General features: G+C 39.6%; 188 protein-coding genes, 1 tRNA gene, 2 pseudogenes and 1 riboswitch (1 of these 192 cut by a window edge). Of the genes and pseudogenes, 88 read left to right on the plus strand and 103 right to left on the minus strand.

Features of this window, described 5'->3' with window-relative positions; all coding sequences use genetic code 11:
• Positions 1-171: 171 nt before the first annotated feature.
• Both AC07YT_RS02965 and AC07YT_RS02970 read right to left on the minus strand, forming a co-directional pair.
• A complete protein-coding gene (locus tag AC07YT_RS02965) occupies positions 172-1,113 on the minus strand; it encodes an SPFH domain-containing protein (protein WP_057930724.1) in 942 nt (313 codons plus the stop codon).
• A 91-nt stretch (positions 1,114-1,204) separates the two neighbouring features.
• Complete coding sequence (locus AC07YT_RS02970; RefSeq protein WP_494945160.1) at positions 1,205-2,437, minus strand: carboxypeptidase-like regulatory domain-containing protein; 1,233 nt, start codon at positions 2,435-2,437, stop codon at positions 1,205-1,207.
• Positions 2,438-2,564: 127 nt separating this feature from the next.
• Between AC07YT_RS02970 and AC07YT_RS02975 the strand changes: the two genes are divergently transcribed.
• Positions 2,565-4,607, plus strand: coding sequence for a M13 family metallopeptidase (locus tag AC07YT_RS02975; RefSeq protein WP_086548181.1), 2,043 nt, complete (start codon positions 2,565-2,567; stop codon positions 4,605-4,607).
• A 113-nt stretch (positions 4,608-4,720) separates the two neighbouring features.
• Positions 4,721-4,906 carry a hypothetical protein gene (locus tag AC07YT_RS02980; RefSeq protein WP_029274977.1) on the plus strand — a complete coding sequence of 62 codons (186 nt, stop codon included), beginning with the start codon at positions 4,721-4,723 and terminating at the stop codon, positions 4,904-4,906.
• Between the two features lie 127 nt (positions 4,907-5,033).
• On the opposite strand, the gene AC07YT_RS02985 is transcribed toward AC07YT_RS02980, so the two are convergent.
• The 3 genes from AC07YT_RS02985 to AC07YT_RS02995 all read right to left on the minus strand — a co-directional run bounded on the left by AC07YT_RS02985 (position 5,034) and on the right by AC07YT_RS02995 (position 7,127).
• Positions 5,034-5,216, minus strand: a complete 183-nt coding sequence (locus tag AC07YT_RS02985; RefSeq protein ID WP_086548182.1) for a hypothetical protein — start codon at positions 5,214-5,216, stop codon at positions 5,034-5,036.
• A gap of 165 nt (positions 5,217-5,381) precedes the next feature.
• Positions 5,382-6,479 carry a CapA family protein gene (locus AC07YT_RS02990; protein ID WP_086548183.1) on the minus strand — a complete coding sequence of 366 codons (1,098 nt, stop codon included), beginning with the start codon at positions 6,477-6,479 and terminating at the stop codon, positions 5,382-5,384.
• A 90-nt stretch (positions 6,480-6,569) separates the two neighbouring features.
• Positions 6,570-7,127, minus strand: coding sequence for a C40 family peptidase (locus AC07YT_RS02995; protein ID WP_029274974.1), 558 nt, complete (start codon positions 7,125-7,127; stop codon positions 6,570-6,572).
• 493 nt (positions 7,128-7,620) lie between these two features.
• Here AC07YT_RS02995 and pdhA point away from each other — a divergent pair, with 493 nt between their 5' ends.
• The 3 genes from pdhA to AC07YT_RS03010 all read left to right on the plus strand — a co-directional run bounded on the left by pdhA (position 7,621) and on the right by AC07YT_RS03010 (position 10,799).
• Positions 7,621-8,616 (plus strand): pyruvate dehydrogenase (acetyl-transferring) E1 component subunit alpha, encoded by a 996-nt coding sequence (gene pdhA, locus AC07YT_RS03000; protein ID WP_029274973.1) that lies wholly within the window; start codon positions 7,621-7,623, stop codon positions 8,614-8,616.
• A 30-nt stretch (positions 8,617-8,646) separates the two neighbouring features.
• On the plus strand, positions 8,647-10,335 hold the full coding sequence (locus AC07YT_RS03005) for a dihydrolipoamide acetyltransferase family protein (protein WP_086548184.1): 1,689 nt from the start codon (positions 8,647-8,649) through the stop codon (positions 10,333-10,335).
• A 161-nt stretch (positions 10,336-10,496) separates the two neighbouring features.
• The gene (locus AC07YT_RS03010) at positions 10,497-10,799 is read left to right on the plus strand and encodes a DUF885 family protein (RefSeq protein ID WP_494945161.1); all 303 of its coding nucleotides are present in this window, start codon (positions 10,497-10,499) and stop codon (positions 10,797-10,799) included.
• A gap of 110 nt (positions 10,800-10,909) precedes the next feature.
• On the opposite strand, the gene AC07YT_RS03015 is transcribed toward AC07YT_RS03010, so the two are convergent.
• Complete coding sequence (locus tag AC07YT_RS03015; protein WP_086548186.1) at positions 10,910-11,287, minus strand: GxxExxY protein; 378 nt, start codon at positions 11,285-11,287, stop codon at positions 10,910-10,912.
• A gap of 201 nt (positions 11,288-11,488) precedes the next feature.
• On the opposite strand from AC07YT_RS03015, the gene AC07YT_RS03020 reads away from it, so the two are divergent.
• The 4 genes from AC07YT_RS03020 to AC07YT_RS03035 all read left to right on the plus strand — a co-directional run bounded on the left by AC07YT_RS03020 (position 11,489) and on the right by AC07YT_RS03035 (position 14,657).
• A complete protein-coding gene (locus AC07YT_RS03020) occupies positions 11,489-12,040 on the plus strand; it encodes a cupin domain-containing protein (protein ID WP_086548187.1) in 552 nt (183 codons plus the stop codon).
• A gap of 68 nt (positions 12,041-12,108) precedes the next feature.
• Positions 12,109-13,341, plus strand: a complete 1,233-nt coding sequence (locus AC07YT_RS03025) for a serine hydrolase domain-containing protein (RefSeq protein ID WP_086548188.1) — start codon at positions 12,109-12,111, stop codon at positions 13,339-13,341.
• A 255-nt stretch (positions 13,342-13,596) separates the two neighbouring features.
• A complete protein-coding gene (locus tag AC07YT_RS03030; protein WP_086548189.1) occupies positions 13,597-13,902 on the plus strand; it encodes a YbaB/EbfC family nucleoid-associated protein in 306 nt (101 codons plus the stop codon).
• Between the two features lie 77 nt (positions 13,903-13,979).
• Positions 13,980-14,657: a metal-dependent hydrolase gene (locus tag AC07YT_RS03035; RefSeq protein ID WP_086548190.1), complete on the plus strand. Its 678-nt coding sequence runs from the start codon at positions 13,980-13,982 to the stop codon at positions 14,655-14,657.
• Between the two features lie 305 nt (positions 14,658-14,962).
• Here AC07YT_RS03035 and AC07YT_RS03040 read toward each other — a convergent pair whose 3' ends face one another.
• The 3 genes from AC07YT_RS03040 to polA all read right to left on the minus strand — a co-directional run bounded on the left by AC07YT_RS03040 (position 14,963) and on the right by polA (position 19,302).
• Positions 14,963-15,307 carry a hypothetical protein gene (locus tag AC07YT_RS03040; protein WP_086548191.1) on the minus strand — a complete coding sequence of 115 codons (345 nt, stop codon included), beginning with the start codon at positions 15,305-15,307 and terminating at the stop codon, positions 14,963-14,965.
• A gap of 325 nt (positions 15,308-15,632) precedes the next feature.
• Positions 15,633-16,493: an energy transducer TonB gene (locus AC07YT_RS03045; protein ID WP_086548192.1), complete on the minus strand. Its 861-nt coding sequence runs from the start codon at positions 16,491-16,493 to the stop codon at positions 15,633-15,635.
• Position 16,494: 1 nt separating this feature from the next.
• Positions 16,495-19,302, minus strand: coding sequence for a DNA polymerase I (gene polA, locus AC07YT_RS03050; protein WP_086548193.1), 2,808 nt, complete (start codon positions 19,300-19,302; stop codon positions 16,495-16,497).
• Between the two features lie 158 nt (positions 19,303-19,460).
• Between polA and AC07YT_RS03055 the strand changes: the two genes are divergently transcribed.
• Positions 19,461-20,231 carry a hypothetical protein gene (locus AC07YT_RS03055; protein ID WP_086548194.1) on the plus strand — a complete coding sequence of 257 codons (771 nt, stop codon included), beginning with the start codon at positions 19,461-19,463 and terminating at the stop codon, positions 20,229-20,231.
• A 47-nt stretch (positions 20,232-20,278) separates the two neighbouring features.
• On the plus strand, positions 20,279-20,959 hold the full coding sequence (locus tag AC07YT_RS03060; RefSeq protein ID WP_086548195.1) for a hypothetical protein: 681 nt from the start codon (positions 20,279-20,281) through the stop codon (positions 20,957-20,959).
• Positions 20,960-20,996: 37 nt separating this feature from the next.
• Here AC07YT_RS03060 and AC07YT_RS03065 read toward each other — a convergent pair whose 3' ends face one another.
• The 3 genes from AC07YT_RS03065 to AC07YT_RS03075 all read right to left on the minus strand — a co-directional run bounded on the left by AC07YT_RS03065 (position 20,997) and on the right by AC07YT_RS03075 (position 22,627).
• Positions 20,997-21,536 carry a GNAT family N-acetyltransferase gene (locus tag AC07YT_RS03065; protein ID WP_086548196.1) on the minus strand — a complete coding sequence of 180 codons (540 nt, stop codon included), beginning with the start codon at positions 21,534-21,536 and terminating at the stop codon, positions 20,997-20,999.
• Positions 21,536-22,099 carry a DNA-3-methyladenine glycosylase I gene (locus AC07YT_RS03070; RefSeq protein WP_086548197.1) on the minus strand — a complete coding sequence of 188 codons (564 nt, stop codon included), beginning with the start codon at positions 22,097-22,099 and terminating at the stop codon, positions 21,536-21,538. The genes AC07YT_RS03065 and AC07YT_RS03070 overlap by 1 nt, the downstream gene beginning before the upstream one ends.
• A 174-nt stretch (positions 22,100-22,273) precedes the next feature.
• Positions 22,274-22,627: a carboxymuconolactone decarboxylase family protein gene (locus AC07YT_RS03075; RefSeq protein WP_086548198.1), complete on the minus strand. Its 354-nt coding sequence runs from the start codon at positions 22,625-22,627 to the stop codon at positions 22,274-22,276.
• Positions 22,628-22,678: 51 nt separating this feature from the next.
• Here AC07YT_RS03075 and AC07YT_RS03080 point away from each other — a divergent pair, with 51 nt between their 5' ends.
• Positions 22,679-23,038 (plus strand): hypothetical protein, encoded by a 360-nt coding sequence (locus tag AC07YT_RS03080; protein ID WP_086548199.1) that lies wholly within the window; start codon positions 22,679-22,681, stop codon positions 23,036-23,038.
• Here AC07YT_RS03080 and AC07YT_RS03085 read toward each other — a convergent pair.
• On the minus strand, positions 23,028-23,360 hold the full coding sequence (locus tag AC07YT_RS03085; RefSeq protein WP_086548200.1) for an MGMT family protein: 333 nt from the start codon (positions 23,358-23,360) through the stop codon (positions 23,028-23,030). The two genes, AC07YT_RS03080 and AC07YT_RS03085, sit on opposite strands and share 11 nt — an antisense overlap.
• Entirely contained in the window at positions 23,360-24,010 is a 651-nt protein-coding gene (trmB, locus tag AC07YT_RS03090) for a tRNA (guanosine(46)-N7)-methyltransferase TrmB (RefSeq protein ID WP_086548201.1), read from the minus strand. Before trmB ends, AC07YT_RS03085 begins: the two co-directional genes overlap by 1 nt.
• Positions 24,011-24,123: 113 nt before the next feature.
• On the opposite strand from trmB, the gene fcl reads away from it, so the two are divergent.
• Both fcl and AC07YT_RS03100 read left to right on the plus strand, forming a co-directional pair.
• Complete coding sequence (gene fcl / locus AC07YT_RS03095; protein WP_086548202.1) at positions 24,124-25,050, plus strand: GDP-L-fucose synthase; 927 nt, start codon at positions 24,124-24,126, stop codon at positions 25,048-25,050.
• Positions 25,051-25,189: 139 nt separating this feature from the next.
• Complete coding sequence (locus tag AC07YT_RS03100) at positions 25,190-26,122, plus strand: hydrogen peroxide-inducible genes activator (RefSeq protein ID WP_086548203.1); 933 nt, start codon at positions 25,190-25,192, stop codon at positions 26,120-26,122.
• A gap of 147 nt (positions 26,123-26,269) precedes the next feature.
• Here AC07YT_RS03100 and AC07YT_RS03105 read toward each other — a convergent pair whose 3' ends face one another.
• The 5 genes from AC07YT_RS03105 to AC07YT_RS03125 form a co-directional block, all read right to left on the minus strand.
• The gene (locus AC07YT_RS03105) at positions 26,270-26,509 is read right to left on the minus strand and encodes a hypothetical protein (RefSeq protein ID WP_086548204.1); all 240 of its coding nucleotides are present in this window, start codon (positions 26,507-26,509) and stop codon (positions 26,270-26,272) included.
• Between the two features lie 38 nt (positions 26,510-26,547).
• Entirely contained in the window at positions 26,548-27,009 is a 462-nt protein-coding gene (locus AC07YT_RS03110) for a hypothetical protein (RefSeq protein ID WP_086549451.1), read from the minus strand.
• A 98-nt stretch (positions 27,010-27,107) separates the two neighbouring features.
• Positions 27,108-27,716 carry a superoxide dismutase gene (locus tag AC07YT_RS03115; RefSeq protein WP_086548205.1) on the minus strand — a complete coding sequence of 203 codons (609 nt, stop codon included), beginning with the start codon at positions 27,714-27,716 and terminating at the stop codon, positions 27,108-27,110.
• A 259-nt stretch (positions 27,717-27,975) separates the two neighbouring features.
• Complete coding sequence (locus AC07YT_RS03120) at positions 27,976-28,443, minus strand: nucleoside deaminase (protein WP_086548206.1); 468 nt, start codon at positions 28,441-28,443, stop codon at positions 27,976-27,978.
• A gap of 238 nt (positions 28,444-28,681) precedes the next feature.
• Positions 28,682-29,017 (minus strand): tRNA-binding protein, encoded by a 336-nt coding sequence (locus AC07YT_RS03125; protein WP_086548207.1) that lies wholly within the window; start codon positions 29,015-29,017, stop codon positions 28,682-28,684.
• A 190-nt stretch (positions 29,018-29,207) separates the two neighbouring features.
• Here AC07YT_RS03125 and AC07YT_RS03130 point away from each other — a divergent pair, with 190 nt between their 5' ends.
• From AC07YT_RS03130 to AC07YT_RS03140, 3 genes are all read left to right on the plus strand, one after another.
• Complete coding sequence (locus AC07YT_RS03130) at positions 29,208-30,692, plus strand: xylulokinase (protein WP_086548208.1); 1,485 nt, start codon at positions 29,208-29,210, stop codon at positions 30,690-30,692.
• 72 nt (positions 30,693-30,764) lie between these two features.
• On the plus strand, positions 30,765-32,096 hold the full coding sequence (gene xylA / locus AC07YT_RS03135) for a xylose isomerase (protein WP_086548209.1): 1,332 nt from the start codon (positions 30,765-30,767) through the stop codon (positions 32,094-32,096).
• Positions 32,097-32,359: 263 nt separating this feature from the next.
• Positions 32,360-34,036, plus strand: coding sequence for a sodium/sugar symporter (locus AC07YT_RS03140; protein WP_086548210.1), 1,677 nt, complete (start codon positions 32,360-32,362; stop codon positions 34,034-34,036).
• A 588-nt stretch (positions 34,037-34,624) separates the two neighbouring features.
• Here AC07YT_RS03140 and AC07YT_RS03145 read toward each other — a convergent pair.
• From AC07YT_RS03145 to AC07YT_RS03175, 7 genes are all read right to left on the minus strand, one after another.
• Positions 34,625-35,005: a hypothetical protein gene (locus tag AC07YT_RS03145; protein WP_086548211.1), complete on the minus strand. Its 381-nt coding sequence runs from the start codon at positions 35,003-35,005 to the stop codon at positions 34,625-34,627.
• A gap of 1 nt (position 35,006) precedes the next feature.
• Complete coding sequence (locus tag AC07YT_RS03150; RefSeq protein WP_478357506.1) at positions 35,007-36,242, minus strand: ABC transporter permease; 1,236 nt, start codon at positions 36,240-36,242, stop codon at positions 35,007-35,009.
• Between the two features lie 90 nt (positions 36,243-36,332).
• A complete protein-coding gene (locus AC07YT_RS03155) occupies positions 36,333-36,971 on the minus strand; it encodes an MBL fold metallo-hydrolase (RefSeq protein ID WP_086548213.1) in 639 nt (212 codons plus the stop codon).
• 43 nt (positions 36,972-37,014) lie between these two features.
• Positions 37,015-37,605: a gliding motility lipoprotein GldD gene (gene gldD / locus AC07YT_RS03160; protein ID WP_086548214.1), complete on the minus strand. Its 591-nt coding sequence runs from the start codon at positions 37,603-37,605 to the stop codon at positions 37,015-37,017.
• 74 nt (positions 37,606-37,679) lie between these two features.
• Positions 37,680-38,423 carry a shikimate dehydrogenase family protein gene (locus tag AC07YT_RS03165; protein ID WP_086548215.1) on the minus strand — a complete coding sequence of 248 codons (744 nt, stop codon included), beginning with the start codon at positions 38,421-38,423 and terminating at the stop codon, positions 37,680-37,682.
• Positions 38,424-38,521: 98 nt separating this feature from the next.
• A complete protein-coding gene (locus AC07YT_RS03170; RefSeq protein WP_086548216.1) occupies positions 38,522-39,289 on the minus strand; it encodes a phosphosulfolactate synthase in 768 nt (255 codons plus the stop codon).
• Positions 39,290-39,349: 60 nt separating this feature from the next.
• Positions 39,350-40,753: a tetratricopeptide repeat protein gene (locus AC07YT_RS03175; protein ID WP_086548217.1), complete on the minus strand. Its 1,404-nt coding sequence runs from the start codon at positions 40,751-40,753 to the stop codon at positions 39,350-39,352.
• A 250-nt stretch (positions 40,754-41,003) separates the two neighbouring features.
• Between AC07YT_RS03175 and AC07YT_RS03180 the strand changes: the two genes are divergently transcribed.
• Positions 41,004-41,462, plus strand: coding sequence for a nuclear transport factor 2 family protein (locus tag AC07YT_RS03180; RefSeq protein ID WP_086548218.1), 459 nt, complete (start codon positions 41,004-41,006; stop codon positions 41,460-41,462).
• An 892-nt stretch (positions 41,463-42,354) separates the two neighbouring features.
• Here the strand turns inward: AC07YT_RS03180 and AC07YT_RS03185 are convergent.
• Both AC07YT_RS03185 and AC07YT_RS03190 read right to left on the minus strand, forming a co-directional pair.
• On the minus strand, positions 42,355-44,865 hold the full coding sequence (locus AC07YT_RS03185; protein WP_086548220.1) for a M1 family metallopeptidase: 2,511 nt from the start codon (positions 44,863-44,865) through the stop codon (positions 42,355-42,357).
• Positions 44,866-45,114: 249 nt separating this feature from the next.
• Positions 45,115-45,996, minus strand: a complete 882-nt coding sequence (locus AC07YT_RS03190; protein ID WP_086548221.1) for a TraB/GumN family protein — start codon at positions 45,994-45,996, stop codon at positions 45,115-45,117.
• Between the two features lie 214 nt (positions 45,997-46,210).
• Between AC07YT_RS03190 and amaB the strand changes: the two genes are divergently transcribed.
• Positions 46,211-47,752, plus strand: coding sequence for an L-piperidine-6-carboxylate dehydrogenase (gene amaB, locus AC07YT_RS03195; RefSeq protein WP_086548222.1), 1,542 nt, complete (start codon positions 46,211-46,213; stop codon positions 47,750-47,752).
• A 212-nt stretch (positions 47,753-47,964) separates the two neighbouring features.
• On the opposite strand, the gene AC07YT_RS03200 is transcribed toward amaB, so the two are convergent.
• Both AC07YT_RS03200 and AC07YT_RS03205 read right to left on the minus strand, forming a co-directional pair.
• Positions 47,965-48,606: a GIN domain-containing protein gene (locus tag AC07YT_RS03200; RefSeq protein WP_086548223.1), complete on the minus strand. Its 642-nt coding sequence runs from the start codon at positions 48,604-48,606 to the stop codon at positions 47,965-47,967.
• 244 nt (positions 48,607-48,850) lie between these two features.
• The gene (locus AC07YT_RS03205; RefSeq protein ID WP_086548224.1) at positions 48,851-50,662 is read right to left on the minus strand and encodes a DUF4153 domain-containing protein; all 1,812 of its coding nucleotides are present in this window, start codon (positions 50,660-50,662) and stop codon (positions 48,851-48,853) included.
• 136 nt (positions 50,663-50,798) lie between these two features.
• On the opposite strand from AC07YT_RS03205, the gene AC07YT_RS03210 reads away from it, so the two are divergent.
• The 4 genes from AC07YT_RS03210 (at position 50,799) to AC07YT_RS03225 (ending at position 55,894) form a co-directional block, all read left to right on the plus strand.
• A complete protein-coding gene (locus AC07YT_RS03210; RefSeq protein ID WP_086548225.1) occupies positions 50,799-53,597 on the plus strand; it encodes an outer membrane beta-barrel family protein in 2,799 nt (932 codons plus the stop codon).
• Positions 53,598-53,602: 5 nt separating this feature from the next.
• The gene (locus tag AC07YT_RS03215; protein ID WP_086548226.1) at positions 53,603-54,385 is read left to right on the plus strand and encodes a GLPGLI family protein; all 783 of its coding nucleotides are present in this window, start codon (positions 53,603-53,605) and stop codon (positions 54,383-54,385) included.
• A gap of 55 nt (positions 54,386-54,440) precedes the next feature.
• Positions 54,441-55,010 (plus strand): Crp/Fnr family transcriptional regulator, encoded by a 570-nt coding sequence (locus tag AC07YT_RS03220; protein ID WP_086548227.1) that lies wholly within the window; start codon positions 54,441-54,443, stop codon positions 55,008-55,010.
• A 449-nt stretch (positions 55,011-55,459) separates the two neighbouring features.
• Positions 55,460-55,894 carry a carboxymuconolactone decarboxylase family protein gene (locus AC07YT_RS03225; protein WP_086548228.1) on the plus strand — a complete coding sequence of 145 codons (435 nt, stop codon included), beginning with the start codon at positions 55,460-55,462 and terminating at the stop codon, positions 55,892-55,894.
• Positions 55,895-56,002: 108 nt separating this feature from the next.
• Here the strand turns inward: AC07YT_RS03225 and AC07YT_RS03230 are convergent, their stop codons facing one another.
• Both AC07YT_RS03230 and AC07YT_RS03235 read right to left on the minus strand, forming a co-directional pair.
• Positions 56,003-57,187, minus strand: a complete 1,185-nt coding sequence (locus AC07YT_RS03230) for a class I SAM-dependent rRNA methyltransferase (RefSeq protein WP_086548229.1) — start codon at positions 57,185-57,187, stop codon at positions 56,003-56,005.
• A 155-nt stretch (positions 57,188-57,342) separates the two neighbouring features.
• Positions 57,343-58,353, minus strand: a complete 1,011-nt coding sequence (locus AC07YT_RS03235) for a LacI family DNA-binding transcriptional regulator (protein ID WP_086548230.1) — start codon at positions 58,351-58,353, stop codon at positions 57,343-57,345.
• Positions 58,354-58,618: 265 nt separating this feature from the next.
• On the opposite strand from AC07YT_RS03235, the gene AC07YT_RS03240 reads away from it, so the two are divergent.
• The 5 genes from AC07YT_RS03240 (at position 58,619) to AC07YT_RS03260 (ending at position 67,094) form a co-directional block, all read left to right on the plus strand.
• Positions 58,619-61,801: a SusC/RagA family TonB-linked outer membrane protein gene (locus AC07YT_RS03240; protein WP_086548231.1), complete on the plus strand. Its 3,183-nt coding sequence runs from the start codon at positions 58,619-58,621 to the stop codon at positions 61,799-61,801.
• 21 nt (positions 61,802-61,822) lie between these two features.
• Positions 61,823-63,619 (plus strand): RagB/SusD family nutrient uptake outer membrane protein, encoded by a 1,797-nt coding sequence (locus AC07YT_RS03245; protein ID WP_086548232.1) that lies wholly within the window; start codon positions 61,823-61,825, stop codon positions 63,617-63,619.
• Positions 63,620-63,629: 10 nt separating this feature from the next.
• Positions 63,630-65,237 (plus strand): DUF5123 domain-containing protein, encoded by a 1,608-nt coding sequence (locus tag AC07YT_RS03250; RefSeq protein ID WP_086548233.1) that lies wholly within the window; start codon positions 63,630-63,632, stop codon positions 65,235-65,237.
• Between the two features lie 80 nt (positions 65,238-65,317).
• Positions 65,318-66,340, plus strand: coding sequence for a pectinesterase family protein (locus tag AC07YT_RS03255; protein WP_086548234.1), 1,023 nt, complete (start codon positions 65,318-65,320; stop codon positions 66,338-66,340).
• A 13-nt stretch (positions 66,341-66,353) separates the two neighbouring features.
• Positions 66,354-67,094, plus strand: a complete 741-nt coding sequence (locus AC07YT_RS03260) for a rhamnogalacturonan acetylesterase (RefSeq protein ID WP_086548235.1) — start codon at positions 66,354-66,356, stop codon at positions 67,092-67,094.
• Between the two features lie 191 nt (positions 67,095-67,285).
• Here the strand turns inward: AC07YT_RS03260 and AC07YT_RS03265 are convergent, their stop codons facing one another.
• From AC07YT_RS03265 to AC07YT_RS03315, 11 genes are all read right to left on the minus strand, one after another.
• Positions 67,286-68,911, minus strand: a complete 1,626-nt coding sequence (locus tag AC07YT_RS03265; RefSeq protein ID WP_086548236.1) for an NADP-dependent glyceraldehyde-3-phosphate dehydrogenase — start codon at positions 68,909-68,911, stop codon at positions 67,286-67,288.
• 114 nt (positions 68,912-69,025) lie between these two features.
• On the minus strand, positions 69,026-70,465 hold the full coding sequence (locus AC07YT_RS03270; RefSeq protein WP_086548237.1) for an MFS transporter: 1,440 nt from the start codon (positions 70,463-70,465) through the stop codon (positions 69,026-69,028).
• 22 nt (positions 70,466-70,487) lie between these two features.
• The gene (locus AC07YT_RS03275; protein ID WP_193419254.1) at positions 70,488-71,150 is read right to left on the minus strand and encodes a bifunctional 4-hydroxy-2-oxoglutarate aldolase/2-dehydro-3-deoxy-phosphogluconate aldolase; all 663 of its coding nucleotides are present in this window, start codon (positions 71,148-71,150) and stop codon (positions 70,488-70,490) included.
• Positions 71,143-72,198: a sugar kinase gene (locus AC07YT_RS03280; RefSeq protein WP_086548238.1), complete on the minus strand. Its 1,056-nt coding sequence runs from the start codon at positions 72,196-72,198 to the stop codon at positions 71,143-71,145. The genes AC07YT_RS03275 and AC07YT_RS03280 overlap by 8 nt, the downstream gene beginning before the upstream one ends.
• Positions 72,199-72,312: 114 nt before the next feature.
• A complete protein-coding gene (gene uxaC, locus AC07YT_RS03285; RefSeq protein WP_086548239.1) occupies positions 72,313-73,713 on the minus strand; it encodes a glucuronate isomerase in 1,401 nt (466 codons plus the stop codon).
• 195 nt (positions 73,714-73,908) lie between these two features.
• Positions 73,909-75,555, minus strand: a complete 1,647-nt coding sequence (locus AC07YT_RS03290; protein WP_086548240.1) for a UxaA family hydrolase — start codon at positions 75,553-75,555, stop codon at positions 73,909-73,911.
• Position 75,556: 1 nt separating this feature from the next.
• On the minus strand, positions 75,557-77,089 hold the full coding sequence (locus AC07YT_RS03295; RefSeq protein WP_494945162.1) for a tagaturonate reductase: 1,533 nt from the start codon (positions 77,087-77,089) through the stop codon (positions 75,557-75,559).
• Between the two features lie 33 nt (positions 77,090-77,122).
• Positions 77,123-78,133, minus strand: coding sequence for a pectate lyase (pelA, locus tag AC07YT_RS03300; RefSeq protein WP_086548241.1), 1,011 nt, complete (start codon positions 78,131-78,133; stop codon positions 77,123-77,125).
• A 130-nt stretch (positions 78,134-78,263) separates the two neighbouring features.
• Positions 78,264-80,195 carry a glycoside hydrolase family 88/105 protein gene (locus tag AC07YT_RS03305; RefSeq protein WP_086548242.1) on the minus strand — a complete coding sequence of 644 codons (1,932 nt, stop codon included), beginning with the start codon at positions 80,193-80,195 and terminating at the stop codon, positions 78,264-78,266.
• A gap of 5 nt (positions 80,196-80,200) precedes the next feature.
• Positions 80,201-81,874 carry a glycoside hydrolase family 28 protein gene (locus AC07YT_RS03310; RefSeq protein WP_086548243.1) on the minus strand — a complete coding sequence of 558 codons (1,674 nt, stop codon included), beginning with the start codon at positions 81,872-81,874 and terminating at the stop codon, positions 80,201-80,203.
• 159 nt (positions 81,875-82,033) lie between these two features.
• On the minus strand, positions 82,034-82,990 hold the full coding sequence (locus tag AC07YT_RS03315; protein WP_086548244.1) for a pectinesterase family protein: 957 nt from the start codon (positions 82,988-82,990) through the stop codon (positions 82,034-82,036).
• A 293-nt stretch (positions 82,991-83,283) separates the two neighbouring features.
• On the opposite strand from AC07YT_RS03315, the gene AC07YT_RS03320 reads away from it, so the two are divergent.
• Positions 83,284-84,924, plus strand: coding sequence for a glycoside hydrolase family 43 protein (locus tag AC07YT_RS03320; RefSeq protein WP_086548245.1), 1,641 nt, complete (start codon positions 83,284-83,286; stop codon positions 84,922-84,924).
• Between the two features lie 4 nt (positions 84,925-84,928).
• Positions 84,929-85,720 carry a rhamnogalacturonan acetylesterase gene (locus AC07YT_RS03325; protein WP_086548246.1) on the plus strand — a complete coding sequence of 264 codons (792 nt, stop codon included), beginning with the start codon at positions 84,929-84,931 and terminating at the stop codon, positions 85,718-85,720.
• A gap of 14 nt (positions 85,721-85,734) precedes the next feature.
• Here the strand turns inward: AC07YT_RS03325 and AC07YT_RS03330 are convergent, their stop codons facing one another.
• Positions 85,735-85,986: a DUF6814 family protein gene (locus tag AC07YT_RS03330; protein WP_086548247.1), complete on the minus strand. Its 252-nt coding sequence runs from the start codon at positions 85,984-85,986 to the stop codon at positions 85,735-85,737.
• 11 nt (positions 85,987-85,997) lie between these two features.
• Positions 85,998-87,521 (minus strand): MFS transporter, encoded by a 1,524-nt coding sequence (locus AC07YT_RS03335; protein WP_086548248.1) that lies wholly within the window; start codon positions 87,519-87,521, stop codon positions 85,998-86,000.
• Positions 87,522-87,673: 152 nt separating this feature from the next.
• Between AC07YT_RS03335 and AC07YT_RS03340 the strand changes: the two genes are divergently transcribed.
• Positions 87,674-88,564 (plus strand): bestrophin family protein, encoded by an 891-nt coding sequence (locus tag AC07YT_RS03340; RefSeq protein WP_086548249.1) that lies wholly within the window; start codon positions 87,674-87,676, stop codon positions 88,562-88,564.
• Here the strand turns inward: AC07YT_RS03340 and AC07YT_RS03345 are convergent.
• The 5 genes from AC07YT_RS03345 to AC07YT_RS03365 all read right to left on the minus strand — a co-directional run bounded on the left by AC07YT_RS03345 (position 88,561) and on the right by AC07YT_RS03365 (position 92,402).
• Positions 88,561-89,190 (minus strand): Pr6Pr family membrane protein, encoded by a 630-nt coding sequence (locus tag AC07YT_RS03345; RefSeq protein ID WP_086548250.1) that lies wholly within the window; start codon positions 89,188-89,190, stop codon positions 88,561-88,563. The genes AC07YT_RS03340 and AC07YT_RS03345 overlap by 4 nt on opposite strands.
• A 90-nt stretch (positions 89,191-89,280) precedes the next feature.
• A complete protein-coding gene (locus tag AC07YT_RS03350; RefSeq protein ID WP_086548251.1) occupies positions 89,281-89,826 on the minus strand; it encodes a TlpA family protein disulfide reductase in 546 nt (181 codons plus the stop codon).
• Positions 89,827-89,894: 68 nt separating this feature from the next.
• A complete protein-coding gene (locus tag AC07YT_RS03355) occupies positions 89,895-91,181 on the minus strand; it encodes a hypothetical protein (protein WP_494945163.1) in 1,287 nt (428 codons plus the stop codon).
• A 143-nt stretch (positions 91,182-91,324) separates the two neighbouring features.
• Complete coding sequence (locus AC07YT_RS03360) at positions 91,325-91,852, minus strand: hypothetical protein (protein WP_494945164.1); 528 nt, start codon at positions 91,850-91,852, stop codon at positions 91,325-91,327.
• Positions 91,845-92,402 (minus strand): RNA polymerase sigma factor, encoded by a 558-nt coding sequence (locus AC07YT_RS03365; protein WP_478357544.1) that lies wholly within the window; start codon positions 92,400-92,402, stop codon positions 91,845-91,847. The genes AC07YT_RS03360 and AC07YT_RS03365 overlap by 8 nt, the downstream gene beginning before the upstream one ends.
• Before the next feature lie 622 nt (positions 92,403-93,024).
• On the opposite strand from AC07YT_RS03365, the gene AC07YT_RS03370 reads away from it, so the two are divergent.
• From AC07YT_RS03370 to aspS, 4 genes are all read left to right on the plus strand, one after another.
• On the plus strand, positions 93,025-93,429 hold the full coding sequence (locus AC07YT_RS03370) for a hypothetical protein (protein ID WP_086548254.1): 405 nt from the start codon (positions 93,025-93,027) through the stop codon (positions 93,427-93,429).
• A gap of 82 nt (positions 93,430-93,511) precedes the next feature.
• Entirely contained in the window at positions 93,512-93,736 is a 225-nt protein-coding gene (locus tag AC07YT_RS03375) for a DUF2798 domain-containing protein (protein WP_086548255.1), read from the plus strand.
• Between the two features lie 29 nt (positions 93,737-93,765).
• Positions 93,766-94,335 (plus strand): Crp/Fnr family transcriptional regulator, encoded by a 570-nt coding sequence (locus AC07YT_RS03380; RefSeq protein WP_086548256.1) that lies wholly within the window; start codon positions 93,766-93,768, stop codon positions 94,333-94,335.
• Positions 94,336-94,591: 256 nt separating this feature from the next.
• Entirely contained in the window at positions 94,592-96,337 is a 1,746-nt protein-coding gene (gene aspS / locus AC07YT_RS03385) for an aspartate--tRNA ligase (protein ID WP_086548257.1), read from the plus strand.
• Positions 96,338-96,506: 169 nt separating this feature from the next.
• Here the strand turns inward: aspS and AC07YT_RS03390 are convergent, their stop codons facing one another.
• The 7 genes from AC07YT_RS03390 to AC07YT_RS03420 form a co-directional block, all read right to left on the minus strand.
• Positions 96,507-96,944: a hypothetical protein gene (locus AC07YT_RS03390; protein WP_086548258.1), complete on the minus strand. Its 438-nt coding sequence runs from the start codon at positions 96,942-96,944 to the stop codon at positions 96,507-96,509.
• Entirely contained in the window at positions 96,931-97,308 is a 378-nt protein-coding gene (locus AC07YT_RS03395; RefSeq protein WP_086548259.1) for a phage holin family protein, read from the minus strand. The genes AC07YT_RS03390 and AC07YT_RS03395 overlap by 14 nt, the downstream gene beginning before the upstream one ends.
• A gap of 53 nt (positions 97,309-97,361) precedes the next feature.
• The gene (locus tag AC07YT_RS03400) at positions 97,362-97,628 is read right to left on the minus strand and encodes a YtxH domain-containing protein (protein WP_057930800.1); all 267 of its coding nucleotides are present in this window, start codon (positions 97,626-97,628) and stop codon (positions 97,362-97,364) included.
• Positions 97,629-97,701: 73 nt separating this feature from the next.
• The gene (locus AC07YT_RS03405; RefSeq protein ID WP_086548260.1) at positions 97,702-98,751 is read right to left on the minus strand and encodes an AI-2E family transporter; all 1,050 of its coding nucleotides are present in this window, start codon (positions 98,749-98,751) and stop codon (positions 97,702-97,704) included.
• 64 nt (positions 98,752-98,815) lie between these two features.
• Complete coding sequence (locus tag AC07YT_RS03410; protein ID WP_086548261.1) at positions 98,816-100,225, minus strand: sigma-54-dependent transcriptional regulator; 1,410 nt, start codon at positions 100,223-100,225, stop codon at positions 98,816-98,818.
• A gap of 167 nt (positions 100,226-100,392) precedes the next feature.
• A complete protein-coding gene (locus tag AC07YT_RS03415; protein WP_086548262.1) occupies positions 100,393-101,172 on the minus strand; it encodes an enoyl-CoA hydratase/isomerase family protein in 780 nt (259 codons plus the stop codon).
• Between the two features lie 3 nt (positions 101,173-101,175).
• The gene (locus tag AC07YT_RS03420) at positions 101,176-101,595 is read right to left on the minus strand and encodes a cobalamin B12-binding domain-containing protein (protein WP_086548263.1); all 420 of its coding nucleotides are present in this window, start codon (positions 101,593-101,595) and stop codon (positions 101,176-101,178) included.
• A 116-nt stretch (positions 101,596-101,711) separates the two neighbouring features.
• On the opposite strand from AC07YT_RS03420, the gene AC07YT_RS03425 reads away from it, so the two are divergent.
• Complete coding sequence (locus AC07YT_RS03425; RefSeq protein ID WP_086548264.1) at positions 101,712-103,367, plus strand: glutamine--tRNA ligase/YqeY domain fusion protein; 1,656 nt, start codon at positions 101,712-101,714, stop codon at positions 103,365-103,367.
• 222 nt (positions 103,368-103,589) lie between these two features.
• Here the strand turns inward: AC07YT_RS03425 and AC07YT_RS03430 are convergent, their stop codons facing one another.
• Positions 103,590-104,426 (minus strand): N-acetylmuramoyl-L-alanine amidase, encoded by an 837-nt coding sequence (locus tag AC07YT_RS03430; RefSeq protein ID WP_086548265.1) that lies wholly within the window; start codon positions 104,424-104,426, stop codon positions 103,590-103,592.
• A gap of 113 nt (positions 104,427-104,539) precedes the next feature.
• On the opposite strand from AC07YT_RS03430, the gene AC07YT_RS03435 reads away from it, so the two are divergent.
• The 3 genes from AC07YT_RS03435 (at position 104,540) to AC07YT_RS03445 (ending at position 109,938) form a co-directional block, all read left to right on the plus strand.
• Positions 104,540-106,219 (plus strand): DUF8614 domain-containing protein, encoded by a 1,680-nt coding sequence (locus tag AC07YT_RS03435; protein WP_086548266.1) that lies wholly within the window; start codon positions 104,540-104,542, stop codon positions 106,217-106,219.
• A 432-nt stretch (positions 106,220-106,651) separates the two neighbouring features.
• Entirely contained in the window at positions 106,652-109,093 is a 2,442-nt protein-coding gene (locus AC07YT_RS03440) for an outer membrane beta-barrel protein (RefSeq protein WP_494945165.1), read from the plus strand.
• Between the two features lie 92 nt (positions 109,094-109,185).
• Entirely contained in the window at positions 109,186-109,938 is a 753-nt protein-coding gene (locus AC07YT_RS03445; RefSeq protein ID WP_086548268.1) for a DNA alkylation repair protein, read from the plus strand.
• Here the strand turns inward: AC07YT_RS03445 and AC07YT_RS03450 are convergent.
• The 6 genes from AC07YT_RS03450 to AC07YT_RS03475 all read right to left on the minus strand — a co-directional run bounded on the left by AC07YT_RS03450 (position 109,935) and on the right by AC07YT_RS03475 (position 117,722).
• Entirely contained in the window at positions 109,935-110,429 is a 495-nt protein-coding gene (locus tag AC07YT_RS03450; protein ID WP_086548269.1) for a GNAT family N-acetyltransferase, read from the minus strand. The two genes, AC07YT_RS03445 and AC07YT_RS03450, sit on opposite strands and share 4 nt — an antisense overlap.
• Positions 110,426-110,986: a thiamine pyrophosphokinase gene (locus AC07YT_RS03455; RefSeq protein WP_086548270.1), complete on the minus strand. Its 561-nt coding sequence runs from the start codon at positions 110,984-110,986 to the stop codon at positions 110,426-110,428. Before AC07YT_RS03455 ends, AC07YT_RS03450 begins: the two co-directional genes overlap by 4 nt.
• A gap of 63 nt (positions 110,987-111,049) precedes the next feature.
• Positions 111,050-112,342: a hypothetical protein gene (locus tag AC07YT_RS03460; RefSeq protein WP_086548271.1), complete on the minus strand. Its 1,293-nt coding sequence runs from the start codon at positions 112,340-112,342 to the stop codon at positions 111,050-111,052.
• Between the two features lie 58 nt (positions 112,343-112,400).
• Positions 112,401-113,045 carry a thiamine phosphate synthase gene (locus tag AC07YT_RS03465; RefSeq protein ID WP_086548272.1) on the minus strand — a complete coding sequence of 215 codons (645 nt, stop codon included), beginning with the start codon at positions 113,043-113,045 and terminating at the stop codon, positions 112,401-112,403.
• Positions 113,046-113,201: 156 nt separating this feature from the next.
• Complete coding sequence (locus tag AC07YT_RS03470) at positions 113,202-115,649, minus strand: TonB-dependent receptor (protein WP_494945166.1); 2,448 nt, start codon at positions 115,647-115,649, stop codon at positions 113,202-113,204.
• 1,542 nt (positions 115,650-117,191) lie between these two features.
• Positions 117,192-117,722: an AAA family ATPase gene (locus AC07YT_RS03475; protein WP_086549456.1), complete on the minus strand. Its 531-nt coding sequence runs from the start codon at positions 117,720-117,722 to the stop codon at positions 117,192-117,194.
• A 435-nt stretch (positions 117,723-118,157) separates the two neighbouring features.
• On the opposite strand from AC07YT_RS03475, the gene AC07YT_RS03480 reads away from it, so the two are divergent.
• Positions 118,158-118,475 carry a carboxypeptidase regulatory-like domain-containing protein gene (locus tag AC07YT_RS03480; RefSeq protein WP_086548275.1) on the plus strand — a complete coding sequence of 106 codons (318 nt, stop codon included), beginning with the start codon at positions 118,158-118,160 and terminating at the stop codon, positions 118,473-118,475.
• Between the two features lie 210 nt (positions 118,476-118,685).
• Positions 118,686-121,523 carry a carbamoyl-phosphate synthase large subunit gene (gene carB / locus AC07YT_RS03485; RefSeq protein ID WP_086548276.1) on the plus strand — a complete coding sequence of 946 codons (2,838 nt, stop codon included), beginning with the start codon at positions 118,686-118,688 and terminating at the stop codon, positions 121,521-121,523.
• Positions 121,524-121,790: 267 nt separating this feature from the next.
• Here carB and AC07YT_RS03490 read toward each other — a convergent pair whose 3' ends face one another.
• Complete coding sequence (locus AC07YT_RS03490) at positions 121,791-123,098, minus strand: M20/M25/M40 family metallo-hydrolase (protein ID WP_086548277.1); 1,308 nt, start codon at positions 123,096-123,098, stop codon at positions 121,791-121,793.
• Positions 123,099-123,349: 251 nt separating this feature from the next.
• Complete coding sequence (locus AC07YT_RS03495) at positions 123,350-124,474, minus strand: DUF4407 domain-containing protein (protein WP_086548278.1); 1,125 nt, start codon at positions 124,472-124,474, stop codon at positions 123,350-123,352.
• Positions 124,475-124,601: 127 nt separating this feature from the next.
• On the opposite strand from AC07YT_RS03495, the gene AC07YT_RS03500 reads away from it, so the two are divergent.
• Both AC07YT_RS03500 and AC07YT_RS03505 read left to right on the plus strand, forming a co-directional pair.
• Positions 124,602-124,919: a rhodanese-like domain-containing protein gene (locus AC07YT_RS03500; protein ID WP_029277953.1), complete on the plus strand. Its 318-nt coding sequence runs from the start codon at positions 124,602-124,604 to the stop codon at positions 124,917-124,919.
• A 146-nt stretch (positions 124,920-125,065) separates the two neighbouring features.
• The gene (locus AC07YT_RS03505; protein WP_086548279.1) at positions 125,066-125,263 is read left to right on the plus strand and encodes a DUF6358 family protein; all 198 of its coding nucleotides are present in this window, start codon (positions 125,066-125,068) and stop codon (positions 125,261-125,263) included.
• Here the strand turns inward: AC07YT_RS03505 and AC07YT_RS03510 are convergent.
• A complete protein-coding gene (locus AC07YT_RS03510) occupies positions 125,241-126,272 on the minus strand; it encodes a dipeptide epimerase (RefSeq protein ID WP_086548280.1) in 1,032 nt (343 codons plus the stop codon). The two genes, AC07YT_RS03505 and AC07YT_RS03510, sit on opposite strands and share 23 nt — an antisense overlap.
• Before the next feature lie 78 nt (positions 126,273-126,350).
• On the opposite strand from AC07YT_RS03510, the gene AC07YT_RS03515 reads away from it, so the two are divergent.
• Both AC07YT_RS03515 and AC07YT_RS03520 read left to right on the plus strand, forming a co-directional pair.
• Positions 126,351-127,487, plus strand: a complete 1,137-nt coding sequence (locus AC07YT_RS03515; RefSeq protein ID WP_086548281.1) for a hypothetical protein — start codon at positions 126,351-126,353, stop codon at positions 127,485-127,487.
• Between the two features lie 258 nt (positions 127,488-127,745).
• Positions 127,746-128,729, plus strand: coding sequence for a hypothetical protein (locus AC07YT_RS03520; protein ID WP_086548282.1), 984 nt, complete (start codon positions 127,746-127,748; stop codon positions 128,727-128,729).
• Between the two features lie 242 nt (positions 128,730-128,971).
• Here the strand turns inward: AC07YT_RS03520 and AC07YT_RS03525 are convergent, their stop codons facing one another.
• From AC07YT_RS03525 to AC07YT_RS03535, 3 genes are read right to left on the minus strand one after another with little or no spacing between them, the layout of a single operon-like run.
• Positions 128,972-129,586: a rhomboid family intramembrane serine protease gene (locus AC07YT_RS03525; protein ID WP_494945167.1), complete on the minus strand. Its 615-nt coding sequence runs from the start codon at positions 129,584-129,586 to the stop codon at positions 128,972-128,974.
• Positions 129,587-129,591: 5 nt separating this feature from the next.
• Complete coding sequence (locus AC07YT_RS03530; protein WP_086548284.1) at positions 129,592-131,331, minus strand: M14 family metallopeptidase; 1,740 nt, start codon at positions 131,329-131,331, stop codon at positions 129,592-129,594.
• 30 nt (positions 131,332-131,361) lie between these two features.
• Positions 131,362-132,090, minus strand: coding sequence for a hypothetical protein (locus AC07YT_RS03535; protein ID WP_494945168.1), 729 nt, complete (start codon positions 132,088-132,090; stop codon positions 131,362-131,364).
• Positions 132,091-132,149: 59 nt separating this feature from the next.
• Between AC07YT_RS03535 and pepT the strand changes: the two genes are divergently transcribed.
• A complete protein-coding gene (gene pepT, locus AC07YT_RS03540) occupies positions 132,150-133,403 on the plus strand; it encodes a peptidase T (protein ID WP_086548285.1) in 1,254 nt (417 codons plus the stop codon).
• Between the two features lie 72 nt (positions 133,404-133,475).
• On the opposite strand, the gene AC07YT_RS03545 is transcribed toward pepT, so the two are convergent.
• The gene (locus tag AC07YT_RS03545) at positions 133,476-133,805 is read right to left on the minus strand and encodes a hypothetical protein (RefSeq protein ID WP_086548286.1); all 330 of its coding nucleotides are present in this window, start codon (positions 133,803-133,805) and stop codon (positions 133,476-133,478) included.
• A 154-nt stretch (positions 133,806-133,959) separates the two neighbouring features.
• On the opposite strand from AC07YT_RS03545, the gene AC07YT_RS03550 reads away from it, so the two are divergent.
• Both AC07YT_RS03550 and AC07YT_RS03555 read left to right on the plus strand, forming a co-directional pair.
• Positions 133,960-134,826, plus strand: coding sequence for an aldose 1-epimerase family protein (locus tag AC07YT_RS03550; protein ID WP_086548287.1), 867 nt, complete (start codon positions 133,960-133,962; stop codon positions 134,824-134,826).
• Between the two features lie 109 nt (positions 134,827-134,935).
• Positions 134,936-135,367 carry a DoxX family membrane protein gene (locus tag AC07YT_RS03555; RefSeq protein WP_086548288.1) on the plus strand — a complete coding sequence of 144 codons (432 nt, stop codon included), beginning with the start codon at positions 134,936-134,938 and terminating at the stop codon, positions 135,365-135,367.
• Positions 135,368-135,861: 494 nt separating this feature from the next.
• Here the strand turns inward: AC07YT_RS03555 and AC07YT_RS03560 are convergent, their stop codons facing one another.
• Positions 135,862-137,163: a leucine-rich repeat-containing protein kinase family protein gene (locus AC07YT_RS03560; protein WP_086548289.1), complete on the minus strand. Its 1,302-nt coding sequence runs from the start codon at positions 137,161-137,163 to the stop codon at positions 135,862-135,864.
• 935 nt (positions 137,164-138,098) lie between these two features.
• Positions 138,099-138,187, plus strand: a riboswitch (TPP riboswitch).
• Positions 138,188-138,247: 60 nt separating this feature from the next.
• Between AC07YT_RS03560 and thiS the strand changes: the two genes are divergently transcribed.
• The 10 genes from thiS to AC07YT_RS03610 all read left to right on the plus strand — a co-directional run bounded on the left by thiS (position 138,248) and on the right by AC07YT_RS03610 (position 146,852).
• Entirely contained in the window at positions 138,248-138,451 is a 204-nt protein-coding gene (thiS, locus tag AC07YT_RS03565) for a sulfur carrier protein ThiS (RefSeq protein ID WP_086548290.1), read from the plus strand.
• Between the two features lie 88 nt (positions 138,452-138,539).
• Entirely contained in the window at positions 138,540-140,423 is a 1,884-nt protein-coding gene (gene thiC / locus AC07YT_RS03570) for a phosphomethylpyrimidine synthase ThiC (protein ID WP_086548291.1), read from the plus strand.
• A 5-nt stretch (positions 140,424-140,428) separates the two neighbouring features.
• Positions 140,429-141,043 carry a thiamine phosphate synthase gene (locus AC07YT_RS03575; protein ID WP_086548292.1) on the plus strand — a complete coding sequence of 205 codons (615 nt, stop codon included), beginning with the start codon at positions 140,429-140,431 and terminating at the stop codon, positions 141,041-141,043.
• On the plus strand, positions 141,040-141,678 hold the full coding sequence (locus AC07YT_RS03580; RefSeq protein ID WP_086548293.1) for a thiamine phosphate synthase: 639 nt from the start codon (positions 141,040-141,042) through the stop codon (positions 141,676-141,678). The genes AC07YT_RS03575 and AC07YT_RS03580 overlap by 4 nt, the downstream gene beginning before the upstream one ends.
• 10 nt (positions 141,679-141,688) lie before the next feature.
• Positions 141,689-142,459: a thiazole synthase gene (locus AC07YT_RS03585; RefSeq protein WP_086548294.1), complete on the plus strand. Its 771-nt coding sequence runs from the start codon at positions 141,689-141,691 to the stop codon at positions 142,457-142,459.
• Positions 142,446-143,564 carry a 2-iminoacetate synthase ThiH gene (thiH, locus tag AC07YT_RS03590; RefSeq protein ID WP_086548295.1) on the plus strand — a complete coding sequence of 373 codons (1,119 nt, stop codon included), beginning with the start codon at positions 142,446-142,448 and terminating at the stop codon, positions 143,562-143,564. Before AC07YT_RS03585 ends, thiH begins: the two co-directional genes overlap by 14 nt.
• On the plus strand, positions 143,561-144,601 hold the full coding sequence (gene moeB / locus AC07YT_RS03595; protein WP_494945169.1) for a molybdopterin-synthase adenylyltransferase MoeB: 1,041 nt from the start codon (positions 143,561-143,563) through the stop codon (positions 144,599-144,601). Before thiH ends, moeB begins: the two co-directional genes overlap by 4 nt.
• Positions 144,602-144,856: 255 nt before the next feature.
• Positions 144,857-145,408, plus strand: coding sequence for a hypothetical protein (locus AC07YT_RS03600; protein WP_086548297.1), 552 nt, complete (start codon positions 144,857-144,859; stop codon positions 145,406-145,408).
• 177 nt (positions 145,409-145,585) lie between these two features.
• Positions 145,586-146,098 (plus strand): thermonuclease family protein, encoded by a 513-nt coding sequence (locus AC07YT_RS03605; protein WP_086548298.1) that lies wholly within the window; start codon positions 145,586-145,588, stop codon positions 146,096-146,098.
• A gap of 250 nt (positions 146,099-146,348) precedes the next feature.
• The gene (locus AC07YT_RS03610; RefSeq protein WP_086548299.1) at positions 146,349-146,852 is read left to right on the plus strand and encodes a very short patch repair endonuclease; all 504 of its coding nucleotides are present in this window, start codon (positions 146,349-146,351) and stop codon (positions 146,850-146,852) included.
• A 50-nt stretch (positions 146,853-146,902) separates the two neighbouring features.
• On the opposite strand, the gene AC07YT_RS03615 is transcribed toward AC07YT_RS03610, so the two are convergent.
• Together AC07YT_RS03615 and AC07YT_RS03620 are read right to left on the minus strand one after the other, a co-directional pair.
• Positions 146,903-147,547 (minus strand): HNH endonuclease, encoded by a 645-nt coding sequence (locus tag AC07YT_RS03615; RefSeq protein ID WP_494945170.1) that lies wholly within the window; start codon positions 147,545-147,547, stop codon positions 146,903-146,905.
• A gap of 1 nt (position 147,548) precedes the next feature.
• The gene (locus AC07YT_RS03620) at positions 147,549-147,752 is read right to left on the minus strand and encodes a helix-turn-helix domain-containing protein (RefSeq protein ID WP_086548301.1); all 204 of its coding nucleotides are present in this window, start codon (positions 147,750-147,752) and stop codon (positions 147,549-147,551) included.
• A gap of 203 nt (positions 147,753-147,955) precedes the next feature.
• Between AC07YT_RS03620 and AC07YT_RS03625 the strand changes: the two genes are divergently transcribed.
• Entirely contained in the window at positions 147,956-149,032 is a 1,077-nt protein-coding gene (locus AC07YT_RS03625) for an HpaII family restriction endonuclease (protein WP_086548302.1), read from the plus strand.
• 32 nt (positions 149,033-149,064) lie between these two features.
• Here AC07YT_RS03625 and AC07YT_RS03630 read toward each other — a convergent pair whose 3' ends face one another.
• Together AC07YT_RS03630 and AC07YT_RS03635 are read right to left on the minus strand one after the other, a co-directional pair.
• Complete coding sequence (locus AC07YT_RS03630; RefSeq protein WP_086548303.1) at positions 149,065-150,339, minus strand: DNA cytosine methyltransferase; 1,275 nt, start codon at positions 150,337-150,339, stop codon at positions 149,065-149,067.
• A 90-nt stretch (positions 150,340-150,429) separates the two neighbouring features.
• Positions 150,430-150,762 carry a hypothetical protein gene (locus AC07YT_RS03635; RefSeq protein WP_494945171.1) on the minus strand — a complete coding sequence of 111 codons (333 nt, stop codon included), beginning with the start codon at positions 150,760-150,762 and terminating at the stop codon, positions 150,430-150,432.
• A 1,025-nt stretch (positions 150,763-151,787) separates the two neighbouring features.
• On the opposite strand from AC07YT_RS03635, the gene AC07YT_RS03640 reads away from it, so the two are divergent.
• From AC07YT_RS03640 to AC07YT_RS03650, 3 genes are all read left to right on the plus strand, one after another.
• On the plus strand, positions 151,788-152,126 hold the full coding sequence (locus AC07YT_RS03640) for a YegP family protein (RefSeq protein WP_086548306.1): 339 nt from the start codon (positions 151,788-151,790) through the stop codon (positions 152,124-152,126).
• Positions 152,127-152,926: 800 nt separating this feature from the next.
• A complete protein-coding gene (locus tag AC07YT_RS03645; protein WP_086548307.1) occupies positions 152,927-154,567 on the plus strand; it encodes a discoidin domain-containing protein in 1,641 nt (546 codons plus the stop codon).
• 212 nt (positions 154,568-154,779) lie between these two features.
• Positions 154,780-157,506, plus strand: coding sequence for an MG2 domain-containing protein (locus AC07YT_RS03650; RefSeq protein WP_145954285.1), 2,727 nt, complete (start codon positions 154,780-154,782; stop codon positions 157,504-157,506).
• 114 nt (positions 157,507-157,620) lie between these two features.
• Here the strand turns inward: AC07YT_RS03650 and tam are convergent, their stop codons facing one another.
• From tam to metG, 4 genes are all read right to left on the minus strand, one after another.
• Positions 157,621-158,427 carry a trans-aconitate 2-methyltransferase gene (gene tam, locus AC07YT_RS03655; RefSeq protein ID WP_086548309.1) on the minus strand — a complete coding sequence of 269 codons (807 nt, stop codon included), beginning with the start codon at positions 158,425-158,427 and terminating at the stop codon, positions 157,621-157,623.
• A gap of 105 nt (positions 158,428-158,532) precedes the next feature.
• A tRNA-Arg gene (locus AC07YT_RS03660) sits at positions 158,533-158,604 on the minus strand.
• On the minus strand, positions 158,595-158,840 hold the full coding sequence (locus tag AC07YT_RS03665; protein ID WP_086548310.1) for a GIY-YIG nuclease family protein: 246 nt from the start codon (positions 158,838-158,840) through the stop codon (positions 158,595-158,597). The genes AC07YT_RS03660 and AC07YT_RS03665 overlap by 10 nt, the downstream gene beginning before the upstream one ends.
• A gap of 331 nt (positions 158,841-159,171) precedes the next feature.
• Entirely contained in the window at positions 159,172-161,280 is a 2,109-nt protein-coding gene (metG, locus tag AC07YT_RS03670; protein WP_086549458.1) for a methionine--tRNA ligase, read from the minus strand.
• A 40-nt stretch (positions 161,281-161,320) separates the two neighbouring features.
• On the opposite strand from metG, the gene AC07YT_RS03675 reads away from it, so the two are divergent.
• Positions 161,321-162,220 carry a S66 peptidase family protein gene (locus tag AC07YT_RS03675; protein WP_086548311.1) on the plus strand — a complete coding sequence of 300 codons (900 nt, stop codon included), beginning with the start codon at positions 161,321-161,323 and terminating at the stop codon, positions 162,218-162,220.
• 1 nt (position 162,221) lies between these two features.
• Positions 162,222-162,629 carry a DoxX family protein gene (locus tag AC07YT_RS03680; protein WP_086548312.1) on the plus strand — a complete coding sequence of 136 codons (408 nt, stop codon included), beginning with the start codon at positions 162,222-162,224 and terminating at the stop codon, positions 162,627-162,629.
• Between the two features lie 64 nt (positions 162,630-162,693).
• On the opposite strand, the gene AC07YT_RS03685 is transcribed toward AC07YT_RS03680, so the two are convergent.
• Genes AC07YT_RS03685 through AC07YT_RS03695 form a run of 3 tightly spaced genes read right to left on the minus strand, consistent with a single transcriptional unit; the run spans position 162,694 to position 167,775 of the window.
• Positions 162,694-163,143 carry a hypothetical protein gene (locus tag AC07YT_RS03685; protein WP_086548313.1) on the minus strand — a complete coding sequence of 150 codons (450 nt, stop codon included), beginning with the start codon at positions 163,141-163,143 and terminating at the stop codon, positions 162,694-162,696.
• A 9-nt stretch (positions 163,144-163,152) separates the two neighbouring features.
• The gene (locus tag AC07YT_RS03690) at positions 163,153-164,628 is read right to left on the minus strand and encodes a SusD/RagB family nutrient-binding outer membrane lipoprotein (RefSeq protein WP_086548314.1); all 1,476 of its coding nucleotides are present in this window, start codon (positions 164,626-164,628) and stop codon (positions 163,153-163,155) included.
• 18 nt (positions 164,629-164,646) lie between these two features.
• Complete coding sequence (locus tag AC07YT_RS03695) at positions 164,647-167,775, minus strand: SusC/RagA family TonB-linked outer membrane protein (protein WP_086548315.1); 3,129 nt, start codon at positions 167,773-167,775, stop codon at positions 164,647-164,649.
• 323 nt (positions 167,776-168,098) lie between these two features.
• Here AC07YT_RS03695 and AC07YT_RS03700 point away from each other — a divergent pair, with 323 nt between their 5' ends.
• Positions 168,099-168,776 (plus strand): hypothetical protein, encoded by a 678-nt coding sequence (locus tag AC07YT_RS03700; RefSeq protein WP_086548316.1) that lies wholly within the window; start codon positions 168,099-168,101, stop codon positions 168,774-168,776.
• A gap of 84 nt (positions 168,777-168,860) precedes the next feature.
• Here the strand turns inward: AC07YT_RS03700 and AC07YT_RS03705 are convergent, their stop codons facing one another.
• The 4 genes from AC07YT_RS03705 to AC07YT_RS03720 form a co-directional block, all read right to left on the minus strand.
• Complete coding sequence (locus tag AC07YT_RS03705; RefSeq protein WP_086548317.1) at positions 168,861-170,357, minus strand: RagB/SusD family nutrient uptake outer membrane protein; 1,497 nt, start codon at positions 170,355-170,357, stop codon at positions 168,861-168,863.
• Positions 170,358-170,375: 18 nt separating this feature from the next.
• Positions 170,376-173,543 carry a SusC/RagA family TonB-linked outer membrane protein gene (locus AC07YT_RS03710; protein WP_086548318.1) on the minus strand — a complete coding sequence of 1,056 codons (3,168 nt, stop codon included), beginning with the start codon at positions 173,541-173,543 and terminating at the stop codon, positions 170,376-170,378.
• 630 nt (positions 173,544-174,173) lie between these two features.
• On the minus strand, positions 174,174-175,658 hold the full coding sequence (locus tag AC07YT_RS03715; protein ID WP_086548319.1) for a RagB/SusD family nutrient uptake outer membrane protein: 1,485 nt from the start codon (positions 175,656-175,658) through the stop codon (positions 174,174-174,176).
• A gap of 17 nt (positions 175,659-175,675) precedes the next feature.
• The gene (locus AC07YT_RS03720; RefSeq protein WP_086548320.1) at positions 175,676-178,609 is read right to left on the minus strand and encodes a SusC/RagA family TonB-linked outer membrane protein; all 2,934 of its coding nucleotides are present in this window, start codon (positions 178,607-178,609) and stop codon (positions 175,676-175,678) included.
• A 551-nt stretch (positions 178,610-179,160) separates the two neighbouring features.
• On the opposite strand from AC07YT_RS03720, the pseudogene AC07YT_RS03725 reads away from it, so the two are divergent.
• A pseudogene (locus tag AC07YT_RS03725) lies at positions 179,161-179,987 on the plus strand (transposase).
• A 211-nt stretch (positions 179,988-180,198) separates the two neighbouring features.
• On the opposite strand, the gene AC07YT_RS03730 reads toward AC07YT_RS03725, so the two are convergent.
• The 3 genes from AC07YT_RS03730 to AC07YT_RS03740 form a co-directional block, all read right to left on the minus strand.
• Positions 180,199-181,674, minus strand: coding sequence for a SusD/RagB family nutrient-binding outer membrane lipoprotein (locus AC07YT_RS03730; protein WP_086548321.1), 1,476 nt, complete (start codon positions 181,672-181,674; stop codon positions 180,199-180,201).
• Between the two features lie 11 nt (positions 181,675-181,685).
• Complete coding sequence (locus AC07YT_RS03735; RefSeq protein ID WP_086548322.1) at positions 181,686-184,898, minus strand: SusC/RagA family TonB-linked outer membrane protein; 3,213 nt, start codon at positions 184,896-184,898, stop codon at positions 181,686-181,688.
• A 176-nt stretch (positions 184,899-185,074) separates the two neighbouring features.
• Positions 185,075-187,570, minus strand: coding sequence for a M14 family metallopeptidase (locus AC07YT_RS03740; RefSeq protein WP_086548323.1), 2,496 nt, complete (start codon positions 187,568-187,570; stop codon positions 185,075-185,077).
• Positions 187,571-187,654: 84 nt separating this feature from the next.
• On the opposite strand from AC07YT_RS03740, the gene AC07YT_RS03745 reads away from it, so the two are divergent.
• On the plus strand, positions 187,655-188,956 hold the full coding sequence (locus AC07YT_RS03745; RefSeq protein WP_494945172.1) for a UDP-N-acetylmuramoyl-tripeptide--D-alanyl-D-alanine ligase: 1,302 nt from the start codon (positions 187,655-187,657) through the stop codon (positions 188,954-188,956).
• Between the two features lie 27 nt (positions 188,957-188,983).
• On the opposite strand, the gene AC07YT_RS03750 is transcribed toward AC07YT_RS03745, so the two are convergent.
• From AC07YT_RS03750 to AC07YT_RS03760, 3 genes are read right to left on the minus strand one after another with little or no spacing between them, the layout of a single operon-like run.
• Positions 188,984-189,466: a gliding motility lipoprotein GldH gene (locus tag AC07YT_RS03750; protein ID WP_086548324.1), complete on the minus strand. Its 483-nt coding sequence runs from the start codon at positions 189,464-189,466 to the stop codon at positions 188,984-188,986.
• Positions 189,435-190,967, minus strand: coding sequence for a PSP1 domain-containing protein (locus AC07YT_RS03755; RefSeq protein ID WP_086548325.1), 1,533 nt, complete (start codon positions 190,965-190,967; stop codon positions 189,435-189,437). The genes AC07YT_RS03750 and AC07YT_RS03755 overlap by 32 nt, the downstream gene beginning before the upstream one ends.
• Position 190,968: 1 nt before the next feature.
• Positions 190,969-192,117, minus strand: coding sequence for a DNA polymerase III subunit (locus AC07YT_RS03760; protein WP_086548326.1), 1,149 nt, complete (start codon positions 192,115-192,117; stop codon positions 190,969-190,971).
• 166 nt (positions 192,118-192,283) lie between these two features.
• Here AC07YT_RS03760 and AC07YT_RS03765 point away from each other — a divergent pair, with 166 nt between their 5' ends.
• The 8 genes from AC07YT_RS03765 to AC07YT_RS03800 all read left to right on the plus strand — a co-directional run bounded on the left by AC07YT_RS03765 (position 192,284) and on the right by AC07YT_RS03800 (position 197,612).
• Entirely contained in the window at positions 192,284-192,469 is a 186-nt protein-coding gene (locus AC07YT_RS03765; protein ID WP_086548327.1) for a hypothetical protein, read from the plus strand.
• A gap of 188 nt (positions 192,470-192,657) precedes the next feature.
• Positions 192,658-193,074 carry a Holliday junction resolvase RuvX gene (gene ruvX / locus AC07YT_RS03770; RefSeq protein WP_086548328.1) on the plus strand — a complete coding sequence of 139 codons (417 nt, stop codon included), beginning with the start codon at positions 192,658-192,660 and terminating at the stop codon, positions 193,072-193,074.
• A gap of 7 nt (positions 193,075-193,081) precedes the next feature.
• A complete protein-coding gene (locus AC07YT_RS03775) occupies positions 193,082-193,720 on the plus strand; it encodes an O-methyltransferase (protein WP_086548329.1) in 639 nt (212 codons plus the stop codon).
• Positions 193,721-193,798: 78 nt separating this feature from the next.
• On the plus strand, positions 193,799-194,476 hold the full coding sequence (locus AC07YT_RS03780) for a glucosaminidase domain and LysM peptidoglycan-binding domain-containing protein (RefSeq protein ID WP_086548330.1): 678 nt from the start codon (positions 193,799-193,801) through the stop codon (positions 194,474-194,476).
• Positions 194,477-194,549: 73 nt separating this feature from the next.
• A complete protein-coding gene (locus AC07YT_RS03785) occupies positions 194,550-195,392 on the plus strand; it encodes a glucosaminidase domain-containing protein (protein ID WP_086548331.1) in 843 nt (280 codons plus the stop codon).
• A gap of 48 nt (positions 195,393-195,440) precedes the next feature.
• Positions 195,441-196,193, plus strand: a complete 753-nt coding sequence (locus AC07YT_RS03790; protein ID WP_086548332.1) for a hypothetical protein — start codon at positions 195,441-195,443, stop codon at positions 196,191-196,193.
• A complete protein-coding gene (locus AC07YT_RS03795) occupies positions 196,190-196,513 on the plus strand; it encodes a hypothetical protein (RefSeq protein WP_086548333.1) in 324 nt (107 codons plus the stop codon). Before AC07YT_RS03790 ends, AC07YT_RS03795 begins: the two co-directional genes overlap by 4 nt.
• A 94-nt stretch (positions 196,514-196,607) precedes the next feature.
• Positions 196,608-197,612: a DUF3078 domain-containing protein gene (locus AC07YT_RS03800; RefSeq protein WP_086548334.1), complete on the plus strand. Its 1,005-nt coding sequence runs from the start codon at positions 196,608-196,610 to the stop codon at positions 197,610-197,612.
• Positions 197,613-197,614: 2 nt separating this feature from the next.
• On the opposite strand, the gene AC07YT_RS03805 is transcribed toward AC07YT_RS03800, so the two are convergent.
• Positions 197,615-198,346 (minus strand): SIP domain-containing protein, encoded by a 732-nt coding sequence (locus tag AC07YT_RS03805; protein WP_086548335.1) that lies wholly within the window; start codon positions 198,344-198,346, stop codon positions 197,615-197,617.
• Positions 198,347-198,443: 97 nt separating this feature from the next.
• Between AC07YT_RS03805 and AC07YT_RS03810 the strand changes: the two genes are divergently transcribed.
• The gene (locus tag AC07YT_RS03810) at positions 198,444-199,433 is read left to right on the plus strand and encodes a helix-turn-helix transcriptional regulator (protein ID WP_086548336.1); all 990 of its coding nucleotides are present in this window, start codon (positions 198,444-198,446) and stop codon (positions 199,431-199,433) included.
• Between the two features lie 65 nt (positions 199,434-199,498).
• Here AC07YT_RS03810 and AC07YT_RS03815 read toward each other — a convergent pair whose 3' ends face one another.
• Positions 199,499-201,922: a DUF5916 domain-containing protein gene (locus tag AC07YT_RS03815; protein ID WP_086548337.1), complete on the minus strand. Its 2,424-nt coding sequence runs from the start codon at positions 201,920-201,922 to the stop codon at positions 199,499-199,501.
• A 192-nt stretch (positions 201,923-202,114) separates the two neighbouring features.
• On the opposite strand from AC07YT_RS03815, the gene ffh reads away from it, so the two are divergent.
• Together ffh and AC07YT_RS03825 are read left to right on the plus strand one after the other, a co-directional pair.
• Complete coding sequence (ffh, locus tag AC07YT_RS03820; protein ID WP_086548338.1) at positions 202,115-203,452, plus strand: signal recognition particle protein; 1,338 nt, start codon at positions 202,115-202,117, stop codon at positions 203,450-203,452.
• A 372-nt stretch (positions 203,453-203,824) separates the two neighbouring features.
• Positions 203,825-204,877 (plus strand): annotated as a pseudogene (locus tag AC07YT_RS03825) (YifB family Mg chelatase-like AAA ATPase); the annotation flags it as partial.
• Here the strand turns inward: AC07YT_RS03825 and AC07YT_RS03830 are convergent.
• A complete protein-coding gene (locus AC07YT_RS03830; protein ID WP_086548340.1) occupies positions 204,852-206,336 on the minus strand; it encodes a recombinase family protein in 1,485 nt (494 codons plus the stop codon). The pseudogene AC07YT_RS03825 and the gene AC07YT_RS03830 sit on opposite strands and share 26 nt — an antisense overlap.
• A gap of 182 nt (positions 206,337-206,518) precedes the next feature.
• On the minus strand, positions 206,519-207,115 hold the full coding sequence (locus AC07YT_RS03835) for a UPF0758 domain-containing protein (protein WP_086548341.1): 597 nt from the start codon (positions 207,113-207,115) through the stop codon (positions 206,519-206,521).
• A 129-nt stretch (positions 207,116-207,244) separates the two neighbouring features.
• Here AC07YT_RS03835 and AC07YT_RS03840 point away from each other — a divergent pair, with 129 nt between their 5' ends.
• The 3 genes from AC07YT_RS03840 to AC07YT_RS03850 all read left to right on the plus strand — a co-directional run bounded on the left by AC07YT_RS03840 (position 207,245) and on the right by AC07YT_RS03850 (position 210,827).
• Positions 207,245-207,697 (plus strand): hypothetical protein, encoded by a 453-nt coding sequence (locus AC07YT_RS03840; protein ID WP_086548342.1) that lies wholly within the window; start codon positions 207,245-207,247, stop codon positions 207,695-207,697.
• A 156-nt stretch (positions 207,698-207,853) separates the two neighbouring features.
• Entirely contained in the window at positions 207,854-209,422 is a 1,569-nt protein-coding gene (locus tag AC07YT_RS03845) for a hypothetical protein (protein ID WP_086548343.1), read from the plus strand.
• 46 nt (positions 209,423-209,468) lie between these two features.
• A complete protein-coding gene (locus tag AC07YT_RS03850; RefSeq protein ID WP_086548344.1) occupies positions 209,469-210,827 on the plus strand; it encodes a YopA family protein in 1,359 nt (452 codons plus the stop codon).
• 27 nt (positions 210,828-210,854) lie between these two features.
• Here the strand turns inward: AC07YT_RS03850 and AC07YT_RS03855 are convergent, their stop codons facing one another.
• A complete protein-coding gene (locus AC07YT_RS03855; RefSeq protein WP_086548345.1) occupies positions 210,855-213,626 on the minus strand; it encodes a hypothetical protein in 2,772 nt (923 codons plus the stop codon).
• A 6-nt stretch (positions 213,627-213,632) separates the two neighbouring features.
• Positions 213,633-214,718 carry an SIR2 family protein gene (locus AC07YT_RS03860; RefSeq protein WP_494945173.1) on the minus strand — a complete coding sequence of 362 codons (1,086 nt, stop codon included), beginning with the start codon at positions 214,716-214,718 and terminating at the stop codon, positions 213,633-213,635.
• 272 nt (positions 214,719-214,990) lie between these two features.
• Here AC07YT_RS03860 and AC07YT_RS03865 point away from each other — a divergent pair, with 272 nt between their 5' ends.
• The 7 genes from AC07YT_RS03865 to AC07YT_RS03895 all read left to right on the plus strand — a co-directional run bounded on the left by AC07YT_RS03865 (position 214,991) and on the right by AC07YT_RS03895 (position 224,271).
• Positions 214,991-215,149, plus strand: coding sequence for a DUF3606 domain-containing protein (locus AC07YT_RS03865; RefSeq protein ID WP_086548347.1), 159 nt, complete (start codon positions 214,991-214,993; stop codon positions 215,147-215,149).
• A gap of 33 nt (positions 215,150-215,182) precedes the next feature.
• Entirely contained in the window at positions 215,183-218,074 is a 2,892-nt protein-coding gene (gene ligD, locus AC07YT_RS03870; protein ID WP_086548348.1) for a DNA ligase D, read from the plus strand.
• A 65-nt stretch (positions 218,075-218,139) separates the two neighbouring features.
• Entirely contained in the window at positions 218,140-218,580 is a 441-nt protein-coding gene (locus tag AC07YT_RS03875; protein ID WP_086548349.1) for a hypothetical protein, read from the plus strand.
• Positions 218,581-218,863: 283 nt separating this feature from the next.
• Positions 218,864-220,261 carry a class I SAM-dependent DNA methyltransferase gene (locus AC07YT_RS03880; protein WP_086548350.1) on the plus strand — a complete coding sequence of 466 codons (1,398 nt, stop codon included), beginning with the start codon at positions 218,864-218,866 and terminating at the stop codon, positions 220,259-220,261.
• Complete coding sequence (locus AC07YT_RS03885; protein ID WP_086548351.1) at positions 220,251-221,867, plus strand: restriction endonuclease subunit S; 1,617 nt, start codon at positions 220,251-220,253, stop codon at positions 221,865-221,867. Before AC07YT_RS03880 ends, AC07YT_RS03885 begins: the two co-directional genes overlap by 11 nt.
• On the plus strand, positions 221,864-223,402 hold the full coding sequence (locus AC07YT_RS03890) for an AAA family ATPase (RefSeq protein ID WP_086548352.1): 1,539 nt from the start codon (positions 221,864-221,866) through the stop codon (positions 223,400-223,402). Before AC07YT_RS03885 ends, AC07YT_RS03890 begins: the two co-directional genes overlap by 4 nt.
• Positions 223,399-224,271 carry a hypothetical protein gene (locus tag AC07YT_RS03895; RefSeq protein WP_086548353.1) on the plus strand — a complete coding sequence of 291 codons (873 nt, stop codon included), beginning with the start codon at positions 223,399-223,401 and terminating at the stop codon, positions 224,269-224,271. Before AC07YT_RS03890 ends, AC07YT_RS03895 begins: the two co-directional genes overlap by 4 nt.
• Before the next feature lie 59 nt (positions 224,272-224,330).
• On the opposite strand, the gene AC07YT_RS03900 is transcribed toward AC07YT_RS03895, so the two are convergent.
• From AC07YT_RS03900 to AC07YT_RS03915, 4 genes are all read right to left on the minus strand, one after another.
• A complete protein-coding gene (locus AC07YT_RS03900; RefSeq protein ID WP_086548354.1) occupies positions 224,331-227,561 on the minus strand; it encodes an error-prone DNA polymerase in 3,231 nt (1,076 codons plus the stop codon).
• A gap of 12 nt (positions 227,562-227,573) precedes the next feature.
• Positions 227,574-229,082, minus strand: coding sequence for a Y-family DNA polymerase (locus AC07YT_RS03905; RefSeq protein WP_086548355.1), 1,509 nt, complete (start codon positions 229,080-229,082; stop codon positions 227,574-227,576).
• A 5-nt stretch (positions 229,083-229,087) separates the two neighbouring features.
• On the minus strand, positions 229,088-229,825 hold the full coding sequence (locus tag AC07YT_RS03910) for an ImuA family protein (RefSeq protein WP_086548356.1): 738 nt from the start codon (positions 229,823-229,825) through the stop codon (positions 229,088-229,090).
• 157 nt (positions 229,826-229,982) lie between these two features.
• Positions 229,983-230,686, minus strand: the final stretch of a protein-coding gene (locus AC07YT_RS03915) for a PIN domain-containing protein (protein ID WP_086548357.1). It continues 3,094 nt past the right edge of the window; 704 of the gene's 3,798 nt are visible here — the last part of the coding sequence; its start codon lies beyond the right edge, outside the window; the stop codon is at positions 229,983-229,985.

Here is a 230,686-nt window from a genome sequence, read left to right on the forward strand (position 1 = left end):
TTTTATAATTGGATTTCAGAGTTGTCAACTTTAATAACCAATTTGCTAGAAAGTTGACAACTCTAAAGGCAATTTTCTCGTGGTGTCGGATATTTCTATCCGACACTGAATGACATTTATCTTTTTATTTATATTAACTGTCAGATGGTAACATCTGACAGCACTAAAGAATTACCCCTTCTTCGCCGTTGGCTCAGTCTGTTTGTTTAACTGCATGGCCATCATTTCTTTCATGGTCCTGTTCATGCCTTCACTGCTTCCATCAAGGAAAATCACGTTTCCATCACCATTCTCTGCAAAGTGTTTAATCGATTCCGTCCACATGGTAAATAAGATTACCGAAATATCCAGATTGGCTTGTTCCATTTCCTGAGCGGCTTTACTCATCCCATGCGCAACCTCGGCACGGAATAAAGCAATACCCTGCCCGCGCAACTGTGCAGCCTCACGCTCGGCAGTAGCCGCAATTTTGATAGCATTACCATCCGCTTCGGCAGCTTTGGTTTTGGTAATCAATAAGGCCTGACCTTCATTCTCAGCCGCTGCTTTTAAGTTGTTTGAAGCTACCACGCGACTCATCGAACGCATAATTTCTTCATCAAAAGTAATATCATTCAATTGAAGATCCTGAAGATGGTAACCCCATCCGTCTAAAACCTGATCAATCTGTTCCTTCACATGAAGCACAATTTCATTACGTTGTGCCAAAACATTTGCCTGCTTTTGTGTGGCCACATATGCCCTAATCGAACCTTCGATGGTTCTGATTAATGCCTGCATTAAGTTGGTTGCATCTACAAACTTAAAAGCTACATTTTTAATTGTTTCCTCATCCTGGTTCACCACAGAATACAATAGCATGGCCTTAAAATATACATTGGCCTGATCTTGCGTTACCGCTTGAAAGGATAGCTCAACCGAGCGGTTTTGAATGGAAATACGAGAATAAATCTGCTCTATTAATGGAATTTTAAAGTTTAAGCCTGGTCTTAACTGGCGGCGGTATTTACCGAAAACGGTTACCACCGCAATGGTTCCCTGTTTAACAGTAACAAAGGAGCTCAGCAGGATGATAAATCCTACCACAGCTATAATGTAAATGGTGTATTGCATAATTAGATTTTTTTATGAAGTTATAAAAAATAAATGCAATATACCTAGACCTCTAATTCGTGATGGATTTAAAAAGCGCGGTTCCGCCGGGCTAAGGGCTATATATAAAATCGTAAGGAAGTTGTTCAGCGAGCCTCCTGTTTCCCATATCCCCGGTCATCAATAACCAGTTTGGTGTTACGTATCCCATAGGATCTATCACTACACCTTCTTTATCAGTTAAATGTAACAGTGTTTTTAGGTCCACAGTTGATAACTCTTTAATTGCACCCAAACGCAACATGGTCAAACCTCCCAGCATGTTATGATTTCGTTTATATACCACCATAAGTGTATCATTAAACTTGAACGTCATTTTGTGATTTAGGCTATCGAAGCTCAAAAACTGTTTGTAATCCACCCTCGTGGTATCCCACTTTAAAATGCTGCTTTGCATCAATACTTTTTTATAATACGAGGCCGAATCAGGGTTATCTGATAATTTAAGTAACGCATTGCCAGTTCGCCCAGCCGCCATTTTAGCCGCTCTATATTGTTGCACAGCTCTAAAAACATTTTCCCGCTCTATATTCTTTACAGCGGTATAACGGTACACTTGAAAGTTTTCTTTTTCGAGCGTATTTGCATACAAGCTTCTATAAAAATGCATCCTTGATCCTAAATAATTAACCTTGATCGCTAATTGTCTGCTTTTATTTGGTTTATTGCCAAAACCATCATAATAAGCGTAAGAGCTGTAGGTAAGGTTATCATCGGTAAAGTGATAACCAAACTCATAAATATCCAGATGCACGAGGCAGTCCATAGCACTATTTTTGATCAGAATCGGCTTTTCAGCTATTACTTCCAGGTATTGTTTATCCTCATCATAATAAAATTTAATGTCGTTCGGATTCATTATTTTACAATTACGCCGATTAAACGGATTGTTACCCAATAAAAGCATCGAAAAAAGATCTCCCCATTTGTTCCAGTCGTTTTTACCGGTACTTACCGTTACTTCCATAAGGCTATTGATTTTTTCTTTTAGCAAAATGGTGTAATTGGTAAGGTTAGCACTGGTATTAACGGTTTTACTTTCGTAGCCAATAGCAGAAATCACCAGGTCGCTATAAAGCCTTTTGGTGTATAATTTAAACTGCCCTTTCTCATCGCTTGTTGCACCAATTTGGGTATTATTAAAATATACACTTGCATTTTCAACAGGCTGTTTGGTTTCGGCATTTAAAATCTTTCCCTGTATCGTAATTTGGGCAGAAACTAAAGTTACTATGCAAGAAAAGAATATGCATAAAGAGGTCTTTTTGAGTAGCGTTTTATTCATTGTTAAATATTTGGCTGATAGCGTTTGTTGTATATCTATGTAAGAATTTGATGAAGTTATAAAAAAATTCATACAAACTACATCAGGCATTTTGTAGCTTTAAGCTTTTCTAACTAACTTATATACAATGAAAATTAAATTATTTCTTCCGGCTGCCGGCGTATTGCTTTTTGCTGCCTGCCAGAATAAAAGCCATCAGGATGCCGATGTGGCGAATGCGCGCACCGAATTTTTCGATAAAGCCGGCATGGACACTACTGTAAAACCAGGTGATAACTTTTTCCTGTATGCCAACGGGAAATGGATGAAAAACACCGAAATTCCAAAAACCGAAACAGGTTGGGGTTCTTTTTACACCCTATATAACGATAACCTGAAGAACCTGAACAACATTCTGGAAAACGCTTCAAAAGCCAATGCAGCCAAAGGAAGTACTGAACAGAAAGTTGGCGATTTCTACACCAGTGGAATGGACACGCTTACCATCGAAAAGTTAGGCATCGAACCTATAAAACCGCTCTTAAGTAAAATAGAAGGGATTAAAAATGATCAGGATTTAATCAACTTTGTTGCCGATGGTTATAAAAATGGCGAAGGGGATTTATTGGGCTTTGGTGTAGAACCTGATGACAAATTAAGCACCAAAAATGCTTTATCATTTTCGCAGGCTGGCCTTACCCTGCCAGACCGCAGTTATTATTTAGAACAAGACGAGAAGGCGAAGAAAATCAGGGTAGAGTACATCAAATACATCACCAAAATTTTTAGCCTCGCTGGCGATTCTTTAAATGCAGCAAAATATGCTGATAACATTTTAAAACTCGAAACAGCAATTGCCCAGTCGCATTCAACTCCTGTTCAGCTGCGCGATCCGCAGAAAAACTATAACAAAATGACCGTGGCTGATTTTCAAAAACAGACTCCAAATATTGAATGGAAATCCGTTTTAAGTAAACTGGGCGCAAGTACTGATACTGTTATTGTTAGACAGCCAAAATATTATCAAACCTTATCAGCCCTGGTAAAAAGCCAGCCTATCGAAATCTGGAAGGAAAAATTAAAGTTTGATGCTTTAAACAGATCGGCCAATGCTTTTACCAAAAAATTCAGAGATGCTAAATTCGATTTTTTCTCTAAAACGCTATATGGTCAACAGGCGCCAACAGAAAGATGGAAAGCCATTGTAAATGCTACTGATCGCAATTTAGGTGAGCTTTTAGGTCAATTATATGCCGAAAAGTATTTTAAGCCAGAGGCCAAGGAGCGTATGTTAACTTTGGTAAACAATTTACAGAAAGTATACGCAGAAAGAATCCAGAAGGTAGATTGGATGACCCCGGAAACCAAAAAGAAAGCTTTAGAAAAATTAAACGCATTTATCAAAAAGATCGGCTATCCTGATAAATGGAAAAAGTACGATGATGTTGAGGTTTCGAAAAACACGTATTATGCAAACCTTCAGTCGGCCAGTAAACATGCCTACAAGGAAATGATGGATAAGCTGGGCAAAAATGTAGATAAAACCGAGTGGGGAATGACTCCACCAACAGTTAATGCCTATTACAATCCGTCTTTCAACGAAATTGTTTTTCCGGCAGGAATTTTACAGTTCCCGTTCTTTGAATTTGCCGCTGATGATGCCATTAACTATGGTGCAATAGGTGCTGTAATTGGTCACGAAATGACACATGGTTTTGATGATCAGGGTCGCCAGTATGATGCCGTTGGCAACCTAAAAGAATGGTGGACAAAAGCTGATGCCGATAAATTTAAAGCCAAAGCAGGTAAAGTAGAAACATTTTACAACAACTTCTCGCTGTTGGATAATCAGCATGTAAATGGTTCGTTAACCTTAGGGGAAAACCTTGCCGATATTGGCGGATTAAACATCGCCTACGATGCCTTTAAATTAACAGAACAAGGGAAAGGCGATAAAAAGATTGATGGTTTTACCCCCGATCAACGTTTCTTTTTAAGCTTTGCCCAGGTATGGAGAATTAAAACCCGCGACGAAAGCATGCGCGTGAGATTAAAAACAGATCCACATAGTCCGGAGATGTTCAGGGTAAACGGACCTGTGTATAATATGGAAGCATTTTACAAAGCTTTCAACATTCCTGCAACCGCAAAAATGTACATAACTCCGGCAAACCGTTTAGGTGTTTGGTAAGTTATCCTTCACCCCATAAAAGAAGCCCATTTCAGTTGATGAGATGGGCTTCTTTGTTTGTTTAAAACAAAATCGATCATATTTTGTCTTTACCTTATTAAATAATAAACCATATGAATGTAAAACGCACTTTTGGAACAATATTAACCGTACTGGGCATAATTGGATTAATATACGCTGGCTATGGCTTTGTTAGCCACAGCGAAAACACAAGGGGATTGATGGTTTACGGCATCATCGGACTTATATTCTTTGTATCGGGAATTGGCCTGGTGAAGAACACCAAGGACGAAAGTTAGTCAGGCTTTTCTCCTGAACTTTTTAGATAGCACAAAAAGTAAAACCGCCGCTCCGATGGCTAAAGCAAGGTAGATGCTATCTTTAGCATTTCCAGTCTTTGTGACCTGGAGTATAGTCGCAATCATACTATTGCTTCTTTTTGTGCTTGATAATCTGGTACTGGCTAAAAGCGACCAGGCAACCCGCCAGAATAATAATCCCTGCCGACAGTAAATTATCGGGGTTTTGGTTGATGTAGTAGGCTGCTGCCAGTACTAAAATAGCGGCGGCTATACCTATAATATAATGAAGTATTAATCCTTTTTTCATCCCTATGATGTTGTTTTAATCAATGATGAAGCTATCATGAGTAGTGTGGTAACGGTGTTCAAGAAGGCTTGAGCCGTTTATTCCTGTCACTAGGTGATTTAAAAAATCATGATGCTTTCATCCAACAAATATTCTGAAATAAATTGAGATTGATGTCGGAGAAAATTAATCTTTTAAACTAATCCTGTTATCTGCGAATTTTAACTGATGGCCAACAAAATCAATATCTGTCAGTTCTTTAATTCGTTTGAAGGCACCATGATTTTCATCGAGGGTTAAACGGCTAACCTTATCCTGTTTAACTGATACAATATCGGCATACAAAAAATCACCCTTAGCATTTACTTTTAACTGAAGCAAGGGCGCAATGCCGTTATTGCCTTTTAGGCTAAACATACCATAGGTGCAAAAATTACCTAAGCTGTAAGCGATGAATTTATTTTTATACACTTCAACAGCGCGGGTTACATGCGGACCATGTCCCAATACCACATCAGCACCAGCATCAATAACAGCATGTGCAAAGGCGTAAACATTCCCTCTGTTTTCTTTATAAAAAATCTCATTTTTACGGGGAACATGTTCAAACCTTGCGCCTTCACCACCACCATGAAAAGAGACAATCACAATATCGGCCATCAATTTTAGACGGGCAACCAAAGCTTTGGCGCTGTCGATTTTATTGATCGATACCGTATTCTCGTTCGGCGCAAAAGCACAGAAGGCATACTTTACATTGTCTTTTTCAAAAACTTCAAAAGGTTTATTTACCTGTCCAGCATAATGGATCTGCAGCGAGTCTAAAATCCTGGCTGTATTTTTTCTTCCCCTGGCATCAAAATCACCCACATGGTTGTTGGCGATACTCAAAACATTAAATCCTGCATCCTTGTATATCCCGGCATAACGTTCCGGCATTCTAAAAGCGTAACAGTTATTCGGGTTAATGCCATTGCATTTGTTCGAATTGCCTGAGTTAAGGAAACAACCTTCCAGGTTACCAAAAACAATATCTCCTTTTAATAAACTATCTACTGCCTGAAAACTGTTTACAGCATCATCAGGAGGGAGGTTTGTTTTGGATGGAAAAGCAGAGCCAAGCATAATATCGCCTACTGCCGTAATGGATATGGTATCTTTTATTTTTCTGATCACCGTATCTTGTTTGGCTACAGGTGTAGTAATCTGCGCATTATTGCTCGTGCAGCTAATTAAAATAATTAGCGCAAGAGCGGATATTATAAGGGTATTGATAAACTTCATTCTTGATTTAGATGTATAAAAAAATCCTCCAAAATTTCTTCAGGAGGATTGTATATGTTTTTAACTGTTAACTGAAAAATGTCAACTGATCTATTCTACTGTAAATTCTTTCTTAAACGATTCTAACACACGCCCACCTTTGTAAAAATAACGGCTGTAATAAGGTTCGTTGAGGTTGCTGATTACGACACCACGAGAGCTTGATGCATGTGCAAACCTGTTATCGCCCAGGTAAATACCAACATGTGAAATACTTCTGCTTTTAATCTTGAAGAAAACCAAATCACCTTCTTTTAAATCTTCTTTAGAAAGTGGATCTACCATACTAAAAATATCTCGCGAGTTTCTTCTGATGGTGGTGTTGAAAACTTTATCGTAAATCGCTTTAGTGAAAGCCGAACAGTCTATCCCTCTTTTGGTGTTTCCACCATAACTATAAGGTGTTCCGATCCATTCGTAAATAAATTTGTACAGTTTTAAATTCGAAGTTGCATCTACCGCAACACCCATAACCTGCGAAAAATATTGCGATGCAAGGTTGTCGGGATCATTTAATTCTTTACCAGATTCTTTTGTTTTTGTTTGCGCAAATGCGGCTGAGAGCGTGCAAATAGCAATTAGAGTAGAAAACAAAAATTTTTTAATCATGTTATACAGTTATGTTTGGGTATTCACTTACACATTAACGTACACCACATGGGCTTATTGTTGGTTGCCAAAAGTATTAATTATACAAATGTTATCCAAATGTTAGACGTTAAAAAACGAAAGTTATTAACATTTTTATTTTTTGCTCCTCATTTTTGTTCATAAACTTAGCTTAAAATTATCTTTTTAAAAAAAACGATTTAGTTCAATATTCTAAACAGGAATAAATCGGTGTTATTTTAAATTATGGAAATAAGCACATATGCAGAATTAAATTTCAGAATAAATTGATTCCATATTATGATAAAGGGCGTTGATTTAATTATAAGAAATCGCTATTAAATCGATATCGGTTCCCTGGTTTTATATTTAATTGTAAAACAACTGTTAAATCTGATTACAACCCTAATACTATGATGTTTTTACACTAAAAAGTGCCAAAAATTACAATAAAAAAATTAGATTTGCTGTCGCAAAAAACAAATACCCTAAAATGAGTGCAGTAGAAATAAATAAAGATACCTGGTTAAAGTGGTTTGAGTCGATGTTGCTGATGCGCAAATTCGAAGAAAAAACTGGCCAGTTATACGGACAACAAAAAATACGTGGCTTTTGTCATTTATACATTGGACAAGAAGCTGTAGTTGCAGGTGCAATATCTGCAATGCAAAAAGGTGATTCAATGATTACAACATACCGTGATCATGCTCATGCCTTAGCTTTAGGAGTTAGTGCTGATAGTATTATGGCAGAAATGTACGGTAAAGCTACAGGTTGCTCTAAAGGTAAAGGTGGTTCAATGCACATGTTCAGCAAAGAGCATAACTTCTACGGTGGTCATGCCATTGTTGGTGGTCAGATTCCATTAGGTGCTGGCGTTGCTTTTGCAGAAAAATACAAAGGAACTGATAATGTTAACATTTGTTATATGGGCGATGGTGCAGTGCGCCAGGGTGCATTAAACGAAACTTTTAACATGGCCATGCTTTGGAAATTGCCAGTTATTTTTGTTTGCGAAAACAATGGTTATGCAATGGGTACCTCAGTACAACGTACAACCAACATGACCGATATTTATAAAATAGGTTTAGGTTTTGATATGCCATGTGCACCAGTTGATGGTATGGATCCGGTTGCGGTACACAATGCAATGGACGAAGCGATCCAACGTGCACGTAAAGGTGAAGGACCTACTTTCTTAGAAATGAGAACTTACCGTTACCGTGGTCACTCGATGTCAGATCCGGCAAAATACCGTACCAAAGAAGAATTAGAAGATTATAAAGCAAAAGATCCGGTTGAGCACGCAAGAGAAACGATTCTTAAAGAAAAGTATGCAGATCAAGCCTGGATTGAAGAAGTAGAAGCTAAAGTAAAAGCAATTGTAGATCAGGCAGTAAAATTTGCTGAAGAATCTCCTTGGCCTGATGCATCTGAATTATACAAAGATGTATATATGCAACAGGACTACCCTTACGTAATGGACTAATATTAATAAGATTTCAATTAATTAGATATAATGGCTGATGTAATTAAAATGCCCAAAATGAGCGACACCATGACCGAAGGGGTTTTGGCAAAGTGGCATAAAAAAGTGGGCGATAAAGTGAAAAGCGGCGATGTTTTGGCAGAAGTAGAAACTGACAAGGCAACAATGGATATGGAATCTTATTGGGATGGTACGCTTTTATACGTAGGTGTAGAAGAAGGAACAGCTGTTCCGGTTGATGCCATCATGGCCGTTATTGGTAAAGAAGGCGAAGATTATAAAGCAGCATTGGAAGCAGAACAGTCGGGAAGTCAGGAGTCGGGAAGTCCGAAGTCTGAGCGCAAAGACGAAGCGCCTAAAGCTGAAGAGAAAAAAGAAGAAGCTCCTGCTCAGGGCGGTGGCTTAAGCGAAGAAGAATTAGCAGCAAAAGGTGTTACGGTTATCCGCATGCCTTTGTTAAGCGATACCATGACTGAAGGCGTAATTGCTGAATGGCATAAAAAAGTTGGCGATAAAGTAAAAGATGATGATGTGCTTGCTGATGTAGAAACCGATAAGGCAACTATGGAAGTAATGGGCTACGCAACCGGAACTTTATTACACATCGGTGTAGAGAAAGGTGCTGCTGCAAAAGTAAACGGAATTATCGCTATCGTTGGTCCTGAAGGAACTGATGTGAGCGGAATTTTAGCAGGTGGCTCAGCCCCGGCTCCAAAAGCAGAAAGTGCTGAAGCACCTAAAGCAGAAAAGTCTGCAACTGTTGCTGAAATTGAAACACCTAGAACTTCATCGTGTGGTACAACTACAGACAACGGTGATAGCCGCGTTAAAGCATCTCCTTTAGCTAAGAAAATTGCTAAAGACAAAGGGATCGACCTGGCACAGGTTGCAGGTAGTGCAGAAGGTGGCCGTATCATTAAAAAAGATATCGAAAACTTTAAACCAAGTGCAGCGCCAGCAAAAGCAGAATCTGCATCAGCTCCGGCTGCCGAGAAAGCTGCTGCTCCGGCACCAGTTATTCCTCAATATGTTGGTGAAGTTAAATTTACTGAAGCGCCCGTTTCGCAGATGCGTAAAGTCATTGCAAAACGTTTAGCAGAAAGTTTGTTCACCGCGCCACATTTCTATTTAACCATCAGTATTGATATGGACAACGCAATGGCTGCACGTACGGCTATTAATGCAGTTGCTCCTGTTAAGGTTTCTTTCAACGATATCGTAATTAAAGCGGTTGCCGTTGCATTGAAAAAACACCCTGCTGTTAACTCATCATGGGGTGGCGATAAAATCAGATTTAACGAACATACCAACATTGGTGTAGCTATGGCTGTTGAAGATGGTTTATTGGTACCGGTTGTGCGTTTCGCTGATGGCAAATCTTTATCACACATCTCTGCAGAAGTAAAAGATTTTGGTGGTAAAGCAAAAGCTAAAAAATTACAGCCAGCAGATTGGGAAGGTTCTACTTTCACTGTATCTAACTTAGGTATGTTTGGTATTGATGAGTTTACTTCAATTATCAACTCTCCTGATGGTGCAATTTTATCAGTAGGTGCGATACAACAAGTTCCTGTGGTTAAAAACGGTGCTGTTGTTCCTGGTAACGTAATGAAATTGACTTTGGGCTGCGATCACCGTGTGGTTGATGGTGCAACAGGAGCACAGTTCTTACAGACATTAAAAGGCTTATTAGAAGAGCCAATCAGGTTATTAGCTTAATCAGTTAGCAATTCACAGTTTTCAGTTTCATACTGATTACATATTAAGCCATCCCTTAGGGGTGGCTTTTTTGCGTTAAGGCGACCTACCGGTAAATGGCTAATAATTTGTTATTTTTGATTAGAACCTTAACTCAAAATAAATGAAAAAGATATTTCTTTTTGCAGCTCATCCACACCAAAAACATGAGCAGAGAAGCAGCTATTAAATATATGACAGACAATGAAGCCATTAGCACGGAAGGTGCTACTGCAGAAATTGAACGTTACATGGGCATACCTGCACAAGCTTTAGGTTATAAAACAGGTGCAATGAAAATAAGGGAGTTGAGAACCAAATATGAGAAAGAATTAGGTCCGAAGTTTAAACTGGCCGCTTTTCATACTGCAGTTTTAAAAGATGGATCATTCCCATTATCTGTTTTTGAAGCGAAAATGTATACCTGGGCGGAAAGCGAGAAGTAGTTTATATCTTTTGAATGATAAAAGAAAGATGTTTCCCGCAGATTTCGCAAAGAACGCAGATAGAATGATTCAACTCGGCGTTTTTCGTAGCGATCAGCGGGAAACATTTATCAAAGCCCATTCACTTTTCTCGATATCGACTGAGAAATGTCTGATGAATTAAAATTAACCAGTAACGCAAGTTTGAGACCGGAAAGCTTGAGGTATGTAAGCACTTGTTTATGATGTACAGGAGCAACTGTTTCTACAGATTTGATTTCAATAATTACCAAGTCATTTATTAACAAGTCTATCCTGTAGCCAGTATCTAGGGTTATACCTTCAAAAACAATCGGTAATTGCACTTGCCGCTTAACATTTAACCCATTTTCTGTTAAAACATAAGCCAGTACAGTTTCATAAGCAGACTCTAGTAGCCCTGGTCCTAATGTATTGTAAACTGTAAATATTGCTCCCCTTATTTGATAAGAGATATTGTTCTCATCCATGTTGAAAATTAGTTAGGTATTCTTAATCAGGATGATGAAATAAAAATATGATAATCTTGGTAATTATAAAAGTTGGTTCTTTGTTTTCTGTAGAATTAAAGTATATGACTCTGCGTTAATCATCTTAAATCTGCGGGAGAAAAACCCGCGAATTGTAAACCCTTTGCCAATTACTTTGTTAAATAATAAAACACCCAAATCATGGACAAAGAAAAATTGATTCAGGAAGCTTACCTGGTTGCGCATAAAATAGAGGAGAACGGCGATTTTCCGAATAATCCGAATTTGCCGCTAATGATTTACAAAGGTACCTTTAGGTTGCACCCTGATGATACTGAAGAAGTAATCAAAAGGGTTTTCGCGCAGAACGGATATACCAACGCCTGGGTAGATGGTATTTTTGATTACCACCATTACCATAGCAACACGCACGAAGTAATGGGCGTATTCTGTGGCAAAGCCGACGTACAGTTTGGGGGCGATCATGGTGTTTGTATAGAGCTGGACAAAGGTGATGTGGTTATTATCCCTGCAGGTGTAGCACATAAAAAACTGAACTCAACCGACGACTTCACTGTTGTTGGCGCCTATCCAAATGGTTTAGATTATGATATAAAATATGGCAAAGCTGAGGAGCGTCCTGAAGCAGATGAAACCATTGCCAAAGTGAAAAATCCAGACAGCGACCCTGTTTATGGAAGTAAAGGTCATTTATTTGAGTGCTGGTACAATCAAAATTGCGAAAATGTGTAAAACTCTTTCGTTTTAACCGTCTAAAATTCTTTAATTTTCGGGTTTTAAATACACTATCCTTAATATAAATGAATTTTCGATATATATGTTCAGCATTAGCCCTCTCTGTAACTTTACTAACCGCATGTTCAAGCAAGAAATCTGAAGAGAAAAAGGCCGCTGAAAAAAAAATCCGCACTAAAGACGACGACAAAGCAGATAGCCTCTTATTGGTTTATAACCCACAAAAAGGCGATAAATGGATTGCTGATTTTGTAGATAACCTGCACCGGAAATTCAATTTTAACGGCAATATGCTGGTCGCCAAAGACGGAAAAATTCTTTACGAAAAAGCCGTTGGATGGGCCGATTACCTGCACCGCGATAGTTTAACCATTAACTCAGAATTTGAGCTGGCTTCGATTACCAAAACATTTACCGGCACAGCGATTATGCAATTGGTAGAAGCAGGGAAACTTTCGTTGAACGATAATGTAAAAAAATTCTACCCCAACTTCCCATATGAAGGCATAACGGTGAAATTACTGCTTTCTCACCGCAGCGGTATGATGAATTATGTGTACTTCATAGATGATATCTGGCGTAAGGAAAAACGCAATATGAAAAAAGGCGTCACCAATCAGGAAGTAATGAATGTTATTGCTGAGCGGAAACCAAATCCATATACTAAACCCGATAACCGTTTTCACTACAATAACTCAAACTTTATGGTTTTGGGCGCCATTATAGAAAAGGTAACCGGACAACGTTATTCGCAGTATATGATGGAGCATGTGTTTAAACCTGCCGGATTAAAACATACACATGTGTACAGCACCACTGAGTATGAAAAAATTCCGGTTGATGTGGTTGGTCACGACCGCAATAGTTTTAGATACTCTGTAGCACAGAATTTTTTAGACGGTCCGGTTGGAGATAAAGGCATTTATAGTACGGTACACGATTTGGTATTATTTGATAAATACCTGAAAAACGGAAGATTACTGACCAAGAAGAGCCTGGATTCTGCGTATGTTGGTCGTAACAAACCAATAAACGGTCATTTTAACTATGGCTACGGCTGGAGGATGTTCGATGGCGACAAAATGGACAAAGTGGTTTACCACACCGGCTGGTGGCATGGTTTCCGCCATATTTATGTGCGGGATTTAGACAAAAACATTGTCATTATATTTTTAGGCAACCTTACTAACGGAAGTTTGATGCATCTTGACGAACTTTATAAACACTTCAATATGCCGGTTATCCGTAAGGGGGCTTATCATGGCAACGGCAGTTTACCGGGAAGCGACGAGGACTAATTAATATAAGGCCAGGAAAAAATCAGTATTTACGATCGGGGTTAATTGGCAAAGGCTTGTTAACGGAAGCTACGCGAACAGGACTTAATTGCTTAGCCCCGGGCGAAGCGGCATCCCTGAAGCGCAGCGAAAGGATATAGCGAAGAACGGGAACAAAGCTTAATCTGGTTGCTGTACCTGCGCTTCAAAAAACAAATATTTAGCTCACTAAAAAACAATTTACCCTAATTTCGTTTTATAATAAAAACACAAGTTATGTTCGATAAATTATTTGCGGCTCAACAAAAAGCCGAAGAAATTAAAAAACGCCTGGATACGATCTCGGTATTTGGCGAAGTAGAAAATGGTGCCATAAAAATCACCGCTACAGCAAACAAAGCCATCACCGGAGTTTCAATTGATGAGACGTTTTTGAAAAATGCCGATAAGGAAGAACTGGAAGAACTTTTGTTAACGGCTATTAATAAAGCTATGGCAAGTGCCGAACAGGTAAGCGCCGCCGAAATGCAGGCATCGGCACAAGATATGCTTGGCGGTTTAGGCGGTATGTTTGGGCAATAAGTGATACAATTGTTTTATTGTTAAATTGTTGTGTGCATTAATCTGAATGCGCAATACTAAATCCTGATACCACAATTATGAAATACACCTATTATGGCCAATCTTGTTTCTTGTTAGAGGCAGCAGGCAAAAAATTACTGTTCGATCCGTTTATATCGCACAATCCATTAGCTAAAAATATAGACATTAAAACCATTGAGGCCGATTATATCCTGGTTAGCCATGGCCATGGCGATCATGTGGCCGATTTGGTAGCGCTAGCTAGGCAAACACAAGCAACAGTTATAGCCATGCCAGAGGTAACAGATTGGGCAAGTAAACAAGGCGTTGAAAAAGTACATGGAATGAATTTTGGTAAATTTACTTTCGACTGGGGAGCGGTGCGCATGGTACCGGCTACACACTCATCGGGTTTACCAGATGGGAGTTATGGCGGAAATCCTGCTGGTTTTGTACTTGAAGTAGAGGGTAAACAGATTTACTTTGCCGGCGATACAGGTTTAACCATCGAGATGAAAGTTTTGGCGGATATTTACAACCTGGATTATGCCATCTTACCGATTGGAGGAAATTACACTATGGATGTGGATGATGCTTTGGTTGCAACGAAATATTTCGATTGCGACAAGGTAATCGGCGTACACTACAATACTTTCCCGGTAATCGAAATTGATACCAAAGCAGCTTTGGATAAATTTAAGCGGGAAAACAAAACCTTATTGCTGCCAGAAATTGGCGAAACGATAAGTTTGTAGCCTAATACGGATTACAAATCCGCCGTTCGAACAGTCGTGATTGCAAATCACGACCAACGAAAGGAGTGCAACGAAGTCGAGAGATCTATCTAGCAGATCTCTTCATTCTACTGCATTCCAGTCGATCACGACCAACGAAAATATTCATTATCTAAAATGATCGTCATGCTGAATTTAGTTCAGCATCTTTCCGGCTATTAAGACCCTTAAATGAATTCAGGGTGACGCCGCTAATATTAAATTGTTCTAAAACAAAAAAGGGCCTCCAAATTTCATTGGAGACCCTTCAAATTATAAACCTGAACCTAATTCTTTTTAGCGGCAGCAGCTTTGTTTGCTTTGTAACGCATATCAGCTGTTCCGTCTTTTTTAGTTGGACCAGCCACTTTAGTTACCGCTTTTGCTTTATTTTCTTTAAAACGCATATCTGGCGTACCATCTGCTTTTACTTTAGCAGCAGTAGTAGTGGTTTTAGTTTCTACTTTTTTAGCCTCTTGTTTTACGCCTGCTTTAACAGGTGCTGCGGTTGTTTTTACTTCTTTTTTTACAACTGTTTTAGCTTTAGCTGCAGGAGCCGTAGCTGGTGTCTGTGCAAATGCTGTTGTTAAACCAAATGCTGCGACTGCGATTAAACTCAATAACTTTTTCATAATACTTGGATTTGTTTTTTAGTAGTGATGAAGCTTCTTTGTTTCACTCGGAGGTTTCATCTTTTTCGATTTTTGTTTACTCGTTATTTGTTGATATAAAATTGATTAATCTGAATGAAGTTTTAATGAAGATAATAATTTTTAATAATTTATTACATGGTTTGGTATTATTACACTCTCGCTTTCTTAAGAATAAAGCTATAGCCTTTTAGTTAGCGATATCCCTAACTTCGGATAGTTGTTAGTTGCTGGGCACTAATTTTACATCTACTTTATCTTTCCAACTAAATTCCTTTTAGGAAGGTTCAGTTATCAAAAAAAATCATCAGTTAATCGTAAAGTTGATTGCAATTTTGATTTGCATAGCCATAGGTTCACCAAACAAAGTACCTGGAAGCCATGGAGGTGATAATTCGAGCACCCTAATGGCTTCCTGACTTAGGCTAACATGCGATGAGGAAAATATTTCAATGTTTGATAAATGGCCATCAGTATTTACCATTGCGGAACAAACTACCCGGCCAGTTAGATCGGGGTCGGGAAAACGAAGGGTTTTAGCTAGGAATTTATAAAACCTCGGATAACCGCCCTTGAAAATCGGCTCGGTTAAAATGTTTTTCTTCACTGTTGGCCGAGCATTTTGATCAAAATATGCACTCTCTGTTAAATCGCCTGTTGTATTATAAAGCTCTTTGCCTGCCAGTTGTTGGTTGAGGTAAAAGATTTTCCATTCCCCAGTTTTTAAACCCTGGCTAAAATTGCCCTGATATTTTACATGGTCCTTATTCCAAAAAGATTTAAATGGACCATCAAATTTATTGTTTAGGAAATGAATCTCTTGCGCTGTGTAGCCCAGAGAATCGTAAATTATCCATTTTCCTGTTTTAGCATTTTTATCATAATGTCCGTGGATAAAAAGCTTGCCATTCAAAAATTCCTGGTAACTCCCATTATGTACGGTCAGTTGTTCATCGGCAAAGGTCTCTTTTTTGAGTAGAACAAAATTTTTATCGGCGGTAGTTTTAACCCACGCCGTTGTATCTCTCCTATTAATTTTATAGACGCTCACATTTTCCCCTTTTGCTGGGCTGCCGCCAAAATTATAGGTAATCAGTGTATCGCTTTTTTGCGCCAAACATCCAATGGATATGAAGCAGCATACAATATACATGGAGAACGCTTTCATGTTAGTGTGCGGCCAACCAATTATCGCCCTCACCAATTTCTACCACTATTGGCACCGTTAATTTAATGGCATTGGCCATTTTATCCTGAATAATTGCTTTCATTGCTTCTTTTTCTGATCTCAGCACATCAAATACCAACTCATCATGCACCTGCATGGTCATGGTTGATTGTAAATTTTGTGCTTTCATCTCTTTATGGATATTGATCATGGCAATCTTGATCATATCAGCCGCAGAGCCTTGAATCGGCGCGTTGATGGCATTTCGTTCTGCAAAACCTCTTACCGTTTGGTTGGCAGAGTTAATGTCTCTTAAATAACGTCTTCTGCCCATTATCGTTTCTACAAATCCGTTCTCGCGGGCGAAGTTCATCGTATCGCTCATGTAACGTTTAATACCCGGATATTGCGCGAAATATTGTTCTATAATTTCGGCAGCCTCTTTACGCGGAATACCTAAGTTTTGCGATAAACCAAAAGCAGACTGACCATAAATGATTCCGAAGTTAACGGCTTTGGCATTTCTACGCTGCGTTCCATCTACCTCTTCTATACTTACGCCATATACTTTTGCTGCTGTTGCCGTGTGGATATCGATTCCTTTATTAAAAGCATCCAGCATATTCTCTTCCTTACTGATTTCGGCAATAATGCGCAATTCTATCTGTGAATAATCGGCCGATAACAAGATGTGATTTTCGTCTCTTGCAATAAAGGCTTTACGCACCTCTCGGCCACGCTCGGTACGGATCGGGATATTCTGCAAATTTGGATTGTTTGAGCTTAACCTTCCCGTTGCCGCAACAGCCTGATTGTAGGAAGTGTGCACCCTGCCGGTTTTGGGATTAACCATTAATGGCAATGCATCCACGTAGGTCGATTTAAGCTTCTGTAACTGGCGGAAATCTAAAATATCCTGTACAATATCACTTTTACTGGCCAGAGCTAATAAAACATCTTCACCGGTTTGATACTGGCCTGTCTTCGTCTTTTTAGCTTTCGGATCGAGCTGAAGTTTATCAAATAAAACCTCTCCCAATTGTTTTGGCGAAGCCAGGTTAAATTTAATTCCAGCTTTGTCGTAAACATTCTGCTCAAACTTGATAATTTCGGTTTCGAGCTCTTTAGAATAGGCTTTTAAGGTTTCGATATCAATGCGAACACCTTCTTTTTCTATATCTGCCAAAACGTAAACCAAAGGGTTTTCAATTTCTTCGGCTAATTTAGCTGCATTTAGTTCTTTTAATTTTGGCTCGAAGATATGTGCCAGCTGTAAAGTCACATCGGCATCTTCAGCTGCATAATCTACCACATCAATTACCGGCACATCGCGCATGGTGCCCTGGTTTTTGCCTTTTGCACCAATCAGCTTGGTAATGGAAATAGGCGAGTAACCAAGATAGTTTTCAGACAATACATCCATACCATGGCGGGTATCAGGATCAATCAGGTAGTGGGCAAGCATGGTATCAAAGAGTTTACCTTTTACCTCTACGCCGTACCATTTCAGCACTAAAATATCGTATTTGGTATTCTGACCAATTTTTTCAATTTCTTCATTTTCCAATACCACCTTAAACTCATCAACAATAACCTGAGCTTCTTCTCTGGCCGCCGGAACGGGTATATAATAGCCTTTACCTGGTTTTATGGAGAAAGATAAACCAACCAAATCGGCCATGTTTGCATCGGTACCTGTGGTTTCCGTATCAAATGAGATCCGTTTTTCAGCCAGTAATAATTTAATCAGATCTGCACGTTGCTCAGCAGTGTCAACCAACTGATAATCGTGTTCGGTGTTTTCAATGGTTTTAGCCGGAAGCTTTTCTGCTGGTTCTTCTTCGAGCGTATTGGTATATTGAATGGCTTCCCCTGTCTGGTTACCGAATAAATCGGTCTGCGTACCTTCCTGAAAGCGTGCTGTAGTAACCGAAAATTCATCGCCAAATACCCTGCGGCCCAAAGTCCTGAATTCTAATTCGGTAAACAACGGTTCCAATAGATCGCGGCTAGGATCGCAGAGTTCTAAGCTGGCCTCGTCCAATTCAACGGGAACATCTAATAAAATCGTAGCCAGTTTTTTCGATATTAAACCTTGTTCAGCAAAATTTTCTACGTTTTCGCGTTGTTTTCCTTTTAACTCATGCGAGTTTGCAATAATGTTCTCCATAGAACCATATTGTTTGATCAAAGCTTTCGCTGTTTTCTCGCCAATGCCTGGAATACCTGGAATATTATCCACTGCATCGCCCCATAAACCTAAAATATCGATAACCTGCAGCACATTTTCAATCTCCCATTTCGCTAATATTTCCTTTACCCCCAATATTTCCATATCGTTACCCATACGGGCAGGTTTGTAAATGAAAATATTTTCGGAAACCAATTGAGCAAAATCCTTATCAGGCGTCATACAGTAAACCTGGTAACCTTTTAGTTCAGCTTTTTTGGCCAGTGTACCAATAATATCATCGGCCTCGTAACCATCAGAGGTGATTACCGGAATATTAAAACCAGTGATTAATTTGATCACATAAGGCATGGCAGCTGCTAGGTCTTCGGGCATGGCCTGACGTTGTGCTTTATAAGCCTCAAAAGTTGTATGCCTTTCAGTTGGTGCCTCGGTATCGAAAACGACCGCAATGTGCGTTGGTTTTTCTTTCTTCAAAACATCTAACAAAGTATTGGTAAAGCCCATTACTGCTGATGTATTGATGCCTGTTGAGGTAAAACGAGGGTTTTTACTTAATGCAAAATGCGCCCTGTACATCAGCGCCATACCATCTAGGAGAAAGAGTTTTTTATTCATGTGATTACACCGGTTTAATGATTAGACCGACAAATAGATTTATCGAGTGATAAAAGTAACCAAAGTTAGTCATATCACTAAAATGCTTTTTCAACAAAAAAAATAAATTATTTATTGAAATCTCTTATTTTAAGCATCATCAAAATAAAAACGCTTTTATGAAAACTTGCTACACCTTAATTTTTTGCTTAATTGCCTGCTTAACCAAGGCTCAACTCCCATCCGATACCTTGATGACCTACATCACTTTCGAAAACCTAAAAGGACCTGATGATGCTTATGGCGCATCAATAGACCGGCCCATAGGCAGTGGGGCTTTTAAAAACATCAGCGACCGAGATAATTTAAAAGTAAGAATGGCCAAACTGGAAAATTCTTACCGCTGGCCAAATGGATCAAAAATCGATTTTACTAAAAGAAGTAGTCAGCATTCAAGTACTGGTATTGTAGATCGCTATACTTTGATAAATCCCGATTCAAAAGATACGGTATTCCTTTTTGTTGACCCTTACAAAACCGATTCTACATTTTATATCCCCAAAGGATTGGTTGTGGTTAGCAAAGCGGCTCTGGCAAAAGAAATTGCAGTACAGCTAAAAGCAATTGATGATATTAATGCGGCTAAAGATGCTTTTAGCAAAGAGCAGGAAAATATTAACAAGATTGCCAACTACATAGCCAGTAATGTAGGGCTGGTTAATTTTATTGACCGGGAAAACTTACGTAAAGTGATGACTGATACGCAGGCTGATCCGGAGCTAAAGAATTACCTGTTTAAGCTTTATGTTTTGAATAAATTTTATGCATTGGGCAAAAACATCCCCAACACAAAAGCTTATGCCTTAAATAAAATGAAAGAATCATTTATTAATTTCCAAAAAGAACATCCTGATGTAGCAGCGGGCAATATCAAAATTAACCTGAATTAGTATGTTTTGGAATTAAGTTCCGTTATTTGTGAAAAGCAATTGATCAAATGAAATTTTTATTATCTGTTTTTCTTTTCTTATTTACGCTAAATCAACTTTCAGCTCAGGATTTTATCGTTAAAAACAATGATGATGTCATCCGCGGGACGATAAAGGGAACCGATTATTTTTCTGTGTTTATCAGTGCCAATGATGAAGCGGATGTAATTTTGCCGGCAAAGGATGTTAAAAACTTCTTCTGGAACGGTGATAGTTTTGTAAGCAAGGGTTTTGCAAATGGACGCAATTTCGAATATCGTTTTGTTAAGATAATCGAAATGGGAACGGTTAATCTTTATTCTTTTGGCGGAGGCACCCTGGTTCCAGAGGTGAAAGAGAAAAAAGTAAAATTCAGGCCATCAATTGGCATTGGTACCGGAACCGGCGGTTATGGTGGCATGGGCATGGGTGGAGGTATCAGCATCGGTGGCGGACGCAGCGCTTCACCAGAAAGACCAGCAGGAGCACCCGTTATCCGTTACTTTATTGAAAAGCCTGGTGCCGGACCTTTACAGGAAGTACCCATGAAAGCGATTACGGAGGATACCAAAAAAACAGAGGTTAAAAATATTCTATTACAAAAAATCGGTGATCAGCCCGCCTTAAAAGCCAAAGTAGAAGCCGGGACAGATTTTAACAGCCGGGATGTAATTGAATGGGTGAAGGAGTATAACGCGACAAAGAAATAGCGCTAGGATTAACTGATTTCAGGATTGCAAGATCCCTTTAAATATCTTCGGGCTTTAGTTTTACATAAATTGCTAAACTGATAAGCTTATCGTTTTTAATTTCACAGCTCTCCATTGTTTTTTGATAATCAAAATCAAGTTTTTGCAAGACCCTTTTACTGTTTTCGTTTTGAGTTTCAACCATAGCCTCGATTTTTCTTAAGCCTAATTTCTCGAAGACATAGTTGCAAATTGGATTAGCTACCTCTTTAATAATACCTTTTCCCCAATGTGTGGGCAAGAGCCAGAAACCTATTTCAGCCTTTTGATCCGTTTTACTTAAATCATTAAATCCTATGGCACCTAAAGGATCAAGGCTTTCTTTATCACAGATTGCCCACCAGATACCTGTTTCATTTTTTTGAAGGTCATTGAACCAGATCAATTGCTCATTGGTTTCCTCTAGGCTTGCATAACGCACACCATAATAGCGAATCACATCAGGATGTGATAATCCTTCAAAAATAAATTTTAGATCGTCAGAACAAAATTGCCTCAATAAAAATCTATCAGTGCGTAATGTAACTGAAGCAAACATTACCTTGCGCAACAGTTTAGTAAATGATCGTTAACCATGCCGGTCGCCTGCATGTGGGCGTAACAGATCGTGGTGCCGAAAAATTTAAAGCCCCGTTTTTTCATGTCTTTACTGATTTGGTCGGATAGTTCAGTCCTTGGCGGAACATCGCTCATTTTTTCGATGTGATTTTGGATCGGTTTACCTCCAGGAACAAAACCCCACATGTATTTAGAGAAACTGCCAAATTCTTTCTGGATTTCGATAAACAGTTTAGCGTTGGTAATGGCACCGTTAATTTTTAAACGGTTGCGGATAATGCCCTCATCGTTCATTAAGCGTTCTACATCTTTTTCAGTAAAAACAGCTACCTTGTTCACATCAAAACCAGCAAAAGCTTTACGGTAGTTTTCCCTTCTTCGAAGTATGGTAATCCAGCTTAAACCAGCCTGAGCACCTTCCAGTATTAAAAACTCAAATAAGATTTTATCATCGTAAACAGGCTTTCCCCATTCTTCATCATGGTATTTGATATAAAGCGGATCGGAGCCAGCCCAGGTGCAACGGGTTATTGAGTTTTGCATAATATCACCTTTCGAAAAATTTAAATTAAAATATTCTTTACAAACTGTTAAAACAGTGATCAATAAAATGTGCTCGTCACCCTGAATTTAGTTCAGGGTCTTTCCTCAAGATATTTTTATTGCAAAAAGATGCTGAAACAAGTTCAGCATGACGCGTGCGTAAAATAAACAGCTCTAAACGCCCAACTCCGAACTCAACTCATCCCAATACTCCACAGCTCTCCTGTAATGAGGAATTACAATACTACCACCCACCAGATTGGCAATCATGAAAATTTCGTTCATCTCCTCATGGTTTACGCCGGCATCAAAACATTTACCTAAATGGTATTTAATGCAATCATCACAACGCAAAACCATTGAGGCTACCAGACCTAACATCTCTTTCGTTTTAACATCTAAAGCTCCATCAGCATAGGAGGTGGTATCCAGGGCAAAAAAACGTTTAATATTTGTGTTCGCCGTTTCCATTATCCTATCGTTCATTTTCTCACGATAGCCGTTAAATTCTTCTACAAGCTTTCCCATATTCTAAAATCTTTTTTAACTATTATTTGTTAGAGATATAAACATTTGATTATGAAAATGATATCTCCAAAATTTCATGCTGTTTTAGACTACCTATTAGTAATGCTTCTATTGGCTTCACCTGATGTTTTTGTCCTTTCTAAAACTGCTTCAACACTGGCATATGTGCTGGGCATTATTCATTTTTTATTAACAGTGTGCACTAACTTTAGTGGAGGCATTTTTAAAATTATTAACCTTAAACTTCATGGCCTTATCGAATTTTTTGTCAGTATTGTTCTTGTCATTTTAGCCTTTACGCTTTTTAAAGGAAATTTAGTTGACGAAATTTTCTACGCCTGCCTGGGCTTATTGATTTTGATTATTTTTACCCTTACTGATTATAAGCGAAGTTTACCCGTTATATTGTAATTTCTTCAATCGGATTCCAGAATACCTTTTTAAAGTTAACCACCTTATCGTTCTTTACTTCAACGCCTTCGTTTCTTAACAGTTCTTCCATTAACTCCGGAGGTTTGAAATGAAACTTCCCGGTCAGTAAACCACTACTGTTTACTACCCTATGGGCAGGTACTTTGGGGTGGGCTGTTCCGGCATAAAGCATGGCATGCCCCACCATTCGTGATGATTTTGCAGCACCCAAACTTTTAGCGATGGCTCCATAAGAGGTTACCCTTCCCTTCGGAATTAACCGGGCAATCTCATAAACCTGTTCGTAAAAGTTGGTATCCATTATTCAAAAGAAAACTGAATATAATTAATATTTTTATCGTGTAGCAAGTATTTTTTCTCGTAATAGGTTTTGATCGACAATACCTCATCAACTAGATCAGAAGTATACAGATGATCGGTATTTTTATGTACAGGCAAGCCTAATTCTGCCACTTTTTCGCAAGTATAAGCATACAATTGGTCGTTATCTGTTTTCAAATTAACATTACCTCCCGGCTTTAAAACAAGTTTATAACGGTTCAGGAATGCTGGAAAAGTCAACCGTTTTTTCTCACGGCTATCTTGTGGTTGCGGATCGGGGAAAGTGATCCAGATCTCGTCAATTTCTCCTTCGTTAAAATAATCCAGTAAATTTTCAATCTGGATTCTTAAAAAAGCAACATTGTTAATTCCATCTTCAATAGCTGTTTTGGCCCCCCTCCAAATGCGGTTGCCTTTATAATCAACGCCTATAAAGTTTTTTTCAGGGAACAGCCTGGCTAAATTCACCGAATATTCGCCTTTTCCACATGCCAGCTCAAGCACAATGGGATTCGTATTTTTAAAATGTGCTGAAGCCCAGTTTCCCTTTAAAGCTTTTCCTTGTTCCAGTTGATATACGTTTGCAAATGTTTCGATTTCTGCAAAACGCCTAAGTTTATCTTTACCCAAAAGTTTTTTTTCTGCAAAAATACAATTAAATCAATAATCGAAGTTTCTTTTGCCAGAAAGATTAATGCCATTCTTATTTAGGAATCGTATTTTTGTAGCCTATAAAAAATACCGTGGAAAAAAACGCTAAAATATATGTTGCAGGCCATCGTGGCATGGTGGGTTCGGCCATTTACCGCAAACTGCAAAAAGAGGGTTATGAGCATATTGTAACTAAAACTTCGGGCGAATTAGATTTACGCAACCAACAGGCCGTTACAGATTTCTTTGCTGCAGAAAAACCAGACTACGTATTTCTTGCCGCCGCAAAAGTGGGTGGAATTGTAGCCAACAATACTTATCGCGCCGACTTTCTTTATGAGAATTTAGCCATACAAAATAATGTAATCCACAATGCTTATGTAAGTGGCGTTAAAAAACTCATGTTTTTGGGTTCGAGTTGTATTTATCCTAAAATGGCTCCACAGCCCCTAAAAGAAGATTACCTTTTAACCGGAATTTTGGAGCACACCAACGAGCCTTATGCCATTGCAAAAATTGCAGGCATCAAAATGTGTGATGCCTACCGCGATCAGTATGGCTGTAATTTTATCTCGGTAATGCCAACAAATTTGTATGGTTTTAATGATAACTATCACCCTCAAAATTCGCATGTTTTACCTGCTTTGATCCGTAAGGTACATGAGGCAAAAGCAAACAACGAAAAAGAAGTAGTGGTTTGGGGATCGGGTTCGCCCATGCGCGAATTTTTATTCGCCGATGATTTAGCAGATGCCTGTTATTTCTTAATGCAAAACTATAACGAGCCGCACCTGATCAATATTGGTACGGGACACGATTTAACCATTAAAGACCTGGCTTTATTGATTAAAGATGTTTTGGGCTTTGAAGGAAAATTGGTGTTTGATGCCACTAAACCCGATGGAACACCACGTAAATTAATGGACGTAAGCAAACTCCACAATTTAGGCTGGAAACATAAAATCGAGCTCCCTGAGGGTATAGCTTTGGCTTATCAGGATTTCGAAAGCAGATATTAAAATAATGATTGAATGAGAGGAGGGTTGAATCACAGAATGCTTTAATCCGCTTCCATTCAATCACTCATTAATTTGCTCATTCCATAATTTTATATAGTTAGAATTTATATATTTGAAAATATAAATCAATTTTACCTATATGACTTTAGTTCAGCTAGAATATATTGTTGCTGTAGATACTTACAGAAGTTTTGTTACTGCTGCAGATAAGTGTTTTGTAACGCAACCTACCTTAAGCATGCAGGTGCAAAAACTGGAGGAACTGATTAGCGTTAAAATTTTCGATAGGAGCAAACAGCCTGTAAGCCCGACTGAAATTGGCGCCCAGATTATTGCCCAGGCCAGAATTATTTTACAGGAAAGCGGCAAGATTAAAGAACTCATCAGCAGTCAGCAGCAGGATGTTCTTGGCGAATTAAGAATAGGTGTTATCCCAACTGTTGCACCATATCTGCTGCCCGAAGTGATTTCGGCCATGCTGGATAAATACCCTGAACTAAAACTTTTAATCTGGGAATATACCACCGAAGATATTATTCACCACCTAAAAACAGGTGTATTGGATTGCGGTATTTTGGCCACACCACTTACCGACCCGAACATTACCGAAACCCCATTATATTACGAAAACTTTGTAAGCTACATCAGTAAAAACAGCAAGCTTTACAAAAAGAAAGCAGTTGATGCCGAAGATTTGAATGACGAAAATATCTGGCTTTTAAACGAGGGTCATTGTATGCGCAATCAGGTATTGAACATTTGCCGTTCCACCAAAAACAACAGGTTACAAGGACTGGAATACAACACCGGTAGTGTAGAAACCCTGGTGCGCATGGTTGATTTAAACGGAGGTGCAACATTATTGCCTGAATTGGCCATAACCGAATTAAATGCAAAACAGACCAATAAAATCCGTCATTTTAAATCGCCTGAGCCTGTGCGCGAGATCAGTCTGGTCACACATAAAAACTTCATTAAAAAGCGAATGCTTAATGCTTTAAAAGATGAGATTTTAGAAATTATCCCTAAAACCATGAAGCAAAAAAAGAAAAAAGATATTGTTGGGATATAAGTTACAGCTCGCTTCACGATCGTCATTTCGAGCGGAGTGTAACGTAGCCGAGAACCACGAAGTGCTCAGCGAAGCTAAATCTATCCTATATAGATCTCTCCATTCCACTGCGCTTCAGTCGAGATGACGACTTTTCTATAAAATTGATTATTCTACGGCATCGGAAACTAATTTCTTATCTACATGTTCAGCTAATTTATAGCCTGCTGCAGCTGGATTTTTATCCTCTAAAAAGATCAAAATAATTAATGAAATAATGGGAATTAAAAAGGAAATGAAAAACCAGAACCAAAAATTCCGGCCGGTTCTTTTTGCCAAAAAACCTGCAAGTAATTGTGGCGACAATAATAGTCCGAGCACAATGGTGCCTAGTATTATCTCTGGCATTTGTTATTGAATTAACCGATTACAAAAGCGCTAAATGCTTAAAGATCTTGTTTTTGTATTGGAGGTGCAGATAGCAATCCTTTAATATCGCTTTCCACTTCTTCCTCTTCGCCTTTTTTCTTTTTCTTGTTTTTCGCTTTTAAACCTTTACCACTTAAACGTTCCTCAATGATTTTGTCATATTCGGTTTGTTGCTCTGGTCTTAAAACATTGCGGATATTCTTCGAGGTTTCATTCTGGAGTTTATAGAATTTATCTACATCCTCTTCGCGCGAGTTGCCTGCCTGTTGTCTTTTAATTAAATCAGCCTGTTCTTTAGCCTGGTTGTAGGTAAAGCTGTAGATTACGCTTTTTTGCGTTCCATTTAGTTTTAACCGCTTATCCAGATCCTCCACATTCTTCTGTGCAATTTCCGTTGGAGTTGGTACTTTATTCTGTTGTGCACGCACCAATCCATTTACACCAACAATAATTAAAAATAAAATTACAAGCCTTTTCATTTCGAACATTTTATACCTGCGAAGTTACTTAATTATCTTAAAACAAGAAAGTCCCGATTTACATCGGGACTTCTCTCAAATTTTATTGAATGTTTTGCTTATAAAGCTTTTTTGTAAAGCTCAGCAACTGCATCCCAGTTAATTACATTCCAGATTGCCGCTAAATAATCAGGGCGTTTGTTCTGGTATTTTAAGTAATATGCGTGTTCCCAAACATCGATACCTAAAATTGGTGTTCCTTTAACTTCAGCAACATCCATTAAAGGATTATCCTGGTTTGGTGTAGAAGAAACCTGAAGTTTTTTATCAGCACCAACTGATAACCAGGCCCAGCCAGAACCAAAACGGGTAGCACCAGCTTCTTGTAATTTAGTTTTAAGATCAGCAAATGAACCAAAAGTTTCGTTAATTGCTTTAGCTAAATCGCCAGTTGGCTCACCACCTTTATTTGGACCTAAAATGTTCCAGAATAAGGAGTGATTATAGTGGCCACCACCATTGTTTCTAACAGCAGCAGGGAATTTTGAAATGTGTTTTACAATTTCCTCGATGCTCGAAGTCGCCTCTGCTTTACCTTCTAACGCTTTGTTTAGGTTGGTAACGTAAGCTTGATGGTGTTTATCATGGTGGATTTCCATGGTAGTTTTATCAATATGCGGTTCTAATGCATCGGTTGCGTAATGTAACGCAGGTAATTCAAAAGCCATAATGTTTTATGTTTAAAGATTTAAAAATGTTTCTTGTAGCAAATATAACATTAGAACGTTAAGATTTGTTCATGTTATTATCATCAAATCGTTTTCTGTGTATTGTTGTAAAGCCGGGAGGGTTAAAAAGCTGTAAGGTTCAGGGCGATAGCCAAGTGGTTTTTAATGAAAAAATTGATCTTTAATCAATCGTTGATGGTCAATGGTAAATAGCCCATTGTCTATGCACGATAAACCATGAGCCATTAACTCATCTCATCTACCGCTTCTTCGCAAAAAAATCTTTCATCAGCGTTGCACATTCTTCCGCCATTACACCTCCTTTTAATACGGTTTTAGGATGAAGCAGATTTGCATTTTTGGATATAAAGCCTCTTTTTTCTTCGCGGGCGCCATAAACAATGCGACCAATCTGTGTCCAATAACTTGCACCGGCGCACATTACACAAGGCTCGATGGTTACATACAAAGTACAATCCCTTAAATATTTCCCGCCAATGGTTTGTGCGGCAGAAGTAAAGGCCTGCATTTCGGCATGTGCAGTTACATCGTTAAAGCGTTCAGTTAAATTATAGCCACGGCCAATAATCCTGTTTTTACTGACCACGATAGCGCCGATTGGAATCTCATCATCAGCCAAAGCTTTTTTCGCTTCTTCCAAAGCCAATTTCATATAATGGATATCTTCTTCTTCGGGATCGGTATTTTCGAAATTGTAAAAACTCATGAAGCAAATATAGGCTAACACTTCCGAAGTTTAATAAGGCAAAGCGCAAGGTATCTTCAAAGGTCTAGAGCAAACACTTTAATCAGGACTATTTTAGCATGGCCTGGAAAATAACTAGCTTATTTTCCCGCAGATAGGCACTGATGGAAACCGCAGATCAAACAGATTTAAAATTGCTTAAGAAAATCTGCGTTTCTTATCCTTTTAAATCTGCGGGAAATAGGAAAACGTGTGCAAACTAGACCAACTTACTCCCGTTAGGCACTTTACTTTGCACAGCTGTTAATACGATATCGCCGTTTTCATCGGCAAAACCAGTAACTAAAAATTCGGACATAAATTTGCCGATCTGTTTTTTAGGAAAGTTAATCACCCCAACAATCTGTTTTCCGGGTAATTCTTCCAATGTATAATGTTTGGTAATTTGTGCACTGCTCATTTTTATGCCGAATTCACCAAAGTCTACCTTTACTTTATAAGCCGGCCTTCGGGCTTCAGGAAATTCGAAAGCTTCTAAAATGGTGCCCACCCTTAATTCTACCTTTTCGAAATCGCCCCATGTAATCTGTTCCATAAATAACTAATGTATTGATGGCAAAAATATAAATTATTAAATAATTCGTCTTCGTTCCAAAATAAGACAGGTTGCGTTTCAAATGGCTGCATTCAATTCAACAGATTTGATAAAAAATTTGCGATTGATATTTTTCAGGCTATCTTTATGCAACCGTTTGCATAACCAGATATTAAAAGAACATTAAAGCATGTATTTATTAGGGATTGATTTAGGTACCTCATCTATAAAGGTTGCGGTTGTTGATGCAACTACGCAAAGAAACGTAGCCAGCGCTCAGTATCCGGAAGAGGAAACGGCCATCAAATCTTTACAGTCGGGCTGGGCAGAACAATCGCCTAACGATTGGTGGCAAAATGTGCAGCAGGCCATCCTCAAATTAAATTCGACAGGCTTATTTGATCCGAAAGAAATTAAAGCCATTGGTATTGCGTACCAAATGCACGGGCTGGTTGTTGTAGATAAAAACCAGGAGGTACTCCGCGATAGTATTATCTGGTGCGATAGCAGGGCTGTGGAGCTAGGTAATGGTGCTTTTGAGGCGATTGGAAACGAAAAATCGTTAAAACATTTATTAAACTCTCCAGGCAACTTTACGGCATCAAAACTGGCCTGGGTAAAAGCAAACGAACCAGACATCTACAGCCGTATCGATAAAATAATGTTGCCCGGCGATTTTATCGCAATGAAATTAACCGGGGAAATTACAACCAGTATTTCTGCATTATCTGAAGGCATTTTTTGGGATTTTGAAAACCACGAAATTTCTAAAGATGTAATGAATTATTATAGCATTTCTGTCGATCTTATTCCAACCATAAAACCTTTATTTTCGGAGCATGGTTATTTAAAGACTGCTATTGCTCAAGCATTGGGCTTAACAACAGGCATTCCGGTTGCCTATAAATCCGGCGATCAGCCCAACAATGCGCTTTCGCTAAATGTATTAAAACCAGGCGAAGTTGCCGCTACAGCCGGCACATCTGGTGTAATTTATGGGATAAGCGACGGTCTTACTTACGATAAACAATCGAGGGTGAATACCTTTGCGCATGTAACCTTTACGGAGGAGCAAAAACACACCGGCGTTTTACTCTGCATTAATGGCACTGGTAGCATGTACCGCTGGGCAAAACATAATTTCGCACCACAATCTACTTACGCGGAACTGAATAACCTGGCATCTAAAGCACCAATAGGTAGTAACGGTTTAAAAGTACTTCCTTTCGGAAACGGTGCCGAACGGATGTTGAATAATAAATATACCGGAGCCCAGTTATTGGGCATCGATTTAAACCGCCACAATCCATCAGATATTTTCAGGGCAGTACAGGAAGGGATTGCCTTCTCTTTCCGTTATGGGCTGGATATTATGCGCGAAAACGGCATGAAACCTAAAGTAATCAGGGCCGGAAGGGCCAACCTGTTTTTAAGTGATGTATTTGCACAAACTTTTGTAGATGTGACCGGCATTCCGGTAGAACTTTACGAAAACGACGGTAGTGTAGGCGCAGGCATAGGTGCAGGGATAGGTGCGGGGATTTTTAAAAGTGCAGAAGAGGCTTTCAGCAATCACGAAGTAATTAAAACTTTAATGCCACAACATCCGGCAGCATATGAACCAATCTACCAGGATTGGAAAGAAATATTAGAGAAACAGTTAGCAATGGGTTAGTGGCTGATCGTCCATAGCCAGATCGGCTATGAACTGTTGACCAAGAAACCATCAACCAAAAAACAAAAACACATGACAAAAGTAGTAACAGGAGCAACGGAATTTTTCAAAGGCATTGAACAGATCAAATTTGAAGGTCTGGGAAGCGATAATCCATTAGCATTTAGATGGTATGATGCCAACAAAGTAGTAGCGGGCAAAACCATGAACGAGCATTTTAAATTTGCCTGTGCCTATTGGCATTCGTTCAATGGAAACGGTGCTGATCCTTTTGGTGGTGCAACGCACATTTTCCCCTGGGATGAAAAAAAAGATGCAGTAGAAAGGGCAAAAGATAAAATGGATGCAGCCTTTGAGTTTATCACTAAAATGCAGATCCCTTATTATTGTTTCCATGATGTGGATGTGGTAGATTATAGCGATGATATTGCCGAAAACGAACGCAGGTTACAGGCCCTTGTTGAATATGCCAAACAAAAACAGGCTGATAGCGGCGTAAAACTGTTATGGGGAACCGCCAATTTATTCAGCCATAGGCGTTACATGAATGGTGCGTCGACCAATCCCGATTTCCATGTACTGGCACACGGAGCGGCACAAGTTAAAGCAGCTTTAGATGCTACAATTGCCCTTGGTGGCGAAAATTATGTTTTCTGGGGAGGAAGAGAAGGTTATATGAGCTTATTGAACACCAACATGAAACGTGAGCAGGAACATTTGGCAAAATTTTTACATACCGCCAAAGATTATGCACGCAAACAGGGTTTCAAGGGAACTTTCTTCATTGAACCGAAACCATGTGAGCCTTCTAAACACCAATATGATTACGATGCAGCAACGGTAAAAGGCTTTTTACAACAGTACGATCTGTTAGCCGATTTCAAACTAAATTTAGAAGTGAACCACGCTACCCTGGCCGGTCATACTTTCCAGCATGAATTACAGGTTGCCGTAGATAATGGCTTATTAGGTTCTATCGACGCTAACCGTGGCGATTACCAGAACGGCTGGGATACCGATCAGTTCCCGAACGATATTAACGAACTAACGGAAACCATGTTAATCATTTTAGAAGGTGGTGGCTTACAGGGTGGAGGTGTAAACTTCGATGCGAAAATCCGCCGTAACTCTACTGATCCGAAAGACTTATTCTATGCACATATAGGTGGCATGGACATCTTTGCAAGGGCATTAATCACTGCAGATGCCATTCTTCAAAAATCTGATTACAAAAAAATAAGGACTGAGCGTTACGCTTCATTTGATAGCGGAAAGGGCGCCGAATTTGAACAAGGCAAACTAAGTTTAGAGGACCTGAGAAATTACGCTGCAGAAAACGGCGAACCAGCGGTACTTAGCGGAAAGCAGGAATACCTGGAAAACCTGATCAACAGGTATATTTAAAATTAAAAATCCTGCCGTGGTCTGTGTCCGCACAGGCCACCAGGCTTTAATTTAGAACGATCTGTAGAGACACAGACTCACATCGGTAAAAAATTTATTTCGCCGCAACTTCGGGTTCTTCTTTGCATTCAGAATGACAGCAAGGAGTGAATATTCAAATTAATAAACGTCATTTTAACATTTTTTAATTTAAAAAAAAGCGGAGATTAATTTATGATTTTACTACATTTAGATTTCGAAACCAAATAACCGCTATTATATTAATGAAAAACAATTTATTGGACACGAAGGATTACATTGTATTTGCAATCTACTTCGTTATTGTGGCTGCTTACGGTCTGTACATCTACAACAAGAAAAAATCCGCATCCACAGGCTCAAAAGATTATTTCTTAGCTGAAGGTTCACTTACATGGTGGGCAATCGGTGCATCTTTAATCGCCTCTAATATTTCTGCAGAGCAGTTTATCGGCATGAGCGGATCGGGCTTTAAGATGGGATTGGCAATTGCAACTTACGAGTGGATGGCTGCCCTTACACTGGTTATTGTTGCTGTTTTTTTTATTCCGGTTTACCTGAAGAACAAAATTGCCACAATGCCTCAGTTCTTACACCAACGTTACAACGGAACGGTGGCCATGATTATGGCTGTATTCTGGTTATTGTTATACGTAGTGGTAAACTTAACTTCAATCCTTTACTTAGGTGCTTTAGCTGTTAGCAGTATCTCTGGATTCGATTTAACCTTCTGTATGTATGCCATTGCAGCTTTTGCCATTGTAATTACCCTAGGTGGAATGAAAGTAATTGGTTATACCGATGTGATTCAGGTATTTTTCTTAATTCTGGGCGGTTTGGCCACGACATACCTGGCCTTAAACCTGGTTTCTACCCATTATGGTACCTCAGGTATTTTCGAAGGCTATAGCCTGATGACCTCAAAAGCATCAGAACATTTTCACATGATCTTAAAACCTGACAATGAGAATTACATTGATTTACCAGGACTAAGCGTATTAGTAGGTGGTATGTGGATTGTAAACCTTAACTATTGGGGTTGTAACCAGTACATCACGCAACGTGCTTTAGGTGCAGATTTAAAAACGGCCCGTGGTGGTATTTTGTTTGCGGCGTTCTTAAAGTTATTAATGCCGATTATTGTGGTATTACCAGGTATTGCTGCTTATGTATTGTATAAAGACGGCGCTTTCCAATCGGAGATGTTGCAGGATGGGTCTGTTAATCCGGATCGTGCTTACCCGGTTTTGTTAAACTTATTACCTGCCGGATTAAAAGGTTTATCGTTTGCGGCATTAACCGCAGCGGTTGTAGCCTCATTAGCGGGTAAAGCAAACAGTATTGCAACCATTTTTACATTAGATATTTATAAAAAAGTATTAAAAACCGATGCTTCTGAAAAGAACCTCGTTTTTACAGGTAAAATTGCCGTAGTTGTAGCCATGGTATTGGGTGTTGTTATTGCACCATACTTAGGTATCGATAAAAAAGGCGGATTCCAGTATATCCAGGAGTATACAGGTTTTGTGTCTCCAGGTATATTTGCCATGTTTATTCTTGGTTTCTTCTGGAAAAGAGCTACCTCAAACGCAGCGCTATTCGCCACTGTTGGTGGTTTCGGATTATCGTTATTATTAAAGGTTCTTCCTACTTGGACCGATCTTTCCTGGTTATCAGGAATGGGCTTCTCGGTTAAAAACGGAGTTGGTGTTTACGAAATTCCTTTCTTAGATAGAATGGGTTTTGTATTCGTATTCTGTGTGATTGGTATGGTCATTATTAGTTTGTTCGAAAACAGAAATGGTGTTAATCCAAAAGGTCTGGAAATCGATTCGAAAATGTTCAAAACCACCACAGGTTTTGCTGTTGGTTCGTTAATTATTATCGGTTTATTGGTAGCCCTTTACAGTGTATACTGGTAGGAAATATCTTTTTATTATAATTTCTAAAGCTTTTCTGGAAACAGGAAAGCTTTTTTGTTTTGATACAAATCGGTCATTTTCATCAGTAGTTATTTTTTTTTTTAAAAAGCCTATTTGAGCAAATTATGAAAGTGATCTTTTTTGGAAAGAAGGTACAGCAGCATTAAACAATGATAGTCCTGCTCTCCGTTCTTTCTGATGCTAATGTAGTGCCGATTTATCGGTAAAGGATCAGAACCACTTCGATCAGGTTTGGGTGGCAAAGAAGGTGCAACTATTTGTGGCTGCAGGGCGTAGCGAATTAGGCGATGAGACCCAAACCATTAATAGCTGTAGAAAAACGCGTTAATTAGCCCTGATTGAAGGGGGATGCCGATTTTTCATCGGCAGGAGCGGAAAGCAGGACTACAGCAACCGATAAGCACTACTGTTGCGCTCCAAGAAAAAATATTTAAATCGCAACACATTGATTTGGTTCGTGGAGACACGAATCAAGGCGTTTGCGAGTGTTTTTAATAGCAAAAGGGGTGCTGACCACACGATAGGAATCTTCGGGACAGCATGACGACTTCTATAGGTTTGAATGAATTATTGCGAACAAGGTCCGTCAGGGATTTCTTTACTGATTTTAAGCACTTTCATCACCACTAAGGTAGAATCGAAATCAGGAGAAACTGTAGCGGTATCAGATTTCGCAAAATAACCTTCTAATTCCACATATACAGGCTCGTAAGGCTTTTCGAAACCCAGGTTGCTATAAGCCAGTTCTAAGTTTTTTACACTGTCGGTAACCCAGTATTCACGCCCATCTTCGCATAAGGTAAACGACTTCATTTCGGGACCAAAACTATATAAACCTTTAACCGTTTTCAGATTACTTTTTTCTCCCTCGGCTTTATCGTTTCTACAAGCTGTAGCGGCTACGCCAAGGAGCACAACGAGTACAATTGCTTGTTTAAATAACTTCATTTTATATAGTTTGATTAATTTGATCTATCTTTTTAACACTTAAATTGGATGACAAAGCAGATGCCAAAAATGAGAAGATGCCTACTGTAACAAAAACTAAAACAAAATCTTTCCATTTTAATCCGATTGGATAAGAACTTACCAGCGTTTTGTTTACTTCATCGCCCATTTTGATAAAACCATAGGTGTGCTGAAAATAATAAAATATGAGGCCAATAATTAAGCCCAGCACACAGCCAGACATGGTGATCATCATGCCCTCAAATAAAAATATACGTTTGATTAATTTCTTACCTGCGCCTAAACTGCTCAGAATGGCTACATCCTTTACCTTATCGATTACTAACATGGTTAACGACCCTATGATATTAAATATAGCAATAATCAGGATAAAAGTAAGAATAATATAAACGGCCCATTTTTCGGTATTTAAAATGTGGTAGAGTGATTTATTTTGTTCGGCCTGATTTCTGACCTCATAATCTTTACCTGCTTTTTCAATTACCTCTTTTTGAAAATCGTCTACATCAACGCCAGGCTGGAGATTGATCTCTATTGCAGACACTTTTTTATCTTCGCCCAAAAGTTCACGCGCAAAATTTAAGGGTACAATAATGCCATTATCGAAATCTTGCTGTACTTCAAAAACACCGCTTACCCGAATGTTCTTCACCACAAAATCGTCGGCCGGGTTTAAGGTATTGGCCGCGATATCTTTCTTTGGCGAATAAATCTCTAATTCCGTAAAGGGATCAACCGTATTTACCGCTAAATAACTCTGCAGGGCAGACCCAATTACCGCATTATCGCCGCTTCTGTTATGCAATATAAAGTGGCCTTCTTTAATGGTGCTATCTAATTTGGCATTTTTCAAATAATCTAAACTTACCCCTTTAACCATTCCAACGGCCTGTTTGTTGTTATATTTTAGTAATGCATTTTCCTGCAGGACCTCCGTAAAAGCGGCCACGTCCTTATTTTTTCGGAGTGCATTAAAATAAGTTGTATTTGGATCAAAAGTTTTCCCTTTAACCGGGGTAATGGCAATTTGCGGGGTAATGGTATCGAACATGTTTAATACCACAGTTTCTAAACCGTTAAATACCGAAAGGATAATAATTAATGCAGCACTACCAACCATTACACCTACCATTGATATGCCCGATATCAGGTTAATGGCATTGGTTGATTTTTTGGCAAAAAGATACCTTTTGGCAATATAAAACGATGTATTCACAGCGGCAAAGATAGTTAAAATGTAAGATGGATGAGGTAAGACGGAAGATGTATGTAAAACCATTTTACATATTCAATCTTACATTTTACATCAAAAAAACGGGTTATGTTGTTTTTCAAAACCAATGCTTGTGGCTGGTCCATGGCCAGGATAAACTTTGGTTTCATCAGGTAAGACAAACAGTTTATCGGAAATGTTTTGGATTAATTGCTGATGATTACCTCCTGGTAAATCGGTACGCCCAATGCTACCATAAAAAAGCACATCACCACCTATTAAAATATGATCGGCTGCACTGTAAAAACAAAGGTGCGCTGGTGAATGCCCCGGAGCAAAAATTAGGGTGAGTGTGCTATTGCCAAAAGAAACAGTTCCTGTTTCGGGCAAAAAGGTATCCGGCAAGGGAGATATAGCATAACGGGTAAAACCCATTGATGGTGCATAACCGGGAACGGCATTTAAAATGGGTAGTTCGCCCTGATGAAACTGTGGTTTTAGGCCATAGGTTTCGAACACAAATTTATTGCCGAAAACATGATCGAGATGGCAATGTGTATTGAGCAACAAAACCGGTTTTAAACCTTCATTTTTGATGAAAGCGGCCAATTCATTTTGCTCAAAACCCTCGTACATACCCGGATCGATAATAACACATTCTTTGGTTTCATCGTAAAGCACATAGGTATTTTCGCTGTAAGCGTTAAAGGTGAAGGTTTTTATGGTAATCATAAGTTTTAGAAAAAATCCTGCTTCCAGGATAACAAATAATAAATTAATTTTTCCACCTGAAGGTAGAAATCAGGGTATCGATATCCTTTTTAATAAATTTAACAACGGGTTCAATGGAATCGTATTGTGGGCGCTCATTAAAATATAAAGCCCCTCTAAAATAATGTTTAGCGCTATCGGTTAAAAAAAACTGAACAGAAGAAGCTGTATTTCCTTCAATGGCATAATAAATACCATAAACCTGGTGTTCAGGGTAATTAATGAGCTTCTGATCAATTGCGCTTGCTTTTATCGTGTGTTTAAAGGCCAGTTTTCGGGCATCTTCTACCATTTCATCATATTCGCCTTTACCCGAAACATCGTAATAAGTTAAATGCAAAAAGCCATTAAACTGCTTAAAGTGCAAATTGTACCAGTTTTTTTGGGCATCGCGACTTTGATCCTGCTCTACCGCTGCATAAGTTGGGTATTCGAAAGTAAAGGGAACTGGCTTGGTAAATGTGGTGTAGTCTTTTTTAGGGAATACAATCCTGAAATATGCTTTTGGCTTTGGACTATAATCGTGGTTCTGACAAGCTGTTAGGAACAAAAGCAGGACAAAAGGTAAAAGAATAATCAATTGTTTTAATTTCATAACATTCTATCAAAGATTGCCTGCCTGCTTCAGGCGGGCTTCGTCGTTCCTCCTCGCAATGACGATAAGTTAGATTATTTATTCCAGATTGCCCAGGCCTTTTCTGCTTGTTTGTACAGCATTTCCAAACCGTTTTTAATGGCTGCACCACGTTCGGCGGCTTTGGCCAAAAACGCCGTCTCCAGCGGATTATACACTAAATCGTAGGCTAAATATCCCGGCCCAAGCAAGCTGTAATCAATTTCTGGAAAGGTATCTACATTTGGCGACATCCCCAAAGGTGTGGTATTGATCAGTAACTGGTGTGAGGCCAAAATCTCCGGGCTAACTTCCGAATATAGAATAGCACCTGGAACAGCCGTTCGCACCACCAGCTGATATTGGATATTTAATTTTTCTAAAACATACTTAACCGCTTTTGCCGCACCGCCATCGCCAAAAACAAGTGCTTTTGTATGTTGCGGCCCTAACAATGGCTTAAGCGATTCTTCAAAGCCATATGCATCGGTATTGTAGCCTTTAAGATAGTTTTTCCCTTCAAAACTTTTGATCGAAATACAATTTACAGCACCAATTTTCTCTGCAGCTTCATCTACTTCATTTAAATAGCAAAGCACGTTTACTTTATGCGGAATAGTTACATTAAGGCCACACAGCGACGGATTTTCATTCAGCAGATCGGGCAGCGATTTAATATCGGCAATAGGGAAAAGCTCATATTGATGTCCGGCTATGCCTTCATTTTGAAATTTTTCTGTGAAATATTTTTTCGAGAAAGAATGAGAAAGCGGATATCCGATTAAGCCGTATGTTTTCATAAGCGTATTTACGTCATTGCGAGGCACGAAGCCATCTTAACGCGATAGAAATACTACCAACAGATTGCTTCGTACCTCGCAATGACGATTTTTGTCTTTTATTTTACTTGGTTCAGAAAATAGTCAAAAGTATCTCCACGTAGTCCTAAACGAATAGTTTCTAAAGGAATTACTTCTGCCGGGGCAATATTACCAAGATTTACATTGCTACCGATTAATTTAATAAACCAAACTTGTTGTTCTTTTTGAGGAGCCTCCCAGATAATGGTTTCTTCAGGAATCTGCGTTAGAATTTCATCAACCAGTCCTTCACGCACTTCGCCGCTACCCCGGTAAATACCTACATTACCGCCTTCGCGGGCTTCGGCAATTACCTTCCACGATCCTGCTTCGATTTCGGCCTGCATTAATTTAATCCACTTGTATGGGGCAAATATTTTAGCGGCATCTTTACTGCCCACTTCAGAAATAACGGTTACCTGTTTAGCCAGTTCACGGATAAACTCACATTTTTTATCGTGCTCAATTTCGATAGAACCATCAGAAACTTCTGCATATTCCATCCCGTATTGATCTAATACACGCTGATAATCTGAAAACTGGTTACGGATGATAAAGGCTTCAAATAATGTTCCACCGAAATAGGTAGGAATGCCTGCACTTTTATATAAAGCTAATTTTTCTTTAAGGTTTGGTGTTACGTGTGATGTGGCCCAACCTAATTTTACGATATCTGTATGTACGCCGGCAACTTCAATAAAATCTTCAACCTGGCGTAGGCTCAATCCCTTATCCATAACCATTGTTAAGCCTTTTTGGCGTGGTTTAGCTGGACGTTCGGGAACGTTTAATAATGGATAATTCATATGCGTACAAAAGTGAAAAAAATTTTGAGATTTATTTGTTAAATTTTTCTCACAAGGTCGTTACCTTATATATCTGTTTATAACGTTCAAAATGGCACTATTATCCTGCAATTGTGGCAAATATTCAAATAAAATATAGTGTTTATCAGGGTCAGTTGTTAAAGCCGTTTCTAAATATCCCAGCGCATCGCTATAGTTCCCTAAGGCAAAAAGATAGGCTACCATCCGGTAATACAGTTCTGCTGCTTCGGGGTTATTCTTAATCGCCTCAGCCATCGTTTCCGAGGCTTCCAGTAATTTGCCCTGCTCATAAAGTACGGTACTAAAATCTAACCAGGCTTCAATATCTAAAGGATTAAACTCCAATACTTTTTCATAAGCTTCGATCGATTCATCAATCTGGCCTAATTTGTAATAAGCATCGGCCATGGCAAACCAGAAATCAGGATTTTCAGCTTCTAAATCGATTGCTTTTTTATAAAAATGCAAGGATTCGAAATAACGTTCTTCAAAATTCAGCGTAACACCAATCCCAAACCAGGCATCTGCCATTTTAGGATCCATTTTTACCGATTTTTTGTAGTATGAACGGGCTTCGTCCATTTTTTCCAGTTTTTCGTAACATTCACCAATGGCGCAATAAGTATCAGCATTGGGTTGTTCGTATTCGAAAGTCTGTTTGTAAACCTCTATGGCCTCGTCATATTTATCGAGTTGAACCAAAGCATTGCCTTTATTGAAATACGCCGAGCTAAAATCCTCTTTAATGAGAATCGCATAATCATATGCGTCGATCGCTTTTTCGAAAAGGTTCAACTTGTGGAAACTGTTGCCTAAATTATACCAGGCCGCATAAGAATACGGATCGGTATCGATGTATTGCTGATAAAACTTAATACTTTCTTCTTGTTTATCTAACACATCGTAACAGAAAGCCAGCTCATACAAACCATCCTGGTTTTCCATATTCTGCTCTAAACTGAGTTTAATATAGGTAATGGCGCTTTCATAATCGCTCATGCTCTGGTAAACATAAGCCATTTGCAATAAAATCTCATCGGTACTTTCGGCCAGTCCCAAAGCTTTTTCATAATTTTCCAAAGCCTCGTCAAAACGTTCGGTATTTTGAAAAATATTACCGCGAAGCAAATAAATATCTGGTTCAGACGGTTCTAAAAGCTCGGCTTTCTGCAAAGCAATAAAAGCCTTTTCGTGGTTGTTGGTTAAAATGTAAAGGTGAGCCTGTTTGATTAAAAACACAGTAGCATAAGGGTGTTGACTGATTGCAAAATCAACTACCTGCAAAGCTTTGACCGGATCATTTTTCTCAATGTAGAAATCTACAATGTATTCGAATGCCCCTGCATCGAAGAAATACTGATCCTGGTTGCGGAGCATTTCTTCGTAACGTTCTACCGAGCGTTGTGCATCTTCGTTGGATTCAAAAAAGAATTCTTCTTCCATATATTATACTATTAAAGAACCGTGCCAATTAGCAGAAAAACACATTATAAGTTTACAAGTTTTAATTATCCGTTTTTAAAATAATTATTAACATCAATCGGTTAAAACAGCGTAAATAGCTGACTATAAAGCGTATTGACTGTGATTAAGATGTGTGGATAATCGATAGATTTTGTGCAACATCGCGGTTCCTTTTCCCTTCTTTGACAAAAATACTATAAATTTATGGTATATACGTAATGAAGAAGTCATGAAAGGATTAGTCATTTTTGCCCTGTTTTTATGCTGTTTTGCTACAAATGGCTTTGCACAAAGCGATGAGGAAAGCGCCATCAAAAAAACCATCAACAATCTTTTTACCGGGATGAAAAGTGGAGACAGCACCTTAACCCGAAGCGCCTTTGCACCAGCAGCGATCATGCAAACCATCGCCAACAAAGCCGGTAAAGTAAGTGTCCGCACAGAATCTGTTAACGACTTTATCAAATTTATTGCCACTCCGCACCAGGAAAAGTACGATGAGCGTATTGTTTTTACGAAAATATTAATCGATGGTCCCTTGGCCGCTGTTTGGACAGACTATAAATTTTATCTCGGCGAAAAATTTAGTCATTGCGGGGTTAATTCTTTTCAGCTGGTAAAAGGAGATCAGGGCTGGCAGATTGTTTATATTATCGATACCAGGAGAAAGGATAAGTGCAACGAGTGATTTTTATAGATAAGTTATTCTTGGTTTTTGGAAAGCAAAACCAGGAGCTAGGTTATTGTTAGTCGGGCTTTTCGTTATAGTCCCGATTTTGAATAAAAATCGGGAGCTGCCACTGCAATCCCGTTTAGTTACCTGGGTTTGTGCTGCTATTTGGGGCTGGATTGGCCACCACTCGCTGTTCATAAACCTGATAGAACGGAAAGCCCGCAGCGAAGCATGAGTGAGGACTTGAAGGGATAGCAGGGCTACCGGCAGCCACAGGCACGGAACTGTTTATTTCCAAAATCTACAAATAATGCTACCAACTATAAATCGGTTTTCAATTCTATATTTCATGTTTGTTTTTTGGAAAGCAAAACCTGTAGCTTGGGTGAATGTTAGTCGGGCTTTTCGTTACGGTCCCGATTTTAAAGGAAAATCGGGAGCTGCCACTGCAATCCCGTTTAGTTACACAGGTTCGTGCTGCTATTTTGGGCTGCATTGGCCACCACTCGCTGTTCATAAACCTGATAGAACGAAAAGCCCGGAGCGAAGCATGAGTGAGGACTTGACGGGATAGCAGGACTACCGGCCGCCACAGGCACGGAACTGTTCATTTCCAAAATCTATAAATAATGCTACCAACTATAAATCGGTTTTCAATTCTATATTTCATGTTTGTTTTTTTTTGGAAAGCAGAACCTGTGTCTTAGCTTAATGTCCGTCGGGCTTTTCGTTATAGTCCCGATTTTGAAGGAAAATCGGGAGCTGCCACTGCAATCCCGTTTATAAAACACCTGTTTCTGCTACTGTTCAGGGTTGCTAGTGCACAAACCGTTTAGCAGGAAGGATTGGGAATAGAAAGAGCCGGCGATGTTTCCATGCCAGCTCTTTTCTAGATGAGATTTACCATTTATTCTTTTTCCAGATCTGCTGCGCCTTTTTTAAATAATTCGGCCTGCTTGCTCAGGTTTGCTTTTGCTTCACCGCTTACCGCAGCAGCTTGCTGTGTTTTAGCCTGCGCAGCTGCAGCATAGGCACCGGCAAGTTGTTTATTTAAATAGCTTTGTAATTTTAACCTTTCGATGGCGCTGCTAATGTTCATTATACCCTTTTCGGTAACCACAGGGTTATTATTCGCCCTCAGATACTGAAAATACTGACCAACTACAGCGAAAACTTTATTCTTATCGCCTGTTAGCATTACATTATCATAAAATGCCTGATATTCATCCTTAGGTTCGTTAATGTATAACAATGCAATTGATGGTGCAATGTGTGCTTTCGTATCTTCATCTAACAATGCTACCGCCGCGATACTCTCTTGCGGTGCCAGTTTAGACAAACCATCAACACCTGCAGCAATTACCTTATACGATCTGTCTTTTAGACTTGCCAACACTAAAGTTTTATAAGCCTGATCGCCGGTTTCAGCCAATTTCACAATGGCAGCTGCTCTTACTTCGGTATTTTTATCCGTTTTAGCAATCTGCAGTAAAATAGGCAAAGCTGCTGCTTTAATCTGAGCATCTGCTAAGTTAATGCCATCGATACTTAAAGCACGTAAATCTGCCGATTTATCTTTTAAACCTTCTAACAGCACCAGCTGACCGCTTTTAGCTTTGCTCTGCATAATAAATTGCAGGGCTTCAATTCTATTGGCATAACTCGGGGCATTTTTGTATTGGAAATAATAGTTTTCAGCAGTTTTATTGTCGTTGGTTTCGCCCACTAAAATTTTATCTGCATCAAAATCGATTAAATCGGGTTTAGCACTCACCTCAAAACTAAAATTCTGCTCACGGCTATTGATCAGGATTTCTTTTCTGATTTTTTTCCCGCCGGCATAAATATCAACTTTGATCGGCAGGGTAAAGATCTGCACGCTAGCATCTTGTGTTTGTTTAACCTTAATCGTCGCTTTACCGTTTTCGTAACCGTAATCGATACTTAAAACCGGGTGACCTCCATTGTAATACCACTGATTAAAATAAGGGCTCCAATCTTTTCCGGTAACCTCTTCCATGGCTAAACGCAACTGGTGTGTTTCGCCATTTTTAAGTGCATTGGTAGTGAGGTAACGGTTAAGCGATTTGTAGAAGGCGGCATCACCCATCTGATTTTTTAAAGCATATAAAATAATCGATCCTTTGGAGTAACTCACATTATCGAACATATCTTCTTTATCGCCATAATGAAAACGTGCCAATACCGGGCTTTCTCCATTTTTTGTCGATCCTAAATAAGACTGCAATTTACTGTAACGCGATTTATCTTCCGCATCCTGCCCTTCATCATGCCCATGCCAGATCACTTCGCCAAAGGTGGCAAAAGATTCGTTCATGGTTAAGTTAGACCACGACTCTGCGGTTACGTAATCGCCAAACCATTGGTGAAAAAGTTCATGTGCAATAGTTCCTTCTTCATTTTCATCCAATAACTCACGATCGGTTTTTTGCACCTGCTCGCCGTGTAAAGTAGCCGTAGTATTTTCCATTGCGCCCGAAACGTAATCTCTGGCGACCACTTGTGCATATTTGTTCCATGGATAATCTACCCCTAACAAATTGCTGTAAAACTGGATCATATCCGGCGTTTTGCCAAAAATTTGCTTCGCATAAGGTGCAAATTTTGGTTCCAGGTAATAACTAACTTCCTTGCCTTTATAGGTATCTTTTGTTACTTTGAATTCACCCACAGCCATCATAAACAAATATGGTGAGTGGGGAAGATCCATTTTCCAGGTATCAGTCCGGGTTCCATCTGCATTGGCTTTCTGGCTCACCAGTTTTCCGTTAGAAAGTGTGGTGTATTTCGATTTTACCGTGATCGAAATCTCTTCAGTAGTTTTCTGATCAGGCTTATCGATCGTCGGAAACCATGCCGAAGACGATTCCGTTTCGCCTTGTGTCCAGATCTGAGTTGGCTTATTTTTATCTGTGCCATCCGGGTTAATAAAATATAATCCTTTAGCATCGGTTATGGCCGCACTCCCCTTTACTTTTAATTCATCAGGTTTAGCAGTATAAGCGATATACACAGTATACTTTTCGGTATTGGTATATTTTTTATTTAAAGTGATATACAGCTTATTATCATGGTAAACATACTTAAGCGGGGTATTTCCTTTTGCGCCAACCAATGCAACAGTTTTAATATCCATTCCCTGCGCATCGAGGGTTAAAGAGTCTGTAGCGTAAAAATGAGGTTTTAAAGTAAGCCATTCTTTACCGTGAAGGTATCGTTTAGCATAATCAAAAGATACATCGAGTTTGGTATGCACCAGATCGTTAACTTTAGTTGCAGTTACCCGGTAAATATTTAGGTTGTTCGATTTTTCTACAGGCTGTTCCTGCGCAAAAAGTGGATTAGCCATAAAGGCCGAAGCCAGCAGCACGCCACAGGCAATAATTCTTTTATTCATTTTTATGTTGTTACAAATTAGCTTTACTTTAAACACGGCTGTTTGTGCTAAGTAAAAACGCAAATGTAGTCGCCTTTAGTTTGTTTTTACAAATTCATTGAAATATTTAGTTCATGCGCACACTTGCTATTTTTTTAACACCTGAAAAATTGAAGCATTAACAATGAGTGATCTTCCCTGTCAGCCGTTGATTAAAACCTTAACTACCTTAATTTCTCAATGGTTATTGATGACCAATATTTAATAAACCTAATTGGTTGCTACAGGTTTCAACACGTAACCTTTAAGCTGCAGTCCTTTTATCAAGCCTTCGGTACCCACCAAATGACCTGCTCCAACGGCTATAAATAGTGACTGGTTTTGCATCAGGGCCGGTAATTGATCCAACCATCTTTTATTCCGGTTTTTTAAGAGTTCGGTCATAAACTCTTTAGTCTCTTCATCTTGTATTTTAAAGAAATCGGTTAATTTATCGATGTTCTGGGTAAGATAATAGGTTTTTAACTCCTCCATTTTTTGCTTGCTTTTAGCAATTTCTCTCACCGATTTTAAGAGCGCTTTTTTTTGCTTCTGTAAATCGCCGTCAAATAAAAGTGCTGCCTGGTATTCGGCAGTTTCTAATCCGATCAGCGATTTCGCATTTTTTTTGGCATAATTCTGAAAACTATTATCCAGCCCTTCTCCTACATCTTTTAACATATCCGGATTGTCAAAAAGCATGATCATTAACGATACCATTGCCGGTTTATAATTATTGAGTTCCTTTAATTCAAACCCTGGTTGCCTGGTTTTAAAGTAGTCTTCTACCTCTTTAAATTCTGCTTTTGTCAATAAACTATCAAGTGTATTGTTTTTCATCATTAAAAATGGCGCCATCCTCTTTTGTATGGTACTGTCCATTACAATTTCCCCTACTACCGCATCGGCCGATTTCAATTTCTCTTGCAAAACTTTCATGGTATCCGCAAATTTTGCAGGTATCAGGTGATGTGTTCCAAATAAATAAGACGTTTTTTTTAATCCGTTACCAGAAATTTCCCACAACAGTGAGTTCGAACCCTTTGTGGTTTGCGCACAGAGCACAGTGCTGAACCCCAGAAAAATGATCAGTAATACTTTTATATTTTTCATTCTATTTTTTGTTAGGTAGTTGTTTTATTTTATCGGCATTATTTTGGAAAACTACATTAATTTACACCGCAAAACAAAAAATACTAATTTGACATCCTCTTTTATTTATCCTGTTATCTTTAAAGCAAGGTATTAAAGATTGTAGCAATTTAAGAACCTGAATGTAACCTGCTTTCTCGTATTTTTTCGTTTTTTTGTATAAATCGTTAGCTATATGACAACAGATATTCAATCCATTTTAAACAAATTGGGCATTAATGCCAGTAATGCCGCCTATAGTACTGGCAGCAATTGGGGTGGTGAACTTAATGTAAACACATTAGAAAGTTTTTCTCCGGTTGATGGCAAGCTGATTGCTTCGGCTAAGATTGCAACTGCTGATGATTATGATGCTGTTGTACTTAAAGCACAGGAAGCATTTACAGCCTGGCGTTCGGTTCCGGCTCCAAAAAGAGGGGAAATTGTGCGGCAGTTTGGTGATGCATTGCGCGAAAATAAAGATGCCTTAGGTACTTTGGTTTCTTACGAAATGGGGAAAAGTTTGCAGGAAGGCTTTGGTGAAGTACAGGAAATGATTGATATCTGCGATTTTGCTGTGGGTTTATCCAGACAGCTTTATGGCTTAACCATGCACAGCGAACGCCCAAGCCACCGCATGTACGAGCAATGGCATCCACTGGGCATTGTGGGAATCATTTCTGCCTTTAATTTTCCTGTAGCCGTTTGGAGCTGGAATACTGCCCTGGCCTTGGTTTGTGGTAATGTTTGCATCTGGAAACCATCTGAAAAAACACCTTTAACCGCCATTGCCTGTCAACATATTATTGCAAAGGTTTTTAAAGATAACGACATAGCCGAAGGGGTTTGTAATCTCATTTTAGGCGATAGGGAAGTTGGCGAACGCATGACAAATGATGGCCGCATCCCTTTAATTTCTGCCACCGGATCAACGCGCATGGGCAAAGCAGTTGGCGCCGCCGTTGGTGCACGGTTAGGAAAAAGCTTGCTGGAGCTTGGCGGTAATAATGCCATCATCATTTCAGAACATGCCGATTTAGACATGAGTTTAATTGGTGCTGTTTTTGGTGCTGTTGGTACCGCAGGCCAGCGTTGCACTTCTACCAGAAGACTAATTATCCACGAAAGCGTATATGATGCTTTTACCGCAAAACTGGTTAAAGCTTACGGACAATTGCGCATTGGCGATCCTTTAGATCAAAATAACCATGTGGGTCCATTGATTGATACTGATGCCGTTGCGGCCTACCTCGATTCGATAGCAAAATGTAAGGCTGAAGGCGGTAATTTTGTGGTAGAAGGCGGCGTTTTATCGGGCGATGCCTATACCAGCGGGTGTTATGTAAAACCGTGTATTGCGGAAGTTCAGAATGATTTCAAAATTGTTCAGCACGAAACATTTGCGCCGATTTTATACCTGATTAAGTACAAAACATTAGATGAGGCCATTGCTTTACAAAATGGCGTACCACAGGGATTATCATCGGCCATCATGACCTTGAATTTAAGGGAGGCTGAGCAGTTCTTATCGGCTAAAGGATCTGATTGTGGTATCGCCAATGTAAATATTGGTACTTCTGGCGCAGAAATTGGCGGTGCTTTTGGCGGCGAAAAAGAAACAGGTGGTGGCCGGGAAAGTGGATCTGATGCCTGGAGAGCTTATATGCGCAGGCAAACCAATACCATCAATTATTCGAATACTTTGCCATTGGCACAGGGTATAAAATTTGATTTGTAAACAATCGTTATTTGCGAGGAGGTACGACTGCCCTTCCGGACTTTTGGGAGAAGCAATGTTTTTGATTATGAGCGATCGTTTTAAGATTGCTTCCCCGAAAGGTCGGGACAAGCTGCCGGCTGAAAAGGCCTTCTCAGCAATGACGACAACTACATAAAAAAGGCACTAAATTTAAAATTTAGTGCCTTTAGGATAAAATATATGATGGAGGATTAGAATAGTTTTTCTAATAAATCTACTTGTAAATCATCGTAGCGTGATTTATTGTTGTTGGCTAAAACTGATTTATCGGTCACTTTAATTGTGCTTTCCTGAGCGGTAAAATTACCCATTTTAATTTCAGAACCTGATCCGATTAATGCCGAGGGTGTTTCTGAAGAACCGGTTAACTTTAATGATGCAGTATCTTTAAGCTCCGTTGACAGGTTAACAGCATTGGCTGTTATATCTGCAGATGCTTTATCGTTTAAAACAACATTTAAGTTTAACAGATTAAAATTGCCTGCAGTACTTACTGTTGCGGTGTTCGATGCTTCAATAGCAGTTAAATTATTGACGTGGGCAATTACAGTTAAGGTATTTTTATCGAAAGAACTGATTCTAAGTTCTTCTCCTTGTTGCTGCACCAGGGCATTTTTGGTATAATACTGATCGTAAACTTCAACGCTTTCCTTAACATCCTGAACCAGGATCAATTTAACATTTCCGGTTACTACAATTTTTGCAACATTTTTAACCTGTGTAATCGCGGTATAATGTGCATTATTTTCTGTAGCGTTTGCTACTCCTGTTGCGCTACTTAAAGTAACCATTACCAATGCAGCTGCGAATAAATTTTTAATAGAAGTTCTCATGACTTTAATATTTTATATTGTGTAATATTTTGTTTTAAATCCCTAGTTATTAGGTGGTTTTGTAATTAAGACTGCGAACGACCAAAAACGTTTCAGCCCGTTCTTCGCTATTATACCATGAGCTTGTATTTATAGACGAACGCCAAATTAACCTATACGAAAAGGGGTTGATTTTTTAAATTCAAAAAAAAATGGCCAGTCTGTTTAGCGACCAGCCATTTATTGGATACTAGGTTTAGATAGTTTAAAGCTTTTTAATCAGCAGATAACTTTTTGCCTCAAACCATAAATTGGCATCATGATCATTTTCATAATACGTACCCTGCAACGAAGTCACCACAATGGTATAGTTATACCCATTAATGTTTTTAGAAACACTCATCAGCTTCGCCGGATACAAGTATTCCTGTTTCTTACCAGAGGCTTTTAAAGCCCCGTTTTCATATGCTTTTCTAGCCTGACCGAACACTTCTTTTAAATCGATGTATAGTGCCTCTTGATTATTAACCAATAGCGAAATTTTTGAATTGATTTTATTTGTGGTTAAATCTGTACCGTAAAGCCGTGTTACTTTTTTCTCTGGGTATCCGTTTAATTCAATCAGATAATCATAGCCCTTAACGCTTAAAACCTGGTTTTCATTATTTTGAAGGGTAATGCTCACACCTGGGTCATATTCCAAAACACCTTTAACCTTAAAAATTGCTAATGCTGTATCTACCTTGTTCATCCGCATGCTATAGCGATAGTTATTGGTACCATCTATCCTTTCCTCTATTTTACTGAGGTCTTTTTTAGTAAAAGGCTGCAGCGTTTTTAGTCCATGTGTATACACAAGATACCTGATTACCGCCGGCTTTTCTCTAATATCGTCTTTTTTCTTGCTGTTCATTATCCGCTTTAAACGGCTTAGCTGCGAATATTTAGATACAGAAAAAGCACTTTGCGGACCATATGTAGCCAACAGCGAAATGATACACAAACTTATTGGGATTACCTTAATGTTCTGTTTTTTACTAAAAAGAAAATAAATGGTTATACCCGCCAGCCATAGTGCAAGTGCCGTTAAAACGTAGCGGCTTTCTGTTATACCATAATGACCAACCCTTTTCCAAACGGCAAGTAATAAAAGTACTACCAGTGGAATCATCATGACATAAAAGAACCTGGAAAATAATTTAATCCAACTATTGCCGTCCGTTTCTTTAACCGGATAAACCAGTAGCAACGATAAAATTCCAAAAACAGCATAGCCTAAAATCAAGCTTGATACCAAACCCTTTGGCAGCTCCCATAACGCAGCAATTTTGATCTCATATACCAGCAAAATCGCTAAATATATTGTTACCAGCGGAATAAGCACAAATTGAGCAAATATTTTTAAGCCTTTCGGATAACTATGATCTTCTTCCAGTAATTTATAATCAGTTGGGATTCCTGCTAAAAAGAAAGTAGTATTAAACCCGGCACTAATAATGGCAAATAAAGTCATGTATGTTTGCCATTTTATGTCGGCATTAAACAATCCATCAATGGCAACCAACGCAATTGCCAATCCTGCAAATAGTACAGCTGAGTAAAGTGCTGAGGTAAGAAACCGAAGGAAAAGCGCTTTATTAAACTGCCAGAAGCCATTTACTTTTTCTTGACCGATAAACGGTGCAAATGCTACCAGCAAATGAAATGCAAAAGCAAATAAGAAAATGCGGTAAAGATCTGCTGAATAGTTTGAAGGATCGAGACTGAAGTAAAGCAATACACCGGTCAATAAGCCGCCTAAACGTAGCAGCCACTTTTTCTTTAATGAGTATTGATTGCGTTCTGAAATTAAATCCAGTGCTAATACGAGTGTAAGCGCCAGATTTAAAATAGCAACGGCCTTTATTAAATGATCTTTTAAATTCTCATTCTGTTCTGAATAGTTTCGATAATCAGAAATATGTATATAATAACACCAGCACAATGTAGCTGCAACCGCAAAAATAATTTGTAAGGGAAAACGCTTAATTACATTTACGAATCCCAGGTATAGCTGTTGAAGAGAGGGTAATTTCATCTGATTTTTTTTACTAAAGATATCATGTTTTGTGTTTAATGGCTAAGCATCAGTTTGAAATTGTTAAAAAAGGTTAAAACATTACACACAACTAACATATTAGTTTTATATTCGTCAGATCAAACCAAATCTATCTATGAAACGTTTATTCCTCTCGTTGTGCCTTTTCGTTTTTATCACGACTTATGCAAAAGCACAGAACCTTCATACTATTAAAGGCCGAACGATTGATACTGCATCCACAACGCTTTTGTCAGGAACATCTGTTGCCGTTTTAAATGCAAAAGATTCTACGCTGGTAAAATTTACGCGGGCAGCAGAAAATGGCTCATTCGAACTTAGCGGCATTAAAAACGGGAAGTTTATTTTACTGGTTTCTTATCCGAAATATGCAGATTTTGTAGATCATTTTACGCTCGATTCTACCACCCAGGTTAAAGATTATGGAAAGATTAATCTTACCGGGATGGCTAAAATTCTTGCCGATGTAATTATTAAAGGGAACAGAACCGCTATTAAAATTAAGGGCGATACCACCGAGTTTGACCCCAAGGCCTTTAATATCGAACCCAACTCTAAAGTTGAAGATCTACTTAAACAGTTCCCGGGCTTTCAGATAGATAAGGACGGGAAAATTACGGCTCAAGGTAAAACTGTTCCGAAGGTATTGGTAGATGGGGAAGAGTTTTTTGGCGACGATCCAACACTGGTAACTAAAAATCTTCGGGCAGATATGGTAGAATCTGTTCAGCTTTACGATAAAGCCAGTGATCAGGCCAGTTTTACAGGCATTGATGATGGCGAGAAAACCAAAACACTTAACATCAAACTTAAAGAAGATAAAAAGAATGGTTATTTCGGTAAACTACAAGGCAGTTATGGTACCAAAGATTTTTATCAGGGACAGGCCATGTTTAATAAATTTTGGGGCAAAAAGAAATTTTCGGCCTATGGCATTTTAGGCAATAATGGTACGGTAGGTTTAGGCTGGGACGACCGGGATAAATATGGAGCCTCTGGCGGGATGACCATGACTGATGATGGTGGAATGTACTTTAGCAGCGGAGGTGATGATTTTGATAGTTATGACGGACAGTATAATGGCCAGGGTTTACCGGTAGCCCGAACGGGAGGCTTGCATTTCGACAACAAATGGAATAAGGATAAAGAATCGTTAAATACGAATTATAAGATTGGGTCAATCAGGGTTCAGGGTGATCGAAACTCAATCAGTCAGAATAATTTAGCATCTGGTGTGCAAAACAATACCTCAGATGAAGTTTTCGATAATGACATGTTCAGACAAAAGCTGGACGCCATGTATGAGCTAAAAATCGATACGACTTTAACCATGAAAGTTAATGTTGACGGGGCATTGAAAAAAAGCAATACCTCAAACATTTTTAAAACTTTAACTACTGGTGAAAATGACAAATTTCTAAATTCATCAAACAGGACACTAACCAATGAGGTAGACGATCAGAGCTTTAACATGAACGTTTTGTTCACCAAAAAATTAAAGAAAAAAGGACGTACCTTATCATTAAATTTAAATCAATCGATCAACAAAAGTAATAGTGAAGGTTATTTAAATTCCCTAAACACACGGGCAACCCAAACAGGAAATATAGACAGTCTTACCAATCAGTTAAAAACCAACGATATTACCAATAGTGCCTTTAAGTTAAATGCAGTATATACTGAACCACTTTCAAAAACTTTAACCGTAATTATCAACTATGGCCTGACTTTAATGAATGGAAAATCGGATCGGCTATCCTTTAATCAATCTGGCAGTGGCCGGTATGATATTTTAGATACCCTTTACAGTAACAACTTTGAACTGAACCAGACTATTAATCAGGCTGGTGCCATCTTCAACTATAAAAAAGGCAAAACCGTTATCAATTTTGGGTCGAAGTTTAGTGGTGTAAATTTTAAGCAGGATGATATTTACCACAATAAATCCTATGTAAGAAACTTTATTAATTATATGCCGCAGGCAACTTATCAATATCGTTTTTCACAGCAAAAATCACTACGGATTAGTTATAACGGGAATACCAACCAGCCTACACTTGATCAACTTCAGCCAGTTAGGGTAAATAATGACCCTTTTAATGTTGTGGAAGGAAATCAAGACTTAAGGCCGTCATTCAGAAGCAATGTTAATGCGAGTTATAACTCTTACAAAGTTTTAACCAACCAATCGATTTGGTTAAATGGTTCTTATAGCTTTACAACCAATCCCATTATCAGCGATGTAACCACTGATGGTGTTGGTAAAAGTACCTACCGTTACATTAACTACAATGATAAAATGCAGACAAACTTTTATTTGTATGCACAGATAAGCCGGAAAATAAACGCGCTTGGCGAAATAAACGTCGGTTTAAATGTTAACGCAAATGGAAATTCCTCTTATAACTTTATTACCACTGATTTAGGAAGAACCTTAAATAACACTAAAAACTACAGCTACGGCGGGGGTGTCAACATCTCAAAATACAAAGATAAAAGTTATAGTTTTTACACCAATTTTGGCCCCTCGTATAATATGGCAAGAGCAAGTATTGGCAAGAATAGTGATGGTTGGGGTTGGCGGGGCTACGCTTCGGGCAATGTGCAATTACCAGGAAAGTTTGAAATATCAACAGATGCGGAATACCAGTACAATGGAAAAACACAAGTGTTAACCGAAAGCTTTGAGCGTCTTATCTGGAATGCATCAGTAAGCAAAAAATTCTTCAAATCAGAAAACTTGAGATTCTCGGCAACTGTAAATGATATTCTTAACCAGAATATAGGTTTTAATCGTTATGCATCTAATACCTCGATTAGCCAAAGCAGTTATACGACCATCAGGAGATATTTAATGTTCTCTGTATCGTGGGATTTTAACAAAATGGGTGGCGGTCTTAAAACACAAAAATAACAAACATGAAAACTACACTAAAATATATCATCTTATTTGCTGTTATTTTCATCAGCAAGAGTTTAATGGCTCAAAATATACACTTCGTTCAAAATGGTGTAATCGAATTTGAGAAAAGGTCTAACATGTATGCTTTAATTAAAAAGAAAATTAATAAAGACAATGAAAGCTATATGGTACCTGCTTTAGATCAGTACAAAAAGAACAACCCTCAATTTAAGGTAGCTAAAAGCACGCTAAGCTTTAATAAGGATAAAAGCTTATATAAATGGCCTACGGTAGAGGAAACGGCAAATCCAAACTGGGCTGCAAGGGATGCGCTTGTTGATTTAAAAAACACCATCGCTACAGATTATAATACCCGTACCAGTATTTCTCAAAAGGCGGTTTATGAAGACACCTATCTGGTTAAAGACAGTTTACGTAAGATTAATTGGAAAATTACCGATGAAACAAGAGAAATTGCAGGTTACGAATGCCGTAGAGCCAACGCCATCATTATGGATTCTATTTATGTAGTGGCTTATTATTCAAACCAGATTGCAGTTTCTGGTGGCCCTGAATCTTTTACAGGATTACCAGGGATGATTTTGGGTTTGGCATTGCCTCACCAGAACATAACATGGTTTGCTACTAAAGTAACAGAAGTTGCCGTGCCTGAAAAAGACTTAAGCCCGCCAACAAAAGGGAAACCAACTGATAATAAGGGTTTAACCGATAAAATAACTTCAGCATTAAAAAATTATGGTCCTGAAGCGCTGGCGGAGTTAAAGGCATTTTCACTTTAAGCGATTGATTTAGTTTTTATAATTATACCTATTTTAGCTCATCATTAGTATAGCTATGTATAGTGCACTTTATAACCACATCAATAGATTTATAGATTTGAGTAACGATGAGCAGGACATTCTTGCCTCGTTTCTCAAATCTTTTTCCGTTAAAAAGAAGGCTTTTTTATTAGAGGAAGGACAAACCTGCAGGGCAAATTATTTTGTGGTAAAAGGCTGCTTAAGGCTTTATTTCATTGATATCAAGGGTGCGGAGCAAACCACCCAATTTGCGATAGAAAACTGGTGGATTACCGATTTAACCAGCTTTCTGTTTCAGGAGCAATCTGAATTTTATATCCAGGCAGCAGAAAGCACTGAAGTGATTGCCATTGAAAATCACCACTATGATGAAATGTTCCACAAATTACCCAAGCTGGAGCGTTATTTTAGATTGATCCTGCAAAAAAACCATCAGGCATCGCAAAGAAGGATAAAATTCCTCTACAGCCAAACCGCTGAAGAAAGATACCGCCATTTTAATCGTTTATTTCCAGAATTTGTACAACGTGTGCCACAGTATATGCTGGCTTCTTATCTCGGCTTTACCCCAGAATTTTTAAGCAAAATCAGAGCGAAGAAATAATCGCTTATTGACCGCAAAGTTCGCATAGAAAGAAACGCGAAGTATGCAGCGTTGGGCTTATTGATTTTCGTCATCTCGACTGGAGCTAAGTCCCGAACTTTCGAGAGAGAAATCGGTAAGTTCTGTTATTAAATAAATTACTTATAGATTTCTCCACTACGGTCGAAATGACGAATCGCCTTAATTTATCGAATAACATTAAATGGCGAACTACCAGCACTTTTAATGATGTTGGTTCGGATTTATAATCCGGATCCTTGTGCTTCGGATTTATAATCCGATTTAAGCTTTAACATTGGCTTTTTATTAAGGATTAAAAATCCTTAGTTCTGTAGACGGGATTGCAAATCCCGACTAACTTATGGTTAGAAAATTCATTTCTTAAACTACATTAAGTTTTTTGATCGTGAAGATGCAGATCTTTACATCGTAATCAAAAAACAAATAAAATGGAAAGTAGAATTGATATCCCAAAAGTAGAACCTGCAGCTTACCAGGCCATGTACGGTTTAGAGAAATATTTATCAACCAGCAAACTAGATCCAATTCTTTTAGAACTGATTAAAATGCGTGCATCGCAGATTAACGGCTGTGCATTTTGTTTAAATATGCACTCCACTGATGCCCGTAAAATAGGAGAAACCGAACAACGTTTGTACCTATTAAATGCCTGGAGAGAAACCACCTTATTTACACCACAAGAAGAAGCTGTTTTAGTCTTAACGGAAGAAGTAACCTTAATTAGTCACCATGTTTCTGATGCAACTTATCAAAAAGCGGCAGGCTTTTTTAATGAGCAGGAATTAGCGCAGATTATTATGGCAATCGTAACCATTAATGCCTGGAACAGGCTGGCCATTACCGCTAAAGTAATGGTTGGATAAAAGATTATTATTTCAACTGACCACAAAGACACCATAACACCTGGTTAATATTCAAAAAACTTAGTGCTTGGTGTCTTGGTGGTTTAAAATCGATGGTAGGGCGTTCGTTTATAGGACCCTTAACAACAATCCCTTTAAATATTCTCCTTCGGGAAAGGAAATCCGAACCGGATGATCTTCTGGCTGGCAGAATTGTTTAATAATCTGAACTTCTTTGCCTGCATCAAGCGCAGCCCAGGCAATAATCTGTTTAAAGGTTTCAATATCAACCGCTCCCGAGCAAGAGAAAGTAGCCAATAAGCCCCCTTTTTCAAGCAACAACATGCCTAAACGGTTTAAATCTTTATAAGCTCTTGCAGCGCGGTCTAATGCCGAACGCGAGGGTGCATATTTAGGCGGATCGAGCACGATCACATCAAATAATTCTCCTGATTCTTTAAAAGCCCTGAGTTGCTTATTTACATCTGATTGAATGGCGGTTACTTTACTTACGTCGAATTTATTCAATTCTACATTTTGTTTTAGCGTTTCAACAGCCAAACCCGAACTATCAACACTGGTAACGCTTGCAGCACCATTCGCCAGGCTATTCAGGCTAAAACCACCACTGTAACTAAAACAGTCTAAAACTTTTTTACCTTTTGTATAACTGGCCAGAATATGTCTGTTATCGCGCTGATCGCAGTAGAATCCCGATTTTTGTCCTTCGGCAATATTGATGTTATAGGTAATTCCATTCTCTTTTACGGCTAAAAATTCTGGTGGATTTTCGCCCCAAATTAATCCGTTATCAATAGGTAAACCTTCATGGGTACGTGCGGTTGCATCACTTTTATCGAAGATCCCTTTCGGTTTTAGTTCTGCTTTTAAAATTTCTACAATCTCCGTTTTAACTTTTTCGATTCCTGAACTTAAAATTTGAAGAGAAAGAAAATCAGCATATTGATCAACAATTAATCCCGGCAGGAAGTCAGCCTCGCTAAAAACCAGCCGGCAGGTATTGGTCTGCTCGCTTAAAATAAACTGACGCGAAGCGATAGCCTGTTTTAAGCGGTTCTGGTACCAGCTGTTATCAATGGTTTGCGTTTCATCCCATTCTAAAAGACGAACGGCAACACGCGAATTACTATTGTAGTAACCATAGGCCAGAAACTCATGATCGAAAGCAAAAACTTTTACAACATCTCCATCTTCAGGTTTTCCCTTAACTTTTTCCAATGCACCGGAAAATACCCATGGATGTCTTTGTAATGCCGCTTTTTCTTTGCCTTTTTTTAATGTGATTTCTACCATGCTGCAAAGGTAATAATTTGTAGGGAGTTTGGCGTAGCGCGTTTGGGGCCAAGCGATGGATGTATAAGTTTGGAGTTGAGAGTTGGACGTTTAGCGTGCCGTGCATCAGCCGCATAACGCTAAACGCCTTGCAAAAATCGCCAGCCGCCTGGCGCTCACCGCTTCTTCACCAGTTCGGTATCTAAAACCTTGGTTTCAAATTCTGTTATGGGTCTTTTGGCTTCGATCATCGAGATTAACAGCTCAGTGGCCACCTGCCCCATTTCGAATGCGGGTTGCTTAACTGAGGTTAAGGATGGCGAAAATAACTCAACCAGATTGGAATTGGTAAAACCTGCAATTGCAATTTTATCTGCCACCTCAGGATTGGTTTTCTTCAGCGCCATAATACAGCCTGTGGTTAACCGATCGCTCGAAATAAAAATCCCGTCTGGTTGTAAGGGCAAAAGTTCTTTAACCGCCTGCTCCAGTTCTGCGCTGTGCATGCCGCCATGCTGGCAATATTTAACCAGTTCGGGTCTAAATTCGATATGATATTTAGCCAAAGCGGCTTTATAACCTTCTAACCTTTCTTTCGTTATCGAAAGGTTTTCGGAATTTGTTAAGTGGGCAATGGTTCTTTTTCCGGATAAAATAAGATGTTCTGTGGCATCAAAAGAACCTTTAAAGTTATTAGCAATGACCTTATGGGTTTCAAAATCTTTGGGCACGCGATCAAAAAATACAATGGGTAAACCCTTTGCATATAAATCTCTTAAATAATCGATATCCTGCGTTTCTGAAGAAAGTGCAATTAATAAACCGTCGATAGAACGCGATGCCAGGTGTTCTACGTTTAATTTTTCCTGCTTGTACGATTCGTGACTTTGAGAAATAATAACATGATAATCTCTGTCATAAGCAATTGATTCAATGCCATTTATCACCTGAGAAAAAAAGTTATTGGCAATTTCACTTACAATAATGCCGATAGAGTAACTGCGACGTTCCTTTAAACTTCTGGCAATTGGATTGGCACGGTAATTTACCTTTTCGGCATAAGCCAAAACAAGCTTTTTTGTTTCCTCACTAATTTCGTAACGGTCTCTTAAAGCCCTGGAAACTGTAGAGGTAGACAGTCCTAATGCTTTAGCAATATCTTTTATGGTAGATGTTTCAAATCTCATGTTTCGTATTGCGTACAAGTTACAAAAAATATCTCTTTAAGGGGATTCAATCACCAATATTAATAAACGTCAAAGTAACGTTTTTGGGAACGTTTGCACACTTTTTTAGTTAAATCTGGTTTCAATTGCTTTTTAGTTTGTAAAATTGTTACACCAACGTAACCAAATATAAACTAACTATAACATCCCGAAATAGAATTATATTCTATATGCAAGCGATTGCAGCATCGTAAAAAACCAAATCGTATCAACTAAATTAATCATTATGAGCAGAGTTTTACTCTTATTTACATTTCTCTCTTTTATTGGATTATCAGTGGCTCAAGCACAAAACAGGCAGCTTACTGGAACCGTGAAAGATAAAAAAGACGGACAGGTCCTGGTTGGCGTGAGTGTTTCTCTTTCCGGCACTAAAAATGGAACCAGTACCGATGCTAATGGAGTTTTCAAGATCAGCATTCCTACAAATGGTTCGGTTTTAACTTTTACCTATATCGGTTATAAAACCAAAAATGTTACGGTAACAAACGAAACGAAACTTTCAGTTACCCTGGATGAAGATGCTAACAATCTTGAAGAGGTGACCGTAAATGTTGGCTACGGCATTGTACGCAAAAAAGATTTAACTGGTGCAGTGGGTTCAGTAAGTGCTGATGTAATTGCTGCAGCGCCGGTTTCTTCTGCATTGGAGGCCATTCAAGGTCGTGTAGCCGGGATTAACATTTCATCATCAGAAGGTTCGCCAGATGCACAGATTAATGTGCGCGTTAGGGGAGGTGGTTCCATTACCGGAGATAACTCGCCATTGTATATTGTTGATGGTTTTCCGGTAGCCTCTATTTCCGATATTGCGCCACAGGATATCGAATCCATAGATCTCTTAAAAGATGCATCATCAACAGCCATTTACGGGGCAAGGGGCGCTAACGGTGTAATATTGGTTACCACAAAAAACAGTAAAGATGGCAAAACGAATATCAGTTATAACGTTTTTGGTGGCACCAGAAAAATAGCGAAGAAACTGGGCGTGTTGTCAGCTTCTGATTATGTGCACTGGCAATATGAGCGTGCGCTTTTAGATGGCTCACTAACAGATTACACTCAATATTTTGGAAATTATCAGGATATAGATCTGTACAATAATGTGGCAGAAAACAACTGGCAGGACCTTGTTTTTGGCCGGACCGGAACAACCTTTAACCAGAATTTAAGCATTACCGGCGGAAGCGACAAAACCAAATACAGCCTGAGCCACAGTTTGGTAAACGACAAGGCCATCATGCAGATGTCTGATTTTAAAAGACAGAACATCAACTTTAAGTTAACGCATAAACTATACAATGCGCTGGCTTTAGATTTTGGTTTCCGCTATTCCGATACCAAAACCAACGGCGGTGGTGCGAACGAACAGAATGAAAAATCATCAGCCGATTCGCGTTTAAAATATGCTATCCTTTACCCATCCTTTCCGGTTCCAGGTCTGACAGCATCAACAGATACTAATGATGAATTTAACTTATATAACCCATTGGTGGCCATTTCGGATAACGATCAGTACGTGCACCGTAAAGCCTATAACATCAACGGAGCAGCAACTTACGAAATCATCGATAACTTAAAACTACGTTCAGAAGTGGGTTACGATGGGCTTAGAAATGATCAGGACCGCTTTTATGGCATTACAACTTACTATGTAAAAAACCTTGCCGATTATCCTAACCTGCCTACACTCAGTTCGATGAACACCACCAGGAATAGTTTTAGGAACACGAATACGCTTAATTATAGCTTCAGTAAAATCCTAGATAAAAACCACAACCTAAATGTTTTATTGGGACAGGAATTTATCAAAACTGAACAGAATATTTTGACTAATGAGGTTCATGGTTTTCCAAAAACATTCACATTCGATCAAACCAGGGTATTAACCACACAAGGTAAGGCTTCTATAATAGACAACAATTTCTCGCCGGATGATAAATTATTTTCGTTTTTCGGCAGGGCAAATTACGATTATAAAGGCAAATACCTGTTAAGTGCTACATTCAGGGCAGATGGTTCTTCTAAATTTTCAAGCGAAAACCACTGGGGTTATTTCCCTTCAGTTTCAGCAGGCTGGAGAATCTCTCAGGAAGATTTTATGAATAGTACAAAATCCTGGTTAACAGATTTAAAACTAAGGGGAAGTTATGGTGCTGCAGGTAACAATAATATCCCTCCAGGGCAGATTACACAATCGTTTCAGAATTCTACCACCACCTGGATAAATGGCTTCAATAACTATTGGGCGGCATCTAAAATCATGGCAAACCCTGATTTAAAATGGGAAACAACGGTGACCAGAAACATCGGACTCGATTTTGCTTTATTTAATTCGAAAGTGACTGGTACAATTGATGCCTACTTAAATAAAACCAAAGACCTCCTGATCTTATTCCCGGTTGGGGGCACTGGTTATGATTCGCAGTACCGTAATCTGGGTCAAACGCAAAACAAAGGTTTAGAATTCTCTGTAAACTGGAACGCGATAAAAGAAAAGAATTTCGATCTATCGGTAAATGCAAACATCAGCTTTAACCGCAACAAGGTAATCTCATTGGGTTCGGTTAAAAACATTAACGGTACTTCGGGATGGGCATCAACAGAAATTGGTGTAGATTATCTGGTAGAAGAAGGTGCATCTATTGGTCGTATTTACGGATATAAGAGTGCTGGCAGATATGAAGTATCTGATTTTACTGGCTACAACGCCACAACCGGCAAATGGACATTAAAGCCAGGTATTGTTGATGCGACTTCATTTGTAGGCACAGTACGTCCGGGTACCATGAAAATAGAAGATATTTCTGGCGATGGAAAGATTGATTTATCCGACCGCTCGATTATCGGTAATACCAACCCATTAAATACCGGTGGTTTCTCGCTTAATTCGAGAATTTACGATTTTGATCTTGGTGCGTATTTTAACTGGAGCTATGGAAATGATGTTTACAATGCAAATAAGATCGAGTATACCTCTACCAGTAAATATGCTTCCAGAAATCTAATTTCGGCCATGGAAAGCGGACAGCGCTGGACAAACTTAAGAGCAGACGGAACAATCAGTAACGACCCTGCCGAATTAACAGCCATGAATGCAAACACCACTTTATGGTCGCCATATACCAAAACTTTCGTATTAAGTGATTGGGCTGTAGAAGATGGTTCGTTTTTGAGGTTATCTACCCTAACACTTGGATATACCCTGCCTGCACAAATATCAAATAAACTGAAAATGAAAAAATTAAGGTTTTATGCTTCTGCTTATAACCTATGGTTATGGACCAATTACAGTGGTTTCGATCCAGAGGTTTCGACCAGACGGAATACACCGCTTACGCCTGGTGTTGACTATTCTGCATACCCAAGAAGTAAATCTTTCGTGTTCGGGCTAAACGTTAATTTTTAGAGACCATTTAATTTTAAGACAATGAAAAGAATTATATATGCGCTATTCATCATTACAGGAATAACATTTGTAAGTAGCTGTAAAAAAACATTAGATGCGCCATCAAAATCCTCGTTGGATGAGTCTGTTATTTTTTCTACCCCTAGCTTAGCCGAGGGTTCGGTAGCGGGCGTACTACAATCATTTGGGGAAACCAATTCGTACAGGGGCCGTTTTTTGGTGTTTTACGGACTTAACAATGATACCGAAGTATACAACACCTTAAAATCGGTTGATGATGACAAGGCAAAACTGTCTAACTACAACTGTAATGTGAACAATGGCCAAATGAACACTACAGATAATGCATGGGCTAAATTTTACGAAGGCATTGAAAGGGCCAACCTGGCGATCAGGGGAATCAGAACCTATGGTAATATAGAAAGCAACCCGGCAATGGCGCAGATCCTAGGCGAAATTTTAACCTTAAGGGCTGTTTTATATAACGACCTGATAAAAGGCTGGGGTGATGTGCCGGCACGTTTTGAGCCCATTACTACTGCGACATCTTATTTGCCAAGAAGCGACAGGGATGTAATTTATAAACAACTGTTAGCCGACTTAAATGAAGCAGCAGGTTACCTGCCATGGCCTGGCGATAATAGCACAACCGCCAAAGTAGAGCGCGTAAACAAAGCTTTCGCAAAAGGCTTAAGGGCGCGTTTGGCATTAGCCGCAGGTGGTTATGCACAGCGCCTGGATGGAACTGTAAAATTAAGTTCCGATCCGGAATTATCACACGATAAAATGTATGCCATTGCCAAAAAAGAATGTCTGGAAATTATTGCAAGCGGTAAATTAAGATTGCTGGGCTTTGAAGAAGTTTTTAGAAAACTAAATGAGGAAACCGGTGCCGCAGGTTTAGAATCGATGTGGGAAATTCCGTTTAGCGATGGCCGTGGCCGTGTAATTTTTGATCTTGGTGTACGTCACATCAAAACAGACCAGTACACGGGTCAGAACAAGGGTGGAACAGATGGACCAAACCCGATTATGTTGTATGAATATGAAAATGAGGATGTACGCAGAGATGTAACAGTTGTACCTTACGAATGGGATGGCGGCGATGGCACTAAAGGTGCAGCGCAGGTACCATCGGCTTTAGGCCGTTTATACTTTGGCAAATACCGTTACGAGTGGATGAAAAGAAGGGTAACCGCTACTAACGATGATGGATTAAACTGGATGTATATGCGTTATGCTGATGTAGTTTTAATGGCTGCAGAGGCGGTTAACGATATCGACGGTCCAGCTGCTGCAGCCCCATATTTAAAAATGATCCGCGATAGGGCCTACCCTACAGCCCCTGCCAAGGTTACGACTTTTATGGCTACAGCTACAGCATCCAAAGCTGCATTTTTCGACGCTGTTGTAAACGAAAGAGCATTGGAATTTACAGGGGAAATGCTTAGGAAAGGTGACCTAATCCGCTGGAATTTACTGGGCACAAAACTGGCTGAAGCCAAAACTAAATTACAGCAACTGGAAAACAGGCAGGGTAAGTATGCGGCTTTACCGGCTAAAATTTATTACAGAACCGCAGCCAATGGCGAAACTGTAGAAATTTATGGATTAAAATTCGGTGATACCGATGCACAGGGCCTTGCTCTAGGATATACCTCCAATAAAGCCTGGACAATGGTTACCGCTGGAGAAGCTGTTTCTTACTGGAATGCCCTTTACACCAAAGACCCCAACCTGCAGCAATATTGGCCAATATGGCAGGTATTTTTAGATTCATCTAACGGAATGTTAAATAATAAGCCCTTAAACTTGTAAACCCGAGGTTATGAAAAAGATTAATAAATATGCATACACCTTCTTACTGATGGCAACAGTTTGTTTATCGGCATGTAAAGAAAATAACTTAGAAGAAATTACTAAGTTAGAGGTCGACAGGGTTTTTTCGAGCCCGGGTTTAACGGCAACCATAGTAAATAAAACCGGAGTTAAATTAACCTGGAACGCTGTACCTAATGCCACCTCTTATACCATCGAAGTATATGATAATGCGGATTTTACCGGCACCCCGGTAAAATCGATTACCAGCATTACTGCGGCACAATTACCCTATACCGTAACCGGATTAATGGGTAATACACAATATGCCATTAGGGTAAAAGGAGTTGCACAGGGTGTTGCAGACTCCAAATGGGTTAGCATTTCTGTGAAAACAGAACCCGAGCAGATTTTTCAGGATATATTACCTGCTAAACTAACTTCAAGAACCGTTACTTTAAACTGGCCGGCTGGCGAGAATGCCACCACGATAACCATTAATCCAGGCAATATTACACGGCCTGTTACAGCAGCAGAAGTTCTTGCTGGCGGGTTAACATTAACAGGCCTAAGCCCAAAAGTAACCTATACTGTAACTTTACTTTTAGGCACATCAATTAGAGGAACAAAAACCTTTACTACTCCGGCTGAATTGCCTACCGGAGCGGATGTTGTAGTTTTAGCGGCAACAGATGATCTGGCAGCAATGATCCAGGCGGCTACAAAAAGCACAAGGTTTGTAATTCTGGAAGGAACAAAATATAACGCTGATGTTGCTTTTACATTACCAGCTGGAATAGACATTAGTATAATTGGTGAAGTTGCAGCGGTGAAACCAGTTATTTCGTTTACACAGGTTATTTTACCTAGCACTGGAGGTAAGCTACATTTCGAAAATGTGGACTTAACAGCTTATGCAAAAGGCGATGAAACATTGGCACCATCAACCAGACGCCAATATATCATTAATCAAAGTCTCGCTTCTACTATGGATGAAGTTTCTTTCGAAAATTGTAACATTCGTCATTTTGTTAACTCACCACTTCGTATTCAAGGTACCAATGCAATTACAATTAATAAAGTTATCGTAAACAATTGCATTATTGATAACATTAGCGTGGCAGATGCCGGTCCGGGAGTTGGTAACTATGCTTTTATTAATTCAAATGTGGCTACCGGTAAAATCAATAATATTACCTTAACCAATAATACTTTTTCAAATATCGGCTTTGGTTTGCTTTTGCATAATAAGGCGCCATCACTTACAGTAACGATAGAGAATAATACATTTTACAATGTAGTTGGCGATGGCAGGTATTTTATCGATTATGATACGCAAACGATTTCAAGTGGGTTCTCGTTCAAGAATAATATAATTGCTAAAACATTGTCACCAGCAGCAACTGCCAGGGGCATCAGATCTGCTACAGCACCAACAGTGGCAAATAATTACCAAACTTCTGATGTGACATTTACTGCAAATCCGGTTCCTGGCATTACTGCTTATACAGGGGTTAGCACAGCATTATTAACAGCTCCAACAACTAAGAACTTCAAAATAAAGGACGACGGTTATGTTGGAAAATCTACATCTGGCGATCCTAGATGGAGATTGTAATTTTATGAATTGATTTTTAAGGCAGAACTCGTTTCTGCCTTTTTTTGTTGAAATTTATACGAAAGAATTATTGTAATCAAATGGTGAAATCAACCATAGTCTGTATAGCCGCTACCTTGCTTTTATATCTTGGCATTTGCTCAAAAGTTTTTGCCCAGGATCCTAAATACCCATCGATGATAATCGTTGCACAAGATGGCAGCGGAAATTACAAAACCATCCAGGAGGCTATCAATTCAGTGAGGGATTTAGGCGAAAAAGAGGTTAAAATTCAGGTTAAAAACGGCACATACAAAGAGAAGCTGATTATTCCATCATGGAAAATTAAGATCTCCATTATCGGAGAAAAGGCCGAAAATACCATCATTACCTTCGATGATTATTCGGGGAAGCCAAACCCGATGGGTAAAGATATTTTTGGCCTTCCCAAATTCAGCACCTATACTTCATTCACCGTATTGGTTCAGGGCAACGATATCCACCTCGAAAACTTAACCATTATCAATTCAGCTGGGCGTGTCGGACAAGCTGTTGCCTTACATGTAGAAGGTGATCGTTTTGTAGCCAAAAACTGTAGGCTTCTGGGCAATCAGGATACCCTTTATGCCGGAATCGAAAATAGCCGCCAATACTATCATGACTGTTATATCGAAGGCACAACCGATTTTATTTTCGGTAAAGCAACAGTGGTGTTTCAAAATTGTACCATCAAAAGTTTAAGCGATTCTTATGTTACCGCAGCCTCCACTTCAGCGCAGCAAAAATTCGGATTTGTTTTTATAAATTGTAAACTCATTGCAGATCCGGCCGTAACAAAAGCTTATCTCGGCAGGCCCTGGCGCCCTTATGCAAAAACGGTATTCATGGCCTGCGATCTGGGGAAACATATTTTACCCGAAGGCTGGAATCCATGGAAAGGCGATCTCATGTTCCCAAATAAGGAACTGACCGTTTTTTATGCAGAATATAAAAATAAGGGAGATGGCGCCTCGCCCAAAACGAGATTGCCCTGGACAAAACAGCTAACAGATAAAGAAGCAAAAACCTACACTTTAAAAAATATACTTGGCGGAGCGGATCAATGGAATCCCCCGCAGTTATAGATCAATAAAAAATATGAAAACGAATTTCTTTAAAATTTTAGCTGCCGGAACATTGGTTGTATTACTGTCTTTTACCCTCATCCAAAAGAAAACTAAACTCTACATTATTGGCGATTCTACTGCCGCCAACAAGGAAGAAAAGGCCTACCCCGAAACGGGCTGGGGGATGGCACTACAATCTTATTTTAAAACCGATGTTGCGGTTGATAACCGGGCCTTAAACGGCAGGAGTACAAAATCGTTCAGGGCAGAAAAACGCTGGGACCCGATATTGGCCCAGTTAAATCCTGGCGATTATGTTTTTATCGAATTTGGTCACAACGATGAGAAAGTTGACAAACCAACAGTTGGTGTATCCTTAGCTGATTTCAAAATCAATCTGGTTAATTATGTAAATGAGACCAGAAGCAAAAAAGCCTTCCCGGTTTTACTTACACCAATTTCGCGCAGGAGTTTTAAAAATGGCGTATTAATCGATTCGCATGGCGATTATCCACGGATTACCCGTCAGGTAGCCGATTCGTTAAATGTTCCTTTAATTGATATGCTGGTAAAAACAGAAAGTTTGTTAAACCGCCTGGGCGAGGAGCCATCTATTAAGTTATTTAACCATGTTGATTCGGGCAATGTGAATTACCCAAATGGCAAAAAAGACAATACACATTTAAGCCTGGAGGGAGCCAAACAGGTAGCGGGTTTGGTGGTGAAGGGGATAAAGGAATTAAAGTTGAGTTTGGTGAAGAGTTTGAAGTAAAATATGGTGGGTATCGTCCTCGTTTGCAACGAGGATGTATGAGAATAGCGATTATATCGCCTACAATACCCGGCATTACAAATGCGTCCCTCAGTAATCCTCGTTACAAACGAGGACTATAACACATGATAAAAAGCCGCAAATTCAGAGATTTTAATCTGCGAATCTGCGGCTTAGTTTCTATAATTTAATTAGAAAATATACTTCGTACTTAAGAAGTTCGAATCATCTCCTTTAACAATTTCATTCAATAACTTTTTATTATCGTCAGTAAATTTGGTGGCCACCAAAGAACGGATCGAGAACGAACGCAAGGCATCCACTACAGAAAGTGTTCCTTCCGCACTGTCTTTACGGCCCGTAAAAGGGAAAGCATCTGGTCCGCGTTGGCACTGGCAGTTGATGTTAACACGACTTACCTGGTTAACCAAAGGATCAATCAATGAAGAAATTACCGCCGCATTATTACTAAAAATACTCACTTGCTGGCCGTGTGGCGAACCGATTAAATATTCAATAGGCTCTTCCAGATCATCAAATGGAACAACAGGAACAATCGGACCAAACTGCTCTTCGCGGTATAGTTTCATATTGCTGTTTACCGGATACATAATGGCTGGATAAACAAAAGTTTCTAAGGTTTGCCCGCCATTTTTGTTGATCACTTTAGCGCCGTGCGAAACCGCATCATCAATACATTCCTTTAAATATTCAGGTTTATTCAGCTCAGGCAGCGGTGTCAGGTTTACACCTTTTTCCCAAGGCATACCAAACTTCAGTTTTTCTACTTCAGCAGATAAACGTTTTAAAAACTCCTGCGCTAGACTGCGGTGAACATAAACGATTTTAATCGCGGTACAACGCTGACCATTAAAAGAAAGTGAGCCCAATACGGTTTCAGAAACCGCCAGATCAAGATCTGCATCCTTAGTGATGATCGCCGCATTTTTGGCATCTAAACCTAAAATTGCCCTTAAACGGTTTACTTTAGGGTGCAGTTTTTTCAGTTCGTTGGCTACCTTACTTGAGCCGATTAAGGTAAGCACATTAATTTTTCCTGATTTCATTAAGCCGGGAACGATGGTATTGCCACGACCATAAATCGTATTTACAACGCCCTTAGGGAAACTGGAACGGAAAGCCTCTAATAAAGGGTAGTGCAATAAAGTACCGTGTTTAGGTGGTTTGAATAAAAGCGTATTGCCCATAATCAAAGCCGGGATAAGCGTTGTAAAAGTCTCGTTTAACGGATAGTTGAACGGCCCCATACAAAGCACCACGCCTAGCGGAGAACGGCGTACCTGAGCCACAATACCCTGCTCTATTTCGAAACGTGATGATTGTCTGTCGATATCTTTCAGCGCATCGATAGTTGCATAGATATATTCCACTGTACGGTCGAATTCTTTTACCGAATCGGCATACGATTTACCGATCTCCCACATAATTAATTTCGCAACAATTTCCTTTTGCTCAATCATTTTATGGGTGAAGTTTTCTACGCAGGTAATCCGATCGGCAACACTCATGGTTGGCCATTGCCCGCGACCATTATCATAAGCGGCTACGGCTGCATCTAAAGCTTCTGTCGACTCTTTCTCTGTGCAAACAGGGAAACTACCAATACGCTTTCGTTTTAAGCCTTCAGGGGTTTTTACGCATACCGGAGAAAACACTTCATTAAATGGTCCATTCCATGGTTTCATTTCTCCATTGGAAAGAAACTCCTTTTGATTGATTTCTTCCGTGAGCCTAAATTCATCTGGAATCTGGCTCTCTTCAACGAAAATACTTTCGAGGTTTAGCGATGTACTCAATTTAGTTTGTTTGTTAGGGTTAAATTAATGTTAAGTCTATAGTTTAAGTATAGATTTATTGTTGTAAAAAAGCTGAAGATCAGGATTGGTTATCCCTATGCCTCAGCTTTCAAATTATTTTAGTTCGATAACTTTATATTTTGGTACTAAGGTTTTCATTACTGTCCAGCCGATAAGGTAACATACCGCACAGATGGAGAAAATAATAAAATAACCTGCTTCTTCACCTTTAAAGCCCATAAAAACAATCTCGTTTTTGCCAGTATAATCAAACAATAAACCTGATCCTTTATTGATAATGAAAGAGCCTAATCCACCTGCCATACCGCCAATACCGGTAATAGTAGCAATCGCCTTTTTAGGGAACATATCGCCTACGGTTGAAAATATATTGGCCGACCACGCCTGGTGAGCCGCACCTGCAATACCGATAATAATTACCGGAATCCAATAGGTAATGTGTCCCAAAGGTTGCGCTGCCAAGGCTAAAAGCGGAAAAAATGCGAAAATCAACATGGCTTTCATTCTGCCTTCGTATGGGTTCATACCTTTTTTATCAACGAAATAGGTTGGTAACCATCCCCCAATAATAGATAGCAAGGTAATCATATAAAGCACAAATAAAGGGAGCGCACTTTGCGTAGAATCCATGCCATAAACCGATTTTAAGTAAGCCGGGGTCCAGAATAAAAAGAACCACCAAACGCCATCGGTCATAAATTTACCAAAAGCAAAAGCCCAGGTTTGTTTGTATTTAAAACAGTCGATAAATGAAACTTTTTCTTTGGTTTCTTCTACGTAATCAGCCAGTTTACGATCGTTGATCACATCCTGCTGAATATAAGCCAATTCCTCAGGGCTAACCCTTTTATGTAATTCTGGCTTGTTGTACACAAAAATCCATAAGCCCATCCATACAAAACCGAGTGCGCCGATAATAATGAAAGCCATTTCCCATCCATAAGCTTTTGCAATAAAAGGAATGGTAATTGGTGCAGCTAGTGCGCCAACAGTAGCACCTGCATTGAAAATACTGGTTGCAAATGCCCTGTCCTTTTTAGGGAAGTATTCGGCAGTAGCTTTAATTGCAGCCGGAAAATTTCCTGCTTCTCCAACAGCCAATACAAAACGGGCAAAAATAAATAAGGTAACACTTACCGAAACAATTAATCCGGTATCGTTCACGCGGGCAATTACATCTTTAGCACCCTCAAATCCTACAAACCAGTTTCCATTGATGATCCCGGCAGTGGCAATCCCACAAAAAGCATGTAAACAGGCCCCAACAGACCAAACGCCTATCGCCCATAAAAATCCTTTTTTGGTATCCATTTTATCAACAAAACGACCTGCAAAAAGCATCGAGATGGCGTAGAAAATAGAGAACAAGGCTGTAATATTTCCATAATCATTATTATCCCAATGAAATTCTGGTTTAATAAAATCTGTCCAGGTTAAAGAAAGTACCTGTCTATCTAAATAATTTATGGTCGTAGCTAGAAATAACAGCAAACATATGGTCCATCTGTATTTGCTTGTTTTGGGTTGGTTCATTTGGTTAGGGTGTGTTAAATTTTTATTTGCTTTGCTGAATCAGGTCAAGCGCTAATTTTGTATTGTCGAATAACTCTTCGTAAAGACCTTTGCTCATCACGTCTTTACTGATTAATTTGCTGCCCATACCAACGGCACAAACACCAGATTTAAACCAGGTTTTTAAATTATCGGCATTAATTTCTACACCACCGGTTGGCATAAACAGCTGTCCGGCGAAAAGATCTTTAATGGATGAAATAAATTCAGGGCCTAAAATATTAGCAGGGAAAATTTTGATCAGCATGGCTTTGTGCTCTTGCGCAACACTGATTTCAGTCGGCGTCATACAGCCCGGGATCCAAAGCATCCCGATTTTGTTGGCAATTTCGGCTACTGCCGGATTTACGATCGGCGCCACGATGAAATCTGTTCCAGCCTCAATAAAAGCATTTGCATCTGCAGGCGTTTTAATGGTTCCAATACCTAAATAAAGATCAGGCATTTCTGCATCGCGGATTTCTTTTAACTTTTTAAAGTTCGGCAGTGCTGATTTACCACGGTTGGTGTATTCGAAAACACGAACACCGGCTTTATACAAAGTGCGTAATATTTCTACACTACCCGATTCGCTATCCTGGTAAAAAAGGGGTAACATGCCCTGCTCTAAAATGGCATCTAAAATTTTGTGCTTGTTGCTAATCATTGCGTATAATTCTTTTTTCTATATCGGCTACTGTACTGGTTGTCGCATCGCTTGGAATATATAATTTATCGTATGCTGCTGCGGTGGCAAAATTTAAGGTTTCTTTGGCCGATAACTGGTTATAAAAACCGTAAATCAGACCGGCCATAAAACAATCGCCACTGCCCACTTTATCTAAAATTTCTTCTGAAACATATTCTTCTGAAACCGTTAATTCATCAGCGGTATAAATAGCAGTGTAATACCTGATACCTTTGCCATGATCGAATCTGAAGGTATTTGCAACCGCTTTACATGCCGGAAACAAACTTAATATTTCTTTAGAAGTATCGGTTGCCTGTTGCAGTAACGTTTCCTTTGCATAACCCTCGGTTGGTATTAAATCTTCGTGAAGTGCAGTACCCAACATTTTGTTCGCCGCCCACACATTACCCATAATCAGCGTACAATATTGAGCCAGTTGTGGTAAAACATCAATCGGGTCTTTACCATATTTCCAAAGCTTGGCACGATAGTTTAAATCGAGCGAAATGGTAATATTTTTCGCACTGGCTACTTTTAATGCCTCTAAACAAACATCGGCAATAGATTGATTGATTGCCGGGCATATGGCACTAAAATGAAACCAGCTCACACCTTCAAAAACTTCATCCCAGTTAATTTGTCCAACCTTCAAATCAGCGTAAGCCGAATTTGCCCTATCGTAAATTACACCAGCATTTTTAAGGTCTTTCCCTTTCGGAAGATAGTATAAACCTAAACGCTCGCCGTGATAAACCATGGGCGTGGTATCAATGTTCCTTGCATCCAGATAATCTACAATTTCACGTGTTACCGAATTATCAGGCACAGCCGATAAGTAAGTTGAAGGAACATTCCAAAGTGCCAGTGCCGTTGCTACATTCAGCTCTGCACCACCAACATAAAATGGTAGTTTATTTTCTTTTAACCATTGCCCATCCATATCCGGACAGATGCGTAAAAGTATTTCACCAAAGCTTAAAACTTTTTCTCCTTTTTTTGATGAAGCGAATATTTGGGTGCTCATTTTTGTGTATCATCGGCGTGTTTCATGCTGTTCTCTGCAACGGTATGAAAATGGAAGGAAAACGATTGAAATGATTTATTTCCAACGAAATACCTCCCTAAAGCCTGATTTTGGTTAAAATTTAAAGTAATTTTTTGCGTTAAAGTACGAAATATCCTGCACAATTTTGCCAACCCACTCCAAGTCGTTAGGTAATTCGCCATTCTCAATGTCTTCTCCAAAGAGGTTACAAACAATCCTTCTGAAATATTCGTGACGGGGAAAAGAAAGGAAACTGCGCGAATCGGTAAGCATACCTACCAGTCGGCTTACAAGCCCCATGTTCGATAGTGCATTTAACTGTTTAATCATACCATCTTTTTGATCTAAAAACCACCAGGCCGAACCAAACTGGACTTTACCTGCAACCGAACCATCGTTAAAGTTTCCGATCATGGTTGCAATTAATTCGTTATCGGCAGGATTAAGGTTATAGATAATGGTTTTAGCCAGTTTATCCTGATTATCTAAGCGGTTTAAGAATTTAGAAAGCATTCTCGCCTGACTAAAATCGCCGATCGAATCCCAGCCCGTATCCGGCCCCAATTGCCTTAACATCCGGGCATTGTTATTCCGTAAGGCACCCAGGTGATATTGCTGTACCCAGCCTTTTTCATGGTCCCACTCTGCAAAATAAACCAGCATGGCCGATTTAAATTTCAGGTTTTCCTCGTAAGAAATATGCTGTTTGCTGCGGATTTTATCGAAGATCGATGCAATTTCAGCTTCAGTATAATCTTCAGCGTAAATCTGTTCCAAACCATGGTCAGAAACCGAACAGCCATTTGCCGCAAAATAATCGTGGCGGCTTTTTAAGGCGTCGATATAATCCTGAAAGTTACTGATGGTTTTATCAGCAACACTTTCTAATTTGTCGATATATTCGTTTAAACCTTCAATATCATCACTGTTCATCGCTTTATCCGGACGGAAGGCCGGCAACATTTTAAGGTTGGCACCTTCTCTTGCCAGTTGCTGGTGGAAGTTTAAACTATCCAGCGGATCATCGGTAGTACAAACGGCTTCAACATTCATTTTGGCTAATAAACCGCGCACCGAATATTCGGGGGTTTGTAGTTTTGCAGAACATTCATCGAAAATTTTCTGTGCCGTTTTGCCAGAAAGTAAATCGGTTATACCAAAATAACGCTGAAGCTCTAAATGTGTCCAGTGGTATAATGGGTTACGCAGGGTATATGGAACAGTTTCTGCCCATTTCTCAAATTTCTCATAATCAGATCCAACGCCAGTAATGTATTTTTCATCAACACCATTGGCACGCATGGCTCTCCATTTATAATGATCGCCGGCAAGCCAAACCTGACTGATATTGGCAAACTGTGTATTATTGGCAATCTGCTCTGGAATAAGGTGATTATGGTAATCGATAATCGGCAATGACTTTGCAAAATTGTGGTAAAGCTTTTCAGCAGTTTTGCTTTGCAAAAGAAAATTTTCGTCTAAAAAAGGTTTCATTCTATATGATTTGAGACATTAGATATCGGTTTGAGCTGATCAAAACGCTTATCTATTAAATTTTTATTTATGTATTATCTCCGGTCTGTGTCCTCACAGACCGGAACTCAATTTATGTATTAGTGGCCTGTGAGGTCACAGACCACGGAATTGGGCTCCAAGGCTCACGACTTGGGACTTACGACTCCAGACTAATTAAAGACTAACCCCCCGTTTCCATGGAATAAAATCATCCTGATTAAGCAGCACCGCTTTAGGAATTACTTCGCCACTGGCCGCTTTAATACAATATTCCAGGATGTCTTCTCCCATTTGTTCGATGGTTTTTTCGCCTTCAATTACCGGTCCGCAGTTGATATCGATGATATCGCCCATGCGTTTGGTTAAAGCATTATTGGTTGAAACTTTGATGGTTGGACAAACCGGGTTTCCGGTAGGTGTGCCCAAACCTGTGGTAAACAAAATTAAGGTTGCTCCAGACGCTGCTTTTCCGGTAGTAGCCTCCACATCATTTCCTGGGGTACACACTAAGTTTAATCCAGGTTTTGTTGCTGGCTCGGTATAATCTAAAACATCCTCAACCGGCGAAGTTCCGCCTTTTTTTGCTGCTCCGGTACTTTTAATGGCATCGGTAATCAAACCATCTTTTATATTTCCAGGTGATGGATTCATGAAAAATCCAGAGCCCACATTTTCTGCCGATTGATTGTAAGCGGTCATCAACTGGATGAACTTACGTGCCGCAGTTTCATCTTTGGTACGGTCGATTAACTGTTGTTCTGCGCCGCAAAGCTCAGGGAACTCAGCAAGAAGTACAGTACCGCCTAAAGCCACCAATAAATCAGAAGTATAACCTACTGCCGGATTAGCACTAATTCCACTGAACCCATCACTACCACCACATTTAACACCCAAAACCAGTTTGCTCAAAGGGGCTGGCTGACGTTCGATTTTATTGATTTCGGTTAAACCAATAAAGGTTTTCCTGATGGCTTCTTTCACCAATTGTTCTTCGCTCTGCGATTGTTGCTGCTCAAAAACGAATAAAGGTTTATCAAAATTCGGACTGCGGTGTTTTAAATCGTCCATAAAATCTTTAACCTGCAGGTTCTGGCAGCCTAAGCTTAAAACAGTTACACCTGCTACGTTAGGGTGATCGGCATAGGCAGCCAATAATTTACTCAGCACAGCGGCATCCTGACGGGTACCACCGCAGCCACCCTGATGGTTTAAGAATTTAATGCCATCAACATTTTTAAAAACACGGTTGGCCGATGGATTCGCCAGTCCGATAGAACTTGGATCGGCCTCTGCTAAGATTTCGCCATTTTTATACGCTTCAACCAGTTGGTGGGCGTAAGACTTGTATTTATCGGTTACCGCATAACCCAATTCATTGTGCAAAGCCTCACGGATCACATCCAGGTTGCGGTTTTCGCAAAATACAGTCGGAATAAACAACCAATAATTTGCGGTTCCTACACGCCCGTCACTACGGATATAACCGTTAAAGGTCCGGCCTTCAAATTTAGAAACATCCGGTGCATGCCATTCGTAATGGTATGGCCTGAACTCATATGGATCAGAAGCATGTTTCGTGTTTTCGGTATCCATTAAGCCACCTTTTAGGATGAAATGCTGCGCTTTACCCACCAATACACCATACATAATGATGTGATCGCCTGCATTCATATCCTGCATAAAAAACTTATGCTTAGCCTGGATATCATCCTGTAAAATATATTCGTGCCCATCGTAAATAACGGTTTCGCCTTTTGCCAGGTTTTGCAAGGCAACAAGTACATTATCGTTAGGATGGATTTTTAAAATTCTAGTAACCATTTTAAATTGTCCTTTCTGAATGCAAGTTACTTAAAGTTTCTTTTGCACCCTTGTTCTGTAATAAGTCAACGTAAGATTTTACGGCCGCGTTAAAGCCGGGGTAATTATTCAGGTTTTTATCCCAAAGACGCCTGTCGCCAAGGGTATTATCTACAACCGTTTCCGGATTCTTCCAGTATTCGTATAAAATTTCTGCAAATTCATCCTGCACCGGATAAGTTTTACCGTTTGCACTGGCGGTGTAAGTATCGCCATCCTGGTTTACATTCATAAAAAGAATATATGCGGCAACCCCTAAAGCGGTAAGTTGAGGAACTTCATTTTTTAAAGCATAATATCTTCTGATCAAAGGCATATTACGCATTTGCATTTTTGAGGTGAAGTTTAGCGTAATGGCCTGCCACTGATGCTCAAGGGAAGGGTTACTGAAACGGTCGACTACACTTTTCGCAAAAGCAATTGCTTCATCATAAGTGATATCTTCATTTACCACAACAGGCGCAATTTCATCTTTCATCAGTTTTAATACATTAGCCGAGAAATCTTCATTCGCCATCGCCTCTTTTACCGTATTGAAACCTGCCAGGATTGCTAATCCACAACTAATGGTATGTGTGCCGTTAAGTAAGCGGAGTTTTAGTTCTTTAAATTTGTCGATTGACGGAACAATGAAAACACCCTTATCGGCCTTTGCAAAAGATAAAATTTCTTTCACTTTTTCGCTTGATGATTCAATAGCCCAAAGCCTGAAAGGTTCGGCCATAATCATCAATTCATCTTCATAACCCAATTCGCTTTCGATGGCTTTTTGCGCTGATTCCGGAAGTTTTCCTGGAACAATCCTATCCACCAAAGTCTTGCAAAAATGATTGGCTGTTTTTAACCAGTTTTCGAAATCCCAGCCCAGTTTGTTCTGAATGGCAAGATCAAGCAAAATTTCTTTCAGTTTATCCGCATTGTCACTAATTAATTCTGTTGGCACAATAACCATCCCGCTTTCTGCCGAACCATTAAATGCAGTATATCTTTCGTGCAGAAAAGCCAATAATTTTCCTGGATACGACTGTGGCGGGTTATCAGTGATTTTATCTTCACTTTTAACAATCCCAACTTCAGTTGTATTCGAAATAACAACCTGCATTTCGGGCTGGTGAGCGGCTTTTAAAATCTCTGCCCAGTCTTGTGAAGCTGATAAAACACGGCTGATTGAAGCGTTGATAGAATTTTCTTCTACATGAGCACCATCTTCGATCCCTTTTACACAAAGTGTGTATAAATTATCCTGTTTCGAAAATGCATCAGCACCACCTTTTGAAGTGGATTTAACCACTAACACACGACCATTAAAAATTCCTTTCTGGTTGGCTTTATCAATAAAATAATCAGGTAAACCACGTAGTAAAACACCTGTTCCAAACTGGATTACTTTTTCTGGTAAAGCCAAAATTTCGGCACTTGGTTTGATCACCTTATCGCCGTTAATATTTTTTAAATTTTCTTTGTTTAAAATCATTGCCTTGCTATTTTCTGTCATTGCGCGCTACTGGTAATGACGGGTTATAATTATTTATTTTCCACTTGTGCTTAACCACTTCGGGTATTCCTTTTCGATTAATTTTTGGCCCCAGTTGCCATACCAGGCATAGCCGTTTCGCCGCTCAGGACTTAACTCTTCTAATTTTGTTTTAATGGTGTTGTCACGATCGCCGAAAATCGGGGTGTTTTTCTCTATATCGTAAAATCGTGCCCAGGTCATGCTCGTGTTATCGGCAACCAAAGCTGAAGTATTTTTATTCCGATCGAAACGATAACCCGCAATTTTATAGGTATCGAACCATTTCACTGCAGCAGCAATTGCATTTTTGACTTCAGGCGATGGATTTTTAAGCCTCATCAGAAAACGGACAATACCTGCCGATTCACTCGTGCTTAATGAAGCCGGCTCAAATGCTCTTGCTTTTGCAGGCAACATTGAGTCTTTATCGTATTGCGCAGCCCAGATAGTTAAAGTTCCATGCTGTTTTACCTGTGTTTTGATAATGCAATCAATACCTTTTGCAATGGCCGTTTCTGCTTTTTTGATGTAAGCTGGATTTACAACCTCAAAATCATTTTTCTGTGTGACGATATCCTGTAAGATATTAAGCACATTAATCATTGCATCATCATTGTAGGTAATTTCTGAGCGGTACAAAGCTTTATCAGGATAATACTGCGGCCAACCACCATTCGCATATTGCGCGACTAAAATATAATCCAATCCTTTTTCAGCTGCCGTTAAATAAGCCTTATTCTGTGTTTTTTTATACGCTTGAACGAGGTATAGCACTTCTCTGCTGGTGGCTTTGTTATCGAACGTGGCGTGTAAATCTTTCGTTGCTTTTATCCTGGCCAAAAGCTCAGGTGTTAAGGTTGCTCCGTAGTTCACCACGCTTTTATCTTCGAGTTGCTTTGGCCAGCCGCCATTGCCTAATTGATATACAAGCATTTTATCTGCTGTAGAATCGGTAGGCTGCTGCGCATAACACGATAGCATGAAGCTGCTACAGACCAGGGTTAACCATATTTTTATTTTCATCACTTTTATTTCTTAGTTGTTTGCCAAGGAGGCACAGATTAGCATTGAAGCCATCGTCTGTGTCCCACAGACCATTAATTAATTTTTCCGTTTGTCTGTATTTCCGTGGCTAATATTTATTCATCTATGGTTACTTTTTACCCGGAACCTGTTTAATCAACCAGTTTACCAGATCGTTCGTTGCCTTAAAGTTTTCAAAATCTGCGGGCAATTTCCTGCCATCGATATACTCGTTATAGAACCATGGATCACCCACAGCGAAAACAGTTCCCTTACCATATTTAGCTGTTGCAATAAGCACGTCTCCATTATCTGTTAAGGCCGAAACCGCAGGGCTTTTGGCTACGATAGTCGAGATTTCTTTGATGTAAACTTTTTTGGCGGTTTTAAAAATTGAATTTCCGACCGGGATTTTTACAGCACCTTGCTCAAAGTTCGAACCTTGAACCTTGTTGCGGCTATCCTCATTAAAATGGATTCCGAAAGTTTCTGGCAGCACATTGAATTTAGAAATTTCACAATTGCCCACATCGTTTAACAAGAGCACTAATACCCCTCCGGCCTTAACCCATTCGCTAACCTGTTTGGCATGTGCAGCATTCATGAAATTTGGATTTGCCGTTTCCTTTTCGGTATCTGGATCTACAATAATATAAATGTTGCTGCCTTTTAAATTTGCTGTTGTTGGTGCCGTTTTAAGGGTAGCGGTTTTAACCCCGGCATCATTAAATACTTTACCGAATAAGGAAAAGCCATTGTTATCATCTTCTTCCCATACATAATGAAAAGGGATTTTATCTCCGGTAGGACCAGCCATGTACTCGTTATTGAAGAAATTATCAACGGTAACGGTTAACCCTTTGCCTGGTTTTGGTAACTGATCGATTTCCATTTCTGAAGCTGCACAGATAAATGAGCCTACGCCTTTCGGATCGTTGGTGATTACCTTTTCGCTGATGTAATAGTCGAAACTTCCATCGCGATATTTGGGTTTTCCACCCAATCCCGATACGGATACAGTTTTGGTCAGGTTTATTCTTTCTGCTCCCGCTTGTTCAACAAATTCTTTCTTTAAACCGGCATAACCTTTATTTGCAGCCGCCATAAACGATGGCGCCAGCCAACCCTTACGTACACCTTTGGCCAGGCCATATACAAACATGCTCGAAGCCGAACTTTCCAGGTAGTTTCCTTTTCTGGTTGGCATATCTAAAATATCAAACCATACACCTGATTTTTGATCCTGATATTTCACAGCAGCGGTTGCCGTACGGTTTAAAATGGCGATTAATTCTTTCCGCTGAGGATGATTAGCTGGGAAATTATCCAGCACATCTACCAAAGCCATGATGTACCAACCCATTGCCCTGGCCCAAAAATTTGGTGAGCGGCCTGTTTTTTTATCCGCCCATTGCTCTGTTCTGCTTTCATCGTAACCGTGATAAAGTAATCCCGTTTTAACATCGCGGGAATTTTTCTCCATCAGGATAAATTGTTTAGCAATATCGTCGAAAGCGGCTTCTTTTTTCATCAGCCTGGCATATTCCGCATAAAACGGTTCTCCCATGTACAAACCATCCAGCCACATCTGGTTTGGGTAAATTTTCTTGTGCCAAAAGCCACCTTCCTGGGTGCGTGGCTGCTTTTGTAGCTGATCGTACAATTTAGTTGCCGCTAACAGGTATTTCTGCTGCCCGGTAACTTTGTACAACAATAATAACGAACGGCCATTTTTAATGTTATCGATATTAAAATCTTCTGATTTGTAGGTGGTGATATTTCCTTCTTTATCCAAATAGGCATCCATCGAACTTTGAATGTATTTGAAATATTTCCCATCGCCTGTATTACGCCAAACCGCTGCAGCACCTTCCAGTACCACACCCATGTCGTAAGACCATCTCGGTCCTTTTGGTCCTTTTAAAACGGTCGTATCCTGCCAAAGTTTTTCCATCGCAGTTAAGGTTAACTGTTCTGATAATTTCTTTTGGGCAAATCCACTTTGTGATAAAATAGAAAAACCGATGAGGGCAGCTGCTGTATATAGAATTGATCTCTTCATGTTGGTTATTTTGAAATTTCCAGTGCTTTTTTATCTACTTCAGTACCTAAAAGTGTAGCCATTTTCGCTTTAGAAACATCTGTTCCACTAATTTTTACACCTTTTGTCTTTTCGCCGCTTACATCAAACAACACCTTGCTGTTTTCAGGGTATTTTAAATTGCTGATGTTGATGTTCGATCCGTTCTGGATCATGACAACCGGACTGGTATTTTCGGTAATTACGTTTATGTTTTTAAGGAAAATTCCAGCAGCCTCAATAATTTCAATGCCTTTGTTTGCTTTTATGGTTACATTTTCCAGGTGGATATCTTTGATGTTCATTTCTGGGAGACCCCTAAAAAATATGGCTTTTTCAGCACCATTGGCTACCACATCTTTGATGTAAAAGTTTCTGAACTGGGGCGTAGCTTCAGTTACCGGAACCATTACCGTTTTAATGGCTTCACGTTTTTCGCCCGCCAAAGGAACCGGGTCAACCGCAGCGTAATACATGTCGAACAGAATGGCTTCACCAGGAATATCGATCATATTGATGTTGTTGATGTAAATATTTTCGACCACACCACCACGGCCACGGGTAGTTTTAAAACGCAGGCCGATATCAGTACCAATAAAAGAGCAATCGTACACCCAGATGTTTTTTGCACCACCACTCATTTCGCTGCCTATTACAAAACCGCCATGGGCATGGTAAACCACATTATTGCGAATAATTACATTTTCTGTAGGCACGCCACGTTTGCGGCCCGCTTCATCCCTTCCCGATTTAATGCAAATCCCGTCATCACCCACATCAAAAGTGCTACCTTCAATTAATACGTTTTTGCACGATTCTACATCAACGCCATCGCCATTTTGTGCAAACCAGGGATTTTTTACCTGTAAGTTTCTTAAGGTCAAATCCTCACAAAGTAAAGGGTGTAAATTCCATGCTGGTGAATTTTGAAAAGTAACGCCTTCTAAAAGAATTTTTTTGCAGCCCGTTAACACCAGCAAATTCGGACGAAGGAAATCTTTGATATCTTCATAATCTGCCGCTGTTTTACCCGCTTCGATTACGCCTGCATTTTTAGTATTCGAACCTTTAAGGGTTTTCTCAGATGGGTACCACATTTTTCCATCAGCCTTAACGATGCCACCTGAGGCCACCAAAGTTTTCCACTGTGTTTCGGTGAGTTTATCTTTTTTAACCATGCGCCAGGCACCTCCGTTCCCGTCGATAATCCCGGTTCCGGTAATGGCTATATTTTCGAGGTTAACACCTGAAATCGGACTCTGGTTTCTCCAGGCTGGCTGACCTTCCCAATTGCCCTGTACCAATTTGTATTGATTAAAATCGTCGGTAAACTGAAGAATAGCATCACGTTTTAAGTGCAGGTTGACATTACTTTTTAACTCGATAGGGCCGGTTAACCATAAACCAGAGGGAATTAAAACCACACCACCACCTTTCTGACTCACGCTTGCTATGGTTTTATTAATACTCTGTGTATTTAAGGTGATCCCATCGCCTTTTGCTCCGAAGCGAACAATGCTCGTGGTATCTTTTTTAAATTTAACCTGCTGAATAACGGGTAAGGATTGCTTTTGTTGCGCGATAGCAGCACTTGCAGAAGATAGAATTAAGCATGCCAGAGCTACCTTAATACGGCATAAACGACCTGAAATATGTTTCATTATTTGCGCTGTTAAATTATACTTGGTTATTGTAATAACAAGTGTACGTTGTTTGCGCTTAAAATAGAAGAGAAATCTATGCAATCGTTACCGGAAAACAAGGCAAAAAGGCGCCAGAAAACAGATACTTAACGACTGTATATCAATTATTTAACACACTTATTTCACCTCTGGATCCCATCCACGGAAAACGTTTTCCAAAATGTAGGTCTTATATTCATTATCTGTTAATTGGTGCGACCAATTTGCCCTTTTTTCCGGATCGGCTCCTTTTCCACTGCTTTTATATTCAGCATAATAGGCCGTTTTCTCATTGCTTTCTTTGCCCCAGTTGTTCCAGCCTTCAGGGCGGATTAAATCTGGCAGTTCGCAATTGAGGTAGGCAACTTTTGCATAAGGCCTCCATGGTCTGCCCAGGTAGAAACTATTGGCTGGTGCATCTCCTTTGATTTTGCATTTGTTTAATACATAACCAAATTTTGTAGTATCAGCAGTTGATGCTGCTGTGATATACCCCGCCTTTTTGCAGAAAATGGTGCAGCTTTCGAACCAGGCCGTTGAAGCCCCGAAAATAAAATCAACCGTTCCTTCGATGTAACAGTTTTTATAGTATTGGCGGTTGTTGCCTCCGTAGGTATAAAGTGTATCCTGAAAGCCTAGAAACCTGCAGTTGGTGAAAATTAATTTATCACCTCCTGCCCAAACCGCAACGGCTTGCCCTACCGGACCTGATGAATTTTCGAAAGTGATGTTCTCCGCAGAAAAGCCTTCGCCGTAGATATAAAAGCTGGAAGAACCCGAAGTGCCTTTTTCTTCACCAAAAACATTCTTCTTCTGGGCGTAGTCATCATAAGTTAAAATGGTTTCGTTTACACTTTCGCCGATAAACCGCACATTCTTTTTAGAAGCGGCCAAAATCAGTTTTTCCTTATAAATGCCTTTTTTGATCAAGATGACAGTGATTTTGTTCCTGAAATCGGGTACGGCATTGATGGCTTCCTGCACCGTTTTAAAGTTTCCGCTTCCATCGGCGGCTACGACAAAGTCTGCTTTGGTTTCAAGGGCATTTGCGGTCAATGAAATCGCCACAAGAAAAAACAGGATGATTGCTTTCATATCAATTTGGTTAGGTATAAATTAAAATCGGCCACGTAAAAGTATAAACTTTGTAACGCAGCCGTGTTTTTAAAATATATGATGAACAATTTTAAACATTAATATCCATCAGAAAGAAGTTTTTCCGGGATTAAACATTGCAAACGATGTCGGGAACGATTGCACAATAACAACTTGCCTAAAAATAAAAAAAGACTTAACCTTGTTTATACCCCCGCGGCGTCATGCTGAACTTGTTTCAGCATCTTGTTCATAAATTACTGACCAAATATTATTAAAAATATCATTGTAAAATGAAATATCTATTTAGTTCAATCCTTGTATTAAGTCTTGGCATCAAAACCTTTGCCCAACTCAGGCCAAAAAGCGAGTATATCTCTAAAGTTTGGGTTGCTGACTTAGGGAACGGGACTTATAAAAACCCGGTGATCAATGCCGATTATTCTGATCCTGATGCCATCCGGGTGGGAGATGATTTTTATATGATCGCCTCCAGTTTCGATGCCATCCCGGGGTTGCCGATTCTGCATTCGAAAGATTTGGTCAACTGGAAAATAATCGGCCATGCTTTAAAACGCCAGCCTCCCTTCGATCATTTCGAAAAAACTCAACATGGCAATGGTGTTTGGGCGCCTTCTATCCGTTACCGCAATGGCGAATTTTATATCTATTATCCCGACCCTGACTTTGGGATTTATTTAACAAAAGCTAAAACCATAACAGGAATGTGGTCTGCGCCAAAATTGGTTGCTGCTGGTAAAGGATTGATTGATCCCTGCCCGTTTTGGGACGAAGATGGCAAAGCTTATCTGGCCTATGCCTATGCAGGAAGCCGCGCAGGCATAAAAAGTGTGTTGGCGATTATGCCATTAACAAACGACGGCGCGCAAGCACTAGAAACAGGCAGAATTGTGTACGATGGTCACGAACTCGACCCAACCATTGAAGGGCCAAAATTTTATAAACGTAACGGCTATTACTATTTGTTTGCACCAGCTGGTGGTGTTTCTACAGGCTGGCAATTAATTTTAAGAAGTAAGAACATCTACGGCCCATACGAGAGAAAGGTAGTTATGGATCAAGGGAAATCCTCGGTAAATGGTCCGCATCAGGGTGCCTGGGTTAATACGCAAACGGGTGAAGATTGGTTCCTGCATTTTCAGGACAAAGACGCTTATGGCCGTGTGGTTCATCTGCAGCCGATGAAATGGATCAATAACTGGCCCGTTATCGGCCTTGATGCAGATGGCGACGGTAAAGGTGAGCCCGTAACCACCTATAAAAAACCAAACGTAGGTAAGGTTTATCCGATTGAAACCCCAGTGGAAAGTGATGAATTTGATACTTCAAAACTAGGCCTACAATGGCAATGGCAGGCCAATCCGCAACCTACCTGGCTATTTACCGATGCAGACAAGGGTTTGTTAAAGTTGTACACGGCTAAAATTCCTGATGATGCTAAAAACCTTTGGGATGTACCGAATCTGTTGATGCAGAAATTTCCTGCTGATGAATTTATGGTCACAACCAAACTCTTGTTTAAACCTAATCCAAAACTGGAGAACGAAAAAACGGGTTTGGTGATAATGGGCAGAAGTTATGCGCAGATTAGTATGAAGAGCAAAAAAGATGGCATATATCTGATGTATGGTGTTTGCCAAAGTGCCGACAAGGGAAAAACGGAAAACGAAAAAGAAATTACCAGGCTGAAATCGGGGTCAGTGTATTTTAGGGTTAAAGTTAGCCCGGGTGCAAAATGCCAGTTTAGTTACAGTGAAGACGGAATTCGTTTTACGAATGTAGGCGATGAGTTTCAGGCTACAGCAGGGCAATGGATCGGCGCAAAAATGGGCATCTTTGCCATTCGGGATAGCCAAACGAATGATTCAGGAATTGCCGAATTTGATTGGTTCCGTGTACAAGCTTTAAAATAGAGCAATGAAAAAATATAAAATCCTTATCGCAACCCTTGGTGTCATTTTACTAATGTCTTTCCTAATTAAACCTAAACCTGTTAAGGTTTATTTAATCGGCGATTCTACTGTTGCAGATTATACTTTGGATGAAGGTTATCAGCAGAAAAAATATCCAATTACGGGCTGGGGGCAGGTGTTTCAGCAATTCCTAAAAAAAGACAGTTTAAAAAAATTAAACAGGTTGATTAAAAGCGACAGCGCTTTGGTTATTGATAAAGCAAAAGGGGGAAGAAGCACCAGAACTTTTTTTGAAGAGGGAAGGTGGAAAGAAGTTTTATCAACCTTAGAAAAGAATGATCTGGTATTGATCCAGTTTGGGCACAACGATGCAGCGAAAGATAAACCCGAACGTTATGTTGATATTCCGGGTTATAAAGATTTTTTAAGGATGTATGTGAAAGAAACAAGAGCACAAGGTGCTCTACCGGTTCTGATTACGCCGGTTACCCGTAATTACCCCTGGAAAGATGGCAAACTGGGCAGTGCACATGGCGAATATCCACAGGCAGTGAAAGATGTGGCTCAGGAATTAAACGTATCCATTATCGATCTAACCTCACTTTCAGCAGCATTTTTTACCACAAAGGGAAGTGAATTTGTAAGCAAACATTACTTCATGAATTTAGACTCGGCAAAATATGAGGCGTATCCAAAAGGACAAAAAGATAATACCCACTTCCAGCCAGAAGGAGCCAGAGCAGTTGCACAGCTGGTTTATAATGAATTAAAAAACATCAACCACAAAACGGATTAACAATAAGACTTAAATCATAACTCTTTTGAACTTTCCGGCAAGCGATCATACTCGCCCTTCCAGGCATAAAAGCCAAATATCATCAATCCCAAACTAATTGGAAGGAAAATAAATAGGATAATTGCCCATTGCAGCATGGTATTGGTGCGCTCGATATCTGTATGGGTCAGGCCTACTTTATCTATCGCCTGCATAAACAAAAAAGTCATGGTTAATGGTCCCAAAACCATCCAGACTAAACCTAAAAATTTCTTTAACGTATTCATCTTCTTCGTATCTAGTCGTTAATATTTTCGTCTCTTTTATTCGATAAATAAATGGCACCAATAACCAGGCTCAATGCCGCTATACCTATCGGATACCAAAGGCCCGATAGCGGCGTAGAGCCTGAAAAACTTGCAATCAAGGTTGCAATAAAGGGCACAAGTCCACCAAAAACACCGTTACCGATATGATAAGGCAGCGACATAGAGGTGTACCTGATTTTAGTTGGGAATAATTCAACCAGGAAAGCTGCAATTGGCCCATAAACCATGGTTACCAATAAAATCTGGAAGAAAATTAAGCCAACAAATTTCCAGAATACCGGCGTAGGCAAAATTTTATCTTTTACTACTTCTTTACCCAGGAGAATCCCTTTGGTTGCAGAAACCGTATCGGTTTGTACCTTGTTAAAAGATGCACCATTTTTTAACATTACTTTAGTAGAAACGGTGCGTAAACTGTCAGTTGAGTTTGCAATCAAAACAGAAGTTACCGGAGCGGGTCTGGCAGATAAAATATCCGTCTGTTCAATTTTTGTATAATCGGTATCATCCAAAAATATTTGATAGATAGGGCGATAAAAAAGAATTCCCAAAAGCATGCCGCTCAGCATAATCCACTTCCGGCCAACCTTATCGCTCCAGGCACCAAATATCACAAAAAACGGAGTGGCAAAGGCAATCCCCCAAAGCAGAATATATCTCGAGTCATTAAAATCCAGCTTACAGGTATTCTCTAAAAATGATTGTGCATAAAACTGACCCGTATACCAGATTACCCCTTGCCCCATCGTTGCCCCAAATAGGGCCAGAAGCACCATCTTAAAATTCGCTTTGTTGTTAAAGCTCTCTTTGAGTGGATTTTTTGAGACATTTCCCTCTGCCTTCAGTTTAGAAAACATGGGCGACTCATGCATTTTCATGCGGATATAGATCGAAACAACAACCAGTACTATCGATAACAAGAAAGGGATTCTCCAGCCCCAATCGCCAAAAGTTTCAGCACCTAAAATATTCTTCGTGATGACGATAATCCCCAGCGAAAGGAATAAACCCAATGTTGCAGTAGTTTGAATCCAGCTGGTAAAAAAACCACGTTTGTTTTTTGGTGCATGTTCTGCTACATAAGTTGCCGCACCACCATATTCTCCACCCAATGCCAGCCCCTGGATTAACCTTAATATTAATACCAAAATTGGTGCGGCATAACCAATACTTTTATACGAGGGGATTAAACCAATAAAAAATGTCGATCCACCCATCAACACCAAAGTGAGCAGGAAAGTATATTTTCGGCCGATTAAATCGCCAAGCCTGCCAAAAACCAATGCACCAAACGGACGCACAATAAAACCTGCTGCGAAAATAGCCAGGGTGTTGATTAAGGCCGATGCACCTGCATCTTCCGGAAACAACTGATGACCAATGATAACGGCAAGGCTACCAAAAATGTAAAAATCATACCATTCAATCAGCGTGCCTAGGGATGATGCACCGATTACTTTAAAGATATTGTTCCTGGGTAAAGTGTCGCTCATAAGAAATTAAGAATATTTGGTTTCCCAAGATAAACATTTGCATGACAATCGGCAACCTGTACTGTCTGTCAATTAATTTGTTACATGACCAAACATTTCGGCTTTAGTTTTGTATTTTCATCCGTAACGAATTTATTCTCCATTTAGATAATATGCTTTTAATACAAAACATTAGGTTAAGTAGAATTTTAAGAAATACCTGGCACGTTGATCTGATCATGATTGCCTCCTGCACCGCCGCTTACTTTGTACGTGAGTATTTAATTGCCCATCATTTCTCCATTCCATCCATTATTCCAACGGTTTTAGGTACAGCCATTGCCTTTTTTATTGGATTCAACAATAACCAGGCGTACGATAGGTGGTGGGAAGCCCGAAAAATATGGGGTGCTTTGGTAAACGACTCGCGTTCTTTTGCAAGGGCATTGATTAATTACGTGGATGAAGATGAAGAAAGTGTAAAACGAATGGTTTACCGGCACATTGCCTTTTTATATGCGTTAAAAGCGAATTTAAGAGGCACAATAGATGAAATTTACACCAAATATTTATCTGAAGCAGATTTAAAAGAAATAGAAAAACACAACAATACGCATAATGCGATTTTAAATATACAATCGAGAGATTTACAAAAATTATCAAAAGCTAATGCCATTGATGGTTTCCGCTTTATTGAAATTAATGAGATGCTTACCCGGTTTTCTGATTCGATGGGCATGAGCGAGCGTATTAAAAATACCATATTCCCTACCACTTACACCTATTTAACTAAAGTATTTATCTGGTTATTTGTGGTCACCTTTACCCTGGTTATCAGTCAGGATGCAGGGCCCGCAGCCATATTTTTGGGCTGGTTAATTGGTTTCGTATTTGTATCTACGCAGATTAATGGAATGAGCCTGGTTAATCCTTTTGAAAACAATTCGGCAGGGGTTCCGCTTAACCAGATTACCAGAACGATTGAGATCAACCTTTTGCAGATGCTTGAAGATGATGAGATTCCTGAGCCTGTTAAACCGATCAATGACGAATATGTCCTTTAAATCTTAACTGTTTTCTTCCCGATAAAGATGAAAAGCAGTGATAAAAGCCAGAAGATAAACAGGATTACAACTGCATTCAGAATGGCTTTTGGATAACCCAATTGTACTACATCGATAAATGGGTAGGGATATTTATTAATCAGGTAACCCCTAACCACAATAAATACCACATAAAGCAGTGGATAAACCAGCCAGTTAATGGCCTGTTTGTATTGTAGCGTTGATTTTTTAACGAAGAAAAGCCAGAAAAATAAAAAGATTAAGGGGCTTACCACATGCAAAAGTTCATCGGCCAGCCTCGCCCAACCTACAGGCGATGCCAAGCCACGCAGCATGATATTGTAAATCAGACCGACTACCACAATATAAACCGTTATGGCCGTTAAAGTAGAAGAGCGGGTAAATAAACTGCCTGATTCACTTCGTTTAACAAAAGATAAACGTGTAAAGCAAATGGCAACAATAATATTGGTGATTACGGTAAAGTAAGATAAAAACGCTTTAATTGTTACAGGATAATCATTATTCAAGAGCTGTAAACTTACCCTGAATTGCAATGCGAGGGAAAACCAAACCACAATAGCAGCACCAATAAAAAAAGGCCTGAAATTATTTTTTAAATCCATAAGCTAGCGCTATATTGAGTGTGACAGAAAAGTAGGAAATTAATATGAAGGAATGAAATTTAAGTGGCGTTTTTTCGCTTCCGGAAATGGTTAATAACCTGTTAATGTACTTTTTAATTTCTCCTCAAAAAGTATCGATTTAGCTTTGAACTGAGGGTCGGAAAAGGAAATATTGGCTGTGGCGTAAATAATCTTTCCATCTTTTCCAACCAATACATTCGATGGAAAACCGTGATTAATATTCAGTTTTCTGATCTCATCTTTGCTCAACGATACAATTTCGTATTTATACCCGTTTCGTTTTTGAAAGCGTTTGGCACTAGCGGGATGATCATGCGTAATGCCGATAAACCTTACGGCCTTTTTACCATATTTAGCCACCAAACTATTTAATTCGGGCATTTCGGCTATACAGGGCGGGCATTTTTCGAACCAAAAGTTAATCACCACTACCTGGTTTTTTAAATCGGTATTAGAGAACGGCTTTTTATTGGTGGTTAAACCTTTAAAAGCAGGTAAATCTTTACCTATTAAATCTTCAAAGAAAGTTTCCTGTGTGGCCCATTTAACCGGGGCATCTTGTGCCAATACCGTGAAGGAAAAAATAGAAAGCAGAAGAATAAGGTAAATTTTCATCAGCGCAAAATATAAAAAAAGTCCTACCAATTTGGCAGGACTTCATTGTTTGTTTGGTTTAGAAAATCTTATTTAAAGGTAACTGAGCCGTATTCGGTTTTAATGGATACGTTTGCAGCACCACCGCTACCAATTTTGCCGGTATATTTTTTAGTCTCATCGTCTTTACTAACCAGGCTCGATGTTACGTTTGAACCATATTTAAAGCCTGCATACGAAGTAGAAACGTTGAAATTGGCATTGAACCGGTCTGCAAAGCCCAAGCCGATGCTTACATATTCGCCTCCGAAGGTGAAGTTTTTACAAGCTGGGGTAATTTCACTCACATTTAAACGGTTATAATCCATGTTGATGTTTGCATCGCCATTCAGCGAGCCTAAAGTAACATTCGAATATTCGGCATTAACGGCAATTTTACCTGCAGATGCAATATTTAAATCGCCATAAGCTTGTTTAACCACTGTATTACCTTTAACCGTATTGATGTTTACTTTGGCATATTCGGCATTTAAAAGCAAGTTGCCGCCAATGGTACCAATAGTTAAACCTTTGCCATACTCTACTTTAATATCGGCTGATCTTCTGATGGTATTGATGTTTACCGCCACATATTCTGCATTAAGCTGTAAAGTACCTACCGAACCAATGGTTACAGGCCCATTATATTCATGTTTTACTACAGCGGCATTCAGATCCTGGATATCGCATTTGCCATATTGAACATTGATGTAGTTATTTACGTTGCTTAAATTACCGGCAACCAAATTGCCATATTCTACCTTTAAAGAAGTCGGGCCAGAAAAATTACCCAATTCTACATTGCCATATTCTTGTGAAACCGTTAATGGGTTTACAGCAGGCATATATACCACATAACTTACCTTTACTTCCCTACGCCAGGTGGTTACACCATTTTTCATCCCGCGGCCATAACGTCCGTTTCTGTCGCCCATATTGGTTTTGAAAGAAACCACATCACCATTTTTAGCGGCATCAATACTCACGCCATCAATCAGTTTCTGTACATCGCTGTCTGAGTTGCTATAAGCTTTAATATCTACGTCAACACGTACTTCTTTTTTATCCCAGGTTTTAATTACGATAGATCCGAATTGGTTGTTTAAATTAACCTTATCGTTATTATCTACATTAAAACTCTTGCTAAAAGATTTTGATCGTTCGGCATCACTGCCTGTTTGTTTATACTTTGAAGTGTTAACCATCGCCATTGTTGACGATTTCTCTACATTTTCTATAACTACTTTCTCTGACGGGCTGTTTACGACCCCTTCTTGCGCATTAGTTTTTACGGCAATTAAAGCCATAAAGGCTAAAAATATTTTTATTGTGTTCATGTTGTTAATTGTTAAACACCTATACACTTAAAACCTGCCGGCTGGCCATAAGCTTTCGATGTGGTGAGCGTCTCCTGATTGGTATCCAGTATGTTTAATCAGGTATCAAGACGAATCTTGTTATTGTTTTATCTCGGTTTTGCTTAAATTTGGTTAACCCTTTTATAATCGTCAACCTGGTTAATAATCAATAACTGTTGTTTTAATAACTGCAATTGTATTTCGCGGTTTTTAACCATAGCCTTTACCACAAAAGTTTGGTTGGGCGAGCTTGGCAATTCCGTTTTTAATCTTTCATAATCTTCGTCCAGCTTTTTCAAATCAGCGGTAAATTTTTTATACAGCTCTGGATTTGCAGAGGCGAAAATGGCCAGACTATCCCTTTTTTCGGTAATTAAACCAGCGAAATGAACGTCTTTTTTGGCGTATGAAGCGCTAACGTCGGCTATTTCTAAATCTTTGTTTTGTAATTTTCCTACGTATAACCAGGCTAAACCGAAAACAACCACAATAGCTGCTGCTGCACTCATCCATAAATACAGTTTTACCGGTTTTTTTTTCTTCTTGTTGTCTAACTCCTGTTCAATCTTTGCCCAAAGTCCTGCCGATGGCTCCATTACGTCGAAAGCTTTACGGTTTTCCTTTACAAAGGTTTCTAATCTATTATTCATCTCTCATCCCTTTCTGTTCTAAAATACTTTTTAACTTCTTTTTAGCCCTCATGTACTGTGTGCGGCTGGTATTTTCACTAATTTTTAAAATGTGTGCAATCTCTTCATGGTCGTAACCTTCTAACAGGTACAAACTCAGTACCACCCTGTAGCCATCTGGCAATTGGGTTATGGCTGTTCTTATTTCTTCAGCCTGTAACTGCACTTCATGGTCATCAAAACTATCTTCATCCGGCACTTCCGATATTTCATCGGTACTTACAAATTCCATCTTACGCTTACGTAAATAATTGATGGATTTGTTGATCACGATCTGCTTTAACCAAAGTCCGAAAGTGGTTTCCTGCCTAAAATCTACAATTCTGGTAAACGCATCCAAAAATGCTTCCTGTAAAACATCTTCTGCCTCTTCCTCATAATTTAAAATGCGCAGTGCCACATTATACATGGCCTTTGCATACAGCTTGTACAATTCAAACTGTGCTGCGCGGCTGCCCTGCATGCATTTTTTTACGAGTTCCAGGTTTTTATCGATGTATACGGCTTCCAAAATTTCGAATATTCTGATTATAAGACATAAGGGATTTTAAAACGTTGCATCAAGGTAGAAAAAAAGTTTAAAATATATTAACGCAGCTTTAAGAATAAGATCAGGCATGCTGTTATGTACCGTACACTACCTTTATTTCCTAAAAAGAAAAAATATTAAGATCATTAGGAAATGGTTGGTTCTGTGCCTTTGGCCATTGCAGTCCTGCTTTTTGGTACGAGTTCCGATGCTAATGTAGTGCCGATTTATCGGTAGAGGATCGGAAGCTCTTCCCGACAATCAGGTTTATTTAACCGAGGCTGGTGCCTCGAAAACAAACCGCTGTTAAATAAACCAGACAGGAGCGAACATCCCGATTTAGGCACTGTCTGTTTTGTTTTTTATCGTGTGCTTGCTTATTTCACAGGTTTTATCGGGATAAAGCGGATGGCGGGGCTAAAGCACCTATGAAAGGCTGATCTTTCATTTCCTAAAAAATAAAAGCCTTTAAACATTAGAAATACGAAAGGCATTTTATCATTAATGACAAACTGGTGCTTTGGATTTTTTGAAATTTGTGGAAAATCAGCTACCGGAACATCATAAATTTGAAAACCCTGATACAAACCTTTAACTTCATGCCATGGATACCGATTTAATCATTTCAGCAATAAACGAGCTACATAAAAAAGCAGATCAGGCTTTAGAAAGTAAAGATCTAACTGCCTATACTGCTATGTTTGATGACCGTTTAAGCTTTACGCCAGCAGAAGGAACCGCTTTAAATAAGCGTGATTACACCATTGATTTAAAAAAATACTTTGGTAACCTTAAAGAAATCCATACGAGTTATTACAGGATTAAATCATCCATGGAGGATGATATTTTCACAGAAAAAATTGCCCGGAAATCGGTTCTTCTAAAACCCAATCTGCTTATCTTTTCGAAAAAACAAACCATCCAAACCGAAGAAATTTACCACTGGAAAAATATTAATGGCGAATGGAAGGTAATCGCTATTGAAATCGTGCTGGAGGAGAAATACTAATAAATATTCTTTTTTGACCTACATCAAAGTTTAGGATTTTTAATGGCTGCAGCTTTGCAACATTATAAAATACAGATCAAAAATGAAAAAAGAACATTTCAAATACATCAATACACTTTTCGTGGTTATCCCTATGACATTAATTATGGCTTTTGTAGGTTTAATGCGTAACTATGGTTTTGGCGAGGGCTGGTTCATCAAATTTTTACAGGCCTGGAGCATAATGCTGCCTGTAGCTTATTTTGCAGCCTTTATCATTATTCCCAACGCACGGAAACTGGCTGAAAAGATTACCTCGAAAACCTAAACATTGTTAATGTAGTAAGCCTGAATTAAATGCACAAACAGCTTTCAAGTTATATAAGAGAAAAAATTACCATCAGCGATGAGGATCTGGAACAGGTATTGTCTTTTTTCAAGATGATGCAGGTAAAAAAGAACGAAATCATGATCAGCCCTGGCGAAACGAGCCAGCGCATTTATTTTGTTGACAAAGGCTGCTTGCGGATTTTTTTTCGAACTGAAGGAGGCACTGAAGCTACCCGGCATTTTGCTTTCGAAAAGCAGTTTGCCACCGCTTTAGTCAGTTTTATTACCAACGAAACTTCAAAGGAGTTTGTGCAGGCCATAGAAGATACCGATCTACATTACATTTCGCAAAAAGATTTTTACCACCTGCTTAAAATCATTCCGCAGTGGGAGAAACTTTACCGCCATTATCTGGAGTATGCCTACGTAAGCAATACCAATCGCTTAATGTCGTTTATTACGCTCGATGCCACCGAGCGTTACCGCCAGCTGCTTGCCCAAAATCCAGGCGTGGTTATGCGCATGCCAAACAAAATGGTTGCCTCTTACTTAAATATCTCGCAAGAAACTTTAAGCAGATTAAAATCAAAAGCCTGAGTTCTATAATAATGGTGATTAATGTGATCGCCCTGCTATCCCGAAGGCTCGGGATCAGCATTTTTCCTGCAATAAAGACCCTGAAATAAATTCAGGGTAACGGCCTCTAAAGGATATTACCTTTGTTAAACTTATACAAAGAGTTTTCAAATTGCATTTTTTTTGCCCACTAAAAATCCTGATTCAAAAACCTTTGGTTATAGCATTAACTTTAAAACAAAATCGGTATTTTTGCCGCTCAATTTAGATTATATATATGTTAAGAACAGTAACTTGTGGTGCATTAAACCTAAATAACTTAGGCGAAAGTGTTACGCTATGTGGTTGGGTACAAAAATCAAGAGATTTAGGCGGTATGACTTTTATCGACATCCGCGATCGTTATGGTATTACTCAGTTGGTTTTTAACATGGACGATAATCGTGAGCTTTGCGAAACCGCACGTACTTTAGGTCGTGAATTTGTAATCAAAGCGATTGGTACCGTTGTTGAAAGAAGCAACAAAAACCCAAAAATGGCTACAGGCGATGTGGAGATTAAAATTTCTGCATTAGAGATTTTAAATGCTGCGAAATTACCGCCTTTCATGATCGATGATGAAACCGATGGTGGTGATGAGCTGCGCATGAAATACCGCTATTTAGACTTACGCCGTAATCCGGTTCGCAATAACCTGGTTTTACGTCATAAAATGGCACAATCGGTTCGCCGTTATTTAGATGCTTTAGATTTTATCGAAGTAGAAACACCTGTTTTAATTAAATCAACACCAGAAGGTGCAAGAGATTTCGTTGTGCCTAGCCGCATGAACGAAGGTGAGTTTTATGCTTTGCCTCAATCGCCGCAAACCTTTAAACAATTGTTGATGGTTTCGGGATTCGACCGTTACTTCCAAATTGTAAAATGTTTTAGAGATGAAGACTTAAGAGCCGACCGTCAGCCTGAGTTTACCCAGATTGACTGTGAAATGTCTTTCATCGAACAAGAAGATATACTAAACACTTTTGAAGGTTTGATCCGTACTTTATTTAAAGAAGTACGCAACTACGATTTACCAGAAGTGCCGCGTATGCAATATGCAGATGCGATGCGTTTATATGGATCTGACAAACCAGATACCCGTTTTGCGATGCAGTTTGTGGAGCTTAACCACCTGGTAAAGGGTAAAGGTTTCCCTGTTTTCGACAATGCAGAATTGGTAGTAGGTATCAATGCAAAAGGTGCAGCAAGTTATACGCGTAAGCAATTAGATGAATTAACAGATTTCATCAAACGCCCGCAGATTGGCGCCACAGGTTTGATCTATGCACGCCACAATGAAGACGGAACCATTAAATCATCAGTAGATAAGTTCTTCAACGAAGAAGACCTTAAACAATGGAGCGAAGCTTTCGGCACAGAAAAAGGCGATTTATTATTGATTTTAGCCGGCTCTACCGATAAAGTACGCAAACAGCTAAATGAGCTTCGTTTGGAGATGGGTAGCCGCTTAGGTTTACGCGATAAAAATACATTCTCTGCACTTTGGGTATTGGATTTTCCACTTTTAGAATGGGATGAGGAAACTGAACGTTACCATGCCATGCACCACCCATTCACTTCGCCTAAACCTGAAGACATTGCCTTATTAGATACCGATCCTAAAAACGTACGTGCCAATGCTTACGACATGGTCATCAACGGAACTGAAGTTGGTGGTGGATCGATCCGTATTCACGATAGGGCATTACAGGCTTTAATGTTTAAACATTTAGGTTTCAGTGCAGAAGAAGCACAAAAACAATTTGGTTTCTTAATGGATGCCTTCGAGTTTGGTGCACCTCCGCATGGTGGTATTGCTTTTGGTTTCGATCGTTTAACCTCAATTTTTGCAGGTTTAGATTCCATTCGTGATGTAATTGCTTTCCCTAAAAACAACTCAGGAAGAGATGTAATGATCGATAGCCCGAGCACTATTGACGAGAAACAATTGAAAGAATTAAAGATTAAAACAGATTTATAAATAGATCCGTCACGCTGAACCTGGTTTAGCATCTTTTCAAGAAGAACCTGAAAAACCAGGATGACGAAACGCATAAAAAAAGCCTCAGGATTTTGAATTCTGAGGCTTTTTTATGACAGTCACTTTGCGTTTCACTAACGAATGAACCAATGGCTAATGAACCATTGAACTAATATGTTTCACTATCAGGCGGAATGCCATAGTCAATAAATTTCTTTTCTTTTTTCTCTTTCTTTTTACCCAACCAACTCTTTACAGAATTAAAAATTGCTGACAAATGTTCTGCGTCAAGCGATTTACCAATTTTTCCTGAAACCAGACCTACAGCTGCTTTGGTTAAAAAACCGGCACCTCTAAAAAGGGTTTTATTCATAAACATGGGCAAAAGCAAGGACATAGCGGTTCCGCTTATATTTAATTTTTCGTCGGCTTTAAACAGGTTACTTGGTGTAGCATACCTTTTTATCAGTGCGCCCAAGGTAAATTGTTTAAAATAAGCTTTCGTATCCGATTTAAGCATATTTTGCTTAAGCGTATATTCAACCTTCAGTTCTAATTTTCTAGCCTGCAGGTCTTCTAGATTTCGGATGTCTTTATACCTTTTCATCTTCCTCCTTATCTGCAAGTTTATCAAAGTATTTTCTAATGGCTACATTAATAATGGCCTTTTCGATATACTTATCCTTAGTTAAATAAACAATTATTGCCAATAGGATATAGAACAAAGATACGCAGCCAAAGCCTCCGGCATAGCTACCTAAAAGATCAGACAGATAAAGTGCCAAAGTTACCGAGCCAAATAAAAAGGCCAATATAAAACAAACAATAACTGCCGTACTGGTTACCAGATCGGCAAATACTTTAGAGACTTTTTCTACCAGGTAAAGCCTCGTATACTCCACTCTGGCCTCTAGAAAGCCTTTAGCATCGTCTACAAGATCTTCGATACTTTTATCTTTATTTTCCTGCATAATTCAGATGATATTTAACCGGGCAATTGCCCGGCTATGCAATATTTTATTTATTACGCGTGTTCAACGTCGTCACTATATTCTTCTTCTACGCTTCTTAATTTTGTTTTAATTGAGCTTACCACTTTATCTTTTAAGCTGGCAAGATGGTTAATTTCATCAGCAGCTTTATCTTTGATAGAGTCGCCCAGGTCTTTTAGAGATTGGCTTAATTTATCGCGGGTTTCATCACCTTTATCTGGTGCGAACAAAATTCCTAGCGCCGCACCAGCAGCTAATCCTGCTAAAAGCGCAACTACAACTTTTGAGTTATCATTCATAATTAATGTATTTTAAGGGTTTAACAATTATGTACAATATAAAACTACTACATTATTTATTGTTAAGCTATATTTATAACTCCGTATGCTCATTATTTGTTTTAATTCTTTCCAATCTTTCTGATGCAAGCGTACTGGTTTCGTAAATCTTAACAAGCAATATAAAATAAGATAATAGCAGGGGACCAAAAACAAGGCCCAATATTCCAAATAAAGGGATACCAATAATTACGCCAATTACGGTAATTATGGGGTGAATATTGCCAACTTTTTTTGCGATGATAAACCTGAGCACATTGTCAATATTGATGATGACTACAAAACCAAAAATAAGCATGGCCCAGCCAGCAAAATTATTCCCGTTCGCAATCTGTAAAATCGCAGCCGGAACAAAAACAACTGGTGGCCCCAAAACAGGCACAAAAGAAATAAATGTTGTAATTACGCCCCAAAACACGGGATCTTTATAACCCAGCACATAAAAAGAAAGACTTAAAAGCGAACCCTGAACGAGGCAGATCAGTCCCTGGCCCAACACATTTGCATAAGTTGTATTCCTCATTTCATCGCCAAAACGGAGGGCGTTCTGTTCTCTGAAAGGCGCATATTTAATCAATGAAAATTCGAATTTTTTCCGCTCAATTAACATAAAGTAGAGTAAAAAGTACATCACCAATAAACTTAATACAATATTTACTGCACTCGATATTAAGGATGGAAAAAGCTGAGTGGCCCAATTCCCCAAACGGTTTAATCCTTCCTGAATAACATCCTGATTAATTTTAACCGGAATAAGGTGTTGTAGTTTAACCAATAGATTCCTGAAAAAGACTTCATTGTTCCTCAATTCAGAAATTTTGCTGATAACCATACTGCTTAATGCATAAAAAGGCATTACAATGAGTATGATAGAGATGGTGATCAGAAAAATAGCCGTTACTCTTTTATTCCACCCCTTATTTTCGGCCAAATGGATATAGGCTGGCCGCATGATGGTATAAAGCACCAAAGTGCTTAAAATGGCGCTAAAAATACTCTGCAAAGAATATGCAATTAACACCCCGAGTGCAATAATAATGACGAGGTTAATGTTATTGCGTTGCTTATAAGAGAATACTGACATATTTAGATAATAAGGCTATTCTTTAAATGTTAAAATGCCCCCTTTTGTTTTGTTGATTTAAAATTTATGTTCCATTATCGATCCTAAATTTAATTTTATTATAAAGTGTTTTTCTGTCGATGTTTAAGATTTTGGCTGCCTTGGTTTTATTGAAATTAACCTCTTTTAGCACTTCTAAAATAGCATTATATTCGGCCTCTTTAGCTGCATTCCGTAAATGAAGTGATTTTTCATGATGTGATTTTGGAGGCAAAAGAAGGGCTTTTTTTTCATACTGAGTGCTACGGTGATCAATCATTCCGAACTCTAAGGGTAAAACATGGGGTTCTATGCAATCTCCATCGGTTAATAAAGCAACCCGCCTGATTACATTTTTCAACTCACGTACATTACCTGGCCAAGGGTTGGCCAATAAACATTTCTTTACCTCATCAGAAAAGCCTTTAATCTTTTTATTCAGTTCCTGGTTTGCTATGGACAGGAAGCGCTCAGCGAATAGGAGTATGTCATTGCCCCGGTGTTTCAATGATGGAACATGTATAGAAAATTCATTAAAGCGGTGATATAAATCTTCCCTAAATGTACCCTTTTGAATGCCTTCTTCTAAATTTTCATTGGTGGCTACAATAAGCCGCACATCCAGATCAATCTCCTTTGTACTACCAATCCGCTTTATTTTCCGCTCCTGAACTGCCCTGAGTAAAATAGCCTGAATTTCGTATGATAAATTACTGACCTCATCAAGAAATAATGTTCCGCCATTTGCCTGTTCAAAGTGTCCTATTTTAGTAAAAAGTGCACCAGTGAATGATCCTTTTTCATGCCCGAAAAATTCGCTTGCGGCGAGCTCCTTCGTTAAAGAACCACAATCCATGGCAACAAAGCTGCCCGCACTGCGTAAACTATTCCTATGAATGGCCTTAGCCACACATTCTTTTCCTGTGCCACTTTTCCCGGTTAAAATAATGCTGTAATTTGTTTGGGCAACAACATTAATTTGCGCTAAAAGATTTAATGAAACTTTACTCTTACCTTCAATATACTGAGGCTGGTTAAAAAAATCAGTTGCTTCGATTTTGTTCCCGGTACTTTTATGTTTTTTTAAAAGTTGCTGCGCTTCAAGCGCTTTGTTAATCGTATTTAATATCTCATCAGGATATAATGGCTTAACAATATAATCATAAGCCCCCAGTTTTATGAGTTCAACAGCAAGTTTAACATCCGAATATCCGGTAATAATAATAACGCCTGTTGCCGGATGACTTTCGCTTATATATTTTAAAATTTCTTTACCATCTGTATCATCAAGACGGTAATCGCAGAGAACCAGGTCGAACTTTTCCTTATTTAGAATTTCTAATGCAGTACTTCCGGTGGTTGTATGTAGTACATCAAAACCACTTTTCGTTAAAAATTTAGAAAGTAATAAGCCAATATTTATTTCATCATCAATTATAAGTATCTTGTTTTTCATTAATAGGATTTTTAGCCCTAAAAAGAACCCCGAATAATTTAGTGGGATGAATCAAAATGATTGAGATTAAGCATTTTAGATTATGCATAATTACTTAAAAAATATTGAACTTAAAAACATTTTACACATTTAATTAGTACAACGATAGAATTAATACTACAAATCTATTATTTACCTGTAAAAATTGCTTTTCTCTTTTCCACAAATGCCGTTACACCTTCCTTAAAATCGGCGGTTTCGAAACATTTGCCAAATTCTTCAATTTCGGTAGCATAACCATTGGTATTATTTATTGATGCAATCACCGATTTTATTGCTGCTGAAATAGCCAAAGGTGCACGCTGCTTAATCACATTCAGCATTTCTTCAGCCTTGCCAATGAGGTCTGCCTGTGGAACAACAACATTTACCAGGCCTATTTTTTCTGCATCGGTAGCGGTAATCATATTTGCGGTAGTAATCATTTCTATGGCTTTACCCTTTCCAACCAATTGCGTAAGGCGCTGGGTGCCACCATAACCGGGAATTAAGCCTAAAGTAACTTCCGGCAAACCTAATTTCGCGTTATCTGATGCAATGCGTATGTGGCAGGCCATTGCCAACTCCAGTCCTCCGCCTAAAGCAAATCCATTAATTGCTGCGATAAATGGTTTTGAAGAATTTTCAATGGCATTAAAAACCAGCTCATGACCGCGTTTTGCCAATTCTTCTCCCTGTTTGCCACTATAATCAGAAAACTCTTTAATATCGGCCCCTGCAACAAATGCCTTTTCACCTGCTCCGGTTAAAATAACACCTCTTACTTCATCTGTTCTACCTGCAAAAGCAATTACATCCGCCAGTTCAGCCAAAGTATCTTTATTTAAAGCATTCAGTGCTTTTTCGCGGTTAATGGTAACGTATAAAATGTTTTCTTTTATTTCTGAGATTAAATTCTGGTATGCCATAGCTTAAAAATTTCTGTTTTCTGTAACCCAATTCTGTATATATTCTACAATACTGGCCATGGTTGTACCTGGAGGAAATAGTTCTCCAACCCCCATACCTGCCAGTTTTAGCCGATCTGCTTCCGGAATAATCCCTCCGCCGGTTAACAACACATCATCTAACTGTTTTTCTTTCATAAAGTGAATAATCTTTGGAAAAACCGTCATGTGTGCGCCCGATAGGATAGAAATCCCAATGGCATCAACATCCTCTTGAAGCGCTGTGTTTACCACCATTTCGGGTGTTTGGCGCAGGCCGGTATAAATTACTTCCATGCCGGCATCTCGTAAGGAAGTTGCGATTACTTTGGCTCCCCTGTCGTGACCATCTAATCCAACCTTAGCCACTAAAACGCGTATAGGCCGATTTAATACTTTGCTCATATTGAATATTAAGTTGACGTAAATGTATTGATTTTGATTCTCAAATTAATCATTAACTAAAACAAGTAGAATTAGACTAATCTTTTTACATTTGCATTCCTAATTTACAGGTTTTTATGAGTGAAGAGAAGTCATTGAACTTTATTGAAGAAATTGTTGAGAACGACTTAAATAGTGGTAAGTATGAAACTTTGGTTACGCGTTTCCCGCCGGAACCTAATGGTTATTTACACATTGGCCACGCGAAAGCAATATGCTTAAATTTCGGACTAACACAAAAATACGGCGGCTATACCAACCTGCGTTTTGACGATACCAATCCGGTAACTGAAAAAACAGAATATGTAAACAGCCAGCAAGAAGATATCAGATGGTTGGGTTTTAACTGGAAAAATGAATTATACGCCTCAGATTATTTTGATGAGCTGTATGGTTTTGCCGTTAAACTGATCGAAAAAGGTTTGGCTTATGTTGATGAAAGTTCTGCAGATGAAATTGCAGCTTTAAAAGGCACGCCAACAGAACCAGGACAGGACAGCCCATTCCGTAGCCGCAGCATCGAAGAAAATTTAGACATTTTCACAAAAATGAAAAATGGCGAGTTTGCCGATGGCGCATATATTCTGAGAGCAAAAATCGACATGGCCAGTCCAAATATGTTAATGCGCGATCCGATTATTTATCGCATTAAACATGCCGAGCATCACCGTACAGGCAACAAATGGTGCATTTACCCGATGTATGATTTTGCGCACGGACAAAGTGATAGTATCGAAAACATCACCCATTCGATATGTACTCTGGAATATGTTTCGCACCGCGAACTTTACGATTGGTTTATCGAAAAATTAGAGATTTTCCCTTCAAAACAATATGAATTCGCCCGTTTAAACCTGACCAGCACGGTAATGAGTAAACGCAAGCTATTGCAACTGGTTAACGAAAATTTAGTAAACGGGTGGGATGACCCACGTATGCCTACAATCAGCGGTTTACGCAGAAGAGGTTTTACACCAAAGAGCATCCGCGAGTTTTGCGAACGTATCGGCATCGCCAAACGCGAAAATTTAATTGAGCTGAGTCTGTTAGAATTTTGTATCCGCGAAGATTTAAATAAAACGGCTAACCGCGTAATGGCGGTTTTAGATCCGATTAAACTGGTGATTACGAATTACGAAAAAGGAACAGAAGATTTAATCGGCGAAAACAATCCGGAAGCTGAAGATGGCGGAGGTACACGTGTAATCCCTTTCAGCAATGAACTTTGGATCGAGCGTGAAGATTTTATGGAAGTACCGGCAAAAAAATGGTTCCGTTTGGCACCTGGTGCAATGGTACGCCTAAAATTTGCCTACATTGTGAAATGCGAAGATTTTGTGAAAGATGAAAACGGAAACGTTACTGAAATCCGTTGTACTTACATCCCGGAATCGAAAAGCGGGAATGATACCAGCGGTATAAATGTTAAAGGGACGATCCATTGGGTAAGCGCCCTGCATGCCAAAACTGCTGAAATCCGTTTGTACGACCGTTTGTTTACTTCTGAAACACCAGATGCTGAGGAAGGCGATTTTAAAGATTACTTAAATCCTGAAAGTTTAACGGTTTTACCTAACGTTTACATCGAACCGGCATTGGCAGACGCCGATTTAGAAAGCCGTTATCAGTTTATCCGTAAAGGTTATTTCTGTTTAGATAAAGATTCTACTGCAGATAAATTGGTTTTTAACCGCACAGTTACCTTAAAAGATACTTTTAAGAAACCGAATTAGGTTTAGCCATTTTGGCCACAGATATGCACAGATGAACACGGATTTTAGTGTTTATCTGTGCTTTTTTTTATTAGGTGGTCAACCGATTAATTGTTTGAATTGGTTAACTGGCTTCAACCGTCCAGCTTTTGGAAGGGTTGGTATATTTGTTTGTCCCATGACTTCGGACCTCTGTCCTTTGACTTTCGGACTTATTTACGCTAGCCGCCAAACGCCCTTCACTTAATACTTCGCATAAACATTATAAAGCACCAGAATATCCACAGGCGTTAAAGTCGGTGTAATATCACTCTGGATAAAATGGATTTTAAACGCCGTGATGGCTGCAGGGAGATTACTGGTATCGTAACCAATGTATTTTAAGGCCATTTCGGTATTAAAATCTACCGGTGGGTTCTTCAGCACATCATCATACCAATAACCAAAACCTTTATCAGCCAGTTTTTTCCAGGGAAAGTTTTTTGGATCGTTTTTACGTTTAGGGGCAATGTCGGCATGACCGATAAAATTTGCCGTAGGGATGCCATAGGTTTTCTTTAAAGTGGCCAATAGCTTTATCAAACTATTTATTTGTGCATCAGGCCACGGATCTGTTAAGCCGTTATTATCCAGCTCGATACCAATTGATGAGGAATTTAAATCGGTATCTTTTCCCCATTTACTTACACCAGCATGGTTTGCCCGTAAATAATCGTTCACCATATGCACTACTTTACCATCGCGGCTAATCACATAATGCGCACTGGTACCTGCTTTAGTGGAGAAAAATGTTTTTATCGTTTGCGCCAGACTATCCTGCGCAGTATGATGGATCACCACAAAATTTGGTTTACGTATCCCAAAATTTACAGAACCAATCCATTCCTGATTTGTTGCTCCTGATGAATCGTAAAGTTGACCAACCGGTGGCGTGGTGTTGATTATTTTCGAAAAATCTTTTGCCTTTTCCTTATATATTTTTTCTGTTGCGGCATATTTGCTGCTTCCGCAGGCAGATAAAATAAGTACAAGAGAAAAAGCGGAAATAGATAATGATTTTGATGACCTGGAAAATAACATGGCATGAATTGTTAGCGAGTTGAAGTTACAAAGTTATGTTAAACTTCACCCAATGCATCAAACTTTATACAAAGCTTTCAAAATTTACTAATTTAGCAGCCATATACTTTGATATGAAGAATTTATACAAATCAACACTGTTTTTATCGGCAGTAGCTATTTCAGCAGGCGTCTTATCGTCTTGTACCGGCAACAATAAATCTAAAGGTGAAAATGCTGTGGTGGTACAAAAAGATAGCTTAACCAATTATGTTGCGCAAAGATTGCCCATTTACGAAAAGGTAAAATTAACCACCAATATAAACGAATTAAGTGTTAACGACCGTAAAATTCTGCCTTTATTAATTCAGGCCGCAGAAATTATGGATCAGCTCTATTGGAAACAAGCCTACCCCCAAAGAGATAGTTTGCTGGCCACGATTAAAGACGAAAAAACACGCGATTTTGTTAATATCAATTATGGTCCCTGGGATAGATTAAATAACGATAAACCTTTTGTTGAAGGTGTTGGTGCCAAACCAGAAGGCGCATCCTTTTATCCATACGGCATTACAAAAGAAGCAATAGAGAAATCAGACCTTGCCGATAAATTTGGCGCATATTCTGTTGTTCAAAAAGACAGCACAGGCAAACTATCAACTGTACCTTACCATGTATTATTTGCTTCAGAATTACAAAAGGCAAGTTCATTATTAAAACAAGCCGCATTAATTGCTGAAGATGCAGGTTTAAAAAAATATTTAAACTTACGGGCCGATGCTTTAGTTACCGATAATTTTACCGCAAGTGATTATGCCTGGTTAGATATGAAAACCAATGGTTTGGATATTATTATTGGCCCGATTGAAAATTACGAGGATAAACTGTTTAATGCCCGTACCAGTTACGAAGCTTATGTTTTAATCAAAGATAAAGAGTGGAGTAAACGTTTGGCCAAGTATGTAAAAATGCTTCCTGAATTACAGAAAAACCTGCCTGTAGCAGCAAAATACAAAACCGAAACCCCTGGAACTGATTCTGAGTTAAATGCTTATGATGTGGTTTATTATGCAGGAGATTGTAATGCCGGATCGAAAACCATTGCCGTTAATCTTCCCAACGACGAAAAAATCCAGCAGGAAAAAGGTACACGCCGCTCGCAGTTAAAAAATGCGATGCAAGCGAAATTTGATAAAATCCTGGTACCGATTTCAAAAGAATTAATTGAAGCCGACCAGCAGCAATACATTAAATTCGATGCTTTTTTTGCAAACGTCATGTTTCACGAAGTAGCACATGGTTTAGGCATTAAAAAAACCATTACCGGGAAAGGTTTTGTACGTGCAGCATTAAAAGAGCAGTACAGCTGGCTGGAAGAAGGCAAAGCCGATATTTTAGGTTTATATATGGTAACCGGTTTACTTAAAAAAGGGGAGTTAAAGGGCGACATAAAGGATTATTATACCACGTTTATGGCTGGCATTTTACGTTCAGTTCGCTTTGGCGTTTCTGAGGCACATGGAAAAGCCAATATGCAGTGCTTTAATTATTTCCAGGAAAAAGGTGCTTTTGAGCGTACAGCTAAAGGTACTTACAAAGTAAACTTCGAAAAATTTGCTACTGCAATGAATGATTTAAGTGCATTCATTCTTACCCTTCAAGGTAATGGAGATAAAGTTGCGGTAGAAAAAGCACAAAAAGAAAAAGCGATTATCCACGCAGAACTTCAAACAGATCTGGACCGCTTAACCAAAAAGAATATTCCGGTTGATGTTGTTTTCGAACAAGGTGTTGATGTACTTGGGGTAAAGTAAAATATTCTTATAATAGAAATTTAAGGCCATAGATGCGCGGGTGTAAACTTGTTTGTCTGTGGCCTTTTTGCGTTGTTGGTTCATTAGTCATTGGCTCATTTGTGTGACTGGGTTAATTGATTAAGTTCCTTTAAAAATCTTTCCCTCCGCTATAAAAGAAAAATCGTCATTTCTATTTATAAGGTAAAATCCTCAAGGTTAGGGCTGAAGAGGGAATTAAACGCCTAAACTTCTGACATCGGACCTCCGACTTCGGACTTTTTAAAAATCCTTGTAACCTTTTTAAAAAACGGTCGTCTTACTGATAACTAAACAATGGAAACCTTTCGTTTCCGGCTAAACTTTAAAATAAGCAAGCAATTAAATTGAAAGCGCATGCACATGCGGTATGGAAATCTTTTTGCCCATTTTTTTAAGAATAAATACCTAAAAATGAAAACATTTTACAGAATATCGCTGATCCTTACGCTCCTTTTTACCGCCGCATTGGGTTTCGCGCAAACAAACCCTAAAGCAAACATTAGCGGGATCATTTTAGATGAAGCCAAAAAACCAGCAGATTATGTTACCGTTGTCCTATTTAAAGCACCCGATTCGAGCGTGGTTAAAACAGCATTTACTGATCCAAACGGCGCCTTTAATTTTAATGTTTCGGCTAAGGGGAGCTATTATTATAAAGCCAGTAACATGGGTTATAAAACGCTTAAAAGTAAAACCATCGTTTTAACAGAAGATAATCAAAAGGTAGATTTCGGAACGGCACAACTCAGCGCAAGCACTCAAAACCTAAAAGAGGTGAATGTAGCAGTAACTAAACCCTTAATCGAAAGAAAAATGGATAAGATCGTGATGAACGTTTCCAATAGTTCGATTATGACCGGTTCTACTGCGCTGGAGGTTTTGCAAAAAGCACCAGGCGTAACTGTAGATCAGAACGATAAGATTTCGATGATGGGCAAACAAGGTGTTTTAATTCAGCTGGATGGAAAACAGACTTACATGAGCAGTGCCGATGTGGCCAACCTGCTCCGCAATATGCAGAGCTCAGAGATTGAGAGCATCGAACTGATTACCAACCCTTCTTCAAAATATGATGCTTCTGGCAACTCGGGGATTATCAATATTAAAACGAAGAAAAATAAAAACGGCGGAACCAATGGCAGTGTTAGTGCAACGGCAGGTTACGGCAAAAACTTTAGGGGAAATGCCGGTTTAAACCTAAACCATAGAACACAAAAACTGAATCTTTTCGGTAACTACAATTACGGAAGAAATGAGCGCGACAACCTTATTGCCATCGATCGTATTTCGAACGGAACACCCGATACCTATTTTACGCAGGTGGGCACCAGTCATAGAAAACAGCAAAACAATAACTTTAAAGCAGGTATAGATTACTTTATTGATAAAAAGAATACGATTGGTCTTTTAGTAAACGGCTACTTTAACCACGGAAATGAAACTTCAGTAAACAATACATTAATTGGTCCATCTTTTACAAAAGTAGATTCGAGCCTGATCACCAACTCATTACAGGCAAATAAATACAATAATATTTCTTATAACTTAAATTATAAATCTGTTCTGGATACGGCGGGTTCGGAAATCTCGGCAGATGTAGATTATTCCAAATACAAAGGAAACGATGGTTCTAATTATGAAAACGATTACCGGTTTCAAAATGGAGACAGAATCCGCCCGATCAGGTATACCCGGAATAATACCCCATCGATCATTGATATCAAAGCCTTTAAAATCGATTATAATGTTTCGTTAAGCAAAACGGTTAAACTCGAAGCCGGGGTGAAAAGTAGCTGGGTTAAAACAGATAATGATCTTCAGGCAGAAGAATTTGTAAGTAATGTTTGGCAAAACGATGTAAAACGAAGCAATCAGTTTGTATACGATGAAAATGTAAATGCGGCTTATACCAATATCAACAAACAGTTTAAAAATACCAGCGTACAGGTTGGCCTAAGGGTTGAGCAAACCAATTCGAAAGGAAATCTGATTACCAAAAACACTGTGGTGGAACGAAATTACTGGGATTTCTTTCCAACATTGTTTGTTCAGCAAACGCTTTCGAAAAACAATCAGCTAGGTTTTTCTTATAGCAGAAGGATAGACCGCCCAAGTTACGATGCTTTAAATCCCTTTATTTATTATTTGGACGAATTTACCTATAGCAAAGGAAATCCTTTTTTAAATCCGCAGTATACGCATAATTTCGAGTTGAGTTATACGCTATTACAAAAATACATGCTCTCGATAGGCTATAGCAGGGTTAATGATGTTATTGCAGAGGTAATTTTGCCCGACGCAGCAAATCAATCGTTATATCAAACCAATGCCAACATTGCCACCAACATTAGCTACAATGCCAATTTAAATGTGCCTGTTCAGATTACGAAATGGTGGCAGACCAATAACAACTTAAATGTTTTTTACCTCAGTTTCGAAGCGCCAGATCTGGCCGGAAGTGCTTTAAAAACCGGAAAAACATCTTTCCAGTTTAAATCACAGCAAACGTTTACCATTATGGATGGTTTTACGGCAGAAATAAATGGCAGTTACGAATCGCCGCTTGATTATGGTACCTTAAGTTTAAAAGCCCGTTATTATGTTGATGCAGGTTTAAGCAAATCGTTATTTAAGAAAAAAGCAAGTTTGAAGCTGGCCCTATCAGATGTATTTAATATCTCTGAAAACAATTTATCAAGCGCCTATCCAGGCTTAACCTATACGGTGCATCAAAAAAATGAAACCCGCATTGGCAGGATCAGCTTTACTTATCGTTTTGGTAAAAATGAAATCAAACCGGCCCGTCGCCGCGCAACAGGTACTGAAGCAGAGCAAGGCAGGATGAAAAATTAACATTCAACCCTTTCAATTAAGAAAACCCGATCAACATTATGCTGGTCGGGTTTTCTGTTTTCTGTATATTTAAACTGGAAACCCTGAACAAAATGTCTGTCGAGAAAATCTCCAAACCAACCGCGAATTTAACAGCGGCTGCCTTTATTGAAAAATTAAGTACTTACCAATCTAACATAGAATTGGAAAAGATTTCCCGTTATTTTAAAACTGAGGATGGTGAATACGGGGAGGGAGACCAGTTTATTGGTGTTCGGATGGGACAGGTTTTCGAGGTGGCCAGGGCTTTTGTGGCCATGCCTATCCGGGAAATAGAAAAGCTTTTGGAAAGTCCGTTTCATGAACACCGGGCTGGTGCAGTAAGCATAATGGATTTTAGGGCAAGGGATAAAAAAACAAGTGAAGATGTAAAGAAAGCCCTTTTTGAACTTTACCTTAACCGGCACGACCGGATTAACAATTGGGACCTGGTAGATCGTGCCGCATGTTTTGTAGTGGGCAGTTATTTATTTGATAAAGCAAAGGATATTTTGTACCAATTAGCCGTTTCTGACAATATGTGGAAACGCCGGACGGCAATGGTAAGTACCTCTTACTTTATCCGCAAAGGCGATCTGACCGATACTTTTGGCATTGCAGAAATCCTTTTAAATGATCGCGAAGACTTAATTCAGAAAGCAGTTGGCGGTTGGATCAGGCAGGCGGGCACAAAAAACAAAGTTCAGTTAATGGCTTTTTTAGAAAAACATGGCGCAACAATGCCGCGTACCATGCTGCGTTACGCCATAGAACATTTTGACAAAAGTGACCGTGAGTATTATTTGAACCTGAAAAAGATAGATTAGAACTTATATTCCATTACATAATCATCCATAAAGTAACCTTCACCTATATCTAGCTTTACCGATTCTTTAATGGTAAAGCCTCCTTTTAGGTAAAAATCTTTGGCTTTATTATGCTTGTTCACATTCAATTGTAAAGCACTTCCCCCCGCATCTTTCACCTGGTTAAAAACCTCGTTAATTAAAATTTTTCCGACCCCTTTGCCATGTGCTGATGGAAGCACATAAAGTTTGTGCAATTTGTAAATGCGTTCTTCGTGTCCAACAATAGAGTAACCTGCAAAACCGAACTGATTTTCGCCCTCCTCTGCAATCAGGAAAATATGCCCTTCCATAAATTGTTTCAGCAGCTCCCCTTTGTTGTACATTTTATCGAGCATGTAATCTATCTGTGCCTGCCCGATAATATCGAGGTAGGTTGATGGCCAGGTTGCCGCAGCAATATCCCTGATGATTTCTATATCTTCTTCTTTTGCTTTTCTAAGGGTAATCATATAGGTTCACTAATAAAAATTGGTTGTCCTGAAAAGGTAAATTCTACAAAGCCATCTTTAACCACGGTAAAAATTTCATCTTCATTCTGCGCGAGGTTTGTTACTTCGATATATTGGTTGCCGTGAATCAGGAATTCACTTCCGGCAGGTTTCCACACCGAGAATCCCGATTTTATGGCATAATGTTTTGCCCTTTCGGTAAACACCACCAGGTTGATTTTGTCTTCAAATCCTGCAAATTTCTCCAGATCGAATTTTTTGGCGATTACATTTACAGCAGGATACCGCTCTTCATACAAATAATTAATAGCCACCATTAATGCATCAACAGGTCCCTGAATAACTTTTGTATCCTCTTGCGTTTCCTGTCCGTTTCCATTTACCAGAACATCAACCTTTAAACCTAAAGAAAATATTTTATCGTAATTTTCTCCGTTAACCAGAAGCGTAGGGCTCCATTCGAGCAGCTGCCCTAAAAGCTCTTCGTTAAAATTACCAAGCTCATCGATGTATAAAGCCGGCTCCTGTTTTTCTTTTACAATATGGTGTGAAGACATACTGCGAATATAGAAATTTCGCTTTAAGTACAGTATAGGAAGAATCAGCAAGGGGTAAAATGATTAACGGTTGTACGGATATTCATTTACCCAATGAAAGCTCCTGTTTATGAGTCTAAAATCTTTAAGGTCTTTCCGCTTAAAGCTCACCGAAATAGAATCTTTCCCTTTAAGTCCGGAAATAAGCAGTTTATCTTTGCCGACAACACTATAGGTTAAAATATATTGAGCAGCTTCTTTATCCTGAGAATTTAACACGAGCGTTTTCTTTTTTGCATTAAAAACGGTGGCAAAATTAAAGATACTATCGTTCATTGTTTTTACGCGTGCGTAACCGGCGTAATTAATAATCATCTGTTTCCAGCGTGTGCTGTCAGTGGTTAGCGGAGGCAGGGTTTTGCCTTTAAAACTCACGCTTTCTACATTATAAATGCCATACATAAATGGCTTTGGCGCATTGCTGCCATAGGTTTTGCTTTGCGCAATCAACGTTGATAATAGGAAAAGCATTGATGCAGCGATAACCAGGTATTTACCCGTATAGGCCACCATAAAGAGCCATCGTTTTTTATAAACAGGACGATGCATTTTTTCGAGCTGCTGGTTTTCATACCTGACAAAAAACCGGTATAACTTTAAAAAATGTGGGGCTAAAATAAACAGGCACATCACCACCAGCGCGGTTGACAGTTGCTTTACCGGCACATCGAAAAAATAATTCATGGCCATTACATGTACAGTTGCCGCAAGCGATAGAAATGCACCAATAATCACAGTTCTGCGGAACAACAATAAAATAGCAGAAACTTCGATAATCCCCATAAAAACATTGTAACCTTTAGAAAACCCGAGGAATGTCCAGGCGAGGCCCATTGGTGAGGCTTGGCCAAAAGGCTGTAGCAGGCGGAATAAAGATGGATCGGGAAATTGAAGCTTGATTACTTTTATGGCCCCATACATCACCAGGGTAAACGCCAGATAAAAACGTACGAGTACGATGAGCCAGTAATAAGCGGTATGGTAGCTTTTGCGTTTGCGGTCAAATACCGACCAGATAAAACAACCAACAACTGAAATTAAAAACATAAATACCAGTAATACCCAATCGTACGAGGTATCGCCACTGCCGTTGGTGTAAATTTTAAAGTCGTAATTGTAATGAAGAACATGCTGAGAAAACCACGGAATTAAATCATGTAATACCAGTGTAGGGTATTTGATTACATAATAGAAGAATGGAAAAGCGCCGTTGTTGTTCAGGATAATGAAAAGAGACAACAACAGGAAAAAGAACCTGAAGGATATTTTTTTATAAATGTTCCAGGGTGTATTGGTTTGAAGAGCGTTTTCTGACATATTAGTTAGGATTTATCCAAAACTAAAAATTATCACGTGGCCTTCAAATTATAAAATGTTAATTAACAGCGCTTTCTTTAACTAATGTGTAAAAATCCTGATAGGCTTCAATAAAATCATCGGCTAAATTAATGGCTCCTGAAACGGCTATACCGTAAATGCCAGCTTGCATTAAAGCTTCTACATCGTAGGTTTTTATCCCGCCCACAGCCAAGAGCGGAATACTGATGTGCTGAGCATCCAATTCTTTTATTGCTTGCTGATAGCCCTCAATACCCAATAACTTATATTGGTTAGGCTTGGTTTCAGTTTCTGCAAATGGCCCATAACCAACATAATCGGCACCCTCTTGTGCAAGTCTGATTACATTTTCTACTGTATTGGCAGATCCTCCAAGGGTAATATCATGGCCAACCCGTTTGCGCAGGGCGACAAAATCGGCATCCATATCTTCCATATGAAAACCCTGGATATCGGCCTTTCCATTTAAATGAACATGATTGGTAACAATTAAAGTGGTACCCCAATCATCACAGATTTCTGCAATAGCATTAATATCCTGCAAGAGTGCTTCATCAGTTTTGCTCAGGCAACGGTACTGGATCCACTTTGCACCAGCCTCACAGGCTTGTTGTGCCTGCTCGATGTGACTTAAATGCGGGATATCGTGCGTGATGTAATGAAGTTTCTCTATGTATTTCATATCGGTATGGTAGGATTGAGTGTTTTAAAATCAGGTTGCCAATATAAAACAAAATCGCCATTGCAAGTATATTCCGCAATGACGATCCTATTTTTAGCTTTGGGTTGACAACTTTACAGGCTATTGGCCCAGAAAGTTGTCAACCCTGAATACAGATTAAAATTTCACATTCAGGCTTAGCAAAAAGTTAGTTCCTGCTTGTGGATAAAAGAAGTTTTCGGTTACCCTGCTTCCGCCTGCCTGGTAGCCATAGGTATAACCATTGCTTTCGTATTTCTTATCGAAAATATTGTTTACCAGTAAACCCAGGTTAACGTTTTTAACCCCTGCAAATTTAAAGTCGTAGCCCAAACGCGCATTACTTACCCAGTAGCCGTTAATGGTCCTATCGTTATTCTGCGTATTATCCAGGTATTGTTTGCTTACATATTTGCTTTGTAAGGCTATTGCAAAACCACTAACCGGTTTGTAAACCAGCTCGCCAAAAAGCACCGCACTTGGAGAATAAGAGATATCGGTTAAGCTGTAATTGTTTACCACTTCTCCACCGTTATCATAATCATCATAATATTCGGTAAAGTTCTTAATTTTGTTTCTGCTCCATGCAGCATTAGCATTTAATACAAATTGCTGGCTAATGGCGTAAGATCCGTCTAGCTCAATCCCTAAACGGTAACTTCTGTCTACATTCTGACGGTAGCTAGCACCAACATCGTTTAACTGTCCGGTAACCACCAACTGGTTTTTGTAGAACATACCATAGGCATTGGCACCAACATTAAATTCATCGTTTTTAAAACGGTATCCTAATTCTACATCGTTCAAGCGCTCAGCTTTAGGTGAAATATTGGCTACCGATGCATCTGTATAATCATCACGGTTAGGCTCTTTGTTGGCTACACTGAACGAGGCATATACATTGCTTTGTGGATTGATAAAATAAGTGGCTCCAAATTTAGGGTTAAAGAAATTTAGGTTCTCGTTAATCGTCAGGGTGTTTAGTTTATTTTCCGTTCCTGCAATATCGAAATATACCCGGCGGTATTGCAAATCAGCAAATAAGCTTAACGACTCTACCGGACTATAGTTTACTTTACCGTAAACGTTAAAATCGGTTTTAAAACCATCATTATCATAATAATGCCTGTCTATATTTCCGTTTGATGCGTATTGTGCCCAAATCACCTGTCCGAAGTGTGCACCCTTATATTCATTATATGCACCGCCTAAAGTAAAGTTTAAATTCTTTTCAGGCACATAATTGAAAGCATAGGTAACGCCATAAAAATCGTTATCTAACCAACGGCGGCGAATTAAATCTGTTGAAGTAATAGGTGTTCCTCCTGGAACAACTACAGGGTTTAAACCATAATTTTTCAATTCATCCTGTACCCTGTATTCTTCATAATAGCCTTCACCCTGAGTATAATGTAAGGCACCATTAAAAGAAAACTGATCAGAAAGCTGTCTGGCATAAATTAACTGGTAATGGTTCTGGGTATAGTTATCTGTCTGGTTATTGTACAGGAAACTATTGTAAGTTCTGCCTGAGTTCAAAAGATTTGCAGCATCCTCTGCACTTAAGCCGTTTCTGGCAATATAGGCATTCATTCCGGCTACATCATTTTCTAAACGTGATTGCGGAATACCATTCCACGATTGATAGGTTTTCTCATTTCCTGAAAAAACATTAACACGCAACAGGTCTTTATTTCCATGGTAAGCACCGGATAGAAAATAAGATTTAAGCAACGATGAACCGCGGTCTACATAACCATCAGAACTAATTCTCGATAAACGGCCATCAAAGCTAAATCGGTTATTAATTAAACCTGTTCCTACCTTTACCGTATTTTTCCAGGTATCGAAACTGCCATAAGTGCTGTTTACTTCTGCATAAGGCTCCAACTCGCTTGCCGTAGTTTGAATATTTAAACTGGCACCAAACGCACCTGCACCATTGGTTGAGGTACCTACACCGCGCTGAATCTGTACATTATCTACCGATGAAGCAAAATCGGGCATGTTTACATAAAATGTACCTTGACTTTCGCTATCGTTTATCGGAATACCGTTAACGGTTACGTTGATCCTGCTGTTATCGCTACCGCGGATACGGATACCCGTGTAACCTACGCCAGCACCGGCATCAGAGTTAACCACAACGCCCGGCGTGTTTTGAAGAATGAAAGGTAGATCCTGTCCGAAGTTATTCTGCTGGATTTCTTCTTTACCAATATTCTTATAGGTAGTGGCCGATTTTTCTGTAGCCCGCGTTGCACGAACAATGACTTCATCAGCTAAGAAATTTTGTGGAGAGAGGCTAAAATCCAGTGTAGTATGCTGCTTAAGTTCTACCGCTTTTTCGATTGTTTTATAACCTACATAACTAACCACAATCGTGTATTTTCCGTTAACCAGGTTTGTAATGCTGTAATTCCCGGCAGCATCGCTTACCACTGCTGTTTTTTGATTCCTCAATTTAACGGTAGCACCTGGAAGTGGTTGCTGGTTTTGATCTGTTATTTTACCTGTAACAGAAATTTGTGCCGATACGAAGAAGGGCAACATTGCAACAAGCGCTGCAAAAAGTAAATTTTTCAATTTTATTGTTTTTAGTTAAACTCATCGGAAAAGGGGCATTGCCGATTTTCAGTTAAACTTCCATAACTCCAATCCCTACGCCGGCATTACCCGGATCAGGTGCATTTATAAGGTTTAGGGTTTTGAGGTTTAGGGCTTAGGGTTTTACCTTCCGCCTTTTACCTTCTATCTTTCACCTATAAAATGGGTATGATCTCAGCCTGTTTTTGTGTTTATTTAAACAAGGCACCCCTAATGATGGGTCAAATGTAGAAAATATTTAGCAATTCGAACGGTTTTTGAAACTTTATGGGGTAATTGGCTAAAAATTGACAGCTTAATAGCATACTTTAATGAATTAACTGGTGCTTAGGCTTAGAAAATGAACGGTTCTGTATTCATGGCATTTTCAGTCCCGCTCCCGCTTCTGCTGCCGGTGAATCCTGTGAACAAGCAAGCACACCATAAAAACCAAAAAAAATTGTGCTTAAATCGGCAGCATCCCGCTTTGATCGGGTTTAGGTGGCCAGGTAGGTGAAACTATTAATGGATTGATTACCAAACGTTCCTACGGAACGAAAACGCCAATTGTAAATTGGCTACCCATGAGGCGTCCCGATGGGACGACTTTGATCAAGTTAAGAATAGAGCAAAAACACCCATTATAATTCCCATCAATTTTGTCCTTCCACAGGCATAATGACAATGCTTTTTGTTTTAGGCTATTAAAGACCTCATATGAAATCATTCATATTTAACTCTATAAAATTTCGCAATGAGGCGGCAAAAAAAATCATTAATGAATAAATCACCAAACGTTCCTGCGGAACGAAACGCCAATTGTAAATTGGCTACCTATGAGACGTCCCGATGGGACGACTTTGATCAAGTTAAGAATAAAGCAAAAACACCCTTTATAATTCGCGGCAATTTTGTCCTTCCACAGGCACAATGACAATGTTTTTTTGTTTTAGGCTAGTCAAGACCTCATATGAAATCATTCATATTTTACTATAAAATTTCGCGATGGGAAGGCAAAAAAATTATTAATGGATTAATCACCAAACGTTCCTTTAGAACGAAAACGCCAATTGTAAATTGGCTACCCATGAGGCGTCCCGATGGGACGACTTTGATCAAGTTAAGAATAAAGCAAAAATACCCTTTATAATTCCCGGCAATTTTGTCCTTCCACAGGCACGATAACAATGCTTTTTGCATTAGGCTAGTCAAGATCTCATTATGAGATCAGTTATATTTAACTGTATGAAACCTCGCAATGACTTGGCTAAAGAAATAATATTCACAAATCGTCCCATCGGGACGACTGCCAGGTAGAAAAAAATGAAATGTTTTTTTCGTTCCGTAGGAACGTTTCGTGTTTACGCATCATGGCAATAAGCCCCTGGTCAATAAACCCGACCGACAGCGTTATCCCGATTGGAGAATTGTTTTATTTAAGAGCTTAATTATCGGGATTAAGCAAAGGGCGGGACTAAAGCAGCTATGAAACACGAACAATCATTTCCAAAAAAATCACCCTTTTAATAAAGAGAAATATATTTATGCTCCAAGAAAGTCATCAATCGCTTTAATCGCATTCGCTACCCTTTCATCGCCTAAACCGCCAACTACTTTGTAATTCGCATTCAGGGCACGGAGTTCCTTGTGCCAAACCTGCATAAAATATTCGCGTTTCTCCGGAAAATCGCGTAACGGATCGTCCTGCCAGGGCAAATCGATATCCATTAACAGGTACAGATCGTATGGTCTTTTCGGCAGCGCATCTAACACGAGCTGTGGTGTTTCACCGAGCACTTCATCGCTCCAGATTTTTACCGTAATAAAAGTAGTATCACAAATAATAAAATCGCTTTCGGTAGTGACTAAAATGGCATCCTCTAAAGCAACCTGTCCGTAGTACATATTCACTTCATCCTGATGGGTATAATCGGCAACCAGGTTTTCGCAGTAATAACGGGCATATTCGGGTACCCACGAAACTTTGTAGTATTTTGCCAGCAATTGAGATATAGTAGATTTTCCCGTACTTTCCGGGCCAACAATAGCGATCTTTTTAATATTTTTATTCACGATATATTTTCTGAATACGGTCAAATGTAAAAGAAAAAGCCTTAAAAGAAAAAATCCGGTTGAGGAGGGCTCCTCTAACCGGATAATAAACCAAACAAACTATTTATGAAGAAATCCTCATGGCGGGTAACTAATCCGCGGAGGAAGCTTTAGATCATTGTCTAAAGTATATACAAAACGCATATATGTTCTGCTTATTACAACATTATTGCCAATATTCCGATCATCACAACTTCGTGACTTAATTCTGACTCATAGCGCCACTTTTGCGAAATTCTTTTAACACTAATTAACATTTAAAGCAAAACCGTACGTTTGATTTTGACAGCCATGTATAATTTATAGTACATTCCAAAAATTAGTGTTCATTATTTAAAACTATTTGTACTAAAAGGTGTTATTTATTTAAGACATCAACAACTAAAACGTTATACCATGAAAAAGTTATGTGTTGTATTATCTCTTCTTATTGTATTTGCTTTAGGCTCAATTGCCTTTACAAATATTAAATTGGGAGGAATAATCGGAAAAATTACGCCAGGTGATGCGGCTTCTGCGGTATCGCTTGTAGCGGCGACAGACACGCTAAAAGCGGAGATTAGCCAGGGCGTTTTTACTTTTACCAACCTTAAAGAAGGCGTTTATACCGTTGTTGTAAAAGCCAATGCCCCATATAAAGATGCTGTGATAGAAAAGGTTGCCGTAAAAGATAGCGCCACTACAGATTTAGGCGAAATTAAATTACAGCAGTAGTTCATTTCGCAAAAGAAAAATCTAAAAAGAGCACTTTAATAGGGCTCTTTTTTATTTTAAAAAAAAGGCCTTAAAATCATGCTAAAGATGTATCTTTGCATCCCGACAGAACAGTTGGGATTTTTCTTCTTACAAGCACAAAATCTCGTTGCTTCCAGGGTTTTAAAAGAACCAACACTTTAGAATTTTAATTATTGTTTAAGCTTTATCATGCCTAAAGACACTTCCATACGCTCAGTACTGATTATCGGATCTGGACCAATTGTTATTGGCCAAGCCTGTGAATTTGATTACTCGGGTTCGCAAGCGGCTCTTTCTTTAAAAGAAGAAGGAATTACCGTTTCCATTATCAACTCCAATCCGGCTACAATTATGACGGATAAGGTTATCGGTGACCATGTTTACCTGCGCCCGTTAACTGTTGATTCAATAGAGGTTATTTTACAAGAGCATATCGACTCTGCAGATTTACCTAAAATTGATGCCGTACTTCCTACTATGGGAGGCCAGACCGCATTAAACCTTTGTAAAGAAGCTGAAGAACGTGGTGTTTGGGAAAAATACGGTGTTAAAGTAGTTGGGGTAGACGTTGCCGCAATCGAAAAAACAGAAAATCGTGAGGCTTTCCGCCAGTTAATGGTTGATATCGGTGTAGGTGTTGCAGAATCGAAAATTGCCAACTCATTTTTAGAAGGTAAAGAAGCCGCACAGGAAATCGGTTATCCATTGGTAATCCGTCCATCATATACCTTAGGTGGTTCTGGTGGTGGTTTCGTACACAAAAAAGAAGAGTTTGATGCTGCTTTAAAACGTGGTTTAGAAGCTTCTCCAACACACGAAGTACTCGTAGAGAAGGCTGTTTTAGGCTGGAAAGAATATGAGTTGGAGTTGTTAAGAGATAGCAACGATAACGTAATCATTATTTGTTCGATCGAAAACTTCGATCCGATGGGTATCCATACAGGAGATTCGATCACAGTTGCTCCGGCAATGACTTTATCTGATCGTTGTTACCAGGAAATGCGTAACCAGGCAATCAAAATGATGCGTGCGATCGGTAACTTCGCCGGCGGCTGTAATGTTCAGTTTTCGGTTAACCCGGTTGATGATGAAATTATCGCCATCGAAATTAACCCACGTGTATCACGTTCATCAGCTTTAGCAAGTAAAGCAACTGGTTATCCAATTGCAAAAATCGCGGCAAAACTGGCCATCGGTTACAACCTGGATGAAATTGAAAATCAGATCACCAAAACCACTTCAGCATATTTCGAACCTACTTTAGATTACGTAATCGTTAAAGTACCTCGCTGGAACTTCGATAAATTTAAAGGTGCCAACAAAGAGTTGGGTCTGCAAATGAAATCGGTTGGTGAAGTAATGGCCATTGGTCGTACCTTTATCGAGGCCTTACAAAAAGCTTGTCAGAGTTTAGAGATCAACCGCGCTGGTTTAGGTGCTGATGGCAGACAGGTGCGCAATATTGAAGAAATTATGGACGGTTTGGAGCATGCTTCATGGAACCGTTTATTCTTAATAAAAGATGCCATGGCAATGGGCGTACCTTTGGAGTCGATCCGCAAGGTAACCAAAATTGATAAATGGTTCTTAAATCAGATTCAGGAGCTTGTATTGCTTGAAACTGAATTAAAAAGATATTCACTAAACAATATCCCTCAGGATTTCTTCGTAACACTTAAACAAAAAGGTTTCTCTGATATTCAGATCGCCTGGTTGTTAGGCAATGTTACCGAAGACGAAGTTTACGATCGCCGTAAAGCTTTAGGCATAAACAGGGTATATAAAATGGTTGATACTTGTGCTGCGGAATTCCCGGCCAAAACACCATATTACTACTCTACTTTCGAAGAAGAGAACGAATCTGTTCCTTCTGACAGGAAAAAGGTAATTGTATTGGGTTCAGGTCCTAACCGTATCGGTCAGGGTATCGAATTCGATTACTCTTGTGTACACGGTTTATTAGCGGCTAAAGAAACAGGCTTCGAGGCCATCATGATTAACTGTAACCCTGAAACGGTTTCAACAGACTTTAACATGGCCGATAAATTATATTTCGAGCCCGTATTCTGGGAACATGTTCGCGAAATTATCGAGCTGGAAAAACCGGTGGGCGTTATCGTTCAGTTAGGTGGACAAACCGCTTTGAAAATGGCGGAGAAGTTAACTGAAAAAGGCATCAAAATTATCGGAACATCGTTCGAGAATATGGACATTGCCGAAGACCGTGGCCGTTTCTCAGACTTGTTGAAAGATTTAGATATTCCATATCCGAAATATGGTGTTGCAGAGAATGCTGAAGAAGCCATTGTTGTAGCAAACGAAGTAGGTTATCCGGTGCTGGTTCGTCCGAGTTATGTATTGGGTGGACAGGGCATGAGCATCGTAATTAACGATGAAGACCTGGAAAAAGCAGTAGTAAAATTATTGGGCGATTTACCGGGTAACCGTGTATTGATCGATCACTTTTTAGATAGGGCAGAAGAAGCAGAATCTGATTCGATTTCTGACGGCGAGGATGTACACATTGTGGGTATGATGGAACACATCGAGCCTGCAGGTATCCACTCAGGAGATTCATTTGCCGTATTACCTACATTCAGCTTATCAGAAACGGTAACTAAAGCAATGGAAGAATACTCCATTAAAATTGCTAAAGCCTTAGATGTACGTGGCTTATTAAACATTCAGTTCGCCATTAAGGATGAGAAAGTTTATGTAATCGAGGCAAATCCAAGGGCATCGCGTACGGTTCCTTTCATCGCAAAAGCTTACGATGTGCCATACATCAACATTGCAGCTAAAATTATGTTAGGTGTAGCCAAACTGAAAGATTTTACGATCGTTCGTAAGCTTGAAGGTTATGCCATTAAAGAACCGGTTTTCTCTTATGAGAAATTCCCGGAGGTGGCGAAAGAATTAGGACCTGAAATGAAATCTACAGGTGAGGCCATCCGTTTCATCAAAGATTTAGAAGATCCTTACTTCCGCAAGCTTTACAAAGACAAATCGATGTATTTGAGTAAGTAATTTCTTACAAAGTTTCGAAAGGCACAGCGCAGGAGAGACTTCGTAAGTTTGCAAATAACAACAAAGGCCGGTGAAAAATCACTGGCCTTTGTTTTTGTTCGATTCGTACAAACATTGTGAGTTTAAATATGATCGTCACCCTGAACCGAGCTTTAGCGAGCTCACTGAAGGTAATTTATTTCAGGGTCTTAATAGCATGTAGTCATGCTGAAATAAATTCAGCATGACTACATGCTACAAAAAATCTATCAGGTTTTGAATGTTTTATTATTGTTTCAATTTCGGAATCCTTGTTGGGGTATCTTTTCCATTTACAATGCTCGTTGCGCTCTTGGCAATCGCTTTAATGGTAGAAAGGATATTTTCTACGTCTAAAGAACTGTATTCATCTTTCACACTGTGGTAGAGTTTATCGATATCAATTTTATCGGTACTAATGGTATGCGCCGGAACACCTAAAGCAGCCAACGTTGCGTTATCACTTCTATAGAATAAATTTTGATCCGGATAGGGATCTGGGTGGAAAGTAAATTCAGTTCCCGCTAAGTTTTTCTGCAAAATCTTCCCAAAATCAGATCTTTCATAACCTGTAATAAAGGCAGTATTCTTGCCAAATTTCGAATCCTTACCAATCATCTCAATATTGAACATGGCCACTACATCATCAGGATTTAGTTTCTCAGAAAAATATTTTGCCCCAAAACCACCGATTTCTTCAGCGGTAAAGGCCACGAAGATTAAAGTACGCTCATTGTTTTTCTGCGCTTTGTAATACTTGGCCAGGGCAATCATAGCCGTTGTACCCGAGGCATCATCGTCTGCACCATTGGCAATGCTATCGCCATCAACACTTTTTAAAAAGCCTAAATGATCGTAATGGCCTGAGAAAACCACAATTTCTTTCGCTTTTGATTTACCTGGAATTACCCCTGCAACATTAAATAAAGGCATTTTATCTACCTTACTTTTAATTGTTGCGGAAAAATCTGTTGCCGCATCTTTACCCAAAACAAAAACCTGCACAGCGCTTGTCGTTGCCTTAACATCTTTCTCATCAACAGTTGCCGGTTTGCCAAAATAACTGCTGTAACGCTTAAACAGATCAGCAAATTTACTGTCAACCAGAACGATCTGGTTTTTTTCAACACTCATCATTGCCCTGAGTTGAGGCACAAATGCTTTTTCGGGATCTAACTTAACAACTGTAGTATTCGACTTATCGAGTGTAACGCTTGCTGAAGTTACGCCTGAAATAATTAAATTTTCCGGGGCAACTTCCTGTCCGTCTATCTTAACACTTGTAGTCTGATTGGTAACCTGGTATTTGTTAAAGGTTTGGCGGAAAGTTTTCTCGCCGGTTAAAGGCTTTAAACCGATTTTTTTAAATTCAGATTCGATAAAAGTGGCTGCTTTATCAATACCGGGTGTAAAGGTTGCACGCCCCTGCATATCATCAGCACTTAAGGTTTTAATCAGGTGGTCGGTGTATTCGCGTGTGATGATTTTATCTATGTTTTGCGCTTTAAGCTGCAAACTTGCCATCCCGACAAGGGTAAAAAGGAATATTTTTTTCATATAATAAGTTATAACGGGTTCAATTTAGGAAAAATTAAGGTTTTTGCCCGGTAGTTCCGGATTTTTTGCCTGATGGCTTGTTGGTTGATGGTTGTTAGTTAATGGTTTGATCGTTCATGGTTGATAGCCATAGCTTGATAATGGTTCCGGTTTGTATTTTATTTAACCTTCAAACCTTTCCACATTACAATTTAGATCATGATCGATGAACTGTTCGCTCCATCATCCCTCTTCTATTACACATCTTCCATCTACTCTCCGTCCCAATCGTATTTTTCGAGATCGCGGTAAGCTTTTCCTTTTATAATTTCCTTCTTTTTTGACGATTCGGAATCGACCCTGGTTTCGTGAATATTATCGGCCACTTCGAAATGGAAATCCCTATCCTTTTTAGAATGATAAATCGATACTTCGTCCCCATCCGCGATAGCATAATCATAAGGTCCCCGTGCACTCATCAGTTTTACAAACACAGGTAAACATTCAAAAAAGATAAACAGCAGGCCGATAAAAGTAACGGCAATTGCGGTATTGTTATCCCGTGTACCATCAACATTAAATTTAAGTTGACCTAATGCCCAGTTCCGGTCGGCAAAACCAGCAATATCCGATAAACTGTCTAACTGTTTTTTAGTATACAGCTTCTCGGTAAACAGTCCATCAAATTCCTTGCGTTTGTCGACAAAAGCTTCCGATTTATTGATGTTGGCTTTTAGCGAATCTAATTCTGCAGTGCGCTGCGCAATTTCGGCTTCCTTACGTTTAGCATATGGGCCATAGCCCATTACACCTGATGTTTCGGTGGTTTTGTTGCCAAAAATCTCGAAATTAAGCTTTTGCCTATCTGCTTTAATGCCTTTTTCAAGCGAATCTCGCGTGGCTTTCTGTTGATTTAACCGGCCAAATTCTACCTGGTATTTTTTCTCAAAAGCTTTGTTCAGGGTATCAATTTTAGAACGTTGACCATTCAAATAACTAACTTTTAGGCGCTCTTTAATTTCTTTATCGAAAATTTTGAGTTCTATGGGTCTCGAAATCACCAAACCAATCATAATGGCCAACAGGATACGCGGTGTAGCCTGTAACAATTGTTTATTGGTACTGGCGCTTTTGTTAATGCTCGATACGATATAACGGTCCATATTAAAGATGGCCGCCCCCCATAAAAAGCCGAAAACAATGGCAAAAATTACCGCCAGATCATCACCCTTAAACACAAAATACATGGCGTACCCCCCTGAAAGGGCTGCAAACAGGCCTGTAAAGAAGATGGTGGCGCCAATGCCAGTATATTTATTTTGTTCTGAAGGATACTTTTCCAGTGTCGGGATGTGAGCGCCAGAGCAAAACCAAAAGAAACGGTTCAGTTTGTCCATTTGTAACTATTTATAATTAAACGCCTAAGGGTTAAAGTTGTTACAGTTTTGCACAAAATTTATGGCATTTTTTTGATGGGGAGCGTAAATTTGATTTTCCTATATTTGCATAAATACATTTAATAAAATGAAAGAAATATCGGTACAAGAACTAAAAGAGAAAATCGATAACAAAGAAGATTTTCAATTGATTGATGTTCGTGAAACATTCGAATATGAGGTTTCCAATCTTGAAGGTGAGAATATCCCTTTAGGTGGAATTTTAATTGAGGCTGATAAGGTTGCGAAAGATAAGCCAGTAATTATTCAGTGCCGCAGTGGAAAAAGAAGCGCAGCAGCAGTAATGCAGTTGGAGCAACAATATGGATTCGATAATCTTTATAACTTAAAAGGCGGTATTTTAGCCTGGCAAGAGGCTTTCGATCCAAGTATGCCAGTATATTAATAATAACCAATAAACAAATTCCAATTATCAAACTGCAACCGCTGAAATGAATCGTAAGTATTCCTTTTCCACACAAGGGTTTGATAATTGGTTATTGCAATTTGGTTATTAATTAGTCCATTCTATTATAAGATAAATTCCTCATTGTGGGTAAAAAATTTGCTTTAAATATCTTCTATAACTTAGCCATTATCCTTTCTATTTTCGGATTGGTGTGGTGTTATAACAATGCTAAATATCTTCCGGCTGGCTTTTTGGTCGGCACAACAGCTTGTTTGTTCTACTTTAAGTATCAACTGACTAAAGACATCAGGAAAAGCTTTAAAGAAAAAGATCCGAAGTAATACCCTCCAGCCCTAAACCGGGCAGGTCTTTTAAAATATACTTGCCGTTTTCGAATGCTGGATCAGTAAAGGGATTATTCTTCGTGAGCCATGGCCCATCCAAATCGGCCCAGTTACACAATGGCGCCAAAGCAGCTGCCGCTAAAGTAGCACAACTGGTTTCGCTCATACAGCCAATCAGCACTTTCATCCCAAAAGAACGGGCTTTTAAAATCATCTGATGCCCTTCGTACATGCCGCAGCTTTTCATCAGTTTTACGTTAATACCATGATAAGCGCCTTTCAGTTTGTCCATGTCGGCTAAACGCTGAACGGCCTCGTCTGCCAGCAAAGGAATCGGACTACGCTCGGTTAGCCAGGCATTTCCATCGAGGTTATTTTTATCCATAGGCTGCTCGATTAATACCACGCCCTGGTTATGCAGCCAATAAATTAAATCAATCGCTTTAATCTTATCTGCCCAGCCCTGGTTCGCATCCACATATAAGGGTACACTGGTCATGCTCCTGATGGTTTCGATAATTTCCTGGTCGTTATCCCGCCCCAGTTTAACTTTGATCACTTTAAAAGCTTCGGCATCTTTCAGTTTTTCTCGGATTACCTCAGGGGTATCAATCCCAATGGTATAAGAAGTGACCGGCATTTTAGCTGGATCGGCACCGTAAATTTCATAACAGGGTTTGTTTAACAGCTTCCCCTGAATATCGTTAAGGGCAATATCTATCGCGGCTTTAATGGCCGGCTGGCCGGGAGCGAGACGGTCCAGATAGGCAATAATTTCTTCGAAATCGAAGGGATATTGGATTTTATCCCAATCTACAAGGCTCAGAAAAGCCGCCGCACTTTCGTAGCTCTCGCCCATATAAGGTACCATAGAGGCCTCCCCATAACCTGTTACCCCTTGGTGCTCCACCTTTAACAACATTAAGGGGGTACTGGTACGGGTAAATTTCGAGATCGAAAAAGGATGTTTTAATTCTAATTCAAATTGCCTGCAACTAATCTTCATTATCAATCGTCTTCTAAATAAATAAGGTAATTATCGTCTTACAAATTATCTTTGTTTATTAACGCAACTACCAGTGCCATGAAAAACATTTCAAGATTACGGTATTTTATTTATTTATCCTTAATAATTATTGGAGGATGTACCACCGGGAAAAAAGCCTTACAAAAGGGTGATTATGATGCTTCGGTTGCCAAAGCAGTTAGCAGGCTGCAAAACTCGCCTAAAAACAGTGAAGCCATGGAAGTGTTAAAAACAGCGTATGATTTAGCACTGCAAGACCATTTACGAAAAATTGAAGAAGCTAAAATGTCTAACGATTTATTCCGATGGGAATCGGTGATGTACGATTATCAGAAAATCAATCAAATAGCCGATGATATTAACAGTTGCCCTGCCTGTTTAGCCATTGTTCCTAATCCTTCAAAATACATCAATGAACTTGCTGACAGTAAGTATAATGCTGCCGGGGCCAGGTATAATTCGGGTTTAGGTTATTTAAGAGAAAACAACCGCCAATCGGCAAAAAAAGCCTATTACGAATTCGAGAAAACACAAAATCTTCAAGCCAATTATAAAGATGCCAAGGCTAAAATGGAGGATGCCTATTGGGCGGCAGTAACCCGGGTTGTGGTTCAGCCCATTATTGTAAACAGCGGCATGTACAAATTAAGTGCTGATTATTTCCAGCAGCAGATTGATCAGTTTATTGGAAATTACTCGAGAAATAAGTTTGTGATTTTTTATGGCGAGGCCCAGGCTACCGATCAAAAAATTGTTCCCGACCAGGTATTGAGCTTAAACTTTGACGATTTCGTGGTGGGTCAAACCTACGTAAAAGAAAGGGTTGAAAAGTTAAAACGCGATAGCGTAGTTATTGGCGAAACCCGCCAGAAAAAACCTATTTATGGTACCGTAAAAGCCACCTTAAGTATTTTCGAAAAGAATATATCCTCATCAGGCTTATTGGACATGAGCATTACCGACTGGAAGACTAAAAAGCTGGTACGCCAGCAAAAATTCCCTGGAACCTATGTTTGGAGAGACAGTTGGGCAACCTATAAAGGCGATGACAGGGCTTTGAGTAAACAACAATTGGCCATTACCAGAAGGAGAGAGCAATTGCCTCCACCACCAAGTGCTTTATTTTTAGAATTTACCAAACCCATTTATAACCAATTGGTTGATGATATCAGTTACTATTATAATAACCTGTAGACCTCACCCTGTTAATGGAAATGGTATAGCGATGTCTTTTGTTGAAGTAGTATCATAAGGCGATTCTCCTCAGATGCTGTCATGTTGAGCCTGTCGAAACACCTTAAAGCGTATTTAAGCAAGTCCTTCGACAAGCTCAGGATGACAATCTTTATTTACCTCTGCAAGAGTAATAGGCAAAATAAGTCAACTAACAGGGTGAGGTGGTTGTAATCCCTGCGTTAAAATAAAATATCGGTACAAAGCACTAAAAATATAATGGTTAATATTGCAGTGATGAATACCGGCTTATACAATCCTTTCCAAAACTTCGATTTTTTATACAAAATCTGCTTCTTAAGTGGCAAAACCTTTCATTCACCTGTTGTTCAGGTGCCCTTAATTCCAAAATGGTTGTTGGAACAGGCAGGTTTGAGTGGTGAAGAGCAGATCCAGTTTTTGGATGAAAGTATCCGTTCGTATAATACCTTGGTTATTCCGGTAAACAGCGAAGTAAATGAACAGTTTTTAAATCCGCTGGAGGCAAAAATCGAAGCCGCCTTTGCAAACGGTTATGATGCCGTTTCTGCATTACCAGAACTGGATCTTTTTAACTGGATCGGTAAGTTTCTATATGGCTTCGTGTATATCGAAATGCATTCGGCGCTACGTAAGGAAATGACTGCCGATGGTTTAAACATGTCGCAATCGTTAATGATGAAATTTGCCAACCTGAATTTCATGATGCAGAACCTGTATACCAGCCTGGAGTTTGAAGATTTTTCACCATGGTCTATCACTGTCGTAAAATTAGAAAACGGAGAAACACCCTTCAGTTTCCGTGATGAGATCAACACTTTAACCTTCTCGTTAAAAATGAAGGATTTTGGTATCATCGCTTGTTTACAGGATAACGGCACCAATAAACGCTACCACCAGGATATCATTAACGAAATAAAAGGAAAAGCTTTAACCGCCGAACAGTTTGAAGAGCTGAGTGCGCGTTTTTATTATTCAGCTTACCTTTTCAATCGCCTACCCGAATATACTTTTATGCCGGTAGAAGGCACCACTTATATCGAGGCTATGCCTTTACGTGGAAACATGACTAAACCGCTTTTTGATGTCTGGCAGCATAAAGTATATGCCCAGGTATTGGAAAATTTCTGGAAACCCTGGGGTTATGTGGTATTCGAGATTATTAAAAACCCTGATGAACCAATGAGTTTCTTCGAGAAGCCTTTTCTCCCAAATGCGGGATAGGCTTTTTTTACCATTAAGGAATTAAGAACATTAAAAAATGTACCTTAATTATCTTAACTTCTTAATGTTAGGCCCAAGACCATTTTACGTTTAAGGAATTAAGAGCATTAAGAAATAAGGAAGATTATTATCTTAAGTTTCATCATAGCCAACCTAATTGGGTATCTTAAAGCAAAAAAACATGTAGCACCTTGCATTAGGATTCCCGTTTTCACGGGAATGACGATTCGTCCAGACAGAATCTACCTCCCACCAGTTAACATGGTAATAAAGTTTTGCAAAATACCCGGAACGAAAATAATCGTAAAAATCAATCCGGTTAAGGCACCGAAAAAGTGTGCATCGTGATTAATACCGTCTCTGGAGTTTCTCGAGGCATAATAGCAATAAATAAGATACAATATACCAAAAGCATAGGCTGGAATATCAAACGGTATAAAAAGTATTCTTATTGCGCTTTTAGGATTGAACAAAATGAAACTAAAAAGCACAGCGCTAATCGCGCCAGAGGCACCCAGGCTATTATAATTGAAGTTTTCTTTGTATTTAAATATTGTTGGCAAATCGCTAAGCACAAGTGCTATAACGTAAAGTAAACCAAACAGCCAACTCCCCATCAATTGTTCTAAAGTAAAAGCAAATGCTACGAAAGTAAACATATTGAAGAAAAGGTGCATCCAATCGCCATGAATTAAACCACTGGTAAGTACCGTCCAAACCTTATGGCCCCTTGATACACTGTAAGGATGCAGCATAAACTTGCCATAAAGCGAGTGATCGTAGAAAGCGTATAGGCTGGTAATAATGGTAAAAACGAAAATTACGGAGGCAACTGGTGCGATATTGAAGTATTCCATTAGGGTTATTTTAAATCAAGTTTTACGTCTGTTAGCAAACGGGCTACCGGATATCTATTGTGCGTTTTTTCGTAATAATCAGAATTTTTATACACAAAATCAAGTTGTGCAGCCGCATTCTTCGCAAATTCAGTATCTGAAGCTTTTTTTGCCTCCAGTTTACTTCTTAATTCTGGATTATTTTTCAATAGCGCTGTTGCCGTGTCTTCAAAAACATAAGCTGAGTAATGCTCTTTCATATCCAGAATAGAATCGAAAAAGTTCCAGTTGAAATAAGAATCAGTAGCCTGAGGCTCTAGTGTTTCTACAATATACCGGTTAACTGGCTGATCAACATAAACAACAAAATCGCCGGTATAATATTGCAGGTTTTGCTTAACCGGATTTACCTTTACAGCCGAGTGCAGGTAATGCCCCTCATATGGACGGGTTCCGGTTTTAAAATCGCCGATATAATAACTTTCTACTGCAATTTTCTGATCGGCCTTAAGTTCCCTGAGTTTAACATTATTCAGTTTAAGCAAGGCAATTACGCGGTCCCAGGCTTTTGGAATGACGTACGCAACCGGCTTCTGAACAGACAATGCAGGCTCGAATTTATTCCATTCTTTAATGGTTTTGGTGTAAGGCTTGCTTCGATCGTAATATAGACGGTCGGCTCCACTTACGGTACTGGGTTTTTGGCCAGCCTCAAAGCCTTTAAAAGTTAAGTCGTTTACTTCGGTTTTATTGAGTTTCCACTCTAAAGGAAATTCCTTTTGTGCGGCCACAAATGCATCGGCCTTTCGTTTATTCGCGCCGATAATGCTGGCATCACGTTCTACAAGCTGAATGTAGGTTTGCAAAAGTTTATAAGTTGCATCCACACGCAAATCGTACGATTTTAACATATGCGTTTCTGGCATAAAACCTATGGTATTGTGCAGCGTGGTGTATCCGGTAGAATAACGTGGAGGATCTATAAACCCACTGATCCCGCTTTCTGGTGTTTCGCCTATTGAGTTTACATATGGAATCATCGGGTACCCCATTTTCTCCATTCCGGTATATAAATCAGGCACCAATGTTTTAGTTAAATAATCAGCAAGGATCGGGTTGAGTTTATCTTTTTGTGTAGGAATAAGTGTCATTACATATTGATAATCTGCACCATTACTGGTATGCGTATCTACAAATATTTCGGGCTGCCAGGTATTAAATAGCTGTTGAAATGCCGCCGAATTTTTCGAATCGGTTTTAATGAAATCACGGTTCAGATCGAGGTTTTTGCTATTGCCCCTAAAACCATAAGCAACCGGGCCGTTCTGGTTAGCCCTTGATGTTCCGCTACGGTTAAAACTGCCATCTATATTGTAGAGGGGGATAATGCAGATGACCACGTCCTTGGGCAGTTTACCCGCTTTAAGCAGATCGCGGGCCAGCATCATCGAGGCATCTACACCCTCAGGCTCGCCCGGGTGAATGCCGTTGTTGATTAATAAAATCCTTTTATCATGCTTTCTAATCTCCGAAGGGTCAAAAACCCGGTCTCGCGATAAAACCAAAACATGCAAAGGTTTGCCAAAATCTGTATTTCCATAGCTCAACAATTTGGCCTCCGGATAGGTTTTAGCCAGGTTTTCGTAATAGGTTATGGCAGCAGTGTAGGTAGTGGTTTCAATTTTTCCACTTAATTCGAAAGGCGTTTTTTGTGCCGCAGCTTTTAACCGGATGGATAGCAAACAAAACACAAAGAATTTTTTCATGCCTTAAATCTAAGAAATGAAATGCGCTTATTAAAGGGTTTTACGATAAGATTTAATCCTGCCCAACATGTACTTAAAGCCTATGGTATAAGCGTTATAAACATCAGGAGAGTAGTTTTTAAATTTGATACTCGGATCGTTATAACCATCTAAACCCTCGCCGAAAGTAAAGTTCGATTGCGCATTGATATTGATCACATACCGCATATAACCGTAACCATCATTAATGTAATAGTTAAAACCGAAATTTAAGGGTACCAGGAGGTTCAGGCTTTTGTCTTTACCTGGAAAAGGGCCGTAACCTGGATTAGAGGCCCAGCTTGGTTTATATCTTACGATGTCGGTAATGTTATTGTTAACAGCCCCTATACCTAAACCCACATACAAACCTCTGATGTTGTATAAAAATTCGCTTTTATCGTAGTTCGCCACTTCGCCAAGCATCAGTTTGATATTGGCGGTAATGGCCGTATATTTATTTACAAACTGGCGGTTGTGCGGGTCGGTTTCGATATCTCCGCCTTGAACCATGCCATATTGCCCTTCTAAACCTAAGGTTACAAACGGCGTGATATGATAATCAAAAACGCCATAGGCTGTGTATCCATAACTTCCTTTGTATACGTCGGTATAAGATTTGTTTATTCCTCCGCCAAAACCGTACGACATTTTGAAATAGTTGGACTGGGCAAAAGAAAAACTTCCTATAAAAACAAGCAGAAGGGTTATGTAAGTAGCTCTCAGCAAATTAAAAATCATATCGTTTTTTTACAAAAATAATATGTTTATCGAATATCTATAACTTTTACCTTTGAATTATGAGCACATACACCAACTTTAACAAATCTCTCGAGCAGCGGTTTATAAAATATACGAAGATTGATACCCAATCTGATCCAAATTCTCCTACCTGTCCATCAACCTTAAAACAAAAGAATTTAGGTAAAGAATTGGTTCAGGAATTATTAGAAATTGGCATTTCTGATGCCGAAATGGACGATAACGGCTACGTGTATGGTACTATCCCTTCAAATACAAGCAAGCAGATACCGGTAATTTTCTTCTGTTCGCACATGGATACCTCGCCTGATTGTAGCGGCGAAAATGTTAAACCGATTATTCATGACAATTATCAAGGACAGGACTTAATTCTGCCTGACGATAATAATATTGTAATCAAACTCGCGGAACATAAAGACCTAAAACACCAGATTGGCAACGATATTATCACAGCAAGTGGAACAACTTTATTGGGTGCTGATAATAAAGCAGGATTAGCCGAAATTATGGAAGCAGCTGCCTTTTTAATGAAAAATCCTGAGGTAAAACACGGCACTATAAAACTTCTTTTTACCCCGGATGAAGAAATAGGCCGCGGTGTAGACAAAGCTGATTTAAAAAAATTAGGCGCCGATTTTGGTTATACCATAGACGGTGAAACACTGGGCTCTATTGAAGATGAAACCTTTTCTGCCGATGGAGCTACCCTTAAAATTTATGGCGTAAGTACACACCCGGGTTTCGCAAAAGGAAAAATGGAAAGTGCCATTAAAATCCTTGCCGAGATTTTAGATGCGCTGCCAAAAGACACACTCACACCAGAAGCCACACACCAAAAAGAAGGATTTATCCATCCGGTAAGCATGCATGGGCAGGTAGAAGAGGCCGAAGCACAGTTCATCATCAGAGATTTTACCGATGAAAAACTCGCAGCGCATGGACAGTTCCTGGAAGAAACCGTAAAAAAGGTGATGGCGAACTATCCGAAATCTACTTACAAGTTTGATATTAAAGCACAGTACCGCAACATGAAACAGGTTTTAGATCAGCATCCTAAGATTGTACAATACGGAATTGAAGCCATTGAAAGAGCTGGAGTAGTAGCCAAACAACAAAGTATCCGTGGCGGAACTGATGGCTCGCGACTTTCGTACATGGGTTTACCTTGCCCTAATATTTTTGCCGGAGAACATGCCTTTCATAGCAAACAAGAATGGGTAAGCGTACAGGATATGGAAAAAGCTGTACAAACCATTATTAATATCGCCTGTATCTGGGAAGAGAAGGGGTAAGTCCTGAGTCCTTAGTCTTGAGTCCAAAGTCTTGAGTCCTTATCATTCGATGATTAGACTCAGGACTAAAGACTAATAAGCAGCCTGCCCAATATCCAGCCGTGCTATTTTTCCTTCCTTGTTCAGCTGAAACTTAAAATAGGTTTTAAAATCGCCCCATTGGTCGGAGTGGAAATCGCCATAGACCTCCATTCCGTTGTTTTCAACTTTATCTATACAGGTAAAACGCTCATGTCCGAGTGCTTTTTTAAAGAAATTATTAAATTTCATCTGGTTCCCGTCGTCGTAAAAGGCAACATCCGTCGCAAATAAAGGAAACCATGTTTTTTCATCACCTTTTTGCAAAGCGGTAATAGCGGCCTTTACTTTTGCATTTGATAATTTTGTTAAATCTATCGCCATAGGTTTCTGATTTTGTTTTTGAGCGAAAGTAAATGCGCGGGTAATAAAATAAACAGTGCATTAAGCTTTTTCATGAGCTTAAGCTTTAAGCAGTGATCAAAATTAATAAAAAAGATATTTTTAAAGTACATCTTTTTGTTACTTTTAGCTTGTAATGATAACTCTCGAGAACGACTATATAAAAGTTAGCCTGGCTGCTAAAGGCGCAGAACTTCAAGGCTTATTTAGTAAAGAAACCCGGCTGGAATATTTATGGAATGCCAATCCTAAATATTGGGCAAAATACAGTCCGGTTTTATTTCCTATTGTTGGCTCATTAAAAAACAACCATTTTACTTACCAGGGTAAAAGTTACGAGCTCCCTCGCCATGGTTTTGCCCGCGATCATGTTTTTAATTTCGAAAAAATAAGTGAAACTGAAGCTATCTTTACATTAACTCAAAACGAAGATACCTTAAAAGTATATCCCTTTTATTTTGAGTTGAAACTACGCTATCAGTTAATAGATAGAAAGCTGAACTTAACCTACGAGGTAAAAAATACAGGTACTGCCGAGCTTTTATTCTCCATTGGTGCACATCCGGCATTTGCAGTACCCAATACACCCAATACTGTTTACGAAGATTATTACCTGGCCTTTAATGCCGACGAGAAACTAACTTTCTGGAAACTCGAAGATGGCTTAGTGGCCGATGAAACGGAGCTCATTGAACTCGGTGGCCACAGGTTAAACCTTAAGCACGACTTGTTTTATAATGATGCACTGGTTTTTAAAACCCTACAGAGCAATTGCATTAGTTTGCTCAACAATAAAAACGATTATGGCCTGCATTTTCATTTCGAAGAATTTCCTTTCTTCGGTATATGGGCTGCCACCGATGCCCCTTTTGTTTGTTTAGAACCCTGGTGCGGAGTGGCCGATGGCGTTCACCACGATCAGGAATTAACACACAAAGAGGGTATGATAAAACTTGATGCCGGCGAAAACTGGTCGCGGTTTTGGGAAGTAGAGTGTTTTTAGGTGGATTAGCGTAAGGAAAAGTAGCGAAACAAGCTTCATTTCTTAATCTAGTTTAAGAAAATTGTGCGCCGCAGGTATTAATTTGCCGTTTAAATAATTATCCAGCAAAATGAAAAACAGCGCACATTTCCCTCAATTATTTCTTCGCCTCGCTTTGGGTATTGGTTTTATACTTCCTGTTATGGACCGCTTTGGCTGGCTGGGCGCACCAGGCTCGCCAACTGTTGGCTGGGGCGATTGGTCGGCCTTTTTAGATTACACCAACTCCTTAATGCCCTTTTTAGCGAGGCCTGCAGCGAACGTAATGGCTATTCTGGCCACAGCCGGCGAGTTAATTTTTGCGATATTGCTTATCGTGGGTTACAAAATTAAGCTGGCCGCTATCGGTAGTTTTTTGCTCACACTAGCCTTTGCCCTCTCCATGCTCATCTTTGCCAATTACAGGGCTCCGTTTAATTATTCTGTTTTTGTTGTAAGCGCCTCCAGCCTGTTGCTGACCACACTGCCCACTTATAAATGGAGTATAGATGCAGGTAAATAATTATCCACATTAAAATTTTGTTATCGCCTTGTAGTGAAAACCACTACCCAGAAAGGGGTATTTTTACCTTTTAATTTGATGTTAACATGTTGATAACTATATTTATCATGTTAAAATTAAATCAACGGGACGATTTAGATTAAAACGCGAAGCCTTTCAGCAATGAAAGGCTTTTTTTTGCAAAAAAAACACGTCCTAAAAGAGGACGTGTTCATTCAAATCTAAAATTATTTTGGGACGATTGAGAATTAATCCAAATAAAGTGTTTAATACCCTGATACAAATATGAAAAAGATTAAGGATTTATTTCCGTTCAGTTTTATTCATCTGTAAAGGAGCCGCTTACCTAAAAAGCCGCTATAGAATGAATAAAACATTTTAGTATGTTTAAAATCATTCTTTTTCACATAAATGATCTGTGTTATGGCAACAAATAAGCCTGAACAAAAGAAATGCTGTTAATTTCCCAACGAAATTAAGACCCAAAACTCAGGTTAAATATCAGCCAGGGCCTCAACCAAATCCTGAAAACCAGGCCTGTTTAATGGCGATGGAGCTAAACAGGCATCCCGTAACGCACTCAACGTATTGAAACAGGTGCTGCTTACCGCTTCGTTTTTTAAAGAAAGTAAATCATCCAGCAGGTAACCGTAAGCACTCACTTCTATGCGCTCCAACGCATGGGCCAGTGTAATATCAGTCTGATCGTAAAAACTTGCAGCACCGAAATCACCGAACAAAGTACTGCCTTCATCATCAATCAAAGTATTGTGTGCATATAAATCGCCATGCATAATTCCCGCCTCGTGTAATTGCGCAGCTAACGAGGCGATGGTTTTGGCAATACCCAACAATTGTTTTTCTGACAACTGCATACCTGCCGGAAAAACATCCCTGGTACAGCTTGCTAAACTTGGTGGATTGCCCAGATTATAAAAATGATGCGGGATGAGGTCCATCACCAGACCTTTTTTATCTTCCGGATGCAGGGCAATCTGCCCGATTAAATTAACCAAACCAGGATGATACCCGGCAGCAATATAGGCTGTCATCTCATCTTCTGGCAAACCATCACTGGTTACATTGCCCTTAAATATTTTAACCGCTACCTCCTGCGTTTCATCACCAATAGTCCTATTTGCTTTCGAAATAACACCCGAAGCACCTTCACCCAATAAATGGTTAATCTCCAAATCGTGCCAGTTAACTAGCGAGAGCGCTTCCACAGCTGGTGTTTTACTAAAGTTGTTTCCGGAAAAAGCAATCCATGATAGTTTAGGCATGGCGGCTATCCATTGTGGCAGTGCATGCAGTTTATTAGCGGCTATACGCAATAACGATAAATTTTGGCAGTGGCTTAATTCTTCTGGCAAGGCAGTTAAAAGATTACCCGACAACATTAGCTTTTGCATGCGCGTACACAGCCCGATCTCTTTTGGTAATTCGGCAATATTGTTATTTGTTAAAATCAGCCAGCGAAGATTGGGATTGAGCGATTTTGATGGCACCGTTTTAATCTGGTTAGATTTAAATCCGACGATATCCAGCAAGGGGCAATCGGCGAGTACCTCAGGCATCACCGTAAAAAGATTTTCAGAACAGAAGAAAATCTTCAGTTTCTTTAAACGTCCAAAATCAGCTGGCAGCGTACTTAGCTTGTTAAAAGAAAGATCGAGTACCTCGAGTGTTTCAGCCAGATCGAATATTTCTTCAGGGAAAGAACGAAGATCTTCTGAAAGTTTTAACGATACCGCTCCTTTAAGTTTTCCGCTTTGTAATGCTAACAGGCTTTGCATGTATTCTGGTTTAAGGCAACGAAGATAGGGAGTTTAATTTGGAGTGGAGAGTCTTTGATGATGGAAAATGTAGGATGGATGATGGTGTTTAGTCCGAAGTCGGGAGTCTGAAGTCAGGAGTCAATAAACGTCTATGCTCAGCGATTGTCATCCCACGCATGTCCAAGAACCTTTAATTGAACCATATAAGACATAGAGGTGGCATATAAGCTCATGGGTCTTATATTCCTTATATGGTAAAGAACTTTGCGTCCAGCAATTGTCATCCTGAGCGGAGTCGAAGGATCTTGTATGATGGAAAATGTAAGATGGATGATGGAGTTTAGTCCGAAGTCGGGAGTCCAGAGTCAGGAGTCAATAAACGTCTTGTCATCCCTCGCATGTCCAAGAACCTTTAATTGAACTATATAAGCCATAGAAGGGGCATATAAGCTCATGGGTCTTATATTTTCTTATATTCCTTATATGGTAATGAACTTTGCGTCCAGCGATCGTCATCCTGAGCGGAGTCGAAGAATCTTGTATGATGGAAAACGTAAGATGGATGATGGAGTTTAGTCCGAAGTCGGGAGTCCAGAGTCAGGAGTCAATAAACGTCTTATCATCCCACGCATGCCCAATAATCTTTAATTGAAGCATATAAGACATAGAAGGATCATATTAGCTCAATGGTCTTAGATTTTCTTACATTCCTTATATGGTTAAAACTTCATTTTTTACGCCTAGCGCTACAATCTTTGTGGCTATCTCTGTGTTCTTTGCGGTTAAAAACATGGCATATAAGCTCAAGGCCCTTATATTTCTTACATTCCTTTATGGTAATGAACTGAACTTTACGCACATCGAATGTATGCTTCTATATTAGACTCAACCTCATATAGATTTTATCTATATAAATTTTTATTTGCAATAGAAATTTAATCCTATATATTTACAAAAAACTTTAGGGGTGCCTACGTGCTGAGAAATACCCTTTGAACCTGATGCAGTTAGTACTGCCGAAGGGAAAAGTGAAAGCAATACCATTGCTGTCTTTTCGACCCCGTTACGGGGCAATCTCTATAGTTTTTCCAATTTTTTTAATATGGAAGTAACTATAAACAATCAAAACCATCTCCTTAACGAAGCCTGTTCCATCGCACAGATGCTTGCTTTGGTGCTCTTTTCAGAAACCAATGGCCTTGCCATAGCCGTAAACCAAACCATCATTTCCAAATCTGATTGGGACAGGTATCTGCTAAATCCAGGCGACCAGGTCATCATCATTAAAGCCACGCAGGGCGGATAATGTTGAAGAGAGCGGGAGTGAATGCGCATTTCACAATCCATTCAATCATTCCTTCATTCAATTACTCAATAATCGAACCTACCCATATATGAAACAAGAAAAAACCCCAAATCAGGAAGTCATCAGCCGCAGCCCTTTTCCGGCCTCACGTAAGATATTTGTACCCGGAAAAATCCACGATATACAAGTGGCCATGCGCGAGATCAGTTTAACCGAAACCAAAATCCACAATGGCTTTGGTTTAACCGAACCCAATCCGCCTGTAACCGTTTACGATACCAGCGGACCCTATACCGATCCTAATGCGGTTATTGATGTAAAAAAAGGCTTGCCACGCATCAGGGAGCAATGGATTAAAGACCGACTGGATATAGAAGAACTCGCTGAACTATCTTCAGCTTACGGACAACAGCGCCTGGCCGATGAAAAACTTGATGCTTTACGCTTTAATTTCATCAACAAACCCTATAAAGCACAGGCTGGCGCCAATGTGTCGCAAATGCATTATGCCAGAAAAGGAATCATTACGGCTGAAATGGAGTATATAGCCATCAGGGAAAACCAACAGATTGAATTGCTTAATGCACAACTGGGCGAACAGCACGAGGTAATGAACCACCAGCACCAGGGCAATAGCTTCGGTGCAAATACCCCGAAAGGTTACATCACTCCCGAATTCGTAAGGGCAGAGGTAGCCGCTGGCCGTGCCGTAATTCCCTGCAACATCAACCACCCCGAGCTTGAGCCGATGATTATTGGCCGAAACTTTCTGGTGAAAATTAATGCCAATATTGGCAATTCAGCTGTTACTTCCACCATCGAAGAAGAAGTAGAAAAAGCCGTGTGGGCCTGCCGCTGGGGAGCCGATACCATTATGGATTTATCAACCGGAAAGAATATCCACGAAACCCGCGAATGGATTATCCGCAATTCACCCGTGCCCATCGGTACTGTTCCGATTTATCAGGCTTTGGAAAAAGTAAATGGAAAAGCCGAAGACCTGACCTGGGAAATTTTCCGCGATACTTTAATTGAGCAAGCCGAACAAGGCGTAGATTATTTTACCATCCATGCCGGCGTACTGCTCCGTTATGTGCCTTTAACCGCTAAAAGGATTACTGGTATTGTTTCGCGGGGCGGATCGATTATGGCCAAATGGTGCCTGGCTCATCACAAAGAAAATTTCCTGTATACCCATTTTGAGGAAATCTGCGAAATTATGAAAGCATACGATGTCGCCTTTTCATTAGGTGATGGCTTAAGACCTGGCTGTATTGCCGATGCCAATGATGCCGCACAGTTTTCGGAGCTCGAAACCCTTGGCGAACTCACCAAAATCGCCTGGAAACACGATGTCCAAACGATTATAGAGGGCCCCGGGCATGTACCCATGCACCTGATTAAGGCCAATATGGAAAAACAACTCGAACATTGCGGCGAAGCGCCTTTTTACACTTTAGGTCCGCTAACGATTGATATTGCGCCTGGTTACGACCACATTACCTCAGCCATTGGCGCTGCCATGATCGGCTGGTTTGGCACAGCCATGCTCTGTTATGTAACCCCGAAAGAACACTTAGGACTGCCCAACAAAAAGGATGTTAAAGATGGCGTAATTACCTATAAAATTGCTGCCCATGCGGCCGATTTAGCTAAAGGTCACCCAGGTGCGCAATACCGCGATAATGCTTTAAGTAAGGCACGGTTCGAGTTTAGATGGGAAGATCAATTTAACCTCTCCCTCGATCCAGATACCGCAAAAGAGTTTCATGATGAAACTTTACCTGCCGAAGGTGCTAAGATTGCACACTTCTGTTCGATGTGCGGTCCGAATTTCTGTTCCATGAAAATTACACAGGATGTGCGCGAATATGCGGCAAAACAAGGCGTAGCAGCAGAAGAGGCTTTGGCGCAGGGCATGCAGGAAAAATCGAAAGAGTTTACCCAAAAAGGAAGCGAAATTTATTCTTAAGCCAAATGGAACTGATTGTAATTGCTAGGCCAAGCCTTTTTAAGGAAGAATGTCATCTTGTAAACCAGCTTTTCGAAGCCGGTTTACAGGTGTTCCATTTGCGTAAGGAAAATGCCAGTGAAGCTGACTACAGGAGAATTATTGAAGGGATTTTACCCGAATATCATCCCCGTATTGCTTTACACCATTTCCATACATTGGCCAGCGATTATAACATGAAAAGAATCCACCATACCGAAAGTTTCAGAAAAAGTCTTCAAATTGAAGAATTAGCCAAAAACAAGGTATTCAGCACATCCATCCACCAGTTAATAGATCTCGATCAGATCGCGTCATACCATTACAGCTTTTTTAGCCCGGTGTTCAACAGCTTTTCCAAACCTGGTTATAAAGGAATTATCCCTCCGGGTTTTCGATTGAAGAAGACTGATACCCAGCCAAAAATAATCGCCCTTGGTGGCATTGGTTTAAACCAGATTGATCAGGTAAAAGAAATGAATTTCGATGGCCTGGCCTTATTGGGCTGTATCTGGAACGATCCGGCACAAGCCTTAACCAATTTTAAAAAAGCACAGCAACATTGCCTGGTGCACCCACAAAAACCTTTAAAAACATCATGATCATTCAACCCTTACAATATATTTCGCAGGCACCCCGAACCGGCAACCACTTAGATGCCATTGAAGCCGTACTTCAGGCTGGCGGAAAATGGATTCAGCTCCGCATTAAAAACCAGGCCGAAAGCGAAATACTGCCCTTTGCAAAAGCAGCACAAGCCCTGTGCGAAAAATATGGCGCCAAACTCATTATAAACGATTTTCCACACCTCGCTAAAGCCGTAGGCAGTTATGGCGTACACCTGGGTTTACAGGATATGCCCATTGCCGAAGCCCGGAAAATCATCAACCCGACACAAATTATTGGTGGTACAGCCAATACCTTCGAACACATTTTACAACGGGTAGCCGAAGGTGCCGATTACATTGGACTTGGCCCTTTCCGTTTTACCAGAACCAAAGAAAACCTGAGCCCCATCGTAGGGCTGGAAGGTTACCATAAATTAATGGAAAGAGTAAGAAAGGCCGGTATCAGCACCCCGATTATTGCCATAGGCGGTATCGAAGCCGAAGATATTCCTGCCATACTCGAAACCGGTATTTATGGTGTTGCGGTATCGGCAGCACTCACCAACCAAATCCAAACTTCGGCAGTATTAGCCGAAATTAACAGCAAATTCACCGTGCATTCGCTTTAAAACAACAGCTATGTTAACAATTGCAAATCAAACCTTTAGCTCGCGCCTCTTTACCGGAACAGGAAAATTTAGTTCGGCCAGGGAAATGGAAAGCGCATTAATTGCTTCGGCCTCTGAACTGATTACCGTGGCCCTTAAACGTGTCGATTTAAAAGGCAAGGACGACGATATCCTGCAGCACCTTAAACATCCACATATTAATTTATTGCCCAATACTTCGGGTGTTCGTAATGCCAAAGAAGCTGTTTTTGCTGCACAGCTGGCACGCGAAGCCCTTGAGACCAACTGGATTAAGTTAGAAATCCACCCCGATCCTAAATACCTGATGCCTGACCCGATCGAAACGCTAAAGGCAACAGAAGAACTGGTCAAACTCGGATTTGTGGTGTTGCCTTATATCCATGCCGACCCGGTTTTATGTAAACGTTTAGAAGATGTAGGTACCGCAGCGGTGATGCCTTTAGGTTCGCCCATCGGCAGTAACAAAGGATTAAAAACCATCGATTTTTTAGAAATTATTATCAGCCAGAGCAGGGTTCCGGTTATTATCGATGCCGGTATAGGTGCACCATCTGACGCGGCCAAAGCCATGGAAATTGGTGCCGATGCCGTTTTGGTGAATACCGCAATTGCCATCGCCAAAAACCCAACTGATATGGCCACTGCCTTTAAACTGGCTGTAGAAGCTGGCAGAATGGCCTTCGAATCTAAACTGGGTAGCCAGCAACATTACGCTGCAGCCAGCAGTCCACTAACCGCATTTCTTGATGAACAGTTTTAACGAGGTATTCGAATCCTATAGCTGGGATGATACCAAAGCCAGCATTTACGATAAAACAGCAGCCGACGTAGAAAGGGCGCTCGGCAGTAGCCAGCGCAGCCTCGAAGATTTTAAGGCATTGACTTCGCCTGCGGCTTTGCCTTATCTCGAAGATATGGCACAGATAAGTCAGCGCTTAACCTTAGATCGTTTTGGCCGGGTAATCCAGATGTATATTCCGCTTTACCTTTCCAACGAGTGCAACAACATTTGTACCTATTGTGGTTTCAGTTACGATAATAAAGTACGGCGGCGCACCCTTAACCCGATGGAAATTATGCAGGAAGTGGCCGTGATTAAAGGCATGGGTTACGACCATGTTTTACTCGTTACCGGCGAGGCTAACCAAAGTGTGCATACCGATTATTTTAAAAAAGTATTAGACCTGATCAGTCCACATTTTGCCCATATATCGATGGAGGTACAGCCTTTGGATGTAGCAGATTATGAAACACTTATTCCGCACGGTTTAAATACGGTACTCGTTTACCAGGAAACCTATCACCAGGACGATTACCGCAAACATCATCCTAAAGGCAAAAAAGCTAACTTTTTATACCGTTTGGAAACCCCCGACCGTTTAGGGCAGGCCGGTATCCATAAAATGGGACTTGGTGTTTTAATCGGACTGGAAGACTGGCGAACAGATTCATTTTTTACGGCCCTGCATCTATCTTACCTCGAAAAACAGTATTGGCAAAGTAAATTCAGCATCTCGTTCCCCAGGTTACGTCCCTTCAGCGGTGGTTTAGAACCTAAAGTGGTGATGAACGACAAAGAGCTGGTGCAGCTGATTTGTGCTTATCGTTTATTTAACAGCGAAGTAGAATTGTCCATCTCTACCCGCGAAACCATGGCCTTCCGGAACCAGGTGATTAAGCTGGGTATTACCGCCATCAGTGCGGGTTCTAAAACCAATCCCGGTGGTTACCAAGTAGAACCACAATCCTTAGAACAGTTCGAAATATCTGACGAGCGCTCTGCACAGGAAATTGCTGCCATGATCAGAAAACAGGGTTACGAACCGATCTGGAAAGATTGGGACAGGAGTTTAATTAGCAAATGATGTTAGTAAAAGAAGAACTGAGCCGTTACAACCGGCAAATGATCTTGCCTGAACTGGGTTTGGCAGGACAGGAAAAGCTAAAGGCCGCTAAGGTACTCGTCATTGGTGCGGGTGGTCTAGGCTGCCCCATTTTGCAATACCTGGCAGCAGCGGGAGTGGGCGAAATCGGCATTATAGATGACGATGTAGTGGAACTGAGCAATCTGCACCGGCAAATCCTTTATAACCATACCGACATTGGTCAGCCGAAGGCAAAGGTAGCGGCTGAGAAACTGGCGGTGCTTAATCCAAATATTCGCCTTAAGGTTTATCATGAACGTTTTACCGCAGCAAGCGCCGCCAAGATCTGTCGGGATTACGATCTGATAATCGATTGTTCTGATAACTTTAGTACCCGCTATCTCGTAAACGATACCTGTGTGGCTTTAGGAAAAATACTCTTGTTCGGCTCTATTTTACAATTTGAAGGACAGGTAGCCGTATTTAACTACCAGGGTAGTGCAAACTATAGAGACCTCTATCCGACACCACCCACTGAAAACCTGAACTGCGCAGAAGGAGGGGTAATTGGTATTTTACCCGGCATAGTGGGTTTGTACATGGCCAACGAAGCCCTGAAATTAATTTGTGGTATTGGCGAAACCCTTTCCGGTAAACTCATGACCATTAATGCGTTGAACAATACCGTACTGGTATTTAAAATTGCAGCCGAAAAATCAGCTGATCCCGCAAAACCAGCAGCCACAAAAAACGATAAAGCTATACCAGAAATCAATAAAACCACCTTAAATAACTGGCTGGAAACCCAAGCCGATGATGTTTTTTTAATTGATGTACGCGAAAGTTACGAACATGAAGAGGACAATATTGGGGGCATCAACCTTCCCCTGTATGAACTAACGGAGTCGCTTGCCGCGATCCCAAAGAACAAAAACGTAGTTTTTTACTGCCAAACCGGGCAAAGAAGCAAAATGGCCGTGCAGTTATTGACTGGGCTTTACCAGGGAGAGGTGTATAGCTTAAAAAATGGGCAATAACACGCTAATCGCTCCACGCCAAACGCTTGACCATTTACATCTTCCATTTTTCTAACCGCAAAGGGCACAGAGAGAAAGGTGCAAAGCCAGGTGTATTTTTTTTTTATAGAAAGATCGTCATCTCGACCGAAGCCACGCGGAGTGCCTGCCCGTACAGGCGGGGAGAGATCTTTGGACTGCTGATTCCCGACTCAAAATCGGCTCAATCTTTGCTCCTTCCCAAACTTAATTTTAAAAAGACACCCTATTTAGATCATGAACAAATTACCAGCCCTATCCCTAAAACCATTAGCTACTATTTTAATCCTGTTTACCCTTTTCTGCTCCGCCTGTTCCGAAACACCAGAACGTTTTTTCGATATTGCCATTCTCAATACCAACATGATTAACGATTTTGCCAGCGCCGACCTGGCCCGGCATATTAACGACGAAACCAAAGAATATCCTGATATCCCATCCAGTAAAAAGAAAGGCAACGAAGCCACCACCACCATCAATAATAAAATTTTATACCTGGAGCAATCGCTCGAAAAGGTAAAAAAGCTCTCCGCTTCCGGCGATGAAGAAAAAGAAATTAAAGCCCTTTCTCAGCAATTATACGAACTGGTCATCCCCGTTTACAAAAACGAATACCTGGCTTACGCCAAACTCTGCGACAGCAAAGGCAGCCAAAGTGCTAAAGATGAAATCATCAACAGCATCGACCAGAAATATGGCGCCCGCTTTGAACAAAACTTTAATACCCTAATGGAAAAAGGCAAAGCCTATGCCCAACAAAACAACATCCAGGTAAACTGGGGACAATAAAAATATAAGCGATGGTTTAACCCAGGTGTGATCCATTTGGGTTAAACCACTAATAGCCGCTACATACCCCTTATCGGGCAATAATAAGTTAAACTTATTGTTCGGCTATTGCGCCTGGACCAAAAACGACAACAAGATTGCGTACATTCGCAGCGCAGAAATTACAAGAATATATTGATGAAGTGTCTAAGCAGATGGATTTTACTCCTCTCGTTATTATTGATAAGCAGTAGCCATGAAGCTGCACAACAAATCGTTTTAAAAACCTTTACCGCCAAAGTCATCCGCATCATGGATGGCGACACCATGGAGGTCTTATACCACAACCAGCCCATCAAAATCCGTTTGGCGCATATCGATTGCCCTGAAAAACGTGGATCACAACCTTTTGGTAACAATGCTAAAAAAGCCTTATCCGATTTATGTTTCGGGCAAATGGTGAACGTACAAGGCCAAAAATACGACCGCTACAAAAGGTTAATTGCTGTGATTATCAACGCTAAAAAACAAGTGGTGAACCAGGAAATGATCAAGAAAGGTATGGCCTGGCATTATAAAAAATACTCGAATGATTTGCTTTATGCGCAGCTGGAAATCACCGCCAGGAAAAATAAGGTAGGCTTATGGCAGGAAGCAGATGCCGTAGCGCCCTGGGCCTGGCGGGAAACAAAGCATGCTTTGACAAAATAGAATACAAACATAATCTACATATTAGTCAATCTCAATGCTGACTCTCTTGAAAGCCCAGTTTAAACCTACAAAATCAGGAAGAGATTATCATGATTATAATCACGCCAAAAACTTGATCTTGAAAATCTTTGGGATAAGATACAGATTGATTAGGCCAACGCAGTCTTCTGAATAAATTGAGATGCCATGATTTGCGAACATAGAATAAACGCTCTTCAGAACTAAACTGCCTGTGGATTGTTTTTACCATATGGCTACCAAAAAATATCCGGAAGATAAAGATGTCATTAAAGTACCTCGCTTTGAAGAGGCCGCAGGTTTCTATACTACCATAGAGCGTAGTAAAAGAATGGCCAATATTAAAAGCAAAAATACTAAAGCAGAAGTGTTATTAAGAAAAGCACTATGGGCAAAAGGGCTACGTTTTCGAATACACGTAAAAAATATGCCTGGCAAACCGGATATTGTGATCAATAAATATCGTTTGGCCATATTTGTTGATGGGAGTTTCTGGCATGGGTACAAATGGGAACAGAAAAAAGCAGAAATCAAAAGTAATATGGATTTTTGGATTCCAAAGATCGAAAGCAATATGCTAAGAGATGTTAAAAATAGTAAGGATCTGGAAGATGCTGGTTATACTGTTATGAGGTTTTGGGATCACCAGATTAAAAAAGAACTCAAAAAGTGTATTAATCAAATTTGTTTATATGTAGAAACTGCTAAAACAAGCTCAATTCCTTCACTTATGTAAATATTAAAAACTTAGGCATGATTACTACTTGCTACATAATTTTTGTCACTTTAAGGCCTATATATATAGGCACCATTTGGATGCAATGCTGTTTTTCTTAACCATATTATATTCATTTTATTCTCTTTCCTAATTTTTCTGATTCGTCTTGTCCAGTCGCGCAGCTGAGAAATAATATCTAGTTTGTAAGGCGGAATTTCAATATTTGGGTTAAGTTCAAAAAAAATTCTCAAACGTTTACCCGCGGATGGCTCAGCCATCAAAGTCTTCATCTGCCCACTGTTATAGTCACTAAAGAAATGTTTTTTTCCACGATTACAAAGGTCGCATAACGTCCAAAGATTATCTGGATCGTTTGTACCACCCCAATCAACGGGAATTTTGTGATCTACCTGTAGGGTTATGCCATCCTTAATGGTTCTGCCACAACGTTGACAAGTCGAAAGGTCTCGATGTATAATCTGATAGCGGAGTTTTTCTGAAATAGTTACCCTAGATTTCTCACTTAATAACTGAATTGGGGAATCGAGACGATACCCCTTAGATAAGGTTTTAATATCCCAACCATCTTGCCTGAGCGTTCTAACTACCCTTTGCCAAGAGTGACTTTGAGCAACCTCCGCTAATTCATCCCGCGTCAGGGCTTTGCCCAAATGCTTAAGGAAATAAGAAATTAGGTTTGTTTTAACACTCATATTAATCGAAAAGACTTCCAGGGCTAACATTGAGCGCTATTGCAAGCTTCTGAATAACAGTGATGGATACATTACGTTTTCCCTTTTCAATACCAGGCAAATAAGTTCTGTCAATGTTTGCTAAGTTTGCAAAAGCCTCTTGGGACAATCCTTTAGCTTCTCGTAAGGCTTTTATCTTATTTCCAAATTTGATTTTGATATCCACCTTCAAATTTGTGGAAATGTAGACACGTGAACAACGGACTATTGTCTACTTTATATATTGCGGAGTAGATCGTTAAACCATCAACTGAATTCATAAAAATGATCTTAAGGGCCAAGATGAGTTAAACGGGATTTAGAATAGAAAAAACCATAAATAAAGTATATTTTTAAACTTTAAAATAATATTTGTAGCCGATAAGCATAATGAAAAAAGGAAATAAAGGTGAGTGGAGTGAATTATATGTTTTTTTTAAGGTTCTAGCAGATAAGCTCCTATTTCCTGGTGATGCAAATCTAAATATTAGGGCCGGTCACTTCTATCCCATTGTAGAAGTGCAAAGAAAAGAGGGTGGAGTAGACAAAACTTATACACTAACGCCAATGCATGTAATTGTCGATAAGAATGGACCATCACCAAAATTAGTGAAATATGCGGTATTTCAGGCAGAGGCAGCTAGCCTCCTGAACGCTATAAAGACTTCGAGCGCTACATTTTCTGTTCCAAGGGCAGAAAATTTTCTCAATTCGATCGGTGGTACTCAGATAAAAGCTGATTCAAGCCTAAAAGCAGATATTGTTATACAGGTACATGATTCGCGAACAAATCTTCAGCGAATTCTGGGATTTAGTATCAAATCTAAATTGGGCGGTGCATCTACTTTGCTTAATGCAGGTCACACTACAAATTTCGTTTTTAAGATAAATGGTCCGATCATGACTCCATCAGACATGAGAAGGATCAATGCAATCACTACTCGAAATAAAATTAGGGATAGAGTAAATGAGATACTAACCCATGGATCAACATTGGAATATAAGGAATGTGAGAACCCAATCTTTAACAATAACCTGATTATGGTGGACTCTTCTCTACCATCAATCCTCGCAAATGCCTTGAAACTTTTTAATGAAAAAGGCATATCATCATTGCCAGTTTTGACACAAGATTTAGAAACTGCTAATCCATTGGGTTTTGATCAAAGACACAACCACAAATTTTATGGAATGAAGATTAAACGGTTTCTTTCAGAGGTAGCTTTAGGAATGATGCCCAATAAAGTATGGAGTGGCCAGTATAATTCTACAGAAGGTTACATTATTGTTAAAAGTGATGGCGAGTTAGTATGTTACCATATCATTGAAAAGAATTTGTTCGAAGATTATTTGCTTGCCAATACAAAACTGGAGACTGCTAGTACCAGTAGACATGGGTTTGGGACTATCTACCAGATAGGTAGTGAGTACTTCATCAATTTAAACCTCCAGATAAGGTTTGTCTAAGTAGAACTTGGCCTTCGTATTAAAACCCAAACCTATATAATAGTAAGGCTTTCAAGTAAGGCTTTTCCTGTTGCTTGAATCGCAGGAACAGCTACGGAATTGCCAAACTGCTTGTATGCTGATGAGTCAGAGACTTTAATTAAAAATGATTTTGGGAAACCTTGTAATCTTGACCATTCTTTTGGGGTCATCTTTCTAATCCCCTCTCTGTTTACCTCACCTCTTATATGAGTCGTTGCAGTATAATCTACGATTCTGTGATCATATACAAGATTCCGTTCCCTTCCCATTCCACCTACAACAATTGCATTTGAAATTTCATTGTCTCCAATAATCTGAAAACCAAATCCATTCCCTTTTTCAGCATGCCTATTCTTATGGCTATGAAGAGTAGAGAGATATTGTTTCGATAGATAATATTTGGTCGGAACAATTTCCTCCTCCTTGATATCAGCAAAAGTCACCTTATTATTTGTTGGCTTTGGATAATTGAAATCAATATGTTTATGCTCCTTTTTATAACCGACTATGTAAATACGCTCCCTATTTTGTGGTACGCCAAAATCTTTAGCGTTGATAATTTGTGGCTCGGGCACCTCATATCCAAGGTCTTCTCTTAATACATTGAGAATGGTTGAAAGCGTTTTGCCCTTATCGTGATTTCTGAGTCCCTTCACATTCTCAAGAAAGATCGCTTTTGGTTTTCTAGTTCTGATGATTTCTGCTACATCAAAAAATAGGGTTCCCCTGGTATCCTCAAAACCGCCGCGTTTTCCTGCAATAGAAAATGCCTGACATGGGAAGCCAGCACATAAAACGTCAAATTCTTTTGGTATATAAGCCTTTATCTCAGGATCGGTAATATCACCGAAAGGAACTTCACCGTAATTATGTAGATAAGTTATTTTTGCATTTTTATCCCATTCACTAGTAAAAACGCATTTTCCGCCGAGATTTTGCATAGCGAGTCGAAAACCACCAATACCAGCAAATAGATCTATAAAAGTAAACTTTGGTTTTTTCGGCGCTGGAAATGGAATCTTATTCATTTCTTTAGCAATAAGCTTAACCAATTCTTCAATATTAAACTGATTAAAGATATCACTAGGCGTCATCTCTGATAGAAAACGTAGGGCATCGGAACGATAACTTTGTTCAGATTGGTGATTTAAGTTTTGAATGAAATGCGTGATTACAGCATCTCTTTCATTACCAGGGCGTTTAGTATTGATCTTATCAAGATTATGTACAAAATCCTTAATTCCAAATTGTTCTACAGTGTCTTCCTTTTTTGGCTTCAGTTTCATCGCTGCAAATTGCTAATTTTTTTCGTATTTTCTCAGGCGTCATCAAAAATAATAGTCGATGTGGAAACTTTTTCAGATGCTAAAAATTGATTATTGTCCAATCGAAGATAGCAAACGGGGGATATCCAATAATGGAATGCTTGGTATTTCGATTTTGCCTTGAGAATAATCTAACAATGTTTCACGCCCAATCCACATGACCCTTTTATCCAGCTTATATTTTACTGAACGTTTGTGTATATAGTAAGTGAAGTGATTAAATGCCTTTAAAAATTCACGATTTGGGTAAATCTTTTCCGTTCCGTTATAATAGAAGGGAAACATGCTCATTATTCCTGGGTTTACAATTTTTCCTGAGGTACGTGGGGTATAGAAATCTATAAAGGGGCCACTGTGTCGCTGATGGATATGATATGTTTTCATAACAGGGCTCTCCACTAGTCTGAGTTGCAAAGGACTAGTGCTAAAATCTACATGCTGGATAGCAAAACCATCCGAGACAATATTCAGTTTATCATACTGATCTTCAGATTTTATTATAATTACTCGTTCCTGCTGATAGGGAACTATAGGTACGATTTGACAGTTCTTACTTAGGCACCACCGAAGAAAATTATCACAATCCTTTTGCCCGAACAAAAAATTAACCTCCATGCTATTTGATACACTTATGTGATCAAAGTTATTATTTGTGTTTGAATTTCTTAAAGGTTTTTTTGCTTTAATGACCTTCAATTTACCCAGGGTAAATCAATTAATACCAATACAACCTTATTAATTAATATTTTTAAGAATTCATTTCAAAATTTAGATGGTAAACCAGGTGAGGATAGCACAGGGACATTCTATTACATCAAGCCCGGAAGCACTTGCCTACCTCCTTAGCTACGAAGCCAATGAAGAAGCTAGGTTGGATACTAAAAAAGCAATCAAATTAGCAACTTTGTCCTTATGGATTTCAGCTACATTAGCGGTTATATCTATCGTAGTTTCTATTTATTTTGGTTTAAAATAGCAAATTTTGGGTCGAAAATTAATCAAAAGATATTGCTTTAAGTTTAAAACACTTTACTTTTTGAGCCTAAAAATACAGTCTTGAAAAAATGAAAATTTAATTAGTTACCTAATATTTTTCAAAATCATCACTATTCACTATATTAGGTATAACCATTTTAAACACTGATTAACGAATTAAATCCACAATAGATGAACAAATTAACTCCTGTTATTTATTCATCCCTATTTTTAAGATTCCCGGATAACAGACATAAACACCTGGTTTATACCCATGGCAGCTGCCCTTGCAGGGTGGCGGGTATTCCTTTTAACCTTGGTCTCATTATTCTGAGCAGGGGTTCTCCATAAGCGAACGCCACCAATAAACATCCCGGGAACTGTTCAATACCATTAGGAGTGGCCGCAATATTTTGGCCTGTCAAAATAATCAGATGAAAAACCCAAAGTTTCAGGTTTTCCAGAGTTCGAAGAATTCAGAATACTACTATAGATTAAAAACCGGTAACGGTGAAATTATTTTAAGCAGCGAGGTTTACACCAGCAGGCAAAACTGTTTGAGTCGCATTACCAGTGTAAGACTGAATGTGTTGCAGGATCGTCACTTTATCCGAAAAGATGCTGCCGGTAATTATACCTTTAATTTAAAAGCCGCTAATGGCGAAATCATAGGCCGGAGCGGAAACTATACCACAGCTGCAAACCGGGAAAATGGCATTGAAGCGGTTAAATGCGATGCACCGGATGCCCCAACCGAAAATATCACTTCATAACCAACTGATGCTTTAACCCGCCTCAATTTGTTTAAATAAAAAATGAGCAGGCTATATCATAATATATAGCATTGTAGTGCAATTCACCTCTTTCAGCGGAGGTGTCTGCTGGCTGGGCTGTTCTATTTGTCCTAATCAAACAGGCCTCTTTCTTTTGATGAAAAAGAAAGAGACCTGACCCGAAAAACGTAAAGTAAAAGATATTTGGGCTTTTGTATTTGGGCCTAAAGGTGATGAATCAAAGGCTAATCTTGTTCAAATAAAGATTCTTAATCGCATTCAGCATGACTTGCTAAAGTCTGGCATTATTCCCACGCGAGTGGGCATCTTAATGTGATAAAAACCTACCAGGATAAAACGATTATCTTCAATGAGCAATCCTGATCCATTCCAGTTGCGAATGATGAACTTAAAACCATCAAATCATAGAAGAAGCTTAAATGACCTTATATTTCTTATATGGTAAGAAAATCACCATAAAAGTCTCTGTTTTGCAAACCAAATAATATTTGGCCATCATAAAAGGCAAAAACAAAGGATTTAGCTTCAACCCGGTTTAAATTGAGCAATAATGCGTTATACAAAGTTAAGATATAGTAAACATCAGGCCATAGATCTAATTAACTTCAATTATTATTTTAAAGCATGAGCTGATCTTCACAAGCGTTTTGATTTAAATTTTGTGTGATCGCATCCTGAAGAAATAAAATATGGCCGCTTAAGGCATTGTGAACAGAGATTGATGGCGTTGCAGGGTAGTGCAAACTGGAACAAACAAAACACTAAACACCTATATCATAATGAAAAACAAATCCTTGTTATTCCTGGGCATTAGCTGCCTTGGCCTTTACCTGTCATCCTGTAAGAAAGCCCAATTACCTATCGAAAACGAGACGACAACACTTAAACCTAAAACTACAGATTACTCTGCCACCAACATTATTACCCATAGCCGCAACCTGGCCGTGGTTTATTTTATCCCTTCAGATCTCGATACGGTGGCCGGCTGGCAAACGCGTTTACCAGATGTAATGGCTTATGCGCAAGAGTGGTATGGCCAGCAGATGCAGGCCGCAGGATATGGCAACAAAACATTTGGTTTATCTAAAGATCCGGTCACGCTGAAAACACAAATTGTATTAATTAGAGGCGCCAACCCTAAAGCCAGTTACAATACCAATTCTACCGCTTACAAAACAGAAATAGAGGCTTACTTTGCTTCGCATAGCGGCTTAAAAACCAGTAACCACGTATTGATTCTGGTGCCTGCTTTTGGTTACGACAATAACAGTGTAGAAGGCCCGCAACCTTTAGAAGGTGTACAACCCTTTTATGGCATTGGCCGCTACTGTTTCGCCATGGATAACGTGTATATGGATATGGCGTTAAAAGGTGTAATTAACAGTGGAAGAAACAATTTTGCCAAATGGGTGGGTGGTATGATGCACGAAATAGGCCATGCCTTTAATGCACCACACGATAAACAACACGAATCGCAGAATATTTGGCCCGGAGCCAACTTTAAAGAGCCGATTATGGCCTTGAGCAATTATTACCTCGAAGTTCGTCCTTGCTTTATTACCGATGCTACCGCAGCTATTTTCGACAGGTGTGAAGTATTTAACAACGATGCCAGTACCTACTATGGCGCGGTGACTACAAACATCAGCAAAATTTATGCGGGCTACAATTCAACTTCGGGCAATATAGAAGTATCGGGAAAATACAACAGTACAGGTACGGTAAGTAAGTTTACCTATTTCTTAGATCCTAATGTGAATAACGAAGGAACCGGAACCAATAAGGATTACAATGCCATTACCTGGGCTACGCCATCAATAGGTACCGATAGTTTTAACGTCACCATACCAATTGCTGAGCTTAAATATAAAACAGATGGTATTCCCTACGAATTTAAAATCAGAACGGTACATACCAACGGTACCATTACCGAAACCATTTATTTCTTTACTTTCCAGGGCGGTATTCCGGTAATCAATTTTGGCACCAAACCAGAGTTAAGCAAAAGCGGATGGACCATTGCAGGCTTTAGCACGCAGCAAAACACCACTTCAGAGAGCGCAGCAAAAGTATTGGATAACGATCCGGCAACGTTTTGGCACAGCAAGTGGTCGGGTACCCCAACAGGAACCTATCCGCACTACGTGAGTATCGATTTAGGTGTTGCGAAAACGGCTAAAGGCGTCAGTTTATTACACCGTGCAGGTGCTTACCGCTCAATCAAAAATTTTGAACTGCTCACCAGTACCGATGGAGTTAATTTTACCTCCCGCGGGAATTATGTGGCCCAAAATGTAACCACCACCCAATACTTTAGCTTCAGTAGTCCGCAAACTTTCAGGTACTTTAAAATAATTGCAAACTCATCATGGGATGGCACACAAAACGCCGCCATTGCCGAATTGGGTCTTTACAATTAATCAGGATTTGATTTAAAAGAGATATTGTTTAGCCCCGCATAAATATATGGGGGGCTAACGTATTTTAAAAAGGAACTTCTTATAAAATTACTTGCCGCTACTATTTAAATTTATGGATACTATAACAGAATCTGACCCAACGCCACTAACAATATTTATGCAGATGGGGCCTTTAATTTCAGGTTTAAAATGAGCCGCCATAAAAGTCTACAATGAGATTAATTATCGCTTTTCTCACTTTTTTTTTCTTCTTCACCTTTGGAGCATTCGCACAATCCACCGCCAAGGTTTTGTCGAAAATTTCGGCTTTGGACAGTTTGACTGCCATAAATTCCCCTGAAAAAGTTTACCTGCATCTTGATAAAACCTACTATTTAGCGGGAGATACGATTTGGCTAAAAGGATATACAGTAGATGCCAGGACGTCTTTACCGAGCAAAAAAAGCGGTGTTTTATATGTTGAGCTATTTAAGGGGCAAAAAACACTTAAAAAAAGGGTAATCCCGCTAACTTCCGGATTTGGCTGGGGAGATATTGCTCTGCCAGATACACTAAGCACAGGAACTTATCGCATCAGGGCATACACGCAATGGATGCGCAACTGGCCTACAGAATTCTTTTTCGATAAGACCGTTAAAATAGGCGGTCTGAAATCTGAAAATTTGATCACAAATACGGTTTATAATTATAATAGCAATCTTTTGACCAGCGCAGACATCAGCTTTGCCAATAGCAAAAATATACCATATATCCATTTACCGGTTAATTATACCATCAATATTGGTAACAACCGGACAGAGGTTATTAAAGCGGTAACAGACAATGCTGGAAAACTACACATCAGTCTGCCTATCGAAAAATTGGATAATGCATCAAAAGGAACAGTTCGTTTAACAGTTTCTATGACAAATGAAAAGTCTATTTCACGAACCTTCGATTTAGCGATTGATAATGATAGCATTGACCTCCAGTTTTTTCCCGAGGGCGGACAAATGGTGGCCGGGCTTCCTTGTCGCATTGGCTATAAAGCCATTAATACAAACGGACTAGGTACAAAATTGACTGGATCGGTTTTCGACCAGAATGGTACTGTGTTAGCAAGCCTATCGGAGAGCTACCTCGGTATGGGATCTTTCTATCTCACCCCACAGATTGGTTCAATTTATACGGCAAAGATAACCACATCTTCAGGCAGAAATCTTGCTTTCAACCTGCCAAAATCCATAGCTTCTGGTTATAATCTGGCTATTTCAGAAAAAGATAGCAATGAATTTTTGGTAAAGGTATTGGCTAGTGAAGATCTAGTTGCTGTAGGGAATTTACATCTGGTTGCCCAACATAATGGAGAAATATATAGTGATATGTTGATAAAAAATCCACAGCAAATTAATACACTAAAAATCAGAAAGGATAGTTTGCCGGTAGGTACATTGCTTTTTACTCTCCTTAATATTGAAGGTCTACCAGTTTGCGAAAGATTAGTTTTTGTAAATAAGAAGCCTGACAAAATCGAGATACAAATAGAAAAACTTGATAGTATTTATGCTTTACATCAGCAAATGGATATCGGACTAATCGCCAAAACGATGGATAAAGTAGTACAAGGTTCTTTGTCGGTTTCAGTAATAAATTCTAACATGGTTCAAACTGAGGAAGATGACGAGGGTAATATTCTGGCTACGCTACTCCTAACATCAGAACTTTCAGGTCATGTTGAAAAGCCGAATAGATATTTTATTAACCGTGATTCGGCAACAATAGCAAGATTGGATAATCTACTATTAACACAGGGTTGGCGTAAAGTTGATTGGGAAAAAATAGAAAGGCCAGGGCTGTTTGAATTTCCTGTAGAAAAGAAACTACAGATTAGCGGGAAGGTTTTCCAAGGCGAAAAACCAGTAATTAACGGCAAAGTATTATTGGTTACAGCAGGAAAGAACTTTAATATTGATCAGTCTACCACAGATAAGAATGGCCAGTTCCTGTTCGAACCAACTTTTACTGACACAGTCGGTTTTGCCATCAGGGCAGCAACTGAAAGTGGGCAGAAATCTGTAGAAATAAAGATAGATGAAGCAATCATACCAGAGGTAGGCATTAAAGATATTACAAATTACATTGACGATTACCCACAGAAGCCGCTTGACTACCGGAAACACAGGGAAGATTACAAGGCCTTGCTAATTAAGAAAGGCCTCTTATCTGGGGTAACTGAATTGGAAGATGTAGAGATTTTAGCTAAGAAGAAAAAGTATGAGCTTCCCGTTGATGCTAAAGCCAACTTAGTTAGCGCCACAAAGATGCAGACCATATACCAAGCTGACTTTGGGGGTGTTGCGGATATTAGTGAATATTTAACCCGGCATTTAAAGGGAGGTGTGATCATGAAAACTGATAAACAAGGTTATGAACGACTTATGCTGGCCGAACCAGGAATTGTGAAGGATGCTGCTACAAAAAAAATGTATACTTACGACAAGCCGTTAGTTGTGTATATTAATGGAAGAGCACTTGAAGAATCGTTTAATATCAGAGAACTCCCTTCAAAACAGATTGAACACATTAATTTTTTCATTAAGGATGAACTAAGAGAAGATGGATATGTAAAATTTGGATACCTCGAGATCGTGATGAACAAGGACGGTGTCTATTGGCAAAACTACCATAAAAATGTTTCTGGAATGGCAAGCATCATTAGGCAGGGATATAGCATCAGCAATTCTTTCTATTCACCAAAATACGCTATCAAACCTATTGAACAAAGAGCAGATCTAAGAAGTACCATCTTTTGGATGCCACATGTCTCCCCAAATTTAGAGGGCAAATTTAATCTTAAGTACTTCAATGGCAGTGTGCCAGGTAAATACAAGGTATTAATAGAAGGCATCGATTTACAAGGCAATTTGGCTAGAAGATCATTTTACTATGAGGTTAGATAGTGAATAGTTTTTTTTACAATGATGTTTAGTTGACCAAAAACTAATTTAATAGGCCATAGAAAAATTTGCATATTCAGATAGATATGGCTTTAAAATGAATTTTTATGAAATTTATCAGCTATTATTAAAGTTAGTGGCGACCATAAACAAACGTGGAAATGGCAGTAGCACACTTCCATCAGGAAATACAGGATATACCTTACTAATTTCCGTCTGATATGAGGCAAGGAAAGCCTCTTTTTCATCGGCTGTTAAAGGATCAAGAAAGGGACGTAAGCCTGTGCCCTTTAGCCATTCTACTATAGCTGCTGCACCACCCGAAAGCGGATGGTAGTAGGTGGTACGCCAGATATCTAATGTTTCTACTTTACTGCGTAAATTTTGATAATACCATTCGGCACCTTCCCGTGGTAAACGTTTTGCAGCAATGGCTAACTTTTCTGCCCAGGGGCCATTGGCAGCGGTTAGCCGCATTAAACGATGTGTATGTTCATCCAAATTATCGGGCATTTGAACTGCCAAAACACCACCTTTTGCTAGTTTTTCAATTAAAGCCGGAAATAAAACCGCATGATCAGGCACCCATTGTAAGGAAGCATTAGCAAAAATCAAATCATAAGGCCCGTCACCTTCCCACTGGCTAATATCGGCTACCTCAAACTGCAGATTAGGTAATCGCTTACGGGCAGCCTCGATCATGTCCACAGAACTGTCTATCCCCCTAACGGCTGCATTGGGGAAATATTGATGAAGAAATTCGGTAGAATTACCTGGCCCGCAGCCAAGATCGATCACTTTGGCCTTTTCTCCTGTAGGAACCTGCGATAAAAGATCTATAATAGGGCGGTTACGCTCTTTTTCGAATTTACGATACTGTGCCGCCGACCATGTATCGGGTTGAGGGTGGGGTGTGTTTTGCATGATAGAAATTAAACAATTAAGGCTGCAATTAGTTTAATTTGCGGGCTTGAGTTTACCCATGCTAAAGCATAAAAAAGCTTCAGGTTTTTACCTGAAGCTTTGGTGTGGTCCCGACGAGAATCGAACTCATATCTAAAGTTTAGGAAACTTCTATTCTATCCGTTGAACTACGGGACCATTTTATTTTTCAAATATCGCCTTCCTGAAGCAGATTTAAAAAATTTTTCTTTTTTAATTGCTTCGTCCCTGGTTTGGAACTCTTCATAATAAAAAATAATGAAGGGGAGATAAGCCTTATTTGATTTCGTCTTACCAGCGTTGTGTTCTTTTATTCGTTTCTCTAAATCTTCGCAATGCCCTTTGTAAAAATAATCAAAGTGCACACTTTTAATTACATAGGCAAAGTAACTCATATCTAAAGTTTAGGAAACTTCTATTCCCTGCCCGACTTTTGTCGTTCAGGCGGGTATCCGTTGAACTACGGGACCATTTTATTTTTCAATACCACCTTAATGGTTCAGGCGGGTATCCGTTAAACCATAGTGCCATTTGTTGCGCAAATATAACAAAAGTTTTGTCGCAAGAGAATTCATTTTAACAAGCATTTATCTAAGGATAATTGTCTTTAAAAACATAAAAAATCAATTATAATAGACGCTACTTAGGATAATGCATAGGGATAAGCAATAAAAAAAGCCATTTGAAATGAATCAAATGGCTTTATATTTTAATGCAGTTAAAATACTATCTGATTACACTGCCTTCCTGAAACTTTTCTACAGGTGCTACAAAAGTAAGTTTGCCTTCAGCATTTTCGGCCATCAAAATCATGCCTTGCGATAAAATCCCTTTGATTTCTCTGGGCGCCAGGTTAACAATCATACTAACCTGTTTGCCTACAATATCTTCAGGTTTATAATATTCGGCAATACCAGAAACCACAGTTCTTTCATCAATACCTGTATTTACTGTTAACTTTAACAGTTTTTTGGTTTTCTCTACCTTTTCTGCAGCTATAATAGTGGCCACACGGATATCCATTGCCGAGAAATCGTCGAACTGGATATTTTCTTTTGCCGGAACAGCAACAACATTACTCGCCGCATTACTGGCCTTGCTTTGGTTGAGCTTCTCGATCTGAAAGTCGATCTCAGCATCTTCAATTTTATCAAACAAGAGCACGGCCTCGCCAATTTCGTGACCACGTTTTAACAGGCTCACCGTACCTGCATCATCCCAGTCATGACCGCCATTTTTAAGCATCTTCATTAACTTTTCGGCCGTAAATGGCAGGAAAGGTTCGATCAGGATCTGAATATTGGCTGCTATCTGAAGTGCAATATGCAAGATTGTTCTTACGCGGTCTTCGTCGGTTTTAATAAGTTTCCATGGCTCGGTTTCGGCCAGGTATTTATTTCCTAAACGGGCAACATTCATTACCTCTGATAGTGCCTCTCTAAAACGGTAGTTTTCGATAGATGCCGAGATTTTAGCAGGGTAGCTGGCCAGCTCGTCTATAACCGCCTGATCTACTTCTGTAATTTCCATGCAGGTAGGCACCGTACCACCGAAGTATTTATGGGTAAGCACGACAACACGGTTTACAAAGTTGCCGAGTATGGCTACCAGTTCGTTGTTATTTCTCGCCTGAAAATCTTTCCAGGTAAAATCGTTATCCTTAGTCTCAGGAGCGGTTGCAGTTAATACATAACGCAATACATCCTGCTTGCCTTCAAACTCTCTTAAATATTCGTTTAACCAAACTGCCCAGTTTTTAGAAGTCGATATTTTTTGTCCTTCTAAATTTAAGAATTCGTTTGCGGGCACATTATCCGCCAAAGTATATTCGCCATGTGCCATTAACATCGCAGGGAAAATAATGCAATGGAAAACGATATTATCTTTACCGATAAAGTGAACCAATTTGGTTTCGTCGCTTTTCCAGTATTCTTCCCAACCACACTTATCGTTTTCGTAACTGCTGATGTAATATTCTTCAGCCTTAGGATTCCATACATCCAGCTTTGCATAGTTACACAGCTCTTTGGTCGCAGAAATATATCCAATAGGGGCATCAAACCACACATAAAGCACTTTACCTTCAGCATCGCGAAGCGGAACACGCACGCCCCAATCTAAATCGCGGGTCATTGCTCTTGGCTGTAAGCCTGCATTTAACCAGCTTTGGCATTGGCCATATACATTCGGGCGCCACTCTTTATGGCTTTCGATATAAGTACGTAAACGGTCTTCATATTTATCCAGTGGCAGAAACCAGTTCTTTGTTTCTTTTAAAATGGGTTTATCGCCTGATAGCGTCGATTTTGGATTGATTAAGTCGGTTGCATTAAGCGTAGAGCCACAGTTTTCGCACTGATCGCCATAAGCATTTTCGTTACCACATTTAGGGCAGGTACCGGTAATGTAACGATCGGCCAAAAATTGTTTTGCAGTGGCATCGTAATATTGTTCGGTAATTTCTTCTGTAAAAACACCTTTATCGTAGAGGGTTTCGAAGAAATCGGCAGCTGTTTGATGATGGGTAAGCGATGAGGTACGGTGATAGATATCGAAAGATACCCCGAATTCTTTAAACGAATCGCCAATAATTTTATGGTACTTATCTACCACTTCCTGAGGCGTAATTCCTTCTCTTTTGGCTTTTAAAGTAATGGGCACACCATTTTCGTCAGATCCACAGATGAACTTTACATCGCGTTTATTCGACCTTAAATAACGGGCATAAATATCTGCAGGGATGTAAACACCAGCCAGGTGTCCAATATGAACCGGTCCATTGGTATATGGAAGCGCTGCAGTTACGGTATATCTTTTTATTTTACTATTATCCAAAACAATTTTTATTAATTTGGCAAAGATAAGTGTTTTGAAGATGATTAAGCAGCCCCCGTATTTAAAAAAAGGAGATAAGATTGCCCTGGTATGTCCGGCAAAGAAATTACCCAAACCTATAAACCATGCCATAGTGCAATTAGAAAGCTGGGGTTTGGAGGTTATTATTGGCGAAAGTGTATATGCCAGTCACCACCAGTTTGCAGGAACTGATGCTTTAAGAACTAAAGACATTCAACGTTTTTTGGATGATCCATCTATAAAAGCAATTATTTCGGGCCGTGGTGGTTATGGCACCATCAGGATTATTGATGACCTGGATTTTACTGAATTTAACAAAAACCCGAAATGGTTTGTTGGTTTCAGCGATATTACCGTGCTGCTCTCCCATATAATTGCCCAATGCCATACGCAGTGTTTACACGCCCAAATGCCTTATACTTTTGACGAATCTACTGAAGAAGCACTAATCTCTCTAAAAAAAGCGCTATTTGGCGAAAAACAGACCTATTCTTACCAAAGCGACTTTAAAAACAGGGCAGGAGAAGCAACCGGGCTTTTGATTGGTGGTAATTTAAGTTTGCTCACCATGGTACAGGGCTCGGTTTCCGAAATGGATTTTACGCATAAAATTCTCTTTTTGGAGGACGTGGGCGAGCAAGAATATGGCATAGACCGCATGTTGCGCATGCTGAAAAGGGCGGGAAAGCTAAAAGCCTTAAAGGGTTTGATTATTGGCGCCTTTAATGAAATTGAAGAAGAAAAGATTTCTTTCGGTCAAACAGCTGATGAGGTAATTTGGGATATTGTTAAAGACTATAATTTTCCGGTTTGCTTTAATTTCCCAACCGGCCATATCGACAATAACCTGAGTATGGTTCTAGGTGCCGAGGTGAGCTTAAAAGTAGAAACAAATAACGTTCAATTTAAATATTTATAAGATGGCGATTTTAGACAATTTAGGAAAATACCGCAATACAGGCTTGTTACTGCTACGCATTGGTTTAGGCGTAATGTTTATTATTCATGGTTTCCCGAAACTTGCAGGCGGGCCAGATGGCTGGACTGGTTTAGGGGGAAGTATGAAAGTAATCGGCATCAACTTTTTACCGATATTTTGGGGCTTTATGGCGGCCGCTACCGAAACCTTCGGTGGTTTCCTTTTGATTGTAGGATTGTTTTTCCGTCCGGCATTAATTTTATTAATCTTTACGATGATTATAGCCGCACTGGTTCATTTCGGTAAGGGAGATGGTTTACAAGGCGCCAGCCATGCAATTGAATTAGGTATTGTTTTTTTCGGATTGATTTTTATCGGCCCGGGGAAGTATAGTGTGGATAAGAAATAAGCTAACATTCCTTCAATCTAAAGAGAAAGGCCTGGAAAAATTTCCAGGCCTTTCTTTTAACAAATCACCCATTAATATTAATAGTAAAAAACCGCTTTACCATCTGGCCATTGCCCAGGGTAGCAGAAACGGTTAAGACAACCGACCCAGTGGTGCCAGAAGTAGGAAGCGGAGCATCAGCTGCTCCTCTTAAATCTTTAACCAGCTTAGTAAAAGTATAAGTACCACCACTTACTGTAGCTGTTCCTAAGTTGTTTACAACAGTACCTGTTAGCGTAGTAAATGATAGTGTTTTTATATCTCCACTGTATGTAATTACAATATTTACTGTTCCCGTTCCCTTAATAGTAGGAGTAGCAGCAGCATAACTCGAGTAAGTGCCAATAACTGTGCTGGTATTGCCGTCAAAAACAATTGTAGCTGGTGTATCAAGTGTTTCTGGTTGTTTCGGGTCTTTTTTGCATGAGGCTAAACCTAGCACTGATGCAAATAATATGATTAAAATTCGTTTCATAGTTATTGATTATTTATCCCAAAATACAGATTTTACAAATACTGAAGGTCGGGCTGGTGTGTTAGGATTATAGCTTCTTTCGTTAAATGAATAAGGCAATATGCGCGGAATAGCTGTTGCTGGAGTTACTGGCGCCAATACAGGAAAACCAGTTCTTCTCCAATCGGTCCATGGCTCAATAGCAACCCCAAAATTAGCTACAAATTTTTCTTCAATAATTTTTTGCAGTGCATTACCAGTAATAACAGTTCCGTTGGCTGAAGCAAGATAAGCAGCTAAGCCACCGTTTACCGCAGTGGCTTCTGCAGCATCCGAAAATTCCACAGCCGAAGCAAACGAGGCTGTTATACCTGCTTTATAATAAGTATCTGCTGTAACCAAATCGCTTCCACCATTGGTTCTTGCATAATATTCTGCTAATATTTGATTTTGCTCAGCAAAAGTTAACATTCTTATTGGAGCTTCGCCAGAATATACACCTGCAGCTAGCTTTCCCCTTATATAAGTACTCATGCGCGAAAAAGCGGTACTTACCACTACATCACCATTTCCGTTTGTGGCGCCAACATAAACACCACCTTGTAAAGTGAGGAATGAATTTCTTCTGCTATCATTTTTACTGTTCATGATATCCACCAGTGTTTTACTTGGGAAAAACTGATTTGGCCTTGAGCCTTCGAATTGGTGAATAGGATTGGTCTGATTAGCTGAAGTTAAAAACCGCATTTGAAAATTGTCAGCATTTGTTCTGAACAACTTATTAGTTGCCAGAATAGCTAATATCCCTGTCTTGGCCTTGGTTGCATCAGCAGCTGTTGCATTGGTAGAGAAATAATGAATATACATCCTTAATTTCAATGCATTACCAAATCGCTCCCATTTATCCATATCGCCACCATAAAATAAATCATCAGTTGTTGGTGTCAACAAAGATGCTTTTTTAATATCAGCTATACCTTCGTCAATTAAGCCGAATAAATTATCATATATGGCAGAAGAGCCATCGAACTTTGGTTTTAAGTTTGCTTCATAACCCATTGCTTCTGAGTATGGAAGATCTCCAAAAGCATCTACATGGGTTTGGTAAACATAAGCCTTTACAAGCTCGGCAACACCAGCATATTTAGGGCTTGTTGCCTTGGTTTTCTCGATCACTTTCTGCAAGTCTGCCAGTGTACCTGCAAAAGTAGCCGCCCATGTATTATTGATATCGCTTTCACCAACTGCATATTTATCATATTGAGTAGGTTGCGCGGCGCCACCGCCCTGTGCAGCAAACTGTTGTACCCATAAGGATGTAAACCGATGAATATCAGATCCCATAGTAAAGCCCACTCTACCTTGCGCTGCAGGTAAAACCAAACTTGCATCCGGATCTTTTAATCTTGTAGGATCATCATTAATGTCTACAAATTTCTTGCACGAGCTCAGTCCTATCATGGCTAACGCCAATCCAAAAACTATTTCTTTTATATTAATTTTCATATTTAAACTCTCCTAATACTAAAATGATAATTTTAAAAATCCACCATATGTTCTAGTTTGAGGCTGGCCATTATATTCTATCCCTTGCCCATTACCAACACCTAAAAGGTTATTCTCTGGATCTAAGTGAGGGAAATTAGGCGCATACATCAAAAGATTTCTTCCTGTTAACCCAACATTAATTCCTTTTATAAATTTAAGTTTGGTTAACAATTTGCCTGGGATACGATAAGACAATGTGGCTTCGCGCAACCTGATCCAGGAACCATCAAAAACAGCATATTCTTGAGCTGCTGCTGAATATAAATCGCCATAATACTGCTCTGCTGTGATTAAAGTATTGTTTGGTGTGCCATCTGCGTATACGGCATTGTGCACATATAAACGATCTCTGTTGCCGGTTTCGGCAGCAACACCGTACCTTCTTAAATCGGTAATTGTTCTGGAATAAATATCACCACCGTAACGGATATCTGCAAATAAGCTTAACGACAGGCCTTTATAAGAGAATGTTGTATTTACACCACCAGTCCATTTTGGATTTGGATCACCTATTGGCTGTAATTCTGTGGTATTGATCTGACCAGAGCTCAATCTACCGTTCGCATCAACAACATCTTTACCATTAAGTTTTTTAAATACCTGACCAAAAAGGGTACCATATTGATATCCTGTAACAATACGGCCTTGTGGATTTGTAAAACCACCGTTACCGATAAAAGGCACACCAGGGGCTAATTCTACAACTTCATTTCTTCCTTTTGTAAAGTTTACGGATAGATCCCAGTTAAAATTTGTAGATCTTACCGGTGTTCCACTAATCAATAATTCAATTCCATGGGCTTTTAAGGTTCCTGCATTTAACAGGGTGCTGGTAAAACCAGAAGAAGGTGCGCTTGGAACAGAAAATATAATATCGGTACTTTTCGTACTGTAGTAGGCAACATCAATACTTAATCTATCTTTTAAAAACTTAGCTTCTAAACCAATTTCTTTTGATGCGGTAAATTCTGGTTTGATATTAATGTTACCAGCTGCATCCGAATACGTTTGTCCATTTACACCATTAAACGGGAAAATTAAATTTGGCCCAAAACCGTCAGAAGGACCTGCGGTACCAAAATATGTACCAGTGCTATATATCGGAGCCTCTCTACCCACCTTAGCATAATTTGCCCTTAGTTTTAGGTAAGTTAAAATATCATTTTTCTTTAACTCAGGAAAAGCCTCTGTAGCAATGAAACTGGCATCAACTTTAGGATAAAAATAACTTCTTTTATCAGGAGCAAATGTTGAAGAAACATCTCTACGTCCGGTAAAAGATAAATAGGCAAATGATTTATAGTCTAAACTAATATCAGCATATACCCCCACTAAACTCTGTTCAGTTATAGTTTGTAACGGAACATATGTTAAGGTATTAGAAATGTTATAATTATGAGCTGCCTGTATGCCATTACCGGTTACCTGTAATTGATCTTGTCTTCTGTAATTTATCTCATTTCCGAGTAAGAACCTGGCACCAAAATCTTTTAAGAATCTTTTATTGGCCACCAAGTTAAAATACGAACTCACTTCACGTCTGTTTGTCGTATTATCAATAATAGAACCGGCCCTACTTGCTGATTGGTTATTGTTAGATGATTTCTCATTTATTGTTTTCGATACATTGGTATACTGATCTATACCAATTTTATAATTAGCACTCAACCAATCTGCTATTTTATAATCAAGGCCAGCATTACCAATTACACGGTCTATTTTTTGTTTAAACAGAATATATTTGATAGACCATAATGGATTATCTGTTCCTAAAATATTGTAATAGGTATAGGCTGGGTTATTAACACGACTTGTAGGGATGTTATTTAAACCAGCAGGGGTTTCGAAAGGATAATTCGCTAGATTATAAGTCCTAGGTAATGTAGCGCCATCAAACAAAGGGTTCGATCTTGCATTTCCAGTTGGCGTACCTACAGAATTATTATGAACATATTGCACAGATGCACTCACTGTAAGCTTTTTAGTCAATTCTGTACTGGCATTAACAGTAAAGTTGTTTTTAGCTAAAGTATTATTATCTATATATCCGCTCTCCTTAAAGTTTCCGTAGTTAAAGTAGTAGGCCGTTTTATCAGTACCACCAGAAAAAGTAACATTATTCTGCAGGTTAAAGCCTCCTTTAAATATATCCTTAACGTTATCAGGATAGGCGGTAAGGGTTTCTGGATTTCCGAGGTAATTGGTAACAGTTTGCCCGGTTATCTTTGCCCCCCACGACATTTGAGAGAAAGAATCATATAATCCATTGGTTCCCTGCGAGTATTCGTTCTGATAATCAGGCAAACGATTAACTTCTATATAATTGTAGTTACTGCTTAACTCCACTCTTCCGTTTTGTCCTTTGCTCCCTTTTTTAGTAGTCACAATAACAGCACCAGCAACCGCCCTTGAACCATACAGCACAGCAGCAGCTGGTCCTTTTAATATCGTTACAGATTCGATATCATCCTGGTTTAAATCAATACCTCTGTTTGAGTTTGTACTACCAGTATTAACATTTTGCACACCACCGCCATTATCTATAGGAATACCATCTAGTACCCATAATGGTTGGTTCGATCCCGTAAAAGTTGTGGCTTGCCTGATGTTAATATTTGATGATGCACCTGTTGCTCCTCCTGTTGATAAGATTTTCACGCCAGCTACTTTACCTGCGAGTGCATTAACCACATTGGTTGAACGACCGGCCGTTAGATCGCTGTTCTTAACCGTAGTAGTCGCATAACCTAATGATTTGGTTTCGCGTTTTTGCCCTAATGCGGTAACAATTACTTCAGATAAAGATTTGGAATCTGTTTCTAAAGATGCATTTACTACGCTACCTCTAATGGCCACTTCTTGCGTAGAGTAGCCTACAGAAGAAAAAACTAACGCTTTGGCATCTGCACTTACCTTAATCGAAAATTTACCTGCGGCATTTGTAGAGACGCCTGAGTTGGATGCGTCTTTAATTCTTACACTTACGCCAGGGAGGGGTAATCCATCTTCCTGAGCCGTAACTGTTCCAGTGATTGTTCGATCTTGCGCTATTGCTGAGGTGGCAATAAATAGCAATATGAACAAACTTTGTAGAAGTTTTTTCATAAAAAATAATTTAGTTTAGTTAATAATACTACAAGATATGATTTAGTATTTTGTAATGCAAATTTTACAAACTTTAAATTTTCAGTCGTTGATATTTATCAAAGTGTTTATAGCAAGCAGGTTAGCATTTATAAGACATCCATTAGTTTTAAAGAAATGAGTATTATCCGGATGCAAATTAAAATGTGCCTGCCATACGATTTGAATTAGACATTCTAATTTCTGGATTGCAAGCGAAATATGGTGAGGATAAGAAACAAACACATCTACTTTGATAATCTGAAAGATATTCTTAAATTATACACATATAACCCGTACTCAAAATGAACAAAGGATTTTTTTTAGCTTCATTGCTTAGCATATCTGTTTATACTGCACAAGCGCAATTTAAAATTTCGCAAGACATTGTAGGCACTCCTATCGGTACCAAGCCAGAACGGACATTTATTGGTACCGAATACCTTTATGACAGCTTTATAAAAGGTCATGTTCTTCAGGCCGATGAAAAATACTTTAACAATATGGATCTCAATTACGACGTAATGTCTGATAGGTTAGTTTTTTTAAGTGGGGGACAGGAGATGGCCTTTAAGAATCCGGTCAAAGAATTCCAGCTTATTAAGCCTAAAACATCACCACTTTATCTCGAAGTTTTTAGAAATGGGTTTCCACCCTATGGCAATTATACAGAGAAAAGCTATTATATGGTTTTAAATTCAGGAAAGGCTATTGCTTTAAAAAAACCTGTAAAGGCTATTGTTGAAGTTACGCCATACGGATCTGCCAGAAGTCAAAAAACCATTGTTAACAGTGAGTTATATTTCATCTACAACAATGGACAGATGCTTAAGGTGAAAAAAGATAAGAAAAGTTTACTAAATGCTTTAAATGATAAAAAGGAACCATTGACTAAATTTATCACCGACAAAAAGTTAAACTTTAAATCGGATGAGGATATTCAAATGCTGCTTGAATATTACAATTCTCTCTCAGCTTCTTAATCATTTTCAGGGATTCCTATAACAAAAAACAGCCTTTCAAAATAAATTTGAAAGGCTGTTTTTTATCTGAAATACTACGTTACTTTACCATTCAGCTGCAGGATTACTAATAATCTCCTGGGCAGGAATAGGAAATGTATACCTAACATCTGCTACAGGAATAGTAGCGTTAGCTCCAAATGATTTTAGGGGTAAGTTTTTTCTGGCGATATCATTATACCTGAAGCCTTCCATTAACAATTCTATTCTTCTTTCCTTTAGGATCACATCAGCAAGTTGAGCACCAGTTGCTAAAACGCCAAAATCATAAGTCGCATCTGAGCGCTTACGAACAGCATCAAGCAAAGCTCTTGAACGAACCAGGTTACCACCTGTGCGTAACGCTTCTGCTTCAGCAACGTTTAACAACACTTCTGCGTATCTGATCATGGTTACATAATCTACAAAAGGACTTACAGCACTATGTTTTGTTGGGTAAGTATATAACGTTCCACTAATAGTAGCTGTAGAGATTAAAGCTGATGTTTTTCTTGCATCAGAAGCAGGCCAAATTGGATCAGTATATATGCCAGAATAAGTACCTGTAGTGGTGTTTATAGCATAATCTAAGTTACCTCCACCATCCCAACTGAAGTAGTAACCAATTTGATTCTGAGTGCCAGGTGCGTTTGTAGCAGCAAACGGAAAAGAAAAAATCGATTCTGAAGTTGTATATGGTGCAGTAAATACTGCTCTTAATGAAGCGGCTAGAGCATGTGGCGCACGGGCAGAGGTAGAAAAAGGTGCGGTTGCCGGAACAATTTTATCGCCTTCCTCAACAACTTTCGCGTAGTTACCCATAGTTAAATAGACTCTTGTTTTTAATGCAATGGCGGTATTTTTATGAGCCCTTGTTGTTCGAAGCAAAGCGGTTGAATAGGTGTTAGGAAGACCGGTTTCTGCAGCATCAAGATCTTTAAGAATCTGAGTATAAATTTCGGCTACACTACTGCTTTTTAATATGTTATTTGCTGTGCTAATTTCAGGGAGCAAACGCAATGGTAATCCTCTAGAAGCACCTGCATTGGAAATATAAGGCTTAGCGAAAATTTGAACCAAACTGAAATAGGTCAAACCACGTAAAAACTTGGCTTCAGATGAAAATTGATCATATTGAGCCTGGGTTAGTTTACTTTTGTTGGCCTCAAGCCCATCAAGAAAGACATTTACCCTGTTAATTAGTAAATATCCCTGGTTCCAGAAGTTACCAACATAAGTATCGCCGTTGTTATTGGTCGAATTATAGACCGTTGAGCCTGTTACGCCATTAGAAGTACGATTTATAAATTCTTCAGCTCTAATGTCATTATAAATCTGATAACGTCCACCAAATAAAGATCCGCTCTTTGCGGTTGAATATAAACCGGTTACCAAGGCCTCTATACGTGCTGGGGTTTCATAAGCACTTACATCAGGCAATGATAACTCTGGGGCAATTTGCAACGTTTCTTTTTTACAAGATGTGATGCTCGCGAATAAAGGGATAGCCACAATAGCCGCTTTGACTAATTGTAACCTATATGATTTTAAGTATTTTTTCATGTAGTTAATATTTAATTGTTACAAACCTAAGCTAAGACCAAAAGTGAACTGTCTCCCTTGTGGAATACTATTCCGCTCAACACCTGCAGCTAAGTTCGAGTTACCATTCGTCGAGATTTCAGGGTCTACACCAGAGTATCCTGTAATAATGAAAGCATTATTTACAGATGCATATACTCTTAAGCTTGTGATTCCTGTTCTTCCAAAAAGAGTGGCAGGTACTTTATAGCCTAAAGTAGCAGCCTGTAAACGTAAGAAATCTCCTTTTTCAACATTTTCAGAAATTGGGAAAGACGATCCATTCGAAATGTTATCTCCATAAACCACTCTTGGAATGTTGGTTTGCTGGCCAGCTGTTGTCCAGGCATTTAACACATCTGTTGAGTTATTCCAAAAACGCTGATCACGTAAACCTGCCTGAGAACCATTGTAGATATAATTTCCACCAGAGTAGGTGAACATGAAATTCAGATCAAAGTTTTTGTAGGTGAATGTATTGTTAAAACCTCCGTACCAGGTTGGAAGTGTGTTGCCAATGTATTTTTGATCATTTGCATTAACTGGGTTAGCAGCAGTACCATCCAAGTAAGTCCAGGCATTTACACCACCTTGATGTAAGTACTGAACTTCCCTGCCGTCTTTATTAACAAAGATTCTTCTTCCATTTGCTGGGTTTACGCCTCTTGTTTCAACAGCATAAATTCCCCCAATCGATTTGCCTTCTACAGTTATACTTGCTGTTTCAAGACCTCCTGTAGATTCAGTTAACTTAGGAAGTGATGGATCAAGTGCTGTAACCATGTTTTTGATTGTGGTAAAGTTAAGGCTCGAAGTCCAAGTTAAATCGCCGCCTTTAATTGGCGAACCACTTAAAGCGAATTCAAATCCTCGGTTGTACATGGAACCAACGTTAGTATTGATTTTGCCATCTGTATTCGGAATACCTTTCGATGGTGCTTGAGTAACACCTAAAATCAGGTTATTAATATCTTTATAGAAATAATCCATTTCAAAGGTAATGCGGTTATTTAATAAGCCAACATTTAAACCTATATCTGTTTGTTTACTGGTTTCCCATTTAAGTTCTTTGTTTGCTGCATTGGAAAATGACCATGCTAATGCTCCCTCCCCATAAATACCAGAACTATAAGTGGTGTAGCCTTGATAAGGCCCAACGTTAGCATTACCAACTTTACCATAACTCGCACGTAAACGTAGAGAATTAATGGTTGACCCTAGCGATGAGTTTTTGAAGAAGTCTTCTTGGCCTATTTCCCATCCAATAGATCCACCTCCAAAAGTTCCCCACTGGTTATCAATATAAAATGCTGAATTACCATCTCTTCTGATATTACCGCTTAGGAAATATCGCCCTTTATAGTTGTAATTAATACTTCCAATATATGCCTGCCATGCCTGTTCAGAGATTGAGTTACCACCAGCTACATTTGTAAAGAAAGTTCCCTGGTATTGGGTGAAAAATGAAGGATCCGCCAATCCTTGCCTAACAGACCCCCAGTTTACCGTTCTGGTATTTTGAATATCAGAACTGATATTCAAATTTAAATTGTGTCCTTCGCCAATCGTTTTATTATATGATAAGGTACTGATCCAGTTCCAGTTGTTTCTTCTTGCCGAATTATTGTATGCATAACCAGGATAAGAAAAACCGTCGCCATTAATAGGGTTCCAAAACTGAATATTTTCAGTATTACTTCTATCCCAAGAGTAAGTACTTCTTGCCGTTAATCCTTCGACAATCTTAATTTCAGCTCCTAAATTAGTAAGAAACCTGTTCGATTCCGATGTATTTACATCTTTGTCAATAATTACCTGAGGGTTAACGTAAGTAATAGGTACCAAGTTGGCTCCGCTTCCAATATTATTACCAGATACGCTGTAACTACCATCATTATTAAATGGTTTAATATTCGGAGCCATTACTACAGCTATTCGGCCCAAGCCTGATGAGTTAAAGGCTGCTCCGGGTATAGAACCACTATTCGGTGAACTATTTAAGCTGTTATTATAGTTAATATTTGCATTTAATTTTAACCAACTTGTTGCCTGGTGGGTAAGATTTGCCCGGGCTGAATATCTTTTAAATGAGTTTGCCTTTAAGAAACCGTCTTGATCAGAAAGACCACCAGATAGATAGTAAGTAGTTTTGTCTGTTCCTCCAGAAACGGTTACAGCATGGTTTTGAGAATAGGCAGTACGATAAATTACATCATACCACTTTGTATCAACAATCGATCCATCAGGATTTAATGTTGGAAAGAAACTCTCGCCATTTGCATTTCTCTGAGACGCAGGAACTGTATTGGGGTTCAAAGCCAAAGCATTTTTCATCGCTGTGTTTTTCGACTGGATATATTGCTCTGCATTTAATAACTCAGGTAATCTAACAGCATTATTAACACCTGCCCATCCATCATAACTTACTTTTGCAGATCCTGATTTACCTTTCTTAGTGGTAATCACTAATACGCCAGCAGCAGCTCTTGATCCATATAATGCCGTTGAAGCAGCATCTTTAAGGATGTCTATAGTCTCAATATCAGCAGGATTGATATCGCCCAATGGATTATTTGCTGAAGAGTTGGCAGAAACATCGCCTGTTGGGAAAGGAATTCCGTCAACAATAACCAATGGGAATGAACTTAAGGAGATTGAACTCACACCCCTCACACGAATAACTGGAGGATTATTCAATAAACCATTTGGTTGCACAATACTAACACCAGCGGCCTGGCCAGTTAAACCCTGGGTAAAACTTTGAACAGGTTTATCTTTCAGATCATCGCCTTTAACCGTTGAAACCGAACCAGTGAAGTCTTTCTTTTTCACTATGCCATATCCTGTTACCACAACATCTGTTAATGTTTTAGAGTCGCTCTCTAAGGCAACATTAATTGTTGACCCTCCACCGATCGCTCTTGAATGAGTAATATAGCCGATGTAAGAAAATTCTAAAGCCGTTGCCTTCGAAGTTACACGAACTGTGTATTTACCATCTGCACCTGTTGTGGTTCCGCCTGTTGTACCTTTAATTTTAACACTTACACCTGGAAGTGGCATCCCATCTTCCTTACCTGTAACTGTTCCAGTGATTGTTCTTTCTTGCGCTATTGCCGAAGTAGCAATAAATAGCAATATGAACAAACTTTGTAGAAGTTTTTTCATGAAAATAATTTAGTTTAGTTAATAATAATACAATATAGATTAAGTATTTTGTAAAACAAATTTTACAACAGAAAAATATTATTTTTTTGTTGCATCCCAATTACATCGCACTAAATAACTGATATTAGAAACAAATATTGACCCGACCATAAAAATCCATAACATGCAACTAATGTAGTTCTCGAAAGCTGCATTTTTAGTTTGGTATTTATTTGGAACTGGTAATGGACATCAGAGTCCATTATTATTATTCTATGGTGATACTGCCCCGGTTGCAATAAACAGCAAAGAATAACATCTCTACATGAGTTTTTTCATAAAAGTTAGTCTAGTTTCGGTTAATGACACAATATACAGGTATTCAATCTATAATGCAAGTACTACGAGATTAAACTACTAGATTTCTGCTTTATTTTTATTAAAAAACCATATCAAAGAAAAAAAAAGAGCTTTTTAATTCATTCAATAGTGGTCTAATTCCTAAATTAAATTTTTATTTATCAAACATGATACAAATAGATTAAAAAGGCATTAGAATATGTGCAAAAATTTAGAATCTAAATGGTTTTAATAATAAAAAAGCCTGAATGCATAAATACATTCAGGCTTTTCATAAAAAAATTCGATTAATTAGTTTGCATATCCAGGATTTTGCTCTGCTGCTTTATTCGATTCTCTTTCAGCCTGAGGAATAGGCCACTGGAAACGATAATTCGTAGCAGGAACATCACCAATAGCATTTTCTGTTGCCATATAAGTGCCATCCTTAGGACGTGAAAACCCTAGTCCCCATCTCTTAAGGTCGAAAAATTCGTGTCCTTCAAATGCTAACTCCCTTCTTCTTTCGATCCTAATTTCATTTAGTAAGGTTGCATCATCATAGGCATCTACCAAGGCTGTATTATATCCGGTTATACGCGCCGATCTTAGTGCTTTTAGAAGTGTTTTTGCATTTGCTTTGCTCAGATAGTACTGAGCTTCCATTTTATTAAGAGCAACCTCCGCATATCTTAATAATTTAGGGGCATTAGCTTTATCAGAATAAGCCTTATAGCTAGGGTTACCTGGATATTTCTGTACCAATGTAAGAGGGGTAGCAAATTGTCTTACCGTATAGCTCTTCAAATATTGAGCTGTTCTAAGATCAGTAGCAGAAAATAGATCAACAACAGATTTAGACGGAATATAATCAGGGTTCGGCAATAAAGATCCTCCATTATCATTGATAAAGAACACTCCATAATTAACTGCACCAGATTCCTGAACCGCTTCGATACCAATTTTGAAGATAATTTCTTTGGTACTCACGTCATTTGTCCAAAGGCTTGTTAATCCTGCCGCTGTAGTTTCGTAACCAAAGCTACCAGCCATTACTTTATCTGCTGCATCAGAAGCCTTTTGGTAATCTTTGTAGTATAGATAAACCCTTGACTGAAGTGCTGCAATGAAGTATTTATTTACCTTAATCTGTGAAGTTAGATTTGTTTCTCCGATTAAACTTTCTGCCTGATTAAGGTCGCTGATGATCTGATCGTAATTTTGCTTAACCGTTTGACGCGGGATCTGAATTTCTGTTGTAGGCTCTAATACCATAGGTACGCCTAGTCGGTCATTCAAATCGATTTTAGAGTAAGTACGTAATAAGTCGAAAAGATAAAGCGCTCTCAAAGCGTAAGCCTGTGCTTTGAATGACTGTTTTGATGCCGCAACCGTAGTTGCATTTTCGCCAGCAATCGGAGTTACATTATCAACATTTTTCAAAAATGTGTTAACCCTGTGAATAGCATTGTATACGGTTGACCAGAAATCTCTTGTTTCGTATGTGGATGAATTGTAAGTATTTCTTTGCCAATCTGAATAGTTATTACTAAACCAGGACGTGGCGATAAGGTTATCGGTAGTAATATCGTTCATCACAACAAAGTTACGACCATAGTAACTACCAGATCTTAAAGGTGCATAAGTACCATTTAACACTGATTCAGCAGCAGTAATGTTAGTAAACACCAAATCAGATGTTAGAGCTTGAGGGGGCAACTGGTTCAGTTGTTTCTTGCAGCTAGATAAAGTTAATGCAACTGCTAGCGTACATATAATTGTCTTATTTAATTTCATTTGAATTTTCTCCTTTCTTAAAACGTTACATCAACACCAAAAGTGAATTTTTGAGAAACAGGATAAATACCCAGCTCAAGGTTGTTAAAATACTCTGGATCGTAACCGCTATATTTTGTTATGGTTACTAAGTTATTGGCTCTAGCATAAACTCTGGCTTTATTTAAGAACTTGGTTTTACTCAACAAAGATTTGTTAAAGTTGTAGTAAACAGTAAGATCTCGCAGCCTTAAATAAGAAGCATTTTCAATATAACGATCGTCGAAATTTGTACCTGTACCATACTTACCGTATTTGGCATCATTGTCACCAGGTTTTTTCCACATTCTATCATAAAGATCTGCAACCCTGTTGTAGTTACTCCAAGAAGCGTTGTTCCACTCCATCCATGCCCTGGTATTGTTGATCGTATATTTACCAACTACATAATTCCATTGCATAAATACACCAAAGCCTTTATAAGAAAAATCTACAGAGGCTGCACCATTATATGGCGCATAGAAGCCTTTTCCGTCCAATACTACAGCGTCGCCACCGTCGAAATTTGTTGTTTGATTACCGTTTTTATCTAAGTAGACTTCATTACCCGTTTGGCCATCGATATGTGAAAATCTGTTATATTTTAACTGACCATACATGTAGCCTACAGCAGTGTAAACACCTGTACCAGTTCCTAACAGCTCATCTCTGAATCCATAAAGTTCCGTAACCCGATTTTTATTATACGTAAAGTTTGTATTAAAGTTTAAAGTAATGTCTTTAGATTTAACGATCTGTGCACCTAAGCCCAATTCAATACCCCTATTGTACATTCTTCCCATATTTTGATAGATCGAAGAGTAGCCAGTAAGATACGAAACCGGAACATTGAGTACCATATCATATGTTACGTCATTATAAAAATCAGCAGTGAAGGTTAATCTGTTTTTAAAGAATGCCGCATCAAGACCAACATTAAATTTACGTTTGATTTCCCATGATAGATCTGGGTTTCCTGCCTGGGTAGGAGTTAAACCCGCAGCGCCATTATAGGTTGTTGAGCCGAAAAGATCGTATGAAGGATAATAACCGATACCATCATTACCAGTTGTTCCGATCGATCCGCGGATTTTTGCAAGTGATAACCAGCTAACATTTTCTAAAAATTCCTCTTTTTTGATGTTCCATCCTAAACCTGCTGACCAAAAAGTACCCCAGCGGTTATTTCTTCCGAATTTAGATGAACCATCCCGTCTGATACTCAAATCTACATAATACTTATCTTTATAACCATAATTTACATTTGCCAATGCAGAGAACATCCTATATTTATTTAAAGAACCGCTAGTTGCTGACGGGGTTTGAAAAGAACCGAATTCCAACAATAGTGGTGACGAGGTGTTCTTTGCAGTTGCACTAAACACAATATCGTTATGGAAATTGTATTCAGAACCAATTACGGCTGCGATTGAGTGATCTCCAAAAGTATGGTTGTAGTTTAAGGTATTCCTTTGGATGCCATCCATCCATGATGAATAATATCTGTTGGCATTACCATTATCAGCTGCAGCAATTAGAGGTGCATTATACCCACCGCCATAATAACTGGTATAATTTGCTCCATAGCTAGACCTGAATTTGATATCTTTCGTTACATCAGCTTCTATGTAGGTATTTCCAAGTAATTTTAAGTTTTGATAATCCGTATGCTGATAATCATTCGCGCGAACCCAAAGGTTATTATAAGCACCTGAATATCCACCATACTGTAGCCTTTGTTTAAAATTACCTTCAGCATCGCGAACATTTTCATATGGCAATAACAGATAAGCCATCATACCAGTGTTGGCAGTACTATTCCTGGTCTCATTTGGCTGACGCTCATTGGTATTACCAGCATATAATGAGATACCTAATTTCAACCAGCTTTTTGCTTTGTGATCAACAGTTACACGGGCACCATACCTTTCCCATTTAGAATCGAAATAGATACCATTCTGTTGCGCATACTCTCCAGAGAAAAACGCTTGGGTTTTTTCGTTACCTGTTCTGATACTCAAAGAATGCGATTGTGTTTGAGGTTTTTGGAAAACTTCGTCAACCTGGTTAAAATCCGATTTTAATAATTCAGGAATAGCAGGATCATTAGCAGCACGACGGCCAATTGCAACTTCATAATCCAATCTTTGCTGCGTGTTCATCATCTTAAATTTTTGGTTATTAATTTGCTCATAACCATAATAAGCTTGATAATTGATATCTGTACCTGATTTTATGCCTCTTTTGGTTGTTACCAAAATTACGCCGTTTGCACCACGCGAACCATAAATTGCCGTTGCAGATGCATCTTTCAATACATTGAAAGAATCCATATCCTCAGGATTAAGCTGTGCAAAATCACTCGGATCAACGGGCTGCCCATCAACAACATAAAGTGGAGCTAATGAAGAGTTGATCGATCCCTGACCACGAATAAAAATTTGCGGAGCCGCACCCGGCCTACCGCTTCCAGCTGCTACTACAACACCCGGAACCTGCCCCTGTAAGTTGTGGAGCATATTTCCTGAAGGCCTCGATGCTACTTTATCTCCATCGACTAAAGATACGGAACCAGTTTCAGCACCCTTTCTTTTAGTGATATAGTTATTGCTGATTACGACCTCATTAAGCAGAGTTGCATCTGGGCTCATCGATACGTTGATATCATTTGAGCCTGTAATCTGTCTGGTTACGGTATTATAACCGATAAAAGTAAATACCAATACATTTTGTCCTGAAGAGACTGTGATTTTAAAGGTTCCTTTACTATCTGTTGAAACACCAGCATTGGATCCTTTGATTTTAACACTTACACCGGGAAGAGGTTGGCGATCTTCAGACGATGTAACTGTTCCTGAAATTGTTCTGTTCTGTGCTATTGCGGTTGATGCGATTAACAAGAACATGAACAAACTTTGTAGAAGTTTTTTCATGAAATTTAAGTTAGTTAATGATATAGTTATTTGAAGCGCTAAATATAAAAGAGTTTGCTAAGAGTTTAACAAATTTTAACAAAACAAGCCTTTATAATGACTTTGTTTTGACAATAAACCTGTATGATTAAAAAGGCGTTTGGGGGAATTTTTCCACAAAATGTAGAATATTATGAGCACTTATAATCATATTTAAACCCTAAATAGGCTAAAATTGTCATTAGAAGGCAGTAAACGACAGTTTATAAAAAAAAAAACTGTGCCAAAAAGCCTAGACCAGAACAAATGTTTTATACTTAAATTAAGCTTTGCACATAGAATAGGTTTTTTTAACAGGAATCTACTTATACATTGTTAAAACAGCTAATGAGATCAACCCAGGCACTAGATAGATATAAACGGTTGGTAAGTTCTCGTGTGAACACATAAAAAAAGCGGTGTTCTGGGAGAGGACACTAAAAAGTCTCCATGAAGATTAGGTAAAAAAGGAATAAGAATAATTTCTGCTCCCTTTTTTTTGATTCCAAGTGCGTATTAGAACCGCTTTTAAGGTGCTTCCTCAACAACAAAAATTCAATTTAGCGAGTTTACAGGCTCAACGATCTGATTGTCCCCAAAGATAACCTTTTTCGCAGGATCAAGGAGTTAATAGATTTCAGTTTTAGATATAATAAGATTTTGGATAAATATTGCCCGGATAATGGCCGTTTGGCCAGGAGTTTTGTACGTATGTTTAAATACCTTCTTTTGAAAACTATATTCACCATTTCAGATATGGATGTTGAAGAACGTCCCCGGTATGATATGTCCTTTAAATACTTCTTAGAGATGCCCCTTAAGAAGATGTTATCAATCCGAGCTCTCTGACCAAATTCCGGAAAGGATAGTAATGGTGAGAACATCAAAATAGCAGCAAAGCTGAACCCTTCGATAACGCAAGCCTTTAGAAAGGATGAGGGTAAGTTGGTCATAATAAAGATGTCGGTATGTTTGTGCCCAGCAGGGCACCTGGCCTTAGAAAAGCACAGCATGGGGGAAAAAGAAGATGCGACTAACCAGGTTGACACCTACTATTTTGACGTTGAAAAGTGTAAGGTCTGCCCATTACAGGATAATTGTTATAGGCCTGGTGCAAGACTAAAAGCTATTCGGTATCTATAAAGTCAGATGTACACATAGAACAGATGGCCTTTCATGAAACCGAATATTATAAGAAGAAGCAAAACACAGGCATAAGACAGAGGCAAAAAATAGCGAATTAAAAGACGGTCCATGGATATGATAGGGCAATATCTGAGGAATTTATGGTATGCAGATGCATTGGCGCATTGGCTATTTCGCTGTAAATCTAAAAAGAATCATTAAATTGAGCATATAACTAAACAAAAAGTAGCTATAAGTCTATTATAGCATTGCTTTCCAAAATTAACTAATAATAGTTGTTAGCCAGCGCATAACAAGACTTCCAAATAAAAAAACGATCAAGTAAGAACATGTCTTACTTGATCGTTTTTAAAGTTATCTGTAAAAGGCCAACTTTTTCAGTGCCCTCCGAATTGGCAACCCTTTTTATGATAAATCTAACTTGATTAATTCTTATCCCACCAAACTGGGGTATCAATAGTTACTACACCTGGAAAGTTTTTATTTGATGTAGCCTCTGTATTGGGATATGCCATACGAAGCGGAAACTTACCTTGGGGCAAACCACGTGAAGGAGCAATTGAAACCACAAAGAAATCAGGATACCCTGTTCTGCGCCATTCGGTCCAGGCTTCAAAGCCCTGAAAACCACACATAGCATAGTATTTTTGAGTAATAATAGCTTTTAAGGCATTGGTTGCTAAAGCAGCAGCTCCATCAGGTGCGGTAGCTATATATGAAGTTGCATCGCCAGCACCTACAGCGGTAAAACTTGCTTGTATACCTTTAGCATAAAGTGTAGCAACTGTTCCCACTCCATTAGTCCAACCTCGCGATACAGCTTCAGCTTGCAAAAAGTAGCTTTCTGTTTCAGATATAAATTTAACTGGCGCAACAGCAGATGCTGAATTACTAGCTCTCGCACCTACTAATGCTGAAGGAGGAGAAACCGTTTTGCCCGTATTAACATTATAGCTGCCTTGTATAATAGAACGTTCAGTTTTAGCTGCGACATCAGTTGCAATCAAATCATAAAACTTTGCCACCCTAGGGTCTGAATTTGCATCAAAATGACTAACCGCGGTTGTACTTGCTACTACATTTTGAACTCTGCTTAAACCTACCATTTCATTATATAAAGGATTTTCATTTCCTCCAGTGCTTAAATATTTAATAGAAGCATCAACCGTAAGAAAAGTAGGATTTGTAGCATACAAAGCTTTTACCCCTGCTGCGGCTTTTGCTGCATCAACATATGCCAACCTAAGATAAGCTTTTAGTTTTAAGGTATTAGCAAAGGCTTTCCAATTAGCCATGTTTCCTTGAAACACCATATCCTGAGCGCCAGGTGATGCTGAGTTAGCCACGCTTACCAAAGCCAGGCCTTTATCAATATAATTAAAAACGCTATCGTAAACTACTGCCTGTGTGTCATATTTAGGTGCTGGAAAAAGCTCCGGCTTTAATGCTTCAGTATTAGGAACATCGCCAAATGCATCTGTAACTACCTGTAATGTGTAAGCTTTCATCAAATAAGCAATACCTTTTGTGTACTCTAAGCTTGAGCCCTGAGCTTTTGTAATTAGGTCTGCATTAATTAATGCATTACGGTATAATATCAACCATGGCCTATCAAATGCTGTAGCAGCAGGGTTATACTGGTCAACTGTTCTGTATTGAGATGAAGTTGGGTTTTGCGTCCAATATTGCCCCCAAATATTACCATAAATTTGGAAAAAATTCCCTACAATTTGGCCAGTTGCGGCCTGAGATACTGGTAAAAGCAAATTAGGTGCTGCGGAATCTGGGCTATTGGGGTTTTCATTTACATCTAAAAACTTTTTACATCCAGATAAGCCAATAGTGGCAATTATAATTGTAAGCAATAACTGCTTAGTTATATATCTATTTTTATTATTCATGTCTTTTACAATTAAAATGTAACTTTTAAATTAAATCCATAGTTACGAACAGATGGTTGAGCGGTATAGTCAAATCCTTGCTCGTTTGTTGCACCACCTGAATTGACTTCAGGATCTACATATCTATTTTCCTTAGCAGTCCAAATAAATAAATTATTTCCAAATACGCCTAACGACAATGCGCTAAACGGAAGAGATTTAAGCTGAGCCTTGTTAAATGAATACGATATGCCAGCACTACGTAACTTTACAAACGACCCATCGATAACATTCACCCCAGGGTTTAAATCAGGAAAGTAATCTTGTTTATTGTAGAAAACATTTGTGTTAACCACACTATTGCCATTCGCATCTAAATAAACTGAATTTGGAAATGGCAAACCGAATCTTTGTCCGCCGGTTTCAGCAGAAACACCTACAAAGGCAAGAATATCTTTGGTTCTTGAAAAAAGTTTGTTTCCTTGTTTCGTATCGAACAATACGTTTAAATTCCAGTGCTGTTTAAAGGTAATGTTTGCTCCCCATGATGCTTGAAACTTAGGGTTATAACTTCCTAAATATTGAGCAGTAGGTGTTGCCAATGGCAAACCTGAAACAGCATCAACAATAGTACGACCCTGAGCATCAGTTTGGTTTGTTACTGCATAAAATTCACCATATGGCCTTCCTTCAGCAGCTACAATAGCCATACCACTTACACCACCAAGAACTACTTGACTAACATCTCCAAGGTCTACAACCTTATTGCGGTTTTTATAGTAAGTACCAAACAGTTCTATATTCCAATCAGTTGATTTTACAGCCGTTCCTTTTAGGGTAAGCTCTAAACCATTGTTTTGAACTTCACCAACATTAATTACGCTAAATCCATAACCTGTAGAGTTTGGAATCGGTATAGCTAAAATTTGATTTTTGGATTTGTTTTTATAGTAAGTAAAGTCAACACCAAACCTGTTATTAAAAAATGATAATTCTGTACCAACCTCATAAGCAGTAGTAATTTCAGGTTTAAGATTAGGATTACCAAGGGTTGTACCAGCTTGAAGAGCAGCAACGTTTCCGAAAGGGAATATTGTGCTACCAAAACCACTTGCTATGGTGCCCTTTGCAAAAGTTGTTAAAAGCTGATAAGGATCTGTATCGTTACCAACCTTTGCTATACTTGCACGTAATTTACCATAACTTAAAATATTATTTGGTTTAATCAATTCGCTAAAAACAAACGACCCGCTTACACTTGGATAAAAGAATGAATTGTTTTGCGTTGGTAAAGTAGACGACCAATCGTTACGAGCTGTAGCCTCCAAAAATAAATAATTTTTGTATGCTAAATTTAAGTCGGCATAAACACCAACAAGTCTTCTTTGCGAAATATTATCTGTAATAACATTCAATGGGCCGTTACTATTTTGAAGATTGTACCAATCTGGAACTACCAAACCAGCACTCGCGTTAGTTGCTGTTCTGTTTGTTGAGGTTGTTCTTTGACGTATGTTATGACCCACCATTAATGATCCTTTAAAATCATCGCTAAACGTGTGCGATGCTGTAGCCATCAAATCGTTTACAATTTCAGTTACGTTGTATTGGTCAATTTGATATCCGCCATTACTAACGTGAGTACCTTGGTTAGTAACCTGATCAATAGGTGAGAATGAGAATTTTGGTGTTAATTGTCTTCTACGCTCAGAATAGGTATCAGTACCAATACGATCCTGGAAGGTTAACCAAGAAAGTGGTTTGTAATCAAGATTAACATTTCCTGTTATTCTGTTAATGGCATCATCATTGGTGAAGTTTTCAAGTATATAATATGGATTTAAAGTATAAGATCCATAATAACCATATTGATCTGCATGAAGAACACCATTTGCATCAGTATAACCAAAACCGTTGTATTTATTGTTTAAGTCACCTAATTTATCCAAAGGAATATCACGGGGTGTTTGTAATACGTTATCAAAAACAGAGTTATCATTCTGTCCACCCGCAACCTGTCTGGCATTTATTTTATTGTAATTGAAAGATATTCCGGCACTAAATTTATCACTAAAATCAGTTTTACCGTTAAATCTTACGCCATATTTATTGTAAACATCTTGAGCTCCAGGAAATATGCCATCTGAATTTAATGTATTTAAAGCAAGATAAAATGTCGATCTATCAGTACCACCAGAGAAACTTACATTATTGTCTGTTACAAAGCCTGTTTTAAAGAAGTTTCTAACATTATCTGTTTGGGCAGAATAAGGTTTCGATTGTCTAACACCATCAATGCTTTGTCCCCATTCTTGACTTATGCCAGTAAAGGGCGCTCCCCAGCTCCAGTTTTCTTGACTATCGTTAAAATACTCTTTCACACCACTGCCATCATAATCGGTCGCATACCCTTGTCCATATTCATTTTGGAAATCAGGTAATTTAAGTATCGATGAAAAAGTATTTGAAGTATTAAATGTAATTTGAGTTTTTCCTTTTTTACCAGATTTCGTGGTAATTTGAACTGCACCATTTGATGCTCGTGAGCCATAAAGCGCTGCCGCTGCCGGACCCAAAAGTGGTGTAATGCTTTCAATATCATCTGGATCAATATCATTGGCCCTGTTACCAAAGTCAACACTTGAACGACTATCGGCACCACCAATTACACTTGAGTTATCAACAGGAACACCATCAATTACAATTAACGCCTGGTTATTCCCTGCGATAGAAGTACCTCCGCGGAAAACAATCCTGGTTGAACTACCTGGAGTGTTTGAGGATGATGAAATATTCATACCTGGTACGCGACCAACCATTGCGGTAAGCGGACTTGTGCTACCACTCTGTGATAAAGCTTCAGAAGTAATAGTAGGTGCAGAGTATCCAAGAGTTCTTTTTTCTCTTTTAATTGCATTTGCAGTTACTACTACATCGGTTAAGACTTTCGAGTCTGAAACAAGAACTACATTAATTGAATTTGCACCGCCAATTGTCTTACTTTGTAATACATATCCAATATAAGAGAATTCTAAAGCGGAACTGCCCGAAGGAACATTAATAGAATACTTTCCATTTGCATCTGTAACGGCACCCACCTGTGTGCCTTTAACTCTTACACTTACTCCAGGGATTGGTAATTTATCCTCCGCTGAAGTAACTGTACCTGTAATCGTCCTTTCTTGTGCTATTGCAGAAATTGCAACAAACATAAGAATGAACAAACTTTGTAATAGTTTTTTCATAATTTAAAATAGGTTAGTTAATGTGTTTACAAATCTAGGCTTTGATACTGCTCAAGCCAAGATATTTTTAACATTTTTTAACACAACCACTTACCGAAAGCATATCTCATTAGTAATCAAAAAGATACAATTGTATTATTTTAGTGGTTATTTTTGGTAAAATTGATTAAAAATGATTAATATCCACAAAAAATTATATTCCCGAATAAGGTTTTTCCACCCTCCCAGAAGTTTCTGAACAGGGGATCGTTGGCCAAATAAACTACCTGGCCCCGGCCGAAATCTTGTACACCAATTAAAAGCCCCATTTTTAGTTCTTCCCTGGCTTTTTTGCCTACTACACCCGCCATCAAACTTTTTTCGTTAATCAAACCCACATTCCAACCTTTAACAAATGGCTCATAAATCTTACGGTCTGTTTTTAAACTATAATAGGTTTTACCCAAACCATAAGAAAAGGGGTGACTAGCGTCAAGATTGATCCGATAAATTGCACCTGGTATCGTTGTTTCGAAATCATCTCTGTTCTTATCTTTGAAAAGAAGTTTGTTTGCCTCTGGCTTTTCATCTTTTTTTACAACAGCTTCTTTCTTTTTAATATCAAATCCTTTTTTCTCGAATACACTTTCAATAGCATCTTCCATTAAAATCAATCTTCCTCCTTTATTTAACCATGCAGTTAAACCATCACCTATAAAAGGGCTATAACTTCCATCTGGTAAAATCAAGGTATTTACTTTATTAATATCCAGGTTATTTAAATCTTTAGCATTAATAATACTGGGTGAAAGATTCAGATCGTGTTCAAGAAAAAACCAGGCTTCGCCGAACGCAAGAGAAGAAACCTCCATACCCGATACAATGGCAATTTTAGGCTGTTTTAACAATGGATAAACGTTAGAGCCAAAATCCTTACCTTTTTCTACAAAGCCACTGCTTATGGCCTGGATTGGCCTGTTCAAGGTTTTTGCAATTGATGCTACCTTATCTTTCATCCCTTTTATCAGCCTTTCGTTTTCTGCCCTCAACACAATTAGGGTTCCGGCAGGATAGTCTTTACCGTTTACAGCAAATGGCTGATCGGCCTGTCTGACTTTTATATTTTCCTTTTGCAGCGCAGTTAATACCTGAACATCTTCGCTTGTTCCCCAGCTAAACAACCAGGCGAGGGGTTTCTCCACCTCATTATTGATTATTTTAGGTTCTTCAATCGCTGAGAATTTTCCTTTGATACTTTCTTTACTGGCATAACCTTTTAATCCATACACGTAAGGAAGGGCCCATGCTGTAATATCGTAAGTATTAGAATCGGTTACCAGGGTTTGAGGCTCTAATAAAACATTAGCCAAAACTGCCCTTGGTTGCTGAATATTCACAATTAAATCGTTGCGGGTTATGCTAAAATTTTCTTCTTTTTGGGTATCGTAGTCATAAGCTCTACCAGTTTTATCCCCGCCAAAAGCAAATTCGATTTTATTTTTGGTGAGCAGTTCAGCCAGTTTTTTCAAGCGCGATAAATTAGTTGCTTTTATGATATAACTTTTATAAATGCCTGGACTATTAGCCAGCTCTTGTTGGAAATATTTTTTATACTCTTCTAATAATTTATTATGGTTTAGAGCGGTTACTTCAAGGGTAGACATTCCTGTGGTAAAGTGATGCGCGATACGATCTTTTAAAGTTAAGGTATCGCCATCGTTGGTTACCACCGATAATCCTGCCCTGATTCCGCCCTGTTCGTAGGTCATACCGATTGATCCATTATATAAAGGATAGGTATCGCCATAAGATGGATAAAGCAGGTCGAAGCGCTCTTTGGTAAAATATTGCCAGCCCTCTGCATCAAAATATTTAGCGTTGTTTTTACCCACTACCACCTGGAAACTTTTTTGCCAGGAAGTAATGTCCTGATGAACCGGTTCTGCTGCTGGTGCAAAATAATATGGTTCATTATAGCTTTGCTCATGAAAATCGACGTGTACCTGAGGCATCCATTGGTTGTACAATGCCAACCTTTGCTGACTTTCAATTTGTGTTTGCCAGGCCCAATCGCGGTTTAAATCGAAATAATAATGATTTGGTCTGCCGCCTGGCCATGGCTCTATGTGTTCTCTCGATAATGGATCAGAATTGGGTGTTTTGCCCACCACGCTATTAAAATAATTTACGTAACGGTCTCTTCCGTCGGGGTTTAAACAAGGGTCAATCACTACTACAGTATTTTTTAACCAATCTGTTGCAGGTTTATTACTGCCCGAAACTAGCGTATAAAGCATCTTCATGGAAGTTTCGGTCGAATTTGCTTCATTACCATGTACATTATAACTTAACCATAGTATAGCAGGTTGATTTGTTAAATCGACACTGTTATTGGTGCCCGTTGCCAAAACTAAATTGTTATTTCTAATTTGTTCCAGTTTCGCTATGTTTTCTGCTGAAGAAACAATGGCCACCATTAACGGTCTGCCTTCATTGGTTTTACCATATTCGATCAGCTTCATATTTTTTGGGGAAGCAACAGCAGTTTGCCTGAAATAATCGGCTACTTTATGATGTGGCGTAAAATGCGAGCCCAACTCGTAGCCTAAAAAATCATCAGGAGATTTTAGCTGCGCTTGCACAAACAGAATTGAACTTAAGGAGATCAGGCAGAACGTTAAGAGTCTTTTCATAGGAAAATAATTTTACCTAATGTACTAATTTTGTTTTTTGTTGATGCGAAAGCTTAATTTTACATCATATTTTTTACCATAGGCATGATTACAACCGAAAGATTATACGATTACTACCAAGAAAACCCTGTTATTTCTACCGATACCAGAAACATTAGCCCCGGCTGTATCTTTTTTGCGCTTAAGGGAAATCTTTTTAATGCCAATGAATTTGCTGCTCAGGCTATTGAAAAGGGTGCCGCTTATGCGGTTGTAGATGAAGAAAAATATGCAACAAATAATCAATGCCTATTGGTTGAAGACGTATTAAACACTTTGCAGGATCTGGCTCGCCATCACCGTAAAAAACTGAACATCCCTGTTATTGGCTTAACCGGTAGTAATGGTAAAACAACCAGTAAAGAATTGGTAAATGCTGTGCTGACCGAGCGATATAAAACCTTTGCCACCTTTGGCAACTTAAACAATCATATAGGTGTTCCATTGTCTATATTATCCATTACTGATGAAGTTCAGATTGCGGTAATCGAGATGGGGGCAAACCACCAAAAAGAAATAGAACTTCTTTGCACCATTGCCCAGCCCACCCATGGTATTATTACCAATGTGGGCATGGCGCATTTAGATGGTTTTGGTGGATTTGAGGGCGTAAAAAAGGGAAAGGCTGAACTTTATGCTTATCTAAAAGAAACCCAGGGTTACACCTTTATTAATAGAGACAATCCTTATTTAATAGAAATGAGTGCTGCCGCTGGTTTAAACAAACTCATTTATTATGGAACAGAAAATGGCAATACCATTAAAGGCTCGTTAAAAAGCAGCGATCCTTTTATCGAAGTCGACTGGACCAACCATGAAATTTTTTCATCAGTAAAAACCAATTTAACAGGAAGTTATAATTTCGAAAATATTCTTGCCGCCATTTGTATCGGCGATTTCTTTGATATGAATCCTGAAGAAATCAATGCCGGTTTAGCGGACTATCAGCCCAAAAACAACCGGTCACAGTTAACAAAAACCGAAAAAAATACCGTGATATGCGATTTCTACAATGCCAACCCAAGCAGTATGACGGCAGCATTGAAAAATATTGCCGCACTATCGGCCAATAAAAAGACTGCCATTTTGGGCGATATGTTCGAATTGGGCCCAGAATCTCCTGGTCAGCACGAAATAATTGCCAAACAGGCCGGCGAAAGCGGTTTGGATCAGTTGATTTTTATTGGAAAAGATTTTTATGCTTTTAAAAATACAATTAAAGGCCTGTTTTTCGAAACGCCTGCAGAGGCTGCCCAATATTTACAAGATAATCCTGTTCAAGATCATTTAGTGTTACTGAAAGGCTCAAGGGGAATGAAACTAGAAAGTTTGTTGCAATATTTGTAGGCTAGGCGCATGGCGCAATGTGCTTTACTATTCTACCAACAATCCAACATCGCTTACTTCCAATAATGGATTATCGCGCATATTCTGCTCGATTTCGATATCAAACTTGCCGTTTCTTGGAAAACGATAATTGGTAAGCATGGGCAAATTATAACTGAACACGTTTCCTGAACCGCTACCCAGCCATTCGCCATCATTTTTAGCAAGTTTATACTGATAACGTTTGGTTACCATCTTTTTACCATCCTTAAAATGGGCAAGGATAAATATATTGGCGTATTTATAATCTGCCGTATGCCTTAGCTTGAAATAAACATTATAAGCCCTGGTATTGTCTTTTATTTCAAATGTTGTCGAAATATGGTTACGATAAGTCCACCTGCGATCGGCAATTTCTACATTGCTATCGATTACGCTGGTCGTACAGCCCATAAATAGGGTAACCATAAATAAAAAGCCAAGCAAAAAAACTTGTCTTTTATTCAGCAGCAGGTTTATTTTCTGAGCCATTATTATTGTTTCGGCGGTTATTATTCTTCCTACGGTTATTTCTATTCTTGTTCTTGTTTTGTTCTGGCTTAACACCCTCTGCAGCTACACCTCCTTCAGGTTTTTGCACCTGTGGCTGTTGCTGTTTTGGCTTATTGTTTTGAGGTTTTGGCCCATTAACATGCTGTGGTTTTGGTACTGCCTGTTGCTGTGGTTTCTGTCCGCCGTTTTGTTGCGGCTTTGGTCCGTTAGGCTGTGGTTTTCCGCCTTGCTGGTTTTTTTGGCCACCTTGTTGAGGCTGTTGCTTATTATTAGGCCCAGCATTCTTCTCTCCGGCAGGTACTCTTTCTCTTCTGTTTTGATTGTTGTTGCGGTTATTTTTCTGATTATTGTTTTTGTTCTGGTTGTTTTTACCCCGCGAACGTTCATCCAGACGGGTTAAACTATCCTGACCAACCACATTTTCATAATCGAAAGATTTCTCTACCACCACAGGGGCTGCAATCTGCACCGCTTCCTCTTTTAAATTTGGTGCTTTTTTACCGGCCTTGTTCATGGCCATGATTTCTTTTACCCGTGCAGCTTTAACCGGAATCCAGTTTTCATCGCCCTGGTAACTAAACCACATGATTTTTTTAAAAATATCCGTTTTTTGGTGACGGGCGTAACCCGCTTCGGTATCTAAATTTTCGATTCTATCGGGAATATCTTTTAAGGCATCCAGATAGGTATCCAGCTCATAGTTCAAACAACACTTTAATTTGCCACACTGGCCGGCAAGCTTTAATGTATTTAACGATAAATTCTGGTAACGTGCTGCAGCTGTAGAAACGGTTTTAAAGTTGGTTAACCAGGTAGAACAGCATAATTCGCGGCCACACGAGCCAATTCCACCCAAACGGCCAGCTTCCTGGCGCATCCCAATCTGGCGCATTTCAATCCTGATGCGGAAACTTTCCGCCATTTTTTTGATCAGCTCGCGGAAATCGACACGGCCATCAGCAGTATAAAAGAAAGTCGCTTTGGTTTTATCGGCCTGATAATCTACATCACTGATTTTCATCTGTAAACGGAGATCTAAAGCCAACTTACGGGCTTTGTGCATGGTTTCCCACTCCATTCCCTTAGCGGCATTCCATTTCTCCACGTCGGCCTCTGTAGCTTTACGGTAAATCTTCTTCACCACCTGATCGAGCGTGGTTTTACGGCGTTTCATCTGGATCCGCACCAATTCGCCGGTAAGCGAAACATGCCCTACATCAAAACCACCGGTTGGTCCTTCAACAGCCACCAGCTCGCCAATTTCGAGGTAAATGTTGTCGCTGTTTAAGAAAAACTCTTTCCGAGAACCTTTAAATTTTATTTCTGTAACCTGAAAAGGTTTATAATTAGAAGGCATATCCAAATTAGACAGCCAATCGTGAACTTCCATTGTTTGGCAACCACCGGTGCCGCATGAGCCATTACTTTTGCATCCATTAGGGGTGCAACCACCACCTGTTGAACAACTTCCACATCCCATATTAATTGTATATATATTGAGTCCCCGCAGGGAGCGTTTTAAACTTGATAATTTTTACCAATTGTAAAGATACATCTAAAAACAGAATTTTTGGGTTTGCATTTCTTTCAATGTGGTAATGTGCCTTTTCCAGTTCGCCAATTATGGCCTCTGCCATAGGCAAGGTAAGTACGTGTGTGCTGAGTTTTTTGGCGGTTTCGAAGGTTAAGGGGGGTAATTTCACCAATTCTTCAGCTCCGCTTAAAATTAAACAGCATTCGCGTAAATAATTTACGCCATATTTTAAAAAATTCTTCTGGTTTTCTCTTCCCCACTTCGCCGCTTCATCTGTAAACTCGATTAGATCGGGAACTTTGTTTCCAAAACCCATCCTCAGCCAGGCCGTAAACGTACCCGAACTGTCGCTTTGCGTATCTGCTGCCAGTGCTTTTGCTTCAATTAAATTTCCGTCGGCCAAAAAGGAGTAATCAATGGCCTGATGCTCGGTTAATCCACTCGCATTTAGTAAATATCCGGTGACCTCTTCTGATGAAAGTTTCGGAATCTTCACAATTTGCGTCCGGGATAAAATGGTGGTTAAAATCTGATCCTGACTTTGTGCGATTAATATAAATAAGGTATTTGCAGGTGGCTCTTCAATTAATTTAAGCAGCGCATTCCCGGCCTTATCCAGGTATTCGGGCAACCACATAATTAAAACCTTGGTTTCGGCTTCGAAAGCTTTATAACTTAGTTTTTTAATAATATCGTGGCATTCGGCAATGTTAATATTGGCCTGTTTATTGGCCGCATCGAGCTTCGATCGCCAGATATCCATATCAAAATAAGGATCCTGCATCAGCATTGCCCGCCATTCTTCCAATACATCTATGGCCGTTTTTACACTTGCCGAGGCAAAAAAAGGATAAGAGAAATGCAGGTCGGGATGAATTAAACGTTCGTACTTTCTACAACTCGAACATTCGCCGCAACTATCATTTTCGCCTTTATTAAGGCAATTGATAAATTGTGCATAGGCAATAGCGAGGGGTACAGCGCCAGAACCAGCAGGCGACAAAAACAACTGCGCATGGCTAATGCGGTTTTCTTTAACCGTTTGCACCAATTGTTGCTTCACTCTTTCCTGTCCGATGATTGCTTTAAACTGCATTTGGTGCAAAATAAGAAATAGATATGATATTCACAGCCTCGTCATTCTGAACTTGTTTCAGAATCTCTATTTTTTAGATTAAAACGACATTTTATTTTTTTAGAAAAGCAAGGCCTTGTGCGTTTCGGTTCCGAAAGTCCTGCTATTGCTTCAAGTCCTCTCCCGAATGAAAAATCGGGATGTGGGCTTTACGCGCGATCAGGTTTATTTAACTAAGTCAGTAATTCTTCGGAAACATCCAATTTACGCCCTGCAAATTTACCCAAACCGTACGGGCTCTGCATCAAAAAACCTGATGGAAGCGGCAGCCCCGAAGCATGAGGGCCAAAGCATACAGCAGGACTGGACATAGCCACGCACTACAGGTTTTGCTTTACAAAAAATGGAACGAATCAAATTTTTAGTCACAGACACTAATAACACACCCCTTACTAAAGCATTACCTGTAATATTTATCGATTATTTCAAAAACCTTACCTTTGGCTTTTTAAAAATTAAAGATGGGCCAACGCTTTACGCTAAGTGCCCGGCGCTTAACTTATGGCCAGAATCCTCGCATTTGATTACGGAACAAAACGCATCGGCATCGCAGTAACCGATCCTTTGCAGATTATTGCAACAGGCCTCGATACCGTGCACCCGAAAGATGTGATCGAATATGTTAAAAAATACATGCTTAGCGAACAGGTAGAGGCCTTTGTGCTCGGCGACCCGAAACAAATGGATGGCTCACCATCCGATTCGGCACAACATGTAAAGGGTTTTGCTACCTTGTTAAAAAAATCATTCCCCGATATTCCCAGGCACTGGGTTGACGAGCGTTTTACCTCTAAACTTGCCCATCAGGCCATTATGCAAAGTGGTTTAAAAAAGACGGACAGAAGAGACAAAGACCGGGTTGATACTATTGCTGCAACCATCATTTTACAATATTTTATGGAAAGTAACCGTTTATAACCAACAAATGAGCCTGATAAACGACGATTTACAAGATTTATTAATCGCCTACTGCGAACCTGAAAGCGAATTGCTTCAACAGATAGACCGCGAAACCAACCTTAAAGTTTTAATGCCCCGAATGCTATCTGGCCACTATCAGGGCCGGGTTTTGAGCATGCTCAGCAAAATGATTTCCCCTAAAAGGATTTTAGAAATCGGCACTTTTACCGGTTATGCCACTTTATGTCTTGCTGAGGGCTTAACCAGCGATGGCCTGCTGTATACCCTTGATATTAATGAGGAACTGGAAGATATGGTTCGGCATAACTTTGCCCAATCGGCCTTTAACCATCAGATCAACTACATCCTGGGCGATGCCACCCATACGATAGCTGCTTTAGACGAAGTTTTCGACATTGTTTTTATCGATGCAGATAAGAAAAACAATGGCACCTATTACGATCTCATTTTTGATCGCGTTCGCCCTGGCGGAATTATCATTGTGGATAATGTACTATGGAGTGGAAAAGTACTTCAGGAGAAACAGGATAAAGACACCAGAAATATTACTAGTTTTAATGATAAAATAGCTGCAGATGAACGGGTTGAGAAATTGATTTTACCTGTTCGGGATGGTTTGTTTTTGATCAGGAAGAAAGCTTAACATATAATGATTAATCGGTTAATTGTTTAAATCGGTTAATCGCACAGTTAACCAGATAAACAATTTGTACAGTTAACCATGACTAAAAAAATCTTTACTTTTTGTCTGCTCCTTTTAACAGGGATTGTTGCCAGTGCACAAGATACAGACGAGTATATTGCAGAGCATGTAGAATATGCGCAGGATTTAATGCGCGATCATAAAATCCCCGCCAGTATTATCCTGGCTGTCGCTATTCACGAATCGGCTGCAGGAAACAGTAAAATTGCACAACACCTTAACAATCATTTCGGCGTAAAAGGTCCGAATAATAATACCGAAATCCGTTCATCCTATCGCGATTACTTAAATGCAGATGAATCTTACAGCCATTTTGTAGAAATTATGGAAACCCGCGAACCTTTTAATAACCTTTTTGGAAAATACGATCAGTACGATTACAAAGGATGGGCTTACGGAATCCGCCGTTGTGGTTACGCCAGCAGCAGAAGCTGGGCCAGCCAGGTAATCGGGTTGATCAAAAAGTACGAACTTTACCAATACGATGAAAGACCAGAGGGTTATGAAGAGCCCGTTTATGCTGCACCAGCTCGCCACCGCTCAAAAAGCAGAAGAACAACAAAAAGTTATACCGTAAAATCTGGTGATAACCTGAGCATAATTGCCAAAAAGAAAGGAACCACCGTTAAGGCCCTCATGCAGAAAAACGGCATAAAAAAAGCGAATTTAAAACCAGGACAGAAGTTGAAGTTTTGAGTCTTGAGTCCGTAGTCATCAGTCCCAAGTCTATTAACCTACAGTTAAACAATTAACCCTATATACCCCACCAATGCGTTCATCCATTCAGTACTTCCTTATTGTAGCAGCCCTCCTTTTTTTTAGTTCTTGCGGTTCGCGGAAATTTTCTAAAAACAACAAGCAGATCGAAAAAGCAGCCAACAAAGCCAATAACAATTCGTACAAAAGCTACAATACCTTAAGTTATATTGATGAGTTTAAAGGCGTAGCGGTTGAAGAGATGAATGCAAATGGTATCCCTGCAAGTATTACGCTGGCGCAGGGAATTTTAGAATCGGGCAGTGGAAACAGCGATTTGGCTAAGTACGCAAACAACCACTTCGGCATTAAATGTACCTCAGACTGGAAAGGAAAAAACTATTTCCGCGACGATGACCAGAAAAACGACTGTTTTAGGGTATATAAAGATGCCCGCGAATCTTTTAGGGATCATTCTGAATTTTTAAAACGCAAACGTTACAGCTTTCTTTTCCAATTAGATAAAAATGATTATAAAAGTTGGGCACAGGGATTAAAAACAGCGGGTTATGCAACCAATCCGAAATATCCTGATCTGTTAATCAACACCATCGAAAAATACCAGCTTTACCAATACGATCAATCGGAAAACGAAAAGCAAAAGATTGCCCGTGAAGATCGTGTGTTCGCAGAAATCAACCAGAATATCCCTCAGGAAAAGGCAAAGTTTACACCAGTTGAAACGCCGCCAGCAGGCGCCAAACCCATTCTTGCCGATGGCACTTATACCGTTGTTAAAGGAGATACACTCTATAATATTGCAAAACGCTTTAATTTAACGGTCGATCAGTTAAAAATGCTGAACGAAATGAGTACCGATGCCATTAAACTGGGCCAGATACTTAAGGTTAAATAATGTTAAGTACAAACATAGCCTGCCAGATATTTGTAGTTTTGTAGCTTAATGAAATTTTTTATTCCCTTTATATTTGTTTTCAGCTTCTCTACGCTGCTTCATGCACAGAATAAACCTGTGCAGGGAATTGTTATTGATAAAGAAACCAAGCAGCGTTTGGCTAAAGTTTACATCTATAACCTCCGTACAGGCGATGGTTTATACAACAATACGAAAGGCGAATTTAGCACCTTTGCGCTGCCTGGCGATACGCTGGTTGCCGCTTTATCGGGCTATGGGGTAGATACAATTGTTTTTAAAGGCCAAACCGCTGCATACTTTCAACTCAGATCGCTGGGCATCAGACTGCGCGACGTCGTTATTCAGCAAAAAAGATTGAGCCCGCAGCAGCAATACGAAAAAAACGTTCAGGAATACCGTTACCAAACCATGAAAGGAAGCAGTAAAGATTTATTGAATTTAGGTAATGGGGGTGTTGGTTTAGGTATCGATGCCATTTACAATCTGTTAAGCAAACAAGGAAGAAACGCCCGTCATCTTCAAAAAATCCTCGAAAAAGATTATCGTGAAGATTTGATCGATTATCGTTTTAGCGCCAGTCTGGTTAGCCAGGTATTGGGCATAAAAGATGCTGAACTGACTGATTTTATGCAGCAGTATCGTCCTACTTATCAATTTGTATTGGATGCAACTGATTATTCCTTTAATCTTTTCATCCGGAATGCCTATAAAAGCTACAGGTTAAATCCTAAAGCCTTACAATTGCCTAAATTGCCGGCAATAACCATCGATAAGTTGTGAAAGCGCCCATTCTGATCGTTAAAAAACTCCCGGCAGCAGGTATGGCCATCTTTCCATTTATCCTGTTAAAATCATCAGGACTTAAAAACGATCCAACAATCATTAATCACGAAAAAATCCACTTACGTCAGCAATTAGAATTGCTTATTTTTCCTTTTTATCTCTTATACTTAATTAACTACCTGGTTAACCTGATTAAATACCAAAACCACGATTTAGCCTACCGCAACATCGTTTTTGAACAGGAAGCCTATGCGCACGAAAGCGAGCTAAACTATCTAAAAAAGGGGAATTGGTATGGCTGGCTTAAAAAGATCTGAAACAACAGTTTTTGCCTCCAATTCAATTGTCAATCTGACAATCATTTTGATAAATGCTTTTTATCTCTAAATTTTTTCTTTTTCTTTGTAGGTAATGAAGAACTGTTTAGCTGCCATAATCCTGATTCTAAGTTTCTGCTCTACAAAATTATATGCACAGGAAATTGATACTATTCCGATCAATACAAAAGACCTGAATATAAAGTTAAAGCGTAGTCCTTTGCCAAGCAGACAAGGGCCATTAAACTTTGAGCCCGTAAAAATTAAACCTTTGGTGGTAAACGCCAAGATTAATTACTGGAAAACAAGAACCAACATCGGCATTAATGTTAACCAGGCCCAATTCAGTAACAACTGGAAAGGTGGGGGTACCAACTCTGTGGCCGTTGGCGGATTGTTAAACTGGAAAGCCGAATACAATAAAAACAGCTATAGTTACATCAGTGAGCTGGTTTTACAATATGGTAAAATCAAAAACAAAGATCAGCTGCAAAAGAAAACCAACGACCGTATTTTTTGGGATAATAAAGCTTCTTTTCAACTCTCTAAAAGCTGGTTCTTTTTCGGATCGATCAGCTTTGAATCACAGTTTGATAAAGGCTTCAGGTACTTTAGAGATGGTAATGGTGATGAGCAACAAGTTTTGATTTCACAGTTTATGGCACCAGGGTACCTAACAGAATCTATCGGTTTCGAGTATAAACCAGTTAAATATTTCTCTACCCGAATTGGCACAGGTACTGCAAGACAAACTTTTGTTCTCGACACAGCTGTATACGATAATAAAAAAGAAGTTTACGCTGTTGAAAAGGGAAAAAAAATTAAAAATGAACTTGCTTTTCAGATTGTTAGTGCTTTTGATAAAGACATTTTCACCAATACAAATCTAAAAGCGCGGTATGCCATGTTTATTCCTTATAAAGATTTTAAGGCAAGTAAAATCGACCACAGGTTAGACATTGCTTTAACTGCAAAAATCAACCGTTTTATGAACACCAGTTTAACAGGTGTTCTATTATTTGATGACGATACCGGCACAAACAAAATACAGGCGAACCAAACTTTAGCATTGGGTTTTGGCTTCACCTTTCCCAGATAGGTTTAGCCGCCACCAACTTTACCGATTTCCCAATATGGCATCGTAATAATCTGCCTGAAGCTTACGCCCCTTTGCTTTAGGTACTTTTTAAAATACTGTATCGATTTTGCCCTTCCGGTTAAGTAAAAAGTAGCATTTTGCCACATTTCCCAGCAGATCGGATGCATGTTTTCCATCCAGTTGATGGCATTTTTAGCCGGAGTATTGGGGTCAGAAGGTACCACATCGATCAACAAATTGAGCTGTTCAGCAGCGCAAAGGTTTTCTTCCTGTAGCTCTAAAATTCCAAAATATTCCACATCCTCATCCACCACTTTTCTCCCAAGCGATTCATATAAACCCAGGCTGGTTTCATCACCAAAAAAGAAATGCTGGTTCGATTCTTCCATGTATTTAACTCTTGCACGGTCTAGAATAAGCTTTAAAGAATCTCCTTTTTGAATATTCACAGCAAGGCTGTGTCCGGGTCCCTGCCTGTTTAAATAAAAGATAACTTCGCAGGTTTCCTCCGTTTGATTAAAGGCAGACAGGGTATAATGGCGGTACTCGTTGGCGTTAACCCTAAATAGCACCTCCATTCCAGGAATAAATTTGGCATCAAAAAAATCGCCTTTAAAGGTAACACACTTTAGGTTGCTGCTTAACATTCTAGTTGCTACAACTTCTACCTGATATATTTTATTGCTGATCACTTTTTCCATTGTATTGGCCAGCCATGACGGTAATTTTGGCATCGTTTTCTTTTTGTTTAGTAACTTTGAACAAAAGTAATTGTCTAACAACCGCATCTTTTTATATCAAAGGGATTAAAGTTTATATCAAAAGGATTTTATGGCTTTAAACATTTATGATGGTGATGATAAGTATTATATTGTTGGAAGCAAATTCGACAATACCGAACTTAATCAGGCACTGGTCACCGAAAGAAGAGACAAGTACAGCTTTCCCTTTGGCGATGCAGAAATCGTGCAGATATCTTTTTCCGGCATTTACATTGTTTACGGCGATATGCTGGTGAAGCAGAACCGTTTGCGTATTAAAGCTTTTGACGAACCTGAATTGGTAGAATTACATTTTTCGCTTATAGGTGGTGGAATAATGGAAAATTACCTCACCAATAAGCGGCTCGATATTAAGGCAAACCAGCATAATATTATCTACAGCCCGGATTTTGATGGGATGGCAGAATTCCCCACCAATGGCCCGCATAAGTTTTTCGAAGTAAATTTTGAAAGGAGCCGCTTTATCGATCTAACCAGCGAAAGCAGCACTTTGTTAAAAAACTTTGCCGAAAAAATCATGAACAACCATTCAGTAGAGCTTTCATCAGAAAATCTACCCATCAGTCTGGCGATGCACAGTTGCATAAATGATATTATGAACTGTCATTTTACAGGGGGCTTAAAACTCTTGTTCCTGCAATCTAAATGCCTCGAACTTTTGGCATTGCAAGCCCAGGCTTTTGAGCTCGCAGCAAAAAAAACCGACACCTCTGCCATTAAATCAGCTTACGATAAAGACCGTATTTATTATGCCCGTGAATATTTGTTGGCCAATGCCAACCATCCACCATCTTTAACCGAGCTGGCAAAAACAGCAGGAATAAACGAGTTTAAATTAAAACAAGGCTTTAAAGAGGTTTTCCAGAATACTGTTTTTGGCTATTTAAGCGATTATAAATTGATGCGGGCCAAAGAGCTCCTGGCCGATAACAGTAAAAACATTAAGCACATTTCTGATGAGTTGGGCTATTCTTCGGTACAACATTTCAGCAGTGCCTTTAGTAAAAAATTCGGCATCAGTCCCGGGAAAGCACGTTAGTCTAGGGTTGAGGATTTGGAGTTGAGTAGCCTTGGGTTTAAACCCAAGGCTAGGACCGACCAAACTTAATCCTTTTTCCGCTTTTTCTTTAAATCGAGATAATCAATATAATATAACACCTTTACTGAAAGGCTGTTATTTTGGGGCGCATTTAAAATCCCGCTTAGGTTTTTATCGTAACGCTGTGTGTAAAAGGTATCGTAAGTTTCGGCTGCATCCTTGTACGAAACAGAAAGGGTACTCCCCGGTGCAAATTGCCAGGTATAAATTAAATCAATATTAAACACATTATAGTTCCTATCCATTCCGGTTAATGTTGCCCCTTGATATGCTGTTAAGTTGCCATCAGGTTTAAGCAAATAAAATTCTTTATTTCTTCTATCACTCCAATAATGTCGTAGTACCACCGTTAGTCCCATTAAATTGGTAAAAGTGTATTTAGCATCAAATGAGTTTTCTACCGTTCTGCGGTCGTATTTAGAGAAAATAGCTTGATCTCCCTGTGCAGTTACCCAGTTTACATAGTTATAATTCGGGTTGAAATTCAGGTCTAGTCCAAAAGCAATCTTATCATTTAACCTCAGATTCTGGAAAAAGTAAAAGTTATATTGTTTGCCACCGAAAAGCTGTTGCTCAAAATAGCGAACGTTTCCGCCAAAATTATAGGCCTTGGCACGGTTGGGGTTTATATACAGGCTAATGCCGTAGTTTTCAGGTGCACGGTACAACTGTCCGTTTCGTGCCTCATAAAAATCGTTACTTTTTCTATCCCAGCTTAAGTCTAATTCTGCCGACCATTGATTTTTAAACTGGACCCAATATCCTGCATTTGTACCGATTTTTTGATAAGCACTCGGTATTGCCCTGCGGGAATAGGTCAGATTAAGCCAGCTTTCAAATTGATTATACCATTTGCTTGGCTTGTATACGTTGTAACCAATGCCTATCCGCTGATCTAAAAAGTTGTTATTGGTAAAGAAACCCATATCTGATGGGTCAAATTTATCATCAGCATACACCTGATTGTAGCTCCAGGTAAAATTGCCACTCTGTTTCCCAAACCGTAAGGTATAACTATAACCCGTACTCGACTCCTCACCCCGTAAATAGCTCATTTTACCACCACCGTTTACGAAATATTTATTGCCTTTATTATTTAAATTGAAAAGCAAGGCACTTACATTGGCATCGTAAGCAGAACCCTGCCTCAGCACGTTTGTATTGATAAAAGTAGCCGAACTGTTGTTTTTTAACGACTGATCGAAAACCAGAATATTATAATTGGTAAGTGGTTGCGTTTCGACCATACGAAGGTTACCCTGCGCATCTTCTACCTCGGTTTCCATGCGATTGGTAATGGCATTAAAAATACCAATGCCCAGCCCTTTAGCTGTACGTCCGGAAATTTTTGTCGCATTTAATACCTTGGCCTCCGTTTGATCTTTTACAATTTTATCGCCGCTGACCACCTCACTATAATTATAATAAGAAGGTATGGAGCCAATCCGCTTGGAATAAAACAGGTCGCCTTTGTTAAACAGCTCTGTTCCTTCGGTAAAAAACTGTCGGTTTTCATTAAATTTCACTTCAAAAGGCGTGAGGTTTAATATCCGGTTATCAGATTGTACCTGCCCAAAATCGGGCACCAAAGTCATATCGAGTGTAAAACTGTTGTTGATTCCATATTTAACATCCATGCCGCCGTTAAACCGTGAGGTTGTATTTTTTACGCCGGGTAAATTAACCGGATAATGGTTTACATAGGCCGAAATATAGGGCGAAAAGGATAATCTTAACGGCGGTTTAACATCTTTTATACCCATCCACAAGCCTTCCTGATTGATAAAGCCGTTTACCTTAGGATCTACAAAATTCCAAAAGGTTTGAAGGTTTTTCCGCTGCACCCTGCGGCTAAAATTCAAACCCCAGTTCTGAATATCCTTACTGGAAAAACGCAGTGCCGAATAAGGAATCTTCATTTCACAAGTCCAGCCTTTATCATCAATTTTAACTGCACTTTCCCATACTGCATTCCAGTTTGAATCTTCATCACCAACCTGCGAGTATTTGGCATCGAACTGAACACCCGCAGCGGTAACGAAAAAGCCATTTCCGTTCATCTTATCATAAAAGGGGTCGACAATAATCGAAATGAAATCGGCATTGCCAATATTATCTCTCGAAACCAGTTCGTGCGAAACGCTGTCAGGATGATCATACATCCGGGCATAAACATATATCGCCACATCATCGTAAAGCACCTTCATTTCGGTGCGCCGATCTGGAGTTTCTATTTTTCCAGGATTTGGTCTGATCTGAATAAAATCAGTTGCTATGGGAACATTATTCCAGCACTCATCATCTAAAATACCATCTATTTTGGGGCTTAGAGAGGTTCTTTTTGCTGCTAACTGGCGCTGTTTTGAAATATCCTGTGCTCGAGAAAAAGCACAAATAAATATAAAAAAGAGGAGGATGCAGCGTTTCATTCGTTTAGGTTAGTTAGGTATAAGACCATGCCTTTAGCAAAATGTTGCATCAAAAGAAAAATTTAATATTCATCTTCCTAAAGTTTTGACTTTGAGTTGCTAAGATTTACAAGCAAAATTTGATACATTTGCCTTTTATTAAAAACAAGTAGCTTTTTGCCTTTCGGCATGAAGCCTTTAGCTTAAAAAAAGATGTTTGATAATTTACAGGACAAGCTAGACAGAGCATTTAAAGTACTAAAAGGACAAGGCAGCATTACGGAAATCAACGTGGCAGAAACCATGAAAGAGATCCGCAAAGCATTATTAGATGCCGATGTTAACTATAAAACAGCGAAAGCATTTACCGATGATGTAAGGCAAAAAGCTTTGGGGCAAAACGTGCTTACTGCCGTTTCTCCAGGTCAATTGCTTACCAAAATAATGAACGATGAACTTGCAGCCTTAATGGGTGGCGAAGTTACAGAGTTAGATACTAAAGCAAATCCTACCATTATTTTAATTGCAGGTTTAAACGGTGCGGGTAAAACTACTTTCGCAGGTAAACTGGCTTTGCATTTAAAAGGCAAGGGTAAAAAACCTTTATTGGTTGCAGGCGATATGTACCGCCCGGCGGCTGTAGATCAATTGGAGGTTTTAGGAACTTCAGTTGGTGTTTCAGTTTACGCTAACCGTGCATCAAACGATCCGGTAGGCATTGCTTTAGAAGGTATTGCACACGGTAAACAAAATGGAAATAACGTCATCATTATTGATACCGCAGGTCGTTTAGCGATCGACGAATCTTTAATGAACGAAATATCGGAAGTTAAAGCTAAAACGCAGCCACACGAGATTTTATTCGTGGTGGATTCGATGACTGGTCAGGATGCAGTAAATACCGCCAAAGTATTTAACGACAGGCTTGATTTTACAGGTGTGGTTTTAACCAAATTAGATGGTGATACCCGCGGTGGTGCAGCGCTTTCAATTAAATCGGTGGTAAACAAGCCGATTAAATTTATCGGTACCGGCGAGAAAATGGAAGCACTTGATGTTTTCTATCCAGACCGTATGGCATCGCGTATTTTGGGTATGGGTGATGTGGTTTCACTTGTTGAGCGTGCACAAATGCAGTTCGATGAGAAAGAGGCAGCAGAACTTCAGAAGAAAATCCGTAAAAATAAATTCGATTTCAACGATTTCTACAACCAGATTCAGCAGATCAAGAAGATGGGTAACATGAAAGATCTGATGGGCATGATACCAGGTGTAGGTAAAATGATGAAGAATGTAGATATCCAGGATGATGCATTTAAATCAATCGAAGCGATTATCAATTCGATGACCCCATTTGAAAAAGAAAACCCGGATGCGATTCAACAAAGCCGCCGCTTACGTATTGCGAAAGGTTCGGGCAGTAAAGTAGAAGAAGTAACCAAGCTGATTAAACAGTTTGAAGATATGCGTAAAATGATGAAGCAGTTTTCGAACCCGGCAGCAGCTGCAGCCATGATGAAAGGTATGCCTAAAATGCCATTCGGCAGATAGTAGAGAGCTTTGAGGCAGAAGGTTTAGGGCGTAAGGCCCATAGGCACGTCATGCTGTCCCGAGTCTTCGGGGTCAGCATCTCAAAAAATACAAATCCTGATCAGTAATGATTGGGATTTTTTTTATTTAAAGGTTTTTGGAAATCAGCGTGTTGTATTTCATAGGAAAGCAGGTTTAATTAACAAAGTTTGCTGCAAGTGATACAAAAGTATTATTCGCTCCACCTACCATTGTCTTTGGTTTCAACCAAAGCTATAAGCATATAAGTTATAACACCTAAACATTGCTTTTATTTAAACAATTACTATCTTAGTACAAATCAATATTCATTCCCGAATAATTTACATCCCGCTTTATTTTAATTAAAAATTAATGCTTGTAAAAACATACGGGAGTGCTGTTTATGGGGTAAATGCACTGACCATAACAATCGAAGTGAATATTAGCTCGGGGACCAAATACTATATGGTCGGCTTGCCCGATAATGCCGTAAAAGAAAGTTTGCAAAGGGTGGCTAGTGCCATCAAGGTTTCAGGTTATCACATGCCCAGGCAGAAAATCGTGGTCAATCTGGCACCTGCCGACATAAAAAAAGAAGGCTCATCTTACGACCTTCCCATTGCCATCGGCATTTTAGCCGCTTCAGGGCAAATTCCTGCCGAAGAACTGGAAGATTATTTTATTATGGGTGAACTTTCTTTAGATGGAAGTATACAGCCCATAAAAGGAGCTTTACCGATTGCAATACAAGCACAACAGGAAAGTTTTAAAGGATTTATCTTACCCAGGCAAAACGTTCGCGAAGCAGCCATTGTAAACGATTTGGTTGCCTATGGTGTAGAAAACCTTGCTCAAGTGATTGCTTTTTTTAATAAAACTGAAACACTGGAACAGGTTAAAGTAAACACCAAAGAAGAATTTTTAAAAAATATCAATAATTACGAGCACGATTTTGCCGATGTTAAAGGCCAGGAAAATATAAAAAGAGCCTTAGAAATTGCTGCTGCAGGTGGACACAACGTGATATTGATTGGTCCGCCGGGGGCAGGCAAAACCATGCTGGCCAAGCGCCTGCCCACCATTTTACCCCCCTTAAATTTAAATGAGGCTTTAGAAACCACAAAAATCCACTCCGTAGCCGGAAAGCTCTCTGCAGCGGATGCTTTAATGACCATCCGCCCATACCGCTCCCCACACCACACCATTAGCGATGTAGCCCTGGTAGGCGGCGGGATAAACCCGCAGCCTGGTGAAATATCGCTGGCCCACAATGGTGTGCTTTTTTTAGACGAACTACCTGAGTTTAAGCGTACCGTTTTAGAGGTGATGCGTCAACCTTTAGAAGACCGTAAAGTGGCCATTGCAAGGGCAAGGTTTTCGGTAGAATATCCAGCCAGCTTTATGTTGGTGGCCTCGATGAATCCCTGAGGTTGCGTGGACAATTATGCGCAGAACCGGGAAGATAGGTGAGCGCCAAATCAATATCTCCGGCATTGACAATTAGGTATTCAGTTATGGTTTCTGCAATTGCTTTCTTCTGGGGCAAATCCATTAAATCCCATTTTTCAGACAATGATTTAGCTTCGTTGAGTATATAGTCGCTCGACTTTAATTGAATTTTAGTCAGGTCGATCTTCGCCTCCAGTTCTGGTATTGATTGGTTGAGTTCATTAAACTGTTTCTCGAGTGGCTTGTACAAGTTCGCAAAATGTTCTTTGTCCAGTTCTTTACTTATTCTTAATTCAACGAGTTCATCCATCTTTTTTTGGATCCTACTTAGGCTTTTAACCGAATTTGCCAATAATAATTCATCTTTTTTGATTGCCTGTTCTATCTCATCTATAAACATTTGTGGAGTAACTCCTTCAAGATATTGTTTAAGAAGATCCTGAAATATTTCATTAATATCAATCTCTAGGATAATATTCTTACATTTCCTGCAACTGAAACTTTTAGTATTTGCATAAACATACATTGCTGCACCACAGTGACATTTGACTATACCAGCAAGAAGATTTTCTGATGGTTTTCCGATTTTTACTCGTCTCACTTTCTGCTCATCAAGAACCGAGTTGCACTCTAGCCAAAGCTCTTCTGATATTATGGCAGGGCATGGTCGTTGCACCCATTCGTCTTGAGGCTTTACAATCCATTGCTTCCCGTTACCCATGCTTTTCGTGTAATTAGCGAGGCGAACACCTTTTGCGGTAGTATCGCGTAATAAACGGTCGACTGTCGTATCGCTGAACTGGCTACCGTTACGGGTACGATGACCAAGAGAATTCAATCTGTCGGCAGTAGTTTTCTTCCGTTGGCACTCTTTAAATATCTCATAAACCAACTTTCTAACAGGAGCTTCATTTTCGTCTATGACGAGTTGTTTATTTATCCATTGGTAGCCGAAACTAGCTTGTCCACCAAGCGGCTTACCCATTTCTGCTCTAACTGGAATAGAAGCGGCAACCCTACTTGAAATTTCTTCGCGCTCCCATTGTGCCATCGCAGAAATAATTGTAAAAAAAAGCCGCCCAGCTGGTGTGCTAGTATCTATTTGTTCTGCCAGTGATATGAGATCAGCTTTCTCGTTTCTAAAAATTTCTGCGAATTCGAGAAGCTCCTTTGTATTACGCGCGAGTCGTGCAAGTTTTGAGAAAACCAAACCAGTTATGCGTTTACTTCTAATATCGCTCAGCATCCTTTGGGTTTCTGGATGTTCCATGACCGTTTTCCCAGATATAGCGTCCAAACGATATACCTCAACGACCTCCCAATCTTTGGACTTGCAATAATACATCGCGCGCTGTTCATGATGCTCCGGACTTTCATCCTTCACTTGATAATCTGTAGATACCCTAATCCAGATACCAACTTTCTTTGTGTTCATAGCTATGTTTTTTAAAACTAAAAATATAGATGACAGGCAAATGTGAATATACCTATGCAAACATTATGCGTCCAAAATCATTCCTGTATCGGTTAAAATGAACATTTTAATGCTATTACATTTAAAATTTGCATTGTTATTAGATTTGTCTCAGAGTTCAAAAAACCGACCGTAAATTTTTCTTAAACAGTTTTACGATTTAATAGATTTTTAAAACCAAATGCCCTTTTGCCAAGTTCAAGAGCAGAAAGTACTGCACTGGATTTTGCCAGTCCCATACCTTTAAATTTCGCTAGTTCCGTATGACTTAGTTCAGAGAGTTTAGATAGATTATTATCTACGGAGTTTAGAATTTTTTCTCCTAGTTCAATTGCATTGGCATCCGCAGTTCCAGAGCCGATCAACATTGCAATCAATTCAGCCAGTGTCATCTCTCCCGGTCCACTGTCCAAAAACTTTTCCCGCGGCCGCTTTTCAGGCTCCCATGACTTTATTCCACTATCTTTCATTTGTTTACTCTGGTTGAAAAGGTCAAACACGGTGACGTCTTTCTCACTTGCATGCGCTGCAGATTGAAAAAGCGATGCAAACGCGGAAATCCATAGTTCGAAATCTTCCTGCCAGATATACATTCTGGCTTTCCTGGTACTTCCATCCTCATATCTGACCAAATTAGTAATGCGCATATAGTTGCTTTTGTTCCTGGCCAGTTTAAAATCCAAAAAGAAGCTCTTCCTTCCCGATGAAAAAGACTCCGATGCAATGGTGTTGTTTCTCATAACCTGTTCATATTTAAATCCCTATCAAATCTCAATATTGAAAATCAATTAGTCGGTTGTATATTAGCCAATCCGATTTAAGCGCTTTTAAATCGGTTAAATAACTGGAAGACAAGAAGATTAATTTTTATGGAATTAGCTGTGAATGAAGACACCGACCGCAATTGTGCTTATTCTGGATGTAGTCGACTATTCGAAGGGCGCAAGGATAAACTCTATTGTAGCGACCAATGCCGGAATGCCGCAGGCAGGGAGAAGAAGAAGATTTCAAAATGGAAGGAACCTGAACATTTTGGACAGGTTAACAGGATTATTATGCGTAATTACCAAATTTTGAAGCGCCTTTTCAATGAAACTGGCACTCCCGTTAAGAATTGGCAGCTCAGCGATGAGGGATTTGAATTTAAATTCATGACTGGGATCTACAGGCTAGACGAAGGCATTGATATCTATATGTGTTACGAATATGGCTGGCATCAACTCCTAGAGAATAAAGTCAGGATCTACTTCATCCCACCATTATTTCTTACAGGGATCGCAAAGATTGCCAAGGATTTTAATCAATATTCTTCAAAGGAATAGCGTCATTTTGCAACTTGATAAATAATTTGGGCTCAAAATAAAATATAAATTATTGCTTAGCAGGATTTGCTAACATCTTGGTTTATAAGTCCGTCGTCATTTTTGATATTCAATAAAAATTTAAACGTAACACCTCAAAATTTCATAATTTTATGAATGCAAAAAATTCCTGGGCTGGGCTCAATCGTTTTTATTAATCCACATGCTGCTCTCAAGGCAGCAAAGGAAGTAAGTGCTGGAAAAATTGCAACGATAACTTCTGATGACTTTGGGATTGATGCCTTTGAAGTACCGGCGTTGGAAAATGCTGAAATTCCCGAGAATTTTCCTGATTGCTGTAAAGGCCACCAATCGCTCTATACCTCATTGAAAGAAGATTTTAATCGTTTTCCAGACTGCTGTGATAACCATCGGAAGCTATACAAAGCCCATTGGTTTGATAAGTCACAGTACCTATATATTCCGACAAAGGTAATGAACAGTTACATTTTCACGATAGACTGTATAAGACAGAACATGAATAAGGTCGACTGGAATAAACGGATCAAAGATTATGTCGACTTAACCATTAAAAGTTTTGGTCAATTGCCCCATGGTTTTGGGCCACCAGTTGGACTTTCCAATTACACTTCAATTGTCAAAAGCAACCTCACGTCCATTGACGACCTAAGTGCCGAAAAACATGCTGCAATCGCTGAAATGTTTTCGAATCAAACTATTAATCAAACCACCAACAATGAATATGATTTGGGGCTTCTAATCCAAATTTACCAGGAGTGGCTTCGTGTTTTCCCGTTTGATATACCTTATCTTTCGGCTGCAAAAAAACAATTTGAAAGTGCAATACCAGTACTCAAAGGGCCAGGGGAAACCAACATGTACTCAGGGGTCACCGCCGTCGGAATGAAGTCAAAAAAGGAAATGCTCGATTTTGTTAAAGACGCAACCCTTGCTATTATTACAACACTCAATGCGGCAAATTCATTTGAGAAAGGGCACCTGACCGACACAGCATCAGCAGAACTAAAGCTATTGACGGCAAATAGAAAAGTAGAAATTGAACAATTAAAATTATCTAATAAAGCTGACGCGAATGGTTATTTAAAGATCTTAAAAAAATGGCTGAAAGGGGAAAAAAAGTTCGTGAGTGAACTGAGGATAAAAGCCGGGGGGGCAACTTATGATGAACAATTCCGTCAGTGCTTGACAGATGCGATCAGCCATTTCCAGCGTAATAACATCAATGAACCATGTATCGCCAATGTTTTGAATGGCGGCAAAAACAAAGAATCCATGGTCCGCTATTCTTTTAAAAATTTCCTCTCAGCCAGATTTCCCGATGCGGCTGTTGTAGCCGAAGAAGAAATGGGAAAAGGGTATATGGATTTGACCTTCTATCAACCGTTGCTATCCCGAAAGGTTATTGAATTCAAGGGCTGGTGGAACTATGACAAAAAGGAAATTGCTTTTCAAGTATCCAAATATCTAACGGATTTTGAGCATGAAGGCTATATCCTGATGATCAATGACCAGGTCAAAGATATCTCTGCGCAATATAAAGACCTTCTTATGCGAGAGAATATGAACTTCATTTCCAACAGTTGGACGGAACATTTGGTACCCAACGGAAAATTCACATACTATAGTTCAATGCATCAATTTGGCATAAAACCCAAAAAGATTTATCATCTAATTTTTAATATACAACCTATTTCAAACAAATAGGTCGTCATCGTTCAATATAACTGGTATATGAATTAAACCTCTCATCATGACAGAAAATGAATTTGATTATCACAAAGAAATAAGTCAGCTTCCAGAATACATAGGAGCAAGCTACGCCATGGAAAATGCAAACCAAGCAGTACCCATTTTCGAAGGACAATTCTCCATCAGGCAAGCAGAAATCAATATCACCGTTCTTGGTACGATAGCATTTAATTGGTTTCCAGAAAAAAGGGCTAAATTTCAGACCAGCCAAATACTTGAGGAGTCCCATCCTTCTGTGCATATCAACATGGCAAAACCTTGCCAAATTATTATTGATGATTTACTGTTCGGCGAAGCTTGGGTAACGAGCTTCAAAGACATGAATTATCTCAGCGGATTTTGTGGTAGGGCAGTGTTGGGCGATCCAAGAATAAAGGTTTCAAGAATACATTTCTCCATCCCGAACCTTTTAATATCTGACGGTGAAAAAATTAAAAGGACCCACCCCGAGTCTATTTACTTTTTTAATGGCAGACAGGTTTTTGAACATGGTCCTTTCAAGATAGTCATAGACAAATCTGATAAATACGAAACATTGTATGAAGAACTCAAAAAATCCGGGGGATATCTACTCACCTGTGGTGGTGAGATAACGAGTAAAAAAGGGCCGTTTTCATTGAAAGACGTTGAAGAACTCCTCTTGTCTTTTCATAATTTTATAAGTTTTATCAACGGCAGAGAAACTTCTCTTTATTTTTTGAAAGGAGAGCATGAGAATGAAATCATTTGGCAAGACTTCTCGAGCTACTTTTGCGAACCGTTCAAAGAAGTAACTCGTTGGTCAAATATTATAGGTCTAAACAGACTCAACGATATTTGGGTGAATTTCTCTGAAATGTGGAAAGATCCTGATAAAAAGGATTTTCTCCTTTATGCAATTCATTGGTATTTGAACGGAAATGCAAACAATGGTTCAACCGAAGGCTCAATCATTTTCGTGCAGACAGGCTTAGAGTTAGTATACAATTGGTTTTTAATAGAACAGAAAAAACTAATCCTCGGCAGTGACGCTAGTAACATTGCAGCTTCGAACAAGATAAGATTATTACTATCACAACTTTCGATCCCCAGGGAAATCCCTGTCGAGTCAGAGAACCTAATGAAGTTGGCAGATATGGAAGATGGAGCTGAAGTATTTACCGTGATAAGAAACGCTCTTGTTCACGGTCAGGAGAAAAAACGGAGAGACTTGAGAGATATTGGTAGTATGGAAAGGTTTGAAGCATTAGAATTAGGCCTTTGGTATCTAGAGCTTTCTCTCCTGCACATACTGGGATATAAAGGAAATTACAAGAACAGAATTAAGCGTGGCTGGTTCGGTTTAGGCGAACCATTGCCATGGCAAAAAGATGCTAGCTAAACGAATAATGTTTCATTGTCTGGAACTTTATGATTGATGGTATTTATTGTATATTTCAATCGCACTAAAATTCCTTCTTTCAACGGCACCAATAGCAAGACGATCGGCATATTCTTGTTTTCCATTCTTGTAAAGCTCTTCAATAATTTCATTCATTTTACTTTCATCGAAATAGGCATCAGAAGGAAGCTTTTCCAACAATACATCCATTAATTTCCCTGTTATTTCATAATCCCTGCTTCGAAGTTTTGATTCAACTATTTTCAAAAGCCTGTAGGTATTAACATCTATCTTTTCGAGCGATATCGTCCTTTTAAAACGATCTAGATCTGCTTCCGTAAAATCTCCCAGCAACTCAGCGAAGTAAAGCATTTCGAATGCTTTTTCTTTTAGGTATTTATCTTCTGAGTTTTCTGAAACAGCCAGTAACCTTTCCCATACATATCTTATTTTTTCGTCCTGATGGAGAACATCCACAGTTTTTATCCTATCAATCAGATAACCCAGCTTTTGCACATCGGCGGAGTCTAAAAGGCCATTCAACAATACATCGGAATTATCGAGACCAATTGCAAAAGCAATCCAGATGTGTTCAACCAATCGGCGTACAATCACAGCATTTTCTATCTTTTCATAGATTTCAGAGTGATAAACTGGATAAAACAGCTCGTAAAGATTTGTGTATAGCTGCCCAGAGAAAATCAAATACCCATAGAAAACAGGCAACTTGTACTTGCCTTCTTTTACTTCAGTTAGTAGATCTACGTATTTCTTCAGCCAACCCATGTCCAAATAACTGATCTGTGGCACATTGAATCCTAGTGACCAATAAAACTCGATACTTTCAGATTTCTCCGAAAGGCGTTTGGTGAAAACGTCTTTTACTTTCTCATCCCAAAACGGTTCACCGCCCTGGACCTTGACCTTTCTCATCGAGCAAACAATCATTGCGTCATAAATATGCCCACGCGTCGAATTCATGATGTCATTTAACGGATCGTTATTGAGCCATTCAAAAGTACCACTGTAGGCCGCTTCCATAAATACTAATATGTTTACTGCGCTTTCGATCTGTTCAATCGAAATACTGTAGTCATTGCTTTTGATGAAAGTACGAACCGTCCAGGCAATCATTCCCACCGATCCAGATTTGTCACGTCCGTCTGTTGAAAGATCCCAAATATCTGCTCTATTCTCCACTAACAAAGTTAGGAAAGCTAAAAATCGCGAAACATCCACGGTCGCACCTTTTTCTGCAAGCCCACGAAAACCATCCACGAAAGTATAGATGAACGGTATCGGCAATGATTCGAATTTATTGAGCTGTACTACCACTTCGGAATTGGAAGTGACCACATATTCCCTTAGGTCCTGTTGCAGTCCGTAAATATTGTACCCGTCCCATTTATCTTTATTTGCAAGTAGATTAAGTACGTCTAAAACCGATTTCCCCAATATCCTATTGGAACTGCTATAATCGCCGCCAGGTCTTATCGTAAAGTAGCTATCATATCCAGGGTGGGATGGTTGCGAGCCTTCGGTTATTTCTCTTAGCTGATTGTATGGCTTGATTACCTGCTCATAATATTTATAATGTATTGGTTCCAAAGCCAAATACCATTCCAACTGGCGATATGCTCGGTATTTTTGATGCTGTTCGTCCGGTTCATTCTCTGATCTATCTACATCCAAATCGTCTATCCAGCCGGTAACGGTATTAACCTCCTCAATGGAAAAATGGTCGCAGTGCCGCCAGATCAATCTATAGATTTCAAGTTTGGCTTCGAATTTATTAAGAGGATTTGCCTGCTTCCAGAAAAGACTGCAAAACTCCGTATAATATCGATCTATTAGAAAATATGCGATGCGAGAAAGGATATGATCGTCTAGAACGATAAAAACTGATAATTGCTCCCCCAATTTGTCCTTTTGCATCTTTGAAAGCAGTTCTATCACTAACCTTGACAAGGAAAAGTTCAAGTTTGTTTCATTAGAATTTTGTGGATCTGGCTCCAGTGAAGTAAGCTCGACTTTGCTAAACATAAATTTATGCTCCTCACTTACGCTTTTCAGCTTATCAATAGACCATTTTACCACATCATCTCCCAAGTTTTCATATAGCATATCTGGTGCAGTCTTGGAAAAGCTCTCAAGGGCATAATCATCAATGACTGAATGTGCCCGATGCTGCCTTTTCTCAAAGACAGGTGTAAAGAACCTGTTAAGCAAATTCATCGCCATCCCTTTATTGGCTTGAAGGACACGTGGGAAAAACGAACTGACCATTTCTCTGGATAGTAACGAACGATCTCGGGTCAAACCAAAATCAAATACAAATTTTAGGTGGCTGCCCATCAGAAGGTCAATAGGTAATAAAAGGATCGATTTCGCAATATGGTAATCAACTGTAAAATTACGTGCATCGTCATTTTGTCCCTCATTTGCTAAGCCAATATATTCATCGATAATATTTAGCAGCAGGCCTGTAAGTTCTGGAAACTTTGACAGAGCTTTTGCCGCCTCAACGATTGGAAAGGCACCTTCCCAGTTTTTAAAGCCTCGCACCGGCTTGCCATCAGAATCTTCGGACATAATAACTTCCGGTATTTCCGAAAATGAAAGTAGTCCGTTTTTGATGGCAAACGTAAACCAATCCGGGTCAAACGCTCCGCTTAGCTTCCTAATAAAATAGGACCTAGTTACAGATTCATCCAAGCACTCCAACATTTCAGGCCCATTTTCCAGCACTGCCCTGTCAAATAGCTCATCAATCCTATTAATTTTTTCTATAATATTCATCACTATCTATGGGGTAAATGCAGCGGAAGATGTCGCCACAGGTTCATTCAATTTTCTTAAAATGTATTCAATTTGAAGATAGTTTCTTCCTTCAAAATAGATTGGCTCGATATTCAGCCTTGAAAGTAAGGCGAGTTTTTCCTTATTATCTTCCAGACTTCGGGCTAACGAACTCAAATGCTCTTTTGCTGAATCATCTAAGTCGGTCCCATCAATTATTGCCAAAGCATCTGGATGGAATGTGAAAACTGTCTTTCCCGGTATCTTGGCGCTATCTTTTATTAATATCCCTTTGGCATTCCAATCCTCGATTACAGTTGCATCTCGTCCTAGTTCTTTTATAGTGAAATAATCCTTACTCAGATTATCACTCATAATACAATAGTGTTTTTGTGTGGCAACACCGGCGCCAATTTTTTCGGCACGAATTGCCTCGATAGCCTTTTCGAGAAAGTTTATAAAATCCTTGTCCGAAAAACTAAATCCAACAAATACGGTAGTATAAGCTGAAAAGACTGCGGTAATGAGTGTTTGAACCCCGGAAAGGGCTTTTTCGTACTGGCGAAAATAAGATTCCTCTGTTAATACTACGTCCCCAGTTGAGGAAGATCCATGTATATGATAAATATGTCTTTCAGTCCCCATTCCCCGATATTCAAAATTTCCCAAAGTTGAAGGCGTATATTGCCAATCACATGCGGCATGAAATCGGCCAAGTGCATTCAATGTCTCTTCAAAACTCTCATCATAATTAGTGGTTAATATGGTTTTAGACATTTTGACAAGTTCGATGTGCAGCGAAGTAAAATGACATGCAACAGGTCGGGTATGCTGCCGCACTAGTTCCAAATATCTATCTTCTACTGAAAAACTCTTGATATTCGATGCCACTTTTGGATAACCATCTATTTTGATGGCACTTAAAACCGCTTTATCATCTGGATAATATTTAAACTCTTGGTTGAGCCTGATTAGTAGATCATCCCACAGCGGGATTTTGAGCGCGGAGGAACAGCCAGCGCCAATGAACACTGCTACGCCGTATTTCTGATTGACAATTTTTTTAAGATCGTCAATTTTGGGATCCGTCAAATATCGCATTAATAGAGAGCTTAGGAATGGATTTTGAAATATAAAATGTGAAAATAATAATAATTGTCGACCACGCAAACTATATCTAAAACCCTTTGTTTTCGTGTCTTCAATTTACTTGAAATTCCTGACGCAATTAATTATTCATTAGTTAGCTCCCGACTAAAGGTGCGAGATAAATGTGTTATCTAAATAAAAAAAAATCATATGTATGAGTGGTGGAAACTAATTTTTGTAAAAAGTGTTATTTACTAAACTAAAAAGATATCATTATGGCTAGAGGAAAAAAAGTTGAACGCAATTCGGTATCCAATCAGGACCACGAAATCAAATACGAAGCTAATAAGCTAGATGTGAAACCAAGTAAAGTTAAAGACGCCAAATCGAGCGCCGGTAACCAACGAAAAGACATTGAAAAAAAAGTGAAATAGAGAAAAGCTCCGAAAGGGGCTTTTTTTAGCCGCATGAAGATTGCCACCTATAATATAAACGGCGTAAATGGGCGCATAGATACGCTTCTAAAATGGCTGAAAGAAGCCGATCCGGATATCGTATGCCTACAGGAACTCAAATGTGAGGACAAATCCTTTCCTGTGAGAAAACTAAACGATGCCGGCTATCACGCCAAATGGCATGGGCAAAAGGCATGGAACGGAGTTGCTGTACTATCCAAAAAAGAAATCAAGGAACTCAGGAATGACCTGCCAGGGGAAGATAATGAATATACCCACAGCAGGTATCTGGAAATTTTTACCTATGAAACCGTCATTGGCTGCATCTACCTTCCCTTCGGCAATCCATATCCGGGACCAAAATATGAATATAAAAAGCGCTGGTTTTCTAGGCTGGTAGATCACGCCCAAACCTTGATCGCAACTGGCCTTTCCGTAATGCTGATTGGCGACTACAATGTTATGCCGACCGACCTTGACACCTATAAGCCCGAGAAATACAAAAACGATGCACTTTTTAGGCCAGAGATTAAAGCCAACTATCAATCACTTTTGGATCAGGGATGGACGGATGCCATTAGAACCCTGTACCCAACATCAGCCATTTACACCTATTGGGATTACCTGCGAAAAGCCTATGACCGAAACGCCGGACTTAGATTAGACCACTTTTTATTAACCGCAGATCTTGCAGAAAAGCTAAAGGCTGGTAATGTTGATAAACACGTTCGGGGCTGGGGAGGGGCTAGCGACCACGCGCCCGTATGGATTGAGCTTTCTGGCAGGTCACTAAAGAAAAACATAAAAACGCAGAAAACCACGTCGAAAAAAGCCAAGGGATTTCTAGATACTCTTTCACCCGAAATTCAGGAAATTGTCCGCTCTGGAGAAAACGCCACAATGCCAACTGGACTAAAACCTATGAAAGCAACATTAGTGGATGAACCTTTTGATGAACCGGGATGGTTATATGAGATCAAGTGGGACGGCTACCGTGCGATTTCATACTTAGAGAAAGATGGAACAAAAATTTATTCCAGAAACAATTTACTATTTACACAATTTTCCAGCGTAGAAGAATCGCTAAGTGTGCTTAAAACCAACGCCATATTGGATGGAGAAATAGTTGCGCTGAAGAATGATGGCTCGGCAGACTTCGGCGCCCTACAGAACTGGAAGAATACCCAACGCGCCAAACTCCATTACTATCTTTTCGATATTGTCTGGCTCGAGGGGTATTCACTATTATCGCTGCCCCTTAGCCAGCGCAGACAGATACTGGAAGCCATCATACCCAAATACCATGAAAGCATAAAATTAAGCCAGGCCTACCTGACCTCGGGCATAGATTTTTTTGATGCCGCAAAACGATTGAAGCTAGAGGGTATTATAGCCAAACGGGCAGACAGCTTTTATTCCTCCGACAGCAGGTCTAGGGAATGGCTGAAAATAAAGGCCAAGAGAAGGCAGGAAGTTGTAATCGGCGGCTACACGCGAAACGAAGGCACCGAAAAATATTTTAGCGCCCTCGCCTTGGGGGTTTATGATGTCAAAGGGAAGCTGAACTATATTGGAAAAGTTGGCACCGGATTTAACCAGGCCACCCAAAAGGAACTGATGGCGGAATTTGATAAACTCGCCACCAAAACCTGTCCTTTTGAAACCACGCCGGATGTAGATGAACCATCCCAGTTCCGGCCTCAGCGGCTTGGCGCACGGCCAACCTGGCTGAAACCAAAGCTCATCTGCGAAATAGAATTTGCTGAGCTGACCGGCGATGGCAAGGTACGCCAGGCTTCCTTTAAGGGATTAAGAAAAGATAAAGATCCAAAGGAAATTATCTTGGAGCTTGAAGCAGATACTCAGACACTTGTGCAGGAAGTGAAACTGGACCACAAGCTGTCTGAAGAAAATCCGGCAAAACCAGCCAAGGCCACAAAACCTGCTAAGAGCAAAAGCCTAAAAACAGCAAAGCCCCTGCTGGAAGGAAGTTCTCAGGTCCAGGAAAAGAAAATTGACGGCCATATATTGAAATTTACCAACCTGGATAAACTCTATTGGCCGGAAGATAAGGTCACCAAGCGCGATATGTTCAACTACTATGATGCAGTAGCGCCGTTTATGGTTCCCTATCTTTTGGACAGGCCGATGTCGCTGAACCGGTTTCCTGGCGGAATCCACGGGGAAAGCTTCTACCAGAAGAACGTAAAGGAAACCGCTCCTTCTTGGGCGCGCACCATGCCGCATACCAATGAAAAGGGCGAGGAAAAAAGCTATTTATTGGGCAGTGATAGAGCAACACTTTTATGGATGGCAAGTCTGGGCTGCATTGAAATGAACCCATGGTTCAGCAGGGCAGCTTCTCCGGATTATCCAGATTATTGCGTGATTGACCTGGATCCCGATAAAAATACTTTTGAGCAGGTGATCAAGGCCGCGCAGGTAACCAAGGATGTGCTTGATAGCATAGGCGTTCCAGGCTTTGCCAAAACCTCCGGCTCAACCGGCATCCATATTTACATACCTTTAGGCGCAAAATACACCTATGAGCAATCGCAATTATTTGCCAACCTTATTGTCCGGCAGGTGCACCGGGAACTTCCGAAATTCACCACGCTGGAGCGTAGCATTTCCAAACGGGGCGGAAAGATGTACCTTGACTTTCTGCAGAACAGGCCCGGTGCGACCATTGCGGGCGTTTACTCGCTACGGCCAAAAACAGGAGCGACCATATCTATGCCGCTGCTTTGGGAAGAAGTCAAGCGGGGATTGAAGATGCGCGATTTTACCATCTTTAACGCTATCGACAGATTAAAAGAAACAGGCGACCTATTTACGGGAGTACTGGGAAAGGGAATAGATATGCAAAAGGTGCTCTCATCTGCCCAGGAAAACTTCACCTAGTTTTTAAGGTTATTTTATCGCTAAAACAAAAAAGCCTACAAGCATTTATTATAAAAATTACCACCATGGAAAGATATGTTTTTGACCTCCCTACAGATAAGGGAACTATAAAGGCAACGGTTGAAGAAGCTGGCGAATGCTATAGCGTTATGCTTGACGGAAAGTTTGCGGGCAGCATGTGGCAGGATGAACAAAGGGGTATGCAGTTGAAAACCAATGACTCCGAGCTTGAGCCCCATATGTGGGAGATAGCGGTACATCTTTCCGAAGCTTTTTCCAGAAAAGAATTTCCTTCGCTATTGATGGGTACTTATCCTGAAATCGTTTCCAACGAATGGAAGACCAGCGAAACCCTTGAACTGCTGGTAAAAGCTGATACCGATATGGAAGTGTTCACAACCTTTTTTAAGGATGAGGTGTTGAACCTGGTGACATTCGAGGAACATCTGGATCTGATGGTAAAAAAAGAAAACGATGCGTACTTTATTATTGTAGGGATAAATTAGACATTGGTAGAAACTTTCTAGGTGTAGTGCGTTCTATTCCAACAGCCTCCGGTTGTATCTTCACTTCAATACAAGGAGAGTTTTGAGGATCATATAATAAATTAAGTGACGGTTTTATGTATGCTTGGGAGCAAATCCGTGAAAAAAGTAACTAGCGCAATAAATCTTGTTTTCGTGTAGTTCTTCATTCTTACCCCGCAAAATTTTTGTTTGACCTAAAGCATGTTACAATCATTTGGGATGTAGTATTGTGCATACCAATTTTTAAGTGATATATTTATGGATGGATTTAGTTAATAAACTTTGGAATTTTTGCCATACATTACGTCATGAAGGAGTTGATTATAACGACTATATTGAAGAGTTAACATATTTACTATTTTTGAAATTAGCCGAGGAGATTGATACGAAAATCCCTGATGGTTGTGACTGGGCTACATTAATCCAAAGTCCCGACAGTGACCTTCTAAGTAACTACAATTCTATCCTTCGAGAATTGAGTAACCAAAGTGGTATTTTAAAGGATATTTTTAGTGAGCCTATCGCGAAGATCCATAACTCATCAAGTCTTCGAAAATTACTTAATTTAATTGATGAAATAAACTGGCACAGCTACAACCAAGACGTGTTAGGTGCTACCTTCGAGGGTTTATTAGAACGAGCTGCAAATGAAAGTAAAAAGGGAGCGGGTCAGTACTTTACTCCCAGGCCTTTGATTCAAGCTATAGTAAAAGTAATGAAGCCTGATCCATTTGAGTCACCAAATTTTAAAATTTCGGATATCGCATGTGGAACAGCTGGTTTCTTGACAGAAAGTTTCGCATGGTGGAAATCATCAAACGAAATCAACAAATTGACAAATTTTCAAAGAGAAAAGCTAGTTAACAACACATATATCGGGCAGGAACTCGTAATTAGGCCAAGAAGGCTTGCTTTGATGAACATGTATTTGCATGGCCTCGAACCAACAATCATCTTGGGCGACACTATTTACGAACCGATTCCTATTAACGAAATCACCTGCAGTTGCCTTTTAACAAACCCCCCGTTCGGAACAAAAGGCTCAAACCAAATACCTGATCGAGATTTTGCCATAAAGACTAGTAATAAGCAACTAAATTTTATTCAGCATGCCTACGAAATTTTAGAACCCTCGGGTAGAGCTGCGATAGTACTCCCAGATAGTGTGTTATTTGAAGATAAAGCAACAGAATTGTGGGAATACTTAATGAAGAATGTCAACATTCATACTATTCTTAAGCTTCCACTTGGCACATTTAGTCCTTATGCTCAAGGTGTTAAAGCAAATGTTATTTTCTTTCAAAAAAATGCGATTACGGAACAGGTGTGGATATACGACGCTCGTACAAATATTCCTGGAATAACGAAAAAAGACCGTCCATTAAGCCCATTTCATTTTGAAGATTTTGAAAATTGCTATGGAGATGATCCCAATGGAAAGGGGGTACGTCTCGAAACAGAGAGATTTAAAAAATTCGATATTAAAAACATTGAGGAAAGAAATTTTAATCTTAATATAAGTTGGATTAATCCTAATACCGACGAATCGAACAATCACCTAGCACCGGATGATTTATTATCGGAAGCGATCGCAGAGACGGAAAGCTTGCTTGAAGAACTGAAATCCATTTTCGACAGCCTAGAATCAAATGACAAATAACACGCAATCATCTTGGAAATATAGCACCTTAGGAGAGGTTGCCAATTGGGCATCCGGAGGCACTCCTACAAGTAGTAACAATGATTACTATGGCGGAGAACTTCCTTGGGCGATTATCGGAGACCTCAACGATGGTAATGTTACCCAAACATCGAAGCACATAACTGCGCTTGGTCTAGAAAATAGTTCTGCTAAAATCGTCAAGCCTGGATCATTATTAGTCGCAATGTATGGAAGCATCGGAAAGCTAGGTATAGCTGACGTTGAATTGGCAACCAACCAAGCAATAGCATTTACAACTCAAATATTTGGAGGTATTCCTGTAAAATATATTTACTATTATCTAATGTTCAAGCGCCCTAAGTTACTTCTCCTTGGTAAAGGTGGTGCTCAGTTGAACATAAGCCAGTCCATTTTAAAAAATTTTGAAATACCAATTCCGCCATTGCAGGCACAACAGCGTATTGTAAAAAAGCTCGATGAACTTTTTCAAAAAAGTGAAAATATAAAACAACGTCTTGATACAATCTCGCAAAAAATAAACTTGTACGAAAGATCAAAAATCGCCGAGTTGTTACATGGAGGTAACGGCCCTCAACAAGATCTGCAAGAAGCACAAAATCAACAAGCCTCAAAACAGAATGTTAGCCTGCCACTTCAAGCATTGACTACATTACCTTTGGGATGGAAATGGATTCTTTTGAAAGATATTGCCAAAATACAAGGGGGTGTAACTAAGGGCCGAAACCTTAAAGAATCTCCAACAATTGAAGTGCCTTATTTGCGGGTGGCTAACGTGCAAGACGGTTTCTTAAATTTAGATGAGATTAAAACCATACATATAAAAAGTTCAGAGAAAGATAGGTATATGTTACGAAACGGCGACCTTCTCTTAACTGAAGGAGGAGATCGCGACAAACTAGGAAGAGGGACTATATGGCGTGAGGAGATAAAAAACTGCAGTTATCAAAATCACATATTTCGTGCAAGAATAGATTTAGAATTAGCTTCTGCTGAGTATGTATCCATGATGACTAAAACTGCCTTTTCAAGAAAGTACTTTTATGAAAACGCTAATCAAACAGTTAATTTGGCATCAATAAACATTACCGTGTTAGGTAACCTGCCAATTCCCTTAGCTCCTCGATCACAACAAGATCTTTTGGTAATAAACTATGATCGAACAAAAAAACTGAATGTTTCTTTACAGAATAAACTTGACTTAATACATCAAAGGATGAGAATGCTTACAGCAAATACTCTGGAAAGGATCTTTGATGGAAAACAGATAGAATTAGATAAACACGACGAACCTGTTGAAAAATTATTTCTACGAATCGAAAAAGAAAAGTCTTATCTTCTCAAGAATTCATTCCAAGAAAAACGACCAAAACCATCAACTTTGAAAACACAACCAATTACGACTTTGCAGGAAATGGTTTCCTGTCTGAACAAACTTGGCGGCGAGGCACCCGCAAATACATTGTTGAGCGCCACTTCATTGGAGGAAGAAATCGATGTTTTTTTCGAATTACTTCGCCAAGGGAGAGATGAAGAAATATTGAACGTTCCTGTCGGGAAAACAGGTTTAATTAGCCTAAAATGAAAATCATTAAGCTCTCAATAAATTCCTCTTGGAAAAATCTAGAGGGATTCACAATCGAATTTGATAGTTCTCGAGATATTACCGTGTTATTGGGAAAAAATGGCTCAGCGAAAAGTAATCTCTTGGAAACAATCATAAAAATTTTCAGAGACATTGACCTGAAAGAACCTTCTCCTTTTAGTTATTCATTATCATACTCACTAAATGGCGCATTTGTATCAATTGAGGCTGAAAAAAATAAAAATCCGAAGGCGAAAGTTGACAATAAGACGATTAGTGCAAATGAATTAAAAGCGGCTTTTATTCCAAGATATATCGTTGGATATTATTCCGGGGCGAGCGACAGATTTGAAGAACTTTTTAAAGTTCATGACCGGGCAGCATTAAAAAATACCTTGACTCCTATCAAGTCAGGTGAAAAACTTGCTTTTCGACGGTTTATTTGTGCTAGACCAGTACACGGACTATTTGCACTACTGGCTTTTTATCTTTCTGACGATAAAGAAATAGTTAAATTTTTAAATGATTATCCACGGATTGAATCATTCGATTCAGCTTTAATCGTTCTCAATCGTCCAGAATGGGCCAAGAAAGGTGCAACTCCTGATGATTTTTGGGGCGCAAAGGGACCAGTTGGTGATTTGCTCAACAATATTAAAAAACAAAGTCTAGCTCCATTTTCTCGTACCACCCAGGTATCTACGGATTTTCGTCATAGAGAGAAAAAGGAATTTTTTTATCTTCATTTGCCAGATTTAGCAGCTTTACACAACCTTTCCTCTGAATACGGAAGTGATCCAAAAACCTTCTTCCAAGCGTTAGACACAATGAGATTAAGTGAACTGATAGCGGATTTCAGAATCAGGGTAAAAGTTAAAGGAGCGGGAAGCGCTATTCATACTCGACAACTAAGTGAGGGTGAACAGCAGCTTTTGACCGTTCTAGGACTAATGCGATTTACTCAAGATGCTGGTTCACTATATATTCTGGATGAGCCTGACACACATTTGAATCCAGCTTGGGGGTTAGATTATTTAAATCAACTTAGAAACATTGGAGGAATTAATAAAGATAGCCATACAATTTTAGCAACACACGACCCTCTATTAGTGGCCGGGCTGGTGAAGCAAGAAATCAAAGTCCTAAGTCGATCTGCTTCTGGGAACATTTCTTCTACCGAACCAGACGAAAGTCCTAGAGGAACTGGTGTAGCTGGAGTGTTGACTAGCGAGCTATATGGGTTGGAAAGTCAGCTTGATACATTTAGCTTGAAGGTTTTAAAACGAATATATGAGGTGTCACAAATGGAAGAATATGCTCCAAAAAACAAACATCTTTCGAGGCTGAGAAAGATAGTACCTGGGTTAGCCGCGACTGACACTTCCCCTGATCCATACAGAAATATAGCCAAATTGGCCTATCAAGAAACATTAGACCTCATAGTAAAGTCCGATACTGATCTCGATCTAAAATATCAAGCAATTCAAAACCTAGCATCATTACTTTATACCAAGGCCAACGAGACAAAAAAATGATATATATAAATCCAAATCGTATTCGACCATCAGCACAATGGATAAGCAATGCTACTCGTTTAAAAGCAGAACTTATGTTAAAGACCCCTGCGGAACGTGCAGCGTTTATCAATAGTAAAAGGGCAGAAACGTGGGGAAATCAACACTTAGTCAATACGTTGAGAGGGGTAGTTGGAAACAAATGCTGGTATTCTGAGGTTGATCTCACTGGTGGCGATCCAAATGTGGATCATTTCCGCCCAAAAGGTCGGGTCAAGGAGATAGATCCTGATGCTTTGATTGGCATAAATTCGGAATCTGAAGGATACTGGTGGCTGGCATTTGATCATGGCAATTTTCGTTTTTCAAGTATGCATGCTAATCAACGTAGGGTTGACGAAACAACAAATGGAGGGAAATGGGATTATTTCCCCATAATTGGTAATAGAGCAATTGAAGGAACGCAAATTAGTTTAATCACTGAAACTGTTTTACCCCTTGATCCATGTTCTCCTACTGACGTCGCCTTAATGTGGTTTGGTCCTGATGGCGTTCCAGGATTTACAGGCTGGAAACGGAATCCAACTACACATGAACAGAGGCGGATGAAAGTCACAATTTGGTTGTTTCATTTAGACAAACAGGAACTCATGATAAAGAGAGCCAACGCTATGGAAGAGCTTCGAATAGTTATTAGGACTGCCAATGCGATTTATCAGATATGGGAAGCTCGAGGGAAAAATGATTATGATCATGAAAAGACGCTATTTGATAATTCTATCGCAGATATCCATATGAAAATATCTGATGAAGCCCCTTATGCTGGCGCTAAGCGTTGCGCACTTCAGATAGCAAAATCCGAGTTTCTGTGGCTAAATGAATATTTCTAACTTGATGGAACCGCCTTTAAATTACTTGACTTCTTATAGATAATCACCGTTTGAGGATTTTATTTAAAATTCCTTCCACCATGGAATGCCTCTTTCGGCACATCCTCACGAACCTGCGTCCGTTTATTCTGCGAGGGATAAGGTGCTGTTTTTTCATCGCCCCGGGCCATGGTCAATACCGGCAGCTCATCCACCTCCCGCTGTACCAACTTGCCCAGCATCTTCGTGAAATCAAAACATTTGCTCACGATCACGTGCACCACCTTTCCCTCGCGCTGCAACCGGCCTTCGACCATTAACAGCCTTGCGTGCAAGATTTCCTTGCGGTAGGTATCAAACAATTTCTCAAAGACTACCAGATTAGAATATCCCGTTTCGTCTTCAATGGTGATGAAACAAACGCCGCCCGCGGTCCCGGGACGCTGGCGCACCAGTACCAATCCCGCAACTTTGACCAATTGCCCGTTGGTAGAATCATTGTTGATATGATGGCAACTGCGGATATTGAGCATATCCAATTGCGGCCGCACGAAACTACCCGGATGCGCTTTGAGTGAAAGCCCAACCGTTGCGTAATCCTGCACTACGTGCTCGCCCTTTCCCATAAGCGGCAGCTCAACCTGCGTTTCAAGCACGCTTTCAGATGCCTGTCCCTTGAAAAGTTCCACCGGCATATCCTGCAATGCTGAAACCTCCCAAAGCGCCTTGCGCCGATCCATTCCCATGGATCGAAAAGCATCCGCATCGGCCAGTCTCTCAAGCGCGGCTATTGAAACCCCGACATCTCGAAGGGCGGTGATGCTTTTATATCCTTCGCCACGTCCATTCACTAGGGTATCGACATCATCGGCCCGGATGCCACTGATCTGCCGAAATCCCAAACGCATCGCAAAATATTTGCCCGATTTTTCTTCGAGCTTATTATCCCACAGCGAATGGTTGACATCGACCTCGCGCACCTCAACTGTATGTTTCTGTGCATCGATAACAATCTGCGCGGGCTGGTAAAAGCCCATCGGCATACTGTTAAGCAGTGCCGCAGCAAAAACATCGGGGTAGTAATGCTTAAGCCAGCAGGACACATATACTAGCAGCGCAAAGCTTGCCGCATGGGATTCCGGGAAACCATAGCTTCCAAACCCTTCGAGCTGCTTGAATATCCGCTTTGCAAACTCTAAGGTATATCCCTTAGCCAGCATCCCCTCAATGAGTTTTTGCTCATACTGGTTCACCAATCCCTTGAACTTAAACGTTGCCATACTTCTTCGCAATCCATCGGCTTCAGCCGGGGTAAATCCAGCTGCGACTATAGCAATTTTCATCGCCTGTTCCTGGAACAGCGGAACGCCCAATGTCCGACCCAATATTTCTTCAAGCTCCGGCGAAGGGTAGACTACTGGCTCTTCGCCATTTCGCCTGCGCAAGTAAGGGTGCACCATATCTCCCTGTATCGGCCCAGGCCTAACGATTGCCACCTCGATCACCAGATCATAAAATTCCCGGGGTTTTAACCTTGGAAGCATGGACATCTGCGCACGGCTCTCGATCTGGAACACGCCCAACGTATCCGCCAGACAGATCATGTCGTAAACCTCCGGGTCGTCCTGCGGTATATTAGCTAAAGTAAAATGCTTCCCATAATAGTCGCGACAAAGGTCGAACGCCTTGCGTATGCAGGTAAGCATTCCAAGTGCCAGTACATCCACCTTTAAAAATCCCAGCGCATCGATATCATCTTTATTCCACTCGATATTCGTGCGGTCCTCCATCCGGGCGTTTAAAATTGGGCACAAATCGGTGAGCTTGCCTTGCGTTACCACAAATCCCCCCGTATGCTGGCCGAGCTGCCGCGGAAAGCCCATCATCTGGGAAGTAAGCTCTAGCGTTTTTTTTAGGTGCGGGTCGTTTGGATTTAGGCCCTGCTCAGTAACCCTTTTTCCCTCGAACCATTCATCGGTAAACTCCCAAATCGAACTTGACAACCTGTTAATGGTATCCACCGAAAGCCCCATGGCTTTTCCCACATCGCGGATTGCACCCTTTTGGTGCTGCTGGGTAACCGTTGCTACGATAGCCGCCCGGTCGCGCCCGTATTTGTTATAAATATATTGGATGATCTCTTCCCTTCGCTCATGTTCAAAATCCACATCGATATCAGGTGGCTCGTTTCTGGCAGGGGAAATAAAGCGCTCAAAAAGCAGGTCGAATTTCATGGGATTAACGGAGGTTATGCCTAAAACAAAACATATCGCCGAATTTGCCGCCGAGCCCCGACCCTGGCAGAGGATCCCGCGGGATCTGGCCTCGCGCACGATATCTTCTACAAAAAGAAAATAATTGGCGTAATCCATATGCCTCACAAATTCCATCTCATGGTGGATCATTTTAACCACCTTTTCAGGAATCTCTTCTCCGTAAAACTCATGCGCCCCTTTCCATGTAAGAAACTCCAGTTCCTCCATCGGACTTTTGCCGCTCTGATTGATTTCTTCTGGGTAAACGTACTTCAATTCATCCAACGAAAAATTACAGGCCTCGGCAATGACCATCGTATTTTTGATTGCACTTGGATATTTCCTGAACAACCGCTCCATCTCGGCCACCTCTTTCATATAGCGCTCGGCATTCTGGTGCAAGCGAAATCCGGCTTCCTGGATGGTACATTTTTCCCGTACGCATGTCAGCACATCCTGCAGTTCCCTGCGCGAAGGATTATGGTAATGGATATCGCCCGTTGCTACAACAGGAATCCCGTAAAAATCCGAAAGCTGCGACGTCCGGAAGATTAGCTTATCATCATTTCCCATATAGGATCTGGTAGCTGCTAGATATAATTGACCATTCAAGGCCTGCTTGTATTCCGCTACCGCACTGATAAAACTTGCCTCGTATTCAAACCTGCGGTTAAGCTCTCCGGGCATCACTAGGCAAAAGATTATCCCCTTGCTATGCGCATAAACATCCGCCCTTGAAATATGGCATGAACCTTTTTCTGCCCGCATATTGCCAAGGGTGAGCAGCGCCGATAATCTGCCGTAAGCGTCCTTGTCAGTGGGATATGCCAACAGGCTCGGTCCATCCAGCATATCCAGCCGGCAGGCAGGAATAAGTTTCACGTTTTTTTCCCTGCAGGCCGCATGGGCGCGGACAATTCCGGCCAGGGTATTGCGGTCTGTGATCGCTATTTTTTGGTAGTCAAAAGCCTCCGCCTGTTCCACAAGCTCATGGGCATGCGATGCACCCCGCAAGAAACTAAAATTCGATGTCACCTGTAATTCGCTATACGCCATAACTAGTCTCCTTTATGCAAAAAATCCATGGATAAACCATTTGTATTTATTTTCCCCGCCATAGTGGCCCGAACGGAACAGCCAGTACCGGCCGCCCTGCTCATCCTCTACCTGGTAATAATCCCTATGCTCGCCTTGATCTAACCACCATTCCCGCTCAATGCGCTCCGGTCCATCGGCTTTTGCAACGATATGGCGAACTCCCTTATAGATAAAAAACTTAGGGGGATGATCTGGGATGATTGCCATTACCTCTATCGCAACAGGGATTTTAAGCAGTTCGGTAGGCCTTGGTTTATCCAACCGCCAAGGCCCATTCGGTTTTTCGGTTACCGAAACCGCTTTGAGTATCGCCCTTTCCGGCCAATACCTTTTGGCAGGCAGATAGCGATGTATCACCTGAAAACCGACCTTTCCAGCCACCCGGTCAAGCAGTTTGATAACACTCTGGTCATCCAGGCCCGGTTTTGATGTCCACATTTCTTCCTGTGGAACCTCCACATCATCCACTTTAGGCGCATCCAGCACAAACAGCTCAATGCCAAGGGCGGGCCTGATCTGATCGATCTTAAGCTGAAAAAGCTTGAATAGGTGGCTAACGCTATGTGATGCTCCGCTTGTACCGATATCCACCTGTACCACTTTGCCGTCGATCCGGTAGCAAGTAAGCACACCGAAGCGCAGTCCTTTTCCCTCGGCCTGCATCCTCTTGCACAAGTTTTCCAGTAATTTATTGATGGCAATTTCAATTCCGTTTCTTGTTTTGATGGGTTCTAGACAGGCCAGCCTTTCGCTGAACGGCACCGGCACCTGGAGGGGAGCAAGCATTTCGATTTCTGTGCCAATTGCCTGGCCCAACCGCAGCAGAAAATCCTCACCAAACCTCCTGCGCAAAACCGACCTGGGCATCCCGATAAAACTCTTAATCTGATAGAATCCAAGTTTTCGAAGCTTTGTCAGCACCGATTCCTCAAGTCGCAGTGCGTCAGGCACAAGATTAAGCAGGGCATCCACATGTCCGCCCACGGGAATCAATGGGGTCACTTTTCCATAATGCGATATTGCCCAGGCAGTCCCGGGCGTATCGGCTATTGCTATGCGAACGGTATAGCCCTTGCTTTTTAGCCTCGAAACGATTTCCTTTAGATATCCACGTTCACCGCCCCAAAGATGGCTACATCCCGTTGCCTCGAGCAGTAGCCCATCCATCGCAAATTCATCGATGGCAACTATTGGCGAATAACGCACGCACCACTCGCCAAGTCCTTTCAGCAGTTTTCTGGGCCTTTCAGGTTTATCATCCAGCACCTCAAGTCCGGGGCAAATGGCCTTTGCATCTGCCGCACGCATTCCGACCTCCACGCCAAATCCATGTGCCAGCTCGCTCACGGCGGTGATCATCATTCGGCCACGGTCGGGCGCCGCAAAAACAAAGGGCACACTGGAAAGCTCGGGCCTGCGGATAAGCTGCCAGTCAGCCAGCAGCTGGCGGAACCATATGGAAACAAAACGCCTTTGCATGATATCTATCCAATCTGCCTGCCCTCCATTTCAGACCAAACACTCTGTTTTTTGACTTTCTTAACTTCCTCGAATTTTTCTCCGGCCCATTCCAGCACGAAGTTTCCAGGATTACCGTTGCGCACCTTCAGCAGCTCGACCTGCCAGCGGGGGAAACCCAAACCCGGCATACCGTCCTCGGTCTGAGATGGCAGAGGACTGATCCTCCACCTAGCCGTGGCCACTGTACTTGCGGTTTTATTTTCATCTTTTCGAAGGATAAAACCTGTAACGCCACTTGATTCTACGGCAAGCTGTAGCCTGCGCGATTCGATAAGCGAAAGGTTATTAACCTCGGCCACTACGGCCGCAAGCCCCTCGCACTTTAGCGCTTCCTCAGTAATCCATAGCACATCTTTTTCGGTCTTTACATCCATAAAAATAATGCGTTCTGGCTCGACATTAAAAAGGCCAAGTGATGCCGGGAACAATCGTCGCGATGTACTAGCCCATACGCATGCCGCACCATTTTCCATAAGCACGGCCAGTAGACCTGCGATAAAACCATCGCTAGCCGCCGAATGCTCGGGAACTACGGTAATGAACTCATGGATTGCCTTTTTGGGGAATACCCCACCTGGGAACGCATCTTCGATATCTCCAAGGCCGATGCGCTCAGCCTTGCCCGAGGCTACGGGCTTAAAGCCCTGCCACAACAGGATGTCCTGCTGCAATTTTTGAAACAATTCCCTTTTTGCATCCATGATAATCGAGTTAATTTTATACTATTATTTTTAGTATTATAAAATTATACAACAAACATAAAGCTAAAATTGTTAGTAAAAAATGAATTGTGGAAAAGATTGTGTTTTTGGTGGAGAACTCGACATGCGTACACGACTAATCGATGTCGTATTTATATTATCCGCCTGGGTAAATATTCTTGCAAAAATCTACAACGGTAGCTTTAATTACCGCATAAATCTTACTGTCGGTATGCACCTTGGTTGACAGGCAATCCAGTATATATCCCACAAACTCATCGATCAGGAATTTCTCTGAAAGAACTTTTAGTGTATTCACCATCAGATCGCGACGAAGTATGTCCTTCTCGGCTTCAGGTACAAAATCTATCGGCGCACGATATAGGGAAATAAAATAGTCGCATACCACATGGATTGTAAAATTATCATTCATCATCGGGGACAACAGCCCCCTGGTTACCTGTGGAAGGGGATGGACATAGCGGTATCCGGCTCTTCTTGCGGCTTCTAGCATCATGTATTTATCCGACGGAATATGCTTATAATTTACCCCAAGCAGTCCGATAGTAAGATCGACGTATCTTTCCCTAGTGATTTTTTTATTCACAAAAAGATAAACCCAAATAATGAAACTGGCGGTGCTATGTACTCCATCCTGAGATTTGGCCATTATCCTAATAGCCGTTTCCTCTGCAAGTAAAAGGCTTGCCTGTTCCTTGGCAGTTAGAATGGAATCAATGGTCGATTCTCCAATGTTCTTGTTTAATACCTTCTTTCTCTCGGCATTCATTTCAAGGGCCGCATTGCAGGGAAGGCTTTTACAATTTTCCCGGATCCAGGATAGCAGATCGGTGAACAGCG

Source organism: Pedobacter sp. GW460-11-11-14-TSB4 (assembly GCF_059423705.1).

What these genes read in the sequence shown, in the direction of transcription:
- AC07YT_RS02965 (WP_057930724.1), bottom strand. Translation starts at nt 1,113, where the DNA reads ATGCAATACACCATTTACATTATAGCTGTGGTAGGATTTATCATCCTG.
- AC07YT_RS02970 (WP_494945160.1), bottom strand. Translation starts at nt 2,437, where the DNA reads ATGAATAAAACGCTACTCAAAAAGACCTCTTTATGCATATTCTTTTCT.
- AC07YT_RS02975 (WP_086548181.1), top strand. Translation starts at nt 2,565, where the DNA reads ATGAAAATTAAATTATTTCTTCCGGCTGCCGGCGTATTGCTTTTTGCT.
- AC07YT_RS02980 (WP_029274977.1), top strand. Translation starts at nt 4,721, where the DNA reads ATGAATGTAAAACGCACTTTTGGAACAATATTAACCGTACTGGGCATA.
- AC07YT_RS02985 (WP_086548182.1), bottom strand. Translation starts at nt 5,216, where the DNA reads ATGAAAAAAGGATTAATACTTCATTATATTATAGGTATAGCCGCCGCT.
- AC07YT_RS02990 (WP_086548183.1), bottom strand. Translation starts at nt 6,479, where the DNA reads ATGAAGTTTATCAATACCCTTATAATATCCGCTCTTGCGCTAATTATT.
- AC07YT_RS02995 (WP_029274974.1), bottom strand. Translation starts at nt 7,127, where the DNA reads ATGATTAAAAAATTTTTGTTTTCTACTCTAATTGCTATTTGCACGCTC.
- pdhA (WP_029274973.1), top strand. Translation starts at nt 7,621, where the DNA reads ATGAGTGCAGTAGAAATAAATAAAGATACCTGGTTAAAGTGGTTTGAG.
- AC07YT_RS03005 (WP_086548184.1), top strand. Translation starts at nt 8,647, where the DNA reads ATGGCTGATGTAATTAAAATGCCCAAAATGAGCGACACCATGACCGAA.
- AC07YT_RS03015 (WP_086548186.1), bottom strand. Translation starts at nt 11,287, where the DNA reads ATGGATGAGAACAATATCTCTTATCAAATAAGGGGAGCAATATTTACA.
- AC07YT_RS03020 (WP_086548187.1), top strand. Translation starts at nt 11,489, where the DNA reads ATGGACAAAGAAAAATTGATTCAGGAAGCTTACCTGGTTGCGCATAAA.
- AC07YT_RS03025 (WP_086548188.1), top strand. Translation starts at nt 12,109, where the DNA reads ATGAATTTTCGATATATATGTTCAGCATTAGCCCTCTCTGTAACTTTA.
- AC07YT_RS03030 (WP_086548189.1), top strand. Translation starts at nt 13,597, where the DNA reads ATGTTCGATAAATTATTTGCGGCTCAACAAAAAGCCGAAGAAATTAAA.
- AC07YT_RS03035 (WP_086548190.1), top strand. Translation starts at nt 13,980, where the DNA reads ATGAAATACACCTATTATGGCCAATCTTGTTTCTTGTTAGAGGCAGCA.
- AC07YT_RS03040 (WP_086548191.1), bottom strand. Translation starts at nt 15,307, where the DNA reads ATGAAAAAGTTATTGAGTTTAATCGCAGTCGCAGCATTTGGTTTAACA.
- AC07YT_RS03045 (WP_086548192.1), bottom strand. Translation starts at nt 16,493, where the DNA reads ATGAAAGCGTTCTCCATGTATATTGTATGCTGCTTCATATCCATTGGA.
- polA (WP_086548193.1), bottom strand. Translation starts at nt 19,302, where the DNA reads ATGAATAAAAAACTCTTTCTCCTAGATGGTATGGCGCTGATGTACAGG.
- AC07YT_RS03055 (WP_086548194.1), top strand. Translation starts at nt 19,461, where the DNA reads ATGAAAACTTGCTACACCTTAATTTTTTGCTTAATTGCCTGCTTAACC.
- AC07YT_RS03060 (WP_086548195.1), top strand. Translation starts at nt 20,279, where the DNA reads ATGAAATTTTTATTATCTGTTTTTCTTTTCTTATTTACGCTAAATCAA.
- AC07YT_RS03065 (WP_086548196.1), bottom strand. Translation starts at nt 21,536, where the DNA reads ATGTTTGCTTCAGTTACATTACGCACTGATAGATTTTTATTGAGGCAA.
- AC07YT_RS03070 (WP_086548197.1), bottom strand. Translation starts at nt 22,099, where the DNA reads ATGCAAAACTCAATAACCCGTTGCACCTGGGCTGGCTCCGATCCGCTT.
- AC07YT_RS03075 (WP_086548198.1), bottom strand. Translation starts at nt 22,627, where the DNA reads ATGGGAAAGCTTGTAGAAGAATTTAACGGCTATCGTGAGAAAATGAAC.
- AC07YT_RS03080 (WP_086548199.1), top strand. Translation starts at nt 22,679, where the DNA reads ATGAAAATGATATCTCCAAAATTTCATGCTGTTTTAGACTACCTATTA.
- AC07YT_RS03085 (WP_086548200.1), bottom strand. Translation starts at nt 23,360, where the DNA reads ATGGATACCAACTTTTACGAACAGGTTTATGAGATTGCCCGGTTAATT.
- AC07YT_RS03100 (WP_086548203.1), top strand. Translation starts at nt 25,190, where the DNA reads ATGACTTTAGTTCAGCTAGAATATATTGTTGCTGTAGATACTTACAGA.
- AC07YT_RS03105 (WP_086548204.1), bottom strand. Translation starts at nt 26,509, where the DNA reads ATGCCAGAGATAATACTAGGCACCATTGTGCTCGGACTATTATTGTCG.
- AC07YT_RS03110 (WP_086549451.1), bottom strand. Translation starts at nt 27,009, where the DNA reads ATGAAAAGGCTTGTAATTTTATTTTTAATTATTGTTGGTGTAAATGGA.
- AC07YT_RS03115 (WP_086548205.1), bottom strand. Translation starts at nt 27,716, where the DNA reads ATGGCTTTTGAATTACCTGCGTTACATTACGCAACCGATGCATTAGAA.
- AC07YT_RS03120 (WP_086548206.1), bottom strand. Translation starts at nt 28,443, where the DNA reads ATGAGTTTTTACAATTTCGAAAATACCGATCCCGAAGAAGAAGATATC.
- AC07YT_RS03125 (WP_086548207.1), bottom strand. Translation starts at nt 29,017, where the DNA reads ATGGAACAGATTACATGGGGCGATTTCGAAAAGGTAGAATTAAGGGTG.
- AC07YT_RS03130 (WP_086548208.1), top strand. Translation starts at nt 29,208, where the DNA reads ATGTATTTATTAGGGATTGATTTAGGTACCTCATCTATAAAGGTTGCG.
- xylA (WP_086548209.1), top strand. Translation starts at nt 30,765, where the DNA reads ATGACAAAAGTAGTAACAGGAGCAACGGAATTTTTCAAAGGCATTGAA.
- AC07YT_RS03140 (WP_086548210.1), top strand. Translation starts at nt 32,360, where the DNA reads ATGAAAAACAATTTATTGGACACGAAGGATTACATTGTATTTGCAATC.
- AC07YT_RS03145 (WP_086548211.1), bottom strand. Translation starts at nt 35,005, where the DNA reads ATGAAGTTATTTAAACAAGCAATTGTACTCGTTGTGCTCCTTGGCGTA.
- AC07YT_RS03155 (WP_086548213.1), bottom strand. Translation starts at nt 36,971, where the DNA reads ATGATTACCATAAAAACCTTCACCTTTAACGCTTACAGCGAAAATACC.
- gldD (WP_086548214.1), bottom strand. Translation starts at nt 37,605, where the DNA reads ATGAAATTAAAACAATTGATTATTCTTTTACCTTTTGTCCTGCTTTTG.
- AC07YT_RS03165 (WP_086548215.1), bottom strand. Translation starts at nt 38,423, where the DNA reads ATGAAAACATACGGCTTAATCGGATATCCGCTTTCTCATTCTTTCTCG.
- AC07YT_RS03170 (WP_086548216.1), bottom strand. Translation starts at nt 39,289, where the DNA reads ATGAATTATCCATTATTAAACGTTCCCGAACGTCCAGCTAAACCACGC.
- AC07YT_RS03175 (WP_086548217.1), bottom strand. Translation starts at nt 40,753, where the DNA reads ATGGAAGAAGAATTCTTTTTTGAATCCAACGAAGATGCACAACGCTCG.
- AC07YT_RS03180 (WP_086548218.1), top strand. Translation starts at nt 41,004, where the DNA reads ATGAAAGGATTAGTCATTTTTGCCCTGTTTTTATGCTGTTTTGCTACA.
- AC07YT_RS03185 (WP_086548220.1), bottom strand. Translation starts at nt 44,865, where the DNA reads ATGAATAAAAGAATTATTGCCTGTGGCGTGCTGCTGGCTTCGGCCTTT.
- AC07YT_RS03190 (WP_086548221.1), bottom strand. Translation starts at nt 45,996, where the DNA reads ATGAAAAATATAAAAGTATTACTGATCATTTTTCTGGGGTTCAGCACT.
- amaB (WP_086548222.1), top strand. Translation starts at nt 46,211, where the DNA reads ATGACAACAGATATTCAATCCATTTTAAACAAATTGGGCATTAATGCC.
- AC07YT_RS03200 (WP_086548223.1), bottom strand. Translation starts at nt 48,606, where the DNA reads ATGAGAACTTCTATTAAAAATTTATTCGCAGCTGCATTGGTAATGGTT.
- AC07YT_RS03205 (WP_086548224.1), bottom strand. Translation starts at nt 50,662, where the DNA reads ATGAAATTACCCTCTCTTCAACAGCTATACCTGGGATTCGTAAATGTA.
- AC07YT_RS03210 (WP_086548225.1), top strand. Translation starts at nt 50,799, where the DNA reads ATGAAACGTTTATTCCTCTCGTTGTGCCTTTTCGTTTTTATCACGACT.
- AC07YT_RS03215 (WP_086548226.1), top strand. Translation starts at nt 53,603, where the DNA reads ATGAAAACTACACTAAAATATATCATCTTATTTGCTGTTATTTTCATC.
- AC07YT_RS03220 (WP_086548227.1), top strand. Translation starts at nt 54,441, where the DNA reads ATGTATAGTGCACTTTATAACCACATCAATAGATTTATAGATTTGAGT.
- AC07YT_RS03225 (WP_086548228.1), top strand. Translation starts at nt 55,460, where the DNA reads ATGGAAAGTAGAATTGATATCCCAAAAGTAGAACCTGCAGCTTACCAG.
- AC07YT_RS03230 (WP_086548229.1), bottom strand. Translation starts at nt 57,187, where the DNA reads ATGGTAGAAATCACATTAAAAAAAGGCAAAGAAAAAGCGGCATTACAA.
- AC07YT_RS03235 (WP_086548230.1), bottom strand. Translation starts at nt 58,353, where the DNA reads ATGAGATTTGAAACATCTACCATAAAAGATATTGCTAAAGCATTAGGA.
- AC07YT_RS03240 (WP_086548231.1), top strand. Translation starts at nt 58,619, where the DNA reads ATGAGCAGAGTTTTACTCTTATTTACATTTCTCTCTTTTATTGGATTA.
- AC07YT_RS03245 (WP_086548232.1), top strand. Translation starts at nt 61,823, where the DNA reads ATGAAAAGAATTATATATGCGCTATTCATCATTACAGGAATAACATTT.
- AC07YT_RS03250 (WP_086548233.1), top strand. Translation starts at nt 63,630, where the DNA reads ATGAAAAAGATTAATAAATATGCATACACCTTCTTACTGATGGCAACA.
- AC07YT_RS03255 (WP_086548234.1), top strand. Translation starts at nt 65,318, where the DNA reads ATGGTGAAATCAACCATAGTCTGTATAGCCGCTACCTTGCTTTTATAT.
- AC07YT_RS03260 (WP_086548235.1), top strand. Translation starts at nt 66,354, where the DNA reads ATGAAAACGAATTTCTTTAAAATTTTAGCTGCCGGAACATTGGTTGTA.
- AC07YT_RS03270 (WP_086548237.1), bottom strand. Translation starts at nt 70,465, where the DNA reads ATGAACCAACCCAAAACAAGCAAATACAGATGGACCATATGTTTGCTG.
- AC07YT_RS03275 (WP_193419254.1), bottom strand. Translation starts at nt 71,150, where the DNA reads ATGATTAGCAACAAGCACAAAATTTTAGATGCCATTTTAGAGCAGGGC.
- AC07YT_RS03280 (WP_086548238.1), bottom strand. Translation starts at nt 72,198, where the DNA reads ATGAGCACCCAAATATTCGCTTCATCAAAAAAAGGAGAAAAAGTTTTA.
- uxaC (WP_086548239.1), bottom strand. Translation starts at nt 73,713, where the DNA reads ATGAAACCTTTTTTAGACGAAAATTTTCTTTTGCAAAGCAAAACTGCT.
- AC07YT_RS03290 (WP_086548240.1), bottom strand. Translation starts at nt 75,555, where the DNA reads ATGGTTACTAGAATTTTAAAAATCCATCCTAACGATAATGTACTTGTT.
- AC07YT_RS03295 (WP_494945162.1), bottom strand. Translation starts at nt 77,089, where the DNA reads ATGACAGAAAATAGCAAGGCAATGATTTTAAACAAAGAAAATTTAAAA.
- pelA (WP_086548241.1), bottom strand. Translation starts at nt 78,133, where the DNA reads ATGAAAATAAAAATATGGTTAACCCTGGTCTGTAGCAGCTTCATGCTA.
- AC07YT_RS03305 (WP_086548242.1), bottom strand. Translation starts at nt 80,195, where the DNA reads ATGAAGAGATCAATTCTATATACAGCAGCTGCCCTCATCGGTTTTTCT.
- AC07YT_RS03310 (WP_086548243.1), bottom strand. Translation starts at nt 81,874, where the DNA reads ATGAAACATATTTCAGGTCGTTTATGCCGTATTAAGGTAGCTCTGGCA.
- AC07YT_RS03315 (WP_086548244.1), bottom strand. Translation starts at nt 82,990, where the DNA reads ATGAAAGCAATCATCCTGTTTTTTCTTGTGGCGATTTCATTGACCGCA.
- AC07YT_RS03320 (WP_086548245.1), top strand. Translation starts at nt 83,284, where the DNA reads ATGAAATATCTATTTAGTTCAATCCTTGTATTAAGTCTTGGCATCAAA.
- AC07YT_RS03325 (WP_086548246.1), top strand. Translation starts at nt 84,929, where the DNA reads ATGAAAAAATATAAAATCCTTATCGCAACCCTTGGTGTCATTTTACTA.
- AC07YT_RS03330 (WP_086548247.1), bottom strand. Translation starts at nt 85,986, where the DNA reads ATGAATACGTTAAAGAAATTTTTAGGTTTAGTCTGGATGGTTTTGGGA.
- AC07YT_RS03335 (WP_086548248.1), bottom strand. Translation starts at nt 87,521, where the DNA reads ATGAGCGACACTTTACCCAGGAACAATATCTTTAAAGTAATCGGTGCA.
- AC07YT_RS03340 (WP_086548249.1), top strand. Translation starts at nt 87,674, where the DNA reads ATGCTTTTAATACAAAACATTAGGTTAAGTAGAATTTTAAGAAATACC.
- AC07YT_RS03345 (WP_086548250.1), bottom strand. Translation starts at nt 89,190, where the DNA reads ATGGATTTAAAAAATAATTTCAGGCCTTTTTTTATTGGTGCTGCTATT.
- AC07YT_RS03350 (WP_086548251.1), bottom strand. Translation starts at nt 89,826, where the DNA reads ATGAAAATTTACCTTATTCTTCTGCTTTCTATTTTTTCCTTCACGGTA.
- AC07YT_RS03355 (WP_494945163.1), bottom strand. Translation starts at nt 91,181, where the DNA reads ATGAACACAATAAAAATATTTTTAGCCTTTATGGCTTTAATTGCCGTA.
- AC07YT_RS03360 (WP_494945164.1), bottom strand. Translation starts at nt 91,852, where the DNA reads ATGAATAATAGATTAGAAACCTTTGTAAAGGAAAACCGTAAAGCTTTC.
- AC07YT_RS03370 (WP_086548254.1), top strand. Translation starts at nt 93,025, where the DNA reads ATGGATACCGATTTAATCATTTCAGCAATAAACGAGCTACATAAAAAA.
- AC07YT_RS03375 (WP_086548255.1), top strand. Translation starts at nt 93,512, where the DNA reads ATGAAAAAAGAACATTTCAAATACATCAATACACTTTTCGTGGTTATC.
- AC07YT_RS03380 (WP_086548256.1), top strand. Translation starts at nt 93,766, where the DNA reads ATGCACAAACAGCTTTCAAGTTATATAAGAGAAAAAATTACCATCAGC.
- aspS (WP_086548257.1), top strand. Translation starts at nt 94,592, where the DNA reads ATGTTAAGAACAGTAACTTGTGGTGCATTAAACCTAAATAACTTAGGC.
- AC07YT_RS03390 (WP_086548258.1), bottom strand. Translation starts at nt 96,944, where the DNA reads ATGAAAAGGTATAAAGACATCCGAAATCTAGAAGACCTGCAGGCTAGA.
- AC07YT_RS03395 (WP_086548259.1), bottom strand. Translation starts at nt 97,308, where the DNA reads ATGCAGGAAAATAAAGATAAAAGTATCGAAGATCTTGTAGACGATGCT.
- AC07YT_RS03400 (WP_057930800.1), bottom strand. Translation starts at nt 97,628, where the DNA reads ATGAATGATAACTCAAAAGTTGTAGTTGCGCTTTTAGCAGGATTAGCT.
- AC07YT_RS03405 (WP_086548260.1), bottom strand. Translation starts at nt 98,751, where the DNA reads ATGTCAGTATTCTCTTATAAGCAACGCAATAACATTAACCTCGTCATT.
- AC07YT_RS03410 (WP_086548261.1), bottom strand. Translation starts at nt 100,225, where the DNA reads ATGAAAAACAAGATACTTATAATTGATGATGAAATAAATATTGGCTTA.
- AC07YT_RS03415 (WP_086548262.1), bottom strand. Translation starts at nt 101,172, where the DNA reads ATGGCATACCAGAATTTAATCTCAGAAATAAAAGAAAACATTTTATAC.
- AC07YT_RS03420 (WP_086548263.1), bottom strand. Translation starts at nt 101,595, where the DNA reads ATGAGCAAAGTATTAAATCGGCCTATACGCGTTTTAGTGGCTAAGGTT.
- AC07YT_RS03425 (WP_086548264.1), top strand. Translation starts at nt 101,712, where the DNA reads ATGAGTGAAGAGAAGTCATTGAACTTTATTGAAGAAATTGTTGAGAAC.
- AC07YT_RS03430 (WP_086548265.1), bottom strand. Translation starts at nt 104,426, where the DNA reads ATGTTATTTTCCAGGTCATCAAAATCATTATCTATTTCCGCTTTTTCT.
- AC07YT_RS03435 (WP_086548266.1), top strand. Translation starts at nt 104,540, where the DNA reads ATGAAGAATTTATACAAATCAACACTGTTTTTATCGGCAGTAGCTATT.
- AC07YT_RS03440 (WP_494945165.1), top strand. Translation starts at nt 106,652, where the DNA reads ATGAAAACATTTTACAGAATATCGCTGATCCTTACGCTCCTTTTTACC.
- AC07YT_RS03445 (WP_086548268.1), top strand. Translation starts at nt 109,186, where the DNA reads ATGTCTGTCGAGAAAATCTCCAAACCAACCGCGAATTTAACAGCGGCT.
- AC07YT_RS03450 (WP_086548269.1), bottom strand. Translation starts at nt 110,429, where the DNA reads ATGATTACCCTTAGAAAAGCAAAAGAAGAAGATATAGAAATCATCAGG.
- AC07YT_RS03455 (WP_086548270.1), bottom strand. Translation starts at nt 110,986, where the DNA reads ATGTCTTCACACCATATTGTAAAAGAAAAACAGGAGCCGGCTTTATAC.
- AC07YT_RS03460 (WP_086548271.1), bottom strand. Translation starts at nt 112,342, where the DNA reads ATGTCAGAAAACGCTCTTCAAACCAATACACCCTGGAACATTTATAAA.
- AC07YT_RS03465 (WP_086548272.1), bottom strand. Translation starts at nt 113,045, where the DNA reads ATGAAATACATAGAGAAACTTCATTACATCACGCACGATATCCCGCAT.
- AC07YT_RS03480 (WP_086548275.1), top strand. Translation starts at nt 118,158, where the DNA reads ATGAAAAAGTTATGTGTTGTATTATCTCTTCTTATTGTATTTGCTTTA.
- carB (WP_086548276.1), top strand. Translation starts at nt 118,686, where the DNA reads ATGCCTAAAGACACTTCCATACGCTCAGTACTGATTATCGGATCTGGA.
- AC07YT_RS03490 (WP_086548277.1), bottom strand. Translation starts at nt 123,098, where the DNA reads ATGAAAAAAATATTCCTTTTTACCCTTGTCGGGATGGCAAGTTTGCAG.
- AC07YT_RS03495 (WP_086548278.1), bottom strand. Translation starts at nt 124,474, where the DNA reads ATGGACAAACTGAACCGTTTCTTTTGGTTTTGCTCTGGCGCTCACATC.
- AC07YT_RS03500 (WP_029277953.1), top strand. Translation starts at nt 124,602, where the DNA reads ATGAAAGAAATATCGGTACAAGAACTAAAAGAGAAAATCGATAACAAA.
- AC07YT_RS03510 (WP_086548280.1), bottom strand. Translation starts at nt 126,272, where the DNA reads ATGAAGATTAGTTGCAGGCAATTTGAATTAGAATTAAAACATCCTTTT.
- AC07YT_RS03515 (WP_086548281.1), top strand. Translation starts at nt 126,351, where the DNA reads ATGAAAAACATTTCAAGATTACGGTATTTTATTTATTTATCCTTAATA.
- AC07YT_RS03520 (WP_086548282.1), top strand. Translation starts at nt 127,746, where the DNA reads ATGGTTAATATTGCAGTGATGAATACCGGCTTATACAATCCTTTCCAA.
- AC07YT_RS03525 (WP_494945167.1), bottom strand. Translation starts at nt 129,586, where the DNA reads ATGGAATACTTCAATATCGCACCAGTTGCCTCCGTAATTTTCGTTTTT.
- AC07YT_RS03530 (WP_086548284.1), bottom strand. Translation starts at nt 131,331, where the DNA reads ATGAAAAAATTCTTTGTGTTTTGTTTGCTATCCATCCGGTTAAAAGCT.
- AC07YT_RS03535 (WP_494945168.1), bottom strand. Translation starts at nt 132,090, where the DNA reads ATGATTTTTAATTTGCTGAGAGCTACTTACATAACCCTTCTGCTTGTT.
- pepT (WP_086548285.1), top strand. Translation starts at nt 132,150, where the DNA reads ATGAGCACATACACCAACTTTAACAAATCTCTCGAGCAGCGGTTTATA.
- AC07YT_RS03545 (WP_086548286.1), bottom strand. Translation starts at nt 133,805, where the DNA reads ATGGCGATAGATTTAACAAAATTATCAAATGCAAAAGTAAAGGCCGCT.
- AC07YT_RS03550 (WP_086548287.1), top strand. Translation starts at nt 133,960, where the DNA reads ATGATAACTCTCGAGAACGACTATATAAAAGTTAGCCTGGCTGCTAAA.
- AC07YT_RS03555 (WP_086548288.1), top strand. Translation starts at nt 134,936, where the DNA reads ATGAAAAACAGCGCACATTTCCCTCAATTATTTCTTCGCCTCGCTTTG.
- AC07YT_RS03560 (WP_086548289.1), bottom strand. Translation starts at nt 137,163, where the DNA reads ATGCAAAGCCTGTTAGCATTACAAAGCGGAAAACTTAAAGGAGCGGTA.
- thiS (WP_086548290.1), top strand. Translation starts at nt 138,248, where the DNA reads ATGGAAGTAACTATAAACAATCAAAACCATCTCCTTAACGAAGCCTGT.
- thiC (WP_086548291.1), top strand. Translation starts at nt 138,540, where the DNA reads ATGAAACAAGAAAAAACCCCAAATCAGGAAGTCATCAGCCGCAGCCCT.
- AC07YT_RS03575 (WP_086548292.1), top strand. Translation starts at nt 140,429, where the DNA reads ATGGAACTGATTGTAATTGCTAGGCCAAGCCTTTTTAAGGAAGAATGT.
- AC07YT_RS03580 (WP_086548293.1), top strand. Translation starts at nt 141,040, where the DNA reads ATGATCATTCAACCCTTACAATATATTTCGCAGGCACCCCGAACCGGC.
- AC07YT_RS03585 (WP_086548294.1), top strand. Translation starts at nt 141,689, where the DNA reads ATGTTAACAATTGCAAATCAAACCTTTAGCTCGCGCCTCTTTACCGGA.
- thiH (WP_086548295.1), top strand. Translation starts at nt 142,446, where the DNA reads ATGAACAGTTTTAACGAGGTATTCGAATCCTATAGCTGGGATGATACC.
- moeB (WP_494945169.1), top strand. Translation starts at nt 143,561, where the DNA reads ATGATGTTAGTAAAAGAAGAACTGAGCCGTTACAACCGGCAAATGATC.
- AC07YT_RS03600 (WP_086548297.1), top strand. Translation starts at nt 144,857, where the DNA reads ATGAACAAATTACCAGCCCTATCCCTAAAACCATTAGCTACTATTTTA.
- AC07YT_RS03605 (WP_086548298.1), top strand. Translation starts at nt 145,586, where the DNA reads ATGAAGTGTCTAAGCAGATGGATTTTACTCCTCTCGTTATTATTGATA.
- AC07YT_RS03610 (WP_086548299.1), top strand. Translation starts at nt 146,349, where the DNA reads ATGGCTACCAAAAAATATCCGGAAGATAAAGATGTCATTAAAGTACCT.
- AC07YT_RS03615 (WP_494945170.1), bottom strand. Translation starts at nt 147,547, where the DNA reads ATGAGTGTTAAAACAAACCTAATTTCTTATTTCCTTAAGCATTTGGGC.
- AC07YT_RS03625 (WP_086548302.1), top strand. Translation starts at nt 147,956, where the DNA reads ATGAAAAAAGGAAATAAAGGTGAGTGGAGTGAATTATATGTTTTTTTT.
- AC07YT_RS03630 (WP_086548303.1), bottom strand. Translation starts at nt 150,339, where the DNA reads ATGAAACTGAAGCCAAAAAAGGAAGACACTGTAGAACAATTTGGAATT.
- AC07YT_RS03635 (WP_494945171.1), bottom strand. Translation starts at nt 150,762, where the DNA reads ATGAAAACATATCATATCCATCAGCGACACAGTGGCCCCTTTATAGAT.
- AC07YT_RS03640 (WP_086548306.1), top strand. Translation starts at nt 151,788, where the DNA reads ATGAAAAACCCAAAGTTTCAGGTTTTCCAGAGTTCGAAGAATTCAGAA.
- AC07YT_RS03645 (WP_086548307.1), top strand. Translation starts at nt 152,927, where the DNA reads ATGAAAAACAAATCCTTGTTATTCCTGGGCATTAGCTGCCTTGGCCTT.
- AC07YT_RS03650 (WP_145954285.1), top strand. Translation starts at nt 154,780, where the DNA reads ATGAGATTAATTATCGCTTTTCTCACTTTTTTTTTCTTCTTCACCTTT.
- tam (WP_086548309.1), bottom strand. Translation starts at nt 158,427, where the DNA reads ATGCAAAACACACCCCACCCTCAACCCGATACATGGTCGGCGGCACAG.
- AC07YT_RS03665 (WP_086548310.1), bottom strand. Translation starts at nt 158,840, where the DNA reads ATGAGTTACTTTGCCTATGTAATTAAAAGTGTGCACTTTGATTATTTT.
- AC07YT_RS03675 (WP_086548311.1), top strand. Translation starts at nt 161,321, where the DNA reads ATGATTAAGCAGCCCCCGTATTTAAAAAAAGGAGATAAGATTGCCCTG.
- AC07YT_RS03680 (WP_086548312.1), top strand. Translation starts at nt 162,222, where the DNA reads ATGGCGATTTTAGACAATTTAGGAAAATACCGCAATACAGGCTTGTTA.
- AC07YT_RS03685 (WP_086548313.1), bottom strand. Translation starts at nt 163,143, where the DNA reads ATGAAACGAATTTTAATCATATTATTTGCATCAGTGCTAGGTTTAGCC.
- AC07YT_RS03690 (WP_086548314.1), bottom strand. Translation starts at nt 164,628, where the DNA reads ATGAAAATTAATATAAAAGAAATAGTTTTTGGATTGGCGTTAGCCATG.
- AC07YT_RS03695 (WP_086548315.1), bottom strand. Translation starts at nt 167,775, where the DNA reads ATGAAAAAACTTCTACAAAGTTTGTTCATATTGCTATTTATTGCCACC.
- AC07YT_RS03700 (WP_086548316.1), top strand. Translation starts at nt 168,099, where the DNA reads ATGAACAAAGGATTTTTTTTAGCTTCATTGCTTAGCATATCTGTTTAT.
- AC07YT_RS03705 (WP_086548317.1), bottom strand. Translation starts at nt 170,357, where the DNA reads ATGAAAAAATACTTAAAATCATATAGGTTACAATTAGTCAAAGCGGCT.
- AC07YT_RS03710 (WP_086548318.1), bottom strand. Translation starts at nt 173,543, where the DNA reads ATGAAAAAACTTCTACAAAGTTTGTTCATATTGCTATTTATTGCTACT.
- AC07YT_RS03715 (WP_086548319.1), bottom strand. Translation starts at nt 175,658, where the DNA reads ATGAAATTAAATAAGACAATTATATGTACGCTAGCAGTTGCATTAACT.
- AC07YT_RS03720 (WP_086548320.1), bottom strand. Translation starts at nt 178,609, where the DNA reads ATGAAAAAACTTCTACAAAGTTTGTTCATGTTCTTGTTAATCGCATCA.
- AC07YT_RS03730 (WP_086548321.1), bottom strand. Translation starts at nt 181,674, where the DNA reads ATGAATAATAAAAATAGATATATAACTAAGCAGTTATTGCTTACAATT.
- AC07YT_RS03735 (WP_086548322.1), bottom strand. Translation starts at nt 184,898, where the DNA reads ATGAAAAAACTATTACAAAGTTTGTTCATTCTTATGTTTGTTGCAATT.
- AC07YT_RS03740 (WP_086548323.1), bottom strand. Translation starts at nt 187,570, where the DNA reads ATGAAAAGACTCTTAACGTTCTGCCTGATCTCCTTAAGTTCAATTCTG.
- AC07YT_RS03745 (WP_494945172.1), top strand. Translation starts at nt 187,655, where the DNA reads ATGATTACAACCGAAAGATTATACGATTACTACCAAGAAAACCCTGTT.
- AC07YT_RS03750 (WP_086548324.1), bottom strand. Translation starts at nt 189,466, where the DNA reads ATGGCTCAGAAAATAAACCTGCTGCTGAATAAAAGACAAGTTTTTTTG.
- AC07YT_RS03755 (WP_086548325.1), bottom strand. Translation starts at nt 190,967, where the DNA reads ATGGGATGTGGAAGTTGTTCAACAGGTGGTGGTTGCACCCCTAATGGA.
- AC07YT_RS03760 (WP_086548326.1), bottom strand. Translation starts at nt 192,117, where the DNA reads ATGCAGTTTAAAGCAATCATCGGACAGGAAAGAGTGAAGCAACAATTG.
- AC07YT_RS03765 (WP_086548327.1), top strand. Translation starts at nt 192,284, where the DNA reads ATGAAAAATCGGGATGTGGGCTTTACGCGCGATCAGGTTTATTTAACT.
- ruvX (WP_086548328.1), top strand. Translation starts at nt 192,658, where the DNA reads ATGGCCAGAATCCTCGCATTTGATTACGGAACAAAACGCATCGGCATC.
- AC07YT_RS03775 (WP_086548329.1), top strand. Translation starts at nt 193,082, where the DNA reads ATGAGCCTGATAAACGACGATTTACAAGATTTATTAATCGCCTACTGC.
- AC07YT_RS03780 (WP_086548330.1), top strand. Translation starts at nt 193,799, where the DNA reads ATGACTAAAAAAATCTTTACTTTTTGTCTGCTCCTTTTAACAGGGATT.
- AC07YT_RS03785 (WP_086548331.1), top strand. Translation starts at nt 194,550, where the DNA reads ATGCGTTCATCCATTCAGTACTTCCTTATTGTAGCAGCCCTCCTTTTT.
- AC07YT_RS03790 (WP_086548332.1), top strand. Translation starts at nt 195,441, where the DNA reads ATGAAATTTTTTATTCCCTTTATATTTGTTTTCAGCTTCTCTACGCTG.
- AC07YT_RS03800 (WP_086548334.1), top strand. Translation starts at nt 196,608, where the DNA reads ATGAAGAACTGTTTAGCTGCCATAATCCTGATTCTAAGTTTCTGCTCT.
- AC07YT_RS03805 (WP_086548335.1), bottom strand. Translation starts at nt 198,346, where the DNA reads ATGCCAAAATTACCGTCATGGCTGGCCAATACAATGGAAAAAGTGATC.
- AC07YT_RS03810 (WP_086548336.1), top strand. Translation starts at nt 198,444, where the DNA reads ATGGCTTTAAACATTTATGATGGTGATGATAAGTATTATATTGTTGGA.
- AC07YT_RS03815 (WP_086548337.1), bottom strand. Translation starts at nt 201,922, where the DNA reads ATGAAACGCTGCATCCTCCTCTTTTTTATATTTATTTGTGCTTTTTCT.
- ffh (WP_086548338.1), top strand. Translation starts at nt 202,115, where the DNA reads ATGTTTGATAATTTACAGGACAAGCTAGACAGAGCATTTAAAGTACTA.
- AC07YT_RS03830 (WP_086548340.1), bottom strand. Translation starts at nt 206,336, where the DNA reads ATGAACACAAAGAAAGTTGGTATCTGGATTAGGGTATCTACAGATTAT.
- AC07YT_RS03835 (WP_086548341.1), bottom strand. Translation starts at nt 207,115, where the DNA reads ATGAGAAACAACACCATTGCATCGGAGTCTTTTTCATCGGGAAGGAAG.
- AC07YT_RS03840 (WP_086548342.1), top strand. Translation starts at nt 207,245, where the DNA reads ATGGAATTAGCTGTGAATGAAGACACCGACCGCAATTGTGCTTATTCT.
- AC07YT_RS03845 (WP_086548343.1), top strand. Translation starts at nt 207,854, where the DNA reads ATGCAAAAAATTCCTGGGCTGGGCTCAATCGTTTTTATTAATCCACAT.
- AC07YT_RS03850 (WP_086548344.1), top strand. Translation starts at nt 209,469, where the DNA reads ATGACAGAAAATGAATTTGATTATCACAAAGAAATAAGTCAGCTTCCA.
- AC07YT_RS03855 (WP_086548345.1), bottom strand. Translation starts at nt 213,626, where the DNA reads ATGAATATTATAGAAAAAATTAATAGGATTGATGAGCTATTTGACAGG.
- AC07YT_RS03865 (WP_086548347.1), top strand. Translation starts at nt 214,991, where the DNA reads ATGGCTAGAGGAAAAAAAGTTGAACGCAATTCGGTATCCAATCAGGAC.
- ligD (WP_086548348.1), top strand. Translation starts at nt 215,183, where the DNA reads ATGAAGATTGCCACCTATAATATAAACGGCGTAAATGGGCGCATAGAT.
- AC07YT_RS03875 (WP_086548349.1), top strand. Translation starts at nt 218,140, where the DNA reads ATGGAAAGATATGTTTTTGACCTCCCTACAGATAAGGGAACTATAAAG.
- AC07YT_RS03880 (WP_086548350.1), top strand. Translation starts at nt 218,864, where the DNA reads ATGGATTTAGTTAATAAACTTTGGAATTTTTGCCATACATTACGTCAT.
- AC07YT_RS03885 (WP_086548351.1), top strand. Translation starts at nt 220,251, where the DNA reads ATGACAAATAACACGCAATCATCTTGGAAATATAGCACCTTAGGAGAG.
- AC07YT_RS03890 (WP_086548352.1), top strand. Translation starts at nt 221,864, where the DNA reads ATGAAAATCATTAAGCTCTCAATAAATTCCTCTTGGAAAAATCTAGAG.
- AC07YT_RS03895 (WP_086548353.1), top strand. Translation starts at nt 223,399, where the DNA reads ATGATATATATAAATCCAAATCGTATTCGACCATCAGCACAATGGATA.
- AC07YT_RS03900 (WP_086548354.1), bottom strand. Translation starts at nt 227,561, where the DNA reads ATGGCGTATAGCGAATTACAGGTGACATCGAATTTTAGTTTCTTGCGG.
- AC07YT_RS03905 (WP_086548355.1), bottom strand. Translation starts at nt 229,082, where the DNA reads ATGCAAAGGCGTTTTGTTTCCATATGGTTCCGCCAGCTGCTGGCTGAC.
- AC07YT_RS03910 (WP_086548356.1), bottom strand. Translation starts at nt 229,825, where the DNA reads ATGGATGCAAAAAGGGAATTGTTTCAAAAATTGCAGCAGGACATCCTG.